The organism is Enterobacillus tribolii (assembly GCF_003363015.1).
Classification (GTDB): Bacteria; Pseudomonadota; Gammaproteobacteria; order Enterobacterales; family Enterobacteriaceae; genus Enterobacillus; species Enterobacillus tribolii.
Map to the genome: position 1 here is coordinate 1 of NZ_QRAP01000005.1, position 230686 is coordinate 230686.

193 protein-coding genes, 2 tRNA genes, 1 pseudogene, 1 riboswitch and 1 other annotated feature (1 of these 198 cut by a window edge) are annotated in these 230686 nt (G+C 56.8%); of the genes and pseudogenes, 79 read left to right on the forward strand and 117 right to left on the reverse strand.

The window, feature by feature from the left end:
* Positions 1-133: 133 nt before the first annotated feature.
* The gene (gmhB, locus tag C8D90_RS11290) at positions 134-694 is read right to left on the reverse strand and encodes a D-glycero-beta-D-manno-heptose 1,7-bisphosphate 7-phosphatase (RefSeq protein WP_115458562.1); all 561 of its coding nucleotides are present in this window, start codon (positions 692-694) and stop codon (positions 134-136) included.
* Positions 695-881: 187 nt separating this feature from the next.
* On the opposite strand from gmhB, the gene metN reads away from it, so the two are divergent.
* The 6 genes from metN (at position 882) to proS (ending at position 6526) form a co-directional block, all read left to right on the forward strand.
* Entirely contained in the window at positions 882-1916 is a 1035-nt protein-coding gene (gene metN, locus C8D90_RS11295) for a methionine ABC transporter ATP-binding protein MetN (protein WP_115458563.1), read from the forward strand.
* Positions 1909-2562, forward strand: a complete 654-nt coding sequence (locus tag C8D90_RS11300) for a methionine ABC transporter permease MetI (protein WP_115458564.1) — start codon at positions 1909-1911, stop codon at positions 2560-2562. The genes metN and C8D90_RS11300 overlap by 8 nt, the downstream gene beginning before the upstream one ends.
* A 73-nt stretch (positions 2563-2635) precedes the next feature.
* Positions 2636-3451 carry a MetQ/NlpA family lipoprotein gene (locus tag C8D90_RS11305; RefSeq protein ID WP_115458565.1) on the forward strand — a complete coding sequence of 272 codons (816 nt, stop codon included), beginning with the start codon at positions 2636-2638 and terminating at the stop codon, positions 3449-3451.
* A gap of 123 nt (positions 3452-3574) precedes the next feature.
* A complete protein-coding gene (rcsF, locus tag C8D90_RS11310) occupies positions 3575-3991 on the forward strand; it encodes an Rcs stress response system protein RcsF (RefSeq protein WP_115458566.1) in 417 nt (138 codons plus the stop codon).
* Complete coding sequence (gene tsaA, locus C8D90_RS11315; RefSeq protein ID WP_115458567.1) at positions 3988-4695, forward strand: tRNA (N6-threonylcarbamoyladenosine(37)-N6)-methyltransferase TrmO; 708 nt, start codon at positions 3988-3990, stop codon at positions 4693-4695. Before rcsF ends, tsaA begins: the two co-directional genes overlap by 4 nt.
* Before the next feature lie 112 nt (positions 4696-4807).
* Positions 4808-6526: a proline--tRNA ligase gene (proS, locus tag C8D90_RS11320; RefSeq protein WP_115458568.1), complete on the forward strand. Its 1719-nt coding sequence runs from the start codon at positions 4808-4810 to the stop codon at positions 6524-6526.
* A gap of 77 nt (positions 6527-6603) precedes the next feature.
* On the opposite strand, the gene nlpE is transcribed toward proS, so the two are convergent.
* The 3 genes from nlpE to C8D90_RS11335 are packed head-to-tail and all read right to left on the reverse strand — an operon-like array spanning position 6604 to position 8325.
* Entirely contained in the window at positions 6604-7296 is a 693-nt protein-coding gene (gene nlpE / locus C8D90_RS11325; protein WP_115458569.1) for an envelope stress response activation lipoprotein NlpE, read from the reverse strand.
* A 59-nt stretch (positions 7297-7355) separates the two neighbouring features.
* A complete protein-coding gene (gene arfB / locus C8D90_RS11330; protein WP_115458570.1) occupies positions 7356-7775 on the reverse strand; it encodes an alternative ribosome rescue aminoacyl-tRNA hydrolase ArfB in 420 nt (139 codons plus the stop codon).
* Between the two features lies 1 nt (position 7776).
* Positions 7777-8325: a YaeQ family protein gene (locus tag C8D90_RS11335; RefSeq protein ID WP_115458571.1), complete on the reverse strand. Its 549-nt coding sequence runs from the start codon at positions 8323-8325 to the stop codon at positions 7777-7779.
* Positions 8326-8547: 222 nt separating this feature from the next.
* Here C8D90_RS11335 and C8D90_RS11340 point away from each other — a divergent pair, with 222 nt between their 5' ends.
* Both C8D90_RS11340 and rof read left to right on the forward strand, forming a co-directional pair.
* Positions 8548-8748, forward strand: coding sequence for a YaeP family protein (locus tag C8D90_RS11340; RefSeq protein ID WP_115458900.1), 201 nt, complete (start codon positions 8548-8550; stop codon positions 8746-8748).
* On the forward strand, positions 8735-8995 hold the full coding sequence (gene rof, locus C8D90_RS11345) for a Rho-binding antiterminator (RefSeq protein WP_147291356.1): 261 nt from the start codon (positions 8735-8737) through the stop codon (positions 8993-8995). Before C8D90_RS11340 ends, rof begins: the two co-directional genes overlap by 14 nt.
* 59 nt (positions 8996-9054) lie before the next feature.
* Here the strand turns inward: rof and C8D90_RS11350 are convergent, their stop codons facing one another.
* The 24 genes from C8D90_RS11350 to rpsB all read right to left on the reverse strand — a co-directional run bounded on the left by C8D90_RS11350 (position 9055) and on the right by rpsB (position 38153).
* On the reverse strand, positions 9055-9369 hold the full coding sequence (locus tag C8D90_RS11350) for a c-type cytochrome (RefSeq protein WP_115458572.1): 315 nt from the start codon (positions 9367-9369) through the stop codon (positions 9055-9057).
* A 54-nt stretch (positions 9370-9423) separates the two neighbouring features.
* Positions 9424-10743, reverse strand: coding sequence for a tRNA lysidine(34) synthetase TilS (gene tilS / locus C8D90_RS11355; protein WP_115458573.1), 1320 nt, complete (start codon positions 10741-10743; stop codon positions 9424-9426).
* A 77-nt stretch (positions 10744-10820) separates the two neighbouring features.
* On the reverse strand, positions 10821-12296 hold the full coding sequence (dtpD, locus tag C8D90_RS11360; RefSeq protein ID WP_115458574.1) for a dipeptide permease DtpD: 1476 nt from the start codon (positions 12294-12296) through the stop codon (positions 10821-10823).
* A gap of 77 nt (positions 12297-12373) precedes the next feature.
* The gene (locus C8D90_RS11365) at positions 12374-14515 is read right to left on the reverse strand and encodes a lysine decarboxylase CadA (RefSeq protein WP_115458575.1); all 2142 of its coding nucleotides are present in this window, start codon (positions 14513-14515) and stop codon (positions 12374-12376) included.
* Between the two features lie 94 nt (positions 14516-14609).
* A complete protein-coding gene (gene cadB / locus C8D90_RS11370) occupies positions 14610-15938 on the reverse strand; it encodes a cadaverine/lysine antiporter (RefSeq protein WP_115458576.1) in 1329 nt (442 codons plus the stop codon).
* Between the two features lie 422 nt (positions 15939-16360).
* On the reverse strand, positions 16361-17902 hold the full coding sequence (gene cadC, locus C8D90_RS11375) for a lysine decarboxylation/transport transcriptional activator CadC (protein ID WP_115458577.1): 1542 nt from the start codon (positions 17900-17902) through the stop codon (positions 16361-16363).
* Positions 17903-17991: 89 nt separating this feature from the next.
* Entirely contained in the window at positions 17992-18378 is a 387-nt protein-coding gene (locus tag C8D90_RS11380; RefSeq protein WP_115458578.1) for a VOC family protein, read from the reverse strand.
* A 79-nt stretch (positions 18379-18457) separates the two neighbouring features.
* A complete protein-coding gene (gene accA / locus C8D90_RS11385) occupies positions 18458-19417 on the reverse strand; it encodes an acetyl-CoA carboxylase carboxyl transferase subunit alpha (protein WP_115458579.1) in 960 nt (319 codons plus the stop codon).
* A 12-nt stretch (positions 19418-19429) separates the two neighbouring features.
* The gene (gene dnaE, locus C8D90_RS11390) at positions 19430-22912 is read right to left on the reverse strand and encodes a DNA polymerase III subunit alpha (protein WP_115458580.1); all 3483 of its coding nucleotides are present in this window, start codon (positions 22910-22912) and stop codon (positions 19430-19432) included.
* 49 nt (positions 22913-22961) lie between these two features.
* Entirely contained in the window at positions 22962-23558 is a 597-nt protein-coding gene (gene rnhB, locus C8D90_RS11395; protein WP_115458581.1) for a ribonuclease HII, read from the reverse strand.
* Positions 23555-24703 carry a lipid-A-disaccharide synthase gene (lpxB, locus tag C8D90_RS11400; RefSeq protein WP_115458582.1) on the reverse strand — a complete coding sequence of 383 codons (1149 nt, stop codon included), beginning with the start codon at positions 24701-24703 and terminating at the stop codon, positions 23555-23557. The genes rnhB and lpxB overlap by 4 nt, the downstream gene beginning before the upstream one ends.
* A gap of 3 nt (positions 24704-24706) precedes the next feature.
* Positions 24707-25495, reverse strand: a complete 789-nt coding sequence (gene lpxA, locus C8D90_RS11405) for an acyl-ACP--UDP-N-acetylglucosamine O-acyltransferase (RefSeq protein WP_115458583.1) — start codon at positions 25493-25495, stop codon at positions 24707-24709.
* A 3-nt stretch (positions 25496-25498) separates the two neighbouring features.
* Positions 25499-25954 (reverse strand): 3-hydroxyacyl-ACP dehydratase FabZ, encoded by a 456-nt coding sequence (gene fabZ / locus C8D90_RS11410; protein WP_147291357.1) that lies wholly within the window; start codon positions 25952-25954, stop codon positions 25499-25501.
* 119 nt (positions 25955-26073) lie between these two features.
* Complete coding sequence (gene lpxD, locus C8D90_RS11415) at positions 26074-27096, reverse strand: UDP-3-O-(3-hydroxymyristoyl)glucosamine N-acyltransferase (RefSeq protein WP_115458585.1); 1023 nt, start codon at positions 27094-27096, stop codon at positions 26074-26076.
* A 3-nt stretch (positions 27097-27099) separates the two neighbouring features.
* The gene (gene skp, locus C8D90_RS11420; protein ID WP_115458586.1) at positions 27100-27597 is read right to left on the reverse strand and encodes a molecular chaperone Skp; all 498 of its coding nucleotides are present in this window, start codon (positions 27595-27597) and stop codon (positions 27100-27102) included.
* A gap of 154 nt (positions 27598-27751) precedes the next feature.
* Positions 27752-30160 (reverse strand): outer membrane protein assembly factor BamA, encoded by a 2409-nt coding sequence (bamA, locus tag C8D90_RS11425; RefSeq protein ID WP_115458587.1) that lies wholly within the window; start codon positions 30158-30160, stop codon positions 27752-27754.
* Positions 30161-30196: 36 nt separating this feature from the next.
* Positions 30197-31552 carry a sigma E protease regulator RseP gene (rseP, locus tag C8D90_RS11430; protein ID WP_115458588.1) on the reverse strand — a complete coding sequence of 452 codons (1356 nt, stop codon included), beginning with the start codon at positions 31550-31552 and terminating at the stop codon, positions 30197-30199.
* A 25-nt stretch (positions 31553-31577) separates the two neighbouring features.
* Entirely contained in the window at positions 31578-32429 is an 852-nt protein-coding gene (cdsA, locus tag C8D90_RS11435; protein WP_115458589.1) for a phosphatidate cytidylyltransferase, read from the reverse strand.
* Positions 32430-32438: 9 nt separating this feature from the next.
* Positions 32439-33200, reverse strand: a complete 762-nt coding sequence (gene ispU, locus C8D90_RS11440) for a (2E,6E)-farnesyl-diphosphate-specific ditrans,polycis-undecaprenyl-diphosphate synthase (RefSeq protein ID WP_115458902.1) — start codon at positions 33198-33200, stop codon at positions 32439-32441.
* A 316-nt stretch (positions 33201-33516) separates the two neighbouring features.
* Entirely contained in the window at positions 33517-34716 is a 1200-nt protein-coding gene (gene ispC, locus C8D90_RS11445; RefSeq protein WP_115458590.1) for a 1-deoxy-D-xylulose-5-phosphate reductoisomerase, read from the reverse strand.
* A gap of 179 nt (positions 34717-34895) precedes the next feature.
* Complete coding sequence (gene frr, locus C8D90_RS11450) at positions 34896-35453, reverse strand: ribosome recycling factor (RefSeq protein WP_115458591.1); 558 nt, start codon at positions 35451-35453, stop codon at positions 34896-34898.
* A gap of 100 nt (positions 35454-35553) precedes the next feature.
* Positions 35554-36282 carry a UMP kinase gene (gene pyrH / locus C8D90_RS11455; RefSeq protein WP_115458592.1) on the reverse strand — a complete coding sequence of 243 codons (729 nt, stop codon included), beginning with the start codon at positions 36280-36282 and terminating at the stop codon, positions 35554-35556.
* A gap of 140 nt (positions 36283-36422) precedes the next feature.
* The gene (tsf, locus tag C8D90_RS11460; RefSeq protein ID WP_115458593.1) at positions 36423-37274 is read right to left on the reverse strand and encodes a translation elongation factor Ts; all 852 of its coding nucleotides are present in this window, start codon (positions 37272-37274) and stop codon (positions 36423-36425) included.
* 153 nt (positions 37275-37427) lie between these two features.
* Positions 37428-38153 carry a 30S ribosomal protein S2 gene (gene rpsB, locus C8D90_RS11465; protein ID WP_115458594.1) on the reverse strand — a complete coding sequence of 242 codons (726 nt, stop codon included), beginning with the start codon at positions 38151-38153 and terminating at the stop codon, positions 37428-37430.
* 350 nt (positions 38154-38503) lie between these two features.
* Here rpsB and map point away from each other — a divergent pair, with 350 nt between their 5' ends.
* Together map and C8D90_RS11485 are read left to right on the forward strand one after the other, a co-directional pair.
* Positions 38504-39301 carry a type I methionyl aminopeptidase gene (map, locus tag C8D90_RS11480; protein WP_115458596.1) on the forward strand — a complete coding sequence of 266 codons (798 nt, stop codon included), beginning with the start codon at positions 38504-38506 and terminating at the stop codon, positions 39299-39301.
* Between the two features lie 519 nt (positions 39302-39820).
* Positions 39821-40093: a hypothetical protein gene (locus C8D90_RS11485; RefSeq protein WP_115458597.1), complete on the forward strand. Its 273-nt coding sequence runs from the start codon at positions 39821-39823 to the stop codon at positions 40091-40093.
* A gap of 12 nt (positions 40094-40105) precedes the next feature.
* On the opposite strand, the gene C8D90_RS11490 is transcribed toward C8D90_RS11485, so the two are convergent.
* Positions 40106-40957 (reverse strand): LysR family transcriptional regulator, encoded by an 852-nt coding sequence (locus C8D90_RS11490; RefSeq protein ID WP_115458598.1) that lies wholly within the window; start codon positions 40955-40957, stop codon positions 40106-40108.
* 532 nt (positions 40958-41489) lie between these two features.
* Between C8D90_RS11490 and glnD the strand changes: the two genes are divergently transcribed.
* The 6 genes from glnD (at position 41490) to C8D90_RS11520 (ending at position 49147) form a co-directional block, all read left to right on the forward strand.
* Complete coding sequence (glnD, locus tag C8D90_RS11495) at positions 41490-44186, forward strand: bifunctional uridylyltransferase/uridylyl-removing protein GlnD (protein ID WP_115458599.1); 2697 nt, start codon at positions 41490-41492, stop codon at positions 44184-44186.
* A gap of 47 nt (positions 44187-44233) precedes the next feature.
* On the forward strand, positions 44234-45058 hold the full coding sequence (dapD, locus tag C8D90_RS11500; protein WP_115458600.1) for a 2,3,4,5-tetrahydropyridine-2,6-dicarboxylate N-succinyltransferase: 825 nt from the start codon (positions 44234-44236) through the stop codon (positions 45056-45058).
* Positions 45059-45204: 146 nt separating this feature from the next.
* Complete coding sequence (locus C8D90_RS11505; protein WP_115458601.1) at positions 45205-45591, forward strand: DUF3461 family protein; 387 nt, start codon at positions 45205-45207, stop codon at positions 45589-45591.
* Between the two features lie 141 nt (positions 45592-45732).
* Positions 45733-47028, forward strand: coding sequence for a ferredoxin reductase family protein (locus C8D90_RS11510; protein ID WP_115458602.1), 1296 nt, complete (start codon positions 45733-45735; stop codon positions 47026-47028).
* Between the two features lie 23 nt (positions 47029-47051).
* Positions 47052-47735, forward strand: coding sequence for a heavy metal response regulator transcription factor (locus tag C8D90_RS11515; RefSeq protein ID WP_115458603.1), 684 nt, complete (start codon positions 47052-47054; stop codon positions 47733-47735).
* Positions 47732-49147: a heavy metal sensor histidine kinase gene (locus C8D90_RS11520; RefSeq protein ID WP_115458604.1), complete on the forward strand. Its 1416-nt coding sequence runs from the start codon at positions 47732-47734 to the stop codon at positions 49145-49147. Before C8D90_RS11515 ends, C8D90_RS11520 begins: the two co-directional genes overlap by 4 nt.
* On the opposite strand, the gene C8D90_RS11525 is transcribed toward C8D90_RS11520, so the two are convergent.
* The 4 genes from C8D90_RS11525 to syd form a co-directional block, all read right to left on the reverse strand.
* Positions 49140-49589, reverse strand: a complete 450-nt coding sequence (locus C8D90_RS11525; protein ID WP_115458605.1) for a flavodoxin — start codon at positions 49587-49589, stop codon at positions 49140-49142. The two genes, C8D90_RS11520 and C8D90_RS11525, sit on opposite strands and share 8 nt — an antisense overlap.
* A gap of 17 nt (positions 49590-49606) precedes the next feature.
* A complete protein-coding gene (truC, locus tag C8D90_RS11530; protein WP_115458606.1) occupies positions 49607-50380 on the reverse strand; it encodes a tRNA pseudouridine(65) synthase TruC in 774 nt (257 codons plus the stop codon).
* A gap of 21 nt (positions 50381-50401) precedes the next feature.
* On the reverse strand, positions 50402-50731 hold the full coding sequence (locus C8D90_RS11535) for a YqcC family protein (RefSeq protein ID WP_115458607.1): 330 nt from the start codon (positions 50729-50731) through the stop codon (positions 50402-50404).
* Positions 50732-52641: 1910 nt separating this feature from the next.
* Complete coding sequence (gene syd / locus C8D90_RS11540) at positions 52642-53193, reverse strand: SecY-interacting protein (protein WP_115458608.1); 552 nt, start codon at positions 53191-53193, stop codon at positions 52642-52644.
* A 68-nt stretch (positions 53194-53261) separates the two neighbouring features.
* Between syd and queF the strand changes: the two genes are divergently transcribed.
* From queF to xni, 3 genes are all read left to right on the forward strand, one after another.
* Positions 53262-54107, forward strand: coding sequence for an NADPH-dependent 7-cyano-7-deazaguanine reductase QueF (gene queF, locus C8D90_RS11545; RefSeq protein WP_115458609.1), 846 nt, complete (start codon positions 53262-53264; stop codon positions 54105-54107).
* Positions 54108-54299: 192 nt separating this feature from the next.
* The gene (gene ppnN / locus C8D90_RS11550; RefSeq protein ID WP_115458610.1) at positions 54300-55664 is read left to right on the forward strand and encodes a nucleotide 5'-monophosphate nucleosidase PpnN; all 1365 of its coding nucleotides are present in this window, start codon (positions 54300-54302) and stop codon (positions 55662-55664) included.
* A gap of 88 nt (positions 55665-55752) precedes the next feature.
* Positions 55753-56511 (forward strand): flap endonuclease Xni, encoded by a 759-nt coding sequence (gene xni / locus C8D90_RS11555; RefSeq protein ID WP_115458611.1) that lies wholly within the window; start codon positions 55753-55755, stop codon positions 56509-56511.
* A gap of 47 nt (positions 56512-56558) precedes the next feature.
* Here xni and rlmM read toward each other — a convergent pair whose 3' ends face one another.
* The 4 genes from rlmM to C8D90_RS11575 all read right to left on the reverse strand — a co-directional run bounded on the left by rlmM (position 56559) and on the right by C8D90_RS11575 (position 59597).
* Complete coding sequence (gene rlmM / locus C8D90_RS11560; protein WP_115458612.1) at positions 56559-57659, reverse strand: 23S rRNA (cytidine(2498)-2'-O)-methyltransferase RlmM; 1101 nt, start codon at positions 57657-57659, stop codon at positions 56559-56561.
* Positions 57652-58032: a DUF423 domain-containing protein gene (locus C8D90_RS11565; protein WP_115458613.1), complete on the reverse strand. Its 381-nt coding sequence runs from the start codon at positions 58030-58032 to the stop codon at positions 57652-57654. The genes rlmM and C8D90_RS11565 overlap by 8 nt, the downstream gene beginning before the upstream one ends.
* 43 nt (positions 58033-58075) lie before the next feature.
* Positions 58076-58993, reverse strand: a complete 918-nt coding sequence (locus tag C8D90_RS11570; protein WP_115458614.1) for a transcriptional regulator GcvA — start codon at positions 58991-58993, stop codon at positions 58076-58078.
* Positions 58994-59375: 382 nt separating this feature from the next.
* Positions 59376-59597 (reverse strand): YgdI/YgdR family lipoprotein, encoded by a 222-nt coding sequence (locus C8D90_RS11575; RefSeq protein WP_115458615.1) that lies wholly within the window; start codon positions 59595-59597, stop codon positions 59376-59378.
* A gap of 189 nt (positions 59598-59786) precedes the next feature.
* Here C8D90_RS11575 and csdA point away from each other — a divergent pair, with 189 nt between their 5' ends.
* Positions 59787-60992 carry a cysteine desulfurase CsdA gene (gene csdA / locus C8D90_RS11580; protein WP_115458903.1) on the forward strand — a complete coding sequence of 402 codons (1206 nt, stop codon included), beginning with the start codon at positions 59787-59789 and terminating at the stop codon, positions 60990-60992.
* An 8-nt stretch (positions 60993-61000) separates the two neighbouring features.
* Positions 61001-61435, forward strand: a complete 435-nt coding sequence (gene csdE, locus C8D90_RS11585; RefSeq protein ID WP_115458616.1) for a cysteine desulfurase sulfur acceptor subunit CsdE — start codon at positions 61001-61003, stop codon at positions 61433-61435.
* On the opposite strand, the gene tcdA is transcribed toward csdE, so the two are convergent.
* Together tcdA and mltA are read right to left on the reverse strand one after the other, a co-directional pair.
* Positions 61426-62235, reverse strand: a complete 810-nt coding sequence (gene tcdA, locus C8D90_RS11590) for a tRNA cyclic N6-threonylcarbamoyladenosine(37) synthase TcdA (protein ID WP_115458617.1) — start codon at positions 62233-62235, stop codon at positions 61426-61428. The genes csdE and tcdA overlap by 10 nt on opposite strands.
* Positions 62236-62396: 161 nt before the next feature.
* Positions 62397-63542 carry a murein transglycosylase A gene (gene mltA / locus C8D90_RS11595; protein WP_115458618.1) on the reverse strand — a complete coding sequence of 382 codons (1146 nt, stop codon included), beginning with the start codon at positions 63540-63542 and terminating at the stop codon, positions 62397-62399.
* Between the two features lie 216 nt (positions 63543-63758).
* On the opposite strand from mltA, the gene C8D90_RS11600 reads away from it, so the two are divergent.
* Together C8D90_RS11600 and C8D90_RS11605 are read left to right on the forward strand one after the other, a co-directional pair.
* Positions 63759-63835, forward strand: a tRNA-Met gene (locus C8D90_RS11600).
* 50 nt (positions 63836-63885) lie between these two features.
* Positions 63886-63962: transfer RNA gene (locus C8D90_RS11605), tRNA-Met, on the forward strand.
* Positions 63963-64438: 476 nt separating this feature from the next.
* Here the strand turns inward: C8D90_RS11605 and C8D90_RS11610 are convergent.
* Positions 64439-65320, reverse strand: coding sequence for a helix-turn-helix domain-containing protein (locus C8D90_RS11610; protein WP_115458619.1), 882 nt, complete (start codon positions 65318-65320; stop codon positions 64439-64441).
* A gap of 775 nt (positions 65321-66095) precedes the next feature.
* The gene (gene amiC / locus C8D90_RS11615; protein ID WP_115458620.1) at positions 66096-67352 is read right to left on the reverse strand and encodes an N-acetylmuramoyl-L-alanine amidase AmiC; all 1257 of its coding nucleotides are present in this window, start codon (positions 67350-67352) and stop codon (positions 66096-66098) included.
* A gap of 242 nt (positions 67353-67594) precedes the next feature.
* Here amiC and argA point away from each other — a divergent pair, with 242 nt between their 5' ends.
* Positions 67595-68920, forward strand: a complete 1326-nt coding sequence (argA, locus tag C8D90_RS11620; RefSeq protein WP_115458621.1) for an amino-acid N-acetyltransferase — start codon at positions 67595-67597, stop codon at positions 68918-68920.
* Between the two features lie 46 nt (positions 68921-68966).
* Here argA and recD read toward each other — a convergent pair whose 3' ends face one another.
* The 14 genes from recD to cysD form a co-directional block, all read right to left on the reverse strand.
* Entirely contained in the window at positions 68967-70823 is a 1857-nt protein-coding gene (gene recD / locus C8D90_RS11625) for an exodeoxyribonuclease V subunit alpha (RefSeq protein ID WP_115458622.1), read from the reverse strand.
* Between the two features lies 1 nt (position 70824).
* Positions 70825-74352 carry an exodeoxyribonuclease V subunit beta gene (recB, locus tag C8D90_RS11630; RefSeq protein WP_115458623.1) on the reverse strand — a complete coding sequence of 1176 codons (3528 nt, stop codon included), beginning with the start codon at positions 74350-74352 and terminating at the stop codon, positions 70825-70827.
* The gene (ptrA, locus tag C8D90_RS11635) at positions 74352-77237 is read right to left on the reverse strand and encodes a pitrilysin (protein ID WP_115458904.1); all 2886 of its coding nucleotides are present in this window, start codon (positions 77235-77237) and stop codon (positions 74352-74354) included. Before ptrA ends, recB begins: the two co-directional genes overlap by 1 nt.
* Before the next feature lie 174 nt (positions 77238-77411).
* Positions 77412-80801 (reverse strand): exodeoxyribonuclease V subunit gamma, encoded by a 3390-nt coding sequence (gene recC, locus C8D90_RS11640; protein ID WP_115458624.1) that lies wholly within the window; start codon positions 80799-80801, stop codon positions 77412-77414.
* A gap of 61 nt (positions 80802-80862) precedes the next feature.
* On the reverse strand, positions 80863-81213 hold the full coding sequence (locus tag C8D90_RS11645; RefSeq protein ID WP_115458625.1) for a prepilin-type N-terminal cleavage/methylation domain-containing protein: 351 nt from the start codon (positions 81211-81213) through the stop codon (positions 80863-80865).
* Positions 81204-81647 (reverse strand): DUF2509 family protein, encoded by a 444-nt coding sequence (locus C8D90_RS11650; protein ID WP_115458626.1) that lies wholly within the window; start codon positions 81645-81647, stop codon positions 81204-81206. The genes C8D90_RS11645 and C8D90_RS11650 overlap by 10 nt, the downstream gene beginning before the upstream one ends.
* Positions 81644-82243: a prepilin peptidase-dependent protein gene (locus C8D90_RS11655; RefSeq protein WP_115458627.1), complete on the reverse strand. Its 600-nt coding sequence runs from the start codon at positions 82241-82243 to the stop codon at positions 81644-81646. The genes C8D90_RS11650 and C8D90_RS11655 overlap by 4 nt, the downstream gene beginning before the upstream one ends.
* Positions 82201-82686, reverse strand: coding sequence for a prepilin-type N-terminal cleavage/methylation domain-containing protein (locus C8D90_RS11660; RefSeq protein ID WP_115458628.1), 486 nt, complete (start codon positions 82684-82686; stop codon positions 82201-82203). Before C8D90_RS11660 ends, C8D90_RS11655 begins: the two co-directional genes overlap by 43 nt.
* Positions 82687-82869: 183 nt before the next feature.
* On the reverse strand, positions 82870-83664 hold the full coding sequence (gene thyA, locus C8D90_RS11665) for a thymidylate synthase (protein WP_115458629.1): 795 nt from the start codon (positions 83662-83664) through the stop codon (positions 82870-82872).
* A 6-nt stretch (positions 83665-83670) separates the two neighbouring features.
* Positions 83671-84534, reverse strand: coding sequence for a prolipoprotein diacylglyceryl transferase (lgt, locus tag C8D90_RS11670; RefSeq protein ID WP_115458630.1), 864 nt, complete (start codon positions 84532-84534; stop codon positions 83671-83673).
* Positions 84535-84724: 190 nt separating this feature from the next.
* Complete coding sequence (locus C8D90_RS11675) at positions 84725-85048, reverse strand: DUF3561 family protein (RefSeq protein WP_376744965.1); 324 nt, start codon at positions 85046-85048, stop codon at positions 84725-84727.
* Between the two features lie 176 nt (positions 85049-85224).
* Positions 85225-85857, reverse strand: a complete 633-nt coding sequence (cysC, locus tag C8D90_RS11680) for an adenylyl-sulfate kinase (protein WP_230473010.1) — start codon at positions 85855-85857, stop codon at positions 85225-85227.
* Positions 85858-85862: 5 nt separating this feature from the next.
* Entirely contained in the window at positions 85863-87293 is a 1431-nt protein-coding gene (gene cysN / locus C8D90_RS11685; RefSeq protein WP_115458906.1) for a sulfate adenylyltransferase subunit CysN, read from the reverse strand.
* Positions 87294-87316: 23 nt separating this feature from the next.
* Positions 87317-88225: a sulfate adenylyltransferase subunit CysD gene (gene cysD, locus C8D90_RS11690; RefSeq protein ID WP_115458632.1), complete on the reverse strand. Its 909-nt coding sequence runs from the start codon at positions 88223-88225 to the stop codon at positions 87317-87319.
* 322 nt (positions 88226-88547) lie between these two features.
* Between cysD and C8D90_RS11695 the strand changes: the two genes are divergently transcribed.
* The 13 genes from C8D90_RS11695 (at position 88548) to C8D90_RS11755 (ending at position 103642) form a co-directional block, all read left to right on the forward strand.
* On the forward strand, positions 88548-89597 hold the full coding sequence (locus tag C8D90_RS11695) for an aminopeptidase (protein ID WP_115458633.1): 1050 nt from the start codon (positions 88548-88550) through the stop codon (positions 89595-89597).
* A gap of 346 nt (positions 89598-89943) precedes the next feature.
* Positions 89944-91350, forward strand: coding sequence for an undecaprenyl-phosphate glucose phosphotransferase (locus C8D90_RS11700; RefSeq protein WP_115458634.1), 1407 nt, complete (start codon positions 89944-89946; stop codon positions 91348-91350).
* Positions 91351-91378: 28 nt separating this feature from the next.
* Positions 91379-92626 carry an outer membrane beta-barrel protein gene (locus C8D90_RS11705; RefSeq protein ID WP_115458907.1) on the forward strand — a complete coding sequence of 416 codons (1248 nt, stop codon included), beginning with the start codon at positions 91379-91381 and terminating at the stop codon, positions 92624-92626.
* A gap of 43 nt (positions 92627-92669) precedes the next feature.
* On the forward strand, positions 92670-93179 hold the full coding sequence (locus tag C8D90_RS11710; protein ID WP_221810487.1) for a polysaccharide biosynthesis/export family protein: 510 nt from the start codon (positions 92670-92672) through the stop codon (positions 93177-93179).
* Between the two features lies 1 nt (position 93180).
* Positions 93181-95304 carry a GumC family protein gene (locus C8D90_RS11715; protein WP_115458635.1) on the forward strand — a complete coding sequence of 708 codons (2124 nt, stop codon included), beginning with the start codon at positions 93181-93183 and terminating at the stop codon, positions 95302-95304.
* Positions 95301-96518 carry a lipopolysaccharide biosynthesis protein gene (locus C8D90_RS11720; protein ID WP_115458636.1) on the forward strand — a complete coding sequence of 406 codons (1218 nt, stop codon included), beginning with the start codon at positions 95301-95303 and terminating at the stop codon, positions 96516-96518. Before C8D90_RS11715 ends, C8D90_RS11720 begins: the two co-directional genes overlap by 4 nt.
* Complete coding sequence (locus C8D90_RS11725) at positions 96515-97900, forward strand: capsular biosynthesis protein (protein WP_115458637.1); 1386 nt, start codon at positions 96515-96517, stop codon at positions 97898-97900. The genes C8D90_RS11720 and C8D90_RS11725 overlap by 4 nt, the downstream gene beginning before the upstream one ends.
* Positions 97893-98897 (forward strand): glycosyltransferase family 2 protein, encoded by a 1005-nt coding sequence (locus C8D90_RS11730; protein WP_115458638.1) that lies wholly within the window; start codon positions 97893-97895, stop codon positions 98895-98897. Before C8D90_RS11725 ends, C8D90_RS11730 begins: the two co-directional genes overlap by 8 nt.
* Entirely contained in the window at positions 98894-100114 is a 1221-nt protein-coding gene (locus tag C8D90_RS11735) for a glycosyltransferase family 4 protein (RefSeq protein ID WP_115458639.1), read from the forward strand. The genes C8D90_RS11730 and C8D90_RS11735 overlap by 4 nt, the downstream gene beginning before the upstream one ends.
* On the forward strand, positions 100107-101219 hold the full coding sequence (locus C8D90_RS11740) for a glycosyltransferase family 4 protein (protein ID WP_115458640.1): 1113 nt from the start codon (positions 100107-100109) through the stop codon (positions 101217-101219). The genes C8D90_RS11735 and C8D90_RS11740 overlap by 8 nt, the downstream gene beginning before the upstream one ends.
* Before the next feature lie 2 nt (positions 101220-101221).
* A complete protein-coding gene (locus tag C8D90_RS11745; protein WP_115458641.1) occupies positions 101222-101626 on the forward strand; it encodes a hypothetical protein in 405 nt (134 codons plus the stop codon).
* A gap of 23 nt (positions 101627-101649) precedes the next feature.
* Positions 101650-103086: a DUF4832 domain-containing protein gene (locus C8D90_RS11750; RefSeq protein WP_115458642.1), complete on the forward strand. Its 1437-nt coding sequence runs from the start codon at positions 101650-101652 to the stop codon at positions 103084-103086.
* 10 nt (positions 103087-103096) lie between these two features.
* Positions 103097-103642 carry a serine acetyltransferase gene (locus tag C8D90_RS11755; protein WP_115458643.1) on the forward strand — a complete coding sequence of 182 codons (546 nt, stop codon included), beginning with the start codon at positions 103097-103099 and terminating at the stop codon, positions 103640-103642.
* On the opposite strand, the gene fhuB is transcribed toward C8D90_RS11755, so the two are convergent.
* The 9 genes from fhuB to hrpB all read right to left on the reverse strand — a co-directional run bounded on the left by fhuB (position 103611) and on the right by hrpB (position 120073).
* Positions 103611-105575 carry a Fe(3+)-hydroxamate ABC transporter permease FhuB gene (gene fhuB / locus C8D90_RS11760; RefSeq protein WP_115458644.1) on the reverse strand — a complete coding sequence of 655 codons (1965 nt, stop codon included), beginning with the start codon at positions 105573-105575 and terminating at the stop codon, positions 103611-103613. The genes C8D90_RS11755 and fhuB overlap by 32 nt on opposite strands.
* The gene (gene fhuD / locus C8D90_RS11765; RefSeq protein WP_115458645.1) at positions 105572-106465 is read right to left on the reverse strand and encodes a Fe(3+)-hydroxamate ABC transporter substrate-binding protein FhuD; all 894 of its coding nucleotides are present in this window, start codon (positions 106463-106465) and stop codon (positions 105572-105574) included. Before fhuD ends, fhuB begins: the two co-directional genes overlap by 4 nt.
* Positions 106465-107271, reverse strand: coding sequence for a Fe3+-hydroxamate ABC transporter ATP-binding protein FhuC (fhuC, locus tag C8D90_RS11770; protein ID WP_115458646.1), 807 nt, complete (start codon positions 107269-107271; stop codon positions 106465-106467). Before fhuC ends, fhuD begins: the two co-directional genes overlap by 1 nt.
* Positions 107272-107316: 45 nt before the next feature.
* Entirely contained in the window at positions 107317-109449 is a 2133-nt protein-coding gene (gene fhuA / locus C8D90_RS11775) for a ferrichrome porin FhuA (RefSeq protein ID WP_376744966.1), read from the reverse strand.
* 320 nt (positions 109450-109769) lie between these two features.
* Positions 109770-110549: a hypothetical protein gene (locus tag C8D90_RS11780; RefSeq protein ID WP_115458648.1), complete on the reverse strand. Its 780-nt coding sequence runs from the start codon at positions 110547-110549 to the stop codon at positions 109770-109772.
* A 32-nt stretch (positions 110550-110581) separates the two neighbouring features.
* Positions 110582-114292, reverse strand: coding sequence for a hypothetical protein (locus tag C8D90_RS11785; protein WP_115458649.1), 3711 nt, complete (start codon positions 114290-114292; stop codon positions 110582-110584).
* A 100-nt stretch (positions 114293-114392) separates the two neighbouring features.
* Positions 114393-114743, reverse strand: coding sequence for a hypothetical protein (locus C8D90_RS11790; protein WP_115458650.1), 351 nt, complete (start codon positions 114741-114743; stop codon positions 114393-114395).
* 288 nt (positions 114744-115031) lie between these two features.
* A complete protein-coding gene (gene mrcB, locus C8D90_RS11795) occupies positions 115032-117539 on the reverse strand; it encodes a bifunctional glycosyl transferase/transpeptidase (RefSeq protein WP_162844398.1) in 2508 nt (835 codons plus the stop codon).
* Positions 117540-117631: 92 nt separating this feature from the next.
* Positions 117632-120073: an ATP-dependent helicase HrpB gene (gene hrpB, locus C8D90_RS11800; RefSeq protein WP_115458652.1), complete on the reverse strand. Its 2442-nt coding sequence runs from the start codon at positions 120071-120073 to the stop codon at positions 117632-117634.
* A gap of 102 nt (positions 120074-120175) precedes the next feature.
* Here hrpB and thpR point away from each other — a divergent pair, with 102 nt between their 5' ends.
* From thpR to panD, 9 genes are all read left to right on the forward strand, one after another.
* Positions 120176-120721, forward strand: coding sequence for an RNA 2',3'-cyclic phosphodiesterase (gene thpR, locus C8D90_RS11805; RefSeq protein WP_115458653.1), 546 nt, complete (start codon positions 120176-120178; stop codon positions 120719-120721).
* Between the two features lie 9 nt (positions 120722-120730).
* Positions 120731-121438, forward strand: coding sequence for a DNA/RNA nuclease SfsA (gene sfsA, locus C8D90_RS11810; RefSeq protein WP_115458654.1), 708 nt, complete (start codon positions 120731-120733; stop codon positions 121436-121438).
* Positions 121439-121632: 194 nt separating this feature from the next.
* Positions 121633-122088, forward strand: a complete 456-nt coding sequence (gene dksA, locus C8D90_RS11820; protein WP_115458655.1) for an RNA polymerase-binding protein DksA — start codon at positions 121633-121635, stop codon at positions 122086-122088.
* A gap of 132 nt (positions 122089-122220) precedes the next feature.
* Positions 122221-123135 carry a tRNA glutamyl-Q(34) synthetase GluQRS gene (gene gluQRS / locus C8D90_RS11825; RefSeq protein WP_115458656.1) on the forward strand — a complete coding sequence of 305 codons (915 nt, stop codon included), beginning with the start codon at positions 122221-122223 and terminating at the stop codon, positions 123133-123135.
* A gap of 58 nt (positions 123136-123193) precedes the next feature.
* Positions 123194-124603 carry a polynucleotide adenylyltransferase PcnB gene (gene pcnB, locus C8D90_RS11830; protein ID WP_221810489.1) on the forward strand — a complete coding sequence of 470 codons (1410 nt, stop codon included), beginning with the start codon at positions 123194-123196 and terminating at the stop codon, positions 124601-124603.
* Positions 124600-125079: a 2-amino-4-hydroxy-6-hydroxymethyldihydropteridine diphosphokinase gene (folK, locus tag C8D90_RS11835; protein WP_115458658.1), complete on the forward strand. Its 480-nt coding sequence runs from the start codon at positions 124600-124602 to the stop codon at positions 125077-125079. Before pcnB ends, folK begins: the two co-directional genes overlap by 4 nt.
* Before the next feature lie 173 nt (positions 125080-125252).
* Positions 125253-126047 carry a 3-methyl-2-oxobutanoate hydroxymethyltransferase gene (gene panB, locus C8D90_RS11840; protein ID WP_115458659.1) on the forward strand — a complete coding sequence of 265 codons (795 nt, stop codon included), beginning with the start codon at positions 125253-125255 and terminating at the stop codon, positions 126045-126047.
* A 52-nt stretch (positions 126048-126099) separates the two neighbouring features.
* Positions 126100-126957: a pantoate--beta-alanine ligase gene (gene panC, locus C8D90_RS11845; protein WP_115458660.1), complete on the forward strand. Its 858-nt coding sequence runs from the start codon at positions 126100-126102 to the stop codon at positions 126955-126957.
* 171 nt (positions 126958-127128) lie between these two features.
* A complete protein-coding gene (gene panD / locus C8D90_RS11850; RefSeq protein WP_115458661.1) occupies positions 127129-127509 on the forward strand; it encodes an aspartate 1-decarboxylase in 381 nt (126 codons plus the stop codon).
* Positions 127510-127559: 50 nt separating this feature from the next.
* On the opposite strand, the gene C8D90_RS11855 is transcribed toward panD, so the two are convergent.
* The 6 genes from C8D90_RS11855 to C8D90_RS11880 all read right to left on the reverse strand — a co-directional run bounded on the left by C8D90_RS11855 (position 127560) and on the right by C8D90_RS11880 (position 133492).
* The gene (locus tag C8D90_RS11855) at positions 127560-127925 is read right to left on the reverse strand and encodes a hypothetical protein (protein ID WP_115458662.1); all 366 of its coding nucleotides are present in this window, start codon (positions 127923-127925) and stop codon (positions 127560-127562) included.
* 66 nt (positions 127926-127991) lie between these two features.
* Complete coding sequence (locus tag C8D90_RS11860) at positions 127992-128312, reverse strand: hypothetical protein (RefSeq protein WP_115458663.1); 321 nt, start codon at positions 128310-128312, stop codon at positions 127992-127994.
* A 258-nt stretch (positions 128313-128570) separates the two neighbouring features.
* Entirely contained in the window at positions 128571-129797 is a 1227-nt protein-coding gene (locus tag C8D90_RS11865; protein WP_312026874.1) for a polysaccharide deacetylase family protein, read from the reverse strand.
* Between the two features lie 217 nt (positions 129798-130014).
* Positions 130015-130452 (reverse strand): PTS sugar transporter subunit IIA, encoded by a 438-nt coding sequence (locus tag C8D90_RS11870; RefSeq protein WP_115458665.1) that lies wholly within the window; start codon positions 130450-130452, stop codon positions 130015-130017.
* Positions 130453-130718: 266 nt separating this feature from the next.
* The gene (locus C8D90_RS11875; protein WP_115458666.1) at positions 130719-132191 is read right to left on the reverse strand and encodes a DASS family sodium-coupled anion symporter; all 1473 of its coding nucleotides are present in this window, start codon (positions 132189-132191) and stop codon (positions 130719-130721) included.
* A 125-nt stretch (positions 132192-132316) separates the two neighbouring features.
* Entirely contained in the window at positions 132317-133492 is a 1176-nt protein-coding gene (locus C8D90_RS11880) for an MFS transporter (protein ID WP_115458667.1), read from the reverse strand.
* 273 nt (positions 133493-133765) lie between these two features.
* Here C8D90_RS11880 and sgrR point away from each other — a divergent pair, with 273 nt between their 5' ends.
* The 4 genes from sgrR (at position 133766) to thiQ (ending at position 138948) form a co-directional block, all read left to right on the forward strand.
* A complete protein-coding gene (gene sgrR, locus C8D90_RS11885) occupies positions 133766-135481 on the forward strand; it encodes an HTH-type transcriptional regulator SgrR (protein WP_115458668.1) in 1716 nt (571 codons plus the stop codon).
* Between the two features lie 49 nt (positions 135482-135530).
* Positions 135531-135631: riboswitch (TPP riboswitch) on the forward strand.
* A 40-nt stretch (positions 135632-135671) separates the two neighbouring features.
* Complete coding sequence (thiB, locus tag C8D90_RS11890; protein ID WP_115458669.1) at positions 135672-136667, forward strand: thiamine ABC transporter substrate binding subunit; 996 nt, start codon at positions 135672-135674, stop codon at positions 136665-136667.
* Positions 136643-138256 carry a thiamine/thiamine pyrophosphate ABC transporter permease ThiP gene (gene thiP, locus C8D90_RS11895; protein ID WP_115458670.1) on the forward strand — a complete coding sequence of 538 codons (1614 nt, stop codon included), beginning with the start codon at positions 136643-136645 and terminating at the stop codon, positions 138254-138256. Before thiB ends, thiP begins: the two co-directional genes overlap by 25 nt.
* Entirely contained in the window at positions 138253-138948 is a 696-nt protein-coding gene (thiQ, locus tag C8D90_RS11900) for a thiamine ABC transporter ATP-binding protein ThiQ (RefSeq protein ID WP_115458671.1), read from the forward strand. Before thiP ends, thiQ begins: the two co-directional genes overlap by 4 nt.
* Here the strand turns inward: thiQ and C8D90_RS11905 are convergent.
* On the reverse strand, positions 138945-139712 hold the full coding sequence (locus C8D90_RS11905) for a DedA family protein (RefSeq protein ID WP_115458672.1): 768 nt from the start codon (positions 139710-139712) through the stop codon (positions 138945-138947). The two genes, thiQ and C8D90_RS11905, sit on opposite strands and share 4 nt — an antisense overlap.
* Positions 139713-139897: 185 nt before the next feature.
* Between C8D90_RS11905 and C8D90_RS11910 the strand changes: the two genes are divergently transcribed.
* The 3 genes from C8D90_RS11910 to rluA all read left to right on the forward strand — a co-directional run bounded on the left by C8D90_RS11910 (position 139898) and on the right by rluA (position 146097).
* The gene (locus C8D90_RS11910; RefSeq protein ID WP_115458673.1) at positions 139898-142261 is read left to right on the forward strand and encodes a DNA polymerase II; all 2364 of its coding nucleotides are present in this window, start codon (positions 139898-139900) and stop codon (positions 142259-142261) included.
* 213 nt (positions 142262-142474) lie between these two features.
* Positions 142475-145381, forward strand: coding sequence for an RNA polymerase-associated protein RapA (gene rapA / locus C8D90_RS11915; protein WP_115458674.1), 2907 nt, complete (start codon positions 142475-142477; stop codon positions 145379-145381).
* A gap of 62 nt (positions 145382-145443) precedes the next feature.
* Positions 145444-146097 (forward strand): bifunctional tRNA pseudouridine(32) synthase/23S rRNA pseudouridine(746) synthase RluA, encoded by a 654-nt coding sequence (rluA, locus tag C8D90_RS11920; RefSeq protein WP_115458909.1) that lies wholly within the window; start codon positions 145444-145446, stop codon positions 146095-146097.
* Here the strand turns inward: rluA and C8D90_RS11925 are convergent.
* From C8D90_RS11925 to djlA, 3 genes are all read right to left on the reverse strand, one after another.
* Positions 146042-147001 carry a LysR family transcriptional regulator gene (locus tag C8D90_RS11925; RefSeq protein WP_115458675.1) on the reverse strand — a complete coding sequence of 320 codons (960 nt, stop codon included), beginning with the start codon at positions 146999-147001 and terminating at the stop codon, positions 146042-146044. The two genes, rluA and C8D90_RS11925, sit on opposite strands and share 56 nt — an antisense overlap.
* A 73-nt stretch (positions 147002-147074) precedes the next feature.
* Entirely contained in the window at positions 147075-148073 is a 999-nt protein-coding gene (locus tag C8D90_RS11930; protein ID WP_115458676.1) for an aldo/keto reductase, read from the reverse strand.
* 194 nt (positions 148074-148267) lie between these two features.
* A complete protein-coding gene (gene djlA, locus C8D90_RS11935) occupies positions 148268-149098 on the reverse strand; it encodes a co-chaperone DjlA (protein WP_115458677.1) in 831 nt (276 codons plus the stop codon).
* Positions 149099-149282: 184 nt separating this feature from the next.
* Here djlA and lptD point away from each other — a divergent pair, with 184 nt between their 5' ends.
* From lptD to apaH, 6 genes are all read left to right on the forward strand, one after another.
* A complete protein-coding gene (gene lptD / locus C8D90_RS11940; RefSeq protein ID WP_196238506.1) occupies positions 149283-151628 on the forward strand; it encodes an LPS assembly protein LptD in 2346 nt (781 codons plus the stop codon).
* Between the two features lie 121 nt (positions 151629-151749).
* Positions 151750-153075, forward strand: a complete 1326-nt coding sequence (gene surA / locus C8D90_RS11945; RefSeq protein ID WP_115458679.1) for a peptidylprolyl isomerase SurA — start codon at positions 151750-151752, stop codon at positions 153073-153075.
* Positions 153065-154075: a 4-hydroxythreonine-4-phosphate dehydrogenase PdxA gene (gene pdxA / locus C8D90_RS11950; protein WP_115458680.1), complete on the forward strand. Its 1011-nt coding sequence runs from the start codon at positions 153065-153067 to the stop codon at positions 154073-154075. Before surA ends, pdxA begins: the two co-directional genes overlap by 11 nt.
* Complete coding sequence (gene rsmA, locus C8D90_RS11955; protein WP_115458681.1) at positions 154068-154892, forward strand: 16S rRNA (adenine(1518)-N(6)/adenine(1519)-N(6))-dimethyltransferase RsmA; 825 nt, start codon at positions 154068-154070, stop codon at positions 154890-154892. The genes pdxA and rsmA overlap by 8 nt, the downstream gene beginning before the upstream one ends.
* 4 nt (positions 154893-154896) lie before the next feature.
* Entirely contained in the window at positions 154897-155274 is a 378-nt protein-coding gene (gene apaG, locus C8D90_RS11960; protein WP_115458682.1) for a Co2+/Mg2+ efflux protein ApaG, read from the forward strand.
* 3 nt (positions 155275-155277) lie between these two features.
* Positions 155278-156114 (forward strand): bis(5'-nucleosyl)-tetraphosphatase (symmetrical) ApaH, encoded by an 837-nt coding sequence (gene apaH / locus C8D90_RS11965; protein ID WP_115458683.1) that lies wholly within the window; start codon positions 155278-155280, stop codon positions 156112-156114.
* Positions 156115-156165: 51 nt separating this feature from the next.
* On the opposite strand, the gene folA is transcribed toward apaH, so the two are convergent.
* From folA to C8D90_RS11980, 3 genes are all read right to left on the reverse strand, one after another.
* A complete protein-coding gene (gene folA, locus C8D90_RS11970) occupies positions 156166-156651 on the reverse strand; it encodes a type 3 dihydrofolate reductase (RefSeq protein ID WP_147291361.1) in 486 nt (161 codons plus the stop codon).
* Positions 156652-156775: 124 nt separating this feature from the next.
* Positions 156776-157243 (reverse strand): threonine/serine exporter, encoded by a 468-nt coding sequence (locus C8D90_RS11975; protein ID WP_260503027.1) that lies wholly within the window; start codon positions 157241-157243, stop codon positions 156776-156778.
* Entirely contained in the window at positions 157240-158016 is a 777-nt protein-coding gene (locus C8D90_RS11980) for a threonine/serine exporter family protein (protein WP_115458686.1), read from the reverse strand. Before C8D90_RS11980 ends, C8D90_RS11975 begins: the two co-directional genes overlap by 4 nt.
* A 159-nt stretch (positions 158017-158175) precedes the next feature.
* On the opposite strand from C8D90_RS11980, the gene C8D90_RS11985 reads away from it, so the two are divergent.
* Entirely contained in the window at positions 158176-158790 is a 615-nt protein-coding gene (locus C8D90_RS11985; RefSeq protein WP_115458687.1) for a LysE family translocator, read from the forward strand.
* Positions 158791-158806: 16 nt separating this feature from the next.
* Here the strand turns inward: C8D90_RS11985 and kefC are convergent, their stop codons facing one another.
* The 5 genes from kefC to dapB form a co-directional block, all read right to left on the reverse strand.
* Positions 158807-160690: a glutathione-regulated potassium-efflux system protein KefC gene (gene kefC / locus C8D90_RS11990; RefSeq protein WP_115458688.1), complete on the reverse strand. Its 1884-nt coding sequence runs from the start codon at positions 160688-160690 to the stop codon at positions 158807-158809.
* A complete protein-coding gene (kefF, locus tag C8D90_RS11995) occupies positions 160683-161234 on the reverse strand; it encodes a glutathione-regulated potassium-efflux system oxidoreductase KefF (protein ID WP_115458689.1) in 552 nt (183 codons plus the stop codon). The genes kefC and kefF overlap by 8 nt, the downstream gene beginning before the upstream one ends.
* Before the next feature lie 1525 nt (positions 161235-162759).
* Complete coding sequence (carB, locus tag C8D90_RS12000; protein WP_115458690.1) at positions 162760-165984, reverse strand: carbamoyl-phosphate synthase large subunit; 3225 nt, start codon at positions 165982-165984, stop codon at positions 162760-162762.
* A gap of 18 nt (positions 165985-166002) precedes the next feature.
* A complete protein-coding gene (carA, locus tag C8D90_RS12005; protein ID WP_115458910.1) occupies positions 166003-167160 on the reverse strand; it encodes a glutamine-hydrolyzing carbamoyl-phosphate synthase small subunit in 1158 nt (385 codons plus the stop codon).
* Positions 167161-167628: 468 nt separating this feature from the next.
* A complete protein-coding gene (dapB, locus tag C8D90_RS12010) occupies positions 167629-168450 on the reverse strand; it encodes a 4-hydroxy-tetrahydrodipicolinate reductase (protein ID WP_115458691.1) in 822 nt (273 codons plus the stop codon).
* Positions 168451-168911: 461 nt separating this feature from the next.
* Between dapB and xdhA the strand changes: the two genes are divergently transcribed.
* From xdhA to xdhC, 3 genes are read left to right on the forward strand one after another with little or no spacing between them, the layout of a single operon-like run.
* The gene (xdhA, locus tag C8D90_RS12015; RefSeq protein ID WP_115458692.1) at positions 168912-171212 is read left to right on the forward strand and encodes a xanthine dehydrogenase molybdenum-binding subunit XdhA; all 2301 of its coding nucleotides are present in this window, start codon (positions 168912-168914) and stop codon (positions 171210-171212) included.
* Between the two features lie 4 nt (positions 171213-171216).
* Positions 171217-172095: a xanthine dehydrogenase FAD-binding subunit XdhB gene (gene xdhB / locus C8D90_RS12020; RefSeq protein ID WP_115458693.1), complete on the forward strand. Its 879-nt coding sequence runs from the start codon at positions 171217-171219 to the stop codon at positions 172093-172095.
* Positions 172092-172613, forward strand: coding sequence for a xanthine dehydrogenase iron sulfur-binding subunit XdhC (gene xdhC, locus C8D90_RS12025; RefSeq protein WP_115458694.1), 522 nt, complete (start codon positions 172092-172094; stop codon positions 172611-172613). The genes xdhB and xdhC overlap by 4 nt, the downstream gene beginning before the upstream one ends.
* 51 nt (positions 172614-172664) lie before the next feature.
* Here the strand turns inward: xdhC and ispH are convergent, their stop codons facing one another.
* Genes ispH through ribF form a run of 5 tightly spaced genes read right to left on the reverse strand, consistent with a single transcriptional unit; the run spans position 172665 to position 178401 of the window.
* The gene (gene ispH, locus C8D90_RS12030; protein ID WP_115458695.1) at positions 172665-173618 is read right to left on the reverse strand and encodes a 4-hydroxy-3-methylbut-2-enyl diphosphate reductase; all 954 of its coding nucleotides are present in this window, start codon (positions 173616-173618) and stop codon (positions 172665-172667) included.
* A complete protein-coding gene (fkpB, locus tag C8D90_RS12035) occupies positions 173599-174069 on the reverse strand; it encodes an FKBP-type peptidyl-prolyl cis-trans isomerase (RefSeq protein WP_115458696.1) in 471 nt (156 codons plus the stop codon). Before fkpB ends, ispH begins: the two co-directional genes overlap by 20 nt.
* Complete coding sequence (gene lspA, locus C8D90_RS12040) at positions 174066-174563, reverse strand: signal peptidase II (protein WP_115458697.1); 498 nt, start codon at positions 174561-174563, stop codon at positions 174066-174068. The genes fkpB and lspA overlap by 4 nt, the downstream gene beginning before the upstream one ends.
* Entirely contained in the window at positions 174563-177412 is a 2850-nt protein-coding gene (gene ileS / locus C8D90_RS12045; RefSeq protein WP_115458698.1) for an isoleucine--tRNA ligase, read from the reverse strand. Before ileS ends, lspA begins: the two co-directional genes overlap by 1 nt.
* 50 nt (positions 177413-177462) lie before the next feature.
* Positions 177463-178401: a bifunctional riboflavin kinase/FAD synthetase gene (ribF, locus tag C8D90_RS12050; RefSeq protein WP_115458699.1), complete on the reverse strand. Its 939-nt coding sequence runs from the start codon at positions 178399-178401 to the stop codon at positions 177463-177465.
* A gap of 402 nt (positions 178402-178803) precedes the next feature.
* Here ribF and rpsT point away from each other — a divergent pair, with 402 nt between their 5' ends.
* A complete protein-coding gene (gene rpsT, locus C8D90_RS12065; RefSeq protein WP_115458700.1) occupies positions 178804-179067 on the forward strand; it encodes a 30S ribosomal protein S20 in 264 nt (87 codons plus the stop codon).
* 71 nt (positions 179068-179138) lie between these two features.
* Here the strand turns inward: rpsT and nhaR are convergent, their stop codons facing one another.
* The 4 genes from nhaR to C8D90_RS12085 all read right to left on the reverse strand — a co-directional run bounded on the left by nhaR (position 179139) and on the right by C8D90_RS12085 (position 186392).
* Positions 179139-180041, reverse strand: coding sequence for a transcriptional activator NhaR (nhaR, locus tag C8D90_RS12070; RefSeq protein WP_115458701.1), 903 nt, complete (start codon positions 180039-180041; stop codon positions 179139-179141).
* A 29-nt stretch (positions 180042-180070) separates the two neighbouring features.
* The gene (gene nhaA, locus C8D90_RS12075) at positions 180071-181261 is read right to left on the reverse strand and encodes a Na+/H+ antiporter NhaA (protein WP_115458702.1); all 1191 of its coding nucleotides are present in this window, start codon (positions 181259-181261) and stop codon (positions 180071-180073) included.
* A gap of 209 nt (positions 181262-181470) precedes the next feature.
* Positions 181471-184482 carry a chitinase gene (locus C8D90_RS12080; protein ID WP_115458703.1) on the reverse strand — a complete coding sequence of 1004 codons (3012 nt, stop codon included), beginning with the start codon at positions 184480-184482 and terminating at the stop codon, positions 181471-181473.
* Between the two features lie 83 nt (positions 184483-184565).
* Positions 184566-186392, reverse strand: coding sequence for a glycosyl hydrolase family 18 protein (locus tag C8D90_RS12085; RefSeq protein WP_115458704.1), 1827 nt, complete (start codon positions 186390-186392; stop codon positions 184566-184568).
* Positions 186393-186756: 364 nt separating this feature from the next.
* Here C8D90_RS12085 and C8D90_RS12090 point away from each other — a divergent pair, with 364 nt between their 5' ends.
* A complete protein-coding gene (locus C8D90_RS12090) occupies positions 186757-187203 on the forward strand; it encodes a winged helix-turn-helix domain-containing protein (RefSeq protein ID WP_115458705.1) in 447 nt (148 codons plus the stop codon).
* A 19-nt stretch (positions 187204-187222) separates the two neighbouring features.
* Entirely contained in the window at positions 187223-187762 is a 540-nt protein-coding gene (locus C8D90_RS12095) for a glycoside hydrolase family 108 protein (RefSeq protein ID WP_115458706.1), read from the forward strand.
* A 44-nt stretch (positions 187763-187806) separates the two neighbouring features.
* On the opposite strand, the gene C8D90_RS12100 is transcribed toward C8D90_RS12095, so the two are convergent.
* From C8D90_RS12100 to dnaK, 4 genes are all read right to left on the reverse strand, one after another.
* Positions 187807-188145, reverse strand: a complete 339-nt coding sequence (locus tag C8D90_RS12100; protein ID WP_115458707.1) for a phage holin family protein — start codon at positions 188143-188145, stop codon at positions 187807-187809.
* 109 nt (positions 188146-188254) lie between these two features.
* The gene (locus C8D90_RS12105) at positions 188255-189202 is read right to left on the reverse strand and encodes a LysR family transcriptional regulator (RefSeq protein WP_115458708.1); all 948 of its coding nucleotides are present in this window, start codon (positions 189200-189202) and stop codon (positions 188255-188257) included.
* A gap of 289 nt (positions 189203-189491) precedes the next feature.
* A complete protein-coding gene (gene dnaJ / locus C8D90_RS12110; RefSeq protein WP_115458709.1) occupies positions 189492-190625 on the reverse strand; it encodes a molecular chaperone DnaJ in 1134 nt (377 codons plus the stop codon).
* 98 nt (positions 190626-190723) lie between these two features.
* The gene (dnaK, locus tag C8D90_RS12115) at positions 190724-192631 is read right to left on the reverse strand and encodes a molecular chaperone DnaK (protein WP_115458710.1); all 1908 of its coding nucleotides are present in this window, start codon (positions 192629-192631) and stop codon (positions 190724-190726) included.
* Positions 192632-192956: 325 nt separating this feature from the next.
* On the opposite strand from dnaK, the gene satP reads away from it, so the two are divergent.
* Entirely contained in the window at positions 192957-193529 is a 573-nt protein-coding gene (gene satP, locus C8D90_RS12120) for an acetate uptake transporter (RefSeq protein ID WP_115458711.1), read from the forward strand.
* 61 nt (positions 193530-193590) lie between these two features.
* On the opposite strand, the gene C8D90_RS12125 is transcribed toward satP, so the two are convergent.
* The 5 genes from C8D90_RS12125 to tal form a co-directional block, all read right to left on the reverse strand.
* Entirely contained in the window at positions 193591-194910 is a 1320-nt protein-coding gene (locus tag C8D90_RS12125) for an MFS transporter (protein ID WP_115458712.1), read from the reverse strand.
* A 128-nt stretch (positions 194911-195038) separates the two neighbouring features.
* Complete coding sequence (gene mog / locus C8D90_RS12130) at positions 195039-195626, reverse strand: molybdopterin adenylyltransferase (protein ID WP_115458713.1); 588 nt, start codon at positions 195624-195626, stop codon at positions 195039-195041.
* Entirely contained in the window at positions 195623-196291 is a 669-nt protein-coding gene (locus C8D90_RS12135) for an HAD family hydrolase (RefSeq protein WP_115458714.1), read from the reverse strand. Before C8D90_RS12135 ends, mog begins: the two co-directional genes overlap by 4 nt.
* A 107-nt stretch (positions 196292-196398) precedes the next feature.
* Positions 196399-197631, reverse strand: a complete 1233-nt coding sequence (lhgO, locus tag C8D90_RS12140; protein WP_115458715.1) for an L-2-hydroxyglutarate oxidase — start codon at positions 197629-197631, stop codon at positions 196399-196401.
* Positions 197632-197991: 360 nt separating this feature from the next.
* The gene (gene tal / locus C8D90_RS12145) at positions 197992-198945 is read right to left on the reverse strand and encodes a transaldolase (RefSeq protein ID WP_115458716.1); all 954 of its coding nucleotides are present in this window, start codon (positions 198943-198945) and stop codon (positions 197992-197994) included.
* 407 nt (positions 198946-199352) lie between these two features.
* On the opposite strand from tal, the gene C8D90_RS12150 reads away from it, so the two are divergent.
* Together C8D90_RS12150 and yaaA are read left to right on the forward strand one after the other, a co-directional pair.
* Positions 199353-200771 carry an alanine/glycine:cation symporter family protein gene (locus tag C8D90_RS12150; RefSeq protein ID WP_115458717.1) on the forward strand — a complete coding sequence of 473 codons (1419 nt, stop codon included), beginning with the start codon at positions 199353-199355 and terminating at the stop codon, positions 200769-200771.
* A 111-nt stretch (positions 200772-200882) separates the two neighbouring features.
* Positions 200883-201662, forward strand: a complete 780-nt coding sequence (gene yaaA, locus C8D90_RS12155; protein WP_115458718.1) for a peroxide stress protein YaaA — start codon at positions 200883-200885, stop codon at positions 201660-201662.
* Between the two features lie 40 nt (positions 201663-201702).
* On the opposite strand, the gene thrC is transcribed toward yaaA, so the two are convergent.
* The 5 genes and pseudogenes from thrC to yjjY all read right to left on the reverse strand — a co-directional run.
* Positions 201703-202989 carry a threonine synthase gene (gene thrC, locus C8D90_RS12160; protein ID WP_115458719.1) on the reverse strand — a complete coding sequence of 429 codons (1287 nt, stop codon included), beginning with the start codon at positions 202987-202989 and terminating at the stop codon, positions 201703-201705.
* Between the two features lie 3 nt (positions 202990-202992).
* Positions 202993-203922, reverse strand: a complete 930-nt coding sequence (gene thrB / locus C8D90_RS12165) for a homoserine kinase (RefSeq protein WP_115458720.1) — start codon at positions 203920-203922, stop codon at positions 202993-202995.
* Position 203923: 1 nt separating this feature from the next.
* Positions 203924-206383 (reverse strand): bifunctional aspartate kinase/homoserine dehydrogenase I, encoded by a 2460-nt coding sequence (gene thrA / locus C8D90_RS12170; protein ID WP_115458913.1) that lies wholly within the window; start codon positions 206381-206383, stop codon positions 203924-203926.
* 63 nt (positions 206384-206446) lie between these two features.
* Positions 206447-206574 (reverse strand) — a sequence feature (Thr leader region).
* 235 nt (positions 206575-206809) lie between these two features.
* Positions 206810-207508, reverse strand: a complete 699-nt coding sequence (locus C8D90_RS12180) for a tRNA/rRNA methyltransferase (RefSeq protein ID WP_115458721.1) — start codon at positions 207506-207508, stop codon at positions 206810-206812.
* 413 nt (positions 207509-207921) lie between these two features.
* Positions 207922-208061: pseudogene (gene yjjY / locus C8D90_RS22250) on the reverse strand (YjjY family protein); the annotation flags it as partial.
* A 99-nt stretch (positions 208062-208160) separates the two neighbouring features.
* Between yjjY and arcA the strand changes: the two are divergent.
* Complete coding sequence (gene arcA / locus C8D90_RS12185; RefSeq protein ID WP_115458722.1) at positions 208161-208877, forward strand: two-component system response regulator ArcA; 717 nt, start codon at positions 208161-208163, stop codon at positions 208875-208877.
* Positions 208878-208930: 53 nt separating this feature from the next.
* On the opposite strand, the gene creA is transcribed toward arcA, so the two are convergent.
* Positions 208931-209386, reverse strand: coding sequence for a protein CreA (creA, locus tag C8D90_RS12190; protein ID WP_115458915.1), 456 nt, complete (start codon positions 209384-209386; stop codon positions 208931-208933).
* Between the two features lie 433 nt (positions 209387-209819).
* On the opposite strand from creA, the gene robA reads away from it, so the two are divergent.
* Positions 209820-210707 carry an MDR efflux pump AcrAB transcriptional activator RobA gene (gene robA, locus C8D90_RS12195; protein ID WP_115458723.1) on the forward strand — a complete coding sequence of 296 codons (888 nt, stop codon included), beginning with the start codon at positions 209820-209822 and terminating at the stop codon, positions 210705-210707.
* On the opposite strand, the gene gpmB is transcribed toward robA, so the two are convergent.
* Positions 210696-211343 (reverse strand): 2,3-diphosphoglycerate-dependent phosphoglycerate mutase GpmB, encoded by a 648-nt coding sequence (gene gpmB / locus C8D90_RS12200; RefSeq protein ID WP_115458724.1) that lies wholly within the window; start codon positions 211341-211343, stop codon positions 210696-210698. The genes robA and gpmB overlap by 12 nt on opposite strands.
* Before the next feature lie 54 nt (positions 211344-211397).
* Between gpmB and yjjX the strand changes: the two genes are divergently transcribed.
* Positions 211398-211946, forward strand: coding sequence for an inosine/xanthosine triphosphatase (gene yjjX / locus C8D90_RS12205; protein WP_115458725.1), 549 nt, complete (start codon positions 211398-211400; stop codon positions 211944-211946).
* A 16-nt stretch (positions 211947-211962) separates the two neighbouring features.
* Here the strand turns inward: yjjX and trpR are convergent, their stop codons facing one another.
* A complete protein-coding gene (trpR, locus tag C8D90_RS12210) occupies positions 211963-212295 on the reverse strand; it encodes a trp operon repressor (RefSeq protein ID WP_115458726.1) in 333 nt (110 codons plus the stop codon).
* Between the two features lie 45 nt (positions 212296-212340).
* The gene (gene sltY / locus C8D90_RS12215; protein WP_196238509.1) at positions 212341-214260 is read right to left on the reverse strand and encodes a murein transglycosylase; all 1920 of its coding nucleotides are present in this window, start codon (positions 214258-214260) and stop codon (positions 212341-212343) included.
* A gap of 266 nt (positions 214261-214526) precedes the next feature.
* Here sltY and ettA point away from each other — a divergent pair, with 266 nt between their 5' ends.
* Positions 214527-216194, forward strand: a complete 1668-nt coding sequence (gene ettA, locus C8D90_RS12220; protein ID WP_115458728.1) for an energy-dependent translational throttle protein EttA — start codon at positions 214527-214529, stop codon at positions 216192-216194.
* 71 nt (positions 216195-216265) lie between these two features.
* Here the strand turns inward: ettA and C8D90_RS12225 are convergent, their stop codons facing one another.
* Positions 216266-217171 (reverse strand): LysR family transcriptional regulator, encoded by a 906-nt coding sequence (locus C8D90_RS12225; protein ID WP_115458729.1) that lies wholly within the window; start codon positions 217169-217171, stop codon positions 216266-216268.
* Positions 217172-217285: 114 nt separating this feature from the next.
* Here C8D90_RS12225 and C8D90_RS12230 point away from each other — a divergent pair, with 114 nt between their 5' ends.
* Positions 217286-218287 (forward strand): zinc-binding alcohol dehydrogenase family protein, encoded by a 1002-nt coding sequence (locus tag C8D90_RS12230; RefSeq protein ID WP_115458730.1) that lies wholly within the window; start codon positions 217286-217288, stop codon positions 218285-218287.
* Positions 218288-218323: 36 nt separating this feature from the next.
* Here the strand turns inward: C8D90_RS12230 and nadR are convergent, their stop codons facing one another.
* On the reverse strand, positions 218324-219556 hold the full coding sequence (nadR, locus tag C8D90_RS12235) for a multifunctional transcriptional regulator/nicotinamide-nucleotide adenylyltransferase/ribosylnicotinamide kinase NadR (RefSeq protein WP_115458731.1): 1233 nt from the start codon (positions 219554-219556) through the stop codon (positions 218324-218326).
* 54 nt (positions 219557-219610) lie between these two features.
* Positions 219611-220993 carry a DNA repair protein RadA gene (gene radA / locus C8D90_RS12240; protein WP_115458732.1) on the reverse strand — a complete coding sequence of 461 codons (1383 nt, stop codon included), beginning with the start codon at positions 220991-220993 and terminating at the stop codon, positions 219611-219613.
* A 709-nt stretch (positions 220994-221702) separates the two neighbouring features.
* Here radA and C8D90_RS12245 point away from each other — a divergent pair.
* Genes C8D90_RS12245 through C8D90_RS12255 form a run of 3 tightly spaced genes read left to right on the forward strand, consistent with a single transcriptional unit; the run spans position 221703 to position 223015 of the window.
* Entirely contained in the window at positions 221703-222014 is a 312-nt protein-coding gene (locus C8D90_RS12245) for a hypothetical protein (RefSeq protein WP_115458733.1), read from the forward strand.
* A gap of 51 nt (positions 222015-222065) precedes the next feature.
* On the forward strand, positions 222066-222365 hold the full coding sequence (locus tag C8D90_RS12250) for a LuxR C-terminal-related transcriptional regulator (RefSeq protein WP_230473015.1): 300 nt from the start codon (positions 222066-222068) through the stop codon (positions 222363-222365).
* Positions 222365-223015: a helix-turn-helix transcriptional regulator gene (locus C8D90_RS12255; protein ID WP_115458735.1), complete on the forward strand. Its 651-nt coding sequence runs from the start codon at positions 222365-222367 to the stop codon at positions 223013-223015. Before C8D90_RS12250 ends, C8D90_RS12255 begins: the two co-directional genes overlap by 1 nt.
* Before the next feature lie 60 nt (positions 223016-223075).
* Here C8D90_RS12255 and serB read toward each other — a convergent pair whose 3' ends face one another.
* Positions 223076-224053, reverse strand: coding sequence for a phosphoserine phosphatase (gene serB / locus C8D90_RS12260; protein ID WP_115458736.1), 978 nt, complete (start codon positions 224051-224053; stop codon positions 223076-223078).
* 108 nt (positions 224054-224161) lie between these two features.
* On the opposite strand from serB, the gene C8D90_RS12265 reads away from it, so the two are divergent.
* A complete protein-coding gene (locus tag C8D90_RS12265; protein ID WP_115458737.1) occupies positions 224162-224818 on the forward strand; it encodes a YtjB family periplasmic protein in 657 nt (218 codons plus the stop codon).
* A 73-nt stretch (positions 224819-224891) separates the two neighbouring features.
* On the opposite strand, the gene deoD is transcribed toward C8D90_RS12265, so the two are convergent.
* The 4 genes from deoD to deoC form a co-directional block, all read right to left on the reverse strand.
* On the reverse strand, positions 224892-225611 hold the full coding sequence (gene deoD / locus C8D90_RS12270) for a purine-nucleoside phosphorylase (protein WP_115458738.1): 720 nt from the start codon (positions 225609-225611) through the stop codon (positions 224892-224894).
* 72 nt (positions 225612-225683) lie between these two features.
* Positions 225684-226907, reverse strand: coding sequence for a phosphopentomutase (gene deoB, locus C8D90_RS12275; RefSeq protein ID WP_115458739.1), 1224 nt, complete (start codon positions 226905-226907; stop codon positions 225684-225686).
* Between the two features lie 92 nt (positions 226908-226999).
* Positions 227000-228322: a thymidine phosphorylase gene (gene deoA / locus C8D90_RS12280; protein ID WP_115458740.1), complete on the reverse strand. Its 1323-nt coding sequence runs from the start codon at positions 228320-228322 to the stop codon at positions 227000-227002.
* Between the two features lie 81 nt (positions 228323-228403).
* On the reverse strand, positions 228404-229183 hold the full coding sequence (deoC, locus tag C8D90_RS12285) for a deoxyribose-phosphate aldolase (RefSeq protein WP_115458741.1): 780 nt from the start codon (positions 229181-229183) through the stop codon (positions 228404-228406).
* Positions 229184-229586: 403 nt separating this feature from the next.
* Between deoC and C8D90_RS12290 the strand changes: the two genes are divergently transcribed.
* Positions 229587-230686, forward strand: partial view of a YjjI family glycine radical enzyme gene (locus C8D90_RS12290; protein WP_115458742.1) — the 5' portion only. Its footprint extends 448 nt past the window's final position; the window shows 1100 of its 1548 coding nt (coding positions 1-1100); it begins with the start codon at positions 229587-229589; the stop codon falls past the right edge of the window.

Sequence of the window (230686 nt, forward strand, 5' to 3'; positions counted from 1 at the left end):
TTGGGCTGCCTCGCTGCTGAGCCGTGCTGTTTGCCGGTCAGTGGAGGCGCATTATAGGGACTTCCTGATGGCTGACAAGTGTTAATTTAAAAAAACCGTTTGATCGCGTCTTTTTTATACACCCAGCCCGTTTTTAGCGCTTTTTAATGGCTTCCGGCAGGTCCGCTAAGCTATCCAGCACCCAATCAGCTTTATTTTCCGCTTCCGCCGTCACCGGTTTTCCCGTACGAACCAACACACGGGTTCCGACACCGGCCGCTTCCCCGGCCAACAAATCATCCAGCTTATCGCCAACGATATAAGACGCCGCCATATCAATTTTCAAATGCCGCTGAGCGGAAAGCAGCATCCCCGGCTGCGGTTTACGGCAATCACATTGCTGGTGATACTCTTCCGTACCATAATCCGGATGATGCGGACAATAATAGATACCATCCAGATCAACCCCGCGATCGGCCAGGGACCAATCCATCCATTCGGTCAAATGCGTAAACTGCTCTTCGGTAAACTTACCGCGGGCAATGCCGGACTGATTGGTCACCAGCACCAGGGCAAACCCCATACGCTTCAGTTCTTTCATTGCGTCAATAACGCCGTCAATAAACTGAAACCGATCGATTTCGTATATATATCCGTGATCGATATTGATCGTGCCGTCACGATCTAAAAAAATTGCGGGAACTGTCTGAGCCACCTGATTTCACTCCTAAGAATCGCATCGCGCCAGTATCGCATGAATTTCGTTATAAGGAAGAATACAAAGCCATAGGGTTCACGGTTGACTTAGCCGTCTAGACGCCTTAACATCCGATCAATGCCTTGGTTCGTCCAGGGTTTGTTTTTATCCACCACGGGCAACGCCAAAAGCAAAACAAAAATAAATGATCAAACTAATTAATATCTCGAAAGTTTTTCAACAAGGCTCCCGCACTATCAATGCGTTATCCAATGTAACGCTGGAAGTACCGGCCGGCCAAATTTACGGCGTAATCGGCTCCTCCGGCGCGGGGAAAAGTACGTTGATTCGCTGTGTCAATTTGCTTGAGCGTCCCACCAGCGGCCAGGTTCTGGTCGACGGGCAGGATATGACTACCCTTTCCGAAAGCGCGCTGACCAAGGCCCGCCGTCAAATCGGTATGATTTTCCAGCACTTCAACCTGCTGTCATCCCGCACCGTGTTCGGCAACGTAGCGCTGCCTTTGGAGCTGGACAACACGCCGCGCGCCGAGGTTAAGAAACGGGTCAGTGAACTGCTGGAGCTGGTCGGCCTGTCGGACAAGCACGACGCTTATCCCGCCAACCTGTCCGGCGGCCAGAAACAACGCGTCGCGATTGCCCGCGCGTTAGCCAGTAACCCGAAGGTGCTGCTGTGCGATGAAGCAACCAGTGCGCTTGATCCCGCAACCACCCGTTCGATTCTGGAATTGCTGAAGGATATCAATCGCCGCCTGGGATTGACCATTCTGCTTATCACCCATGAAATGGATGTGGTAAAACGCATTTGCGATCAGGTCGCCGTGATCAGTGAGGGGGAGTTAATCGAGCAAGGCACGGTCGGCGAGGTGTTTTCTCACCCCAAAACGCCGCTGGCCCAACAGTTCATCCATTCCACGCTGCATCTGGACATTCCCGAAGATTACGCTTCGCGCATCACCCCCCAGCGCACCAGCGCCGACAGCCTGCCTCTGCTGCGCCTGGAGTTTACCGGCCAGTCCGTTAACGCGCCGCTTATCTCGCAGGCGGTACGCCGCTTCAACGTAGATATCAGCATCCTGAGTTCGCAAATGGATTACGCCGGCGGCGTTAAATTCGGCATCATGCTGGCAGAAGTGCACGGCGATGATGACAGCACGCGGGCTGCCATTACATTTTTTAAAGAACACCACGTAAACGTTGAGGTACTGGGTTATGTCTGAAGCAATGATGTGGCTGATGGCGCGGGGAATCTGGGAAACCGTCGCGATGACCTTCGTATCCGGCTTTTTCGGCTTTGTTCTGGGTCTTCCGGTCGGCGTACTGCTCTACGTTACCCGTCCGGGGCAAATCATGGAGAGTACCAAGCTGTATAAGCTGTTGTCAGCGCTGGTGAACATCTTCCGTTCGATTCCCTTTATCATCCTGCTGGTATGGATGATTCCGTTTACCCGTATGGTTGTTGGTACGTCCATCGGCCTGCAGGCGGCATTGGTTCCCCTGACCATCGGTGCGGCGCCGTTTATCGCCCGTATGGTGGAAAACGCCCTGCTGGAGATCCCGACCGGCCTGATCGAAGCATCGCGTGCTATGGGCGCCACGCCGCTGCAGATCGTCACCAAGATCCTGCTGCCGGAAGCCCTGCCGGGCCTGGTCAACGCCGCGACCATCACGCTGATTACCCTGGTCGGTTATTCCGCAATGGGGGGCGCCGTCGGCGCCGGCGGTCTGGGACAAATCGGCTATCAATACGGTTATATCGGTTATAACGCCACCGTGATGAACACCGTGCTGGCGCTGCTGGTTATTCTGGTTTATCTGATTCAGTTCAGCGGCGATCGCATCGTAAAAGCGGTCAGCCACAAATAATAGGCTACATTCTCTATACAAAGCATGCGCTGACAACGGCGTAATACACAACGAGTCACATGAGGGAAAGGGTATGTCATTTAAGTTCAAATCAGTAGCAGCGGTTGGCGCACTTCTGGGAGCTCTGGCGCTGGCAGGCTGTGGGCAGGAAGAAAAAGACCCCAACCATATCAAGGTCGGTGTTATCGTCGGCGCTGAGCAGCAGGTAGCAGAAGTTGCTCAGAAAGTGGCAAAAGAGAAATACGGCCTCAACGTTGAGCTGGTTACGTTCAACGACTACGTGCTGCCCAACGAAGCCCTGAGCAAAGGTGACATTGACGTCAACGCCTTCCAGCATAAGCCTTATCTGGATCAGCAAATCAAGGATCGCGGCTACAAGCTGGTTCCGGTCGGCAACACTTTCGTTTACCCGATCGCCGGCTATTCGAAAAAGATCAAATCGCTGGATGAGCTGAAAGAAGGCTCCCAGGTCGCCATTCCCAACGATCCGACCAACCTGGGCCGCTCCCTGCTGCTGCTGCAGAAAGTGGGCCTGATTAAGCTGAAAGACGGCATCGGCCTGCTGCCGACCGTATTGGACGTGACCGAGAATCCGAAGCACCTCAAGCTGGTTGAACTGGAAGCGCCGCAGTTACCGCGTTCCCTGGACGATCAGCAGATCAGCCTGGCGATTATCAACACCACTTACGCCAGCCAGATTGGCCTGACCCCGGCAAAAGACGGTATTTTCGTGGAAGACAAAGATTCTCCGTACGTTAACCTGATCGTTTCCCGTGAAGATAATAAAGACGCGGAGAACGTGAAAAAATTCGTTCAGGCTTATCAATCTGACGAAGTCTATGACGCGGCGAACAAAATTTTCAACGGCGGGGCAGTGAAGGGTTGGTAATTTCTGTCTTCGTATTATACTGAATCGTCTTAATCCACAAGACGGGCTAAGGCCCGTCTTGTTATTTGCATCATTGCCTGATTCAATATCGCCATATCAAAATAACAAACTCGGGAAGTTTTTATGCGCGCGTTATCGTTGTGCTTGCTCGCTGGATCCCTGACTCTGACAGGTTGTTCTCTGCTGCAATCCAAACCTGCCCCCACGCAGGAACCTGCAAAAATGATCGAGCCGGCCGCTCCGGAGAAGCCCGCACATACAGCACCACGCCCCTCTCCGGTCAAACTGTATCAGAATGCGGAAGAACTGGTCGGCAAGCCGTTCCGCGACCTCGGCGAAGTGTCCGGCAGCGTGTGTCAGACCACCAGCCAGGGCAACGCCCCCAGTCTGACCACCGCCCGCAAACGCATGCTGACCAAAGCGGCGGGAATGAAGGCGAATGCCGTATTGCTGCATCAGTGCGTCGTGCTCAGCGACAGTAACGGCTGTTATCGCCAGGCGCTCTGTCAGGGCTCGGCGTTAAACGTTTCTGAGCAATGAGCCAATTTACTTTCGATACGATCGGCATCATCCGGTCACCCTATAAAGAAAAGTTTGCCATCCCCCGCCAGCCCGGACTTATCGACGACGGCGGGGGAACTCTGGAACTCCTCCCCCCTTATAACCACGCGGAAGCCGTACGCGGCCTGGATGCCTTCAGCCATCTGTGGGTAATTTTCGTCTTTCATCAAACCATGCAGGCCGGCTGGAAACCCACGGTGCGCCCTCCCCGCCTGGGAGGCAACGCCCGCATGGGCGTCTTCGCCACGCGTTCAACCTTCCGCCCTAACCCGATCGGCATGTCATTGGTTGAGCTGAAGGCGATCAACGTGCGCGCCGGCCAGGTTCACCTGGAGCTGGGCAGCCTTGACCTGGTGGACGGCACGCCCGTGCTGGACATTAAACCCTATCTTCCCTTTGCGGAGAGCCATCCTGAAGCCCGTGCCGGGTTTGCCCAGCAAGCGCCCAACGCGGCGATGCCCGTTATCTTTTCCGCACTGGCGCAATCTCAGATAGAGCAAAACCAACGCCGCTACCCGCATCTGGCCCGCTTCATTCGTCAGGTCCTGGCGCAGGATCCGCGCCCGGCCTACCGTAAAGAAGAAACCATCGATCGCATCTATGCCGTTCATCTGCTGGATTTCAACGTGCGCTGGCAAATCAGTGAAGGCGTGACGGAAGTCCTCGATCTCAACCAAAGTTAGAAATTCGTCACACTCCCTTTTGACAACCCTCCGTCGCTGGTAAACTAAACCACTTTACTATTTTCGGCCGCGTTTTCGCGGCCTGGCTATTTCGTTCAGCGGAACAATACACATGCGTACAAGTCAATATTTGCTCTCTACGTTGAAAGAGACACCTGCCGACGCGGAGGTTGTCAGCCACCAGCTGATGCTGCGCGCCGGGATGATCCGTAAACTGGCATCCGGTCTTTACTCCTGGATGCCGACCGGCCTGCGCGTTCTGAAGAAAGTCGAAAACATCGTGCGTGAAGAAATGAACAACGCCGGTGCCATCGAAATTTCCATGCCGGTCGTGCAACCCGCCGACCTGTGGCAGGAAAGCGGCCGCTGGGAGCAATACGGCCCGGAGCTGCTGCGCTTTGTCGACCGCGGCGATCGTCCGTTCGTCCTGGGGCCAACGCATGAAGAAGTCATCACCGACATCGTGCGCAACGAAATCAGTTCATACAAACAGTTGCCGCTGAACTTCTTCCAGATCCAGACCAAGTTTCGCGATGAAGTGCGCCCCCGTTTCGGCGTAATGCGCGCGCGTGAATTCCTGATGAAAGACGCCTACTCGTTCCATACTTCGCAGGAATCATTGCAGGAAACCTACGACAAAATGTATGCGGCATACAGTCGCTCATTCAGCCGTATGGGGCTTGATTTCCGCGCGGTACAGGCCGACACCGGTTCCATCGGCGGCAGCGCGTCCCACGAGTTCCAGGTGCTGGCGAAAAGCGGTGAGGACGACATCGTCTTCTCTACCGGCTCCGACTATGCGGCCAACATTGAGCTGGCGGAAGCCGTAGCGCCGGCCATCTCCCGTGGCGCTGCAACGGAAACGTTGCGCCTCGTCGACACCCCGAACGCCAAAACCATTGCGGATCTGGTCGAGCAGTTCAATCTGCCGGTTGAAAAAACAGTTAAAACCCTGCTGGTACACGCGGCGGAAGAAAGCGGGCACCCGCTGGTTGCCCTGCTGGTGCGCGGCGATCACGAGCTGAATGAAGTTAAGGCAGAAAAACTGCCGCTGGTCGCCAGCCCGCTGACGTTCGCCAGCGAAGCCGAAATCCGCGCCGTCGTTAAAGCCGGCCCCGGCTCACTTGGCCCGATTAACCTGCCGGTTCCGGTCGTGATTGACCGCTCTGTCGCCGTGATGAGCGATTTCGGCGCAGGCGCCAACATCGACGGTAAGCACTACTTCGGCATCAACTGGGAACGCGACGCCGCCCTGCCGCAGGTTGCGGATATCCGCAACGTGGTGGAAGGCGATCCGAGTCCGGACGGTCAGGGTACCCTGCTGATCAAACGCGGCATTGAGGTCGGGCATATCTTCCAGCTCGGCACCAAATACACCGAAGCCATGAACGCTACCGTTCAGGGCGAAGACGGCCGTAATCAGCTGATGACCATGGGATGCTACGGCATCGGCGTTTCCCGTGTGGTCGCGGCCGCCATCGAGCAGAACCATGACGAACGCGGCATCATCTGGCCTGACGTGATCGCGCCGTTCCAGGTCGCCATCCTGCCGATGAATATGCACAAGTCTTTCCGCGTGAAGGAGTTGGCCGAAGCGCTCTATGATTCGCTGCGCGCCAAAGGTATCGACGTCCTGCTGGACGACCGTAAAGAACGCCCGGGCGTGATGTTTGCCGACATGGAGCTGATCGGCATTCCGCATACCCTGGTGATCGGCGATCGCAACCTGGACAACGATGAGATCGAATACAAAAACCGCCGCGCCGGCGAGAAGCAGATGATCAAGAGCGGGGAAATTGAAGAGTTCCTGCTGGCGGCCATCAAGCGCTAATTCCGCTCCCGCGCAAAACAAAAACCCGTGATACTCTCACGGGTTTTTTTATGCATCAGATAAGAGAACAATGTCGCTTAACGGCAGTTCTTATTCGCATCAAACTTCGGCGCACTGTCCGCTACCAGCGTTTTCACCACCACGGATTCGCTGACCGAAGGTGATACGGAGAAATGCGCACGAACCTCGACATAGACAGGTTTCCCCGGCTCGCCGGCAGCGCGCTGATAGCCTTTTTCCAGTGCCGCACTGTAAGCCACGGAGAATTTCTTCCCGGTCGCGCAGTCCTGCAAACTCCCTGACCTCAGTTTTCCTACATCCGGCTCGTAAATGTACATCCCTTTAAACGCCATCGGCGTGGTCGGCAGCTCGGCATCCGTCGCCTTCAGCACATAGTTGAAGGAGGACTCAATCGGCGCGCCGGTTGCATCCAGCAATTCCATGTCATTGCCGCGCGGATGGAAGTAACGCTTATCGCCGTCCGAACTGGTCAACACCAGTTTATCCGCCGTTCTCTGCCACACGCCGTATTCCGCCATCGCCTGATCGCCATCCCGGCTGCCGCGATAAATCTGTTTCAGAATAAAGGTGCCGTCTTTTTCCAGAAATAATGATGTATCCATTCCGCTGCAATCCGCACACGGTAATACGCCCTGATAGCTCTGCGCCATCGGGGTCAGAGGCTGCTCCGTATACTGGGAGCGCGCATGGCAACCAAATAAAGAGATCGTTCCGGCTGCCAACAGCAGCGTTATTGCCAATTTTTTCACAGTTTCTCTCCTACTGTGGTCTGCTTGTGTGCCAGGCTCTCCGTTATCCGGAGCCTGTGCTAATCCGGTTTTACTTTTCCACGCAACGTCTTGGTTTTGCCACGCCGGGTTTTCTCATCCGTACGGCGCTGCCTGGCGCGAACGCCCGGCCGTGTCGGCCGGCGCACTTTTTCCGTCACGCCGGCTGCGCGAATCAAGGCGGCCAAACGTTCCAGCGCCGCTTCCCGGTTCATCTCCTGACTACGGTATTCCTGTGATTTAATCACAATCATACCCTCGGCGGTAATCAGATGATGACTCATTAACAATAGTCGCTGCTTATAACTCTCGGGTAAGCTTAATGAGCGATGAATATCAAAACGCAGATGAATCGCCGTGGACGTTTTGTTAACGTGCTGACCGCCCGCGCCCTGCGCCCGGATAGCCGTTATCTCTATTTCATCATCAGGAATCGTGACCCGGGACGAGATGACCAGCATCTCAGCGCTCCGGCGTCTGCCAGTGCTCGAACTGCAATTCGAGGCTGTGAGCGGCGTCCGACAGCCAAATCGTACCTTCCTGTAACGTCGCCTGCAGCGTCATGGTACGCGCCGCCAGTGACGCCAACTGCCCGAGCGCGGCATCAGGCAAAAAACGCACCGTCAGATTGCGCAATGACGCTGCCTTATCCTGCTGTTGCTGCCACCAAACACGCGCCGCGCGTTCGCCGTAGGCATACAACACTACCTCACGGGCCTGGCTGCTGGCCTTCTTCAGCCGTTTTTCATCCGGCAGCCCCAGCTCAATCCACAGCTCAACGCCGTTATGATCGTTATGCAGCCACAGCTCCGGCTCATCATCGGCGCAAAGCCCGCGGGTAAAGGCCAAACGTTCGTCCGCATGGCAAATCCAGGCCAACAGGCGCAACATCATGCGCTGCTCGGTCTCCGAAGGATGTTGCGCCAGCGTCAGATTCGCATCGTGATAAAAATGACGGTCCATATCCGCAATATTTACCGCGGCTTTATAAATCGTTGCTTTTAACGCCATACATCCCTCACAGTTTAATCCCCGACAGTGTAACGGATCACCTACCGCGCAACCAGCACGGACATCGGCCGGTTAGACTTGTTTTATGATTATTGAAACGAAAGAAATCCCCCTGCTGTATTTAAATTGCCTGTGCTATAGTCGTCAGGCATATGAATTTACCCCCGCAACATCCTTCCGTGGATGAAAACCGGCGGGGATAGATTCTATAGGGGGATGATTTTGCAACACTATTCTGAATTAGTTCGCCGGAAGTATGCTGAGATTGGCAGCGGAGAACTGGGGTATATCCCCGACGCACTGGATTGTGTACTGAAGGCACTGGATGCGATTGCAGCCAACGATGCGCTGCCGTCAGATGTGAGGGAACAGGCGGCCTACGCCGCCGCTAACTTATTGGTGAGTGATTATGTCGATGACTGATGAGTATCAACCCATTAACTGCGACGATTACGACAATTTGGAGCTCGCCTGCCAACATCACTGGGTGCTGACGTTGGTACTGCGTGAAGGTGAAACGCTGGAGGCAAAGGCCAGCGACCTGTTCTCCCGCAAGCAGGTAGAATATTTACTTGTGGAGAAGGACGGCGAAACGCGGGAGCTACGGCTGGACCACATCGTCAGTTTCAGCCATCCGAAGATCGGTACGATAGAGATCAGCCACTCCTGAGCTAATCCTGAATCAATACCCGCGGGGCGATGCACACAGTGTACCGCCCCGTTTCTTTTTCAGGGTTTCAGGCTGGCGTAATAGGCAGCCAGATCGTTGATATCCTGCTCAGACATCGGGGCCATGTAAATCTTCATGATCTCTGCCTGACCGCCCGAACGCGTCCCTTTCTTATACGCCCGCAACGCTTCATTCAGGTATTGCACATTCTGCCCGGCAAGATTCGGGTACATCGGTACGGACACCTTCCCTTCCGCACCGTGGCATGCCACGCAGGTCGCCGACTTCGCCTTTCCGGCCGCCGCATCGCCGTCGGCCAGCGCAGGCAAAACGGTCATGCCCAACGCCATCGCCGCAATCAAAGGGTATCTCATAATTATTCGTCGCTCCCAAGCTCACATTGTTCTGCTGTTTAATTCCGCTGTTTTTTACATCCAGCCTTTCGTCCAGTGAACGTTCCAAACCGGATGATTGGCAATGGCCTGCCCATCAAGCGTAACAAAAACCCCCAAGGCCGCAATGAGTCGTTCACCAAAATAAATCATCGGCGTTCGTTCGCGCTCCCAGGGAGGGACGTCCTGCTCCTGCCAGATTTTTTTAATCTGACGGGAATGACGGCGCCCGACGATACGCAGCGTCCCGTGCGCGACGAAGCGGATCGTGACGGTTTCTCCGGCGCGCGGCGCGCAGATACTCACGCCACGGTTGCCCAATTGCAGTTCGCCCAGATTATCCGGCAGGCGCAACGGTTTACGGGGATCCCAAACCAGCACTTCGTCTTTGAGTGAACGCAACGGCGGCAGCAGAAACAGCCGCTGGCGAAAACGGCGGACCTGCACGTTCCCCAGGTTAAGCAACGGTTCCGCATCTTCCCGCGCCAGCGCCACTTCATGCCACAGGCGCTGCAACTGTTCACGGGTCGGCATCATCGCATCAAAGCAGGCGATCCAGCGGCGCAGCAACGCATAACGCCGTGCTTCCGACATCGGCAGCATCCCGCAGATATCCAGCGAATCATCCTCATTCATCAGCGACTGCAATGACTCCAGCAGCAGCTCATCCAGCAGTTGTTCCTGCTCGGCGCACAGGCTGGCGCTGCGTGCCACGGCTTCGGAGAAGTGCGGCCAGCGCTCGCACAGCCGGGGAATCACCCGCAAACGCAGATAATTGCGATCGAAGCGATCGTCCTGATTACTGTCATCCTCAACCCAGCTCAGTTGCTGCGCTTCGGCATACGCTTCCAACTGACGACGGGAGATGTCCAGCAGAGGCCGCACCTGTTCACTGCCGGAAAACGGCATGTGCGCCGCCATCCCCGACAGCCCGGTAGGACCGCTGCCGCGCTTAAGCGCCAGCAGAAACGTTTCACACTGATCGTCCTGGTGTTGTGCCGTGAGCAAAACTTCATCCGGCTGAATGATCCCAGCGATACCGTGATAGCGGGCCTGACGCGCCGCCGCTTCCACCCCCATATGGCCCGGTTCGACGCGCACGCGCAAAACCTCCAGCGGCACCTGCCAGAGGCGGCAAATATTTTCGCTGTGCGCCACCCATTGATCGGCAAACTGGCTCAGGCCATGGTGAACGTGCACGGCGCGGATGTGCAGATGCGGAAACTGCCGCGCGCGCAGTTGTACCAATGCATGCAGCAGCACCGTGGAATCCAGCCCGCCGCTAAAGGCAACCAGCAAGCGCGACCGCCCCTGTAGCTGCCCGGCGATACGCATCGGTAATTCGGAGATATTCATATTAGGAAACGGTTATGTTTTTCGCTCAGGTGCAACGATATCAGCATGTTAATCAGCCTATTACGTCAGGGCAATCATTACCCGGACACCAACGCACTTTTTCTTGCCCGCGCTGCGTGCCACAGCCAGAGCATCACAACCAGCCCCGCGCATCCCAACGCCCCCCAGGCGATTTCGCCAAATACGCCGGCATAGGATGACAGCGAATGGGCCAGCGCCTCGCTGCCCTGTTCGAAATGCGCCTGCGCCGTCTGGTTTGCAATGATCCCCGCCAGATAATTCGCCACGGAGCCGGTCGCCAGCATATAGATGCCGGTGAGCACGCCCGTCGCGCCGGGAATGTGTAGCCGGGTAATCTGCGCCATAGCCACCGGGTCGATGAACAGCTCGGCAAACCCCATCACCGCCAGCCCGAGCACCGTCACCAGCATGGAAGCCTGACCATGCGCCGCGGCCCAGCGGGCGTTGGCGGCCAGGATGGCGAATCCCGCGCCGATCAACAGCATCCCGAGCGCGAATTTTCCCCATATGCGAACCGCACGATTGCCACGCCAGGACTCACGCACCAGCCAGGCCAGCACCACTCCACTAAGCATAACAGCAAAACCATTCACCGACTGGAACAAGGCCGTCGGCACCGTCACAGAGAACAGATTTCTGTCGACCACGCGATCGATAAACAGGCTGATGGAACTGCCGCCCTGCTGGGCGAAAGCCCAGAACAAGGTGCCCAGCAACATCAGAACGACGACCTGCCCCAACTCCCGCCGCTGCACGCCGCCGGCACGGCGGAAAATCATCGCCAGAATCACCAGCGCTGCCGCGCAGACCAGGGCGAGCGCGTAGCCTGACCAATCACGCCAGAACAGAACGGCAACGAGAAACGGCGCGATAATCAGGCCAATCGACAACCATCCCCAGTTCGGCAGGCCAGCGGATGCCGTTGACATGACACGCCAGTCAACGCCCCGCGTATGACGGAAATGACGCCGGCCGCATAAAAAGATGAGCAACCCGGCAAACATACCAATACCGGCAAGGGCGAACCCGACGTGCCAGCCGTAGCGCTCAGCGGCCAGGCCGCAGGCGATCGGCGCAACGATCGACCCCACATTCCCTGCGGCATACAACAGGGAGAATCCTCCGTCGCGACGCGGATCGTCCTCTGCGTAAAGTTCGCCGAGCAAACAACTGATATTGGATTTAAACAGCCCGTAGCCACACACGATGATGGCGAGAGCCAGGTACAGCGAAGAAGGAGACACCGCGCTGATGCCGAGCACAATGTGCCCTAAGGTCATCAGCGCCGCGCCTGAAATCACCGCCGCCCGGTTGCCGAGCAGACGGTCGGCCAGAATACCGCCGACGATAGGCGTAACATAAACCAGGGAAGCATAGGCGCTGTATAACGCGAAGGCGTGAGTGTCGTCGTAACGAAGTTGATGGGTGAGATAGAGTATGAGCAACGCGCGCATGCCGTAAAAACTGAAATACTCCCAGATTTGCAATGCAACGACATAGTAGATAGCGCGCGGTTGTGAGGGTGTTTTCATGGTGTCTCCCATTCAGAGCAGGGGACCTGCGCCAATAAAAAAGGCGCCCCGATGCGGGGCGCCCCGTTTAACGCGTATTACGCCTGTGCTTTCAGCACTTTCACCGTATAGCGGCCATCGGCCTGACGGTAGGCGCCGTGAATGTCGGTTTCAAAGCCCGGATAGTGAGCGCCGATTTCACACAACATTTGCAGGAAGTCGAGTACCGGACGGCTTTCTTCCGTCAGCATTTCACCCGGCATAACCAGCGGAACACCCGGAGGATACGGCAGGATCATGTTGGCGTTAACTTTGCCGACCATGTCCTCAAGGTAAACTTCCTCGGTTTGACCACGCAGTTCCAGCTGGAACGCGTTGTGCGGATTCATCACCATTTCCGGCAACACTTCAAACGCACGGTACATCAGGTCCGGCAGGTTGTGATGCTGAATCAGGGCATGAATGCCTTTCGCCAGATCCTGAATACGCATGTTTTCATAGAATTCAGGCGCCTCGCGATACAGCGAAGGCAGCATGTTTTTCACCCGCAGGTTCAGATCGAAAGCGCGTTTAAACTCAGTCAGCGCACGCAGCAGGCTGAGCGCTTTGGTTTTATCGATACCGATGCTGAACAGGAACAGCAGGTTATACGGCCCGGTTTTTTCCACGATGATGCCGTGTTCGTCCAGGTATTTCGCCACGATGGAAGCCGGAATACCGTTGGCCGCCATCGAACCGTCTTTTTCCATGCCCGGAGTCAGGATAGTGACTTTAATCGGGTCAAGGTACATGTGGTCGCTGTCGATATCTTTAAAACCATGCCAGTTATCCCGGGCATCCAGCAGCCAGCAGCGGGTTTCATCAATATTTTCCGGCTGCCATACGTCGAAGAACCAGCCATCGGATTCAGTTTTCAGACGTTTGATTTCTTTACGGAAACGAATCGCACGTTCAATAGAACCATTGATCAGGCGTTTACCCGCGTTCCCTTTCATCATCGCCGCAGCGGTTTCGGTGGAGGCCACGATACCGTAATGCGGAGAAGTGGAGGTGTGCATCATGTAGGCTTCGTTGAAGGTTTCTTCGTTGATGTCGCCTTTCACGTGGATCATGGAAGCCTGAGAGAACGCCGCCAGCAGTTTATGCGTGGACTGGGTTTCGTAAATCACTTTGCCTTCCACACGATCGCCGCTCATACCGCACAGACCTTTGTAGATCGGGCTGAAGTTGGTGTAAGGCACCCAGGCGGAATCGAAGTGAATGGATTTCACGTCCAGGTTTTTCTTGATGTAGTCGGTGTTATACAGCAGGCCGTCATAGGTCGAGTTAGTGATAACGGCATGCACCGGCCAGGTGGCGTTCGGCGTTTTCGCTACGCGTTCAGCGATGGTGTCATGCTGGAATTCACTTTTCGGAATCCCGCCCAGAATACCGTAAGCATTACGGGTCGGACGGAAGTAGATCGGCGTAACGTCGCTCATCATCATCAGATGGGTCAATGATTTATGGCAGTTACGGTCAATCATGATGGTGCTGCCGGCCGGTGCGGAATACATGCCGACAATTTTGTTGGCGGTTGAAGTACCGTTAGTCACCATGTAGCTGCGTTCGGCATTAAACGTACGGGCAATGTACTCTTCCGCTTCTTTGTGCGGGCCGGAGTGATCCAGCAGGGAACCCAGTTCGGATACGGAAATAGAGATATCCGATTTCATGGTGTTCGCGCCGTAGAAATCATAGAACAGGCTGCCGACCGGGCTTTTCTGGAATGCAGTACCGCCCATGTGGCCCGGCGTACAGAAGGTGTATTTGCCTTCTTTCACGTAGTTGAACAGCGCTTTGGTCAGTGGAGGCAGAATAGCGTCGATGTAGGCGTCGGTGCTCTGACGGATTTTCAGCGCGATATCCTGTGCGCCGCCCAGCGCATATTCGAAGAACTGAACGTTCAGGCGCAGATCGTTCAGGCTGACGTCCAGCGTGGAATGCGTATTGGCGAAGGCATACAGCGGCATATGCTCGTTCATGGCGCTGATTTCTTCGCACAGCGTCAGGTTGTAGGTATCCCAGTCAAAAATCACGCCGCAAAGACGGGCATTATTGTCGATCAGTTTCAGCAGGTCTTCGCGATCGTTGGGATAAACCACCTGAAAGTCCAGTGCCTCCAATGCCTTGTGCAGTTCACGGATGGGCTCTTCTTTGAAGTAAACACCCATGTGATTAAGGATGGCGATAATATTCATACTCAAATTCTCCAGGCAAAAAGCGGGCCTCCCCCTGTTATCTCAACAGGGAACAAGGAGAGGCTGGATAAATTAGGATGTCGGGGCCGGTTTATCAGGCGGCGGCATTACTGTCGGCGGTGTTCTGTGCTTTACGCGTATTCATCTTACGGGCATAGAACATCAGGATTATCAGGCTGACGATGAAGGTACCGGACAACTCGAAAGAACCGGCGCCCATCAGCGCAACGAAGCAGAAGCAGCAACCCAGCACGGAAGCACACAGGCTCAGGATGTTGCGTACGTTGGCGCCTTCGAAACGAATCAGGTCAACGCAGGAGTAGAAGTAAGGCAGCATGGTCAGCAGCACCGCGATACCGGTCAGTTCGCCGAACAGGTCAGAGGCTTTACCGCCGCTGGCGTTCATGATGGTAATCAGCACCATCAGCGCGGTCATTTTCACTGCGGCAAGCAGCAGGCCTTTTTTCGGGATACCGTTGCTGTCCATTTCGCCATATACCGCCGGGAAGTTACCGTCTTTGGCTGCACGCACGCCGGCCTGACCAACCAACATCATCCAGGAACCCAATGACGTCAGGCAGGCAAACGCGGTGAAGGCGGAAACCAGCGGAGCGGCCCAGCTGCCGACCATGGTTGACGCACTCATGGCAAACGGCGCACCGGAAGCGGCCATCTGGCTCGCAGGATACATACCGGCGATAACCTGAGTCGCGGCGATATAAACGATACCGGCCAGCGCCGTGCCCATCATGGTGGCCAGCGGAACGGTACGCTGCGGGTTGTTTACCATACCGGTACTGACGGCGGCAGACTCAACGCCGACGAAAGCCCACAGGCACAGCAGAATACTTTTAATCACGGCATGGCTGTCAGTACCACCGGACGTGTTCCAGTTAGCCTGATAGGTCGCCATATCGAACCAGCCCCAGCCGGCGATGGCCGTACCGATAACCGGAATCAACACCAGCACCAGGCCGATAGTGGTCAACCGGCTTACCCAGGTGCCGCCCAGCATGTTCACGAAGGTGAAGATCCACACGATGGCGATACAGGCGATACCGGCCGGAATCGGGTTATTCAATACCGGGAAGAAGGTGGAAAGATAAGAAACGGCGGTAATACCGATAGCAAGGTTACCGATCCAGTTAGCGTGGTAATAAAGCACGCCGGTCTGAAAACCAAAAGCGGGACCAATTTCACCGGCATAGGCGATCGGTCCGCCTTCCTGCGGGTTCTTCGTTGCCAGTCGGGCGTAAACATAAGCCAGCGACATCGCGCCGATTAAGGAAATGACCCATCCCCAAATGGCTATGGAACCAAGACTCGCGAGGTTAGCAGGCAATAACGCAATGCCGCTCCCCATCATATTACCGGCAACAACGCCGGTACAGGCTATAAGCCCGATCTTCTTGCTTGATGACATGGTCAGTTGCTCCTGATTTATTTTCAGTGAAGCCGCATCACACAATTCTGATTATTCGTCATCGCATGACCGACCCGATGGAGCGCATATTAGGGAGATGGGTGAGAGAAGTCCTAAAGGTAAAGTTAAATTATCAGCGTGTCCTAAGAAATGACATCTTGATATTTTTTGTCAATCCGCATTTTAAATGTCAAGAAACCCAATTTAATCACTATAAATCAATGTGTTGATATTTCCATGACGCACTAAAAACCGTTGTTTCTCAGGGCTTGATATAACATTAAATTCACATAAATTGCGCCATTAAAAAACACTAATTTCATCGTTTTAAAACGCTGGAGAAAACAGAGCACGGAAAATAAGGATATAAAAAAACCCGCAACGGAGATTATCCATCACGGGTTAGAATATATAACGACCGACTATTTATTATTGTTACTGTAATTAACCAGATAAGGGGCTACACGCTCAATATTGGTTTGAAAGACCCCATTCTTTATCCAGTAAAGCGTATTGTCACCCGGACGTAAATTGAACGCCGTAATATAAGCATCCGCCGCCAGATTGTTTTGCCCTTTCAGTTCGTACACCTTGCCCAACAAAACATAATTCAGCCAGGACATTTCCAGTTCAATGCTCTTATTGATAGCGGCATACGCCTCATCGGTCTTGCCCTGCCCCAGATAGTCCACGGTATAGATCTGCGCCAGAATCGGGCTGTCTTTCAGCACCGGAAGCGCCTCAACGTCGCTGATATCCCGCCGCAAGCCGGCAAGCTGTTGCGCATCAAGCGGCTGATAAGAGTTAAGCAGAATATCCACCAGCACTTTTTCCGCCTTGGCATAAACGAAGTCCGGCGACTGCGCAATGATTTCCGCCAATTGACGGTTTGCCTGATTCAGTGAGTCACTATCTCCCTGAATCAGCAACTGATGCGCCTGATAATATTGCTGCAGCGCCTGACTGTGCTGAGGCACCAGTGCACGAACGCGATCAAGCAACTGCGGCGGCGGCGTAATCTTCAGCACCTGGAAAACGCTGTTGACAAAATCCTGTTGTACGGTCAGCAGGTTATCCGCCGTAATGAAGTAACGTTTCTCCAGCATCACGGACGCATCGGCGTTATCGATCAGGCGAACGGAAAGAAAGCACTGCTGGGCGCGATAGTGCCGCTGATTCACGAATTCAATAAACAATGACTTACCCGAGCTGCTCGGCCCGCCATAGTTATAGTTGGTTTGATCGTGTACCAGGAACGTGGAGTAGGTATTCAGCCCCTGAGTCAGTTGCTCGCTGATGCCTACCACATAAGAAAGCTGATTCGTCCAGTTGCTGCAGCTGTTACCGCCCTGAATCCGGATATCGATGTCCCGCGGATTCAGCAGCATCGGCGCCGTCGCCACCGGCACCCGTTTACTGAATGCCGCCACGCCGACGAAAATCACGCATAGCGCCAGCGACGTGAGAAATGCGAACCAAACCCAAAATGTAGAACGCTTCATTTTAACCGCGTCCGTACGCGCTTTCGGCGCAGCCGCGTTTTGCGTTTTAACCACGGGAGCCGCCACTTCCGGCGCCGGTTCGCTCACGGCAACCTCCCGCACGACGGGAGGTTCAGGCAGCAGCAGCTCATCGCCTTCCTCGCTCCAGACGACCGGCTCCACCAGCTTATAGCCGCGTTTCGGCACGGTAACGATGTACTCCGGAGCATCCGGGCGACCATCTTTCAGGTATTTACGCAATTCGGAAATGCATTGCGTCACTACATGATTGGTGACAATGTTGCGCTTCCAGACATTATCGATCAGCTCATCCCGGCTTAAGACCGTATCAGGGTGATGAGCAAAGTAACTCAGCATGTCAATCAGGCGCGGTTCCAGCACCAATAAGCGTCCATCGCGGGTAATTTTGTTATCGGCAGCTAAAACCAGCCACTCGCCAACGCGGAAAGTCTGCTCTTGCATGGTGTGCAACACTCGGCGTGGAACATGAAAAGACGGGCAATGGTAGCATACTGGCCGGGGTTGCGCAGTATGCCCGTTTGTGCAAGCCGTTATTGCTGATAGAGTTCCAGCGGTAAACCGTCCGGATCGGTGAAGAAGGTGAAGCGGCGCTGGGTATAGGGATCAATGCGAATGTCCTCGCACTCTACGCCATGCCGGGCCAGATGCGCCACGGCGTCATCGATGTCCTCCACGGCAAACGCCAGATGGCGCAAACCGCAGGCTTCCGGGCCGCTGGCCCGTGCGGGCGGATTGGGGAATGAGAACAACTCAATGGTATAGTTGCCGTTCAGCGCCAAATCCCCTTTCCAGGAATCCCGGGCTTCCCGGTAAGCTTCGCTCAACAGCGTAAACCCCAGCACGTCACAATAAAACGCCTTACTGCGCGCGTAGTCCGAGGCGATGATAGCAATATGGTGAACCTGCTTCAGCTTCACGCGTTCCTCCCGTCTCTCCACAAACCAATAAAAAAGCCCATTATCCACGGATAATGGGCCTGGTAACGAAACCGGCTAATCAGCAATAACCGTAGTTCATCAGGCGCTGATAGCGGCGGTTGAGTAACTCTTCCGTTTCCATCTGATCCAGTTCGCCCAGATCGGCCAGCAGCTGTGTTTTAAGCGACGCGGCCATTGCGTCCATGTCGCGATGCGCGCCCCCCAGCGGTTCCGCAATAACGGAATCGATCAGCTTCAGCTCTTTCAGGCGCGGCGCGGTGATCCCCATCGCTTCCGCCGCCAGCGGCGCCTTATCGGCGCTCTTCCACAGGATCGAGGCGCAACCTTCCGGTGAAATCACCGAATAGGTGCTGTACTGCAACATGTTGACTTTGTCGCCCACGCCGATAGCCAGAGCGCCGCCGGAGCCGCCCTCCCCGACCACCGTACAGATAATCGGCACGCTCAGCCCGGACATTTCGCGCAGGTTACGCGCAATGGCCTCTGACTGACCACGTTCTTCCGCACCCACGCCAGGGTATGCGCCAGGGGTATCGATAAAGGTGATGATCGGCAAATGGAAACGTTCCGCAATTTCCATCAGGCGCAGCGCCTTGCGGTAACCTTCCGGCGCCGGCATACCGAAGTTGCGGCGGATTTTCTCTTTGGTTTCACGCCCTTTCTGATGACCGATGATCATCACCGCACGCCCGTCCAGGCGCGCCATACCACCGACGATCGCTTTGTCGTCGGCATAGGCGCGATCGCCGGCCAGCTCATCAAAATCAGTAAAAATACGCTGAATATAGTCCAGGGTATAAGGACGGCGCGGATGGCGCGCCAACTGGGCAATCTGCCATGCGCCCAGATCGGAAAATATCTTGCGGGTCAGTTCCACGCTCTTCTCGCGCAGGCGCTGGACCTCTTCGTCGATATTAATATCCAATTTTTCGTCTTGACGGCTGACTGCGGTCAGCGAGTCAATTTTCGCTTCAAGCTCTGCAATCGGCTGTTCAAAATCCAGAAAATTCAGACTCATAGTATTCCTATTTTAGTCAAATTCCAGTTCAACCTGTTCATTACCCACCAGAGTACGCAGATCCACTAACAGGCGATCGGTCGGCGTTACCCGCCAGCTCGCGCCGAACCGGAGCCTGGCGCGCGCGTCATCACGCTGATAGTAAAGATGAACCGGAATCGTCCCCGATCGATGGGGTTCCAACGATTCGCGAAGACGGTTTAAAAGCTGGTCATCAATTTGCCTGTCAGTCAGCGAGATAGCAAGCCCGCGCGCGTATTTTTCGCGTGCCTCGCTAATATCCATTAACTCACGGACCATCATTTTAAGTCCGCCGCTAAAGTCATCAAAGCTGACCTGCCCGCTGGCAATCAGGATACGGTCTTTCTCCAGCAAATGCTGGTACTTATCTAACGCTTCGGTAAATAACATCGCTTCCAGACGACCGGAACGGTCATCCAGCGTGCACACGCCGATGCGGTTCCCGCGTTTGGTGGTCATCACGCGCGCGGCGACCACCAGTCCTACCGCCGTGGTCATTTTACCCCGTTCCGTCGGATGCATGTCTTTCAGGCGCAATCCGCCGGCATAACGCTCAATCTCTTTGAGATATTGCGTAATCGGGTGACCGGTCAGGTACAGCCCCAGCGTTTCGCGCTCGCCGTCCAGCACCACCTGCATCGGCCACGGCGCCACGCTGCTGTACGACTTCTCTACCTGCTCCGGCGCCTCCGCCAGTACGCCGAACATATCCGCCTGGCCGATGGCCTCCGCTTTCGCGTGCTGATCCGCCGCTTTCAGCGCATCGTTGAGCGAATGCATCAACGCCGCGCGATGCGGCCCCAGGCGATCGAACGCACCGGACATAATCAGCTTCTCCAGCACACGCCGGTTCAGCTTCTTGGTGTCGGTTCGCGCACACAGGTCAAACAGCTCGCGGAAGTGACCTCCCTGATTACGCGCCTCGATAATGGCTTCGATCGGCCCTTCCCCGACGCCTTTAATCGCGCCGATACCGTACACAATCTCATTGTCGTCATTGACGTGGAACTGGTACAGCCCGCTGTTGATTTCCGGCGGCAGAACCTTGAGCCCCATGCGCAGGCATTCATCCACCAGGCCCACCACCTTATCGGTGTTGTCCATATCCGCAGTCATGACCGCCGCCATAAACTCCGCCGGATAATGCGCTTTCAGCCACAGCGTCTGGTATGACACCAGCGCATAGGCCGCCGAGTGCGATTTGTTAAAGCCGTAACCCGCGAATTTCTCCACCAGGTCGAAGATTTTCATCGCCAGCTCGCCGTCGACGTTATTATTCTTCGCCCCGTCTTCGAACACGGATCGCTGCTTCGCCATCTCCTCAGGCTTTTTCTTACCCATGGCGCGGCGCAGCATGTCCGCCCCGCCCAGCGTATAGCCGGAAAGCACCTGGGCAATCTGCATCACCTGTTCCTGGTACAGGATAATGCCGTAGGTCGGCTCCAGTACCGGCTTCAGAGACTCATGCTGCCACTGAATATCCGGGTAAGAGATTTCTTCACGCCCATGCTTACGGTCGATAAAGTTATCCACCATGCCAGACTGCAACGGCCCCGGACGGAACAGAGCCACCAGAGCGATCATATCTTCGAAGCAGTCCGGCTTCAGGCGTTTGATCAGATCTTTCATGCCACGCGATTCAAGCTGGAATACCGCCGTGGTTTCCGCCCGTTGCAGCATGTCAAAACTCTTTTTGTCATCGAGCGGGATCGCCGCGATGTCCACCGGCTCCAGCCCCTGTTTCTCCCGCCGGGCGTTAATCATATCCAGCGCCCAGTTAATGATAGTCAGGGTGCGCAGTCCGAGAAAGTCGAACTTCACCAGCCCGGCATATTCAACATCGTTTTTATCAAACTGGGTAACGGGGTTATTGCCTTCGGCATCGCAATAAAGCGGCGCGAAGTCGGTGATTTTGGTCGGGGCGATAACTACCCCGCCGGCATGTTTACCGGCGTTGCGCGTCACGCCTTCCAGCTTGCGCGCCATATCGATGAGGGCTTTCACCTCTTCGTCGGCGTCGTAGATTTCCTGTAATTGCGGCTCGGCTTCAAATGCCTTGGCCAGCGTCATACCCGGATCGGGCGGCACCAGCTTGGAGATACGATCGACGAAGCCGTAAGGGTGGCCCAACACGCGCCCCACGTCGCGGATAACCGCCTTCGCCGCCATAGTACCGAACGTGATGATCTGCGATACCGCATCGCGGCCATACATGTCCGCCACGTGCTCAATCACCTGGTCGCGTTTTTCCATGCAAAAATCGACGTCGAAGTCGGGCATGGAGACACGTTCCGGGTTGAGGAAACGTTCGAACAGCAGGTCGAATTCCAGCGGGTCGAGATCGGTGATTTTCAGCGCGTAGGCCACCAGCGAACCGGCGCCGGATCCCCTGCCGGGACCGACCGGCACGCCGTTATCCTTCGACCACTGGATAAACTCCATTACGATCAGGAAGTAGCCGGGGAAGCCCATCTGGTTGATAACCTGAAGTTCGACCTCCAGGCGCTTATCATACTCAGGACGCTTCTGCGCACGCACCTCCGGGTCGGGATAGAGAAACTCCAGGCGCTCTTCCAGCCCTTCTTTGGATTTTACGACCAGGTAATCTTCCGTCGACATATCGCCGGTCGGGAACTGGGGCAGGAAGTATTCCCCCAGGCGGATTGTTACGTTACAGCGTTTCGCGATTTCAACGCTGTTTTGCAGAGACTCCGGAATATCGGCAAACAGCTCGCACATCTGCTCTTCCGTGCGCATGTACTGTTGCGGGCTATAGTTTTTCGGCCGTTTCGGGTCGTCGAGGGTAAAACCGTCGTGAATGGCGACGCGAATTTCATGCGCGTCAAAATCGCTTTCATCAATAAAGCGTACGTCGTTGGTCGCGACCAGCGGCAGGTTACGCGCCTGCGCCAGCTCAACCGCAAAATGCAGATAGCTTTCTTCGTCCGCGCGCCCGGTGCGGATCAGTTCCAGGTAATAACGATCGGGGAAGTAGCGCTGATAGAACTCGACGCACTCGTTAACCATCGCCTGGTTACCGCGCAGCAGCATCTTGCCGACGTCGCCGTGGCGCGCGCCGGAGAGCAGGATCAGCCCCTCATTGTGTTCAATCAGCCATTCACGGTCGATAAAAGGCCCGGCTGCGCCGTAGCCCCGCTGGTAAGCCTGAGAAATCAGCAGCGTCAGGTGCTGATAACCGACATCATTGGCCGCCAGCACCGTCAGTTGAGACAGTTCGTCGCCCAGCATCTCGCTGCACACCAGAAAGTCGGCCCCGACGATCGGCTTGATGCCCGCGCTGTGCGCGCTCCCGTAAAACTTGACCAAACCACACAGGTTGGTGAAATCGGTAATCGCCAGGGCCGGCATCGCCAGCGCAGCGGCCTTCTTGACCAGAGGGCCGGTTTTCGCCACGCCGTCGATCATCGAAAAGTCACTGTGAACACGCAGATGGATAAAACGTGGTTCAGCCATAAATCAATTATCCGTGTGAAAATAAACGTTCTGTCAGCGGGAAAACCCGTTACGCCAGGCCGAGCGCTTTCTTAACCGGCGCAAAACTGCGGCGATGATGTTCCGTCGCGCCAAGGCGCGCCAGTTGCTCCAGATGATAGGCTGTCGGATACCCTTTGTGCTGGGCAAAGCCATATTCGGGATAGAGGGTATCCAGCTCCGCCATTTCGCGGTCGCGGGTGACCTTCGCCACAATGGATGCGGCGCTGATCTCCGCTACCAGGCTGTCGCCCTTCACCACGGCCTGCGACGGCATCGGCAGCCTGGGGCAGCGGTTGCCGTCAATCAGCACCATATCCGGCGTCACGGAAAGACCGGCCACGGCGCGCTGCATCGCCAGCATGGTGGCATGCAAAATATTCAGTGTGTCGATCTCATGCGGTTCGGCCCGACCCAGGCTCCAGCAAAGCGCCTTTTCGAGGATTTCGCCATACAGCGCTTCACGGCGCTTTTCGCTGAGTTTTTTGGAGTCCGCCAGGCCGGCAATCGGCCGGGCCGGGTCAAGAATCACCGCCGCGGTTACCACCGCGCCGACCAACGGCCCGCGGCCGACTTCATCAACGCCGGCAATACGGTCCGCAAGGGGATAAACAAAGTTTCCGCTCATCGTTGCGCCAGCTCCAGTACGGCCTGCGCGGCCTGTTCGTCCGCACCGCAACGAATCTGCCGGTGCAGCTCAAGGAAAGTCTGCTTCAGCCGTTCCACTTCATCTCCGCCCTGCAACAGCGGCATCAACGCATCAGCCAGCTTGTCCGGCACGCAGTCATGCTGCAACAGTTCAGTCACCAGCTCACGGCCCGCCAGCAGATTCGGCAAAGAGACGTAGTCGGTTTTTACCAACCGCTCCGCCAGCCAGAACGTGAACGGCTTCATCCGGTAGCCGACAACCATCGGGCATTTCGCCAGCATGCACTCCAGCGCGGCGGTGCCGGAAGCCAATAACGCGGCGTCGCTGGCATACATGGCGTTGCGGGCCTGACCGTCCAGCAGATGCGCCGGTAAGTCGGGCGCGATCTCCGCCTTAATACGCTCAAACTGCTCACGCCGTTTGGCGTTGACCAGCGGCACGACCACTTCCAGAGCCGGATAGCGTTCACGCAGCAACAGCGCCGTTTTCAGAAAATCAGCGCTGAGCATCTCGACTTCCGCATGACGGCTGCCGGGCAACAGGGCCAGACACTGAGCGTCCGGGGCAATTCCCAGCTCGCGGCGTGCGGCCTGTTTATCCGGGTTGAGCGGCATGGCATCTGCCATGGTGTGGCCGATGAAACGGCATGGAACGTTGAAACGATCGTAAAACGCTTTTTCAAAAGGCAGAAACGCCAGCACCAGATCGGTGGCCTTCCCTATTTTGAAAACACGCTTCTGACGCCAGGCCCAAACGGAAGGACTGACATAGTGAATGGTGCGGATGCCGCGCTGCTTCAGGCGCCCCTCCAGCGTAATATTGAAATCCGGCGCATCGATACCGACAAATACATCCGGACGCAGTTCGCTGAAGCGTTGCGTCAGTTCACGACGGATCTTCAGCAGGCGCGGCAGGCGTTCCAGCACTTCCACCACGCCCATCACCGCCAGCTCTTCCATCTCAAACCACGCTTCGCAGCCTTCAGCCTGCATCAGCGGCCCCGCCACGCCGACGAAACGGGCATCGGGATGGCGTGCCTTCAGCGCACGGATTAACCCGGCGCCGAGAATATCGCCGGAGGTCTCCCCGGCGACGATACCGATTGTCAGCTCACGTACCGGCATGGATTAACGGATGATACCGCGGGTAGAACGGGCGAAGAAATCCATGAACAGCTGAACGGCAGGCTGCTGCTGTGCCAGCGCTTCAATTTCCGGCTTCGCTTCTTCCAGCGTTTTTCCGCTGCGGTACAGCGTCTTATACGCGGCGCGAATCGCGTGCAGGGCATCTTTTTCGAACCCGCGACGCTTCAGCCCTTCAATGTTCAGGCCGAACGGCGTGGCGTGGTTGCCCTGGGCGATCACGTACGGAGGAACATCCTGCGCCACGCCGGAACAACCGCCGACCATCACGTGCGCGCCGATGATGCAGAACTGGTGCACCGCCGTCATGCCGCCGATGATAGCGAAATCGTCAACGCTGACGTGCCCGCCCAGCGTGGCGTTGTTGGCGAGAATACAACGGTTGCCGACCACGCAGTCATGCGCGATGTGCGTATTCACCATCAACAGGTTATCGTTACCGACCTTCGTCAGCCCGCCGCCCTGCTCGGTACCGCGGTGGATCGTCACGCTTTCACGGATGCGGTTGCGATCGCCGATTTCCACGCGGGTCGGCTCACCGGCATACTTCAGATCCTGGTTAACCTCACCGATGGAGGCAAACTGGAAAATCTGATTTTCACGCCCGATGCGGGTAATACCGTTTACCACCACGTGGGATTTCAGAAACGTCCCTTCGCCGATCTCCACCTGGGAGCCGACGTAGCAAAACGGACCGATGTGCGCACCGGCGCCGATAACGGCACCTTCTTCAACGATGGCACTCGGGTGGACAAAGGCGGTGTTGTCAATCACGTATTAAGCCTCCCGGCTGCGGGCACACATCATGGAAGCTTCGCAGACGATCTTGCCGTCAACTTTCGCTACACCATTAAAACGGGCGACGCCGCGGCGTTCTTTCAGGAATTCAACTTCCAGGATCATTTGATCACCCGGCTGTACAGGACGCTTGAAGCGCGCGTCATCAATACCGGCAAAGTAATACAGTTCACCCGGCTCCAGTTTACCGGCACTCTTAAACGCCAGAATCCCTGTGGCCTGCGCCATCGCTTCGAGAATCAGCACGCCGGGGAAAATCGGCTTGCCGGGGAAATGCCCCTGGAAAAAAGGTTCGTTAAAAGACACGTTTTTAACGGCACGTAAAAACTTGCCTTCTTCGAAGTCCAGAACGCGATCCACCAGCAGGAACGGATAGCGGTGCGGTAATAATTCAAGGATCTCAGCGATATCGAGAGTATGAGTGTCAGTTGTCAAAATACTCTTCCTGTCCAAAACGGTTGAAAATTAACAACGCGACCTGCCCCTGTCCATCACTGGTTCGGGGCAGGTCGCAATCAAATTGAAATCACGGCGTCAAAGCGCCGTCAGGGCGCTCAGTCGTTATTGACTTTTTTTTCTACGGCTTTGAGACGCTTATTGATTTCATCAATATTCATCACCAACGCCGCGGTTTTGCGCCACGCTTTGTTCGGCTGCAGCGGTATGCCTGAAGAGTAGATACCGGGTTCGGTAATAGGACGCATCACCATCCCCATACCGGTTACGACGGCCTGGTCGCAGATCTCCATATGACCGTTGATCACGCTGGCACCGCCAATCTGGCAGTAGCGACCAATCTTCAGGCTGCCGGCCATGATAACACCACCGGCAACCGCCGTATTGTCGCCAATCGTGACGTTATGTGCAATCTGGCATTGATTATCGATGATCACGCCGTTGCCGATCACCGTGTCGTCAAGCGCGCCGCGGTCGATCGTGGTACAGGCGCCGATTTCGACGCGATCGCCGATACGTACGCTGCCCAATTGCGGGATCTTAACCCAATTGCCGCGGTCATTCGCATAGCCAAAACCGTCCGCGCCAATCACCGTATTGGACTGAATCAGGCATTTCTCCCCGATTTCCACCTGGTGATAAACACTGACGTTGGCCCACAAACGCGTACCCGCACCAATTTTAGTAAACTTCCCGATAAAGCAACCGGCACCGATGACAACGCCATCGCCTAACTCAACACCTTCTTCGATCACCGCATTCGCGCCAACGGACACGTTAGCGCCCAAACGGGCGGCGGGAGAAATCACGGCGCTGGGCGCGATATCACTGGCCGGCGACGGCGTGGTATCCATGATTTGCGCCATCAGGGCGTAAGTCAGGTAGGGATTTTTCACCACCAGCGCGGGCGTGTGGCAGTAGGGCAGATCCGCTTGCGTCAGCACGACGGCGCCTGCTTCGCAGGAGGCCAGTTGCTCACGATAGCGACTGTTAGACAGAAAAGTGATGTGCTGCGGTTTCGCTGAATGCATTGAGGCGACGCCGGTGATGACAAGATCGCCATCACCGTGAAGCTCTGCATTCAACTGCTGAGCAAGCTCAGCAAGTCGAATTGAAGGCATGCCTTATTTAACCTGTTTCAGCACCAGAGCGGTGATGTCGTCGGAAGAGTTGAAGTAGGCCGTTGCGTTGGCATCGATAACCAGATCATAGCCTTTGCTCTTGGCAACGCTGCTAACGGCATCCTGAATACGCTTCAACAGCTTGTTACGCTCTTCCATCTGGCGACGGCGGTTGTCCTGCTCAAAAGACTGGGCCTTCTGAGTAAAGGTTTCACGCTTCGCCATGATATCTTTTTCCAGCTTGCTGCGCTCGCTGGCCTTCATGGTAGAGCCATCACGCTGCAGCTTCTGAACTTTGGTCTGCAGGTCACGCTCCATACCCTGCAACTCGGTTGCACGGCTTTTGAACTCATTTTCCAGTTGCTTACCGATTGCCTCGCGTTGTGGCAGTTGCTGGAAGATGCTGGTCACGTTAACGATAGCGATTTTCTCGGCTGCCTGAACACCGGCGGAAACAGCCATTGCCAAACCCAGACCCGCCGCATATAACCACTTTTTCAATTTCAACTCCTTACCATCACCTCGTGTCATCGACACATATCAGCACAACACCGTTCAAACGAACCACCCAGGACATCTTAACGAGGACCGGCCCCGACGGTGTTTATGCATTCTGATATGGGGGCCGCAACCCCCAATCTTATCTATCAGGATATTACCAAGTCTTGCCGATGTTGAACTGGAATTGCTCTGATTTATCCCCGTCGTACTTTTTGACCGGCTGGGCGTATGAGAACACCAGCGGTCCGAGCGGAGACATCCACTGCAATGCCAGACCGGCAGACATACGGATGTTACCCGGATCGCTGTAATCCGGAATGCCCTGAGAACTACAGCTGGCCATGCCGCACACGTTGTTGTCCCAGTTGGTATCCCACACCGTACCCGCGTCAAAGAAGATCGAAGTACGCAAAGAGTTGGCGTATTTCTCACCCACGAACGGCGTCGGCGTGATCAGCTCCAGGCTGGCGACCGCCATCGCGTTGCCGCCCACCGCGTCGTTATCGTCAGTCTTATCCATGTTCACTGAGCCGTCATCGTTCAGATAAACCGCTTTCGGACCGATGTTGTTGGACTGGAAGCCACGCACGGTGCTTGAACCACCGCCGTAGAAGTTCTCATAGAACGGCATTTCTTTGCCGCCCAGCCCGTCGCCGTAGCCCAAACGGGTACGGCCCAGAACCACCCACTTATGGTCATCGTCGATAGGCAGATAGCTCTGGCTGTCGAAGGTTACCTTGTAGTATTCGTTGTCTGAACCCGGGATCGTGACTTTACCGTTCAGTGAAGCCCGGTTGCCCGCCGTCGGGAAGAAGCCGCGGTCGAGGTTGTTATACGTCCAGCCGGCGGTCAGGTTGAAGTCGTCGGCGTCAAAGCTGGACTTGCCGCTGTCGCTCGGTTTTTCACCCATGGAGTCCAGATAACGCCACATGGCGATCTGCGGCTGCATGTCGGACAGGCTGTTATGAACGTAGCCCAGACCAACACGCAACGAGTTATTCTCGTTAACCGGGAAGCCCAGCGTACCGTCTACACCATAGCTGCTGTTGGTATAATCAGACAGGTCGGCGTCATCAGCCTTAAAGTCATTATAGAAGATGCGCCCGCCCAGGCTGACGCCGTCAACCGTAAAGTACGGGTTGGTCATGGAGAATTCAGCGTAGGTCTGGTAATCGTTCTTGGTACCGCTGATGCCGACGGTATTCCCCGTACCCAGCCAGTTTTCCTGCTGAACGCCGACCTGGAAGCTGACGCCGCTTTCCGTACCGTAGCCAACCCCGAAGTTGAAGGTACCGGTGTTACGTTCTTTCACCCGGTAGACCACGTCAACCTGATCCGGCGATCCCGGTACACGCTGGGTGTCTACGTCAACGGTTTCAAAGTAACCCAGACGGTTCAGACGCTCTTTACCCTGGTCGACGAGATCGCCGCCCAGCCAGGAGCCTTCCATCTGGCGCATTTCACGGCGCAGAACGGAGTCCTTACTGACGTCGTTGCCTTCAAAACGGATACGGCGCACGTAGTAACGGTTGCCCGCATCTACGTTCATATGCAGTTTAACGGTCTTATCCGCGTCGTTGATTTCAGGTTGGGTCATGACACGCGGATAAGCGTAACCATAGCGGCCCAACAGCTTCTTAACGCCGTCTTCCATCTTGGTCACTTTCGTGCCGTTGTACAGCTCGCCCGGCTCAACCTTGGTGAGGTTGGTAATTTCCGCGCTGTAACCTGCCAGGTTGCCGTTCACATCAACGCCGGCCAGCTTGTATTGATCGCCTTCGGTGATGTTGATGGTGATGTAGATGCCTTTTTTATCCGGCGTCAGACTGACCTGGGTGGAGTCGATGTTGAAGCGGGCATAGCCGCGATCGAGATAGAAGCTGCGCAGCGTTTCGAGGTCGCCGGAAAGCTTCTGTTTTTGATATTTACGGTCGGCGACCAGGTTCCACCACGGCACGTCATCGCGCAGTTGGAAACGGGAAACCAGTTCTTCTGTGCTGAACGCATGGTTACCGACGATGTTGATCTGCTGAATTTTCGCAGACATCCCTTCGGTAAAGACCAGCTTCAGGTCAACACGGTTACGCGGCAGCGGGGTAACGACGGCTTTAACCGACGCACTGTATTTCCCCACGCTGTAGTAGAAGTCTTCCAGACCTTTTTCGATGCTGGAAAGCATGGTGCGGTCGAGCGCCTCGCCCACACGCACGCCGGAAGCCTCAAGGTTCTGCTTCAGCATATCGTCTTTCACCGACTTGTTGCCGGAGAAGGTAATGCTGGCAATCGTGGGACGTTCCTTGACCTGAACGATCAACGTATTACCATCACGCAGAACGCGGACATCCTCGAAGTTCCCTGAGGCATACAGCGCGCGAATGGTATTACTGAGATCTTCGTCATTGACGGTATCACCCACACGAACCGGCATATTAAGCAATGCCGCACCGACGGCGACTCGCTGCAGGCCTTCGAAATGAATGTCCTTCACTACGAACCCGTCTGCACCGTATACGGTGGCGCTGCCAAACAGCAGCGACGCTATAAGCAACTTTTTCATCGCCATCGTTGTTATACGTATTTCCTAACTAAATCCCGCGTGTTACAGACGCGAGAAATCATTGAAAAGTGCAAGCCCCATTAACAACACCAGCAAAATCGAGCCAATGCGGTAACTAAAGTCCTGAACTCGCTCGGAAACTGGCCCACCCTTCAGCTTTTCTATCGCCAGGAAGAGCAAGTGACCCCCATCAAGCACCGGTAACGGAAACAGGTTTATGATGCCCAGATTGACGCTTATCAGCGCCAGAAACATCAAATAATACACCACTCCGTATTCCGCTGACATCCCTGCGCCTTGCGCGATCGAAATCGGCCCGCTCAGGTTATTCAGCTTTACGTCACCGGTTATCAGTTTTCCCAGCATGCTCACCGTTAACTTCATCAGTTGCCAGGTTTTTTCCCCGCCCTGATAGATGGCTGCAAACGGTCCATACTGACGAATCGTTTTATACTCCTCCGGCAGCGGCGTCACCTTCGGCGCCACGCCGGCAAAACCTTCTGTTTTTCCGCGGCCGACGGATTTTTCATCCGGCGTCAGCTGAAAAGACAGCGTACTTCCGTTGCGTTCCACATCCAGCGCAATCACCTGCCCCGGATTATCACGCACCCGTTTAACGAACGTCTGCCAACGTCCCAGCGGCTGACCATCGACCTTAACGATCCGGTCGCCTGCCAGCAAACCCGCCCTGGCCGCCGCGGAGTCTTCCTGCACTTCGGCCAGCACCAGCTCAATCTGCGGCCCGCGCGGCACAATACCCAGCGAAACAACCGGGTCCTGCTTATCCGGCTCAAAAGCCCAGTGCGTCAGGTCCAATGTTTTCTCGCGCGTATTATTGCTGCCAAACGGCGCGACAACAACTGTCGTTTGCGCATCGCCGATCTTACCGATCAACGCCAGACGCGCGGAATCCCAATCAGGCGTTTCGATACCGTCAACGGACTTTAGTTCCATTCCCGGCGAAATATCTGCCCGGGCGGCGATAGAATCCGGCACGATTTCAGCAATAACCGTCCGCACGCTGGGAACGCCGATAATGAACACCAGCCAGTAGGCAAAGACCGCGAACAAAAAGTTGGCGATAGGTCCGGCGCTGACGATCGCCGCACGCTGCAGCACCGTCTTATTATTAAACGCCCGGTGCCGCATCTCCGGCGCCACGCTTTCGACGCGCTCATCCAACATTTTAACGTATCCCCCGAGAGGGATCGCCGCGATAACGTATTCTGTACCCTGCCGATCGCGTTTACGCCACAATGCCTTGCCGAACCCGATGGAGAATCGTTCTACTTTTACACCACAGCGGCGCGCGACCCAGAAATGTCCGAATTCGTGCACGGTGATCAACACACCCAACGCAATAATGAAAGCAACAAGGCTCCAAAGTATGTTCAGCATTTTCTTATCCCCGCTCCGGCGCGCACTAGTAAAACACTAATAGCATCAGACATGCAAATACCGGTACTGCCGCCGTGAGGCTGTCGATACGATCCAATATGCCGCCATGGCCGGGAATCAAATTGCCGCTGTCTTTAATGCCGGCTTCACGCTTGAACATGCTCTCCGTCAGATCGCCCAGCACCGAGGCCAGCGCGGCGATCACCGTGCAAATCAGCAGCGAAGAGGGCACCACGGTCAACGGCGCGTAACGGCTGAACAACCAGGAAATCAGCGCTGCGGTCAGCAGGCCCCCGATCAGGCCTTCCCAGGTTTTTCCCGGCGACACCTTCGGCGCCAGCTTGTTCTTGCCGAACATTTTGCCGAATACGTAGGCGCCGGAATCCGCGCCCCAGACCAAAAGCATCACGTACAACAGCCACCAGGCGCCCTGATGCGGGTCCTGCTCATAACCATGCAGGCGCAGGGCGAACATGCCCCAGAAAAAAGGAATGATGGTCACGACGCCAAACAGCGCCTTCAGCAAACGGGAGTGCTTCCACCAGGCGGCGGAAGAAGGATAGAAAAGAACCAACACCAGGGCCAGCAGCCACCAGACCACCGCCGCCCACAGCGGCAGGGCGATCACGGTAAGGTGAATGCTGCGGTTATAGGCGGGAATCGCCCATAACATCAGCACCAACACCAGGCCGCATAACAGTGCGCCCCAGATACGTTGCGACGGGGAGGAAAAACCGGCCAACGGCCCCCACTCCCAGGCGGCCAGCATACATACGGCCAGTGTAACGATTGCGAATCCCAGCGGCGGCAAGAGGAACAGGGCCGCGATAACGATCGGGATCAGAATAAGGGCGGTGATAACACGATACTTCAGCAAAAGTTCCCCCTACGACGCCACAGTCGCGTGAATAGGATCCGTTCCTCCGAATCGACGCTCGCGGTGTGCGAATGCGTTCAATGCGCCTTCAAAGGTAAGTTCATCAAAATCAGGCCACAATACGTCTGAAAAATAGAATTCAGCGTACGCAATCTGCCACAGCAGGAAATTGCTGACCCGGTGTTCACCGCCGGTACGGATGACGAGATCAACCGGCGCCAGATCGTGTAAGCATACCTGTTGATTCAGCAAATCCTCAGTGATATCGCCGGGCTGAAGTTCGCCCGCGGCCACCTTTTCCGTCAGTGACTGAACGGCCTGAATAATATCCCACCGCCCGCCATAGTTGGCAGCGATATTCAGCGTCAGGCCGCTGTTGTTTTCCGTCAGCTTTTCGGAACGGTGGATACGTTCCTGCAAGCGCATGCTGAAACGGCTGATGTCGCCGATAATACGCAGACGAACGTTATGCTTATGCAGGCTTTTCACTTCGCTGTCCAGCGCCCGGACAAACAGTTCCATCAGCGCGGAAACCTCCTGTTCGGGGCGGTTCCAGTTCTCGCTGCTGAAAGCATATAACGTCAGTGCCTCAATGCCATGGCTGGCGGCAAAACGCACGGAGCGACGCACGGACTTCACGCCCGCCCGGTGGCCAAAAACGCGCATTTTCCCCTGACGTTTAGCCCAACGGCCATTTCCGTCCATGATAATAGCGACATGCCGTGGTATCGCCGGAGAAGGCTCAGCCACGGGTTGATGAGTGGACGTCATAGGTGTTCCCGATTCCTCATAAATCCATACCCGACGCGGGAAAGATTTCGTTACCTGCCCCGCCGGATAAAATTGCGCCGAAGCGCCAACCAGCTTTTCCATGCGCAAAAAAGCCGTGTCCAAGTCACGGCTAACCCTTTGTTCGCATTTGCCCCCGTGCGGTACGCCTGTACCAACGCTGTTTTTCGATTTTGCATTGTTAACAACGCTAACCGGGAATGCTCTGAATATTACCTATTCAGCCTGCCAACAAGTGGCGCAGACTATATCACTTCAGCCGTAGGGTAACAAACGCCCTGCTTCGTCAATCCGCGGTTCAGCGGGCAAAGCGTCCGGACTCCTGCACCGCCAGCCTGCGTGCCGACTGGTCGATAGCTAAGACCTCATCAACGCTCTGAGGTTCGCTAACATTCAGTAAAGAAAGAACATGTTGGTTCAGAGCGGCGATATCGGTAAACCCGATGCGCCCGTCCAGAAACGCCGCCACGGCGATTTCATTCGCCGCGTTCAGTGCGGTTGTCGCCGCCTGCCCTGCGTTGCAGGCATCAATCGCCAGCTTCAAACAAGGATAGCGCGTCATATCCGGTTGCTCAAAGGTCAGCGCGCCAATGCGGCAAAAGTCGAGCGGCTCCACGCCGGTGCCCACACGCTGCGGGTAAGCCATCGCGTGGCCGATCGGCGTGCGCATATCCGGCGATCCCAGTTGGGCCAGCACGCTGCCGTCATGATAACGAACCATGGAGTGGATCACCGACTGAGGATGGATGATCACCTCCATCTCCTGCGCGGAAGCGTTAAACAACCAGCGCGCCTCAATGTATTCCAGCCCTTTGTTCATCATGGTGGCCGAGTCCACGGAGATTTTCCGCCCCATGGACCAGTTAGGGTGCGCGCAGGCCTGCTCCGGCGTCACAGCGGCGAAATCGCCCATGGGAAGCTGACGAAACGGCCCGCCTGAACCGGTCAGCACGATGCGGGAGACGCCGTGCTGCGCCAGCGAAGCAAAGCCCAGCTCTTTCTGCACCGCTTCCGGCAGGCTCTGAAAAATCGCGTTATGCTCACTGTCAATCGGCAGCAACTGAGCGCGGCTGTTGCGCAGAGCCTCCATAAACAGGCGCCCGCAGGTCACCAGCGACTCTTTATTCGCCAGCAGCACCTGCTTGTCCGCCCGGATCGCCGCCAGCGTCGGCAGCAGCCCTGCGGCGCCCACAATGGCCGCCATGACCTGATCTACGTCGTCCAGCGCGGCCAGCTCACACGCGGCGCGTTCGCCGGACAGCACCTCAATCCCTTCTGCGCCCTCCGCCGCCAGCGCGCTGCGCAGCGCCGCCGCCGCGGCCTCATCCGCCATCGCGACATAACGGGGATGGAATTCGACGCACTGCTGCAACATAGCCTGTACGTTTTTACCGGCCACCAGGGCAACGATGCGAAAGCGATCCGGATTAGCGCGCACCACGGCCAGCGTACTGTTGCCGATGGAACCGGTGGAGCCGAGAATAGTGAGCTGCTTCATGACAATGCTCTGAATAACGGTGACGAATGGAATAGATTGGATGCGTAAGTCTGAAACTTAGCGCGCGGCTTGTCTATGGATTGTTTGCCAATGCATGAGCAAGATTCCAGAGCCGCAAAAAATAATCCCCGAAAAAGCAAAAGCGCCGCCGAAGCGACGCCTGATGCCTTCTGATGAAATTAAAACTCCATCAGCTCAGCTTCTTTCTCGCTCAGCGACGTGTCGATCTTTTTAATCATCAGGTCGGTCAGCTTCTGGATTTCATCCTGCGCTTTACGCTCTTCATCTTCACCGATGGCTTTGTCTTTCAGCAGCGCTTTGATTTTTTCGTTGGCGTCGCGGCGTACGTTGCGTACGGATACACGCCCCTGCTCCGCTTCACCGCGCACCAGCTTGATCAGATCTTTACGGCGTTCTTCCGTCAGCGGCGGCAGCGGAACACGGATAACCGTGCCGGCAGATGCCGGGTTTAACCCCAAATCGGATGCCATGATGGCTTTTTCCACCGCCGGGCCCAAAGAGCGATCGAACACGGTGATCGCCAGCGTGCGGGAATCTTCCGTTACCACGTTAGCCAACTGACGCAGCGGCGTCGCGGAACCGTAATATTCAACCATAATGCCGTCCAGCAGGCTCGGATGCGCACGGCCGGTACGTACTTTGCTGATATGAGTTTTGAATGCGTCAACGCATTTGTCCATGCGCACTTCAGCATCTTTTTTAATTTCGTTGATCACGTTGCGAACCCTTGAAAACAGTTAATGTAATTGACGCGCCGCCAGTGCAAACGCGTCCGTCGTGGTCAAACAATCAGGCTTCTCTTCCGCCGTATCCCCATCAGGATGCGGAGATCAGCGTTCCTTCTTTTTCACCCATGACCACCCGGCGCAACGCGCCCGGCTTGTTCATATTGAATACGCGGATGGGCAGATCGTGATCGCGCGCCAGCGTAAATGCCGCCAGATCCATCACGCGCAGCTCGCGCTCCAGAACGTCCTGGTAGGAAAGCGTTTCATATAACGTGGCGTCCGGGTTTTTCACCGGGTCCGCGGAATACACGCCATCTACCTTGGTCGCCTTCAGCACGACATCAGCCCCGATTTCGATACCGCGCAGACAGGCGGCGGAATCCGTCGTAAAGAACGGGTTGCCGGTACCCGCGGAGAAGATAACCACGCGGTTGTTACGCAGCAGGCTGATCGCCTCCGCCCAGCTGTAGTTGTCGCACACGCCGTTCAGCGGGATCGCGGACATCAGACGGGCATTTACATAAGCGCGGTGCAGGGCATCACGCATCGCCAGGCCGTTCATCACCGTCGCCAGCATCCCCATGTGGTCGCCGACCACGCGGTTCATGCCAGCCTGCGCCAAGCCTGCGCCGCGGAACAGGTTCCCCCCGCCGATCACCACGCCAACCTGGATGCCCAGCTCAACCAACTCCTTGATTTCCTGAGCCATACGATCCAGCACCGCCGGATCGATACCAAAACCTTCCGTACCTTGCAGGGCCTCTCCGCTAAGCTTGAGCAGGATACGCTGATAAACGGGTTTTGCGTTGGTAGCCATGATGTTCGTCCTAAGAAGCAGTCAATTAGTGGTCTTGAGATATTTCCTCTGAGCCCTGAATACGTCATGGCTCACAGGAATAATTCGGGCCGGATAAAACGGAACCGCCAAACGGCGGCTCCATTTTGTCGCTCAGGGAATTATGCCCCTTTGGACATTGCAGCAACTTCTGCGGCAAAGTCGGTTGCGACTTTCTCAATGCCTTCACCCACTTCAAAGCGGATGAAGCCAGTCACGTCAGCGTTGCGCTCTTTCAGCAACTGACCAACGCTTTTGCTCGGGTCCATAACGAACGGCTGACCGGTCAGAGAAACTTCGCCGGTGAATTTCTTCATGCGGCCTTCAACCATTTTCTCTGCGATTTCTTTCGGCTTGCCAGACTGCATGGCGATGTCCAGCTGTACCTGGTACTCTTTTTCTACCACTTCAGCAGACACGTCTTCCGGCTTAACGAATTCCGGCTTGCTTGCAGCAATGTGCATCGCCAGTTGCTTCAGCAGCTCTTCGTCAGCGCCTTTAGCGGCAACCAGAACGCCGATACGCGCGCCGTGCTGGTAAGAGCCCAGAACGTCGCCTTCCAGGGAAGCCACGCGACGGATGTTGATGTTCTCACCGATTTTAGCAACCAGGGCAACACGCTCTTCTTCGAACTGCGCCTTCAGAACTTCAACGTCAGTGATTTTGCCTGCAACCGCTGCATCCAGAACTTTGTTAGCAAATGCCTGGAAACCACCGTCTTTAGCAACGAAGTCAGTCTGGCAGTTAACTTCCAGAATGATGCCGTAAGAACCGTTGATCTTGGTGATGATCACGCCGTCAGCCGCTACGTTGCCTGCTTTTTTCGCCGCTTTGATCGCGCCGGATTTACGCATGTTTTCGATTGCCAGCTCGATGTCGCCGTTAGCTTCAGTCAGCGCTTTTTTGCAATCCATCATGCCTGCGCCGGTACGCTCGCGCAGCTCTTTTACCAGGGATGCGGTAATTTCAGCCATTGTTTATTCCTCGGTTATCCCGCCACGGCACCACCGCCACGGGACAGGTTCTCTAGTCTAATGAAATTGGTGTAAATAAAAGGGGCCCTAAGGCCCCCTAACCAACATATTCAATACCTGGTTAATAAGGGCTCAATCGCTGAGCTTGCCTTATTATTCAGCTTCTACGAAGCTTTCTTCCGCCTGAGAAACCAGATCCTGAGAACGGCCTTCACGGACGGTTGCCGCAACGGCGCTCAGGTACAGGCTTACGGCACGGATTGCGTCGTCGTTACCCGGGATAACGAAGTCAACGCCGTCCGGGTCGGAGTTGGTATCTACGATAGAGAATACCGGGATACCCAGGTTGTTGGCTTCTTTAATCGCGATGTGTTCGTGATCGGCGTCGATAACGAACAGTGCATCAGGCAGGCCGCCCATGTCTTTGATACCACCCAGGCTGTTTTCCAGCTTCTCCAGCTCACGAGTGCGCATCAGCGCTTCTTTCTTGGTCAGCTTGTCGAAGGTGCCATCCTGAGACTGGGTTTCCAGATCTTTCAGACGCTTGATTGACTGACGAACGGTTTTCCAGTTAGTCAGCATGCCGCCCAACCAGCGATGGTTCACGTAGAACTGATCGCAGCTCAGTGCAGCTTCTTTTACCGCTTCGCTTGCAGCGCGCTTGGTACCTACGAACAGGATTTTGCCTTTACGGGAGGCAATTTTGTTCAGCTCAGCCAGGGCTTCGTTGAACATCGGTACCGTCTTCTCAAGGTTGATGATGTGAACTTTATTACGGGCACCGAAGATGAACGGCTTCATTTTCGGGTTCCAGTAACGGGTTTGGTGACCAAAGTGTACGCCAGCCTTGAGCATATCGCGCATGGAAACAGTTGCCATGATAAAACCTCTGCAGATAAATTTGGGGTTATGCCTCCACGTATCCCATAAAACCGACCCCGCAACCTGCGCTGAAGGGCACCCCGGCCTATGTGCCGATACGTGTGTGTTGTTTAATGTATAAAAACACAAAGTGAGATTTACGGTATCATCATTCCGCTCGATACGTATAAAACGGAATAAAAGCCGCGGCGCGCTTTATACCATAAACACACGCCTGACTCCAGTTCTTGTTGCAAATCGGGCGAATGAATGCGGCAAAATTTGGCAGTGCGCGGCGAGACTGATACCATAACAAGCAATTGCTTCTCATTTGCCGTTTCTCCGGCACTGGCGGACATAATAATTTCATGGCGATATCAATCAAAACCCCTCAAGACATCGAAAAAATGCGCGTAGCCGGCCGCTTGGCCGCAGAAGTTCTGGAAATGATCGCGCCCCACGTTAAGCCCGGCGTAACAACGGGTGAGCTGGATCGCATCTGCGATGACTACATCACGCAGCATCAGCACGCGATTTCCGCCTGCCTGGGCTACCACGGTTTTCCGAAGTCAGTTTGTATTTCAATTAACGAAGTCGTTTGCCACGGTATTCCGAGCGACGACAAGGTGCTGAAGGACGGCGACATCGTCAATATCGACGTCACCGTCATCAAAGACGGCTGGCACGGCGACACCTCCATGATGTTTATCGCCGGTAAACCGACGATCCTCGGCGAGCGCATCTGCCGTATCACGCAGGAAAGCCTTTATCTGGCCTTGCGCATGGTGAAACCCGGCATCCGCCTGCGTACCCTCGGTAAGGAAATCCAGAAGTTCGTGGAGTCCAACGGCTTTTCCGTGGTACGTGAATATTGCGGCCATGGCATCGGCGAAGGCTTCCATGAGGAGCCGCAGGTGCTGCACTACGACGCGGACGACGGCGGCGTCGTGCTGCAACCGGGAATGACGTTTACCGTCGAGCCGATGGTGAACGCCGGCGATTACCGCATCCGTACCATGAAGGACGGCTGGACGGTGAAAACCAAAGATCGCAGCTTGTCCGCGCAGTACGAACATACCATTGTGGTCACGGATAACGGCTGTGAAATCTTAACGCTGCGGGCAGATGAAACCGGTATTCCGCGCGTCATCACGCACGCCGGATAAATAATACGTTGGCAGCGGCCTGAATCCGTCAGGTCGCTGCAAAAAGCGCCGCATCAAATATACACGCCCTTCCGTAACCAATAAGCGCGTTGAACTTTCGTCATGTAAATCCACATAATAAACGTGGCTATTCCGTGCTCTGCCAGAGCGCCGGTTTCATTATGTAATCCATCACTAAAATAATGTTTACCTGAAGTTTAACGCCATCAAATAACGTATATCTATCAGCGCTTATCCCTATTTACCCCCTTCTCTAGTGCACCTTTCAAAACAACAATATTGTGCTGACGGTACTATTCATATCAATGGAATAAAAATGATACGGCACACCCTCTCTTATCACTTCTATGTATATGATTTAGTAACCGCAGGATGCATCCGGAGCAAACAAATACGATCTCTATCAATGAGTTACATCGCAGAAAAGTAATTCAAGCCATAAAATAGCGATCCTAATCAATAGGTTATGCTATAGTTTTGCAAAACAAAAAAGCATTCTTTATAGAGGCGTAAAAACCGATGCTATCTATCTCGGAGCACTATGAAAAAAGTACCCTTTCATTAGCCATTGGCAAACGTTCATTTATAAATACCTGTTACTTCGGTCAGTTCATCGGCATCACCGGGCACGATCTTGATCACGCCAACCTCTCATTTATCTTCGAGCTGGATAATAAAAAAAGAGTCAGCATACCTGCATATTGCAGCAGGCTAAATTTCGAATATCATTATCCTGACGGACAAAAAAGCTACCTGAACCCGCTTCTGCACTGCATCATGATTATTCCGTAGGGCTCTTTCCGGCTAGATAAACGATCTTAATGCTTTCCGGACACTCTCTTTATTATCTGAATACTCCGGACTCAGCTTATGATAAACATGGATTTTGATTTTCTTACCCTCCAGTTTTTTTACTTTCACACTCTCCATATTGAACATGGCGGAAATCTTCTCCGTCATAATACCGCACCCTCTGCCAAGCCTGATGCTGTATAGCGTACTGATCAAATCGTAGTCATGCTCGAGGAAACCGATCTCGCCAAAGTCGCCCTTGAGCAGTTCCGCAAAAACTTCGCGCATATAGTGAGCGCTGGCGTCCTGCCAGATGAGCAACGTCAATGGCGTACCGGCGCTAATCTCGTTTGCCGACAGCAACACCAAGTCATCACTGAGCCACTCCTCATGCGCAACGGGATCGCTAAACTGAATGTCTCTGAGCGACAGAATAAGCTGGTTATTTTCATAGAATACGTTATCAACGTCTTCCCTTTCGATAACCGTATGTTCGCACTTTGCTTTTATCCCGGACGACTCAATAACCATTGCGATGTATTTATACAGCTGCTTAGGGAATGTCGTGTCAAACCTTATCATCATGCCTGTATTGGCATACTTGCTTTTTATCTCATTTTCTATAGCCAGTAATTGGACATAAACCGGCCGAATTTTATTGTAATATTTCCAGGCTAACTCCGTAGGCTCCAGCTCATTATATTTGCGCTTAAACAACATACCGCCTAAGTAATCTTCAAGCTCACAGATTACCTTGCTCAACGGAGAACGGGTGATACATAACGCTTCCGCCGCCTTCGCAAAGTTTCTTATCTCCATGACCACCATGAAGTAACGCATTTTCTTTGCTATCAGATAACTCATATATACCCGTCAAACCATCCGGCCTGCAATAACGTTAAAATGTGTACGGTCATTCAGCTGATGACAACGTATTAAGAATAAAAATACAAGAAAATCATACAATAAAAATACAGTTCATATAAGTAATGATTATTATGTGAATTTAACCATAGCAACAATCTTGCTATGAAGCATACAAAAAAACAATATAGTCACCAGAGAAAATAATTTCACATGTAACCTTAAGAAGATAAGAAAGTTATATCACTCTATCTTGCCGCCATAATGACATTAATGGAGAACAAAGAAAAACAGGCGCCAAAATCCGTGGGTAAGCGTATTCAGCCAGAGAATTAAAACTTATATTTAAAGCGTTCCCTCATTAACCCTTTCCCGCCACGTCATGCAATAGCACGCCGGCATCCGGCTCCGGCGGTTTTAAGATAGCTGCGCTTGCGTAAAATTAGTGGCACAATGAATTAATCACACGCGCCAATTGTACTCGTTGCCAAAGGCGCTTTACGGCATAAACCGGCTTTTGATAGGTTCCCTCATGTCAGAATTAAATGGTCAGTTGCCCCATGATGCCGCCCATGACAGCAAAACGTTGCCGAACGCTACGCATCCGCTTCCCGCCTCGCCCGAAACCTTCACCGATGAGCAGCTCGCCTGCGCGCCATTGAAACATTCGCTGGAAGAATTCCAGCTGTGGCTGGCCGATGCGTTTAATGCCGGCGTCTCGGCTGAAGCTTTGGTTTCCGCCCGCTCCCAATACATCGATCGCCTGCTCAGCCGCCTGTGGCGACAGGCCGGTTTTGAAGGTCGCCAGAGCATGGCGCTGATCGCCGTCGGTGGTTACGGCCGCGGAGAATTGCACCCTTTATCTGACATCGACCTGCTGATCCTGAGCGAGCAACCGCTGGCCGAAGAAGACGCCCGGCGCGTCGGTGAGTTAATCACCCTGCTGTGGGACCTGCGGCTGGAAGTCGGCCACAGCGTACGCAGCCTGGCTGAATGCATCCAGGAAGGATTGTCGGACCTGACCGTCGCGACCAACCTGATCGAATCACGGCTGATCAGCGGCGACGTAGCGCTGTTCCTGCAACTGCAAAAAAACATTTTCAGCGAAGACTTCTGGCCCTCGCCCAAATTTTTCCACGCCAAAGTTCAGGAGCAGCATGAACGCCACCAGCGCTACCACGGCACCAGCTATAACCTGGAGCCGGATATCAAAGCCAGCCCCGGCGGCCTGCGCGATATTCACACGCTATTGTGGGTTGCGCACCGTCATTTCGGCGCCACGTCGCTGGACGAAATGGTCGGCTTCGGCTTCCTGACCGACGCGGAGCGCAGCGAGCTGAACGAATGCCAGAGTTTTTTGTGGCGCATCCGCTTCGCCCTGCATCTGGTGCTTCCGCGCTATGACAACCGTCTGCTGTTCGATCGCCAGCTCAGCGTCGCGCGATTGCTGCACTACGACGGCGAAGGCAATCAGCCCATCGAAAAGATGATGAAGGATTTTTACCGCATGACGCGCCGCGTCAGCGAGCTGAATCAGATGCTGCTGCAATTGTTCGACGAAGCCATCCTGGCGCTGGACACCAACGAAAAGCCCCGTCCCCTGGATGATGATTTCCAGCTGCGCGGCAGCCTGATCGACCTGCGCGCCGCAGACACCTTTATCCGCGATCCGGCCGCCATCCTGCGCCTGTTTTACGCGATGGTGCATAACCCCGCGATCAAAGGTATTTACTCAACCACGTTGCGTCACCTGCGTTACGCCCGCCGTCATCTGAAACAACCGCTGTGCGACCTGCCCGAAGCGCGCGCGCTGTTTATGGCGATCCTGCGCCATCCCGGCGCGGTACACCGGGCGTTGCTGCCTATGCACCGCCACAGCGTGCTGTGGGCCTACATGCCGCAGTGGGGAAAAATCGTCGGGCAAATGCAGTTCGATTTATTCCATGCTTATACCGTTGATGAGCACACCATACGCGTACTGCTGAAGCTGGAGAGCTTCTCATATGAGAAAACCCGGCCGCAGCATCCGTTGTGTGTGGAACTTTATCCGCGCCTGCCCCAGCCTGAGCTGCTGTTGCTGGCCGCCCTGTTCCACGACATCGCCAAAGGCCGCGGCGGCGATCACTCCGAGCTGGGCGCGCAGGACGCGCTGGAATTCGCCGCCCTGCACGGGCTGAATTCGCGCGAAGCCCAGTTGGTTTCCTGGCTGGTGCGCTGCCACCTGCTGATGTCGGTCACCGCCCAGCGCCGTGACATTCAGGATCCGGCGGTCATTCAGCAATTCAGCGCCGAAGTGCAAAGCGAAACCCGCCTGCGCTATCTGGTCAGCCTGACCGTCGCAGACATCTGCGCCACTAACGAAAGCCTGTGGAACAGCTGGAAACAGAGCCTGCTGCGCGAACTTTATTTCGCCACCGAGAAACAGCTGCGCCGGGGCATGCAGCACGTCCCGGACCTGCGCGAACGCGTACGCCACCACCGGCTTCAGGCGCTGGCGCTGCTGCGCATGGACAACATCAACGAAGAGGCCCTGCACCGCATCTGGAGCCGCTGCCGCGCCGACTATTTCCTGCGCCACAACCCTAATCAGCTGGCCTGGCATGCCCGCCACCTGCTCAAACACGATGACCCCGGCAAACCGCTGGTGCTGGTCAGCCATCAGGCCACCCGCGGCGGAACGGAGATTTTCATTCACAGCCCGGATCGCCCCTACCTGTTTGCCGCCGTTGCCGGCGAACTGGACCGGCGCAACCTCAGCGTACACGACGCCCAGATCTTCACCAACCGCGACGGCTACGCGATGGACACCTTCGTCGTGCTGGAGCCCGACGGCAGCCCGCTGGCGCAGGACCGCCACGACACCATCAGGTTCGCCCTCGAACAGGCGCTGACGCAGCAGCAATACCGCCATCCGCGCGCGCGCCGCCCGTCATCCCGGCTGCGGCACTTCAGCGTTCCCACGGAAATTTCATTTTTGCCCGCCCATACGGATAAACGCAGCTATATGGAGCTGGTCGCGCTGGATCAGCCCGGTTTACTGGCAAGGGTTGGTGAGGTTTTCGCTGATTTAGGACTGTCGCTGCACAGCGCGCGCATCACCACGATCGGCGAACGGGTAGAAGATTTGTTCATTATCGCCGACGGCGAAAGAAAAGCATTGGACAAGAAAATGCAGGATGAAGTGGCTAAGCGGTTGACAGCGGCCCTCGATCCAACCGATAAAGAATAGCTCATAAAATAGTATCAATTAACACAACATTCAGGAATGAAATCAGGATGCAGCAGTTACAGACACTTATCGAGAACGCTTTCGAGCGCCGCGCAGACATCACCCCGACCAGCGTTGACGCGGTAACCCGCGAAGCGGTTAATCAGGTTATCGCCAGCCTGGACAGCGGCGAGCTGCGCGTGGCGGAAAAAATCAACGGCGAGTGGGTTACGCATCAATGGCTGAAAAAGGCCGTTCTGCTCTCTTTCCGCATCAACGACAACCAGGTGATGGAAGGCGCTGAAACCCGCTTCTACGATAAAGTGCCGATGAAATTCGCCGACTACGACGAAGCCCGCTTTCAGCGCGAAGGCTTCCGCGTCGTGCCGCCCGCCAGCGTGCGCAAAGGCGCTTTCATCGCCCGTAACAGCGTGCTGATGCCTTCTTACGTCAACATCGGCGCCTATGTTGACGAAGGTACGATGGTCGATACCTGGGCCACTGTCGGTTCCTGCGCCCAAATCGGTAAAAACGTACACCTTTCCGGCGGCGTCGGCATCGGCGGCGTACTGGAGCCGCTGCAGGCCAACCCGACCATCATCGAAGACAACTGCTTTATCGGCGCGCGTTCCGAAGTGGTTGAAGGCGTGATCGTCGAAGAAGGCTCCGTGATCTCCATGGGGGTTTACCTGGGCCAGAGCACCAAAATTTACGATCGCGAAACCGGCGAAGTTCACTATGGCCGCGTGCCGGCCGGCTCCGTGGTGGTTTCCGGCAACCTGCCTTCTAAAGACGGTAAATACAGCCTGTACTGCGCGGTCATCGTGAAAAAAGTCGATGCCAAAACGCGCGGAAAAGTGGGCATCAACGAGCTGTTACGCAGCATCGATTAAAAAATAAAAATGCAGCGGGCCTGGCCCGCTGTTTTTTTTTTGGCTCTACAATCAACCGTGTTAACGCAACGCAGAACACAGATTTCTTCCGGCAGGCCGTTTACGCTGTCTCCCGTCGAATATGGATAAACCAAGAAGGTGCCGCTATGTATGACAACCTGAAAAGTCTGGGGATTAATCAACCCGAAGATATTGACCGTTATAGTCTGCGCCAGGAGGCCAACAACGACATTCTGAAGATTTATTTTCGCAAGGATAAGGGAGAGTTTTTTGCTAAGAGCGTGAAATTTAAATATCCACGTCAACGCAAAACCGTTGTCGCCGATAACACCGCTCAGGGGTATAAAGAGATCCACGAAATCAGCCCGGCGCTGCGCTACGTCATTGATGAGCTCGATCAAATCTGCCAGCGCGATCAGGTAGAAGTCGATCTCAAGCGTAAGATCCTGGACGACCTGCGCCATCTTGAAAGCGTGGTTTCCCATAAAATCGCTGAAATTGAGGCCGATCTGGAAAAACTGACGCAGAAATAACCGCAAGAGCGGGCGCCGGTTGCCCGCTTTTCTTCCCGCCGTTACAAACATGACAAAACCGTAATCTGCCCATCAGCGGTTTGTCATTCTCACCCCGGTATTCTGACTTTACGGACTCTGCAACCGCAAGGAATACCACATATGCGTCGTTTAACCGGCTTTCTGTTTTTCATTTGGGCTATCGCCTTCCTGTTTTCCCTGCCGGAAACCTTCAGCTTCTTTTTCTGGCGCCGGCAAATCATCCTGCTTACCGGCATTCTTGCGCTGGGCTACATGAGCGCCGCGATGGTGCTCGCCATCCGTCCGGCGTGGCTGGAGAAATGGCTGAACGGGCTGGATAAAATGTACCGTCTGCACAAACACCTGGGAATCGGTGCGTTTGTCATGCTCTCGCTGCACTGGCTGGCGTTTAAAGCCGGTAAGTGGCTTACCCAGGCCGGCGTTTTGCAACGCCCCCACCGCGGCCCGCCGGAAGGTATTAACTGGCACGCGATCGCAAATGACATCGGTGAATATGCGTTTTATGCCTTCGTGATATTTGCCGTCGTCAGCCTGGCGAAAAAGATGTTCAACTATAAAAAGTTCATGCTGCTGCACAAGCTGGCCGGCGTCATTTTTATCGCCGGGGCATTGCACACCGTTCTGTCGCTGAACTGGGAGGCAAACCAGGCGATCTACAGCCTTGCCGCCGTGCTGCTGTGTGCCGTCGGCGGTTACTGCGCCTGGCTTTCGCTGAGCGGGAAGATCGGGCGCAACAGAAAAGTGCGCGGAAATGTCACGCAAACCCGTACGCTGGCGGATAATACCCTGAATTTTCACCTGCAGCTCGACGGGGATATCCATTATCGTCCCGGACAGTTTATCTATCTTGACTTGCTTGATGGCGAAAGCCCTCACCCCTTCACCGTGGTGAATTACGATGCCGGAACGCGCACGCTGGAGCTGGCGGTCAAGGCGCTGGGCGACTACACCAGCACATTGCTCAAAACCCTGCAACCCGGGCAACCAGCGGAGGTTGAAGGCGGTTACGGCCGCTTCCTGCTGGTAAACGACACGCACCAGGTCTGGATAGGCGCGGGTATCGGTATTACGCCGTTCATTGCCTGGCTAGAGGCCCTGGCCGCAGGCCGGCATTCTGCGAAGCACATTGAAAAGATCGTGTTCTTTTATTGCGCGGCAAGCCCGCGGGAGGCATTCTTCCTGCAACGCCTTCAGCAATTAACCAGTAAAATCACCTGCATAGACTTCCAGGTATTACTGGCCGAGCGCGGGGAGTTACTGACACCAGAAGCCATCGTCGAACGAATGGGAAACCGGTGCGACTATTCCGTCAGCTTTTGCGGCCCGGCGCCGTTTGCGCAAACGCTGAAAAAAGGGCTGACGGCAACCGGCTGGGATGAACGCCGCTTCCATAACGAACTGTTTTCCATGCGCTGACGCATAATGAACCGGAACGCCAGATGAAAATATTATTGGTTGAAGATCAGGCAATGGCGGCGGAATACGTCGCCAAAGGGCTGCGGGAGCAAGGTATGGTGGTTGACGTCGCCGCCAACGGCCCTGATGGCCTCCATTACCTGCTGACCGCAGATTACGATCTGGCGATTCTGGACGTCATGCTGCCCGGTCTGAACGGCTGGGACATTTTAGAAACCGCGCGCAAGGCGGGCAGACAAACCACCGTCATGTTCCTCACCGCCCGCGATGATGTGGAAGATCGCGTACGCGGGCTGGAATTAGGCGCCGATGACTATCTGGTCAAACCGTTTTCGTTCAGCGAACTGCTGGCACGCATCCGGGTGATTCAGCGCCGGCAGGCAGAGCCCCAGGCGCCGGAAAAAACCGTGCTACACGTCGCCGACCTGGAGCTGGATCTGCTGAAACATCAGGTGCATCGTCAGGGAAAGCGGCTGGATCTGACGCCCAAAGAGTTCACCCTGCTCAGCCTGCTGATGCGCCGCAGCGGAGAGGTTTTGTCGCGCATCGTTATCGCCGAACAGGTCTGGGACATGCATTTTGACTCCGGCACCAATGTCGTGGATGTCGCAATCCGCCGCCTGCGCACCAAGGTGGACGACCCCTTTGACGTGAAACTGCTTCATACCATCCGCGGAGCCGGTTATGTCATGGAACTGCGCGAATGATGATCCTGTCCACCATCCGCCAATGGTCGCTCGCCCGGCGGCTGAGTTTGTCTTTCACTCTGTCGATGGCCGCGCTTATCATCGTGATCTTCGCCGTCATTTACACGTCACTGGTGGTCCAGCTCAAACACCGAAACGGGCAGGAAATGGAGCGCATCCTGCAATCCCAGCGTAACGCCATCGCCAACATCCACGACGGCCGCCGCCTGAAAGCCTGGCAACAGCGTTGGGTTGAAAATTTTGATCCGGACAAGCGGGTTTTTCTGCGCATTTTTGATGGCGACGGCAAGCTTTTCGCCGCATCACCGCATATGCCGGTGGAGTCTTACCATTTCCCTTCTGCGGGAAAGCCTTACCGCACCCAGGTTTGGTTCAACAAGCAGGAAAAACGCAAGGTAAAAATGCTGTTGGCCACGGAGAACATCACGCTGCGCAATGGGGAAACCTGGGTTATTCAGGTTGCGCTTAACGCCTCTCAGGAACGGGAGTTGGTCGAGCTGAGTATGCATATCCTGAGGGTGGTCGGCATCGCTGCCGTGCTCTTTACCGCCCTGCTGAGCTGGCTGATTGTCCGGACCGGTCTGAAGCCATTGAATACCCTGAACCAGCAGATACAGAACATCCACATTGAAAAATTGAATACCCGCATCGGTCAACGGGAATGGCCGGCGGAGCTGAAGGCGCTGGCCGCCTCATTTGACGGCATGCTGGAAAGGCTGGAACGTTCATTTACCGAGTTGTCGCGCTTTTCCTCCGATATCGCCCACGAATTCCGCGCGCCAATCAACAACATCATCGCGGCCGCCAGCGTCATTCAGTCACGCGTTCGCCCGCCGGAGGAGTATCAGGAAACGCTGGCGAAGATTAGCGAGGAGGGAGAACGCCTGTCACGCATGATCACTTCAATGCTGTTCCTGGCAAGGGCGGACAACGCCAAAGAAGTGATGCATCCCGAAGCGATTAATGCCGGCGCCTTGTTCAGTCACATCATTGATTTTTTCAGCATGTCAGCGGAAGAGAAGCAGATAACGCTGGCCCAGCGCGGCGATGCAACGCTTCATGCCGATCCTTTACTGCTGGGCCGTGCGCTTTCCAATCTGGTGGACAACGCCCTGCGCTATACCCCGCCGGGCGGCCAGATCACGCTTGAAGCCGCCGCCAGAGGTAACGATGTGCTGCTCAGCGTAACGGACAGCGGCAGTGGTATTAAGGCCGATGATTTACCGCACGTTTTCGAACGCTTTTACCGCGCGGACTATGCCCGCACGGATCGGGAAAGCTCCGGACTTGGGCTGGCGATGGTAAAATCCATTGCCGAACTGCATCACGGCAGCGTCAGCGCCGAAAGTACGCCGGGCGAAGGCAGCCGCTTTACGCTCTGCTTACCCGGCGGGAATACCGTTATCAGCTAAGCAGACGTCCCCAGTTTTCAACCCACGGTCCGGTCACAACCTCCGGTTCGGCATCCACCTGAGCGTCAACCTCAAGCAGCTCACCGATGCGCGTCGCCTGCTGTTCTTGCAGCAGGTCATCAAACTTATGACCGGCGCCGCAAAAATCGGAATAACTGCTGTCTCCCAGAGCGATCACGCCATAGCGCAGCGCCGGCTGGTAACCCAGTTGATCCCTGACCGCCACGAACAGAGGCACGATTGAGTCGGGCAAATTCCCCTGCCCGGTCGTGGAGGTCACGATCAGGACATAGTGCTGCTGATACGCCTGCCACTCAGCCAGCGTGCCCTCTTCAAACACGCGGACCTCATGCCCTTGCGCCCGGAGCAAAGTTTCGGCCTCCTCCGCAACCAGCAACGCATTACCGTATACGGTACCCACAAAAATGCCGACCTGAGCCATACTCTTTCCCCCTGAATTCAATTCGTTCCATCCTGACGGCAAGGCGCAGGAAACTCAACCCCCCAGAGTTCAGGGAGATAATGATGCCAGCCGAACTGCGTCATCAGGTGTTGCCATCGCGCATCAAGCCCGGCGCGCAGGCATAAAGGTTCCCCGCTGACCGGATGCGTCAGCCGTAATTCACTGGCATGCAACATCAGTCCGGCGCATGCGAAGTGCTCCGCAACGCCCCGGTTTTGCCGCAGATCGCCATGTTTGGTATCGCCGAGAATAGGATGACGCAAATGCGCCAGATGGCGGCGCAGCTGATGCTTGCGCCCGGTTTCCGGTTGCAGTTCCACCAGGCTGAAACGCGAGCTGGGGTAACGGCCGATGGCTACCGGCATCTCCACCTGCGCCAGCCCGCGATAATGACTGACCGCCGGCTGGGCCGCTTTGTCCTGCTGGCTGAACTTATCGGCGATTTTGTCCAGTTCTTCGGTCAGCGGGTAATCAACCGTCCCTTCTCCGTCCAGAAAACCTCTCACCACGGCATGGTATGTCTTACTCACCTGCCGCTGCTCAAAGCTTTGCGCCAGCAAACGTGCGACCTCAGCAGATAACCCCATCAGCAATACGCCGGACGTAGGGCGATCCAGCCGGTGTACGGTGAAGACGTGCTGGCCGATTTGATCCCGAACGGTCTGCATCACGACGACTTTTTCTTTGCGATCCAGCCAGCTACGGTGCACCAGCCATCCGGCCGGTTTATTCACGGCGATCAGATGCTGGTCCTGATAAATAATTTCCATAGGGGATTCCGATACGGCGGCTTAGTTTTTCGCCGACGCGAACAAATTGTCCAACGCCAGCAACGTCACCATCAGCGGCTGAAGTTCCTCGTGACGCTGGGCGAACGCCAGTTCGAAATAGGGGTAAATGGCAAACCCCTGCGGCAGTGCCGCCTGGCTGTCGAGCAAATCATGCATTTTCGGCAAAAAAACCCACTGCAACCATTGCTCTGCGGACATGGTATCAATACAGAAAGGCTCAACGCTGGAGAACGCTTCCGCCTGCGGCGGCGCATCCTGCCACAGCCCAAGCGCCTGCATGCGATCTGCAATCTCACGCAAAAGCTGCCGGATTTGTATATGTGTACTCATGCCAAAAACCCCTTACGCCCAAAAATGAGGGGCCAAAGCATAGCATTACTCCGCATTCCGGCCCAATGCTGTCCCGTAAAAGGAATAAAAAAAGGGCGTACTGCAAATGCAGTACGCCCGGTTCGTTTTGCAGCATTCCCGCTACTCAAGGTGCTCCCTGCTCATCCTTGAAAACTTTTCCCTTGGCTTTCCGTTTCCCACATATCCGTTGTGGCGTATCCTACTTTCTTTCCCTGACTTATTATCCTGCGCCATCCTGACGCTTTTCTTCCCTTGGTCGCTCCTGACCCACCGACCATCCTGTGCCGGCTCTCATTCTCCGTCCTGGAGGTGTCCCTTGTTTCGTCCTGAAACATCCTTCGACCACATCCTGCGGTACATCCTTTCACCCATCCTGGGTGTGTTCCCTTCTACTTCATCCTGAAGCAACATCATCCTGATGTTCCTGCTTCCTGCCGTCTTCCCTTCCGGTAACACTAATGTCGCCGATCCTGCCCTTTTGAACAATAGGGGTATTGCGTCCTACAAAGCGCATTTGCGTTTGTACAAAACAATCGACTCACCTATCCAACTGTATTTAAATAAAAAACAAATTACAGGGTACGTTTTTACCCGAAAAGAAAACACGATCTCTCACAGCCTCTGTAAGACATATCTCACAACAGCGCGGGCAGTCCTGTAAGCCTTAAAAAGGCAAAAAAAAGGGGGGTACTGCATCTTGCAGTACCCCCGGTTCGTTTTGCAGCAATCCTGCTACTCAAGGTGCTCCCTGCTCATCCTTGAAAACTTTTCCCTTGGCTTTCCGTTTCCCACATATCCGTTGTGGCGTATCCTACTTTCTTTCCCTGACTTATTATCCTGCGCCATCCTGACGCTTTTCTTCCCTTGGTCGCTCCTGACCCACCGACCATCCTGTGCCGGCTCTCATTCTCCGTCCTGGAGGTGTCCCTTGTTTCGTCCTGAAACATCCTTCGACCACATCCTGCGGTACATCCTTTCACCCATCCTGGGTGTGTTCCCTTTTACTTCATCCTGAAGCAACATCATCCTGATGTTCCTGCTTCCTGCCGTCTTCCTTTCCGGTAACAGTAGTGTCGCCGATCCCACCCCTTCGAACAATAGGGGTATTGCGTCCTACAAAACACGTTTGTGCTTACGATTATAATTATCTTATCTATCTGTTTGTATTTAAACAAAAATAACATTCACCGGTGCGCTTTTGCCCGAAAAGAAAACACGATCTCTCACAGACTCTGTAAGACATGTCTCACAAAGGCGCGGGCAGCCCTGTAAGCCTTTAAAAAAGACAAAAAAAGGGGGTACTGCAATGCAGTACCCCCGGTTCGTTTTGCAGCAATCCTGCTACTCAAGGTGCTCCCTGCTCATCCTTGAAAACTTTTCCCTTGGCTTTCCGTTTCCCACATATCCGTTGTGGCGTGTCCTACTTTCTTTCCCTGACTTATTATCCTGCGTCATCCTGACGCTTTTCTTCCCTTGGTCGCTCCTGACCCACCGACCATCCTGTGCCGGCTCTCATTCTCCGTCCTGGAGGTGTCCCTTGTTTCGTCCTGAAACATCCTTCGACCACATCCTGCGGTACATCCTTTCACCCGTCCTGGGTGTGTTCCCTTCTACTTCATCCTGAAGCAACATCATCCTGATGTTCCTGCTTCCTGCCGTCTTCCCTTCCGGTGACACTAATGTCGCCGATCAGCGCCGATAAAACAACGGGGTATTTTGCTTAGTACACTGATCTCAAAAGGCATTTGGTTGTAATACCTTTCAATAACCACATGATTTACATATAATAATTTCGCATAGTTTATGCAAAGTCGGCATAAATAGCGGAGAAGGCTCACACAACGTGTGAGAAATGTCTTACAAAGAAGATAGCAACCCTGTAAGCCATTTCAGCACGCAACCACAGGTTGCAATGCCGACAGAAACGCAGCCAGAGAAGGCGCAATCACCGTGCGCTGCCTGCTGCCGAACTGTTCCAGCAACACCTCGCCGCTGAGATTACACAGAGAAATCAGCTCAAGCTCAGAGTCTGTCGTCGCCAAAAATAACGTCGGAGGAAGCTTCAGACGCCGCTGCGTGACCAGATGCCCAATCAGGTTTTCCTGCAAACGGACAAAGTCATCCTCACTCCAAACCTGAACCACATCCATCAATACGTCATCAAAGCGGGCACGCATGTCCGCCGCATACTGGCTGGTATAGAAAGGCGCCACGTCAGGATGCAACTGAATATCGAGCGCCCTGGCTACGGCATCCAGGTTCTCCGCTACGGCGACGGGCTGAGGCTGCCAATACACCCTCTCTCCGTCGCTGCGCACGATACAGGGAGACGGAATGCCGTACAACGCGCTACTGGCGGGATAATCACCGCACTCTTGCTGGCTGGCCGCGATGAAACGACCAGTAAACGCCGTCAATGCGGCGGAAACCTCATGCATCATGTCTTCACACTCATCACTTAGGGTAAACTAGGTGCATTGTAGCGTTCTTATCTTCAGGCAGTCACCGTATGTCATATCAAAATCACCAGGCCCTGGCCGGTCTGACGCTGGGTAAAACCACCGAATACCGCGACACGTACGACGCAACCCTGCTGCAGGCGGTTCCCCGCAGCCTTAACCGCGAGCCGCTGGGGCTGTTCCCCGGTAATCTGCCGTTCCACGGCGGCGATATCTGGACGCTCTATGAGTTGTCCTGGCTGAACGCCCGCGGCTTACCGCAGGTCGCCGTTGCCGAAGTCACCCTGGACGCATTCAGCAGTAATCTGATTGAGTCGAAAAGCTTCAAACTTTACCTCAACAGCTTCAATCAGACCCGTTTTGACGACTGGGACGCCGTTACGCGCACCCTGCAACACGACCTGGCGCACTGCGCGCAGGGCACGGTGAGCGTACGCCTGATGCGGTTACAGGAACTGGAAGGCCAGCCTGTCGGCGCATTCAGCGGCGTCTGTATCGACGATCAGGATATCACCATCGACAGCTATGAGTTCGACGCTGGTTTACTTCACGGCGCTGCCGATGGCGCGGAAATCGTTGAAGAAACGCTCGTCAGCCATTTGCTGAAATCCAACTGCCTGATCACTCATCAGCCAGACTGGGGCTCCGTCATGATCCGCTATTGTGGCGCACAGATAAATCGTGAGGCGCTGCTGCGCTACCTGGTTTCTTTCCGCCATCACAATGAATTTCACGAGCAGTGCGTGGAGCGTATTTTTAACGATATTCAGCGCTTCTGCCGGCCGGAGTCGCTGGCGGTGTATGCGCGCTACACCCGCCGCGGCGGGCTGGATATCAACCCCTGGCGCGCCAATACGCCCTTCACGCCGCCGCCGGCCCGGCTGGCGCGTCAATAGCCGGCGTTTCGGACACATACGGTGACATTACGCCGGGTGTAAAATATTGGTAAAAACTCACCGGCACGGTAAGGTAAATAACAGAAATTTATGTATGACGTAACGTGCCGGATACGCCCGGCCTTGTAGCCCGCCCGCCGCGGGTGATGAAATGAAAAACACGCCATCCTGCGGATGTAAAAGGAGTCATCTTTGATTACGCATATCAGCCCGTTGGGCTCTATGGATTTATTATCGCAGCTTGAAGTCGACATGCTGAAACGCACGGCAAGCAGCGATTTGTACCGCTTGTTCCGTAACTGCTCGCTGGCGGTCCTGAACTCCGGCAGTTTAACGGACAACAGCACTGAACTGCTGTCCCGCTTTGAAAGCTTTGACATCAACGTATTGCGCCGCGAACGCGGCGTAAAACTGGAGCTGGTCAACCCGCCGGAAGACGCCTTCGTCGACGGCACGATCATCCGCTCCCTGCAGGCCAACCTGTTCGCCGTCCTGCGCGACATTCTGTTTGTTAACGGCCAGTTGGTGCATGCCGAACGTTTCCAGCAACTGAACCTGGAAAACTCCATCCACATTACCAACCTGGTCTTCTCCATCCTGCGTAACGCCCGCGCGTTACACGTCGGCGAAGAACCGAATATGGTGGTGTGCTGGGGCGGCCACTCCATCAGCGAAAAAGAGTATTGGTATGCCCGTCAGGTAGGCAACCAGCTCGGGCTGCGCGAACTGAATATCTGCACCGGCTGCGGCCCCGGCGTCATGGAGGCCCCGATGAAGGGCGCCGCCGTCGGCCACGCCCAGCAGCGCTATAAAGACGGACGTTTTATCGGCCTGACCGAACCTTCCATCATCGCGGCGGAACCGCCCAACCCGCTGGTTAACGAACTGATCATCATGCCGGATATCGAAAAGCGCCTGGAGGCGTTCGTCCGCCTTGGTCACGGTATCATTATTTTCCCCGGCGGCGTCGGCACCGCAGAAGAGTTGCTCTATCTGCTGGGTATTCTGATGAATCCGGAGAACGACGATCAGGTGCTGCCGCTGATCCTGACCGGGCCGAAAGAAAGCGAAGATTATTTCCGCGTGCTGGACGAATTTATCCTCAACACGCTGGGCGAAACCGCGCGCAAGCATTACAGCATCATCATCGACAACCCGGCGGAAGTCGCGCGCCAGATGAAGCGCGCCATGCCGAAAGTGAAAGAAAACCGCCGCCAGTCCGGCGATTTCTACAGCTTTAACTGGTCGCTGAAAATCGAGTCCGACCTGCAACTGCCGTTTGAGCCGACCCATGAGAACATGGAGAACCTCAACCTGCACCCCAACCAGCCGCCGGAACAGCTGGCCGCAGCTCTGCGCCGGGCATTCTCCGGGATCGTGGCGGGCAACGTGAAAGAAGTGGGCATTTCCGCCATTGAGAAATACGGCCCCTACAAACTTCACGGCGATTCAAACATGATGAAGCACATGGACCGCCTGCTGCAGGGGTTTGTCGAGCAGCATCGCATGAAGCTGCCGGGCACGGCTTACGAGCCATGCTACGAGATCATTGCGTAAACCTTCGCAAAACCAGAATCAGGGCGGTGTCATCACCGCCCTTTTTCGTTACCCTTTGCCTATCGCTCTTAACCCGTAACCCGTTGCCATGCCAATACATTTACTGATCGTCGATGCCCTTAACCTGATCCGCCGCATTCACGCCGTTCAGGGAACGCCCTGCATAAACGCCTGCCAGCACGCGTTACAGCAGTTGCTGTCCCACAGCCGGCCAACACACGCGGTCGCCGTTTTCGACGAAGACGACCGTGCGGACAGCTGGCGGCACCAGGCTTTTCCTGACTATAAGGCGGGCCGCAACGCGATGCCGGAAGATTTACATCAGGAAATGCCGGCCATCCGCGCCGCATTCCTGGCGCTGGGCGTTAACAGCTGGCACTCCGCCGGCAACGAAGCGGACGATCTGGCCGCCACGCTGGCCGCACGCGTGACGCAGGGCGGGCACCAGGTCACTATCGTCTCAACGGACAAAGGCTATTGCCAGTTACTCTCGCCGTCGATCCAGATCCGCGACTACTTTCAGAAGCGCTGGCTGGACCTGCCTTTCGTACGTCAGGAGTTTGGCGTGGAGCCGGGCCAGCTGACGGACTACTGGGGCCTGGCCGGCATCAGCAGCAGCCGTATTCCCGGCGTTCCCGGCATTGGCCCCAAAGCCGCTGCCGCACTGCTGACGCAGTTCTCCTCGCTGGAGGCGATTTACCAACATCTGGATGACGTGCCGGAAAAGTGGCGCAAGAAACTGGAACAACATCAGCAACAAGCGACGTTATGCAAGCGTATTGCTACGCTGCAAACGTCGCTTCGCGTGGAAGGGAATTTACAGCAGTTACGGTTAAAAACGGCATAGAAGCGCGCGAACCAGCAACACCCGTTTTGATCAACCGCTACGATGGCTCAGCGCTCATCGCGCCGACCGGGCACCGCCCCCCAAATACGACGCACATGCACCGTAATTTCTTCCCGATCGTGATACAGCTGTTTAGCCTGAATCTGCGCATTAATGCCGTTATCCTTCAGCTCCTGCGCCAGTCCCGCCAGGTTTTGGCTGACTTCTTCATAGCGCTTTTTCATCGGCAGCTTAAGGTTAAAAATCGCTTCACGACACCAGCCGTTTACCAGCCAACGCGCCATCAGGTGGGTAACCCGCGCCGGTTTTTCCACCATGTCACACACCAGCCAGTCAATGTTGTTGCGCGTAGGCTCAAACTTAAAGCCGTCGGCCCGGTGGTGGGTAACCTGCCCGGTGTCCATCAGGCTGGGCGCCATAGGACCGTTATCGACCGCATGCACCATCATGCTGCGCTTCACTAGTTGATAGGTCCAACCGCCCGGGCAAGCACCGAGATCCACCGCGTGCATACCGCTGCTCAGGCGCTCATCCCATTCGTCATACGGAATAAAAACGTGAAACGCTTCTTCCAGCTTAAGCGTCGAACGGCTGGGCGCATCGGAAGGGAACTTCAGCCGGGGAATACCCATAAAGAACGGGGAGTTATTATTGCTGTATGAATAGCCGGTGTAACAACAACCCGGCGCGATAAAGAAGACATGCACGATCGGGCGATGGGCATTCTCCTTCAACAACAGAACCCTTTGCTGCCGCAGCGCGGCCCGCAACGGCACGGTAAATTTGCGGCAGAACTTCATCAGTTCTTTGCTTTCGTTGGTGTCAGGCACCTCGACCCGCAAATCACCGGCGCCTTCGATCACCCCGGTCAGCATACCGACAACGGGGGAAATACGATCTTCCGGCGGCAAATCCCGCAATAATTCGCCCGCGACAAACATCTGCCGGGCAAAAATCAGCTCACGGAACGGCAAATGACGTACCAGCTTATCTGCATCCTCATGCTGGTAGCACTCAAAAACCACGTAGCCGCTGTTGTCCTTAACCCTGGCGAAGCCGAATACTTCGTATTGGGTGGCTTTCTCGGTAATCTCCGCCGCACACTCTTTCTCAAAGCCGGGACGGCAATATAAAACGACTTTACTCATGGCGCTCTGCTCTTTTCCTCATGCGCAATGCTCCGACCAACATCAGAGCCCAACCAATCAGGAAGCACACGCCGCCAATCGGTGTTACATAAACCCAAAGTTTCAAATTCGACAATGCCAGGGAATACAGGCTGCCGCTGAACAATACCGTACCCAGCGCCATCAGGGCGCTGCTCCAGTAAAACCATATGCAGGCGCGCCGCTGCATCACCGAGGCCATCCCCAGAATCGCCAGCGTGTGCACGCCCTGATAGTTCAGCCCGGTATACAGCCACTCCATCTCTTTCTCACCCAACGTACGGCTGAGAACGTGCGCCCCGAAGGCACCCAACGCGACGAAGATAAACCCGCTGATCGCGACAAAAATCATCATAGAGCGACTACTCATTTTCCGGCCCCTGCCTTACTCTTCTCAATTATGACTCATACCGAAAACGAAAGTTTTCCTGTTCGTTGGCCGCCCTGGCCAAAATCCATTGACGGAAAGCCGCAATTTTACCCAATTCAGCCTGACTATCCTGACACACCAGATAAAACGCGTTTTTACTGATCAGCACATCGCTGAACGGACACACCAAACGCCCGGCCTCAATTTCGGTTTGCGCCATCACGTTATTGACCAGCGCGATCCCTTGCCCGTGCACCGCCGCCTGAACCACCATCGCACTGTGGCTGAAGATCGGCCCCTGCTGCACGTTAATATGCTGCAACCCCAACTGACGGGTATAGGCCAGCCAATCACGGCGGGAAGTGTCATGCAGCAGGGTATGATATGCCAGATCGCTCGGATCTTTTAGCGGATGTTCGCCCAGCAGCAATTGTGGTGAGCAAACCGGCATCAAATACTCCGCGTAAAGCCGCTCTACGCGCAGTCCCGGCCAGTTTCCCTTGCCGTAAAAAATGGCGACGTCAACGTCGTCCGACAGCTTCCCTTCTTCCCGATCTACCGCCTGGATCCTGACATCGATGCCGGGATAAGCGCTGTTGAAGCCCGACAAACGCGGAACCAGCCACTGAATGGCAAAACTCGGCGGCAGGCTGACCGTTAACGCCCCTTTGGCGCTGCGGGCCTGCAAACGCCGTGTCGCTTCATTCAGCGAGGAAAAAATTTCTTTAATGTCGAGATAATAGCTCTGGCCTTCTTCGGTCAGCAGCAAAGATCGGTTACGGCGGCGGAACAGCTTCAGCCCCAGAAAGTCCTCCAGAGATTTAATCTGGTGGCTTACCGCCGCCTGAGTCACGAACAGTTCCTCGGCAGCTTTGGTAAAGCTGAGATGACGGGCGGCAGAGTCAAAAACCCGTAATGCGTTTAATGGCGGCAATCGCTTGGACATGGCTGGACACTGTATTAAAAAACGGCCTGATCGGAAGGGTAAACAAACTTGCTCAGCAAATAAGAAACAAATAATTAACTTATCATTTACCCATTAGTTTTTTTTATCCGAGCCATTATAATTTGTCCGTTGAGGATAGGCCAGTAAATACCTATAGTGGCGCCACATCCCGGGCCGGAACGAAAGAGTGTTGACGGAGAGATTCGGAAATGCTTTTGGCTTTGTGGTTGTGATGTTGTGTTTGCAAATTGTCCGGCATTCCGGACAGAGTAGCTAAGCTACTGTTTTTTCACTTCCTGTACATTTACCCTGTCTGTCCATAGTGATTTAGTAGCACCGCAGATTGCGGTGCTTTTTTTTCGTTCCTGCATGACCAATCAGCTTACTGACTTTCAGCCATCTCTTTGACTTCATTACGATTGATTTGCTGCTGGTTGCCATTGGCATCTTTGTAGCTGATCATACCGGTTTCATCGTCGACCTGAGGCTTACCCTCGCTGACCAACGTCCGGCCATCATTGGTATGCATCACGTAGTTGCTGGAACAACCGGCAAGCGCCAGAGTACAAAATAACGCGGCGAGTAGCGCACTGATTTTCTTCATCGTAAACTCCTTGCTGTAGTTTAAAATGCTTCGTGTAAACCTCTTTCTGTATGAGATAAAGTCTTTTAACATCAATAAAAGCATAACAAGCTATTTCAGATTTTCCAGAAACGCATCGGATTAATCAGATTAATCTGTCGTTTACAATATTGATCAAATATCGCCGTGTTCAGGAGTCCGTTTTTGGCCATTACTTCCTTCGATGCCGCCGCATTTCGCCGTTGCTTTCCCGCCTGCGGCGACGATCCGGTTTATCTCGACAGCGCCGCCACCGCACTGAAGCCACAGGTCATGATCGAAGCGACCCGGCATTATTATCAGGACGGCGGCGCCACCGTTCACCGCAGCCAGCACCATGCGGCGCGCCGGTTGACCCAGCGCTATGAACAGGCGCGCGCTCAGGTGGCCGAACTGCTGCACGCCGGCGACGAAGCCAGCGTCATCTGGACCAAAGGCGCGACCGAAGCCATCAACCTGGTGGCGCAAAGCTTTCTGCGGCCGGTATTGCAGGCAGGAGATGAGATCCTGGTCAGCGAAGCGGAGCACCATGCCAACCTGATCCCCTGGCTGATGGTGGCGCAGCAATGCCAGGCGAGCGTCGTAAAGCTTCCGCTGAATGAACGCGGCGTACCGGACATCAACAAGCTCCCCGCCTTGCTCACGCCCAAAACGCGTCTGCTGGCGCTGGGGCAAATGTCCAACGTCACCGGCGCCTGCCCTGACTTACGCGCCGCGTTGAACATCGCGCACGCCAACGGCACGCCGGTAATGGTGGATGGCGCACAGGGCATCGTCCACCAGCCGCCGGACGTCGCCCGACTGGATATCGACTTTTACGCCTTCTCCGCCCACAAACTGTTCGGCCCCACCGGCCTGGGTGTACTTTACGCGCATCCGCGCTGGTTCAGCGCCATGTCTCCCTGGCAGGGAGGCGGGAAAATGCTGACGCAGGCATCGTTCTCCGGCTTTACGCCGCAGCCCATTCCCCACATGTTTGAGGCTGGAACGCCGAATATCGCCGGCGTTGTCGGATTTTCTGCCGTACTGGAATGGATGAAAGAAATTGACTGGCCCGCCGCGGAGTCGCACTGCGTGGCACTGGCGGACGAGGCGGAAAACGCGCTCCGTCAACGGGAAGGATTTATCAGCTACCGTGCGGCGAACTCTCCCGTTCTGGCCTTCAACTTTGCAGGCATTCACCACAGCGATCTGATTACCCTGCTGGCGGAACAGGGCATCGCCCTGCGCGCCGGGCAACACTGCGCCCAACCACTGATGCAGGCGCTGGGCATCACCGGCTGCTTACGCGCGTCATTCGCCCCTTATAACAACGGGGAAGACATAAAACGCCTGCTGAGTGCGCTAGACTATGCCCTCACTCTCTTGTCAGATTAGGAATTCCGATGACAGCTCCGCATCCTTTCGGTCATACCCTCACTGCGGCCACCCTGCAGGCGCGTTTTGCCCCCCTGCGTTCATGGGAGGATCGCTATCGCCAGCTGATTTTACTGGCGCGCGAACTGCCGCCGCTGGAGGAAACGCTCAGGCAGCCGGAGCTCGAACTGAGCGGCTGTGAAAACCGGGTTTGGTTGGGCGGAGAGCTGTTGCCGGACGGTACCCTGCATTTTTACGGCGACAGCGAAGGCCGAATCGTCAAAGGGCTGCTGGCGATACTCCTGACCGGCGCGGAAGGCAAGCGACCGCAGGAGATTCTGGCCGGGGACCCGCTGGCGCTTTTTAACCAGCTGAATATCCGGGATCAACTCAGCGCCTCGCGCGCCAGCGGCCTTGATGCGCTGGCGCAGAGCATACTGCGTATCGCCGCCCGTTACGCCTGAGCGCGGGCGGCCTTTGCCAGCATTTTCTTCAGCGCGTGCGACACGGCCACAAAGCCAAAGCTGGCCGTTACCATCGTCGCGGAACCAAACCCGGCGGCGCAATCCATCCGCTTCGGTCCTTCGGCGGTGCTGCGCGATGCGCACACGCTGCCGTCCGGCTGCGGATAAACCAGGGGTTCGCTGGAAAATACGCAGTCGATGCCAATCTTGCCCTTGCTGTTTTTTACCACGCCGAAGTCATGCTTCAAACGCTCCCGCAGCTTAGCCGCCAGCGGATCCTGGATCGTCTTCGCCAGATCGGCCACTTCAATACGCGTGGGATCGATTTGCCCGCCTGCGCCGCCGGTCGTCACGACCGGGATCTTATAACGACGGCAGTACGACAACAGCGCGGCCTTGGGGCGAACGCTGTCGATCGCGTCGATCACATAGCTGAAGCGATCGTCGATCAGCGTCGCCACATTGTCCGGCGTAATGAAATCATCAATGCAGGTCACGCAGCACTCAGGATTGATCTCGCGAATACGCTCCGCCATTACGTCGGTTTTGGCTTTACCGACATTCCCTTTCAGTGCCGGAACCTGACGGTTGGTATTGGTAACGCACACGTCATCCATATCAATCAGCGTGATCGCGCCAATCCCGGTGCGCGCCAGCGCCTCGGCCGCCCATGAACCGACCCCGCCGATACCGATAACGCACACGTGTGCCTGTGAAAACACCTCCAGCGCATCCTGACCGTACAGCCGGGCAATGCCGCTGAAACGCTGTTGGTAACCGTCTGAAAAAGAGATAGTCATCGAATTGGAACCTCTGCGTCCGCCGGCCAGGCCGAACGGGAATCACATTTAATGCATTTATGTTCAGGCCGTTACGCCTGAATCACACTGTCTGGACTAACCGGATGGAAAACAAAAGGGGCGAATCATGTCGCCCCTTTCTGCTCCCTCAGCGAATACCGCTATTGAAAGGTATTCAGCACGGAAGATGCGGACTGACTCTGGTTGGCTCCCAGCATCAAACCGGCACCCGGCGCGCTCTTCAGCACCCAGACCCGTCCGTAATGGTTATAGAACCCGGCTTCATGGCCCGCAGCATCACCGATGCCCTGATAAATATCGAAGTGCTGACCTTTGATTGCGCCGCCGACGTCCAGCGCCACCATCAGGCGCATCTGATATTGTCCGGTGAATTTACCCTGGTTGTCCAGCAGCGGCACTTCCGCCAGCAACGTCGTACCCGCCGGGATCAGAGAACGATCCGACGCCACCGAGGCCTGCGCCACCAACGGGACGCCGCTGGCGCCTTTCACCGGCGCCAGAACCTCCGGCTTGAAAAATACGAATGACGAATTCTGCTCCAGCAGTTCCCGCACTTCCGCCGCCGAATGCGTGTCTGCCCAGCGGCGGATCGCCTGCATGGACATATCTTCACGCGCCACTTCGCCGCGATCGATCAAGACCTTGCCAACGCTATAATAACCGTGACCATTTTTGCCGGCGTAGCCGAAGAAAGTCAGCGGACGCCCGTCGCCGAAGTCCACGTAAGCGCTGCCCTGCACTTCCATCATAAAGTTATCCAGCATGGAGTTACTGTAGGCCAGCTCAAGCCCGCGGTTGTTCAGCGCACCGGAGTAAATCGCCGCGCGATCCGGCAGGCGCCCTTTCCCTTTGGGAGGCATCCGGTAAATCGGGTACTGAAATTCACCCTGACGGGTATGGCGGGCCTGGATAACCGGCGTGTAATAACCGGTAAACTGCACGTTGCCGTAGTTATCCTTTCCTTCCATTTGATAGGCATTCAGACCGAACTGCGCCAGTTGCCGTGTATCGCCGCCGGCCATCAGCCAGCTCTTCACCGCCTGAAACGTGTCGCTGTTACGCCCGTATAAGCTGGGAGAGACGCGCTGAATAGCCTGTACCTGATCAGAGAATCCCTTGGCGTTCGCCGGGTAGCCCATCGCATTCGGACGGTTAACCAACTCCAGCGGCTCATCTATGCGGCCATCCTTATACTGCTGCCCCTTATCCGTAGGCTTTGACGAACATCCGGCAAGCAACGCCGCCAGCAAGCCGCCCAACACATATTTCTCCCACCGGCCTTTCATCTCTCTACCCCGCAGCAAATCACTTCCGGCGCAAGATAACAAACCCACCGGCTAAAAGGAATTGCCCGTTTCAAAAAACCGGCGCGCTAAGTCAAATCAGCCGCCCAAAAAAAGAACGAAACGTGCAATTATCGGACACCTAAAGAAAAATTTGGGAGCAAGCTCAAATAATGCTTGCATGAAATCCATGGAGGAGTATTATTCGCCCTCATCGGACGCGGGGTGGAGCAGCCTGGTAGCTCGTCGGGCTCATAACCCGAAGGTCGTCGGTTCAAATCCGGCCCCCGCAACCAATTCGATGCATTCCGGTGCAGAGAGAATAAAAAAAGCAGTAGAAGACGGACGCGGGGTGGAGCAGCCTGGTAGCTCGTCGGGCTCATAACCCGAAGGTCGTCGGTTCAAATCCGGCCCCCGCAACCAACGTCACAAATGAACACCCTTAAGGGTGTTTTTTTTATGCCTGCCTTCCAGCCAAACAATTCCACTTAATCATATATTCCCAACCACAAATGCATGGTTCAACATCGCTTTAGCCGGTGTAAACCCGTTAATACGCGAAAAAAACCGTTAATGTCATTATACGGAAATACCGATGTATGGAGACCGGATACGGAATAGCTCTTTTAGTTAATGCTCTTCCCTGAGCCTATTTATTATTGACAATGCACTACAATGGAAGACACAGAGCAGGAGAGGTGAAACCATGAGCGATCATCGTGACCTAATTGTTCTCCTCAGCGGTTTCGTAGCTGTCTTTCTCACCACGGGCATTTTCTTTGTCGTGTTGATAACTATGGTGGAGAACATTTATTCCTCCGATAGCATTGTATTGCGGCTCTACTCAAGTATATCCGTGATGCTTTGTGATTTCGGCTAACACAATACTCTGGGTCTGGCTAAGGGTTGTGAATAATCGGAATGAAGCATTCACAATAGATGGGCGTATCGGGATTTTTTATCAAATCAATCTCTGCACCATCAGGCCGGCTCAGACATTCAACATCATAAGAGGTGGCGGTCGCCGGTCGGGAAGCCTTCAGCATGGGTAAACAACGGTGATAGATATTTTGATAAAACCGTTGATATCCGCTTGCAGGCCCTTCATAAAGAAACTTTACATAGTCTCCGGCCGGGATACTCATTTCTGTCGTTTTAATCGCGGAGCGCTTCAGGAATTTGCTGTCAAAGGCGGCGGCATAATATATGCCCATCGAATAGAAAAATATATCTGATGCTATCGTCAGACAATACAGCTTATCCGGCCTGAAAGTATTGAACATCTTTCCCCATATGCGGGCTTTATTCCTGGCATGAGCTTCCGCCATCTCTTCATATGTACAGACATAGTTAGACGTAAACCCCACAAGCTTCATTTCCGGCATCGTAACGAAATGCGCTTCAGGCAGGGAGGCAACGTCATAGTCCATTGAGGCGAAGAGGCCGTTCATATCCCACTTTTGATTCATTCTGTACGCGGCAGGGGCCTGATGAAACTGCTTTTTAAAAGCTCTGTTGAACGCCTGTTGAGAATCGAAATGGTAGAGTGTAGCGACTTCAATAATCGGCATTTTCGTCAGCCGAAGGGTGAGTGCACACTCATTCAGCTTACGTGCCCTAATATAAGAGATAATATTCTGTCCGGTGATCTCTTTAAACATTCGCTGTAGATGCCATTTGCTGTATCCGGCTTTGGCGGCCACGCTGTCTACAGTCATCGGTTTGTCGAGGTTCTTCTCTATCCAGACGATTAACTCATTAATTATTTTTGTTTTATCCAATTTAGGCCCTTAATATCCATGTAACGAAGATACATAACAGAACGTTACGCCGCATAGTTCTATTTGCAAGCACAAATGTTCTATTCTTTGGGAACCATCAAAATCTCAAAAAAACTTCGCATCCTAATCACCTTCTTATATTTCCTCTTAATCTAAGATGCTCCGGAAAGCAGGCGTCAGATTCAGAATCGACAGGTTAAAGAGAAGGCTGGCTAATGAAAAATCAGCCATACAGACTATAAACACAAAGCGGAATCATGCCAATTGCCCGCTTATAATTTTAACGCTTTGAAAAGTTAAACAGTGTTATGCAGAAATGTATTCTCCCCCTTAATCCCCAAAACAGAATTTATAAACATTGCTATAGATAATACACACTCCTTCTCACAATACACAGTTTTTGTTAGCTGACGCCTTATCGTTTTACGGTATAGCTCAGCAGACTGACGCGATAACATTATCTATTATAAGAATTTACTGTTAGTAAAGACATAAATAAGTTATCCCCGCCCAGCCGCCTCTTCACCAATAGACTGAAGCAATTTAAATAAACTCAGGCATGTTTTTACAACAAGTATAGGAAATTATCGAAATATTTATGACACCAACCTCGTCACCGATAAAATATTCACCCTTCACGGCAATAAAAAGCATTTTGAGTTAAATCGAGCAAGAAAAGACAAAGGCAACGTCAATAAAACAAGGCAGCATTCCGCCCGTTTATTCAACGTAAAGATGAGAAGTAAAAATGCCCGGGAAGACCGGGCAGAGAATATCAACGCCGGGCTAATTCCCCGCCGTTAGCGAAATAGGCTTTGATGCCGGCCAGAATGGACTCTGCCACCTGCTGCTGATAGCGACTGGTACGCAGCTTACGCTCTTCTTCCAGGTTACTGATAAATGCCGTCTCCACTAAAATCGACGGAATATCCGGCGCCTTAAGCACCGCAAACCCGGCCTGATCGACCTTATTCTTATGCAGGTGATTAATTCCCCCCATCCGCCTCAGCACTTCTTTCCCAAACTTCAGGCTGTCGTTGATGGTGGCCGTTTGCACCAGATCGAACATGGTATGATCCAGATAGCGATCGCCGCTGCGGCTGACGCCGCCGATGTTGTCCGACTCGTTCTGAGTCTGAGCGAGGAATTTCGCCGCAGTACTGGTCGCCCCTTTGGTCGACAACGCGAACACCGACGATCCCCGTGCCGCACGGTTGGTAAACGCATCGGCGTGAATGGAAATAAACAGATCGGCACGCTGCTGACGCGCTTTGGCGACGCGAACCTTAAGCGGAATAAACACATCTTCATTACGGGTCATATAAACCCGCATGTTGGACTCTTTCTTGATTAGGGCGCTCAAACGCCGCGCGATCTGCAACACAATGTCTTTCTCGCGCGTTTTATTCTTACCGACGGCGCCGGGGTCTTCACCGCCGTGACCGGGATCCAGCATAATCACGATGGGCCTGTCACGCCCGGCTTTCCCCGCTTTTGGCGTCTGTGGCGACGGCAGCTTCTTCTCCAGATCCTCGCCCTTGTTATACTCCTCAAGCAACGCCAGCAGCGGATCGTCCTCCGCATTCGCCGCACCTTTCGCCGGGTAGAGATCTACCACCAGGCGGTTTTTAAACTCGGCGACGGGCTTCAGAGTGAACAACTTGGGATTGATGCTTTGCTTCAGTTCCAGCACCAAACGCACCGTGTCTTTATCAAACTGACCGACGCGCGCGGCTTTCAGGTTAGGATCGCCGGACTGAATCTGATCGCTGACGCCCTTAAGCACGCTGTTCAGATGCACATCTTCGATGTCCACAACGATCCGGTCCGGGTTGGTCAACGCGAACTGCTTATACTTCAGCGGCGTTTTTGATTCCAGCGTTACGCGGGTATAGGTCGACGACGGCCACACGCGCACCGCGATGATCTGCGCCGTCGCGGCAAATCCAATCTTACTGACGCTGAGCAGCCAGGTCGCCGCTGCGCCCTGTAACAAATGCCGACGGGAAAGGTTGTATTTTGAGTCAGTCATGCAACCCCGAAACCAAAAACAAAATAGATAAAAATCGTCCGAACAGCTGATTTTCTGAAATTTCCGGCAAAACTTTAACGAATCAAACCCTCACTGTCACCAGAAAATGCTTACCGAATGTTTCCATATCCTGAGCGCATCTGTTTTCTCACCTTGTGCCCTATACGAATTCACGCTTGCCTTCCGGCCGGATAAAGAATAAAAATACACTTTAAGCGAATAAAAATTCAAAGAGGCCATTCATGAAGGAGCGCAGCACCGAACTGGTTCAGGGATTCCGCCATTCCGTCCCTTACATTAATGCCCACCGCGGTAAGACGTTCGTCATCATGTTGGGTGGCGAAGCCATCGAACATGAAAACTTCGTCAATATCGTGAATGACATCGGTTTGCTGCACAGCCTTGGTATCCGCCTGGTCGTGGTTTATGGCGCACGTCCGCAGATCGACAGTAACCTGAAAGCGCATCATTGCGAGCCGGTCTACCATAAGCACACGCGCGTTACCGACGCCCACACGCTGGAACTGGTTAAGCAAGCCGCGGGCCTGCTGCAACTGGATATTACCGCCCGTCTCTCCATGAGCCTGAACAACACGCCGTTGCAGGGCGCCCACATTAACGTGGTCAGCGGTAACTTTGTTATCGCACAGCCCCTCGGCGTAGATGACGGCGTGGATTACTGCCACAGCGGGCGAATCCGTCGTATTGATGAAGATGCGATTAACCATCAGCTCGACAGCGGCGCCATCGTCCTGCTCGGCCCGGTCGCGGTTTCCGTAACCGGCGAAAGCTTCAACCTGACGTCAGAGACCGTCGCCACCCAGTTAGCCATCAAGCTTAAAGCGGAAAAGCTGATTGGTTTCTGCTCCTCGCAGGGCGTAATGGCGGAAAACGGCACTATCGTCTCAGAACTGTTCCCCAATGAAGCGCAGAGCCGCATTGAAGCACTGGAAGCCGCCGGCGACTACAATTCCGGCACCGTGCGTTTCCTGCGCGGCGCGGTAAAAGCGTGCCGCAGCGGCGTGCGCCGCAGCCATCTGGTCAGTTATCAGGACGACGGGGCGCTGGTACAGGAGCTGTTTTCCCGCGACGGTATCGGCACGCAGATCGTAATGGAAAGCGCCGAACAGGTCCGGCGCGCCACCATTAATGACATCGGCGGTATCCTCGAGCTCATCCGCCCACTGGAGCAGCAGGGCATTCTGGTACGCCGCTCACGCGAACAGCTTGAGCGGGAAATCGATCAGTTCACCATTATTGAACGGGACAACATGACCATCGGCTGTGCCGCGCTTTATCCCTTCCCGGAAGAAAAGATCGGCGAAATGGCCTGCGTGGCGGTTCACCCGGATTACCGCAGTTCGTCGCGTGGTGAAATGCTGTTGAAGCGCGTGGAGGCCCAGGCGCGGCAGCAAGGGCTGGAGAAACTGTTTGTGCTGACGACGCGCAGCATTCACTGGTTCCAGGAAAGAGGGTTCACGCCGGCGGAAGTGGATGTGTTACCGATGAAAAAGCAAGCGCTGTACAACTATCAGCGTAAATCAAAGATTTTACTGGCCGATCTTTAAACACCAGGGAGCGGCGCAATAAAGGCGCGCCCTCCCTTTATGCCCGTTATGCAGACGGCAGTGACATCATCCGCTCCATCAACCCGCTGCGGCGCAGCGTTGGCGTCTGAATCGCGCGGGTGAAAATCCGCTCTTTGCCGAACAGCGTAAGCCGGCTGCGGGCGCGGGTTACCGCAGTATACAGCAGCTCACGCGTAACAATCGGCGAGAATTCAGTGGGCAGCGCCAGCAGCGTATGTTCAAACTCCGATCCCTGAGATTTATGCACCGTCATCGCGTAAGCCGTTTCCGACTGCGGCAAGCGGCTGGGCTGGACCGATTTGATGCTGCCATCCGGCATCTGAAAATGTACCCGCAGACGATCCTCATCGTCATACAACGCAATACCGATATCGCCGTTGAACAACCCCAGAGAACCATCGTTACGGGTGATCATCACCGGCCTGCCACAATACCAGCGCAGATGAGGATTCGCCGGCAGCTGAATCAGCCCGGCGCGGGACAGCGCCTGCTCAATACGCAGATTCAACCCCTGCTGCCCGAACGGGCCTTCGCGCAGGGCGCACAGCAGGCGAAAACGCCCGAATGCGGCCAGAATCTGATCTGGAGGCTGACGTTGTGCGACAGCCTCCAGCGTGGCGCGATACCCCGCCACGCAAACGGCGATCAGTTGCTGATAATCTTCCGCCTGATCTAACGCATGCCAGGCCACATCAGCAAACGTTCCTGCCAGGCATGACCACGCCCGCTCCGTCGCCCCGGTGTTTATGGCTTTAGCCAGTTGACCAATGCCGGATGCCGCATCAAAGCGATAGCTTTTTTGCAGCAGGCACAACCCGTCACGTACCGCGACATCAGGCTCCTTCTCACCGCCGGGCACCTGCACGCCGCACAGCCGGGAAAGCTGTGCGGCGCGCGCAGGCCGAAACCCCGCTTCGGCGAAACGGCAAATATCGCCCAGCACCGCCCCCGCCTCAACGGACGCCAGCTGGTCGCGATCGCCCAGCAAAATCAGGCGCGCGTGCCCGGGTAACGCCTCAATCAACCGCGACATCATCGGAAGGTCCACCATCGAGGCTTCATCCACCACCAGCACGTCGAGATGCAGAGGGTTATCGCGGTGATAATGCATACGGATGCTGTCTGGCCTCGCGCCCAGCAAGCGGTGCAGGGTAAACGCCTCGTGCGGGAAACGGCCCGCAATTTCTGCCGGCAGCGACAGCGCCGTCAGCGCATTGCCGAGGGACTCCGTTAAACGGGCGGCCGCCTTACCGGTGGGCGCGGCTAGCTGAATACGCAATGGCCGCCCCTCATGAATCTGTAACAACGCTGCCAGCAGCTTTGCGACCGTGGTGGTCTTCCCGGTTCCCGGACCGCCGGATATCACGGCAATCCGCCGGGTAGCCGCCACGGCTGCGGCAACCTGCTGCCAGTTCACCTCGCCCGTCTCCTGTAGCGGAAACAGCCTGGCTAATACATCACGCAGGCGCGCTTCATCCACGCCTTCTTCTGCCGCGTCTTCGGCAAAAAATGCAGCGACTTTGCCTTCATCCCGCCACAGACGTTGCAGATAGAGGCGCCGGTTTTGCAACACCAGCGGCGTAGCCTCGCTGCCGTCCCCGACTGCGCTTTCCTGCATCAGACGCGCTTCCCACGCCTGTTCATCGCCCTCGCCGACCAGCGCCAGCAACTCCGCCGCCGAAGCGCCGAAACGCGCCTTCAGCGATGCCGGGGAAAGCAGGGCGAGCGGCAGGCAAACATGACCCGCGGCCAGTTCCTGACTCACCAGCGCCGCAGCCAGCGCCAGCGCGGGCTGCTCATCGTCGGCAAGCAGACGGGAAAACTGCGCGTCCAGCGAACGCAGCATGCCTTCATCCGCCAGGCGGGTTAACAGCGTCTGCATATCATGCCTCCTGCGCCGGGCCGGTGCGGAACAGCGCATCCATCCCGTCAATCAATGCCGCGCCGGGACGACAATGAAACACGCCCTGCCCCGGCGCATCCGGCGTCATTCCGCGCAGAAAACAGTAAAACACGCCGCCGAAGTGCCGCGCGTAGTCATAATCCGGTATCCGGTAACGCAGGTAGCGATGCAAGGCCAGCGAGTAGAGCTGATACTGTAAGTCATAGCGGTGCTCCGCCATCGCTTTTTCCATCGCGGGCTGCGTGTATGCCGCTGCGTCGTCGCCCAGCCAGTTGGATTTGTAATCCAGCACGTAATAACACCCCTGCCAGCAAATAATCAAATCGATAAACCCTTTCAGCATTCCCCTTACCCGCTGAAAATCCAGCGGAGGACAGACGGCCGACAAAGGGTCATGCCGCCGGATTAAGGCATCCAGCGCGCTGGCCTTCAACAGCGCGTCAATCGGCAGGTAAAACTCCATTTCCGCCCGGACCTGGGCGGGCGCGAGCCGTGACAGGCTAAGCCCGTTATCATTAAGCGGCGTATGCAGAATATCCGTCAGCCACTGTTGCAACACCGGCAGCCAGATTTCATCCATTCCCTGCGCGACAAGGGCGGCCCGCAGGGTTTCAATATCCGGAGGCTGGGTAAAATCCAGCGGCTCCAGCAGGCTGTGCAAAAACGTGCCCGGCGCCGCGCCTTTGGGAAAGGTATGAGGAGAAAGCACCGGAGCGGCGGAGGCTTGTGATTCGCCGACCGCATCGGCATCCAGGCGCGGCAACAAGTCCAGCAGCGGCGAACCACCGTGCTGCTGTAACGCGGAATAGCTCGTGACCCGCCAGAAATCTTTCATCGAGCGTTGAAAACGTTTGGCCGTCAGCTCGGCGGAAAGCGGCGCAGGCGGCTGCCAGGCCGACGCATCGCTGACTGATACCGACGACACCGCAATACCCTCCCCCTGCAACGCCGTCAGCGCCCCGCGTAACGCCGCAGCATCGCCGGGCTGAGCGCGCTGCAACAGATACCCCATCGCGCTGCGATGAATATCCGTTTCGCCCTGCTTCTTGCGCGTTCCAAGAAACAACGGCGCCAGCCCGATGCTGCAATGGTAAATCGATCGCGTCAGCGCGACATACAGCAAACGCAGGTCTTCGGCCAGCCGCTCCTCTTCCGCCAGCTCCGCCGCCTCATCGCCTTCATGCAGATCCAGGATGGCCTGATGACTGACGCGGTCGTGATACAGCGCCTGACGCTGCTGACGGAACGTGGCGATAAACGGCAGCCACACCAGCGGAAACTCCAACCCTTTGGATTTATGGATCGTCACGATCTGCACCAAATGGCGATCGCTTTCCAGGCGCAGTTGCTGGCTTTCCGCCTGCGGCTCAGGAGAATCAATCTGCTGAGACAGCCAGCGCACCAGCGCAGGCCCACTGTCCAGTTGCAATGACGCTTCCTGAAGCAGCTCACCGATGTGCAACACATCGGTGAGCCGCCGCTCGCCGCCCGGACTGGCTAACAGGTTTTCGGCAATGCGGCGCGTCATGATAATTTCCCGCAGCATCGGCAACACGCCATAACGTTCCCACTGCCGCCGGTAGCCGTCAAACTCATCAACCAACCGATCCCAGGCGCGTTCATCCTGGTTCAGCGCATCCAGCGTCGGGGCATCCAGCCCCATCAGCCCGGTCGCCAACGCGCTGCGTAACGTCCGCTCTTGCTCCGGCGCCTGCACGGCCTGCAACAGCCATAGCAGTTCGCTCGCCTCCGGCGCTTCAAAAACGCTGTCGCGGTTGGAAAGGTAAACCGACGGAATATTCAGCGCACTCAGTGCGTCACGCATCAGCGCGGCTTCCGCCCGGCTGCGCACCAGAATAGTGATATCCGACGCCTGCAACGACTTACGCTCATTTTCCCCGCCGACCAGCACCGCATTTCCCCGCTGCCCGGCGGTCAGCCAGTCGCGAATCTGCACCGCGCACTGGCGGGCCAGGGTTTGTTGGTATTCACTAACGCCAACGCCTTCCCCCTCCGCTAACCAGAAATGCATGGCCGGCTGCCGTTCGCCGTCAACTTCAAAGCCCAGCGCCTGTTTTGCCGGCGCGGCACTGACGGGCGCGAAAGGAATGGCGTTAAACAAGAAAGGATTAGGTAACTGAGCGAACACCCGGTTGACCGAGGCCACCATGTCATGCGCGGATCGCCAGTTAGTACCCAACGTATAGTGAGCGCTCACCTCATCACGGGCGTGCATATAGGTAAAAATGTCCGCCCCGCGAAAAGCGTAAATAGCCTGCTTGGGATCGCCGATCAACAGCAGCCCGGTCTCCGGCCGGTTGCCATAAATCGCCCGGAAAATGCGGTACTGCTGGGGGTCCGTATCCTGAAACTCATCGATCATCGCCACCGGATAGCGCTGGCTTATCGCTTTCGCCAGAGCTTCCCCGCTTTCGGCCTGCAGGGCATCATCCAGACGGCTCAACAGATCGTCGAACCCCAGTTCCGCCCGCCGCCGTTTCTCACGCTGCACGCTAGTGCGAACCTCGCTCAGCGCCCTCGCCAGCATCAGGTCGCGCAGCGAAAGCGGCTGTTCCAGCAGGCGATCGATGGCGCTGAAAACCGCATGATAAGGCGCTGCGCCTTTTTTCGTTTTTTCCAGCAACGCCTGCTGCGCAAACCGCCCTAAATCTTTGGGCAGCACGTAATCCTGCGTTTCCTGCTGCGACCATTCATCAACCGCCTGCAGCCATTTCGGCAGATTGCGGCTGCTGTAACTGCGCTTATCCACGCCGGAGGCGACAATAAGCGCTTCCAGTCCCCCTGCCTCACGCCATTGCCGCTTAACGTCGTCAATCACCGTCACAATCTGCTGGTGGCGCGCCAGTAACGTTTCGTCATCCGCGGGAGGTTGACGCAGGGCGGGCAGCTCCCCGTGCAGATAAGGCGTCAGGTCGGTCAGCAATGCTTCTGGACCGCTCCACTCCTGGCTGATCGCCGCCGCCACGCCAAGCGGCAGGGGGTAACAGTGCCGCCGCCAAAAATCGGCGCACGCCTGACGCCGCAAAGGAAGTTCGTCCTGAATCAGCGCCTGTTGAAACAGCCCGCCGGACTCGAAGGCGTTATGGCTCAACATACGCTGACAAAAACCATGGATGGTATAGATGGCGGCTTCATCCATCTGCCGCTCCGCCGCCAACAACAGGCTGACGGCGTCCTCACGATCGGCGATCTGCGCCAACAACTGGCTGAACAACGGGTTAGCGCTCGAACCGCGCACACAATCAAGGCGCAGTGCATGAATATTGGCGCGAATACGCCCGCGCAGTTCCTCCGTCGCCGCCTCGGTGAAGGTAACGACCAGAATCTCTTCCACGGCCAACGGCCGTGGATAAGCATGCTCCGCCCCTAACCCCAGCAGCAGGCGCAAATAGAGCGCCGCGATGGTAAAGGTTTTCCCGGTTCCCGCCGAAGCCTCAATCAGCCGCTCTCCACGCAGCGGCAGCGCCAGCGGGTCTAACGGCTGCATCAATGCTGAACCTTCACCGGCAGCGTTTTCTGGAGGGAAGAGGCGTTTTCATACAACGTCCACCCCGCCGGCGCGGCATAATGCCCTTTCGCCCCGTTACCGAGTACCTGAGAAAGCAGCGCCAGCCCCTGAGGACGCAACACCGCCTGCTGGTAGTATTTGATCAGATCCGCCGGCGTCAGCCGATCGATCTGGTTGATCACATGCTGACGGGTATCAAACTGCGTATTGCCGCGATCGAAGTCGTTCATGAAGCGCCCGGCTTCTTCGTCCAGCGTCTGCGGGTTCTGGCGCAGCTGATTTACCAACGCCTGCTTATACTGGGTGAAATCTGCTTGTTTCATCTTTTTCAGACGTTCCAGCACCTGTGGGTAAAACGCCTGGTAGCGGCTATAGAGGTAATCCGGCGTCTTCTCGTTGCTCTGCAACAGGAAACCCACGCCCCATTGACGACCCACCGAAGCCGGGAAAGCGAATACCGCATAACCCAGTTGCTCCTTGGTACGCAGCTCATCATAGAACCAGGGCTGAATGATCTGGGTCAGCAGGTTGCTGTACGCCATACCCGCGGCTTCGTCATAGCCGGTTGGGATATACACCGCCGCCAGCGCGGAGTCTGAGCTGCTGCCCGGCTGTTGCAGGTTCCCCAATTGCGCACGCTCGATCACGGGGTCCTGACCGTGCCACCAATGTGTCCCGCCGCAGTCCAGCTGCTCACGGATGCTTTGCGCCAGCGCTTTAACCTGAGCCTCCGTCATGTTGCCGATAGCCAGCAGTTCCGGCGTACCGTTCTGCAACAGTTGCTTACGGTAAGCCAGGATGTCATTCAGCGTGATCCCCTTCAGCAATTCACGGCGTTCATTGCGCTCACTGTACAGCACCCGTGACAATGCCTGAACCGGCTGCATCGCCAGCTCGAAAGCCTTGCCTTTTTCCGCGCTGTCCAGCTGTTCCCGATACCAGGATTTCGCCTGTTCCAGCTGCTCTTCCGTCGGCTGGAAAGTGGCATAGCCATTCAGCAATGTAGTCAGCAACTGAGGAAGACGCTGGGTAAAGCCGCTGGCATTAACAAATAACCCGCTGTTGTACGTCGTGGAAAAGCTGATCCCGCCGATTGAAGACTGATAACTCAGCTGATCCAGAGACAGACCGGCAAGGTAATCCGTCAGGGAAAACAGCACCTGATCGCGTGCGCCTTCCCGGCCGGACGCGTTACGCAACGCCAGGCTGACATTGGCCTTCGGCTCATCTGCGAAGTAATAACTCGGCATGTACAACGCCCGCAGCCCCGGTTGCTCCAGAATCACCTTCGGATGCGTGGCTTTCGCCCCTTCCGGCTTAATCAGGGCAAAGTTATCCGGAATATAGGGGTTGAGCGTCGGCAGCGACAGCGACACCTCACGCTCTATCTGCCGCCAACGGCTAAACTGCTCCGGGGTGATGCGATCCACCTGATAAGGCGCATGCACGAAATAGGCTTCTTTATTGTGCGGCTCGTCCGGGCTGATAAACCAGATGCGCGCGTTTTCCATCTTCATCCCGTCCAGACGGGCGGCGATGGCCTTGGGATCGTAACGATCGGCAAGGTAAGGCGCGTCCAGCACATGCTGAACCGGCACCCGCATCATGGTATCCACCAGCCACTCCACGTAGCCCATATCGCGGGTAATGGAGGGATAGCGGAAATCCAGATCCAGTACGTGGGAAATCTCGTTGAAATAGCTCTCTTTGATGCCGTGCTCGCGCAACAGCTTCAGATAGCTGAAGATCGCGGCGATTACCGTGTCGCGCTGGGCAAGTCCTTTATCTGTCAGGGAAGCGGAAATAGCGAATACGCCGCCGTTGCGATCGACTATCGGGTCAGCGCCGGCGCCGATAGACTCCACCAGCCCCTGCTTTTGCAACCAGTCCGACAGCGTATTCACACTGCGGTTGCCAATCAGATAAGAGATATAGGTGTCCGTTTTGCTGCGAAACGCCGCGCTATTGTTTTCGATACGGTATTCGATGCGCAGCGCCTTCTTCGGCTGCGCCGGGACATAATGAATGACGATCCCCTGCTGCTCCGGCGTTGCCGCCGGAACGGTAATCGGCGGAACGCTGGCATTGTGGTTGGCGATACGGCCAAATGTGGCGACGGCCACCTGCGCCAGCTCGTTCAACGGCTTGTTGCTGTAGATTACACCGACCATCAGGTTGGCGGAGTAGTAGCGCTTATAAAACGACGTCAGCGTATCGTGCAGCTTACTGCCCGGCTTATCCTTCAGCGTCTCCAGATTGCCGCCGGAAAAACGGGCGGTGGGATGCTGAGGGTTAAGGGTTTCCGACGTCACCTGCCCCATACGCATACCGTCACGCGAACGCGCCATCGTCAATTCCGCGTTCACCGCATTGCGCTCTTTGTCGGCGTTCACCGGGTCCAGCAGCGGCGCGGCAATAGCGTCGGCCAACCGATCCACCGCCGGTTCCAGCGCGTTATTCTCAACCTCAAGATAATAGGCCGTACGATAAGACGCCGTGCTGGCGTTGTAGCTGCCGCCGTGCATTTTCAGAAACTCTGAAAAATTACCGGGCTGAGGGTAGCGTTTGGAGCCCATCAGCACCATGTGCTCAAGATAGTGAGCCAGCCCCAACTGGCTGTCCGGATCTTCCAGCGAACCAACCGGAAGCGCCAGCGCCGCAAGCGACTTGGGCGCCTCCTTGTCCGACACCAACACCACGGTCATTCCGTTATCCAGCCGGATGGCCTGATAAAGGCGCGGATCGCTCGCACTTTTATTGATTTTTTCTGCCAGCGGCCGCCACCCTTCCGTGACCAGCGCCTGAACGTTCCAGCACACCAGCAGCAAGAGCACCGCAATAATTCCCGGATATCGCCTGCGCATCAGCATTAACCTATTTCCTCAATTACCCCGAATCGCCGTATCACGACGGATGAAAACGTGCCGGAGGTAAACCGGCACACAAAATGAAAAGCACAACCGGTTACGTTATGCCAGAGAATATACTTTAGCAAACGCACTCAACACTGCGCGCCACTTTTTCTCCTAAAAATCATCTCATTCCGGCAAATTTCGCTCCAGCCAAGGGAGATAAAAACGGACGCTGTTTTGCTGAATCACCTCCAGCCGATGTTCATCCATCACCCTCATCACCCGCTGAATGTAAGGATCGGCGCCCTCGCCGTCGATACGCTGATCGCCCTGCCAGGCCAGCATCATACGCAGGCGGGCTTTCTCCTGCGTTTCTTCGCTCCAGTCAATGCCGCCGTTTTCCTGGCTGAAGCTGTTGCTGAGCCACGTCCAGCCGGTTTTCGGCAGCAGCAGTAAAGGTTCCGTCATTCCGTGGCGATACCCTTCGATTAACGGAATCAACGCCTGACGCGCTTCTTCCGGCGTCAGCGGCGCAAAATGCCACGCGGAATCCTGACGCCCGAATCCGCGGCTTTCTCCCTCGCCGCCGCTCAGGCAATAAGCCAGGTGCTCAATCCACAACAACATGCCGTCAACCGCATTCAGCGACGCGGGACGCCAGCGCAGCAGGCCGTTGTCCTGTACCTGATGCAGCCAGCCGGTAAAGTGAATCCCCTCCAGCCGGCAGTCGACTTCCAGGCTGCGCGACGCCTGACGATGAAGCAGAACCCGCTGCGCAACGCTTTCCATCTCCTTTTGCTGCTGTTGCCAGTACAGCTCGCCGAAGGCGCCATATGGCAATTTCCCCTCCGCACGGACACGGCGGAACAGCGCCTGCGGATCGCGCCCTTCAATAAGCTGATTCAGCAACAAATAATTGAGCTGATAGCGGCTGAGCGCGTCCAGCGTAAAAGGTTCCTCATCCGGCAGTTCGTTTTCCTCAAGAATGAAGCTCACCCCAAGACGCATCTGAAAAAATGCCCGCACCGGATGGCGGTAAAAACGCATCAGCGCCTCCAGCGACAGCGTATCCAGCACCGGTTCGCTCAGCGCGCGGGCGAAATCGGGATGCGCCTCGCCGTCACGACGCGCGGCGGGCAGCCACTCCGCCGCGTAACTTTGCGTGTCCGGGTCGGGAATGAAGTTCTCTGCCGCAAAGGGCACGCGGGGATGCCAGATTTGCAGATGGCGCATGACGTTCGCAGCGCTGCCGTCGGCATCCAGCGTTTCATCGCCGGGCAGACAGTGGCTCTGGGCGATATATTCCATCAGCTCGCTGACCAGCACGGAGGGATAACGCAGCGCATTGTCCTGAATCGCCCGCCCGATATAGCTGATGTACAGCCGGTCCTGCGCGGAGATCAGCGCTTCCAGAAACAGATAGCGGTCATCATCGCGCCGGCTGCGATCACCTTTACGCACGTTGCCCGCCATCAGGTCAAAGCCAAGCGGTTGCAGGGTACGCGGATAAATACCGTCGTTCATCCCGAGCAGGCACACCACGCGAAAAGGAATCGAACGCATCGGCATCAGGGTGCAGAAGTTGATCGGCCCGGCCAGAAAACGTTGGCTGATCCGTTCATTGTCCAGCCGCGAGGTCAGTTCATCACGCAGGATCGTCAGGGGAATGTGTTGCGGATAAGCGGCATCCAGGCCGTAATTAATCACCTTGATCCACTGCTGCTCAATCAACACCAGCACCGGTTCGATCTCTGCCGTTTGCACGAAGAAACACGCCAGCATCTCCCGGCATACCGGCAACCACTCCGCCAGAATGCGCTGACCGGACAGTTCCCGGCGCCAATGATGCAACTGCATCAGCAAATCCGCCAGATGACCGGCCAGTTCAGCAATCATGCCGCTCGATTCATCATAGGGCAGCACGCCGTCCCACTCACCGTACTGGCTGTCCATCGCATACCCCAGCAACATGCGCGTCAGCCCGAAGCGCCAGGTATGCTGGCCGGTGGCGGGCAGTTCCAGTTCGCGGACGTTGTCGTCATCCAATCCCCAGCGAATACCGGATTCGTCCACCCATTGGCGCAAACGCCGCAGGCCGGCTTCATCAATGGCGAAGCGTGCCGCCAGGGCCGGAACCTCCAGCAGCGCCAGCACCTGCTCTGAGGTAAAGCGGCTGTCCGGCAGCGCCAGCAATGCCAGAAACGCCTGAATGACAGGATGCACCTGGCGGGCGCTGCGGTCGGAAATGGCGAATGGCAGGTAACGCTCCTCCGGCGCGTTGCCGAACACCGCGCGGATAAATGGCGTATAGCTGTCGATGTCCGCCACCATCACGATCACATCGCGCGGCGTCAGCGACGGATCGGCGCCGAACATATCCAGCAAGCGATCGTGTAAAACCTCCACTTCCCGCTGCGGACTGTGGCAAACGTGGAAACTGATGCTGCGATCGTCTTTCTCCAGCGTAAACTTGCCGTTGCTGCCTTCCAGGCGCTCCGGGCGATCGACGATCTGCGCGTGATCCTCCAGCTCCAGAATATCGCGCTGTACGCGGTGCAACAGGGAGTCGCTTTCGAGATCGACAAAGGCGTTGATCTCCTGCGGCTCATGCTGCGCCAGCAGGTATAAATGATCGCGCCCCAGCTTCCCCCATGAGGCCAGCAGCGGGTTGCTGAGATCCTGTTCGCCGTCTGCGCTGAACAACTGCGCCGCCGTCGCCGGATCGCGAAACTGCTCCGCCTCGCCCGCGTCGTATTGCAGGTTTTGCACATGACGCTGCCGCCGCTTGCGGCTCTGTAACTTCGCCAGAAACGCATAATCCTGAATATCGCCCCAGTAGTAGCGGCAAGGATTGGTGAACATCAGGTGGACGTCGATATGGCGGCCCAGCGCCTTCAGGGCGTCGAGGTACACCGGCGGCAGGGCGGAAATTCCGCAAATGAACACCCGGCGCGGCAAGCCGGGCGGGCAAACGGAAGCCTTCTCCAGCGTTTCGATAAACCGCTGATACAGATTGGCGCGGTGCCATCCGGGCTGACCGAGACGTTCAGTATAGTCACGCAGCGCCACCCACAGCGGCGCCTGCCAGGCCTGTGCATCATCCAGCCCTTCAACGGTTTCGCCCCGCTCCCATGCCTGCAGCCATTCGGGGCGGTATACCAGATATTGGTCAAACAGATCGGCCACGCGCGCCGCCAGCTGAAAGTGTTTACGCCGATCGTCATCATCCTGCAGATAATGCGCCAGCGGAGCGAACACCTCGTGGTCGATCATTTCCGGCAACAGCCACATCAGCTTCCAGGTCATGGCATCTTTGCTGAAGGCGCTCTCTTTCGGAATTCCGGGCAACACCCGGGTAAACAGATCCCAGATAAAGGTGGCCGGCAGGGGAAATGCGATATTCGCCGCAATACCGAACGCCTGCGCCAGCTGCATTTGCAACCACTGCGCCATACCGGGGCTTTGAACCAGGATGACTTCATTTTCAAACGGATTTTCAGGCGGATCGCCCTCAATCAGCGCGGCAATCAGCTGTTTGAGCAAATCAAGTTGATTGGAGTGATAAACAGTGAACATGCAAAATCCGTCATCAGGTCAAGAAACGCCATTAACGTTACCATGTCCGCGCCGCATTCAGCTACGGCGGACAAACAATCCGTTCCATCCGCGCCTTCAGGTTAAGCGGCGCCGTAACTTCAGCCGTCAGCCGTTCGCAGCCCCGCTCCGCCGGTTGCCTGAAACTGCGCGATTGCCACTGCGGCGGCAACGCCAACAGCCGGACTGCGGTTTCCCCGGCGATCCCGCCGGAGGCGGCGTCAAGCAGCTGAGACGCACTACGCCACAAGGTTAGTTCCTGCTGCTGACGCAGCTGGCCACGGGCGATCCACTGCTGGTATTGCAGACATCCGGCAATACCCGCGGCAGCCAAAAACACCGCCAGCATCACCTCAATCAACGCAATCCCCTGCTGCTGTTTGATTATCGGCACATCTCCTCCCTGGGCTCAGGGCAATAGTCAATCCGGCTATGCGCCAATGGCTGCATGATTTCCGCCCGGTTCGTTTTCGGCAACACGAAGTAGCGGAACAGGGTAACCTGCGGACCGAACGCAAACGGCGCGCCGTGCGCCCGCATCAAAACCCGTCCGCTATGGCCGGAAAGCCTGACGCAAACCTGCGCCGGCAGCGTTCCGGCCCGGCATTGCCAGGCGGCGGCAGGCGCCCACGCCATTCCCGCCCCCTGTTCAAGAGCTGACTGCACATATTGCCGGGCTATCATCCCATGCCTTTCATAAATACTGCTGCGCCGCAAAGCATCATCGCGCGGGATCTGCGCGCCCAGCATCATGAGCGCCAGCGTCAGAATCACCAGCACGCCCGGCAGGACGGCGCTCCCCCGTTGATCGTGCAAAGCACGGCTCATTGCAGATTCTCCGCCAGTACAAGCCTGACCAACGCCGCCGTCTGGTTGCTTCCGTTCAGCCTGAGCCCGAGCCGCAGCACATAAAACCCGGCGCGCCCTTCCACACGGAATGACGTCACCGTAACAGAGCGTTCATCGGTGATTTTCTCCCACTGCGTCCCGCCGCACGCCGTTACCGCACGCTGTGTTTCCAGCGCGCCGGCGCGTAACCGGTAGCCGAAGGACTCACCGCTCCCTCCCGCCGTATCCAGCCGCCCGTCGGCATTAAGATCATAATAAATGATGACGCAGGAAGCCCCCGCTTCCCCGGGAAAAGCGTCTACCCGCGGCAACGGCATATCACAGCCGGAAGCACAGAAACCGGCGCGGCGCAGATCCTTTTCTATCCGCCCCAACGCCCGCGCGCCCTCTTCTTCGAGCCGCACACGCTGCTCATGCGCAATATGTCCTGCACGCAGCGTCACCAGCAGGCGCGAAGCGGCCAGCATTACAACGCTGCCAAGCAACATCGCCACCAGCATTTCTGCCAGCAACGCGCCCTGCTGTCGCCGGCTCAGCAGACGGCGATGCTGAGTAAACGCCGCGCCTGAGCGCATAAGCGTAGCCTCCCCTGTCCGGACCAAACCACCCTGACGCTTCCCGCGCCGTTGCTCAGCTGAACGTGCCCGGCCTGCGCCGTATTACGCACGCCGAAAAAACCGGCATCGTTGCTGAACTGATGCGACAACGCTGTGCCGTCGTATGGCGGCAAAAAGCGGGAAAGACCCGGCTCACAGCGCGGTTCAGCCTCATCTTGCACTCCGAGGCATCCCGCTTTGCCGTCCTTCGCCCATAGCTTCAGAGAACGGTTCTCCAGATTGGCGCGCTGCTGCTGACGGGCAAGAAAATCCAGCAGCTGCCGTCCGCTTTGCTCAAGCCGCAGCGCCTGACGGTAGTCACGCCAGCCGCTCAGCCCGCGCACCGCCATCATGGCCAGCAGCAGAATGACCAGCAGCGTTTCTGTAAGGGTAAAACCCCGGTGATGTAAACCGGCAGCCATTGTCGTTCTCCGCGCCCGTTATTCAGATGCGGCAAGCCTACTCAGGAATAAAACGGAGCAAAAGCGCCCGTAACGGATTGTCCGGCGTCTTACGCAAAGAAGAGGGGGAATTACATCACGCAACGGAAAAATTGCGCGGAGGTTCGCAAGAACGGCGCGCGGAGAACCCGCGCGCCGCAACGGTTATATCGCGACCGGAGCCTTAATGCCCGGATGCGGATCGTAACCTTCAATCTCAAAGTCTTCGAAACGATAATCGAAAATGGAGTCCGGCTTGCGTTTGATCACCAGCTTCGGCAACGCACGCGGCTCGCGGCTCAGCTGAAGCTGCGTCTGCTCCATGTGATTGTTGTACAGATGCGTGTCGCCGCCGGTCCAGACGAAATCGCCCGGCGCCAGATCCAGCTGCTGCGCCATCATGTGTACCAGCAGCGCATAGCTGGCGATATTGAACGGCAGCCCCAGGAAAACATCGCAGGAGCGCTGATAAAGCTGGCAGGAGAGCTTGCCGTCCGCCACGTAAAACTGGAAGAACGCATGGCAGGGCGCCAGCGCCATTTTGTCCAGCTCGCCGACGTTCCAGGCAGATACGATGATACGGCGGGAATCCGGGTCCTGACGCAGTTGGCGCATCACTTCGCTGATCTGGTCGATCTGACGCCCGTCCGCCGCGCCCCAGGCACGCCACTGTTTGCCGTAAACCGGGCCAAGATCGCCGTTCTCATCCGCCCACTCATCCCAGATGGTCACGTTGTTTTCGTGCAGGTAGCCCACGTTGGTTTCCCCTTTCAGGAACCACAGCAGCTCATGGATGATGGAACGCAGGTGACAACGCTTGGTCGTCACCAGCGGAAAGCCGTCCTGCAGGTTGAAACGCATCTGATGTCCAAAAATAGATACCGTCCCGGTACCGGTACGGTCGGCCTTCTGCGTACCCTCAGCCAGGACCTTCCTCATTAAATCCAGATACTGTTTCATGTCACCTCACGAAATTTGTTGTGCCGGACGGCGGTAGGCCCAGACCATCATGATGATACCGATAACGATCATCGGCACCGACAGGATCTGCCCCATGCTGATGCCTTCAAACAGGCCGAGCTGCGCGTCCGGCTGGCGGAAAAATTCAACGATAATACGGAACGCGCCATAGCCGATCAGGAACAGGCCGGAAACGCTGCCCATCGGCCGCGGCTTGCGAATAAACAGATTCAGGATGATGAACAGCACCACGCCTTCCAGCAGCATTTCATACAGTTGGGAAGGGTGACGCGGCAGCACGCCGTACTGGTTCAGCAGTTCCTGCCATTGCGGGTTGCCGGCCGCCAGTACGACGTCTTCGCTGCGCGAGCTGGGGAACAGCATCGCCCAGGGCGTGTCGGTGGTGACGCGGCCCCAAAGCTCGCCGTTAATGAAGTTACCCAGACGCCCGGCGCCCAGGCCGAACGGAATTAACGGCGCGATGAAATCGGATACCTGGAAGAAGGTGCGCTTGGTGCGGCGGGCAAACCAGATCATGACCAGAATCACCCCGATCAGGCCGCCGTGGAACGACATACCGCCGTCCCAGACTTTGAACAGATAAAGGGGATTTTCGAGGAAGAGCGGCAGATTATAAAACAGGACGTAACCGATGCGTCCGCCGAGGAAAACGCCCAGGAAACCGGCATACAGCATGTTTTCCACTTCGTCTTTGGTCCAGCCGCTGCCGGGCTTTTTCGCCCTGCGCACGGCAAGCCACATGGCGAAAACAAATCCCACCAGATACATCAGGCCATACCAGTGCAACGACACCGGGCCGACGGAGAAGATGACCGGATCAAAACTCGGAAAATGCAGGTAGTTACTCATCTGTCACCACAGAAATGTTCATTATTTTCCCGCCGGGGGGCGGGGGCGGCAAGTTGCGCATCATAGCATAAGAAAATAGGATGCCCGACAGCAATGCCGTTAAAGTTATGTAAGAAACTGAAAGCCGCCGCCGCGCAGAATACGCCTGCCGGGCCGGACAGTCAGGCGCCGGGTATGGGGAAGCAACAGGTTACCAGCCGGTCAGCATCAGGAAAACCTGCCAGAACAGCAGCACGACCAGCGAACCGGTCAGCATCACGCTGAGCCACAGGCGGCCGGACACCAGGCGGTGAATCGCAATGCCGATAAGCACGGAAACCGGCATCAGCGCCAGAAAAAACGGCCAGGTATAGAGCAGGAAGAAGGGCGTATTCAGCCCGTAAACGAAGAAAGGAATGACGAACGCCAGCCAGTAAAAGCAAAAACCGAGTACGCCGCCGGTGAACGCATAGGAACTCTCTTCGCGCTCTGGCTGCCGGGTTTTGTCTGAAGGTATGTTGGCGGCGTTCAACAACATAATCAATTCCTATACCAGCAAAACAAGACCGGAAACCTCCTCCGGCCAGGTTTGTACACGCCTCCTTTCAGCCTGCGCCGGCGCGGAATTTCCGCACTGATAAACCGCGTTGTAATCAGGGTTTATCAGCGCTGTTGCCGCAGGGTCAAACGGAAGGATGACGTGTGTACAAGTCAGGATTTGATAATAACGTGCTGCCGCAAAACGTCTAACATTTGTCCGGTTAAATTTGTTACCAATTGTTCGCCGTCGAGGTGGATCTCCGGCCGCAGCGGCGCCTCATAAACCGCATCGATGCCGGTGAAATTCGTGATTTCCCCGGCGCGCGCCTTTTTGTACAAGCCTTTGGGATCGCGCCGTTCGCACACCGCCAGCGGCGTATCCACGAACACTTCAAAGAAGCGGCCGGCGGGCAGCATATCGCGCACTTTCTGACGTTCATGGCGGTGCGGTGAAATAAAGGCGGTGAGCACCACCAGCCCCGCATCCAGCATCAGGCCCGCCACTTCGCCCACCCGGCGGATGTTCTCCTGCCGGTCTGCGTCGCTGAACCCCAAATCGCTGCACAGCCCGTGGCGCACGTTGTCGCCGTCCAGCAAGTAGGTGCTCACACCCAGTTCGCGCAACGCCTGCTCACAGGCTCCCGCCAGCGTGGACTTACCGGAGCCGGACAGCCCGGTAAACCAGAGCACCGCGCCTTTGTGACCGTGCAGCGCCTCACGCGCGGCGCGGTCAACGGCGTGCGCGTGCCAGACAATATCGGAATGAACGGTTTCTTTTTGCAAAATTTTGTTATCGCTGCTCACGGGTTTTATTCGCCTTTAGCCAACAAATCGCGGGCTCCCCAGTGCGGGAAATGGCGACGAATCAACGCATTCAGTTCCAGCTCAAACGCGCCGTAAGAGGCAGTTTCCGCCGTCGGTTGCTCCAGACGCTGATTCACCAGCCCGGCGCCGACGGTTACGTTACTCAGCGGATCGATAAAAATGAATCCGCCGGTATCATGGTTTTGCTGATAGGTATCCAGCACCAGCGGTTCGTCGAAGGTGATTTCCAGCAGGCCGATGCCGTTGAGCGGCAACGCCTCCGCGTCGCGCTGCGCCAGCGTATTGATGTCCACCTGGTGGCGCACGGCGTCCACCCTTGCCCGCGTTTTTTTGCCGCCGGCTTTGATGTCATAACGCTGCCCCGGCGCGATCGGTTGTTCGCCCATCCACACCACGTCCGCCAGGACGGACTGCACGGCAGGCAGCGACGCCTGTGCGCAAACCAGCAGGTCGCCGCGGCTGATGTCGATTTCATCCTCCAGCACCAGCGTGATGGCCTCGCCGGGCACCGCGCTGTCCAGATCGCCGTCAAACGTGACGATGCGGGCGACTTTAGACGTCTGCCCGGAAGGCAGCACCTTCACCTCCTGCCCCACGTGGATCACGCCGGCGGAAAGCGTGCCGGAATAGCCGCGGAAGTCGAGGTTGGGGCGGTTAACATACTGCACCGGGAAACGCAGCGGCTGATGCGCGATGTCATCCACCACGTCTGCCGTTTCCAAAATCTCCAGCAGCGTCGGCCCGTGATACCACGGCATCGTCTCGCTCTGGCGCGCCACGTTGTCGCCGTCCAGCGCGGAAATCGGCACGAAGCGAATCTCCGGCGTGCCGGGCAACTGACCGGCGAAGTCGAGGTATTCCTGACGGATCTGCTCGAAGACGTCCTGGCTATAATCGCGCAAATCCATCTTGTTCACCGCCACCACCAGATGGCGAATGCCGAGCAGCGTCGCAATAAAGCTGTGGCGGCGGGTTTGATCCAGCACGCCTTTACGCGCGTCGATCAACAAAATGGCAAGATCGCAGGTGGACGCGCCGGTCGCCATGTTGCGCGTGTATTGCTCATGCCCCGGCGTATCCGCGATGATAAATTTACGTTTTTCGGTAGAGAAATAACGGTAGGCCACATCGATGGTGATGCCCTGTTCCCGCTCCGCCTGCAGGCCATCGACCAGCAGGGCCAGATCGAGTTTCTCCCCCTGCGTGCCAAGACGTTTGCTGTCGCTGTACAGCGTGGAGAGCTGATCTTCATAGATCTGACGGGTATCGTGCAGCAGGCGCCCGATCAGGGTGCTTTTACCGTCATCGACGCTGCCGCAGGTCAGGAAGCGCAACAGGCTTTTGTGTTGCTGCTGTTGCAGATAAGCTTCCACCCCGCCTTGTTCGGCGATCTGGCGGGCGAGAGTGTCATTAATTGCCTGGCTCATGGTGTCGCTCCTCAGAAATAGCCCTGACGTTTTTTAAGCTCCATCGAGCCAGCCTGATCGCGGTCAATCACCCTGCCCTGACGCTCGCTGGTGGTGGCGATCAGCATCTCTTCGATGATTTCCGGCAGCGTCGCGGCCTCCGATTCCACCGCGCCGGTCAGCGGCCAGCATCCCAGAGTGCGGAAGCGCACCATCCGTTGCTTAATCACTTCACCCGGTTGCAGATCGATCCGATCGTCATCAACCATAATCAGCATGCCGTCGCGCTCCAGCACCGGGCGCGGCTTCGCCAGATAAAGCGGAATGATTTCGATATTTTCCAGATAGATGTATTGCCAGATATCCAGTTCGGTCCAGTTGGAGAGCGGGAACACGCGGATGCTTTCGCCTTTGTTAATCTGGCCGTTATAGTTATGCCACAGCTCGGGCCGCTGGTTTTTCGGGTCCCAGCGATGAAAGCGATCGCGGAAAGAGTAGATGCGCTCTTTGGCGCGTGACTTTTCCTCATCGCGCCGGGCGCCGCCGAACGCGGCGTCGAAGCCGTACTTATTCAGCGCCTGCTTCAGCCCTTCGGTTTTCATGATATCGGTGTGTTTGGCGCTGCCGTGTATGAAGGGGTTAATGCCCATCGCCACGCCTTCAGGATTGCGGTGCACCAACAGTTCACAACCGTAGTTTTTGGCGGTACGGTCGCGGAATTCATACATTTCACGGAATTTCCAGCCGGTATCGACGTGCAGTAAAGGAAACGGCAGCGTACCGGGATAAAACGCCTTACGCGCCAGATGCAGCATTACCGAAGAATCTTTACCGATGGAATACAACATTACCGGATTGGAAAATTCCGCCGCCACCTCACGGATAATATGGATGCTTTCCGCCTCCAGTTGCCGCAGGTGTGTGAGTCTTTTGCTATCCATTATCGGTCCTTACGTCTGCCCGGCTGTTACAAATTAGTAACGGGAACTATACGGCGCGCCGTTATGGCTTATGAAATGACGAAATGGAATTTGAAATAACGGAACAGAATATGCCCGGATAACAACGCGGCAAAGGCGGACAAAAGGGAACCTGGCGCATCACTGGAGCCCGGAAATACAAATATGCCGGATTCTTTGTCATACGAATCTCACGATAAGCGCATATTTCCCCCTCCCCCTAATTGTGTAATTCTCAACAAAGTTTCATACTTACCGACCAGGTTTTACCCCGACGTTTCCGCTAAAGGACTTTTTCGTACCCATGTTTTTTCGTCATTTATTGAAGTTGAGCTGCGCCATCGCCGGCCTGGGCCTTCTCACTTCCGCTTATGCCACGTCTTCAAGCCAGACCCATCGCCCCATCGGATTTATCGCTGAGCAGGAATTACGCCATATCTCAACGTATTATCCGGGCAGAATGGCCGGCAGCCCGGCAGAGCTGATGACGGCGGACTACATCAATCAGCGCTTTAAGCAAATGGGCTACCAAAGCGACCTGCGCGACTTCAAAACCCGTTACCTCTACACCACCGACGACGGGAAAAAAAACTGGCATAACGTTACGGGCACCTCCGTTATCGCCGTCAAACCCGGCAACACGCATCAGCAGATCCTGATCACCGCCCATCTCGACACTTACACGCCGATGAGCGACAGCGACGTTAACGAAAATCTGGGCGGCCTGACCCTGCAGGGCAGCGACGACAACGCCTCCGGCGTCGGCGTACTGCTGGAGCTGGCGGAGCGCCTGCGTAACGTCAAAACGAATGCGACCCTGCGTTTTCTGGTATTGAGCGGCGAAGAGATCGGCAACAAAGGCGCGGCGGACTACATCAGCAGGATGAGCAGCGAAGAAAAGCGCAACACGCAGCTTGTCATTAATATCGACGCCGTGATCACCGGCGATCGCCTCTATTTCCACAGCGGGAAAAAAACCACTCACGAGGTCGCAGGTAAAACGCGCGACCGCGCCATTGCCCTCGCCAAGCGCTTCGGCATTCCCGCCTCCGTCAACGAAGGCCATAACACCACTTATCCCAAAGGAACAGGCTGTTGCTCCGATCAGGTTCCGTTCGATAACGCCGACATTCCGGTGTTGTCCGTGGAGGCCAGCAACTGGAACACCGGCCGCGGCGACGGCTATCAGCAAACCTCCGACACCGGCAAATTCCCCGGCGGCAGCAGTTGGCATAAGCCGCAGTACGACAACCTGAAATATCTGGACGAGCACCTGCCGGGCCGGATTAAAGCCCGCACGCGCGACACGGTAAAAATCCTGTTGCCGCTGGTGGAAGAGCTGGCAGGAAAATAGCCCTCCCCAAGCCGCCCTGGCGTCCTGACTGAACGGCGCCGGGGTGGCCCTGCCCCCATCTCTGCTTTAAATTCTGCGATGTAAAACAGCCGATTAGTGTTATATGCATCCCCTGCTATACTTACCCCCAGCATTAGAATTATCTTAGTACAATTATTTATTTCATGGGAATCATCATATAATTTTATTAATTTCGCATTGTTTTATCGCAGCAGTGTTATACAATGCGGATGCTATCGTTAATAGCGCTAAAAAAACCGGATTACCAGTAAGTCACGTCGATGGATCGATGATCCCCAATAGCATATCACGCGCAGAAAAGTCTGATTGCAGGATAATATAAAGCATGCTTAACCATCGACTCAGAATAAGACAGAGCGGGTACCCGGTCGCGGCAAAGTTCATTGATTTTTTATTTATAAATCTGTCGGTTATCACCATATCTTATTTATTTCCCTACGGTTTTCATAATACCGCGATCCCGTTCAGCCTGTTATTTTCCGTTGTCTTTCTGCTGATCGGTGAATATACCGGATTATATACCCATCGGATAAAATCCCTGCGAGTTAGAGAATTCCTACGTTTAGGCGGAGCGATATTACTCACCTTCATAATAATGGAGATGATCCGTCTATTCATGAATTATTTCGCCGATGCCCGCTTTCCCGGCGAATGGGACGATAACCCTTTTCCGACCCTGCTTTGGCTTTATCTTATTCCGCTATTAACCGTGCTGCTTATCCGGCTGGTATTATTTTTACGCTTTAAGCAGAAAGTCATCCGGATTGCCATCGTCGGGCTGACGCCGGCCGGGTTATCGGCCGAACGGGAGTTATTGAAGGAGTACGCCGGAGAGCAGATCGATCTGGCCTTTTATGACGACCGTGAACCCAACCGATTCGGCTACCTCACCCGCGCGCCGTACCGCGGCAAGGTGAAAGATCTGCTGGAAAAAGCGCGCCGGGGCGAGCTGGACGAAATCTACATTGCGCTGCCGATGGCGGCGGTCGAACGTATCCGTTATTTCCTGCTGGTAATGTCGGACACCACGGTAAATACCTACATCGTGCCGGACCTGTATTCCTACAGCACGCACACCACCGAAATACGCATGATCGGCAACATGCAGGCGGTCAGCATTCTCAGCTCGCCGTTCGACGGCGGCGGCGCCATCATCAAGCGCGCGGAGGATCTGATCCTCGGCGGTATCATCACGCTGCTGATTACGCCCCTCATGCTGCTCATCGCGATCGGCATCAAGCTCACCTCGCGCGGGCCGGTCATCTTCAGGCAGGATCGGTACGGGCTGAGCGGCCAGAAAATCACGGTCTATAAATTCCGTTCGATGCGGGTCATGGAAAATGCGGACGTGGTGAAACAGGCCACCAAAAACGACCCGCGCGTCACCCGTTTCGGCTCATTTCTGCGCCGCAAATCGCTGGACGAACTGCCGCAGTTCATTAACGTGCTGCAGGGGCGGATGTCGATCGTCGGGCCGCGTCCCCACGCGGTCACGCACAACGAGGAGTACCGCAAGCTGGTCGAGAATTACATGATCCGCCACAAGGTCAAACCGGGCATTACCGGCCTGGCCCAGATCAACGGCTACCGCGGCGAAGTCGATACCCTCGACAAAATGGAAAAGCGGGTGCAATACGACATCGACTACATTCAGGGCTGGTCGCTGTGGTTGGATCTGAAGATCATTTTCAGCACCATAACCAAAGGTTTTACGGGTGAAAACGCATACTAGCGTCCTGCTGGCCGCCGGTCTTGCGGCAATGCCTCCGGCATGGGCGCTCCCCGTCCCGAAGTCGCACACCGGTATCGCCGGCATCGATTTTCAGGGGCAGATCAGCGCCGGTTACGGTCAGGTCAGCAACGTGACCTATCAGCCCTGGTCGCGCAATGAAACCAGCTCCGCGTTTCAGAGCGTCAACCCGATGTTCCGCGCCCTCGGCGAGCGCGGCGAAGACCGCTACCAGCTGATGTACTCCGGGGACTACCGGGCCTACAACCAGGCCAGCGCGGATAACTACGCCGACCATTTTTTCCGTTTCGCCGGCCAGTGGCGTTACGGGCAGATGCAGGGCCTGAGCCTGACGATGGAAGACACGCTCGGCCATGAAAACCGCGGGCGCGGCATCACCGAAGGCTTTCTGCCGGAACAGTTCCGCGCCTTCGGCGTCAATTCGCCGCTGAAGACGCGCTTTCTGAGCAGCGAGCTGCGCTACAGCTTCGGCGCGCCGGAAGGGCGCGGTAAAGCCGAAGCCGCCCTGCTCTATAAACAACTCCGCTTCGGCAACACTGACGAGGTGCGCGACGCGGATACCGATTTCTATAACTACATCCGCGATCAGGAGTGGCACGAACCGAGCCTGGTGGTTGAACTGTTTGATATGTACAGCAAAACCACCCGCTTTCGTTACAGCTTCATCACTAACCAGCGGCGTTACGAAACCAGTTCGCTCAAAGACAGCAACGAATACTACCTGCTGTACGGCTTTAAGTCGCAGCTCACCGGGAAAACCAGCGTCGACGCCAACGTTTCCTGGCTCTACAAGACCTTCATCAATGAGCCGAATGCGCAGGACTTCAGCGGCCTGAACTGGGATATCAAAGCGGAATGGAAACCGCTGGATTACTCCACGGTCGCGCTGCACAGCGCCCAGCGCATCAAAGACCCCTCCGAAGCGGGCGGGTATATCCAGGTCACGGAGTACGGGCTGTCATGGACCCACCACTGGTGGGTGGATCGCTTTTCCACCACGGTGGATTACTCTTATGTTACAGAGGATTACAAAAAGCAGGCGGACAACCGCAAGGATAAAGACGGGCTGCTGACGCTGTCTGCGAGCTATGACTTCCGCCCGTCAGTCAATGTCGAGATGAAATACCAGATGGATACGATGCGCTCCAACAAGAAAACCGACGCGTTCTACATTGGCCCGGACTACGGGCGCGAGGTGGACAGAACGCTGGGCTACGACAACCAAATGATTATGCTAACGGCCAGGGTGCAAATTTAACGTGAAGAACTTAACTCGGACGCTTTTTCTACTGCTGTGCGGCATGCTGACCGCCTGCAGTTCCCCCACGCCGCTGATGGACACGCCGTCGGCAGACAACCGCTACTGGCTGGGAGAAGGCGATCAGGTCAACATCGTCGTGGCCGGCGAGCCGGATATGACCATGCGTTTCATGCTGGATAACGGCGGCACCATCACCTTCCCTTACATCGGCCAGCTCCGGCTGAGCGGAAAAACGCCGGAAGAGGTCAGCGCCGAAATCACCCGCCGCCTGCGCGGCGACTATCTGCAAAACCCGATGGTCACCGTGACCGTCAGCCAGTTCCGTAACATCTTCATTTTGGGCGAAGTAAAAAAACCGGACGGCTACGCCTGGCAGCCCGGCCTGACGGTGGAGAAAGCGCTGGCGCTGGGCGGCGGTTTTACCGATCGCGCGGATAAGCACGACCTCAGCATCCGGCTGTCCGGCAGCAATGAATTACTGGAAAACGTCGATCTCCGTCATTCCGTGCATCCCGGAGACACCGTCATCGTCGGCATGAGCTTCTTCTGATATGAAACTATCTATGGTAGAGCAAGGGAAAAAACGGGAGAACGTCGTGGAGTTCTCCCGGTATACCGGCCAGATACGGAAAAGAATCTGGCGTCTTGCGCTGGTGGCGCTGGTCACCGCGCTGGTCGCCTATCCGTTGATCCGGCTGATCCCCGCGAAATACGTCGCCACGTCAACGCTGATGATCAAAGCCCTGCCGGACGACGCGACGCCGCTGCCGCAGCTGAGCCGTTACGACTCCACACGCAGCGACTTCTATGAGACGCAGTATTCCGTCGTGCAGTCACGCGTGGTGCTGGAGAAGGCGATTCAGGCACTGGGGCTGGACCGGGAGCCGACCTTCAACGGCGGGTTCGATGCCGCCCAATGCACAGACGCCAACGCCGCGCAGCGCCGGGAGAAAACCCTGAAAAACCTGGTCAACGCGCTGTCGGTCAGCGGAGTGCGCAATACCCAGCTGATTACCGTGTCGTTTGAATCGCCATCGGCGGAAACCGCAGCGCGGGTGGCAAATGGCGTCGCCCAGGCCTACATCGACGACGCTACGGCGCAGAAACGCCGTGCCACGGAGGAAGCGCAACGCGGCAACCAGCAGCAGATGGAGCGCGTGAAGCAACAGATGGTTGACCAGAAAGCCGCCATCGACGCCTTCCTGAAGCAAGAAGGCCTGCTGACCTTCCGCGGCGTGGACGGCTTTGAAACCGAACAACTGGGCATCGTGACCAACCGTCTGGCGGACGCGACCCAGCGCCGCATCGCCGCACAGTCACAGTATGACGAAGTGCGGCAGGCTCTGGCGCGGCATGCGCCACAGGACATTATCTCCCTGCCGGATTTTTCCGGTCACGCGCAGATCCAGGATCTGCGTATCGCGCTGACCCAGACCCGCCGCAACCTCGCCGAACTGCGCAAACGCTACGGCCCGAAGCATGACAAGATCCTGGAAGCCCAGGCGCAGGTGAACGCGGTCAACGGCCAGATCGGCCAGGTGCTGAATGAGCTGGCGCGCGGCGCGCATCAGCAGTATCAGGCCGCGCTGGATGACGAAAACCGCTACCGGGCGATGCTCGACCAGCAAAAAGCGGACTTCGGGCAGTTGGCCGGCAAACGCGATCGCTACAACACCATGGCGGCGGCGCTTGAGAAAACCCAGGCGCTGTATCAAACGCTGTATCAGCGCGCGCATGAACAGGCGCTGTCGGTGTCGCTGATCCAGCCGGACGCGGTGATTTCCGATCCCGCCGTCGCGCCGGAGCGCCCCTCAAAGCCGAACAAAACCATGCTGTGGATCATTACCGTGATGCTGGTGACGCTGGCCTATTTCGCCTGGCTGATCGTCGGCGCAGCGCTGAATAACACGCTTAATGCCATGAGCCAGCTGGCGAAACGCCTGAACCTGACGGCGCTGGGCGAGCTTCCACAGTTCGGTGATTCCGCCGATCGCCGGCAGCTGGCGCAACGCATCCTCAGCAATCCGGCCAGCGCCGACCTCATCCACGGCATCCGCACCAACCTGCTGTTGAGCACGCCCTCCCCGCAGGTACTGGCGATCATTTCGGCCGAGAAGGGAGAAGGCCGTTCTCTGGTGGCGCAAACGCTGGCCGCGTCTTTCAGCACAGACCAGCAGACGCTGCTGGTGGATATGGACTACGTCAACGAGCACGGCCTTTCCGCCGGGCAGGCTGTGGGGCTGGCCGACGTGCTCCAGGGAAATACATCGCTGGATGGCGTGCTGGTCAAACAGAGTGAGAATCTGACCCTGCTGCCGCGCGGCAAGCTGTCCGGCTCCCCGCTCCTGATACTGACCTCACAACAACTGGCCGCCACGCTGCAAACGCTGCGCGCGCGCTATCAGCGCATCATCATCGACTGCCCGGCGTTCCATCAGGCGCAGGACGGCATGCTGACCGGCCGTCTGGCGGACGGCGTGCTGCTGGTGGCGCAGGCCGGACGTTCACAGGCGGGCGATCTGCTCAGGGTGCTCGCCGCGCTGAAGCAGGGCCATAATACGGTCACCGGCGCGGTGCTGAACCAGGTGGATGAGAAAAACCTGGAGAGTCAGGAAGGGCTGCGCATGCTGAACCGGCAGGTCAGCGAACTGATAACGCCGGCGAATCCGCGATGAACTTACTGCGCAGCATCACCACCATAGCCGGATCATCGGTGATCTCCCAGCTCATCGGCGCGCTGTCGATCTGGTTGATCTCCCACAAATACGGCATGGCGGAGGTGGGAACCTATTCGCTGATCTACAGCATCGTGCTGGTCGGCGCCCAGATCTGCACCTTCGCCTCACAGTTGTTGATCCCGCGCCAGCCGGACGAAGAACAACTGGCGCGCAACGTGGTGTTCTGCCTGCTGCAAAGTCTGATCATCGCAGTACCTTACGCGGCGCTGACCGCCCGCTTGTTCCACCAAAACGTCGTTTTCCTCTACCTGCTGACGCTGAGCTACGCGCTGGTGCTGGTGGCGGAAAACCTCTCCCTGCGTACCGGCAATTACCGCTTTCTGGTGTTCCAGCGCATCATGGTGTCGGTGGTGGTGATCGCCTCCCTGCTCATCACTTCACACACCGGCGGGTTCTACTGGCTGTGGACCGCATTCATGCTGGTGCTGATCGGCGGTTGCATCCTGCACACTTTCCGCTTCAGTACGCTGCGGCTTACCCACTGGGGAGCGGCCAGCAACCTCGCGTTTTTCCGCGAGCACCGCCAGCATCTGGCGAAGGTCGGCAGCGCGGAAGTGCTGGCGATGGTGAACAACAACCTGCCGATCATGCTGATCAATTTCTGGTTCTCGGCGCTGACGGCAGGGTATTTTTCCGTGGTAATGCGCTTTTGCCTCTCGCCGGTGATGATCGTCGGGAACGCGGTGCGCAACTCGATCTTCTCCAAGTGGTCGATGGATTTTCGGAATCAGGTGTTTAACTATCCGGAATACAAAAAGATCCGCACCCTGCTGTTCGTGCTGGGCGTGATCTGCGTTCTCGGCGTGCTGATCTGTTACCCGCTGGTGATGCGCCTCGGCTTCAGCCAGGAGTGGATCGACTCAATCCCCTCTTCCCGCTACATTTTGCCCTATCTGTTCCCCGCGCTGGCCGTCAGCCCGCTGACCGTGATTGAACTGATTTTCGGCTCGCACCGCTATTTCCTGCGTATTCAGGTTGAACAACTGGCGATTGTCCTGCTGGCCTTTCTGGCGCTGCCTTACTTTACCCACGACTACGCCATCGCCGTTCTGACCTTTTCCGTCCTGACGCTGATCCGTTATCTGTTTATCTGGATACAAATGAACAGGCGCGCAACCCAGCTCAACCAGCGGCAGGAAACCGGCCTATGACGATGAACAACGCCGTCTGGCTTCAGGCCTACACCGTAATTACCCTGGTTTTTTGCGGGCTGGTGCAATACTTCACCGGCGTGGCGGCGGTGCTGTGGCTGCCGGTGGTGATGGCGTTCGTCATGACCGGCTTCCTGCTGATGCAAACCCGCCGGGAGCCGCTGGCGCTGGATCTGGCGGAAATGATGGTGCTGGTGATTTATCTCTGTTTCCTGGCGCTGGCGCTGATCTCCACGGTATTGCAGGGCGGTATTACCGTCACCATCGTCGGCTTTAAAAACGAAGTGGCGATGTCGCTGGTGATGTTCTGCCTGCTGCTCGGCTTTTGCCGGGAATCGCAGATTTACCGCATCAGCCGCAGCCTGTACTGGATTTTCTATGCCCAGATCCCCGTGATGATTTATCAGGTGCTGTTCGTGTTACCGCAGCGCGTGGCGGTACGCGGCGAAGACGAAAAATGGGACTCGGTGGTCGGCACCTTCGGCGGCGATCCGATGGGCGGCGGCAATACTGCGGTTATGGGGATGTTTTGCCTGCTGATTATGCTGATGAAGCTGTCCGAGCTGAAGCACGGCGTCACCACCTACCGCTCCACCGCGCTCCATATCGCGCTGGGCTTCGCAATGTGCATCGTCGGCGAGGTGAAGTTCATCATTTTATTGTCGCCGTTTCTGCTGGCGCTGGTCTGGAGCATGCCGTCCTGGGTACAGGGCGTCAGTAAAGTAACGCTGAAAACCCTGCTGATCATCGCCGCGGTAATGAGCGGGCTGATCGCCGTGGCGATTATGGTGCTGGCCGCCGGTTACTCCTCGGCCTTCGGCGCGGAAGCGGGTAAAAGCTCCCTGAGTATCTTCCTCGACTCGCTCGACTATATTTTCGATACCAACTACATCATGGCCGCCACCGGCGAACTGGGCCGTATGACCACCCTCTTCTTTTGGGCCAAACACAGTGACATGTGGGGCATTCCCAGCATGCTGTTCGGTTACGGACTGAACGCCACCAACAGCGGCAGCGCGGTTTCTCCCGGCTACCTGAACCTGATTTTCCGCCTGGTGCTGGATTCCACCTCGCTGAGCATGCTGCTCTGGGAGGTGGGCCTGATCGGGACGCTGCTGTTCATCGGCCTGATCCTGTGGATCGTGCGTATCACCTGGCCGCGTCCGCTGTTAACCACCGCGCAGCTGGATCAGGACGATCTCCGCCTGCTCAGCTACGCGCCGGCATTTAACGTTTTCCTCATCGCCTGCCTGCTCAGCCTGCCCTACAGCCAGACGCTGATGATTATTCCCCTGCTGCAATTTCTGTTTTACCTGGTGAGCGGTTTCGCGTTGGTGATCCGGCGTACCGTCCACCATTCTATCGGGAGAGTGTATGAGTAACCTTCCTTTCATAACCGCCAGCATTAAGACCTTTAATGAGGCCAGGGGGATCGAAAAAACGATCGACAGCATCCGGCGTCAGCTAACGGCGTACCCCCATGAGATCATCGTCGCGGACAGCCTGTCCACGGATAACACCCGTGAGCTGGCCGGAGCGAAAGGCGCGACGGTCGTTACGCTGGTGCATCCGCAGGAGCGCTGCTGCGGCGTCGGCCACCAGCTCGGCTATCTGCACAGCCAGGGGGATTATCTGCTGCTGATGGATGGCGACATGGAGCTGGAAGATGGCTTTCTCGACGCGGCGGTGGCGTTTCTTCAGACGCACCCGGACTACGCCGGCGTAGCCGGCTCCGTGCAGATGGACGAGGGTTCGAACTATGAATTCAAATCGCGCAAACAGCGGTTACACAAGATTTACCCATTGGGCGACACCGACCATCTGGGCGGCGGCGGCCTGTACCGGCGCAGCGCCATCGAGAAAATCGGCTACCTGACCCATCGCGGCCTGCACGGCTATGAGGAAGCGGAGCTGGGCATCCGCCTGCGCCAGGCAGGCTATAAGCTGCGCCGTCTCGACGTGCCTTATTTCAGCCACACCTCCCACGCCATGCCGACCCTGCAAATGCTGCGCTATCGCTGGCGCAGCCGTTTTCTGAGCGGGCCGGGCGAGCTGTTGCGCAGCGCCTGGGGCAAACCCTGGTTCAGGGACGCCCTGAAGATCACCCGCAACGAAGCCATTTTCACCCTCTACTTACTGGCATTGTTGCTGGCGTTGGTAAGCGGACACGGCGCGGCGTTCGCGATCGTGCTGCTGCCGCTGATTCTGTTCATCCTGCTGAAAGCGGTGAAGAACCGCTCGCTGATCGCCGGATTACACAGCGTGGTAAATCTGGCGGCCTTCTCCGCCGGGCTGATCCGCGGTCTGTTCACGCCGCTGCGCGATCCGCTGCAGCCGCCGGAGAGTGAAGTCGTCTACAGGCAGGGAGTGGAAAAATGAAGGTCCTGCTGGTCAACAAGTTCTTCTTCATCAAGGGTGGCGCGGAAACCGTCTATTTTCAGGAGCGCGACCGCTTAAAAGCGGCCGGCGTTGCGGTGGTGGACTTTTCCATGCGCCACGAGAAAAACGCGGCCTCGGACTACGCCGCCTGGTTCGTCGATAACGTCGATTACCACGGCGACAGCGGACCGTTCGGTAAGCTGAAAACCGCGCTGAACTTCATCCATAACGCCCAGGCCTGCCGCAAGTTTAACGATCTGCTGCTGCAGGAACGGCCCGATATCGTGCATTTCCACAATATTTATCACCAACTGACGCCGTCCATTATCGGCATTGCCCGCCGCTTCGGCTGTAAAACGGTGCTGACCGCGCACGACTACAAAATCGTCTGCCCGTCTTACACCATGCTGCGCGACGGCCACGTGTGCGAAGCCTGCCTCGAAGGCTCGGTTTTCAACGCGTTCCGCTACCGTTGCCAGGAAGGGTCAGCCGGCAAAAGTCTGCTGCTTTCACTGGAGGCGGCCTGGCAGGATCTGGCGCGTAACTACCACAAACTTGACGCGATCGTCTCACCCAGCGCCTTCCTGCGCGGAAAACTGATGCGCAAAATCACGGATGTGCCGGTGGAAGTCATCGTCAACGGCATCGACGACACCCAACCCCCCGGCGACACCCGCGATGACGGCTATTTTCTGTTTATCGGCCGCCTGAGCCGCGAGAAAGGCGTCGCCACCCTGGCGCAGGCCCACGAAATGATGCAACACCCGCTGCCGCTGAAAATCGCCGGCGACGGCCCGCTTTATCAGACGCTGGCTCCCCGCTTTCCACGGGCGGCGTTCCTCGGCTATCAACAGCAGGGCGAAGCGCTGAATAACCTGATCCGCCACGCCAGAGCGGTGATCGTGCCGTCCGAATACTATGAAAACTGCTCCATGTCGGTGCTGGAAGCGATGGCGTTCGGCAAACCGGTGGTGGGCGGCAACATCGGCGGAATTCCGGAACAGGTGCGCGACGGCATTGAAGGCCGGCTGTTTGAGCCGGGCAACGCGCGGGAACTGGCCGCGATCCTCGACGATCTCGCCCTGAATCCGGAGAAGGCCCGCACGATGGGAGAAAACGCCCGCCGGCGCTTACAGGATAAATATTCCCTGCGCGCCCACATGACGGCCCTGACGGCGCTTTATCAGAAACTGTTAAACGGGGCGGCTCATGACTAAGAAAATCACCGTATTAGGCACCCGCGGCATTCCGGATGTACTGGGCGGCGTAGAAACCCACTGCCAGAATCTCTACCCGCGCATTAAGGCGCACAATGACGTGGATATCTGCGTGATCGCCCGCTCCCCCTACGTGGACTACAGGCGTTCAGAATACCGGGGCGTAAAGACGCGGGCCATCTGGGCGCCGAAGAAAAAGTCCCTGGAGGCCATCGTCCATTCCGTGCTGGCCGCCTTCGCCGCGTGCTTCGACGGCTCGGACGTGGTGCACGTGCACGCCGTCGGGCCGGGGCTGGTGGTGCCGCTGCTGCGCCTGCTCGGTAAGAAGGTGGTGTTCACCCATCACGGACCGGACTATGATCGCCAGAAATGGGGCTACATCGCACGCCTGGCGCTGATGACCGGGGAGCGTTGGGCGGTAAAATATGCCAACGAGGTGATCGTTATTTCGCAGGTGATCAACCACCTGATCACTGAAGCCTATGGCCGGGACGACGCACACCTGATCTACAACGGCGTCAACCCGCCTGCGCCGCTGGACGCCACGATGGCGCGCGACACGCTGGCGCAGTTTTCCCTGCAACCGGGGCAATATCTGGTGGCGGTCGGGCGCTTCGTACAGGAAAAAGGCTTTCACGACCTGATCGCCGCCTGGCGTCAGTCCGGCGTTCCGTTCCCGCTGGTGCTGGTCGGCGACGCCGACCATGCCACGCCTTACAGCGAAGAGCTGAAACAGCTGGCGCGCGACACGCCGGGCGTCGTGCTGACCGGCTTCCTGCGCGGCGCGGCGTTACAGGCGGTGTTTGCGCAGGCGCGCCTGTTCGTGATGCCGTCCTACCATGAAGGGTTGCCGATCGCCCTGCTGGAAGCCATGTCTTACTCGCTGCCGGTCGTCCTCAGCGATATTCCGGCTAACCTTGAAGTAGGGCTGGAGAACGCCGCGTATTTCCGGGTCGGTAACGTTGCAGAACTGGCGGAAAAAATCGCCCAGCGCAGCAATCTGCCCGCCGCAGACTACCAACCATACCTGGCACGCTATAACTGGGATACTATTGCCGCCCAAACCATGCAGGTTTACCGTCAACTGACTCACTCTACGGGGTAAATTTGGAGAATCCCAACGAACGTCCGCGGGTCATCACGCGCTTCTACCAGTCTCTGGATGAAGAAACCGCCGCCACGCTGACCGCAGAACAAAAGCAGGCGGTGGAAAAAGCCGTGCTGGAGATTTCCCTCTCCTCGCGGCACCGCATTGACGTGCGCCGCAGCTTCCCCTTTCTGACGCGCCGCTACTATTTTGTCTTTTTGTTCGGCCGCGATTTGCGCCGCTATCCACGCCACGAATCAGCGTTATGGCGGGTTGCGATCACGCTGTTGCTGGCGCTGGCCATACTGATTTGCCTCAGCTCCGTCTTTATCGCGCTGTACCTGATCAAATCCGCGCTGGGTATCGATATCTTCCCGAACTTTCACCTGGGGTTGTGGGACTGGCTGATGCAGCACCACCGTTAGGCGTGTTTAACGAGGTTTAGGTTATGTTAAGAAACAACCGGTTAGCGAGGAACATCCTCCCGCTGGCGTTGATCGCCGGGCTCACCGCCGTGCCGCAAACCGGCGCAGCGCAGAACGACGCCGCACGGTGGGTCACCGTTAAGCCGCACGCCATCAGCGGGCCGTTGACCAACCCGGGCAACGGCGTCGCCAGCTTTCATGACGGTTACGGCGAGCACCTGACGCCGGAGCAGTATCCGGACACCGGCATCGAATATCAGCGCTTTTACTGGAGCGAACTGGAGCCGCAGGAAGGGAAGATTAACTTTGCCCTGGTGGATGCCGCCTTCGCCGCCGCAGCCCGCCATCATCCCGCCATGAATGTCGGCCTGCGCGTCATGGCGCTTGACGAACCGGCCTCCGGCTCAAAAATCCCGGACTGGCTGATCAAAAAAGGCATCAAGGGCAACCGGACGCCGGACGGCAAAACCTTCGTGCCCGATCTCGATGACCCGGTTTTTATCCGCTATGCCCGGCAGTTGCTGAACGCGCTTGGCCAGCGTTATGACGGCAATCCTGAACTGGCCTACCTGGATATCGGCCTGGTCGGTTCATGGGGCGAGTGGCACAACAGCAACTTTCCGACCCTCAAGCCCTTACTGGAACGCTACACCCCGGCGCAGCTCAACCGCTATGTCGATATGCACTTTTCCGCCTTCCCCCGCACGCCGAAAGTCATGTTGATCAGCGGCGGCGCCTCATTGCCGTATGCGGCGCAAAAAGGCGCCGGCTGGCGGGCGGACTGCTGGGGCGACTGGCATAACTTCTCCACCACCTGGAGCCACATGCGCGACGATTACCCTCAGCGCCTTCAGGCCGCGCAGGCCGCCTGGCCGGGATTTAATCAGGGGTGGGAAAAAGCGCCGGTCAGCCTGGAAATCTGCGGCTACATGGCGGAATGGAAAAGCATTCAGCACTACACGCGGGAAGAAGTGCAGGCCAGCTTCGACTGGGCGCTGGCGCAGCACGTCAGCACCATCAACCTGAAATCCCGCGAGGTGCCGAAGGAGTACCGAGACATCGTGGATAATGCGCTGGTCAAAATGGGCTACCGCTTCCGCGTGCTCACGCTGACGCACGAGGCTGCCCGCTATCCGGGGCAGAATATTACGCTGAACGGCGACTGGAGCAACGACGGCGTCGCGCCGGTCTATCTGCGCTACAACCTGGCCTGGCGACTGCGGGACGAAGCCGGATACATCACTCCGCTCGGCACGGTTGCCGGGGAAGATATCCGCCACTGGCTGCCGGGTAAACACCGCGTTGAATCTGCGCTGATGATACCGCAGCACCTGACGCCCGGGCGCTATTACCTGGACGTAGCGTTGACGGACGATCAGGGCCGGGCGCGCATCAACCTGGCGAATGAAGGCAAACTTGCGGATGGCTGGTATCACCTGTCCTCCGTCACCGTGAACTGAGGGGCGGCATATGGCGAGCAACCTGAAACGCGCCTGGCGGGAAATCGCCGGCGCGGGCAGCATCAAGGCCAAACTGGCGATTTTTTTCTACCGGATGTCGACCCTGTGGCGTAGTCGCAACCCGCTGCTCAAGCTGACAGGGCTGCCGTTCGCCATGCTTAACAAGCTGGTGAATGAGTGTCTGTTTTGCGTGGAGATCCCCCACCATACCCGTATCGGCTACGGGCTGAAGCTCTATCATCCGCACTGCGTGGTGATTGGCCGGGGCGTGGTGATCGGCGAAAACTGCACCCTGCGTCAGGGCGTCACCATCGGCAACGTGACGTACCGCAACGGTGACGCCAGCGAAAGCCCGGTGTTGGGCAACGACGTGGAGCTGGGGGCGAATGCCGTGGTGATCGGCGCCATCACCATCGGCGACGGTGCGACCATCGGCGCGGGAACGGTGGTCACCAAGGACTTGCCGCCGGGCGCCACGGTCGTCGGCGGGGCATTCCGCACATTGAACGCCCGCAGCGAAGCGTTCAGCGCCCCTGACGGCGCAGCAGGAAAATGAAGTACGGCGCGCCGATAAAGGTCGCCAGCAGCCCGGCCGGGATCTGGTAGGGGAAAATCATCATCCGTCCGCACCAGTCGGCGAACATCATCAGGAAGCCGCCCAGCAGCGCCGCAATCGCCAGTTGCGGCAACGCACGGCGGAAGCCCAGCATTCTCGCCATGTGCGGCGCCATCAGGCCGACAAAGCTCAGCGGCCCGGTCGTCAGGGTTGCCGCCGCGGTCATGGCGGCGATCAGCAGCAGGATCGCCACCCGCGCTTTCACCAGCGGCACGCCGATGGCGCGGGCGGTTTCCCCGCCCAGCGGCAGCGCCGTCAGCCAGCGGCGGACCAGCGGCGTTAACGCAATCAGCGCCACGGCGGTCGCCAGCGTATAGCACGCCTGATCGGCGCTGACGCTGTAGGTCGATCCCGCCATCCAGGCCAGGATCGCGCCGGTACGCGGATCGCCGCTCGCCAGCAGCAACACCACCAGCGCGCTGAATACCGTGCTCAGCGCCACACCGGTCAGCAGCATACGCTGGGCCGAGAATCCCCGGCGGGAAGAAACCAGCAGGATCACCACCAGCGTCAACGCCGCGCCGACGCTGCCTGCCGGCATCGTCCAGCCAAAGCCGCCCGTCGGGTTCAGGAACAGCATGACCAGCACGCCCAGCGCCGCGCCGGAGGAAATGCCCAGCACCTCCGGGCTTGCCATCGGGTTGCCGGTCAGTTTTTGGATCATACTACCCGCCACCGCCAGCATCATGCCGGAAGCCAGCGCCGCCAGCACCCGCGGCCAACGCCACGGCAGCAGGTTATCCGCCGGCGCCCACGACCAGCCGTCAACGCCTTTGCCATAGAACAGGGCCGCCGCCATCGTCAGGGCCAGCAGCACCAGCCCCGCGCTCAGCCAGCGCCAGGGGTAACGGCGTTCAGGCGCAAGGCGTTCGCCCTGATGCACATCCGGCTGACCGCCGCCGCGCAGGCGCGGCAATAACCACAGCAGCACCGGCGCTCCGAGCAGAGCCGTCGCCGAACCGGCAGGAATTTCATGCCAGAACATCCCCAGCACCTGCACCGCCTGATCGGTCAGCCACAGCAGCAGCGCGCCCATCAGCGGCGCCATCAGCATACGCGCCCCTAAGCGCCGGGCGCCGCACATGCGCGCCAGCAGCGGCGCAAACAGGCCGATAAAGCCAATCACGCCGACGGCGCTGACGATCTGGGCACCAATCACCACCGCCAGGGAAAGCGACGCCAGCCGGGCGAAATTCAGCCCCAGGCCGAGGTTTTTCGCCACCCCGTCGTCCAGCCCCAGCAAGGTCAGCGGACGCAGCAGCAGCACCGCCAGCACGATGGCCAGCAGCAGCCGCGGCGCCAGCGATGTGACGCCCTGCCAGTCATGCTGATTCAGCACGCCGCTGGCCCAGATAAAGATGCCCTGCAAATCCTGATAGTTGAACAGCGCGATCAGCGAGCTCAGCGCGCCGCAGTACAAGCCCACCACCAGCCCCGCCAGAATCAGGGTAACCGGCGCAATACGTCTGCCCCAGGAGAGGCCGAATACCACCAACGCCACCGCCGCTGCGCCGAGCAGCGCCGCGCCCTGCATCAGCGGGCTTTGCGCCGGCACGGCCAGCACCGTCGCCAGCGTCAGGCCAAACTGCGCGCCGGCGGAAACGCCCAGCGTGGCCGGTTCCGCCAGCGGGTTACGCAGCACCTGCTGGAACAGCAGCCCGGAAAGCCCCAGCCCGGCGCCGGCCAGCAGGGCCATTACGCTGCGCGGCAGCGTGCTGTAATGCATCACCACCTGACGGATATCATTCTCATCCGGCGCAAAAAACGCCTGCCACCAGGCATTCAGCGGCAGCTGATGTTGCAGGTTAAACAGGGTCAACAGCAGCGCGACGATCGCCATCAGCGCGGGGAATATGCCAATGCGGTATCTCATGGCCGCTCTCCCAGCGCATGACCGAGCAAATCGCAAAAACGCATGGCCGACAGCGTCGCGCCATAAAACCACACCGCCGGCTGCACCTGCACCGGCCGCTTGCGTACGAACGGCAGCGCGCGCCACAGCGGCGTTTGTTGCACCTGACGCAACAGTCCTTCATTGCCGTGGCTGAAGAAGATCCCCTGCGCATCGTCAATAGCCGCCAGTTGCTCGATGCTGACGACGGCGCTGCCCCAGAAATTGGTTTCGCCCTGCCAGGCGTTGGTCAGCTCCAGCCGCGCCATCACGTCCGCGAACAGGCTGCCGCGCCCCAGCACCAGCGCGCTCCCGGCATTCATCAGGGTAAACAGCAGCAACGGCACGGCGCGCCAGGCGCGCAGTTGCTCATGCGCCTGCTGCAGATGCTGTTCCACACGCGCCAGATGCGCCTGCGCACGGTTTTCCAGCCCGAGCGTCGCAGCCAGTTGCCGCAACGACTGCATCGCCAGCGGCAGCGGATGGCCGGAACCGTCGTTGAAGGAGAATCCCTGCGCCGGCGCAATGCGCCCCAGCATCTCCGGAGGCGTACCGAAGCCATTGGAATAAAGCAGTAAGGAAGGGTTGAGCTGCTGCACCAGCTCCATATTCGGCTCGGTGCGGGTGCCGAGATCGCGCACCGACGCCGGCAACGCCGGCGCCTGCACCCAGAGGTTGTAATTGCGGATATCCGCCACGCCCATCGGCGTCACGCCCAGCGCCAGCAGCAGCTCCGTCGGCAGCCATTCCAGCGAAAGAATGCGCGCGGTATCGGGCGTTTGCGCCGCCGCAGGCCAGGCGGGAAGCAGCGGCGTCAGGGCCAGCGCCGTCAGCAGACGGCGGCGCAGATAATCGGGATGATCGTTATTCATCAGTAGACAAAACTTACCGGCGCGCCGCCGGCCGGGTGCGGCAGGATCCCCATCGGAATGCCGTAAATCTTCTCCAGCACGTCGCTTTGCATGATCGCCTGCGGCGTACCGCGTGCAATCAGCTCGCCGGCGCGCAGGGCCACCAGGCTGTCGCAGTAACGGGCCGCCATATTGATGTCATGCAGCACCGCGATCACCGTCAGCCCCTGCTCACGGCTCAAACGCCGGATCAGCGCCAGCACTTCCGCCTGATGCGCGATATCCAGCGCGGAAGTGGGTTCGTCCAGCAGCAGGCAGCGGCTGTCCTGCGCCACGCACAGGGCCAGCCAGGCCCGCTGGCGTTCGCCGCCGGACAGGCTGTCCACCAGACGATCCGCCATCGGACGCAGATCCACCATTGCGATCGCCTGTTCCACTTTCTCTCTGTCGCCGCTGCGAAACCGCCCGAGCGCGCCGTGCCAGGGGTAGCGCCCCACAGCCACCAGCTCGCGCACCGTCATCCCCTCCGCCGCCGGCAGTTGCTGGGGCAGATAGGCGACCTCGCGCGCGAAGTCTTTGCTTCCCCACTGATCCAGGGAACGACCGTTGAGTGAAATACGCCCCGACGTGGCGGGCTGATGACGCCCCAGCATTTTCAGCAGGGTGGATTTGCCGGAGCCGTTGTGGCCGATCAGGCCGCATACCTCGCCCGGCGGTAACGTCAGGGAAACATCATGCAGCAGGGTTCTGCCGGGTACGGTAAAACTGACCCGATCCAGTGAAAAGACGGCGGATTCGCTCCGCGGGTGATGATTCAGTTCAGGCATAATCTCTGTCGGAGGGCGCGAAATACCGCGCCCTGAACATTACTGTCAGAAGCGGAACGTGGCCGTAGCCACAACCCGGCGCTCAGCGCCCCAGAAACATCCCTGAGCGTCAAAGCAGCTGGCGACGTACTCACGATCCAGCAGGTTAGTGACGTTAACCGCGACGGAAGAACCGTCCAGCCCGAAACGTCCCAGATCGTATTTCACCACCGCATCCATTACGGTCGAGCTGCCGACTTTAAAGCTGTTCGCCGCGTCGCCATAGCTGGAGCCGATGAAGCGCGCGCCGGTACCAAGCGTCAGGCCATACAGCGGACCGCCGTGGAAGGTGTAATCCCCCCACAGGGACGCCATATTTTCCGGGATCTGGTACGGGCGCTTATCCTGCAGCGTATTGTCTTTGGTGTATTTCGCGTCGGTATAGGTGTAAGACGCGGTCACGTTGATGTCCGTGGTTAAAGCCGCCTTGGCTTCCAGCTCTACGCCGCGCGAACGGATTTCACCGCCGGTGACGCTGAAGAACGGATGATCCGGGTCTGCGGTCAGGTTGTTGGTTTTGGTCAACTGATACAGCGCGCCGGTCAGCACGATCGGGCGATCGTTGGGAATGTATTTCACCCCGGCTTCATACTGACGCCCCTTCGACGGCGAGAACGTCTGGCCGCTGAAGCTGGAGCCGGTATTCGGTTCGAACGATTCGCTGTAGCTGACGTACGGGGAAATGCCGTTGTCGAACAGGTAGTTCAGCCCCAGACGGCCGGTAAATTCGCCGTCGTTGCGATCGGTGCTGGCGCCGGTGCTGCGGGTCAGGGTGGATTGCTCCAGCCAGTCATAACGGCCGCCTGCGGTCAGCACCCAGTTGTTCCACTCGCCCTGCTCCTGTACGTACAGGCCGGTTTGCTTAATGCGGAACAGCTGGTAAGGCGCCGCGCTGTCGAAATCGAAATCGCCGTATTGCGGGTTGTAAACATCAAGCGCCGGCGCGGTGCCGAAGGTCGCGCTGATGTCGTTACGCATGCGGGAGAAATCGACGCCCGCCAGCAGGGTATGACGCACATCGCCGGTTTTAAAGTCGCTTTGCAGCTGAGTGTCCACGGCGAAGCTGTTGAGTTTTTCACGCGACACCACGGAGCCGCGGCTCAGGTAGTGGTTGTACTCGGAAGGCGCGATGCCGGCGCAGCTGGCGCTGCCCGAGTTGACGCTGCACAGGTTGGTGCCGTACAGGCCGTTCTGATCGTAACGCAGCTTCATGTAACGCAGATTCTGGCGCACGGTGAAGACGTCGTCGAATTCATGTTCGAAGTTGTAACCCACCATGCGCTGCTGACGCGCCGCCATGTTGTTGGAGGCAGTTTCGTTGAAGTCCACCGGCAGGCGCGAGCCGTTCGCCAGCGGATCGACGGTGCCGGTGCGCGGCAGCCAGCCGTAGTAGCCGGTGGCGGGGTCGTTCTGAATGTTCGCCAGCAAGGTCAGGTTGGTCTGATCGTTCGGCTTCCAGCTGAATGCCGGCGCGATGGCGTAACGCTTCTCTTTGGCGAAATTCTGCTGATCGTTTTCGTCGCGGGCCAGCCCGGTCAGGCGGTAAGAGTAGATGCCCGCGTCGTCCAGCGCGTCGCTGAAGTCAAAGCCGGTCTGGAACAGGTTATCCGTGCCCATCTTGAACTGCACTTCGCGCAGCGGTTCCGTGGTCGGGCGCTTGCTGACCATGGAGATAATCCCGCCCGGACTGCTGTTACCGTACAGTACGGAGGTCGGGCCGCGCATCAGTTCCACACGCTCCAGCATGTAGGGGTCGATCACCGCTTCGGTGTAGAAGTTCCCCGCCAGCTTCAGGCCGTCGAGGTAGTTATTCTGGTTGACTGAGCCAAAACCGCGAATCAGCACCACGTCATAAGTGTTAGAAGAACCACGGCTGGAAACCGTCACGCCGGGAGTGTATCCCAATGATTCTTTCACCGACTGAGGCTGGTGCGTATCCATTTCCTCACGCGTCACCACGGAGACGGACTGCGGCGTTTTCTCCAGCGGGGTATCGGTTTTGGTGGCCGTGGCGCTGCGCTTGGCGGCGATAGTGGGCGAAGGCCCCCAGGCACTTTCCTGCGCGCCGCCGATGTCGGATGCGGTTACGGTAATGGTTTTTTCGGCCGTATCATCTGAGGAGGTGTCCGCCTGCGCCATCCCTGCCCACAGGCCCAGCACGGAAGTGATTGCCGCGGCAAGCCGGGTCCGTGATCTAACACGCTTTTGTATCATAGCTATTTCTCTGAATGAATAATAACGCAAACGATAATTATTATTATAAGCGCGAGATGATATGCGGAAATGCACGCGGACTTCAAGGGAAGAATCGCTGCGCGATCGCTTCTTTTTCGTCCTTAACACCCGTGAAACAAATGACAACCCCGTCCCTGGGTTTCCCTTATCTCGCTAAATCACAATGATATAACGCATTTTTGCGGGATATCCTGCTAATGAACATCGTTGCGGGGAAATGCCGGTTAACGGCGCTTTAGGGTGACCCTGACCGTCAGGCTGCCGATGTTGTCTGCCAGGCCCACGCCATAGGAGCCGGGTAAATCATCATTCGGACACAGTTGCAGTTGGCCGGTGAGGCCGGCGGGCGTCTCGCCATGACTACCCACCCAGAAAGCCTGCTTATTGATGCGGCCGACCAGCCCGCCTTCCGGATAGCCGGGCAAAGCGTAGTCGGGTAACTGAATCCGGCGCGGGCCGCCATTGGCATCGCATCTGGGCAATTGCGGGCTGATAAACCACCACCCGCTAACATACTGAATCACAGCCTTCTCGCCCTCCCCCACCGTGATGTCCATATCCTGCCAGGGGCGGTTGGCCTGGACGATCACGGTTTTCGGATAGTTAAGCCGTAACGCCTGATCAATATCGTTCCGCGAATAACCGCATGATACCAGCACCTCCCGCATCTCGGTTTCCCTGGTTTGCGGGTAGACACTCACATCCAGCAGCGCAACGACGAGTTCAGCCGCGTTCGGAGCGATGGGATAAAGGGCCTGTGCCAGCTCGCTGATAGACTTGCTGTAAGGCCGTAACAACCTGGCATAGTCCAGCAGGGATAAATCCTGGCAAGACGCCACTGCGACCTGAATGAAGGTTTTAAGATCCGCCATGTCCAATGCACGGGGATTGCCCCGGAGCTGAGAAATGATATCCAGCACGCTGCGAACGGCGACAGTCGAGGGCTGACCCTGGCGTTTTTGCTGTTCCAGCAGTTGTGAAAACATACCGGGTTCTATATTCATACCTATTCTCCGTAATCAAACCGAACAAAAAACTATTGTGAATATGCCGCCCGTAATGCTGCGGCTAAATCTTTCAGGGCAAGATCGGGGCGGGCGCTGACCAACCCCGCTAACGTTTCCGACGCTTGATATCCGGCACCAGCCATGGCGTTGGCAAGTTCGACGCTGCCGGTGAGCGGATGGGCAGCGATCAGCTGTTTGCCGCACTCCGCTCCGCTCAGGCCTTGCGCGAAAGCACGTTGCGCCAGCACTGCCGGCGTATCCGGCGCGCCATAGGCTGCCTGCAGCGCCGCGGCTAAATCCTTCACAGAGAGACCCGGACGCGCACTGAGCAGCCCCGCCGAGGTTTCTGCCGCGGCGTATCCGGCATCCGCCATGGCGCTGGCAAGCTCGACGCTGCCGGCGAGCGGATAAGCGGCGCTCAGGCGTTTGCCGCACTCCGCGCCCCTGATGCCCTGAGTGAAGAGTTGGGCCGCCGCCTGCTCAAGAGACAGCGCGGGGCCATATACCGCGTCAAGCACCGCCGACAGCTCGGCCCGGCTGACTTGGGGCCAGGCGACGGTTAACCCGCCGTCGGCGTCTTCCCGTGAGTAGCCGGCGCGGAACAGGCCGCGCGCGGTTTCCGTCAGCGTCGCGGCGGCATAGACGCTACGTAAGGCGGGTGCGGTTTCCGTCACCGGATACCCTGCGCCCGCCAGGCAGCAGGCTAATGCAGAAAGCTTCGCCGCAGGTCTGTCATGCAGTAAAAACAGGCCGCATTCAACGGCGGACTTTCTCCGGCTGCGGGCTATCGCCGCCAGGTCAAGCAGAGAGCGGAATACGCGCCATTCCCCGCTCCACAGCGCGGGCAGAGCGCCCGATGCATCCGCCACCCGGCCGGAAATCCGCGCAAAGAAGAATCCGGAGCCTTCTTCCATCAGCAGTGGAAAAGCATAGGTCTGCTCCGGCGCTGTAACGCGGGCCGACCAACGTTTTTCGCCGCGCCGGGCGCGTAGCTGTAAATGGCTGTGGCTGGCCTGCGCCGGTGCCTGCCAGGTCACCAGTACCTTTTCGCCCTGAAGCGAGACGTCACTCAGCGTACAAGCGGGGATGCGGGTACGATGAATTTCCCGGCTGAACGCGCTGCTCAGGTTAGACAGGGAGGAAAGCGCCCGCACGGAGAATCGGTAGTCCGTGTCACCGTATTCAGGAAGGTCAGGATTGAAAACGTAATAAGGTTCGGCGGTGCTCACGGTGTGTTCACTGGTCCCGGAGCAAATCTTTAGCTGAAATTCGTCGGCCCTGCCCGCAGGGGATGACCATGAGATCCGCAGCCCCTGTACCTCCAGATAAGCGTCCTCCGGCGCAGGAGGCGACAGCCTGTTCAGCTCACAATGGGCTAAGGGGCTGAATTTTCCGTTACCGGCGGCGAGCACCTTCAGGACATATTTCTCTGTAGTGTCCACTGCATTATTTCTGGGGAACACCGCCAGACAGGGTGTATCTGCGGTTTTACTCTCTGCCAGCAAGCGGTTATCGGCGTCATACAACATCGCATGATATTGACTCGACAACGCCACCGGGCTCCACGAGAACACGATCTCCGGCTGACCGTCCGCATTCACCCGCACACCGGCAAGCAAATGTTCAGGTTTATCCGGCGCCGCGGCCGGGTCTGGTCTGGGTTCCGGCTTCGGGTGATCCTTCGTGTGCATCGCAATCAGCGCAAACAACGCGCCTAATGCAGCGGCCGTTACCTGCCCGCCATATTCTTCAATCAGCGCGCTAACCGCTGCGCTAATCGCATTGGAAATAACCTTGTCAATCAAATTACGGCAGGCGAGCGTCGCCGCAACCTCCAGCGCTTCTTTCCCGGCCAGTACCAGTAAAATCTTACTCAGGTTCTCGCTGTTATTTACGATCCCCTCTAACAGGGAGGAAGCCGCCCCCGCTAACGCCTGCCCGATAATATCGGGCAGCGCTTCCCAACTAACGTTTTCCGGCAGTTCAACCTGAATCACCGAGGGCAGATCGAGCTTCAGAATTTCCTCATCAAACATATGCAGGGCGTAATGCCCATTCAGGCACAGGCACGGCATTTTTCCGCCGCTCGTCTGCGCGAATGATGGCCTCAGGCGAAACGTGGTATGCAGCAATTTTTCATTAATGAAACCGGGAATTTTGCTGCAAATGTCGCCCCGGGCCGAATTCGCCCATTTTTTTATCTCTTTGGCAAAATCAATACATGCATGCGAGAAATCAAAATCCGGCCAGCCAGTGACGGAAAAACCATCGTCACGGTTATAACTGAAGCCGAGCGTCACCTGCCTGGGAATAAGATTGCGGAACACCTTAGCGTTGACGGTAATATTTCCTTTAACATTCAGCTTTCCGGCCCGGCTTCGCGTACAGCTGACATCAATATCACCGCAATAGTGGCCGAAAAAACAAACGCCACCGGAAAAGAACATGGCAAGGTGCTGTTCTTTTTTAGCCAGGCCAAACTCCGGCCCCTCCGTGCCACCTTTCCCGGTAATCTGGATAATAAAAAGATCGATGGGCGTATGCAGCGCTACACTGCCCACAACGGCGTCTTTGGTAACCTGTAACCTCAGGGAGAAACTCAGCGTTTTCCACAGCGTCAGGCTGACGTTCGCCAGAATATTAAATCCTTTCTGGTATTGATCGTCACTAAAGCAGGCAGGAAGAGACGCTTTCTCCGCGCGATAATAAATTTGGCTGCCAGAACCCAATTGCAGTTCAAACAGCGTTGCAGGCCAGGAAATATCAAGAGATTGCTCAAAAAATTTGCTGACAGAGAAATCCTGCTCAATCGCCACAACGGCAAGCACCGGACTGCCGTTATATAAATACAATTTTCCGCTTAGCGTCAGATTGGCATAATTCACGCTACCATTCAGCCAAATCAGTGATTCGCCTGGTTCAAGCGACGCGTCGGTATTTCTGGCTTCCACCGCATCCTTATAGACATAGGTCAGGCAGAAAGTCAGCCTGGCTAATACCACTCCACGCATCTTGCCGCCAAAAAGCTTTTCGAGGCAGTGAGACGAAGTAATTTCCGCGCAGAGCTGATGGCCGTCTGATTTTACGCTTCCCTGAAACACATACTGCGCGTCAAACAGATTAACGGACAGTTTCCCTTCTAACTGGAAAGCACGGCGTTTCTCCGATGCGAGCTGCAGGCAAAAGCGCAGTTGGCTGAAAGTGAAAAGGCGCAATAACGTGATGTCGGGCAATACGGCGCTGAACATCACCTCGCATAAATTATCCGCCGCATTTTTGGTATTATTTAACAGCGCATGCAACGCCAGCTGATTTTCCTGCCCCGGTATGCCGATTTCGATCAAATGATCCAGAATATCAATGGCACGCAGATTCACCGACAGCCAAAAAGCCGTGGTGTTATCCATCGGCACCACCGTGGAAGCAATGCCTTCGGGCAGCGTGTAAGCCGGGAATATCTCTTTGAGCGTTTTACCCGCGCCGGTTTCCCGGCGCTTGCCGAAGGTAAAGAACCCTGCGTTGTCTGCCTTGATATACCCTTCAGGCAATGAGCAACCGAATGCGGTATTCAGCAGTTGCAGAACATCCGGCCCGCCCTGCTCACCGCGCACTAAATCCGCCTGAATCAGATAATAGTCGCCGCTAATTGTCAGAACACATCCCAGCGGCCAATTAATATTTCCACCCAGCAGTGATCCGATTTGTAACTCAGCATGAATACTAAAACTCAATGTGTCCATACATTATCTCGCTGGACGCAGAACACCGGCGGTATGTAATATTACGAACAGAGCAAAGGGACTTCGTAATATATCAGATGATTCAGGGAAGGTAATGGCGTCAGCCCGGTGCGTTCACTTCATCAAACTCCCCCTTCTCTGAATTATACTTTCCTTCCTGAACCTTAACATCCAGAGCACGAACCGTTTTCTCAATATTCGCTTTCTCCAGAAGATATTTCGGCGGCGCAACCGCAACATAAATATGTGACTTATCACCTACTGCGACTTCCAGTATTTTCCCGCCGTTCTTGGTTTCTTTACCCTCAGGATCGGTTTGAACAGCAATAAACTTCACCGGATTCGCCGGCGTCATTTCTCCCGCAGGAATACTAAGGCTGACATTTATGCCGCTTTCAGGCTTGCCGCCTTTATCAGTGAACCCCAAAGACAGTGACACATCAATTTTCATAGAAATATCCTTAATGAGGAAAAGTAAAAAACTCTCAGGATGACAGAACTGATATTCACGTTATTACACAATACAATTAAATAATGTTTCCGGCATCTTCTTATACAGTGACAAACATCACATAACGAAGGGAAATAAAAAATAGGAATAGCTATATGTCATATAAAAAACGAAAACATATCTTCGACAAAGAATTGAAAAAAGCAGGCAGGAACAGTATTTCGCAGGAAGGAATACCGGAGTCATCGGCGGGCGCAGCGCCCTGATGCCGAGACTCCGGTTAATGGTTTACTGCCCAAACATCTCTTTCACCCAGGCCGGCGCATCGCTTTCGCTTTGCTCCTCAACCTGCGGCTGAGAACGGCACAGACTCTGCGGGTTATCCGTCCATACCGGTAAGGTCCGCACGCCGCCGGAGCACACGAAGTTACCCCCGTCGTCGATACCCAGGGTGGCAATGCCTTCCGGCGGCACCAGATTCAGCGCCAGCGGCGTCTGGTTCTCCAGATAACGGCGGTACAGCGTCAGCGCGCCGTTGGCGCCGGTCAGCTTGGCCGGGCCATTATTATCGCGCCCAACCCAGGCGATGGTGACTTCCTTACCGTCGATGCCCGCAAACCAGCTGTCGCGCAGGTCGTTGGTCGTCCCGGTTTTCGCCGCCAGGTTGTAGTTGGGGAATTTCACCGCCAGAGAGCGCGACGTACCGCGCGCCACCACCTGCTGCATGCCGTACAGCGTCAGGTAAGCGGCCTGAGGCGCCACCACGTTCTGAGCCTGCGGCAGGCTGCGGTACATCACGCTGCCGTCTTCGGCGATCACTGAACGCAACGCCGACAGCGGCGCACGGTTGCCGCCGCTGGCGATAGTCTGATATTCCTGCGCGACTTCCATCGGCGTCAGGCTGATGGCGCCCAGCAGAATGGCAGGAACCGGATTGATCACCTCTTTCGGAATGCCCAGATGTTGCAGGGTCGCGCTCACCTGATCCAGCCCGATCGCCATCCCCAGGTTCACCGTAGGTACGTTCAGCGAGTTGGCAAGCGCATCCACCAACATCACCTGACCGCGGAAACGGCGGTCGTAGTTCTTCGGCTCCCAGACCTGACCATTCGGCTGCTTCAGCGCCAGCGGCTGATCCGCCAGCCAGGTGTTGAGACGGTATTTATCCGGCTGACTTAACGCGGTGAGGTAGGTCGGCGGCTTCGCCAGCGAACCGACCGAACGGCGCGCGTCCATCGCCCGGTTAAACCCGGCGAACTGCGGCTGGGCGCTGCCCACCATCGCCCGGACTTCCCCGGAGAAGCGATCCACGATCACCATAGCCGCTTCCAGATCCGGCAGATTGCGCGCCGCTTTCAGCGCCGGCACGCCGTCCGTAACCGCCCGCTCCGCCGCATCCTGCGAAACCGGGTCCAGCGTCGTAAAGATTTTCACCCCGGAGAGGTTGTTGGCCTTGTCGCCCAGCTTCTGCACCAGCTCCTGGCGCACCAACTGCATGAAGGCCGGCTGAGGCGTGATCACGCCGCCTTTCGGCTGCACGCCGAGCGGACGGGCGCTCAGCATCGCATACAGCTCGCCGTCGATGATCTTCTGCTCCTGCAACAGGCGCAGCACCACGTTACGGCGATCCAGCGCCATTTTCGGATTACGCCACGGGTTATACAGCGAAGCGCCCTTAACCATACCGACCAGCAACGCCTGCTGATCCAGGCTCAGCTCATCGACCGGCCGCCCGAAATAGTACAGGCTTGCCAGCGGGAAACCGCGGATCTCGTCGCCGCCGCTCTGGCCGAGGTAGACTTCGTTGAGGTACAGCTCCAGTATGCGATCCTTGCTGTAGCGGTAGTCCATGATGAGCGCCATGTAGGCCTCATTGAGCTTACGCCACAGCGAACGCTCGTTGGTCAGAAACAGGTTTTTGACCAGCTGCTGGGTCAGCGTACTGCCGCCCTGCACCGCGCGTCCCGCCGTCAGGTTAGCCACCACGGCACGCCCGATGGAGTACAGGCTGATGCCGTCGTGTTCGTAGAAGTGGCGATCTTCGGTAGCGATCAGGGTACTCACCAGCAAATCCGGGAATCCGCTGCGCGGTACGAACAGGCGCTGTTCGCCGTTCGGCGACTGCAACATGGTGATCAGGCGCGGATCAAGGCGGAAGAAGCCGAACTGGCGCTGGTTTTCCAGGTTCTTGATTTGCGTCAGACGATCGCTGCCGAAGGTCAGCATGGCATGGATCTGCCCTTCTTTGCCGTCGGGAAAATCAAACGGCCGGCGCAGCATCTCAATGCTGTTCGCCTTTACGGTAAACTCACCCGGACGCGTAATGCGGCTCACTTCGCGGTATTGCATGCCCTGCAGCAGATCGACCATCTCTTTCTTGCTGTAGGACATACCGGGTTCGAGGTTGACCATGCGGCCATAAACCGCCGCCGGCAGTTGCCACACTTTGCCGTCGATACGGTCGCGGATCTGCGAATCCAGGTAGACGCCATAAAACGACAGCACGGCGATAACAATCAGCGCCAGCTTCGCCAACAGGCAGAGCAGGCGGCGTTTGCGGGATTTTTTCGGTTTTTTGCGCGCCACGTCTTCCTCATCATCGTAGTCATCATCATCGTCATAACGATCGTCGTCATCGTAACGATCGTCATCATCGTCATCGCGAAAATCATCCCGATAATCATCATCGTCATCGTCGTAACGCGGCCGGCGCCGCTCCGGCGCCTGCCTGCGCGGCGGCGCACTGCGGCGTTTATTCCCTTTACGGCCGATCGGCTCGCGATCATCCCCTGACATCATTGTATTCTCCGGCTGTTACGCGGCCCTCGCCGCCTACTTTGCTTTCACTGCCCGTGGGCAGGAACGGGAAATCTCTGAATTATGCCCGCTTATTGGTGGCGCTTCGTTTTACGCGTCGGCGCCGCGCTGCCCGGATCGTCCGGCCATACGTGTTTGGGATAGCGTCCCTTCATCTCTTTTTGAACTTCACGGTACGCGCCCTGCCAGAACGCGGCCAGATCGCGGGTGATCTGCAACGGGCGACGGGCGGGCGACAACAGCTCCAGCACCAGCGCCACGCGCCCTTCGGCAATCAGCGGGCTGCTCTGCTCGCCGAACACTTCCTGCAGGCGTACCGCCAGCACCGGCGGCCGATCGCTGGAATAGCGGATGGGCAACCGGGAGCCGGTCGGCACAGTGTAATGAGTTGGCAGCGCGGTATCCAGTCGCTGACGCGTCGGCCAGTCAAACAGCCGCATCAGCGCGTCGCTCAGGTTGATCTGGCGCAGACCGCGTACGTCGCGTACGCCATCGAGCGAGGGCAGCAGCCATTGCTCCAGCGTGTCGAGCAGGCTGTCATCGTCCACCGCAGGCCATGCCACCTCCGGCAGCCATTCCCGCGCGCACGCCAGACGCAGGCGCAGTTGCTCTGCCGCCTCATCCCAGTTCAGCGCCGTCAGGCCGCGCTCGCGCACCCATTCCAGCAAGGCGGCGGATAACTCCTGCGCGGAAGGCTTGGCCAGTTGCTGCGATTTCAGCACCAGCCGCCCGAGCTGCTGTCGCCGCCAGGCGCGCAACGTGCCTTTCTCTTCGTCCCACTCAACGCTGGTTTGTTCGCTCACCAGATGCGGCAAGCGGCGGGCCAGTTCCTGCGGATCGCAGGGCAATGCCAGCGTAATACGCGGCTCACTGTTGGCGCCCGCGCCCTGTAACAGGCTCACCGCAATCAGCGCGGGCGTGCGCGCCAGCGCTTCGTCCGGGTCCATCGCGGCGCCAAGCCCGTTCGCCAGCAGATAGCGTCCGTCCTGTCCGCGCGCCGCGCCGATGCGGTCGGGGTAAGCATGCGCCAGCCAGAATGCGGCGTCATCCGGATTCACCGGCGCTTTCGCGCCGCCCAAACGCCGGAGCAGTTGTTCCGCGCGCCGCCGCCAGTGCGGCTGCGGGTGGTAGAGCGCGTTACGCATATCAATGCCGCCCTGACGCGGCGGTTCCTCGGCAATCGCCGCCAGTAATGAAGCCGTCGCCGGCGCGTCTCCGCCCTGCGCTTTCGCCGCGCACAGCATCGCCGCCAAACGCGGATCGCTGCCCAATTCGCCCATCGCACGGCCCAGCGCGGTGAGCTGCTGGCGTTCATCAATGGCGCCGAGCTGCGCCAGTAAACGCCGCGCGCTTGCCAGCGCCGGCGCGGGAGGGTGATCCAGCCAGGTAAGCTGCGCCGGATCGCGGCAGCCCCACAGCAGCAGATCCAGCCACAGCGCGCTGAGATCGCTGTGCAGAATTTCAGCATCATTATATTCCGCCGCCCGTTCCGCCTGCTCGGCGGAGACCAGATGCCAGCAAATCCCCGGTTCAAGGCGCCCGGCGCGGCCTGCGCGCTGCGTCATCGCTGCCTGGCTGGCGCGTTGGGTGACCAGCCGCGTCAGGCCGTTGCGCACGTCAAAACGGCTGACGCGGTCCAGCGCTCCGTCCGCCACCAGGCGGATACCGTCGATGGTCAGGCTGGTTTCCGCGATGTTGGTCGCCAGCACCACCTTACGCCGCCCCGCCGCCGCCGGCTCAATAGCCTTCTGCTGGTCGGCCAGCGTCAGTGCGCCATATAAAGGACAGATGTCGGTGTCCGCTTCCACCCGCTCCTGCAAATATTCCGCCACGCGGCGGATTTCCCCCGTGCCGGGCAGAAACATCAGCAGGGAGCCGCTTTCCTGGCGCAGCATCGCCAGCACCGCGTTTCCTGCCGCCTGTTCAAAGCGCTCATGGGGCGAAAGCGGCTGATAGCGGCGTTCAACCGGAAAGCTGCGGCCTTCGGCGCGGATCGTCGGCGCATCCGGCAGAATACGGCTCAGGCGGCCGTCGTCCAGCGTTGCGGACATGATTAACAGACGCAGGTCATCGCGCAGCCCCTGCTGGACGTCCAGCAACAGCGCCAGAGCCAGATCGGCCTGGAGGCTGCGTTCGTGGAATTCATCGAGGATCACCAGAGAAACCCCTTCCAGCGTGGCGTCCCGTTGCAGCATGCGGGTCAGAATGCCTTCCGTCACCACCTCAAGCCGGGTAGACGGTCCGCTTTTACTCTCTCCGCGCAGCCGGTAGCCGACGGTTTCTCCCGGCTGTTCCCCCAGTTGCTGCGCCAGCCGGTACGCCACGCTGCGCGCGGCCAGGCGGCGCGGTTCCAGCATGATGATTTTTCCCGGCAATGCGGCCCGCTGCAGCAGTTGCAACGGCAGCCAAGTCGATTTACCCGCGCCGGTCGGGGCGTTGAGTAAAACCTGCGGCGCGGTGCTTAACGCCGTCAGCAGGGGGTCCAGGACATCGGCAACCGGAAATTGGGACACGCGCGTTCCTCTCGGGCTGGTTCAAAAATAAGGCCGGGCATTGTAGCATCAGGGAATGAATTTGAGCGATTGCCTGATTAATCCGCTGCGGGAGGGGCCGGGATGACCATAAGCCAACGCCTGTTTTTCGCCCTGACGCCGCCGGAAAACGTGCAGCAGGAGATCATACAATGGCGTGCGCGCAGTTTCGCGCCGGAAGCGGGACGCCCGATCGCCGCCGCCAACCTGCACCTCACGCTGGCGTTTCTCGGCGAAGTCAGCGACGCCAAAGCCGCCGCGCTACAAAAGCTGGCCGGGCGCATTACCCAACCGCCGTTTACGCTGAAGTTGGACGACGCCGGACACTGGCCGCGCCCCGGCGTGGTATGGCTGGGCTGCCGACGTTCCCCGCGCGGGTTGTTGCAGCTGGCCGGCATGTTGCGCGCCCAGGCGGCGCGCAGCGGCTGTTATCAAAGCCCGCAGCCTTTTCATCCCCATATTACCCTGCTGCGCGGCGCCGACCGGCCGGTGATGCTGCCCGCCGCCACGCCGGGCTGGGAAGTCAGCTTCGACCACTTTTCCCTGTATGCTTCCGTTCACGAACGGGGACGTACCCGTTATCATCCCCTCGCCCATTGGCCGATGAGCGCGGCGTCCGCCCCCGAATAAAGGATAAACATGCTTTTTAATCCCCCGCTGCAAGCGGCGCGCCTGATCAAGCGCTACAAACGTTTTCTCGCCGACGTAGAAACCCCGCAGGGAGAGATCCTGACCATTCACTGCGCCAATACCGGCGCGATGACCGGTTGCGCCACGCCCGGCGACACCGTGTGGTATTCCACCTCCGCCAATCCCAAGCGTAAATACCCCCACAGTTGGGAACTGACGCACACGCAGGCCGGCGACTGGATTTGCGTCAACACCGCGCAGGCGAACGCGCTGGCGGCGGAAGCCATCAACGAAAATCGCATTATGGAATTATCTGGTTACACTAACTTGCAAAGAGAAGTACGGTACGGCTCGGAAAATAGCCGTATCGACTTGTTATTGCAGGCGGAAGAACGACCTAACTGCTATATTGAGGTGAAGTCTGTCACACTGCTGCAACAACAAGGCGGTTACTTTCCTGACGCCGTCACGTTACGGGGGCAGAAGCATCTGCGGGAGCTGCGGGAGCAGGCTGAACAGGGGCAACGGGCGGTGCTGTTTTTCGCCGCGTTGCATACGGGGATCGATCGGGTCGCCCCCGCCCGGCACATTGACGCACAATACGCGGATTTGTTGGCTCAGGCCTGCGCGCACGGCGTTGAGGTCATCAGTTATGGCGCTGAGATCTCATCCAGGGAAATTCGTCTTGCGACAAGGCTTCCGTTTAGCCTCCGTTAATGGGACATTAACGTAACGAAACAAAAAAGCGACGCAACGTCGCCGTAATGGTCGCCAAAGACGCCGTTCCTCACAACCCTGCTCAAGCGGGTGTCCGGAACAATTGCCAACCTTGGCAGCATCTGCTATTTATAGCGGCCTGATTTTTTCCCCCGTTTGGGGATCGCTAATGCGTGTTATGTAGGAGAAGCAACATGCAAGAAGGGCAAAACCGTAAACCATCGTCCTTGAGCATTCTCGCCATCGCTGGGGTGGAGCCGTACCAAGAGAAACCGGGCGAAGAGTACATGAATGAAGCCCAGCTGGCGCATTTTAAACGTATTCTGGAAGCATGGCGTAATCAGCTCAGGGATGAAGTTGACCGCACCGTTTCCCATATGCAGGACGAAGCAGCTAACTTCCCTGACCCGGTGGATCGCGCCGCGCAGGAAGAAGAATTCAGTCTTGAACTGCGCAACCGCGATCGTGAACGTAAGCTGATCAAAAAAATCGAGAAAACGCTGCAAAAAATCGAAGATGACGACTTCGGTTATTGCGAGTCCTGCGGCGTGGAAATCGGTATTCGCCGTCTGGAAGCCAGACCGACCGCCGATTTGTGCATCGATTGCAAGACGTTAGCTGAAATCCGCGAAAAACAAATGGCAGGCTGATCCCTGCCCATTACCCGCGGTGCCGTCGTCCGGCATCGCGGTATTCTTTCCGTTCGGCGCCGCCATCGCCGCCGCTCCGTGGTATCATGCCCTTAAATATCACTTCCCTGAATACATAACCGTACCCTGATTATGATATCGGATCGTCGCTACACCGGCCGTTTCGCCCCCTCGCCTTCCGGCGATTTACATTTCGGTTCTCTGGTCGCCGCCTTAGGCAGCTACCTGCGGGCCAGATCGCTGGGTGGACGCTGGCTGGTGCGTATTGAAGATATCGATCCGCCGCGCGAAGTTCCCGGCGCCGATGCCCGGATTTTGCGGGCGCTGGAGCATTACGGGTTATGTTGGGACGGCGGGGTGCTGTACCAGTCGTCGCGTCATGACGCTTACCGGGCGATCCTCGCCCGCCTGCATGACGCCGGGCTGGCCTATTACTGCACCTGCACGCGCAGCCGCATTCAGGCGCTGGGTGGTATTTATGACGGCCACTGCCGTTTTTTGCATCTCGGCGCCGGCAACGCCGCGCTGCGTTTGCACGTCACCCGGCCGGTATACGGCTTTCATGACGGCCTGCATGGCTGGCTGGAGTCTGACCGGCGCCTGGCGGAGGAGGATTTCATTATTCACCGCCGCGACGGCCTGTTCGCCTACAACCTGGCGGTGGTGGCGGACGATCACTTTCAGGGCGTGACGGAAATCGTACGCGGCGCGGACCTGATTGAACCAACGGTGCGCCAGATCGCGCTGTATCAGCAGTTGGGCTGGCCGGTGCCTGAGTACGTGCACCTGCCGCTGGCGCTGAATCAGGACGGCAATAAACTGTCGAAGCAAAACCACGCAACGCCGATCCCGCTGGACGATCCGCGTCCGGTGCTGGTGAATGCGCTGAATTTTCTCGGTCAGCCCTGCCCTGAAGCGTGGCAGGATCTGACGACGGAACAACTGCTGGCCCGCGCCGTGGCGCATTGGTCGATGGCGAGCGTGCCGCGTATTACGGCGGCGACGCCGGTGAATGGCGCATTGGCATTCTCAAAGCCGTCATCGTGAGCTATTATTAGCCGCTGTTTTTTCGTAACACTAATCACACACTATTCAGAGGTGTACTATTTTTACCCGAGTCGCCAATTTCTGCCGTAAAGTCCTGAGCCGGGATGCGGAAGTCGCGCTGGAGGAAGCACCGAGTCATATGACGGTGATCCCGCGCGACCAGCACAATATTTCACGTCAGCAAATCAGTGAAAATGCGCTCAAGGTGCTTTACCGCCTGAACAAGTCCGGTTTCGAGGCCTATCTGGTCGGCGGCGGCGTACGCGATCTGTTGCTGGGTAAACAGCCCAAGGATTTCGATGTCACCACCAACGCCACGCCGGAGCAGATGCGTAAACTGTTCCGCAACTGCCGTCTGGTCGGCCGCCGCTTTCGTCTGGCGCACGTGATGTTCGGCCCGGAAATTATTGAGGTCGCCACGTTTCGTGGTCATCACGACCATCATCCGGAAGAGCAAAACAAGAATCTGTCCCAGCAGGCGCAAAACGGCATGCTGCTGCGTGACAACATCTATGGTTCCATAGAAGAAGACGCCCAGCGCCGCGATTTCACCATCAACAGCCTGTATTACAGCGTCGCCGATTTTACCGTACGGGATTACACCGGCGGTTTGCAGGATCTGCGCGAAGGTCGTATCCGCCTGATCGGCGATCCGGAAACCCGCTACCGGGAAGACCCGGTGCGGATGCTGCGCGCCGTGCGTTTCGCCGCCAAGCTCGACATGACGATCTGCCCGGAAACCGCAGCGCCGATCCCGCACCTGTCGTCGCTGCTGCATGAAATCCCGCCGGCCCGTCTGTTTGAAGAATCGCTCAAGCTGTTGCAGGCCGGTTACGGCTACGCCACGTACCAGAAGCTGTGCGAATGTCAGCTGTTCCAGCCGCTGTTTCCGGTTATTGCCCGCCACTTCACGCCAAACGGCGACAGCCCGATGGAGCGCATCATCGAGCGGGTGCTGCAAAACACCGACCAGCGCCTGCAAAACGGCCAGCGCGTGAACCCGGCGTTTTTGTTCGCCGCGATGCTGTGGTATCCGCTGATCGAGCTGGCACAGAAGATCTCGCAGGAAGGCGGGCTGGCTTATCACGACGCCTTCGCTCTGGCGATGAACGACGTGCTGGACGAACAGTGCCGTACCCTGGCGATACCGAAGCGTATCACCACGCTGATCCGCGATATCTGGGCCTTGCAGATGCGTCTGTCGCGCCGTCAGGGGAAACGCGCCTATAAGCTGATGGAGCACCCCAAGTTTCGCGCCGCCTTCGATTTGCTGCTGCTGCGCGCCGAAACCGAAAAACACCCGGAACTGCAACGCCTGGCGCAATGGTGGGAGACGTTCCAGACCGCCGACGCCGCACACCAGAAAGGGATGCTGGGCTCGCTGGACGACGACGGGCCGACTTACCGCCGCCCGCGCCGTTCACGGCCGCGTAAACGCGCGCCGCGCCGTGAGGGCGCGAAAGAGTGATACGCGTTTACATCGCACTGGGCAGTAATCTGGCCGATCCGCGCCGGCAGGTGCTTTCCGCACTGCAGGCGCTGGAAACGCTGCCGGAAAGCCGCTTGGTGCGCTGTTCGTCCCTCTACCGCACTCCGCCGCTCGGCCCGCAGGATCAACCGGACTACGTCAACGCCGCCGTGGCGCTCGACACCAATCTCTCCCCCGAAACCCTGCTTGACCACACGCAGCGCATCGAACTGGCGCATGGCCGGGAACGTAAAGCTGAACGCTGGGGGCCGCGTACGTTGGATCTGGACATCATGCTGTTCGGCGATCTGACCCTTAACACTCCCCGGCTGATCGTGCCGCATTACGACATGAAAAACCGGGCGTTTATGCTGATTCCCCTGGCGGAAATCGCGCCGGATCTCGTTTTCCCCGACGGTTTGCCGCTTTCCGTTCTGGTATCCGCATTTGATGCTTCGACATTAATTAAATTCTAGACAATATTAAAATCACAGCATGTTTACCTGGTTTTCACATCGTTGCAGGAATAATCATGCCATTATCATACTTACCTGAAATCACTTCCCCGCAACCGTTTGACTTGCACTAGAATAGCCTTCACTCAGTGCCGGAACCCCTTTCCGGCGCCCCGGATCACAGGAGAACGGTGATGAAACAAACAACCATTACCCACCTGCGTCAGCTCAAGCAGGAAAAGAAACGCTTCGCTTCGATTACAGCCTATGACGCCAGCTTCGCACAGTTGTTTGAAGAACAGGGCATGCGCGTCATGCTGGTTGGTGATTCGCTGGGTATGGCGCTCCAGGGCCATGACTCCACCCTTCCGGTAACCGTGGAAGATATCGCCTATCACACCCGCGCGGTGCGCAGGGGCGCGCCCCATTGCCTGCTGCTGGCCGACCTGCCTTTCATGGCCTACGCCACGCCGGAACAGGCGTGCGAAAACGCCGCCGTGCTGATGCGCGCCGGGGCCAACATGGTGAAGCTGGAAGGCGGACGCTGGCTGGCAGAAACCGTGGAGAAGCTGACCAACCGCGCCGTGCCGGTATGCGGGCATTTGGGGCTGACGCCGCAGTCGGTGAATATCTTCGGCGGCTACAAGGTGCAGGGGCGCGACGATAACGCCGCCGACGCCATGCTGGCCGACGCCATGGCGCTGGAAACCGCCGGGGCGCAGATGCTGGTGCTGGAGTGCGTACCGACGTCGTTGGCGCAGAAAATCACCGGCGCGCTCGGTATTCCGGTCATCGGCATCGGCGCCGGCAACCTCACCGACGGCCAGGTCCTGGTGATGCACGATGCGCTGGGCATTACCGGCGGCCATACGCCGAAATTCGCCAAGAATTTCCTGGCGCAGACGGGTGATATCCGCGCGGCGATCAGGCAGTATATCGCCGAGGTGGAGTCCGGCGCTTATCCGGGCGCGGAACACTCTTTCCAATAACCTTCGCCGGGCGTGAAGGTGCACTATAACGCTGAATCAACAGGAGAATAGCGTGCTGATTATTGAAACACTGCCGCTGTTACGCCGTGAAGTCCGACGCTGGCGGCAGGAAGGCAAACGCATTGCGCTTGTTCCCACCATGGGAAATCTGCATGAAGGCCATCTGACGTTAGTGGAAGAAGCCAAAGCGCGCGCGGATATCGTGGTTGTCAGTATTTTCGTCAATCCGATGCAGTTTGATCGTGAAGACGATCTGGCGCACTACCCGCGCACGTTGCAGGAAGACTGCGAAAAACTGACCCGCCTGAATGTGGACGTCATTTTTTCGCCCAGCGCGCTGGAAATCTATCCGCAGGGCATCGGGCAGCAAACCTACGTTGACGTTCCCGCGCTCTCCAACATCCTGGAAGGCGCCAGCCGTCCGGGGCATTTCCGCGGCGTGGCGACCATCGTCAGCAAGCTGTTCAACCTGGTGCAGCCTAACGTCGCCTGTTTCGGCGAGAAAGACTTCCAGCAGCTGGCGCTGATCCGCCGGATGGTGGCGGATATGGGCCATGACATTGAGATCGTCGGCGTACCTACCGTCCGCGCCAAAGACGGCCTGGCGCTCAGTTCACGCAACGGTTACCTGACCGCTGACGAACGCCGCCTGGCCCCACGCCTGTACAACATCATGAGCGCGCTGGCCGCGCAGCTGGACAACGGCGAACGCAACATTGGCGAATTGCTGGAGCAGACCGCCAGCCGTTTGCGCGAAGCAGGTTTCCGCCCTGATGAGCTGTTCATCCGCGATGCCGACACCCTGCAGGAAGTCACCGTGGATACCAAAACTGCGGTGATCCTGTTTGCCGCCTGGCTGGGCAAAGCCCGGTTAATCGACAATATGCTGGTGCCGTTCAACGCCGGCTGACAAGACCATTTTATTACCACCCGTCAACCTTTTGGTTATCAAAAAGTAGACAGGATGGGCTAAAATCAGTGAATATACCGGTGGCCGCGCCGTGGTTTCAGCGAGTCGCCGGAACGGCTATTCCTCTTGTTTGACAGGGCTGTCGCAGTACATAAGTGAAGGTAAAACGTTATGGTACGTACTATGCTGCAAGGCAAGCTGCACCGGGTGAAGGTCACTCAGGCAGACTTGCACTATGAAGGTTCCTGCGCGATTGACCAGGACTTTCTGGACGCCTCCGGTATTCTGGAATACGAGGCCATTGATATTTATAACGTTGACAACGGTCAGCGTTTCTCCACCTATGCCATTGCCGCCGAACGCGGTTCGCGCATCATCTCCGTCAACGGCGCCGCAGCCCGCTGTGCCTGCGTCGGCGATAAACTGATTATCTGTTCCTACGTGCAGATGTCAGACGAACAGGCCCGCATCCATCAACCCAAAGTGGCCTACTTCGATGGCGCCAACGAAATGAAACGCGTTGCCAAAGCCATTCCTGTGCAGGTTGCCTGACGACACTATCATTTCCGGCCCCTCTCCCGGGGCCGGAAATCCGCTAAACGTCACCGGCAGCGCGCTACGCTGTAGACTTGCGAACCTCTCCCCTCGTGACATTTATGGGTATCAACCCGTTTAATCACTTTCCAGGCGCCGCTGTCAGCAGTATTCAGGGTAAATATCGATTTCGTTGCCGCCAGCGAATCATCTTGGATCCCTGTTTGCTCAATTTCAACCACGGCCTCAGACCCGTTATCCAGGTAATGGATGTTTTGCTTAATGGAGACATCGCTGGGTTCCAACTGAAAACTATCGCCCATAGCCTGAATCGCAATCAGCACAGGGGGAAGCGGGGCTGATGGCTCATTGGGTTGCGCGGCACATCCCCAGGCGGTCAGCATAATGAATAAAGCACCAAGGGTATTTTTCATCTTAGTTGATACTCCTGTATTCAAAATATATAACTACAATATATAACCACAATAAATGGTCGCTGATTAATCTAAAGGAATGAACAGAGAATACAATGGATTATCATTCTCCAGCAGACATACTATTTTCCCCAGAATTTCTTGTGAGCTATGTGCGTTAATCACTATTTCTGTTGCGATATGCTGCTTGCCAATATTTTTGTCATACTTATACTCCTGCACATCATCATTATTTATGACAATCTGATTCAATAAATTCATGACTTCAATATTACCCTTCATTTCACCCTTCGCGTAGGTGAGGCACTTCTGCGCGTTTGTTGCAGCCATCGCGTTCACACTAAGCAGTCCCATTGATGCTATCAATAATGTATGGATTAGTCGCATATCTATTACCTCTTCATCGTGGTTACAGAATAGAATTTACGTGTAACTTAACAGAAAAAATAAACCCAAACTTAAATCATTATTTAATAAAAAAAACAAAGCAGACGAATCCCATAATATTTCTTTCATTACAGAGAGGAGTAAGCACAGTGCCGATTAAGCAGCCCTGCGCTAAAAGAAATTATTCCCGCGATAGAATTAATTTTCAGCAAGGCCTTGTTACCTTGCCCAACGTTTTCTTTTGGCAGGGTTGCTTATTTACTGCCTCTGCGCAACGCCGCTCTCCGGCGACGCCTTCACCGCCGCAATGGGCTTGTTGGCAATCAGCGCCGCCATGCTCTGAATGGAATCCGTGCGCAACACGTACAGCCGTTTAAGCGCAAAAGGGTTATCCCCGATTTTCACTTTCCCGCGCACGGTAACGACCGCCAGATGAAACCCGGCGTCACGCGCCGCGTCCATAGCTTTCTGGTCATAGCCGCCGAACGGATAAGCCAGATACTGTACGTGCGGGTTGAACTGGGTCAGCGCCCGGCGAGAACGCTCAAAATCGTACAGAATGTTGTGATAGGAACGGCTGAACAGAATCGGCTGCTTGTCCGGCCCGATACGATGCAGGAAATGGGTATGCGACTGAATGTCGAAGACGTCCTGTATCTCACGCAGTTCGGAAATGCTCATGAACTGCAATCCGTTGGGGTTCCACGCCTGGGGATGGCGCTTGATGCGCGAGGAAATCACAAACGCCGTGGCGCGCATACCGTATTGCTTCAGTACCGGATAGGCATAGCGATACACCGACTTAAGGCCATCATCAAAGGTGATCGCCACAACCCTGGCCGGCAGGTTGAGCGAACCGTTGAGATAGCCTTCCAACTGATACATGGAAAGCGTTTCATAACCTGCCTGATGCAGGTAGGTCATCTGGTTGCTGAACGCCACGTCAGACGTAGTCGTAGACGTATTGCGGAAACGGCGGTTTTCTTCGTTGCGCAGAATATGGTGATACGTCAGTACCGCGATGCCGTTATCCGGCTCCGCATCCAGTTCGCTGACGAACCCCAGCCGATCGCCGATATTGATTTCATACCAGGTCTGGTTAAGGCGATCTTTCAGCTTATCCACCACCGGGTAGCGCAGGTTTTCTTCCAGCATGGCGATAGGCGCGCTTTTGGCGTCTGCGGCGGCGTAAACCGGCGCAGGCCGGACGGTAATGAGGTTCTGGTAGGTTTTTTTGTTCAGGTCGCCCAATGAATCTTTTGGCGGCTTCAGCGCGGCGCTGGCGCGCAGGTCATCGCGATCGATAAACCCCGTGCCGTTGCCGAAGCGAAATTCATAATATTCCGCGTCAACCGGCAAAATATTCACGCTTTCGCCTTTACGGATACTGCCCACGGGGATCACCCGCTCTCCTACCCGGGAATAGATTTCGCTGTCGCGCACGACTTCCATATATTGGCGCTGCGGACCGTCCTCCGGCAGCATGTCTGCCTGCGCCGCTAACGGCGCAAATACACAGGCAAGCGCCAGCAACGCCTGCACTGCCGTGGTATGAATGTTTCGCATGGTGATCGTTTTCTGCCGGAGTTTGTCACATCATCGTGAAAATGCGTAACCAAGGGAGCAGAATAACACGGGAGAGGCGATGCACGCAGAGCGAAACACAAATTTATCGCCCGTTAACCCCCGCTTCAGAATGCGGTCAGGCGGTTTCGTTACCCCAGTCAATGCCCGGCTGTTTCTGCTGCTCATGCCACAGGCTGGAAACGCTGTCCTGAGTATAAGCCAGCGCGGTATCCCGAAACGTAGCCGCGCTCAGCGTCGCGCGCAGGGGAAGCAACTTGGCGAGCGCCTCAAGGCTGACGCCGCTCACCACCTCGCACTGCGGGTGCTTGTGACACATCAGCGCCGCAGTACGAAACGGCGGCGCGCCGAGCACGTCGGCAATAAACACCACGCCTTCGCCGCTGTCGGCATTGTGCAGCGCATCGCACATCATGCGGCTGAGCATATTGGTGCTCAGCCCCTCATCGTATTCCACCACCACGCACTGCTCCGGCTTGCGCCCGGATAAGTGCGCCAAAGCCTTCAGTGTCCCGCTGGCGAAACCGCCGTGGCCGGTGAGTACGATTCCCAGCATAACTTATTGCTCCCGTCCGGCCTGGCCGGAACCATAAAAAGAAGTCATCAATTCATAAGGTTTAACAAGAAAATACACCCGGAACGGTAAACTATCGCGGATCGCTGCGCAGGAGTGTGATGTCAGGCAGAAATGCTGTTTTTTGCGGCAAAGTCGTTATGGACGGGAAGTATATACGCAGGGAGGCACAGTATCTGACGGTATACACGTTATCAATGTTTACGCCCGCTGAGCGGGCGTAAAATTTCACAGCCTGTCGGCCCCGATCACCAGTAGCCCAGCCACTTCCACCACATGCTCCCCACCACGATCCAGATCGTCAGGTTCACAATGCTGAGAATAAATCCGGTTTTCCACCATTCGGCCAGCGTGACATAGCCGGAACCGAAGATGATCGGCGCCGTGCCGGTTGCGTAATGCGTCAGCGACATCATCAGCGACGAGGAAAACGCCAGTACCAAGCCCAGCAAGGCCGGCGGCGCGCCCAACGCCAGCCCGGCGGCAAAGAAGGCGGCAAACATGGCGGTGATGTGCGCCGTGGTGCTGGCGAAAAAGTAGTGCGAATACACATACACCGCCGTCAGCAGCACCATGCCGCCGACCCAGCCGATGCCCATGTGGTCAATCGCGCCGCCCACCGTTTTCGACAGCCAGCCAATCAGCCCCAGCTTACCCAGAAACGTCGCCATCATCACCAGCGCGGCGAACCAGACCACCGTATCCCAGGCGCCTTTGTGTTTAAGCAGGTCGTCCCAGCTCAGCACGCCGGTCAGCAGCAAAATCGACAGACCGACAAACGCCGCCGTGGTGGCGTTCACCGCCCAGGCCTCGCCCAGCAGAAACTCCGGTACGCCCGCCCAGAGCAACAGCAGCAGCGCAAAAACGCCGAGCGTGATTTTTTCGGCAAACGAAATCGGCCCCAGCTCATGCAGTTTCGCCTTGGCGAAACGCGGCGCGTCCGGCGTGCTTTTAATCTCCGGCGGGTAGAGCCAGTAGACGATCAACGGCACCACGATCAGTGAAATAATCGCCGGCACCAGCGCCGCCAGCGCCCACATCCCCCAGCTCAGCGTGAACGCACCGTCAGTACCTTTCGCTAACTGGCTGACAATCAGCGGGTTCGGCGCCGTCGCGGTAATGAACATCGCCGACGTAATCGGGTTGATATTGAAGTTGACCAGCGACAGATAGCGGCCGATTTTCTCCGTTGATCCCGGCTCCGGCTTAGAGCCGAAGCTGTCGGCGATGGAGCGCATAATGGGGTGGATGATACCGCCGCCGCGCGCGGTGTTGCTCGGCGTGACCGGCGCCAGCGTGGTTTCCGCCAGCGCCAGCGCATAGGCGATGCCCAGCGTACGCTTGCCGAACAGCGAAATAAAATAGTAACCGATGCGTGCGCCCAGGCCGGTTTTATTCAGGCTCAGCGACACCATGATGGAGATCCCGATCAACCAGATGAGCTGATTGGAAAAACCGCTCAGCGCATCATTCAGCGCCGCGCCGGGTTTACCGGGGTTGGTAACCTGCGTCAGCGCCACCAGGGCGATAGCGACGATGGAAACCGCGCCGATAGGCATCGCCTTGCCGATAATGGCGACAATGGTGCCGACAAACAGCGCCAGCAGATGCCAGGCATCCGGGGTGACGCCTTCCGGCACGGGGATAATAAACCAGATAATCAGAGTGATAAGAACGGCAATTAAAGAAGGGACAGGTTTCAGAGGCGTTAGTTTATCCATAATGGAGCACATCCTGAAAAATCATATGACAAATGTAAAACAAATGTTTCTGTTATGCCATATGCCAAACCCCGGCAGTTATCAAAAAATCACCCGATTCAGCCGTCTCCGGGTAAAGCGGATGATTACGCTTCGCGTACCCGGCCACACAGCCACCAGGCAACGATAGCAAGCAGGAACGCCAGCCAGTACACGGCCTCGTGCCCCAGCGTCTCAGCCAGTAATCCCTGCAGGATACCCGCCAGAATAATGCCCGTGGAAATACTGTTAGTGAATAATGTGGTCGCGCCGCCCGGCTGCCCCGGCATCAGCTCCTGAAAATAGAGCATGCCGATGCCGGCGATGATACCGATGAAAATCGCGTTGAACAGTTGCAGCACCAGCAGCGCCAGTTGGAATTTGAACAGAACCAGCCCGCCATAAAACAGAATGCCCGCTCCTACCGCAAATAGCATCATCGGCCGTTTACCGAAGCGTTTGGCGTAATGGCCCGCCAAAATCATGGCCGGAATTTCCAGCCCGGCGGCCGTTCCCATCAGCAGGCCGGCAAGCCGCTCCGGCAACCCGAGTACGCTGGTGATATACAGCGGCATATCAATGATGTACATGGTGTTGCAGGTCCACATCAGCATCGAGGCGACGAATAAAATCTTTACGTCGCGATCGCCGAAGGCGCGCGCGGCTTGCACCGGGTTGACGCTCTCCGCGTTGCGCGGCATGGAAGGCAGCAGCGTCGCCACCAGCACCACGGCGCTCACAAATACCGTCGCAGCAATCAGGTACATCACGGTAAAACCGTAGTTCAGCGCCAGCGTAAACGACAACGGCGGGCCAATCACCCAGGCCAGGGAAAGCTGGGCGCGCATCACCGCGCTGAACATCACCACTTCCCGGGCCGAACGGTCGGCATACTCCCGCGCCAGGGCGAAAATCTGCGGAATGCCGGTGTTAGCCAGCGCCGCCAGGAAAACGCCGGCGCTGATCAGCACGGCATAGCTGCGCACCCAGGCAAACAGCAGGCTGTTCGCCACCGCCATGGTGCAACACAAAATGATCAGCTTGCGCCGGTCCCCCTGCCGATCCGAACGTTTCGCCAGCAGAAAACTGACTACGATCCCCACCACCGCGTTCACGGTGAAGAACAGCCCGACCCACAGCGGCCGCACCTTTACTTCCGTCGTCAGAAACAGGCTCAGCGTCGGCGTCTGGAGCGCCCCGGCAATGCCATACAGAAACGCGACCAGTAAAAAGGCAGCATAGGCGGGGTTAAACCGGCGGCGGGCAGACGGCAAAGATTTCATCCTGATATCCCGGCAGAAGAAAAATAGGCACACGAACAGTCTAGGTACTGTTGCCGCGCCCGTCCAATTCGATCGCCGCTGTCATCAACGACGACGCAACAAAAAAACCAGCAGGCTCGCCTGCTGGTCGGTGAAAAGCACCTTACTCAGAAACACTCTTTGACTACGGAGAAGCTGCATGAAGACATGCTCTTTCTCTTTCATCTGCCACGATTATCGGCCTAATATAGGGAAAGAAACATTGCCGGAATGTTTATCAGGAGTTCCTCTTTTATGCCGACCCCGCGTTTACAGCACCAATTCATCCGCCTGTGGCAAAGCTGCGGCGGACGCCCGGCGGACACCACGCTGTCTCAGCTGGCGGAAGTCCTGAGCTGCTCCCGCCGCCACGTGCGTACCCTGCTGAACGCCATGCAGCACGAAGGCTGGCTGAAGTGGGAAGCGGAATCCGGCCGCGGGAAGCGTTCCCGCCTGACGTTTCTCTCTACCGGGCTGGAAGTCCAACAGTTGCGCGCCGAAGAGCTGATGGAGCAGGATCATATTGAGCAACTGGTGCAGTTGGTCGGCGATCGCGGCGCCGTGCGCCAGATGCTGCTTTCCCAGCTCGGGCGCAGCTTCCGCCAGGGAAAACATATTCTGCGCGTGCTCTATTACCGGCCGCTGTTCAACCTGCTGCCCGGTACGCCGATGCGCCGTTCGGAAACGCACCTGGCCCGGCAAATCTTCAACGGCTTAACCCGGCTAAATGAGGAAAACGGGGAACTGGAGTCCGATCTGGCGCATCACTGGCAGGAAATCACGCCGCTGCACTGGCGCTTTTACCTGCGCCCGGCAATTCGTTTCCATCATGGCCGCGAACTGGATATGGAAGACGTTATCGCTTCCCTGACGCGTCTGCGCGAGCAGCCGCTGTTTTCTCACATAAAGACAGTCACATCCCCCAATTCGCACGTGATCGACATCCACCTGCTCAGCGCCGATCGCTGGCTGCCCTGGTTGCTCGGCAGTATTCACGCCATGATCCTGCCGCGCGAATGGCAAAACCTGCCTGACTTTGCCCGCCATCCGATCGGCACCGGGCCGTATCAGGTGGTACGCAACGGGCACAGCCAACTGAAAATTTGCGCGTTCGACGACTATTTCGGCCTGCGGGCGCTGATCGACGAAGTGAATATCTGGGTGTTGCCCGAGTTGTCGGAAGAGTTGGTCCACGCCGGCGTGCAGTTGCAGGCGGACGATACCCGCAAAGACGAGCTGGAAAGCCGGCTGGAGGAGGGATGCTATTTTTTGCTGTTCGACCAGCGCTCTTCTCCCGGCCGCGACCCGGCGGTGCGTAACTGGCTGTGCCAGCTAATCAGCCCCATCGCCCTGCTCAACAAAGCCGGGAAAATCCACCAGCGTTACTGGTCGCCGGCCTACGGCGTCTTGCCGCGCTGGCACCATAACCGGGTCGTCAGCGATCACCCCAAGCCGGCCGGCCTGGACAGCGTAACCCTGACCTATTACAGCGAACACTCCGAATTCCACGCCATCTGTGCTGCCCTGCGGCCGTTGCTGGCCGAGTACGGCGTCAGGCTGGTCGAGCAGGAGATTGAGTACGATCGCTGGCATAACGGCGACTGCGCCAGCGATCTGTGGCTCGGCAGCGCCAATTTTTACCTGCCGCTTGAGTTTTCGCTGTTCGCCTCCCTGTATGAACTGCCGCTGCTGCACCATTGCCTCGGCGACGAGCTGACGCGCGCCGTAACGTCCTGGCGCGCCAACACACTGTCGCTGGCGGAGTGGAACCTGAAGCTGGTGGTGGAACACCGGCTTCACCCGCTGTTCCACCACTGGCTCAAGTTGCTCGGGCAGCACAGCATGCGCGGCGTGAGAATGAATACACTGGGCTGGTTTGACTTCAAATCGGCCTGGTTCGCGCCGCCGGAGTCCTCCGCGCAGGAAACGCTGATACAAACAACCTATTCCGGCTGCGCGCCGGTGAAGTAGACGCGCGTTTTCTCTTTCCTCGGCTGCCGCCTCTCTCTACAATAGCGCCCTGTTCTCAACGGGGTGCGAAGCCGTCGGTTTTCGCTGAGAGGATACCCGTCGAACCTGAACCGGTTAATACCGGCGGAGGGATTTGAGAGCGTTCCACGCTTGCTCAAAGACCTTTGCCGCCCCTGATGAGGAGCGCAATGTGTTGAAACGATTGATCCCCGCCCTGCTGCTGACCGCCGCCCCGCTGTGGAGCCATGCCGCGGAACGCCCGACGCTGACGGTGTATACCTACGATTCCTTCGCCGCCGACTGGGGCCCCGGCCCGAAAATCAAAGCCGCTTTCGAAAAAGAGTGCGGCTGCACCCTGAAGCTGATCGCGCTGGAGGACGGCGTTTCCATTCTCAACCGCCTGCGTATGGAGGGAAAAAACAGCCCGGCCGACGTGGTGCTGGGCCTGGACAATAACCTGGCGGCAGCGGCGGAGAAAACCGGCCTGTTCAGCCCTTCCGGCACGGACACCCAGGCGGTCGCCCTTCCCGGCGGCTGGCACGATAAAACCTTCGTTCCCTATGACTACGGCTATTTCGCCTTCGTCTACAACAAAGACACCCTGAAAACGCCGCCGGCCAGCCTGAAAGAACTGGTGGAAAGCCCGCAGCCGTGGAAAATCATTTATGAAGATCCGCGCACCAGTACGCCGGGGCAGGGGCTGCTGCTGTGGATGCAGAAGGTATTCGGCGATGAAACGCCCCAGGCCTGGCAAAAACTGGCGCAGAAAACCGTCACCGTGACCAAGGGATGGAGCGAAGCCTACGGCCTGTTCCTCAAAGGGGAAGCCGACATGGTGCTCAGCTATACCACCTCGCCGGCCTACCATCTGATTGAAGAGAAAAAGAATAACTACGCCGCCGCCAATTTCAGCGAAGGTCATTACCTCCAGGTCGAAATTGCCGGGAAACTGGCGGCCGGGAAGCACCCCGAACTGGCGCAGAAATTCCTGCGCTTTATCCTGACGCCCGCATTCCAGGACGCCATGCCGACGGGTAACTGGATGTATCCGGTCATCAACACCCCGCTGCCCGCCGGTTTTGAACAAATGACGGTGCCGGCCAAAGCACTCGAGTTCACCCCGCAACAGGTGGCGCAGCAGCGCGCCGGTTGGATTCAGGCATGGCAAACCGCCGTCAGCCGCTGATTCCGGGCTGGCTGTGGCCGGGGCTGTGCGCGGCCGCGCTGATGCTTGCCGTCGCCGCCCTGGCGTTCGGCGCAATCTGGAGCCACGCCCCGCGCCCGTCATGGGCGTCGTTGTGGCAGGACGATTACCTGTGGCATGTGGTGCGCTTTACCTTCTGGCAGGCATTTCTTTCCGCGCTGCTGTCGGTGTTGCCCGCAATCCTGATCGCCCGTGCGCTGTTCCGCCGCCGTTTTCCCGGACGTGCCCTGCTGTTGCGCTTGTGCGCCATGACGCTGGTGCTGCCGGTACTGGTGGCGGTGTTCGGCATTCTTTCGGTTTACGGGCGTAACGGCTGGCTGGCACAGCTCGCGCAGGCCGCCGGCGTCGGTTATGCCTTCAGCCCCTACGGCTTGCAGGGCATTCTGCTGGCCCACGTGTTTTTCAACCTGCCGCTGGCCGTGCGCCTTCTGTTGCAGGCGCTGGAAAGCATTCCGACCGAACAACGTCAGTTAGCCGCGCAGTTGGGAATGAGCGCCGCGCAGCAATTCCGCATCGTGGAGTGGCCTTACCTGCGCCGCCAGCTTCCCCCGGTCGCCGCGCTGATCTTCATGCTGTGTTTCGCCAGCTTCGCCACCGTGCTGTCGCTGGGCGGCGGGCCGCAGGCCACCACCATTGAGCTGGCGATTTATCAGGCGCTGAGTTACGACTACGACCTCAGCCGGGCGGCGCTGCTGGCCCTGCTGCAACTGTTTTGCTGCCTCGGGCTGGTGCTGCTGAGCCAGCGGCTCGGCGGCGCGCTGTCGGTGGGCTATACCCGCGCTTTTGCCTGGCGTAATCCGCAGGACAGCCGGTTCGCACGCTGCGCCGATGCCCTGCTGATTTTTCTGCTGCTGTCGCTCATTATGCCGCCCCTGCTGGCGGTGATCGCCGACGGCATCAACCAGGCCGCCGGTTCGGCCCTGATGCAGCCGGTGTTATGGCAGGCCATGTGGACCTCCGTGCGCATCGCGCTCGGCGCCGGCCTGCTGGCGGTCGTTCTGACCATGATGTTGCTGTGGAGCAGCCGCGAGCTGGATCTGCGCCAGCGCCGCTGGCTGAGCCAGGGAATGACGCTCAGCGGCATGCTGATTCTGGCGATGCCCGGCATCGTGCTCGCCACCGGCTTTTTCCTGCTGCTCAACGACACCACCGGCCTGCCGCAATCCGCCTATGGTCTGGTCACGCTGACCAACGCCCTGATGGCGATTCCCTACGCCCTGAAGGTGCTGGAAAACCCGATGCGCGATCTGGCCGAACGTTATAACCCGCTGTGCCTGTCGCTGAATATCCGCGCCGTTAACCGCCTGCGCTGGATCGAACTGCGCGCGCTCAAACGACCGCTGGCGCAGGCGCTGGCCTTCGCCTGCGTACTGTCCGTCGGCGATTTCGGCGTGGTAGCGCTGTTCGGCAACGAGCAGTTCCGTACGCTGCCGTTCTATCTTTATCAGCAACTGGGGGCTTATCGCAGCCATGACGGCGCGGTTACCGCCCTGTTGCTGCTGTTGCTGTGCTTTATTCTATTTACCGCGCTTGAGCGCCTGCCCGGCCGCGATAAGGAAGGATCGTCATGATCGAACTGGATAACCTGACCTACGTCTACGACCATCAGCCGATGAACTTCAGCCTGCGCGCCGCGGCAGGGGAACGTATCGCCGTACTCGGCCCCAGCGGAGCGGGAAAGAGCACGCTGATGAGCCTGATCGCCGGTTTTCTGCCCCCCGACGACGGGCGGATCGTGCTCGACGGCCGGGATCACACCCGTACCGCGCCGGCGCAGCGTCCGGTGTCCATGCTGTTTCAGGAAAATAACCTGTTCGCTCACCTGACCATCGCCCAGAACATGGGTCTGGGGCTTGATCCCGGACTGCGCCTGAATCGTGAGCAAAAGGAAAAGCTGGCACAGATCGCCAGACAGGTCGGCATTGAAGATTGCCTGACGCGCCTGCCGGCCCGTCTTTCCGGCGGGCAGCGTCAGCGGGCGGCGCTGGCGCGCTGCCTGGTGCGTCATCAGCCGATTTTATTACTGGATGAGCCGTTCTCCGCCCTCGACCCGGCCTTACGCGGCGAGATGCTGCAGTTGCTGGAACGGGTTTGCGGGGAACAGAACCTGACGCTGCTGATGGTTTCCCACAATCTGGACGATGCCGCCCGCATCGCTCAGCGCGTGCTGCTGGTTTCCGACGGGCGTTTTACCTACGACGGCGACACGGCGGCCCTGCTGCGCGGAGAAGACGCCGCCGCCTCCGCGCTGCTGGGGCGTTAGACGCTCACCACGCGCCACAGCAGCCGCAGGTATATCGCCATCAGCGGCTGCGCATACAGCCAGACCAGCACGGCCAACGCGCCGATCCAAAGCCCAACGGCTCCGACGCGCAGGCGCAGCGGCGTCAGCCAGCGCGCCAAACGGTCGGGCGATCGTTTTCCTTCCCGCCACCAGCGCCAGCACAGCCAGCAGGCGCACCACAGCAGCAAGGCGGCCAGCAACAGCCCCCACTTAAACAGCGCGCTGCCGCTGCCGGACGGAATGTCGATCGCCACGCCGGCCAGAATGCCGGGGAAGAAATAGAGCGGCGGCCAGCACAGGCATCCGATGATGTTGGGCGGCAGAAACTTACGCGGCGGCAGGTCCAGCATGCCCGCCACCATCGGCACCAGCGGCCGGGTCGGGCCGATAAAACGCCCGATCAGGATCGTCGCCATGCTGTGGCGATGCAGGGCATGCTCCGTTTTATCCAGCAACGCGCGGTTTCTTTGCAGGAAGGACCAACGATGCAACGGCGCCTTAAACGCTCGGCCGATAAAATAGGAAATCCAGTCGCCCAGAAGGCAACCGATAATCCCCGCCACCCAGGCGGAGTAAAAATCCATCTGGCCGCCGCCGATAAAGGCACCCAGCGTCGCCATCATCACCGTGCCGGGCAAAATCAGCCCGACCAATGCCAGCGATTCCAGAAACGCCACCAGCGCTACCGCGATCAGCGCGTACGCCGCAGATTGCGTAATCAGATGCTCAAGCCAGGCTTCCATCGCTATATACCCGTAAAAATCAGAGACCGGCGATTTTCCGGACTAAAACCACCAGAGTCAATGCCCCGCGCCTGTTGCGCGCAAAACCACAAATCCGCCAAACCGCATAGACACCTTCTGTATAAATATACATACTAGACGTTATCTCCCGATTCCGGTAACCCATCATCCCGGTACGTCCGACATTGACGACACCAACTCAGGGCTTTGTCCTCACCCGCCACTGGCGCGACACGCCGTCAGGCGTCGAAATCGACCTCTGGCTGGCAACCGACGACGGGCCGCAAAAACTCAGCCTCCCGCCTCAGCAGGCCATCGCTTTTCTGCCCGCGGAGCAGCGGGACACGGCGGAAAAACTGTTGCGCGCCGAGCGACAGGTTCAGTTGCGCCCGCTGGATATGAAAGACTTCCACCATCGTCCGGTGCTGGGGCTTTACTGCCGCCAGTACCGGCAATTGCAGAACATTGAGAAAACGTTCCGCGAACACGGCCTGACGCTGTATGAGGCGGATATCCGCCCGCATGAGCGCTACCTGATGGAGCGTTTTATCTCCGCCCCGGTCTGGTTCACCGGCGAAAAAGACGCGCAGGGCGTCTGGCGCCGCGCCCAGCTTAAGCCCAATGAGCATTACCGCCCCGCACTGAAGCTGGTGTCCCTGGATATCGAAACCACTATGCACGGCGAGCTTTACTCCATCGGCCTGGAAGGGTGCGGTCAGCGCCAGGTCTTTATGCTGGGCCCGCCCAACGGCGATGACAGTTGGCTCGACTTCCCGCTCACGTACGTCAACAGCCGCCCGCAGTTGCTGGAGTGCCTGAATCAATGGATGGCCCGCTACGATCCCGACGTGATCATCGGCTGGAATCTGGTGCAGTTTGACCTGCGCGTGCTGCAGAAACACGCCGAGCGTTACGGCGTTCCGCTGCGCCTGGGGCGCGGGGGCGGCGAGCTGGAATGGCGGGAGCACGGCTTTAAGCAGGGGCACTTTTTCGCCGCTGCCGCAGGCAGGCTGATCGTTGACGGCATTGAGGCGCTGAAGTCCGCCTTCTGGAATTTCCCCTCTTTCAGCCTGGAGTATGTCGCCCAAACGTTGCTCGGCGAAGGCAAAGCCATCGACGATCCGTACAGCCGCATGTCGGAAATCGACCGGCGCTTCCGGGAAGATAAACCGGCGCTGGCCCACTACAACCTGAAAGACTGCGAGCTGGTCACGCGCATTTTCGAGCACACCCACCTGATTTCGTTTCTGCTGGAACGCGCCACCGTCACCGGGCTGGCCGCCGATCGCAGCGGCGGCTCGGTCGCGGCATTTACCCATCTTTATCTGCCGCGTATGCACCGTGCCGGATTTGTCGCGCCGAACCTGGGCGAGTTGCCCGGCGAAGCCAGCCCCGGCGGCTTTGTGATGGACTCCAGCCCCGGCCTCTATGATTCGGTACTGGTGCTGGACTACAAAAGCCTGTACCCCTCGATTATCCGCACGTTCCTCATCGATCCGGTCGGGCTGATCGAGGGCCTGCGCCGGCCGGATGAGGAACACTCCGTTCCCGGCTTTCGCGGCGCCTGGTTCGCCCGTGAGCAGCACTGTCTGCCGGATATCGTCAGCCATATCTGGCAGGGGCGCGACGCCGCCAAGCGGGACGGCAACAAGCCGCTTTCACAGGCGCTGAAAATCATTATGAACGCGTTCTACGGCGTGCTGGGCACCAGCGCCTGCCGCTTTTTCGATCCGCGCCTGGCGTCGTCCATCACCATGCGTGGTCATGAAATTATGCGGCGCACCCGCGAACTGATTGAGTCGCAGGGCTACCCGGTTATATACGGTGACACCGACTCCACCTTCGTTTGGCTGAAACGGGCGCACAGCGAGGAAGAGGCGGAAGCCATCGGGCGTGAATTGGTCGCGCACGTCAACCGCTGGTGGCGTGATGAACTGCGTGACAACTTCCGCCTGGACTGCGCGCTGGAGCTGGAGTTTGAATGTCACTACCGCCGCTTCCTGATGCCGACCGTGCGCGGCGCCGAACAGGGCAGCAAAAAGCGCTACGCCGGGCTTATCCGCAGCGGCGACGATGAGAAAATGGTGTTCAAGGGCATGGAAACCGTGCGCTCCGACTGGACGCCGCTGGCCCAGCAGTTTCAGCAGGAACTGTACCAGCGTATCTTTCTCGGCCAGCCCTATCAGGCGTTCATCCGCGACTACGTCGCGCAGCTCAATCAGGGAAAATTCGACGATCGTCTGATTTACCGCAAGCGCCTGCGGCGCAAACTGAGCGACTACCAGCGCAACGTGCCGCCCCATGCCAGGGCGGCCAAAATCGCCGACGAGTATAACCGCAGCCTGGGGCGCCCGCTGCAATACCAGAACGGCGGCTGGATAAGCTACATCATCACGACCGCCGGGCCGGAACCGCTGGAACGCATGACCGCGCCAATAGACTATGATCATTACCTGACCCGTCAGTTGCAGCCGGTCGCCGACGCCATCCTGCCGTTCATGCACGATGACTTCACGACCTTAATCACGGGCCAGTTGGGACTGTTCTGAGCGTGTCTCCGACGCCGCGCAATAAACGGCGGCGCGGCCAAAATGGGGATGACGAATCCCCCGACATCCTTTACCATAGCGCCCTTTTCAAAGTTTAACGCGTTGTCGCCGTCCGGCGGCAATCTGGCCCCTGACGGGGCCGCCATCTCTGTCTGTTTTGATGAACAATGCCGCTCAGGCGGCTTCTGCTAACAAAAGCTGGGTCGATATCATATGCCTTTTACTTTGGGTCAACGCTGGATCAGTGATACGGAAAGCGAACTGGGACTGGGAACCGTGGTTGCGCTGGATGCGCGTATGGTGACATTGCTCTTTCCTGCGATCGGCGAAAACCGCCTTTATGCCCGTAACGACTCCCCCATCACCCGCGTGATGTTTAACCCTGGGGATACCGTCACCAGTCATGAGGGCTGGCAACTTAAAGTGGAAGAGGTCATCGAGGATAATGACCTGCTGACCTACGTCGGTGTCCGTGCCGATACCGGCGAAAGCGGCGTCGCGCTGCGCGAAGTCCTGCTCGACAGTAAGCTGACCTTCAGCAAGCCCCAGGATCGTCTGTTCGCGGGGCAAATCGACCGTATGGATCGCTTCGCCCTGCGTTTTCGCGCGCGTAAATACCAGAGCGAGCAGTTTCGCCTGCCCTGGAGCGGGCTGCGCGGCATGCGCGCCAGCCTGATCCCCCATCAGTTGCACATCGCTTATGAAGTCGGGCAGCGCCATGCGCCGCGCGTACTGCTGGCCGATGAGGTCGGACTGGGAAAAACTATCGAAGCCGGGATGATCATTCACCAGCAGTTGATGGCCGGACGCGCCGAGCGCGTGCTGATCGTCGTGCCGGAAACCCTGCAGCATCAGTGGCTGGTTGAAATGCTGCGTCGCTTCAACCTGCGCTTCGCGCTGTTCGATGATGAACGCTACGCCGAAGCCCGGTTGGACAGCGATAACCCGTTCGACACTGAACAGATGGTGATTTGCTCCCTCAGCTTCGTGCGCCGCAATAAACAGCGCCTGGAACAGATGGCGGACGCCGGCTGGGATCTGCTGGTAGTAGACGAAGCGCATCACCTTGCCTGGAGCGAAGACGCACCGAGCCGCGAATATCAGGCGATTGAACAGCTGGCGCAGCACATTCCGGGTGTATTGCTGCTGACGGCGACGCCGGAACAGCTGGGGCAGCAGAGTCATTTTGCCCGCCTGCGTCTGCTCGATCCGAACCGTTTTCACGATTACGCCGAATTTATCCGCGAACAACAGCGTTATCGCCCCGTGGCCGACGCCGTGACGCTGCTACTCAACGACGGTCGCCTCACCAATGATGAGCTGAATATGCTGAGCGACATGGTCGCCGAGCAGGACATCGAACCATTGCTCAAGGCCGCCAACGCCGGCGGCGCCGACAGCCTGGATGCCCGCAACGAGCTGGTGCGTCTGCTGATGGATCGCCATGGCACCAGCCGCGTGCTGTTCCGCAACACCCGCCAGGGCGTGAAAGGTTTTCCGCAGCGCGAGCTGCATCAGATCAAGCTGCCGCTGCCTACGCAGTACCAGACGGCGATCAAAGTCTCCGGCATTATGAGCGGCAAGAAAAGTCTGGAGGAGCGCGCTCATGACATGCTCTATCCGGAGCAGATCTATCAGGAATTCGAAGGGGAAAACGCCACCTGGTGGAACTTCGATCCGCGCGTCGAATGGTTGATCAACTTCCTCACCGCACACCGCAATGAAAAGGTGCTGGTGATCTGTGCGCAGGCGGCAACGGCGCTGAACCTGGAGCAGATCCTGCGCGAACGGGAAGCGATCCGCGCCGCCGTATTCCATGAAGGGCTGTCGATTCTGGATCGCGACCGCGCCGCTGCCTACTTCGCCTCCGAGGAAGACGGCGCGCAGGTCATGCTGTGCTCGGAAATCGGTTCGGAAGGCCGTAACTTCCAGTTTGCCAGCACGCTGGTCATGTTTGATCTGCCGTTTAACCCTGACCTGCTGGAGCAGCGCATCGGTCGTCTGGATCGTATCGGCCAGAGCCGCGACATCCAGATCATGGTGCCTTATCTGGAAAATACCGCGCAGGCCGTGCTGGTGCGCTGGTATCACGAAGGGCTGGACGCCTTCGAACACACCTGCCCCACCGGGCGCACGATTTATGACAGCGCTTACCAGACGCTGCTTCAGTATTTGGCGACCCCGGCGCAGCAGGATGGTTTTGACGACTTCATTAAGCAATGCCGCGAGCAGCATGAAGCGCTGAAAGCGCAGCTGGAGCAAGGGCGCGATCGTCTGCTGGAGATGAACTCCAACGGCGGGCAGAGCGCGCAGGAGCTGGCCGAAGCCATCGCCGATCAGGATGAGGACACCAACCTGATCAGCTTCGCGCTCAATCTGTTCGATATCGTCGGCATCAACCAGGAAGACAGCAGCGACAACCTGATCATCCTGACGCCGTCGGATCATATGCTGGTGCCGGACTTCCCCGGCCTGCCGGAAGACGGCTGCACCGTGACCTTCGATCGCGAACAGGCGCTGTCGCGCGAAGATGCGCAGTTCATCAGTTGGGAGCATCCGCTGATCCGCAACGGGCTGGACCTGATGCTGTCCGGCGACACCGGCAGTTGTGCGGTTTCCCTGTTGAAGAACAAAGCGCTGCCCGTGGGTACGCTGCTGCTGGAAGCCATTTACGTCGTGGAGGCGCAGGCGCCCAAGCACCTGCAACTGACGCGCTTCCTGCCGCCTACGCCGGTGCGTATGCTGCTGGACGCCAAAGGCGTGAACCTGGCGGCGCAGGTGGAATTCGAAAGCTTTAACCGCCAGCTCAATGCCGTAAACCGCCACACCTCCAGCAAGCTGGTAAACGCAGTGCAGCCTAACGTACACGCCATGCTGCAGGCCGGTGAAAGTCTGATCGTCGCGCAGGCAAACAACCTGATCGCCGAAGCCAAACGTGAAGCCGATGAGAAGCTCAGCGCTGAACTGACCCGGCTGGAATCGCTGAAATCGGTTAACCCCAACATTCGTGACGACGAGCTGGAAGCGCTGGAACATAACCGCCGCCAGGTGCTGGAAAATCTGGACCAGGCCGGTTGGCGCCTGGACGCCCTGCGCCTCATCGTGGTGTCACACCAATAATGGCCGCGCCGACGCGCCCGGAAAACGGCCCCGGCAACACGCCGGGGCCGGCGGCCAGACCGATGCCGCCCTACAACCCGCCGCGCGAGCCGTGGCTGCACGTGTTGTATCAGGATGAGCACATCATGGTGGTCAACAAGCCCAGCGGCCTGCTTTCCGTTCCGGGGCGGGCCGAAGAGCACAAAGACAGCACCATGACCCGCATTCAGGCGCAGTACCCGGCAGCAGAGTCGGTGCATCGTCTGGATATGGCCACCAGCGGCGTGATCGCCGTGGCGCTGACCAAAGCCGCGGAGCGCGAACTGAAACGCCAGTTCCGCGAACGGGAGCCGAAGAAAAGCTATATCGCCCGGGTGTGGGGGCACGTTGAGAAAGATGAGGGGCTGATCGATTTGCCGCTGATCTGCGACTGGCCGAACCGGCCGATGCAAAAAGTTTGCTTTGAAACCGGCAAACCGGCGCAGACTGAGTATCAGGTGCTGAGCCGCGATGCGGACGGCACCAGCCGGGTGAAACTCACGCCGATTACCGGGCGCTCACACCAGCTCAGGGTTCATATGCTGGCGCTGGGGCACCCCATTTTAGGCGACGGTTTTTACGCCCATCCCGCCGCAAGGGAGATGGCGCCGAGGTTGCTGCTGCATGCGCAGGAGCTGTGCATCACGCATCCGGCATTCGGTTCGCCGATGCATTTCCGGTGCGAGCCGGATTTCTGACGATCGCCTCCCGGGCCGCCAGCACGGGCTTGCGCCGTTCATCCCGCCTTATCGCTACGTAGACGTCGATATTGAGATGTCCGGCGGCATCGTCGGACAGCGCCCGATAGCACAATCCCTCCTGATGAAAGGTGCACACGGACTGCGGCAGGAGCGCGACACCCTTGCCTCTGGCGATGCGTGACAACATGGTGAGGGAGTCTTCGGGCTCTTTTATGCGCCTGAGCGTAACGGGAAGCGTGCTGAAGTAGCGCTCACATTTGTCATAGTAGGCCGGATTTGCGCTGCGCGGAAACCAGAACAGCGGCAATCCGGCGATATCGGTCAGCGAAACTTTTTCTTTCAGGCTTGCCGGATGCGCAACCGGCATCGCAACCCGCAGCGGCTCGCGGCACACCCAGTCAAATACGATATCATCCTGAATCTCCGCCCCCTGTTCTCCGGTCAGAACCAGGTCCAGGCTATTTTTCGACAGGCACTGAAGCAGTTGCGCCGAACTCAGGTAAGGCGTGCCGGCGTCCTCGTTGACATTCAACGTTTTCAGAGGCCCGCTGAGCGCCGGAATATGGTCAAAATCCAGCGTCCGGGTGAAGCCGATGCGCACGGTTTCCTGCTCGTTTGACAGCGCCGGTTTCAATGCGCCCAGCTCACGCAGGATATGCTCAGCCCTGACAACCAGCATCCGGCCGGCTTCCGTCAGGTGAACCTCCCGCGTGTTCCGGCTGAAAAGCGGCACGCAGAGCATCTCTTCCAGGCTCAGGATCTGCCGGGTAAGAGGGGGCTGCGTCATCCTGAGCCGGTCAGCCGCTTTTCTGAAATTCAGCTCCTGCGCAACGGCCAAAAAGCACCGTAGTTGCTTTACGGTAGGGAGATTACCGCTGATAAGATTTAAGGCTTCATTCATCTTTTTTCTCTGCTGCAACGCGCGCCGCTCCCATTTATAGCGCCGCGATGTTGCAAATGGAAGCCGCCAAAAATCAGGTATTGATCCCCTTCATACCCTCTCTGGAATAGCGTTCCCCTCTCACCAGGGAATGAGGCTGAATGGCATTAAGTCGCTCGACGTCTTCCCCGCTTAAAGAAATATCCGCGGCCCGGACGTTTTCAATAAGATAATCAATATGCCGGGTTCCCGGAATCGGTACGGTTCTTTGATATTGCGCCAGCAACCAGGCAAGCGCGATCTGGCCCTGGGTACATTGATATTTTTCCGCCAGCGGCTGAACAGCACGAAGCAACGCCGTATTATGGTCGATATTCTCTTGCTGAAAACGTTCATTATTCTTACGGAAATCGCCGTCCGCGAAATCCGTATTATGTAAATAACGGCCGGTGAGAAAGCCGCGCCCGAGCGGTGAATAAGGAACCAGCCCAATCCCTAATTCCTTAACCACGGGCAGAATGTCATGCTCAATATCCCGGGTCCATAATGAGTATTCCGTCTGAAGCGCCGTCAGCGGGCAGACGGCATGCGCCCTGCGCAGCGTTGCGGCAGACACTTCACACAATCCGGCGTGCTTAATCTTTCCCTCTTTTATCAGCCCGGCCAGGCATTCCATGCTTTCTTCAATCGGCGTTTCATGGCTGACACGGTGCAAATAAAACAGATCGATGCATTCTGTTCCCAGACGTTGCAGGGAATCATGGCAGCAGCGGCGGATATAATCAGGGCTGTTATTAATAGTGCGGGCATAAGATTCATCGGGAGAACGCACAATACCGCATTTCGTCGCAATACGGAGTTCCGCCCGTGCGGATTTGGAAAGGCCGGAAAGAAAATGGCCGATTAATCGTTCATTGTGCCCCCGGCCATAAAGATCCGCGGTATCAATAAAATTTACGCCCAGCTCAATGAGTTTATTCAGTACGCGGAGTGCGTTCGCATCATTGGTTTCACCATAGAATTCACTCAACCCCATGGCGCCGTACCCGATAGCGCTGACGGCCAGCTCAGATGAAAGCGATCTTCTGTTCATATTTGGCTCCTTTAGCAATTCGCCGCATTATTTCACGCGCCATTCCCCCTCTGAATTGCCATTTTTGTTATGCAATAAAGGTATCAGCGGGTACGTGAATGCCGTGAATTGATGCCGGAGCGCGGATGAATGAGGATGGGAAAGTTTAATGAGTAAAGGCCGGGTTGCATACGCACACCCGGCCACTGCGGATTTTACTTAAACCCTTTTTCTCTTTTAATCAGGTCATACGCCGCCTGAATATCCTGCGCCTTTTCCTTAGCCATCTCCATCATCTGCGGCGGCAGTCCTTTCGCCACCAGCTTGTCGGGATGATGCTCGCTCATCAGCTTGCGATAGGCGCGCTTCACGGTCGTATAGTCGTCATTCGGGCTGACCCCGAGCACCTTGCATGCGTCCTCCAGCGTCGGCCCGCGCTGCGCCTGCTGGTAGCCGCTTTGCTGCCGCTGCCCGCCGGTGTACTCACCGTAGCCGCCGCCGAACTGACGGCCGCCTTCCATCATGCTGAGGAACTGATCGAACTGCGCCCGGGAAATACCCAGCTCTTCGGCGATGACATACAGTATCTGGCGCTCATTGGGATGCAGCGAACCGTCGGCAAAAGCCGCCTGGATCTGAATTTCCAGAAACATCCGAATCAGGTCGAAGCGCCCGAAGCACACGCTGCGCAGTTCGCGCAGTTTGTCACGCAGCGGGAAGTTAGGCTCCTTTCCCTCGCGGAAAGCCTGCTGCGCCATGGTGCGGGCCTCGCCATGCAGTTGCATGCGGTCCATGAACATGCTGGCGATATGGATATCCGCCTCGGTGACACGCCCCTTCGACTTGGTCAGGTGACCCATCACCCGGTACGTAGTCTGAAAAAACAGCGTCTGGCGCTGTTGCTGGTTGGAAAAATAGCCGGACCGGCGCGTCGCGCGCGCCTTGTCCACCATGTATCCCAGCAACAGCCCGATAACCACTCCCCAAAAGCCGGCACCCGACACCCATCCCAGCGCAAAGCCAATTAATCTTCCCCAATACTGCATATCGTCCTCAATTCATCATGCCGACGGACACAAATTGCATTATCATACCTATCATTTATTCCGACGCCTAACAGCGATAGCTACTAATGCGTCGATTTAACACTAGCGCAACGCTGATGGGTGAGATAGTCTCTGACCGTTTGCGGCAAGACGCCTCTGAATGACGGAACTTCTGAAACCGCGTATGAAAAAAAGTATTCCAACACTCGCCGCTACCTTCGTCTGGTCGGCACTGTATAGCCAGGGAGCACTGGCGGATCTCGCCGAGCAGTGTCTGCTGGGTGTTCCTATGTACAATAAACCGCTGGTCTCGGGAAAGCCCGAGGACCTGCCCGTACATATTAAAGCGGATCACAGCAACGCCAATTATCCAGACAATGCGGTATTCAGCGGTAACGTGGATATCCAGCAAGGCAACAGCACCCTGACCGCCGATCACGTCCAGCTGGACCAAAAGGACCAGCCCGGTCATCCCGATCCGCTGCGTACCATCACAGCGACGGGCAATGTTAATTACGGCGACAATCAGGTGCAACTGAAAGGCCCGAAAGCCTGGTCGAACCTGAACACCAAAGATACTAACGTCTGGCAGGGCGATTATCAGTTCGTTGGCCGTCAGGGCCGCGGCGACGCCGATCTGATGAAAACCCGCGGAGAAAACCGCTATACGATCCTGGAAAACGGAACGTTTACTTCCTGCCTGCCCGGCGACAACAGCTGGAGCGTGGTCGGCTCCCAGATCATTCAGGACCGTGAAGAAGAAGTCGCTGAAATCTGGAACGCCCGCTTTAAAATCGGCAAAGTGCCGATCTTTTACAGCCCGTATTTACAACTGCCGATCGGCGACAAGCGTCGTTCCGGCTTCCTGATCCCCAGCCTCAACTATTCCAACGACAGCGGTTTTGAATTTTCACTGCCGTTCTACTGGAATATCGCGCCGCAATATGACGCCACCATTACGCCGCACTATATGGAAGATCGCGGCCTGCAACTGGAGAACGAATTCCGTTACCTGAACGTGACGGGTTCCGGTTTGATGGCGTTGGACTGGTTGGATAAGGACCGTCATTATGACGAGGATCACCCCAATTCCAACGAGAAAGATCCGAAACGTTGGCTGTTCTACTGGCGTCACGGCGGGGTGATGGATCAGGTGTGGCGTTTTAACATCGATTACACCAAGGTAAGCGATCCCTATTACTTCTCCGACTTCAGTTCGAAGTACGGCTCCAGCACCGACGGCTACGCCACGCAGAAATTCAGCGTGGGTTATGCCCAGGAGAACTGGGACGCCACGCTGTCCGCCAAGCAGTTCCAGGTTTTCGCCAACGCCGGTAACGCCAACTCTTACCGCGCCGAGCCGCAGCTGGATATGAACTACTATAAAAATGACATCGGGCCGTTCGATCTCCATCTCTACGGCCAGGCGGTGAAGTTCACCAGCGAAAACCCCGGCAACCCGACGGCCGAACGTTACCATTTCGAACCGACGATCGACATGCCGCTCTCTAACCGCTGGGGCAGCCTGAACACCGAAGCCAAGATGATGGCGACGCACTATCAGCAGGACGTGCCGAAAAATAACGCCAACTTCAGCAGCCTCAAGGACTCCGTCAACCGCGTGATGCCGGAATTCAAGGTCGACGGCAAAATGATCTTCGACCGCGACATGCAGTGGGCGCAGGGCTATACCCAGACGCTGGAGCCGCGCGCCCAGTATCTGTATATCCCGTACCGCGATCAGAGCAACATCTACACCTACGACTCCACCCTGCTGCAAACCGACTATACCGGCCTGTTCCGCGACCGCAGCTACAGCGGCCTGGACCGCATCGCGTCATCCAATCAGATCGCCTCAGGGGTCACATCGCGTATTTATGATGATGCCCTGGTGGAACGTTTTAACGTTTCCGTGGGTCAAATCTATTACTTCACGCGTTCGCGTACCGGCGATGACACTGATACCATCGACCAGAACAAGAATACCGGCAGCCTGGTATGGGCCGGCGACTCTTACTGGAAGATCAGCGATAGCTGGGGCCTGCGCGGAGGTATGCAGTACGATACGCGTCTGGACAGCGTTGTGTTGGGCGATGCCGTCATGGAATATCGCCGCAATGCCGAAACCATGATTCAGCTGAATTACCGTTATGCCAGCCCGGAATACGTTACGGCGATGATCCCGGCTTACAAGAACAATCAGCTGTACAATCAGGGCATCAACCAGGTCGGCGCCATCGGCAGTATGCCGGTAGCCGATCGCTGGGCGATGGTAGCCGGTTACTATTACGATACCAACGCAAACCAGACCGCCGACGCACTGCTCGGCCTGCAGTACAACACCTGCTGCTGGTCGATAGGCGTCAACTATGAACGTAAGATCAAAGACTGGGACAATACGGACAGAAACAGCAAATACGACAACCGCTTTTCGATCCATTTTGCCCTGCGCGGCATGAGCAATAATTACAGCCTGGGGACCGCAGATATGTTGAGGTCGAACATTCTGCCTTACCAGCGTGCGTTCTGATTTCTGAAATGCCCCGGAAACTCCGGGCTTAACGGCCCGGAGCGACGGTTTTTTATCGGCAACACCACGTGTTTGAATCATTAACCCGCACCCGGTGCGGATTTAGATAAACGGAAAAAGTATGAAGAACTGGAGAACGCTGATACTCAGTGTCGCATTGTGTGCCAACACTGCGTTTGCAGCCCCTCAAGTCGTTGATAAAGTTGCCGCCGTGGTAGACAACGGCGTGGTTCTGGAGAGCGACGTCGATTCAATGATGCAGTCCGTTAAGCAAGGCGCCTCCGCCGCCGGACAGCAGCTGCCGGATGACAGCACCTTACGCCACCAGATCCTGGAACGTCTGATCATGGACAACATCCAGCTGCAGATGGCGAAAAAGATGGGGATCAACATCAGCGATCAGGAAGTAGATAACGCCATCGCCAACATCGCTCAGCAAAACCGCATGACAATGGACCAGATGCGCGGCCGCCTGGCGGCTGACGGCATTGGTTATAAAACCTACCGTGAGCAGATCCGTAAAGAGATGCTGATTTCTGAAGTGCGTAACAACGAAGTACGCCGCCGTGTGACCATTCTGCCGCAGGAAGTCGAAGCGCTGGCAAAACAGGTCAGCGCGCAGAATAGCGGTGAAACCGAGCTTAACCTGAGCCACATCCTGCTTCCGCTGCCGGAAAACCCCAGCCAGTCTCAGGTCAATGATGCCGAGCAGCAGGCCCGTCAGTTAGTGGACGAGCTGCACAAAGGCGCAGACTTCGCCAAAATGGCAATGACGTACTCCGCAGACTCCCAGGCGCTGAAAGGCGGCCAGATGGGATGGGGAAGAATTCAGGAACTGCCGTCCCTGTTCGCCTCCGCCCTGCAAACCGCCAAGCGCGGCGACATCATCGGCCCGATCCGCTCCGGCGTGGGTTTCCATATCCTGAAGGTTAACGATCTGCGCGGCGATCAGGGCAACATTTCCGTGACCGAGGTGCATGCCCGCCACATCCTGCTGCGCCCGTCCCCGGTCATGACCGACGAGCAAGCCCGCACCAAACTGGAAGCGCTGGCCCGTCAGATCGACAGCAAGCAGATTACGTTTGAAGAAGCAGCCAAACAGAACTCCCAGGACCCCGGCTCCGCCCTGAAAGGCGGCGATCTGGGCTGGGCAACGCCGGACATTTTCGATCCTGCCTTCCGCGATGCGCTGCTGCGCCTGCAGAAAGGCCAGATGAGCTCGCCGGTGCACTCGTCCTTCGGCTGGCACCTGATCCAACTGCTGGACACCCGCCAGGTCGACAAAACCGACGCGGCCCAGAAAGATCGCGCCTACCGGATGCTGTTTAACCGTAAGTTCGCCGAAGAAGCGCAGACCTGGATGCAGGAACAGCGCGCGGCAGCCTACGTGAAAATCCTGGACGGCAGCGCCGCGCCGTCCGCAAGCAGCACGTCTGATGTCCGGTAACTTCCCGCGCATCGTCATTACCCCCGGCGAACCCGCCGGGGTCGGCCCGGATTTGATTGTCACCCTGGCTCAGCAGGCCTGGCCCGCTGAGCTGGTGGTGTGCGCCGATCCGGCGCTGTTGTCCGAACGGGCCGACGTTCTGAATCTCCCCCTGACCCTGCGCGACTATGACGCCACGCGGCCCGCACGGGCGCAGGAAGCCGGTACGCTGACCCTGTTGCCGGTTTCCCTGCATGCGCCGGTTCGTCCTGGCGTACTGGATGTCGCCAACGGCCGCTACGTTACGGACACGCTGGCCCGCGCCTGCGACGGTTGCCTGAGCGGCGAGTTTTCGGCGCTGGTGACCGGCCCGGTGCATAAGGGAATCATCAACGACGCCGGCGTTCCTTTTACCGGCCATACCGAATTTTTCGCCGATCGCAGCCATTGCGATCGCGTGGTGATGATGCTGGCTACCGAGGAATTACGGGTGGCGCTGGCAACCACGCACCTGCCTTTGATGGACGTACCGGCTGCGATTACGCCGCAGACGCTGACCGAAGTCATCACCATTCTGGCCCACGATCTGCGCACCAAATTCGGCATCGCCCGGCCGCAAATCTACGTGTGCGGCCTGAACCCCCACGCCGGTGAAGGCGGGCATATGGGGCGCGAAGAGCTGGACGTCATCATTCCGGTGCTGGACACCCTGCGCGCCCAGGGCATTAGCCTGATTGGCCCGCTGCCGGCGGATACCCTGTTCCAGCCGAAATACCTGGACCATGCCGACGCGGTGCTGGCGATGTACCATGATCAGGGGCTGCCGGTGCTAAAATATCAGGGATTCGGCCGCGCCGTGAACATCACCCTGGGCTTGCCCTTTATCCGCACCTCGGTCGATCACGGAACCGCGCTCGATCTTGCCGCAACCGGACGCGCGGAGTCCGGCAGTTTTAAAACGGCGCTGAATCTCGCCATCAGCATGACTAACAATTCAATGATTAACGACAGCAATGAATAACCGAGTTCATCAGGGGCATCAGGCCCGCAAACGCTTCGGGCAAAACTTTCTTACCGATCAGTTCGTGATCGATAACATCGTTTCCGCCATCAACCCCCAACCGGGGCAGGCCGTCGTAGAGATCGGGCCGGGCCTCGGCGCACTGACCGAACCGGTGGCCGACCGCATGGACAAAATGACGGTAATTGAGCTGGATCGCGATCTGGCCGCCCGTCTGCAAACGCACCCGTTCATCAGCAGCAAGCTGACCATCCGCCAGCAGGATGCCATGACCGTCGACTTCGGCGAACTGGCCCGCGAGCTGGGGCAACCGCTGCGCGTGTTCGGCAATCTGCCTTATAACATCTCGACCCCGCTGATGTTCCACCTTTTCAGCTATACTAACTCTATCAGCGACATGCATTTTATGTTGCAGAAAGAGGTCGTTAACCGTCTGGTTGCCGGGCCGGACAGCAAGGCTTACGGTCGTCTGAGCGTGATGGCGCAGTATTACTGCCAGGTCATCCCGGTGCTGCAGGTGCCGCCGTCGGCGTTTCGTCCCGCCCCGAAAGTGGACTCCGCGGTGGTCAGGCTGGTGCCGCACGCCGAGATCCCTTGCCCGGTGTCCGAGGTCCGCATGCTCAGCCGCATCACCACTGACGCCTTCAACCAGCGGCGTAAGACGATCCGCAACAGCCTGGGCCACCTGTTTACGCCGGAGCAACTCGGCGATTTAGGATTAGACCCGGCTCTCAGAGCGGAAAACATTTCTGTGGCAAACTACTGCAAACTGGCAAACTGGTTGTGCGAACATCCGCAGCCCACACAGGAGCCGTAACGCGATGATTGACTCGCCCCGTGTATGTATTCAGGTACAAAGCGCCTACGTTGAAGTGCAATCTCTCCCGGAAGAGGAGCGGTTCGTATTTGCTTATACCGTGACCATTCGCAACCTGGGGCGGACCAACGTGCAGTTACTGCGACGTTACTGGCTGATTACCAACGGTAACGGCCGGCAGACGGAAGTTCAGGGGGAAGGCGTCGTCGGCGAACAGCCGCTGATCCTGCCCAACAACGAGTTCCAGTACACCAGCGGCGCGATTCTGGAAACGCCGTTCGGCACCATGGAAGGGCATTACGAAATGGTGGGTCACGAAGGTGAAACATTCCGCGTTGCCGTTCCCGTATTCCGTTTAGCGCTACCGACTCTGATTAACTGATCTATGTCTACATTACTGATTGGCGACGTGCATGGTTGCTACGAGGAATTGCGCGCATTACTGGCGCAGGCTGATTTCAATCCTTCCCGCGATACCCTGTGGCTGACCGGCGACCTGGTCGCCCGCGGGCCGGACTCCGCAGACGTACTGCGTTACGTTTCCTCGCTGGGCGACAGCGTGCGCCTGGTGCTCGGCAACCACGACCTGCATCTGTTGGCGGTCTATGCCGGCATCAGCCGCAACAAACCCAAAGATAAAATCACCCCGCTGATGGAAGCGCCCGACGCCGACCGGCTGATTAACTGGCTGCGCCGTCAGCCGCTGTTACAGGTGGACGACGAGAAAAAGCTGGTGATGTCTCATGCCGGCATCAGCCCGCAGTGGGATCTGGCGACGGCGAAAATGTGCGCCCGCGAAGTGGAAGCCATGCTGAGCAGCGACAGCTATCCGCTGTTTCTCGACGCCATGTACGGCGACATGCCGAATAACTGGTCTCCGGAGCTTACCGGGCTGGCGCGCCTGCGTTTTTCCACCAATTCGCTGACCCGCATGCGTTATTGTTTCCCCGGCGGCGAACTGGACATGATCTGTAAAGACGCGCCCGACGCGGCGCCCGCGCCGCTGCGGCCGTGGTTTGAACTCGACAGTCCGGTGGTGAATGCCGGTTACTCCATCATTTTCGGTCACTGGGCTTCTCTGGAAGGCAAAGGCACGCCGGAACACATTTATCCGCTCGATACCGGCTGCTGTTGGGGCGGCAACCTCACCCTGCTGCGCTGGGAAGATAAACGCATCTTTACCCAACCGTCGCGGCAGGCGCCGAAAGATGGAATGATATAAATGCATCAGGCTCCGTTACGGAGCCTGATTTCTTCACGCGGTAAACCGGGATTATTTGCTGCGTCTCTCCAGCACTTCAAAGCAGTAACCGTGAGAGTTTTTATCGTCAGCATCATGAAACTCGCTGAACGTCGTTTCCCAGTCATCCGGATCGTAGGACGGGAAATAGGTATCCCCGCCGACTTCCATATCAATATGTGTCAGATATAAACGACGCGCCAGCGGCAAAAACTGCTCATACACCCGGCCGCCGCCGATCACCATGACCTCATCCGCGCCGGTTGCGGCAGCGATCGCTTCTTTGATCGATCCCACCCAGGTGACGCGCTCATCATTGCCGGGCTTGCCGCTTATTACGATGTTATGCCGTCCTGGCAACGGACGCCCGATGGAGTCAAACGTCCTGCGCCCCATTATCACCGGCTTATTCAGCGTATTCTGCTTAAACCAGGCCATATCGGCCGGCAGGTGCCAGGGCATTTCGTTTTCCATGCCAATAACGCCATCCGAAGCAAGTGCCGCAATCAGGCTGATCATCATCTTCATCGTTCCCGCAGAGCAAAAGTTCGGCCCACTATACGGAAAGCCACCTTTTTCGTCGATAGAGAAAAAAGCCATAATCCGGTTATCGGACTAGGACGATTTTTCTGCATACCATCGGCTATACGCCCGGTCGTTTCCGGTACAGCCACAGCCCCGGCAGAGAAAGCCCGATCGACAATGCCCCGACGATAAACGCCGCCTTGAGAAAGTTGGTCACCAGCGCTTCAAAGAGCAGCGGGCTATATCCCTGATGAGATATCTTCACGACGGAAATCATGGCGGTGTAAGCGTAGATCCCAGGGAACATCGGGATCACCGCCGCCACGGTAAAGACCTTGGGGTGCGCCAGCAACCAACGGGACCACTGGATACCGATGACGCCGATCATAATCGACGCGCACAGGGTCGCCCATTCCACATTCATGCCCGCCGCCATCATGATCATCCGGGAGCCGTGCCCGATACCGCCCAGCAAGGCGCAATAAGGCAACGCGCGTACGGGGACGTTGAATACCATGGCAAACCCCAGCGCCGGGATCGCAGCCAGAATGACGTCCTGAACCAACGCCAGCAAAAACGTTATCATGCCCACCCCCTCAGGCCCCAGAGGGACATCGCCATCACCACGCCGATACAGGTCGCCAGCGTCAGCAGGCTGGCCATCGCCCAGCGCGCCAGACCGGTATTCACATGGCCTTTGAACATATCCGCAACCGCGTTGATCAGCGGAAAGCCCGGCACCAATAACAACACGCTGGCCGCCATGGCAATCGCCGGGGTTTGCTGGAACAGGGAAAGCTTCAGCATCAGGCCCGATACCGACGTCGCCACGAAGGCGGTAATGCAAAAGTTAATCAGGGGATTCATTTGCCGGAGGGTCAGCACCTGACGCGCATACATGGCGATGCCGCTGGCAAAGAAAGCGACCAGCGAACCGTCCCAGCCGCCGCCGTTCAGCTTGCAAAAACAGCCGCAGGAAAGGCCGACCATCAGCACCACCAGCCAGCGCGGATAGCGCAGCGGCCTGATGTGGTCGAAGCGTTTGCGCACGTCACGCAGATCCAGCAGCCGGTGCTCAGCCATAATGACGATATGCTGCACTTCGGTAACCACGTGCATATTAATGCCGCGATCGACGTTTTTACGCGTAGACGTCAGGCAATGGCCGTTTTGGATCGTAGTCAACACGATGGCATTGGCCGAAATCGAACTCTCCACGCTGTCAGCCCCCAGCGCTTTTCCCAGACGCGCCGAAAGCTGTTCCACCAGCATGCTCTCGGCGCCATGTTGCAGCAACAGCAACGCGCACTGAATACACAGCCGCGTCAGCTCCCTTTGACCGGGCGATTCCACGTCCATCAGACACCCCGAAAATTATTTATCCGTTCAGATTCTGCCCGTTGCGGGCGAAACATCATTCTTAACATATCGGCGGGATAACGCCAATAACCGTAGTATCCGTGGTGGATATCACGCTATCATCATGCCAGTCTTCACCTTTTTCTGCCGGGAGCCATCATGCTGGAAACCTCACTGTTCGTCGTTACGATTGCCACGTTAGGCATGTTGTCTCCCGGGCCGGATTTCTTCCTGGTAATCAAAAACGCCGCACGTTATCAGCGCAAAGCGGCCATGATGACCGCACTGGGCGTTATCTGCGGCGTCGCCACGCACATGTCCTACTGCGTCGCCGGGCTGGCCGTGGTCATCACCACGACGCCCTGGCTGTTCAACCTGCTGAAATACGCCGGCGCGGTTTATCTGATCTGGATCGGTATTCAGGCCCTGCGTTCACACGCTAACAGCAAGCTGAACGTCAGCAACCTGCCGCGACAGCAGGTCAGCCTGAAAAGCGCGTTCCTGCAGGGGTATCTGTGCAACCTGCTCAATCCCAAGGCGACGCTGTTTTTTCTGGCGGTATTCACGCAGGTATTGCAGGTTAACTCCGGGTTCGGCGAGAAACTGTGGTATGCGGCAATTATCTGGGGATTGGCCGCGATTTGGTGGCCGGTGCTGGTGATGCTGTTTCAGAGCGCGCCGGTGCGGAGCGCGCTGGAGAAAGCGCAGAAGATCGTCGATCGTCTGCTGGGTGCGGTACTGATCGCCATGGGGATTAAGGTCGCCCTGAGCTGACGACCCCGCGTTCAGGTTACTCTTTCGCCACGATAACCGGTTCTTCCTCCGGCACCGTGACGTCAGGGTCCAAATCCGGCGACTTGCCGTCGATGCTGCCGCGCCAGCCGCTCTGCTGAGCCACACTCAGGCGGACTTTGTCCTGCTGGATGGCCTGCGTCAGCATTTCACGGGTACGCTTCAGCGTAGCGATGCGGAACTCCGTATCTTCGTAGTTCGCCAGCATATCTTCCAGCATCTTCAGGTTATAGCGACGGAACGTATCAGCTTTTTCCCGTGCTTCGTACGCCCCGATGCCAAGATGCTCCAGCACATGACGCCCGACGCGCAGCGATCCTTCAAACAGTTCACGCTCCACGGACTCCACGCCAAGCTGGCGCAGTTGGTAGAAGTGGTCGACGTCCCTGGCGCGCGCGACGATCTTCAGGTGAGGGAAATGCGCCTGCGCCAGCATCGTCAGCTCCAGGTTGGCATCCACATCGTCGATGGCGTTAATCAGCACGCTGGCATGCGCCGCGCCGGCGGATTCCAGCAGATCAACGCGCGTGGCATCGCCGTAGAATACCTTCATGCCGAACTTACGCAGGGTTTCCACATGGTCGGGATCGTGATCCAGTACCACGGTGCGTACGTCGTTCGACAGCAACAGACGTCCGGCGATCTGACCGAAGCGCCCGAAGCCCGCGATGATCACGCTGGCGCTGTCGTCCTCAATCACGTCGTCGGGCCGATCGTTCTGCCCTGCGCCTTTCTCCAGCCGGGAGTAAAGCACCAACAGCAACGGCGTGGCCGCCATCGACAGGGCTACCGCCAACGTCAGCGCCTTTGTCCACTCCGGCGTTAATACGCCAGCCATCCGCGCCGCGCCGAATACCACGAACGCAAACTCACTGCCCTGCCCCAGCAGGGCGGCAAACAACACTTTCTGCCGCCGCGGCACCTTCAACAGCGGCGCCAGCAGCCACAGTACAACAGATTTCAGGAGCAGGAAGCCGAACAGGAGCGTGGCGATCAGCACAGGGTGGCTGAACAGAGTACCGAAGTCGATCGACATCCCGACGCCGATGAAAAACAGCCCCAGCAATAGCCCCTTAAACGGCAGAATGTCGCTTTCCAGCGCGTGACGGTATTCCGAGCTGGCCAGCAACACGCCGGCGAGAAAGGCGCCCATTGCCATCGACATTCCTGCCATTTCCAGCAACACGCCGAACCCGAAAACCAGAAATAACGCTACCGCGCTGAACACTTCCCGCAGCCCGGAGCGGGCAACGAAGCGCAGGGCCGGGCGCACTACGTAGCGCCCCAGCAGAATCACCGCCGCCAGCGCGCCGACGACCTTTGCCGCAGAAATCAGAAAAGCAGCCAGCGTGGTGCTGGCGCCGCTGTGCGCCAGCAGCGGGATCATCGCCACCAGCGGAATGGCTGCGATGTCCTGAAACAGCAGCACAGCAAACGATGTCCGCCCCATCGGCGACAGCGTCAGGCTGCGCTCATTCATGGCCTGCATGGCGATCGCGGTGGAAGAAAGCGCCAGGGTCAGGCCGATCAGCAACGCCACTTCCCAGCCCAATCCCAGCAGATAGCAAAACACGCTCAGCACCAGCCCGCATCCCACCATCTGAATGCAGCCGCCGCCGAAAACGGATGCCCGCAGCGTCCACAGCCGGCGCGGATCCAGCTCCAGCCCGATCACGAACAGCATCAGCACCACGCCAATTTCCGCGAAGGTCAGGATCGACTCCGCATCCGACACCAGCTTCAGCCCCCACGGACCGATAATACAGCCGGCGATCAGGTAACCCAGCACCGAGCCCAGCCCCATGCGCACCGCCAGCGGTACGAACAGCGCGGCGGAGCCGAGGTAAATCAGCCCTTCGAGCATCATGCCGTGATTATCCATGCGCGACCTCCGCTGCCGTCTGATAACGCGCCTGATAATCCAGCAGCAAACGACGGTAACGCTCCCCTGAGCGCGCCAGGCTCTCTTCATCACAGGCAAAGGTGTTATGTACCGCAAAGCACGGCTGCCAGTTCAGGCCGCAATACAGCGCCGTGGCTTGTATCGGCTGAGCCAGCACGTCAAAACCCGGGTGATCGCCCAGGTCGAAGTGATGATCATCGCCCCCGGTGGTTACCGCCCACAGAAAGTCTTTTCCGTGCAGCGCGGTGCCTTCATGTCCGTACGCCCAACCGTGCTCCAGCACCTTGTCGAGCCACAACTTGAGCAGCGGCGGCATGTTGTACCACTGCATCGGATGCTGGAGGACGATCAAATCCGCTCCTTCCAGCGCCCGCTGCTCCGCGGCCACATTGATGTTGAAGTCAGGATACAGGTCATACAAAGAGCGCACGTTAAGGTCGGCGACATCAGCCACGGCATCCAGCAGCCGTTGGTTGGCGTGAGAATGCCGGGGATAAGGGTGCGCATAGATAATCAAAATCATGAAGATCCCGTTGAACATGTGGGGGTTGTTTAAGCATAGGTAAAAATCGTGGTGCAAGGCGCCGTACATAGCGTGCCACTGTGGAAAAAAAATGATATTGAAATATTTTGATAGCTTAATACCAGGCTTTTGTGGTTAAAAAGACCATGAGAGTACATTGCTCAAAATCCCCCCGCCCACCGGCATGTTACACAGACAAAACATAAATCCAACTAATGTCATTGCGAAACTATTTTTCTGTTTATAATTATTCATACAGATCAGATACTTTTCTGAGTGATAATCATTCACTCATGGCGTTCTATTAATGTACTGAATGCGGGATTTCTGCATGGTGATGATGGAGGGAGTGTACCTTTCTATACTATCGTAAATAGGTACAGTGGGTATAAATATATTTTTGTGATAATTATTCAATGTGATTTGATTTGTCATACCAAGTATGAAATGAGATAGCGCACTCTTATCATTCAAATGAAAGGGGAAAAAACCTAATGCAGAAAGAGCGTTATCTCAGAATTCTGTTATCGTTCGCCAGACATATTTCACCAGAGAGATAAATCACCGTTTAAGAAAAGTTCGCGCCCATCCTCCTCGAGGAAGGATCAATTCATCTTTTATGCCCCCTCAAATAATATTAAAAAAATACCAATAAAAACAAAAAGTAAAATACAAATCCAAACTTTCAAACCATGACTACCAGGAGGATAAAGAAAGCATTTTCCCTTTTCCCTGAAATATAAACCCATGCTCTTTTAATGATTATCAAGACACCGTTATCAAAGCCATCCCCTATCAACGCTGACATACCTTATCGGCAATTATCCTGAAACAGGATCGTTTATCCCATTCAAATCAGGGAAAAAACATACTGATATACCTGTAATCACTGTGGGGCGCGAAGCTATACCTTTCCCCGGCCCCCAAAACTGGCATGGAATATTCTCCCCGATGTCTTCAGATACATAATTCCCTTACAAGAATTATCTGTATTCGTGTATCGGCGTGAGAGGGAAAATGCGCCAAAGATCCATTTTTTTAGCTTTATTTACGTAAATCTGAACAAAAGGACAGGCGTTTTCTGGACCAAGGATGGGCTGACTTTATTAGAAAAACTGATATCTTACTCTATAGGTCACGTTTGTCCGGTAATGTCGCCTATTTTAAATTTACGATAAATGACGTTTGTATTACCGGTAAACATACGTATGTTACGCCATCCGGCGCGGTGTACGTAGCAAAAAACATGTTTCTCTGTGAGTAAAAATGAGAGAAGCATGATGGCCGACACCAGGGAACTCTATAACAACTTATTATTTTTCAATATCACCGCCATAGATCAGGCTACACACCGCACCAAATGGGCCGATCATCAGCATGACTCATTGATTCATATATAAAAATACAGGCATCCTCTCTCGCAGAGGATGCTTGCGATTGTTTGCGCCTAATAAAAAAGGGAGGCACACATAGCCTCCCCCTGATACCACGTCATCCCGGCGTCACCGCCGGGAAAACCGTTAGGTTACTTCTTCAGCCTGGCATGCATTTCCTGCACGGAAATGACCTGCTCCGTCGGATCCGCATTCATCGCCATGGCCGTAGCGAAGCCGCCGTTCAGCGTCGTGTCGTAATGCACCTTGTACTGCAATGCGCTGCGGCGGATAAGCTTGGAGTCCTCAATAGCCTGACGCCCGGCTGTGGTGTTGACAATATATGTATATTCGCCGTTCTTGATACGGTCCTGAATGTGCGGACGCCCTTCATGCACCTTATTGACCAGGCGCGGGTTAATACCCGCTTCGCCCAGCACGATAGCCGTGCCGTGCGTCGCATCCAGTTCAAAGCCCTGCTTGAGCAGCTTGGCCGCCAGATCCACCACGCGGTGCTTGTCGCCTTCACGAACAGACAACAGCGCGCGCCCCGGCATTTTCACCTTGGACTGGCTGCCCAGCATCGCCTTAGAGAATGCTTCCGCAAAGGTGCGGCCCACGCCCATCACCTCTCCGGTAGAGCGCATTTCCGGCCCCAGAATCGGATCCACGCCAGGGAATTTATTGAACGGCAGCACCACTTCTTTCACGGAGTAGTACGGCGGAATCACCTCTTCAGTCACACCCTGAGCGGCCAGAGACTGGCCCACCATCACACGCGCTGCCACCTTCGCCAGCGACACGCCGGTCGCCTTGGAGACGAACGGTACAGTGCGCGCCGCACGCGGGTTGACCTCAATCAGGTAGACCTCGTTGTTTTTCACCGCGTATTGCACGTTCATCAGACCGCGCACGCAAAGCTCGAAGGCCAGCTTTTCCGTCTGGCGACGCATCACGTCCTGAATTTCCGCGCTCAGGGTATAAGCCGGCAGAGAACAGGCTGAGTCGCCGGAATGCACGCCGGCCTGTTCGATATGTTCCATGATGCCGCCAATCAACACGCGCTCGCCATCGCAGATGGCGTCGACGTCCACTTCCACTGCATCGTCGAGGAAGCGATCCAGCAGCACCGGCGCATCGTTGGAAACGCTGACCGCATTCTGGAAGTAACGGCGCAGGTCGGCTTCGTCATACACGATTTCCATCGCCCGACCGCCCAGCACGTATGAAGGGCGCACCACCAGCGGGTAGCCGATCTGATTCCCTTTTTCTACCGCCTGCTCAATCGCGGTAACGGTGGCGTTAGCGGGCTGTTTCAGGCCCAGACGGTTCACCGCCTGCTGGAAACGTTCACGGTCTTCCGCACGGTCGATGGAATCCGGGCTGGTGCCGATAATCGGCACGCCGGCGGCTTCCAGCGCCCGCGCCAGTTTCAGCGGAGTCTGGCCGCCATACTGCACGATCACGCCGTGTGGTTTCTCTACGGCCACGATTTCCAGTACGTCTTCCAGCGTCACCGGCTCAAAATAGAGGCGATCCGAGGTGTCGTAGTCCGTGGAGACCGTTTCCGGGTTACAGTTCACCATGATGGTTTCGTACCCGTCTTCACGCAGCGCCAGCGCCGCATGCACACAGCAGTAGTCAAACTCGATGCCCTGGCCGATACGGTTCGGCCCGCCGCCCAGCACCATCACCTTTTTGCGATCTTTGCTGGGGTTGGCTTCGCACTCGTCTTCATAGGTCGAGTACATATATGCGGTATCGGTAGCAAATTCAGCGGCGCAGGTGTCCACGCGCTTATAAACCGGGTGCAGGTTATACTTCTGACGCAGCTTGCGGATTTCGCTTTCCGCAACGCCCACCAGCTTCGCCAGGCGCGCATCGGCAAAGCCTTTACGCTTAAGGTGAGGCAGGAAGTCTTCGTTCAGGCCGTTGATGCCCTGCTCCGCCACCTGCTCTTCCAGACGCACCAGCTCTTCGATTTGCACCAGGAACCAACGGTCGATGTTGGTCAGGTTGAACACGCCGTCCACCGACATGCCCGCGCGGAATGCATCGGCGATGTACCAGATACGCTCGGCGCCGGCATCTTTCAGCTCGCGGCGGATTTTGGTCAGCGCTTCCGGATCGTCGAGGCTGACCTTCGGATCAAAACCGGTAGCGCCCACTTCCAGCCCGCGCAATGCTTTCTGCATCGACTCCTGCTGGGTGCGGCCAATCGCCATCACTTCCCCGACGGATTTCATCTGGGTGGTCAGGCGGTCGTTAGCGCCGGCGAATTTTTCGAAGTTAAAGCGCGGGATCTTGGTGACGACATAGTCGATAGAAGGTTCAAACGATGCCGGCGTACGCCCACCGGTGATATCGTTCATCAGTTCGTCGAGGGTGTAGCCCACCGCCAGCTTGGCAGCGACTTTGGCGATCGGGAAACCGGTCGCTTTGGACGCCAGCGCGGAAGAGCGCGATACGCGCGGGTTCATTTCGATGACGATCAGACGACCGTTCTTCGGGTTCACCGCAAACTGTACGTTGGAGCCGCCGGTTTCCACGCCGATCTCACGCAGTACCGCCATCGAGGCGTTACGCATGATTTGATATTCTTTATCGGTCAGGGTCTGCGCCGGTGCGACGGTGATCGAGTCTCCGGTGTGAATGCCCATGGCGTCGAAGTTTTCGATCGAGCAGACGATGATGCAGTTGTCGTTCTTATCACGCACCACCTCCATCTCATACTCTTTCCAGCCAATCAGGGATTCGTCGATCAGCAGTTCATTGGTCGGAGAGAGATCCAGGCCGCGCTCGCAGATTTCTTCAAACTCTTCGCGGTTGTAAGCAATCCCGCCGCCGGTGCCGCCCATGGTGAAGGACGGACGAATAATGCACGGGAAGCCGACATCGGCGGCTACTCCCAGCGCTTCTTCCATTGTATGCGCGATGCCGGAACGCGCGGTGTCCAGGCCGATCTTCTTCATCGCCTTGTCAAAGCGCTGACGATCTTCCGCCTTGTCAATCGCATCGGCGGTCGCGCCGATCATCGTCACGCCGAACTCTTCCAGCACGCCCTGACGCTCCAGCTCCAGCGCGCAGTTCAGCGCGGTCTGACCGCCCATGGTCGGCAGCACGGCATCCGGACGTTCTTTTTCGATGATTTTACGCACCACTTCCCAGTGGATTGGCTCAATATAGGTGGCGTCCGCCATCTCCGGGTCGGTCATGATGGTGGCCGGGTTGGAGTTCACCAGAATGACGCGGTAACCCTCTTCACGCAGCGCCTTACACGCCTGCGCGCCGGAGTAGTCAAATTCGCACGCCTGACCGATAACGATCGGACCCGCACCCAGAATCAGGATACTTTTAATGTCTGTACGTTTTGGCATGGTTCTCTTGGCTCCTGATTATTTCGCGTTGGTGCGGTAAGTCGCAATCAGTTCGATAAAGTGATCGAACAACGGCGCGGCGTCGTGAGGGCCGGGGCTGGCTTCCGGGTGCCCCTGGAAGCTGAAAGCGGGTTTATCCGTGCGATGGATGCCCTGCAACGTGCCGTCGAACAGCGATTTATGGGTGATGCGCAGGTTGGCCGGCAGCGTCGACTCATCGACGGCAAAGCCGTGGTTCTGGGCGGTGATCATCACGCTGTTGGCATCAATGTCTTTCACCGGATGGTTGCCGCCGTGGTGGCCGAACTTCATCTTGATGGTTTTGGCGCCGCTGGCCAGCGCCAGCAGTTGGTGCCCCAGGCAGATACCGAACACCGGGATATCGGTTTCCAGGAAGGCTTTAATGGCGCGGATGGCGTAGTCGCACGGCTCCGGGTCGCCCGGTCCGTTGGAGAGGAAGATGCCGTCAGGATTCATCTTGAGCACCTCTTCCGCCGGCGTCTGGGCCGGAACCACCGTCAGACGGCAGCCGCGATCCGCCAGCATACGCAGGATGTTGCGCTTCACGCCGTAATCATAGGCCACAACGTGGTAAGGCATTTCTTCCGCCTTTTTCGCTTCCGGCAGGCCGCCGTTCAGCTGCCAGCTCCCCTGCGTCCAGCCGTAGGCTTCACGGGTGGTCACCTCTTTCGCCAAATCCATCCCTTTCAGGCCGGGGAAAGCTCGGGCTTTTTCCAGCGCCAGCTTCGCATCCGGGCTGTTACCGTTCGCCGCGGTGATAATGCAGCCGCCCTGCGCGCCTTTTTCACGCAGCAGGCGGGTTAGCTTACGGGTGTCAATATCGGCAATCGCCACGATGTTGTGGCGCTTCAGGTACTCGGACAGGCTTTCCATGCTGCGGAAGTTGCTGGCGATTAACGGCAGGTCGCGGATGATAAGCCCCTGCGCATGTACCGCGGAGGATTCTTCATCGCTGGCGTTGGTGCCGACATTACCGATATGGGGATAAGTAAGAGTGACAATCTGGCGGGAATAGGAAGGATCAGTGAGGATTTCTTGATAACCGGTCATCGAGGTATTGAAGACCACTTCCCCCACGGCCGCCCCCTCTGCACCTATTGAGCGACCATGAAATTGGGTTCCGTCTTCCAGAACCAGTAGCGCTGACTTAATCAAAACACCCTCCAAAGAATAATCAGTCAAGTTATTTGCATATTAATTCAGATTAGAGCCACTAAATCAATGCAAAAAAACCCTGTCTCGGCGAATTTTTGGCAAATTGCGCGCATTCTAATGATGCAAGGCGGGATTGTCTACCCGAAACGCTATTTTTTTATATTTTTTGCGTCACTCGATGGAAAAACAGGATGAGGCCGATAAAAGAGTAAGCTTATTGAAGGAAGTAAACGGTTGCTGATGAAGAATTCAGAAAAACAAGTTTCTATGATGCGATTTTATCCGCCCAAGGTCAAGCCACGATTCAAAAAGAGTTAAAAATAAGTTAATAACAACGATAAATGGCAATTTCATTAAATAACAGCAAGCTTCACTCCAAAAATAAAAAACCAGAAATTATCCCAATGATAATTATCTGGTTTTTCTTTTATAAATAACATCAAAATTTGCGGAAAAACGCAGTAAGCCTCAAAGATTATTGAGATCCAGAACGTCCCGCATATCAAACAGCCCGGATACGCTTCCGCCGACCCACGTTGCAGCACGTACCGCACCATTAGCAAACGTCATCCGGCTGGAGGCTTTGTGGGTGATTTCCACTCTTTCCCCGATATCGGCGAACATAGCCGTATGTTCACCGACGATGTCGCCGGCACGCACGGTGGCGAAGCCGATACTTTTAGGATCGCGCTCGCCGGTATGCCCTTCACGGGCGTATACCGCGCATGAACGAAGATCACGCCCCAGCGCGCCGGCGATGGCCTCCCCCATTGCCAGGGCGGTTCCTGAAGGCGCATCAACTTTGTGGCGGTGGTGGGCCTCGATGATTTCAATGTCGGTATATTCCCCCATCACCTGCGCCGTTTTTTCCAGTAATTTCAGCACAACGTTGACGCCAACGCTGAAATTGGCGGCAAAAACAATACCGATCGATTGTGCAGCCTGCTGAATCGCCGCCTTGCCGGCGTCGTCAAAACCGGTAGTGCCGATCACCATGTTTTTGCGGTGCTGTACGCAAAACGCCAAGTGCGCCAGCGTCCCTTCCGGCCGGGTAAAGTCGATCAGGACATCAAAATCATCAACCGCCTGCGCCAGATCGCTGCCGATAGTAATTCCACAGGCGCCGATACCCGCCACTTCACCGGCATCCGCCCCCAGCAACGAGGAGCCTTCCCGTTCGAAAGCCGCGCCCAGCGTTACGCCACCCGCCTGCTCCACCGCCTGAATCAACTGGCGCCCCATGCGCCCTCCTGCGCCGACCACGGCGATACGAATGCAAGACTCCGTCATGTTCTTTTTTCTCTCCGGGATGATGATTTCGTGGATAATTTCGATTCAGGTTACCCGCTGGCGCTGCGCGTCGCCACATTATTTCCCACACGATTAGAAAATTGCGTCGTTGCACGGGCATCATCAGCATTATCAATCTCAGATAAGCGGCCCGGCTCTCAGGGCCTCCCCCTTGGCGGACATAAAACAACCAAGCGCATATTCATGCAAAAATGCGCGGCTTATCACCTGATGTCCCTCTTCTCACTTTGATAAAAACACCGTATCACTTTGATATATCGCCACATGACGATGGCGATCCAAAACCGCCTTCTCACCGTCAACTCTCCGATCGTCTTCACAAATATTTCTTGTGCTTATCGCCCCCGCCTTCTTCTGGCGTATATCTTGCTGTTTTCTTTCCTGAGTCTTATTTCATTCATTTCTGTTTCTTTCTTTGCGCCCTCCAAGGAGAACATCCTATGTCGACAGGGTTATCCGCGGTTGGATCGCCGTTCAAACGGGTCGATGCCACCGCCAAAGTAACCGGCCGCGCACGCTATACTGACGACTGCATCATGCCAGGCATGCGTTACGCAAAATATGTCCGCAGCCCGATTGCCCACGGCTACGTCAGCACCATTGATACCCGCGCTGCGCTGGCGTTGCCCGGCGTAGACGCCATATTCACCTTTCAGGACGTGCCGGATGTCTGCTTCCCCACCGCCGGTCACGCCTGGTCGCTGGAGCCGGCCAAGCGCGATGTAGCCGACCGCCGCCTGCTGACGCGGCATGTCCGCCATTTCGGCGACGGCGTGGCTATCGTCGTCGCGCGTGACGCGCTCACCGCAGAAAAAGCCGCCGCGCTGGTTGAAGTCAGCTACGAAGAGCTTCCGGTGATAACCGCCGCGGAACAGGCACTGGCGTCGGATGCCGCGGCCATTCATCCCGGCGGCAATCTGCTCAGGCACAGCGAAATCCTGGCCAATGAGCCGCAGGAGGCCATCGCCGCGGCAGATCTGCAGCAACATGCCAGCTTCCAGACGCCGGTTATCCAGCATTGTCATATGGAAGGCGTCACCTGCTTCGCGTATATGGAGCAACCGGATCATATCGTCATTGTTTCCAGTACCCAGATCCCGCAGATCGTACGCCGTACCGTCGCTCAGGCGCTGGAGCTTCCCTGGTCGAACGTTCGCGTCATCAAGCCTTATATCGGCGGCGGATTTGGCAATAAACAGGACGTGCTGGAAGAACCGATGGCCGCTTTTCTCACCCTCAAGCTGGGAGGCGCGCCAGTCAAGGTGGAGCTCAGCCGCGAAGAGTGCTTCTTCGCTTCCCGTACCCGCCACGCCTTTAGCGTCGATGCCGAACTGGGCATGAACCGCGACGGCCATTTGACCGGCTACCGGCTCAATGTGTTATCAAACACCGGCGCTTACGCTTCTCACGGCCATTCCATCGCCTCGGCAGGGGCCAACAAAATCAGCTATCTCTACCCGCGCAGCGCTTTCGGTTTTGATGCCACGACCTTTTACTCCAATCTTCCCGCCGCCGGCGCCATGCGCGGTTACGGCGCGCCGCAGGTGGTGTACGCCCTGGAGTGCCTGGTGGATGATGCAGCGGCCGAGCTGGGCCTTGACCCGGTTGACGTACGTCTGCTGAACGTCGCCCGCTCAGGGGACGTAAACCCGGTTAACCACAAAACCATTTACAGCGCCGGGCTGATCGAATGCCTGCGCAAAGGCCGGGAATTGTTTGAATGGGATGCGCGTAAGGCGGAGTGCGTCAATCAAACCGGCGACATACGCCGCGGCGTGGGCGTAGCCTGCTTCAGCTACGGCTCCAACACCTATCCGGTCGGCGTAGAAATCGCCGGCGCCCGCTTATTGCTGAATCAGGACGGAACGGTCAACCTGCAAATCGGCGCGACGGAGATTGGTCAGGGCTCGGACACCGTTTTCGCGCAGATGGCTGCCGAAACGCTGGATATTCCTTTCGAGCATATCCGCGTGATCTCCACCCAGGACACCGACGTTACCGCCTTCGATCCCGGCGCATTCGCTTCGCGGCAAAGCTACGTTGCCGCACCGGCCGTACGCCAGGCTGCGGCGGAGCTGCGGGGAAAAATTCTGGCGCATGCTTCTGTGATGACCCACAAACCGGTCTGGAGCCTTACGCTGCTCAACGGCAACGTGGTGCTGGAGAGCTGCCCGGAAGAGGTGGTGATGAGCGTCGGCGATGTTTCCATGCATGCTTATTACCATCAGGAAATCGGCGGTCAACTGTTGGCGGAGGTCTCACATAAGACCACCAGCAACCCGCCCGCTTTCGGCTGCACCTTTGTGGACGTCAGCGTGGATATACCGCTGTGCAAAGTCACCATCAACCGTATTATCAATTTGCACGACTCCGGTCGTATCCTGAACCCTCAGCTGGCGGAAGGTCAGGTACACGGCGGTATGGGCATGGGAATCGGCTGGACGCTGTTCGAAGAGATGATCATCGACGCGAAAAGCGGTGTGGTGCGCAACCCTAATCTGCTGGATTACAAGTTCCCCACCATCCTCGATTTGCCCGATCTGGAATGCGCCTTCGTCGAAACTTACGAACCCCAGTCCGCATACGGGCACAAAGCCCTGGGCGAACCACCGATTATCTCGCCGGCTCCCGCTATCCGTAACGCTATACGCATGGCGACCGGGGTTGCCATCAACACGCTGCCAATGACGCCGAAAACGCTGTATCGCGAATTCGTGCAAGCCGGACTGATCGGGGAGTGACACTATGTACGATATTGAAAGCTACCATCGCGCCCGGGACATCCGCCACGCCGTCGAATTATTGCAGGCGCATCCTCAGGCCCGTCTGCTGGCCGGCGGCACGGACGTGTTAATTCAGCTGCATCACCTGAATCCCCGTTACCGCCACATCGTGGATATCCACGGATTACCCGAAATGCGCGGCGTCACGCTGGATCAGCAGGGCATACTGCGCATCGGCTCAGCCACTACCTTCACCGAAATCATCGAGCATCCTCTGGTGCAACAGCATCTGCCCATGTTAGCGGAAGCGGCAGCGACCATTGCCGGCCCGCAGATCCGCAACGTCGCGACTTACGGAGGCAATATCTGCAACGGCGCCACCAGCGCCGACTCCGCATCGCCGACCGTCGCGCTGGAAGCGGAGCTGGAGATCGCCACGCCAGAAGGATTCCGCCATACGTCAATCAACGGCTTTCACACCGGGCCGGGCAAAGTGGCGCTGGAACAGGGCGAGGTGGTGACGGCTTTCCTGTTCAGGCCGGAAAATTACCGTAACGCCGGCAGCGCCTATGTGAAATATGCCATGCGCGACGCAATGGATATCGCCACTATCGGCTGCTCCGCGTTATGCCGCATCGAAAACGGCCGGTTCCGCGAGCTGAAGCTGGCTTACGGCGTCGCGGCCCCCACGCCGGTGCGCTGCCCGCATGCCGAGCAGGCCGCCATTAACCAACCGCTCACCCGGCAAACACTGGCATTCATCAGCGAGGCCGTTGAACAGGATGTCTCCCCGCGCTCATCCTGGCGTGCGGAAAAAGATTTCCGTCTGCACCTGATCCGCACACTGGCGCAAAGGGTCGTAACCCTGGCCGTACAGCGTGCCGGAGGAGAAATCGTATGAATAAAAGAGAATGGGTCGACATCCGCTGCGATATTAACGGAAAGTGGCATGAATTTACCGTATCTCCGGCAATGTCGCTGATGGAACTGCTGCGCGAGGAAGGGCTGACCAGCGTGAAGCAGGGATGCGGCGTCGGCGAGTGCGGCGCCTGTACGGTACTGATTGACGGCGTCGCTACCGACAGCTGTCTGTATCTGGCTCTCTGGGCGGACGGAAAACAGGTACGAACCGTGGAAGGAGAATGCCGGAACGGCGAAATATCGAAGGTTCAGCGGGCCTACGTTGAAGCCGGAGCCGTACAGTGCGGGTTCTGCACACCGGGGCTGGTTATGGCAACCACCGCCCTGCTGGCAAAACGCCCCGGCAGGCCGCTGACCGCTCAGGAGATCAGGCGCGGGCTGGCAGGCAACTTATGCCGTTGTACTGGCTATCAGATGGTAGTGCGGGCGGTAGAACAATGTCAGACAGAACAATATCAGGCAGAACAACGTCAGTCAGATGAGGAACAACAAGCGTAATACGCGCAGTATTATCAGGCGGCGGTTTTCGTTTCCGCCGCCTGATATGCGTTAGTCGACCCGCTTGACTTCAACACGCAGCTCTTTCGGTACTTCAAACACGATGTTTTCTTCCCTGCCGTTCATCTCCAGCGCATCTTCCCCGCCCAATTCACGCAGACGGTGAATGACGTCCTGAACCAGCACATCGGGCGCCGATGCACCGGCAGTAACGCCAACGCAACCTACGCCAACCAGCCAGGATTCCTGAATATCCACTGCGGAATCAATCAGATAGGCCGGCTTACCCACCCGCTGGGCCAGCTCGGCCAGACGGTTGGAGTTAGAGGAGTTCTTCGACCCCACCACCAGCACCACGTCTGCTTCCGCCGCCAGATTACGCACCGCTTCCTGACGGTTGGTCGTGGCGTAGCAGATGTCGTCTTTGCGCGGCCCGATGATCTTTGGGAAACGCCGGCGCAGCGCATCAATCACGTCGGAAGTATCGTCTACGGACAGCGTGGTTTGGGTCATGAAACACAGGTTGTTTTCATTTTTTACCCGCAGCGCCCAAACATCCTCTGGCGACTCAACCAGGTACATTCCGCCTTCCGCGTTGCTGTACTGGCCCATCGTGCCTTCTACTTCCGGATGGCCGGCATGGCCGATCAGGATCGCTTCGGTTCCCTTGCGGCTGGCGCGGGCGACCTCCATATGCACTTTGGTCACCAGCGGGCAGGTGGCGTCAAACAACATCGTCAGATTACGCGCTCTGGCCTCGGCGCGCACCGCCTGAGAAACCCCGTGTGCGGAGAAAATCAGGATAGCGTTATCCGGCACCTCGCTGATCTGCTCAATGAACACCGCGCCGCTCGCCCGTAGGCTGTCCACGACGTAACGGTTATGCACCACTTCATGACGCACATAAATCGGCGCGCCGTAAATTTCCAGCGCGCGCTCAACGATACTGATCGCCCGGTCAACACCGGCGCAGAAGCCGCGCGGATTAGCCAGCAGGATTTGCATCAACAGCCCCTTGCTGCGGGTCAATTTCCAGCACTTCGAGGTCGAACGTGACCGGATGCCCCGCCAGCGGATGGTTAAAATCAACGGTGATGGAATCGCCGGTCACATCGCGTACGATGCCCGGCATCTCACTGCCATCCATTGCGGTAAACAACATAATGGTGCCCGCTTCCGGCACGCCGGTTTCAGCAAAATCGCGCGGCAGAAAGTACTGAAGCAGATCCGGATTTTTGTCGCCAAACGCGTCCTGCGGTTGCAGAGTGAACCGGGTTTTCTCCCCCGGCTTCAACCCATGCAGATGCTGTTCCAGCGCCGGCGACAGACTGCCGTCGCCCAGGCGGAACAACGCCGGCTTGCCCGATGCGTGTGTAGACTCAGCCTGAGTGCCGTCTTCCAGCATCAGGGTGAAATGCACCAGCACCGCGCTGTCGTGTTGTACCTGTTCAGTCATGCGGTTTGTCCTTTCTTATTGGGCAGAAAGCCTTCCAGCACCACCAGCGCGGCGCCGATACAGATTGCAGTATCCGCCAGGTTAAAGGTGGCGAAATGCCAGTTGCCCACGTAGAAATCGATCATATCGACCACAAAACCGTGCCACAGGCGATCGAATAAATTCCCCAGCGCCCCGCCGATAATCAGCGCATAAGCGATGTTATTCAGCTTTTGCTTCGCCGCGCCGCGATACATCATCACCAGCAGCAGCACGCAAATACCGATGGCGATGGCGGCAAAGAACCAGCGCTGCCATCCCCCTTTGTCCGCCAGGAAGCTGAATGCCGCACCATAGTTACGCGCATAGTGCAGGTTCAGCGACGGAAAAAGCGGAACGGTTTCCCCCAGCATGAAATGCTGGAGGACCAGGTACTTACTGCCCAGATCGACGATCAAAACCACGACCACCAGCCACAGCCAGCGCAATCCGGTTGAACAGAGTGGTTTACCCATTATGCAAACTTACGCTCTTCACCGTTACCGGCTACGTTGGTGACACAGCGCGGGCACAGCGCCGGGTGAGCCGCATCCTGACCAATCTCGGTGGAGTAGTGCCAGCAGCGCGGGCATTTCTCGCCTTCCGCTTTGCTCAGGCCGACCTTCAGGCCGCGCAGCAGCTCGCTCTGCACGGCATCGGCCGGCGCGTGCTCCAGCGTGTCCACCTTCGCCTGAGAGGTGATCAGCACGAAACGCAGCTCATCTTGTAAGCTGGTCAACTGAGTACGCAGCGCCTCTTCGGCATACAGCGTAACCCCGGCTTCCAGCGAGCTGCCCACACGCTTCTCGTTACGCGCCTGCTCAATAACCTTGTTCACTTCACCGCGAACTTTCAGCAGATCGTTCCAGAAGGCGTCGTTCAGCGCTTCCGTCGGCGATAAGCCGAACAGGCCGTCATACCACTCTTCGGTAAAGACGTACTGCGCACGCTCGCCCGGCAGGTAGCCCCAGATTTCATCGGCGGTAAACGACATAATCGGCGCCATCCAGCGCACCAGCGCTTCGGCAATATGGTACAACGCGGTCTGACAGCTGCGGCGTGCCACGCTGTCCGCCTTGGCGGTGTACTGGCGATCTTTGATGATATCCAGATAGAAGGAGCCCATTTCCACCGAGCAGAACTGCATCAGACGTTGTACCACTTCATGGAAATCGTAATTTTCATACGCCGCGACGATCGCCGCCTGCGCTTCCTGTGCCTTGCCTACGGCCCAGCGATCCAGCACCACCATCTCTTCCGGCTTAACCTGATGCTGTTTGGGATCAAACCCGTTCAGGTTAGCCAGCAGGAAGCGGGCTGTGTTGCGGATACGACGGTAAGCGTCGGCAGAACGGCGCAGGATCTCATCAGATACCGCGATCTCGCCGGTGTAGTCGGTAGAGGCGATCCACAGACGCAGGATATCGCCACCGAGCTTATCCATCACTTCCTGCGGATTGATGACGTTGCCGATGGACTTGGACATCTTGCGGCCCTGACCGTCCACGGTGAAGCCGTGCGTCAGCACCTGGCGGTAAGGCGCTTTGCCTTTCATTGCCACGGAGATCATCAGCGAAGACATAAACCAACCGCGGTGCTGGTCGGAACCTTCCAGATACATATCCGCCGCATGACCGCCGAACTCCGGGCGCGCGTCCACCACGGAGAAGCTGGTTGATCCGGAATCGAACCAGACGTCCAGCGTATCCGGTACTTTTTCGTATTGTTCGGCTTCAGCGCCCAGCAGATCCTTAGGATCAAGATCCCACCAGGCCTGGATGCCCGCTTTCTCAACGCGTTTAGCAACTTCTTCCATCAGTTCCGTGGTGCGCGGATGCAGCTCCTGCGTGTCTTTATGCACGAACATCGCCATCGGCGTGCCCCAGGTACGCTGACGAGAGATACACCAGTCAGGGCGGTTCGCTACCATGGATTCAATACGCGCTTTACCCCAGGCCGGGATCCAGCCGCTCAGGTTCTGATCGCGCAGGCCGTCTTGTTCAATGCGTTCGATCTCTTCCAGCGACTGCTTGCGCAGCCCTTTTTGATCCATGCTGATGAACCATTGCGGCGTTGCGCGGAAGATGATCGGCGTTTTGTGACGCCAGCAGTGCGGGTAGCTGTGCAGCAATTTTTCTACGTGCAGCAGGGCGCCGCGCTCACGCAGCAGCTCAACGATGGCGTCGTTGGCCTTGAACACGAACATGCCGTCCAGCGCCGGGTAAGTACCGGGCAGGAAGCAGCCGTCTGCGCCAACCGGGTTAGCCGTTTCCAGACCGTATTTCTGACCGATAACGTAGTCGTCCGGGCCGTGGCCCGGCGCGGTGTGCACGGCACCGGTGCCTGCGTCGAGGGTGACGTGTTCACCCAGTACCACGGGAACATCGAATCCCATAAACGGGTGGACGAAACGTTGCAGTTCCAGATCGGCGCCTTTGCAGCTGCTCAGTACCGCCCAATGCGTCACACCGGCACGCTTCATGACGCTTTCTACCAGCTCGGCGGCCAGGATCAGGCATTCGCCATCGATCTGCACCAGTTGGTACTCGAATTCCGGATGCAGGGAGATCGCACGGTTCGCCGGCAGGGTCCACGGCGTGGTAGTCCAGATAACCAGAGAAACCGGGCCTTCAACCTCTCGCACGTCAAATTTGGCCAGCACTTCGGCCTTGTTCAGCGCGGCAAAACGCACGTCAATGGAAGGCGACGTTTTGTCGTAATACTCTACTTCGGCTTCCGCCAGCGAGGAACGGCAATCTACGCACCAGTGAACCGGCTTCGCCCCTTTCAGCAGGTGGCCGTTATCGACGATTTTCGCCAGCGCGCGGATGATGTTGGCTTCGGTGTCATAGGCCATCGTCAGGTACGGACGTTCCCAGTCACCCAGCACGCCCAGGCGTTTAAAGCCGGCTTTCTGCTCGGCGATTTGCTCGGCAGCGTACTTGCGGCACTGCTCGCGGAACTCCGCGGCGCTGTATTTCTCGCCCGGTTTACCGATCAGTTGCTCAACTTTGAGTTCGATCGGCAGTCCGTGACAGTCCCAGCCGGGGACGTACGGCGAGTCGAACCCCGCCAGTCCTTTGGACTTCACGATAATGTCTTTCAGAATCTTGTTGACCGAGTGACCAATGTGAATGCTACCGTTCGCATACGGAGGGCCGTCGTGCAAAATGAACGTTTTTTTACCTTTCTTAGCATTACGAATAATCCCGTACAGATCCTGTTCATACCAACGTTGCAGCATGCCAGGTTCGCGCTTGGCGAGATCGCCGCGCATCGGGAACCCTGTTTCCGGCAAATTCAGGGTGTTTTTATAGTCACTCATCAGATTATTGGTTCCGTGTTCGGTAGAGATTAGGGGCCCGTCGACAGGCCCTACACCGGTACCGGCAACCCGAAAAACGTCCGGGCGGCCAGCACATCTTTGGCGATCTGCTGCTTGAGTTCATCAAGCGAGGCAAACCGCTGTTCACTGCGCAATTTTGCGCGCAACACCACTTCTATGTGGTGCCCGTACAGGTCCATCGTGACATCCAACACATGGACCTCCAGTTGCTGGCGTACGCCAGCCACCGTCGGGCGAGTACCGATATTCGCCACACCCGGTAGCGGTAACGGCCCCAGCCCATAAACTTCCACGGCGTAAACCCCCTTCACCGGCGCCACCAGGCGCTTCATCGGCAGGTTGGCCGTGGGAAAACCGATCGTTCTGCCCAGCTCGTCGCCGTGCACCACGCGTCCGGTGACGCTGTAGGGGCGGCCCAGCAGGGTTTGCGCAGTTTGCAGATCGTCCTCACGCAATGCCCGGCGGATCGCCGTGCTGCTGATGCGGGTGCCGCAGTCACAGAAGCTGTCAGTGTTCGTCACCGCGAATCCCAGCGCTTCGCCGTCGCGCCTGAGCAAGTCATAATCGCCCTTACGTCCGGCGCCGAAACGGAAATCGTCGCCGACGGCGACGTACTTCACGCCCAGCTTATCCACCAGCAGGCGGGTGACGAAATCCTGCGCTTCTATTGAGGCGAACTCCCGGTTAAAACGCACGCACAGCAGGTAATCCACCCCGGCTTCCGCCAGGTATTTACACTTGTCGCGCAACCGCGTCAGGCGGGCCGGCGCTTTATCAGGGGCAAAGAACTCCAGCGGTTGCGGTTCGAAAATCATCACCGTCACCGGTAGCCCAAGACGTTTTCCCTGCTGCTTCAGGTTGGCTAATAACGCCTGATGCCCGCGGTGCACGCCGTCGAAGTTGCCGATAGTCAGTACGCAACCGCGATGACGCGCCCGTATATTATGAATGCCGCGAATTAGCTCCATAGCTGGCTCAAAACAGTGGAAATCGGCGGATTATACCTTGTACAACGACTAAGGTTAACCGGCGATTTATACCCGGAGGATTTCAGGCCGCACAACGCGCCCTGAGGCGCCGGGTATCGTAAGTTTAAGGGATTACGCCACCATACCGGAGTTATGCGTGCGACGGAACCTTTTACACACGATTTTCCGGTCAATTTAAACCGCGCCGCGCTGACTAAAAATCGCGTTAAAAAGGTGTATTCCGCGGCACAAAGCTGGTAAAATCTCGCGCCATCACAACACACGAGTGTCGTTCGTACAAACGGCGCTTATTTGCACAAATCCATTGACAAGTGAAGGCTAAAAGGGCATATTCCTCGGCCTTTGAATTGTTCTCATAGAAAATATTTTGGGAGTTGGACCTTGGCTAATATCAAGTCAGCTAAGAAACGCGCCGTTCAATCTGAGAAACGCCGCAAGCACAACGCTAGCCGCCGTTCCATGATGCGTACTTTCATCAAGAAAGTATACGCGGCGATCGCAGCAGGTGACAAAGCCGCTGCTCAGGAAGCTTTCACCACAATGCAGCCGATCGTGGACCGCCAGGCAAGCAAAGGCCTGATCCACAAAAACAAGGCCGCTCGTCATAAAGCGAACCTGACCGCTCAGATCAACGCAATGCAGTAATGCGCTGTGTGCATCTGTAAAAAAACCGGCTTCCGCCGGTTTTTTTATGGGTAAAATCGCCGCCGGAAGGCTCAGCGGAGAAACAGCGCCGAGAAATCTTTGTTACATACCCGCTGTACCGCCGGATGCTGGATCATACGTTCGGCAAAAATCACGTAGTATTCCTCCTGCACGTTGTCGAGGCGCCCCAGTTCGTGGATTTGCTCTGACTCTCCCCCGTACATCTCTGTGGCATACAGCGAAGGCGCCACGAAAATGGCGTTATGCGATGCGCCAAAGGCCTTCATCAGCGCCGCATCGTCAAATTCTCCCAGAATCTTCACCTGCAGCCCCTGACTGTTAAACCAGTTCAGCAATTTGCGCCCCAGCATGGAGCGCCGCCCCGGAATCAGCAGCTTACGCTGTTCCAGGCAGGCGGGAAAAGGCAACTCCGGCAACGGACGGCGGCAAAAGAAACTAATGCCGCACTCGCCCAGCTTCACGGAAAACAAACCTTCCTGCTGGCTCGAATCCACCGGGCAGTCAGACAGAATCATGTCCAGCTTATGCTGGCTCAGTTGTTCCAGCAGCAGCTCATGGGTCGATTCAAAGCAGCGCAAATGAATCTGCTCGTTGTCCTGCAATGCCGTTTCCAGCACCTGGCTGACCAAACGCTTCGACAACGCGTCCGCGACGCCGACGTCAAACAGCAGGCTGGAGTCTTTGCGGTAATTAACGATGTCCTGCATTTCCTGGCTGAGCGTAAACATACGGTCGGCATAACGGAACACCAGTTGCCCCAATTCAGAAGGCACAAGCCCCCGGCCCTGGCGGCGAAACAGTTTTCCGCCCAGGCGCTCTTCCAGGGACTTAATCTGACCGGTGATAGTTTGCGGCGTCAGAAACAAGGCCTCGGCCGCCCCGACCACCGACCCTTCCCGGCATACCTGCCAAAAATAGTATAAATGATTGAAATTGATGTGCGCTGAATGCAATTTTATTGTTCTCTCTTTTGGTGACGCTATCAGACCCGCCCTTTTTCATTCTGTACCGGCAGCACCCTGCGCAGCAGGATATACCCCATCACGGCCGATAATGTTGAGCCAAGCAGAATTCCCAAACGGGAATAGACGCCCAGAACCTCATCACCACCGCTGAACGCCAGTGAAGCAATGAAAATTGACATCGTAAAGCCGATTCCACACAGCACGGAGACGGCAAAAATATGGCGAAAGTTAATTTCCTCCGGCAAGCGGGCAACGCCCGTTTTTACCGCGACCCAGCTGAAAAGGAAGATCCCCAGCGGCTTGCCCACCAGCAGCCCCAGCATAATCCCCATAGGCAGGGTTCCGCCCAGTGCCGGCAAAGAAACGCCCTTCAGGGAAACGCCGGCATTGGCAAACGCGAACAGCGGCAGTATCAGATAGACCACCCACGGGTGCAGTTCATGTTCCAGTTTTTCTGCCGGCCGCCTGCCGCACTTTCCTTTCAGCGGCAGCATAAAACCAACAATGACGCCGGCCAGCGTAGCATGTACGCCAGATTTCAGGATCGCGGTCCACAGCACCGCGCCAATCATCAGATACACCGATGTTTTGCCAACGCCGCGCCAGTTGAGGTACCCCAGCATGGCAACGGCCGCCGCCGCAACGCCCAGCGCTACGGGAGAAACTTCATGGGTATAAAACAGGGCAATAATGATGATGACGCCTAAATCATCAATGATGGCCAATGCCAGCAAGAAGACCTTCAGACTGGTCGGCACCCGGTTGCCCAATAGTGCCATAACCCCCAGGGCAAAAGCGATGTCCGTTGCCGCCGGAATCGCCCACCCTTGCCGGGTAACCGGGTCAGCCGCGTTGAACAGCAGGTAAATCAGCGCCGGCGCCAGCATGCCGCCCAGCGCGGCAATGGCGGGAAATATCGCCTTTTCCCGGCTGGCCAGCGAACCGTTCATTAATTCACGTTTTACTTCCAGGCCGACCACCAGAAAGAACAACGCCATCAGGCCATCGTTAACCCAAAGCAGCAGGTTCTTGCTGATATCCAGCGAGGCGAAACGAAACTGTACCGGCAGGTTCAGGATTTGCTGATAAACGCTATGCAGCGGTGAATTCGCCATAATTAACGCAACCAGCGCGGCGATAATCAGAATAATGCCGCCGGCGGCCTCCAGCCGCAAAAACTGCAGAATGGCGCGTGTGACTTTTGACATAACAATAAAACTCCCGACAGGTTACCGCTCCCTTCCCCGTTGCCGGAAAAGGCGTCGTCTATTGCCATAAGTTTACTTGCTGTATCATTTCGAAAAAACACGTTTATTTATGCAATTATAGTCGAAAAAACCGATCTAAATTCAAAGGGCATTGTCAAAGAAGGGAAACATACGCCCGGAAGCAGGCGTATGTTGTACACAGGAAAGGATTAAACCAAACGGCGGGGATTCGCGTAGTAGTCCCGCATTTTTTCCGCCAGCCAACCGCCGTCATCACCATTGGAGTGAATCGTGGTGATGCTTACCGTTGAACCACCGCCCCACAGCACGGCAAAGATGTTGTAATCCGGCAGGTTACGTACCTGCTGCTGACCCCAATCATATCCTTGATCTTTTTTCAGAAACTCACCTACCGTTGCTGCGCCGTACGTCACGGTGTTAAGCGCCATTCCGGTCAGTTCGCTGCTGATGTTAGCGATTTCGGTGCCAATACGCTCATCTCCCATCAGGAAGGTGCCGCCTGCGGCAAAGTGATCGCTCCCAATGTGCGTAGTGCCTTCTTCAACGGTCGGCATATGACCGCCGGGGATCTGCCAGATCATCGCCGGGCTGTTCAGGCCGCTGGCGGTCTCTTTCACCATGCTAAGGTAGTTGAACCAGCCGCGGGCATTCCATGAATAGTGCGCCAGCGCATCCGGGCTGAAGCAGTCACGTTCAAACTTATCGAATACGATAAAGTCCGGCGCGTACTGGCCGCGGTATACCCCCAGTTCGTTGATGAACGCCGCAATTTGCTTTCCTTGCTCCACCGGATTTGCATTGTCACGCAGCAGCCAGTCCGCGGTGCCGGTCGCCCAGACGTTGGTCTGCCAGCCGAACGCGACGTCAGGCGCAAACTGATGGACAATGTAGTTAATCGCCTGCAGGTAGCCATACAGGTCATCGCTGAATGCCGGTAGCGCCGGAACGGCGTAGTTGAGCAATTCTGCCAGCTCGTTTACCGCTTCAGCCAACTGAATGTTCACCTGCATACTGTTTTTCTGACGAACGGCGGTATAGCCGTAAGGCTCCTGCTGCATCGCACCGAGGAAATCAGGGTTAAGCACGAACGTCACCGGCACTTGGTGATCGGCGTCTTTATAGGACTGCGCAGCCACGCACTGGGTAATAAAATTACCGAAGTGATTACGCAGCTTCTGGTTATCCTGCAGATCGGGCAGCGCGCTGCCGCCGCTGGCGTTTGCAGTATAAACCACCATCACCGGCATAACCGGGCGACCGGACGCCTTCTCGACGTCACGCGTCAGCGGGACGGTGCGGTGTACCGGCAGCAGATCGTAGTCGAGGAACCCATCACCGTTAAGATCGACGTCTTTAGCCGGAAGCGGATCGCCGCCGCCATCGAAGCCGTCATACTTGAACAACGCGCTTACCGGTACGCCGTCATAGGCGGTCACGGTTTCCGGCGAATTGACGGTTACCCCGCCGTGCGCCAGAAACGCCGGCCAGCCGCGTACCTGCAATGTCACGCCTTTCTCAAACGACAGGACGATGGCATTCACGCTTTGCGCAATGGTCATCGGTTGGGCAAAGTCGCTTTGCCACATCTGCCCTTCCCACACCACTTTTTCCGCCGTGATCAGGTAATTCGACGGCATAACGCGGAACGGCAGGGTCTGCGGTTCTGTGGTGCTTTCCAGCATCACGCTGTACTGACAGTTCCCTTTTCCGCCGTTGCTGCGCAGCAAGTAGCGTTGCGGCCCCACGCCAGCGGGCAGGCCAAGCACGGTAACCTTCACGGTGACATAGTTGGCGATGTCCGCCGGCGCTTGCACCACGCTGACCCGGCAGGCAACGCTTTTCCCGGCCACCGGCGTAATGCTTTGCATCGTTTCAGGCTCCGAAACGGCAACGTTGTTAATCGACATTGCCTGAACGTAAACATCATAGCGCTGACCGGCTTCCAGCTTACCGATCTTCACGCTGCCTCCGAACGCTAATTCTTTGCTGCATGCCAGAGTCGCGTTCTGCCACAACTCAACGACGATGGTACCGCCGGTCAGCGCGGCGCTGCCCGCCAGCGACAGCTCCGCTTCACCGAACCATACCGGCGGGCGATAAGAAATAGCGCGACGCTGCTGATCCTGGCTGTTAGCCAGCACGACGGAATAAATGTCATTCGCCGGTTCAATGCGCAACGCGTTATTTTCCAGCGTATCTACGCATACGCTATATTTACCGGCGCTCAGGCCGGAAATCGTCAGCGTTTCGCCCCAAACACCGCTGTAGCTTTTGGCGGAACCATCGGGAGCCACCAGCGTTACGCCCGGATGCAGCCCCTGACTTTCTGCCTGCGCCGGGAAGTCCAGCAGGATCCTGCCCTGGCGGCCAGGATCGTTAAGCAATTGTACCGACAGGTCGGTGATGGTAACCGGGGTCTGCGTCGCCGCCAGTGAAAACGTCAACGTACCGGAAGCGCCGCCGGCCAGCATCAGCGCGCTGCTGTTATTCAGCGTAATCACGTTCTTCTCGTTCGGCCACCCGCCGTCGCTGCCCAGCGTCGGCGCTTTATCGCCCGCCAGAGAGCCGGTGAAGACCGAATAAGGATCCGGATGCCCGGCAGCAGTAAAGCGAATCGCCATTTTGTTGACGTCCACGGCCTGGGAATAGCGGTTAGTGACGGTGAGCGTGACCTTTTGATGCCAGCTATTCGCGTCAATGGCGCCGCAAACGACGGTTGGCGCATTATCGCCCGCCTCTTCCGGCAATGGTTCTACTTCAGAGCCGGAATCCTGTTCTTCATCAGACGTATCTTCCGGCTCCGGATCGGTATCCGGCACAGGTTCCTCATCTTCCGCACTGTCTCCATCGGCCAGCGTCAGGGTCAGACCGGAAAACGTCACCGGCGTCTGAGAGGCCGCCAGGCTGAAAGTCAGGGTGCCGCTGGCGCCTGCCGCCAGCCACAGCGCGCCGTCGTTATTAATAACAATCTTGTTCAGCTCCTGCGAATTCAGGGCTTCACTGCTGATCGTCAACGGTTTATTTCCCAACAGGGAACCACTGACGGCTCCCCAGGTATCCACATGACCAGAAGCAATAAAGCTGACGACGGCGCGATTAAGATCGACGTCATTGCCATCCTTATTGGTTACGGTCAACGTTACGCTCTGATACCAACTGTTGGCATCAATCTCGCTGTATTTCAGGAATAAAGAAGTCATAGTTCACACTCTGTGCCGCAAGAAAGCCTCCGGAGTATTACCGGAGGCAATAGCACTCAATCGTTGATAAAAATCAGGAGGGTTTAGTACGCGCCCAGATCGGTCCAGGACTGATAAGCGCCGCAGTTAAGATCCGGCTGCTCACCCAGGGAATACCAGTTCACTTGATAGTTACGGCCTTTCCAGCTGACAATCTCACGGTGTGCCCAATCGTTGCCGTAAACGGTGGATGCATCCCATTGCGGGTAAGGTGCGTTGGTATCATCAGCAGGCGTGGTATCCGGAACGTCCCCGCCTTCCGAACCCTCATCCGGGGTATCGTCAGTCGGTTCGGTCGGTTCGGTCGGTTCGTCATCTGGGATATCATCAACCGGGGTATCGTCAACCGGAGTGTCGTCAACCGGCACGTCAATTTCACCGGTTACGTTGATCCCGCTGAAGTAGAACGATTCCATCTCAACGACTTCAGTTTCAATCTCATAGCCCAGGCCTTCACGTGCTGCGTTGACCAGAACGCCGTTGTCCTGATCGATAGTCCAGGTAAACAAGCCGCCCAGGTTGTTACGGGCAGCATATTCGCCTTTTACCTTCACGGAACGCGGCGTATCCAGAGACATGAACAGTTTGGACTGTGGGTTGAACAGATAATCGGCATTCGCGACTTCGTCGGTATATACGTTGAAACCGTTGCGGCCACGCTGATTTTCCAGATCCAGGTAGTTATAAATGGTGTCATACCATTCGGTGCAGCCAGACTCGAACGTACCGGTCGTGTTGCCCTGGCCCGGATTGTAGGTGCCTTTCAGCGGAGAGAAGCTCGCAATTTCCGCATTACGGGCATTACGGGAATAACCGGCGTAACCGATGTTGATGCGATCGGAAGGGAAGCCTTCGGCGATCAGGTAATCAACAACGGCTTCTACGCTCCAGCCGCCCGCAGTCAGCGGAGTCAGGTTGGTCTGGTGAGTCAGCTCAGCAGCCCACGGCGTACCGAAGAAGTCGTAGGTCATCACGTTGATGCCGTACAAACCCGCGTCCAACAGCGCTTTGACGTTAGAGTGACCCAGCGTTTCCACCACGGCGGAGCTGGCGATAGAAATTTTTACGTCGCCACGATTCGCAGCAGTCAGCTGTTTTTTCAGTTCGGCAATCAGCAGCGCATAGTTCGCGCCGTCTTCCGGGCCATGCGGATTGTTATTGCCTTTATCGTTCGGGTATTCCCAGTCAATGTCCACTTCACTGAACATCGGGAATTGTTTGAACAGTTTTACCACGCCGGCGGCGAACGCCTGGCGGGCTGATTCGCTTTTTGCCACGTCATGGAATGCGTTACTCATCGTCCAACCGCCGATGCTCATCGAAAGCGCCAGCTCATGCCCGACCTGTGCGGCTCTTGCCTGCAGGTCACGTAAGCCACCGATAAGCCCGCAGCAATTTTCCTGTGTGGCAGCCGTTGCTTCAATATAGCTGCCGGTGCTGGTCAGGCCGCAGTTGGTCACTGACTGGAAATCACCCCAGCTGTCCAGGAAAGTCGGTTCGTTCACCTTCTTCCCTAACTGGCTGGCGGCATTTTCGATGGTGTACTGCTTCTCTCCTTTATCACCGACAATTCCCACAAAACCAAAAATGATTTTGTCATAGGCGGTCGGTGAAACATTTGCCAAATCATAACCACGACCACGACCGCCCTGGCTATCACTATTGTTCAAACGGCCGTCGTACTGAGACCAGTCGGTGTAGTACCCAAAAACCTTGGGTTTATTCGCATGCTTATACGTGTTGTATACCGGTTTGGTAACACGAGCAGACGTATAGCTGAGTTTATCTACCGCTGTTTCCGGGTGGAACCCGTCAGCCGCATTACTTCTTTCGGTCAGTACGTCGCCTTGGATTAATTTGCTTGTAGCCATTTTATCTTTCCTTCATGAACATAAGTGAACGCGGAACCATTACCGCTCCGGCATCATGGTCATGACACTCAAAAATGACTAATCATATAACCTCACATAACCTTATTTATTTTTAAAAAGATAAAGTTATATAAATTTATTTGTCAAACAACATTGTATTTTTAAAATACCAAATATTTAATCGCGATTAATTATGAGTTAACTCATAGCTAATTTAGTGCAGATTTCGTGATGCTCAGCAAAAAAAACACCCAGAATTTGCTTATCACATTAAAAAACCATAGAGCCGACTTGTCAGCAATTCTAATATGACGACAGACAAAACACTCTGTTACTTTATCATCTCACTCATCAATGGTGCTTTATGACACACTATCTCATTAACCATAACTGCATTTACAACGAAGACAGTCATGAAATTAAAAATACCGAAAACGCTTTCACAATAAAAATGACGGCCATGCGTGCCAGATGCCTCAGTTTCATTATTGAAAATGCCCCTAACGGTATTATAGAAAAAGAGCAGCTGACAACTGCATTATGGGGAAGCAGGGGGAAATATGTCAGCGATGCCAATTTGACACAATTGCTTTACCTGATCCGGAAAGACTTAAAGACGCTGGGAATTAACAGCCTCTTTATTACCATACCGCGGCAAGGCATCAAGGTTAATAAACAAATCCCTATTAGCCCCATTGAGGAGAAAAAAAATTCATTCTTATTAGGCCGATGGAGACTGGTGCTAATTGGTATGTTGACTACCTCCTTATTGGCTCTGGGTGCTGTCGCAGAATTTATTCACATCAACTGATCTATCACAGGAAATAAAAATGAACCCAATCATTGAAAGTATTCTCAATATTGAAGGTGGCTATGTTAATAATCCCGCCGACCGCGGCGGCCCGACCAAGTGGGGAATCACCCAAACCACCGCCCGTAATCACGGATATCAGGGAGACATGCGCGATCTGACCCGGGATCAAGCATACGCAATTCTGGAACAGGATTACTGGATAGCACCGGGATTTGATCGTATCGCACAACTTTCTGAGCCTTTAGCGTTCGAGCTTTGTGATGCAGGAACAAATATTGGCCCCTCATATCCTTCACGTTGGTTACAGCGTTGGTTAAACGCATTTAATCAGCAAGCTAAAAAATATGATGATATCCAGGTTGACGGCCATATTGGCAATAATACATTAAACGCGCTGCGCAGCTACCTGGACTGGCGGGGTCAGGAGGGCGAGAAAATTATGTTACAGGCATTAAATTGCAGCCAGGGTGAGTATTATCTGCAAATTACGGAGAAGCGGGCGGCAAACGAAACGTTTATTTATGGATGGATAAGAGAAAGGATAACGGTAAAATAATGAAAAAGCTCCGGGAATGTCGGAGCTTTTTTCATTTACAACAGTCATTTAAACATACTTGTTTTAGAAAAGAATGCCTTAACCTTCTCACCCAGAATACGTAAGATCGGCGTGGCGAAAACGCCGCCCAAACCCGCCGCCAGAACAACCATGTTAAAGCTCATATTACGGTCGATTGCGATAACGCTGAGAATGAATCCGGTAAAGCAGGAGATCGTGATTTGGGCCAGACAATCCATAACGTTCTTATGCGTTTCCGTATTCTCTTTATTCATCAGAAAACTGACAAAACCACCCCAGCCGCCGATAGCCAGTACCGTAATTAAAATTTCCAGTTCAATCAGAACAACTTTTGCAGAACCAGGATTTGGTGCAACAGACATATATACCTCGACAATAAAAATGTATTTTCATCGCCGACAAAATATCAGTCACTGACCTGCTTCAGCCAACCACGAAGAACAAAATCACATCACGTTATCCCATCCGGCCTTATCTTCTAAATGCAGAAAGCGTTCTCAGCATCGTGGTGAGGTTTTTAACAGGCTCAATATTCTTACTTTTTTTATACCAAACCGCATTGATGGCTTGCGTTGTGAACGTGAATTCGTCCGGTAGTGCAATCCTGGCGAGATTGTACTTTCCCTGATTCTGAATAAACGTAACTAATTTAACCGGCAGGATGGCAATCAATGACGAGTTTTCCACCATACACAGTAAGCCACTCAGAGAGTCCGTACGATAACCCGCCTTGCGTTGGCCAACGTAAGGGTAGCCGGAGGTGATAAGTTCTATTTTGTCACTGAGGATAGGCGCAAGAATATCAGAGTGATAGACCGCGTGTGATGCAGAGTAAAAGTTATAGAGCGACAGCTTATTCAGCTCTGCAAGCGGGCTGTTTTTGCTGCAAATCACACAGTAATCCCGGAAGCTGTCGATAGTCGTAAAATCCAGCTCTGGCGTAATAACAGTATCCAGCGTCACCAGCATGTCCATCTCCCCGCTGATCAACATGCTTCTTTGTTCCTCTCCTTGCCAGGCTCTGGCGGAAAAATGACGCAGGCTGTAACGCTCAAAGCCTTCAAAACCAAACAGATGGGCAAAATAGTATTGCTCGCTGAGCTCGCCGCCCAGGATCTTCAGATGGTGCTGAGCATTCAGGCTTTGCGGCTCTTCAAACGTATTGTCGATAATATCCAGCGCCTGACGGTACGCCCGGTGTATATCCTTGGCTCTGGCCGTCGGAGAAAGGCCTGAGTGAGTCCGGATAAAAAGCTCATCCTGATAAGCGGACTGCAAACGCTGGAGCGCAAGAGAAACCGCGGCAGGCGTCACCTGTAAACGCTTAGAGGCCCTAACGGCATTCCCGGCAGAAATCACGGCATCAAGCACTTTCATTAGATTGAAATCAAAATCTTTGGTGACGTGCTTACTGTTCATTATTATTTATGCCATGAGGTTAACCCGCTCATATCTATATAGCTAAACACTCAGCCAACATAAATTATTTGTCATAAAAAACCATAAGTTAACCATAAAATGAACACTCTTGGCCGAGCGTTGGCGCAATAACAGCATCACTTCCATAAATCTTACTAACAAAAGAATAAAGCCGTAAAAAAACATCATCACACATCATAATGGGCTAATGATGGTGCGTGATGGCAGAAAAAAGCCGGGGATGCTTACACATCCCCGGCTTTCATCATCAATGCTGAGCTTTTGATTTTTAGCGCGTTAAATCATCAAAAAACTTCTTCACGCCGTCAAAGAAGCTCTTAGAACGCGGGCTGTTTTTAGAACTGGCCGGTCCGCCAAAGCTCTCTTCCAGCTCTCGCAGCAACTCTTTCTGCTTCTCATTCAGGTTAACCGGCGTCTCAACCACCACCCGGCACAACAGGTCGCCCTGGCTGCCGCCGCGCACCGATTTCACCCCTTTGCCGCGCATACGGAACAGCTTGCCGGTCTGGGTTTCCGCTGGAACTTTCAGCTTCACGCGGCCATCCAGCGTCGGCACTTCAATTTCGCCGCCCAATGCCGCCATCGCAAAGTTGATCGGCACTTCGCAGTACAGGTTATTCTCTTCACGCTCAAAAATCGGGTGTGCTTTTACCTGAACCTGAACATACAAATCACCTGCCGGTGCGCCGTGTTCCCCAGCCTCGCCCTCGCCTGCCAGACGAATGCGGTCACCGGTATCCACGCCCGCCGGAATTTTCACCGACAGCGTTTTGGATTTTTCTACGCGACCATGACCGTGACATTTGGTGCAGGGATCTTTAATGATCGTCCCGCGCCCGTGACAATGCGGACATGGCTGCTGAACGGTAAAGAAGCCCTGACGCATCTGCACCTGGCCCGCGCCATGACAGGTCGGGCAGGTAACCGGCTCGCTGCCTTTTTTGGCGCCGCTGCCGTGGCAAACATCACACTCTACCAGCGTAGGAATGCGGATTTCCTTGGTAACGCCGCGAACCGCTTCTTCCAGCGTCAGCTCCATGTTGTAACGCAAATCGGCGCCGCGCGTCGCACGTTGACGGCGACCGCCGCCAAAAATGTCGCCGAATACGTCACCAAAAATATCGCTGAAGTCAGCGCCGCCGCCAAAACCGCCGGGGCCACCGCCCATACCGCCTTGTTCGAATGCGGCATGTCCGTACTGATCATAAGCGGCGCGCTTCTGATCGTCCGTCAGGATTTCATAGGCCTCTTTGATTTCCTTGAACTTGGCTTCCGCATCCTTATCCCCCTGATTGCGGTCGGGGTGATATTTCATAGCCAGGCGTTTATAGGCCTTTTTGATTTCGCGCTCATCCGCGGTACGGGATACGCCCAAAACCTCGTAATAGTCTTTTTTCGCCATTATTTCTCAACCCTTAACAAAAGTGCACGGGCGAAGAGTTGCCTCTGCGCCCGTGCCGGTTCTGGTAGCACCCGGCTACCACGCCCGCTTAAGGGCGATTATTTTTTGTCTTTCACTTCTTCGAATTCGGCGTCAACCACATCGTCTTCTTTCTGAGCGCTGGTATCAGCCTGCGCGCCGCCGGCCTGGGCCTGCTGCTGAGCGAACTCCTGCAGCTTGCCGGATGCCTGAACCAGCGTCTGGATTTTCGCTTCGATCTCAGCTTTATCTTCGCCTTTCACTGCGGTTTCCAGCGCTTTCAGCGCATCTTCGATCGCCGTTTTGTCGTCAGCCGGCAATTTTTCACCCGCTTCTTCAACCAGTTTACGCGTACCGTGGATCAGCTGATCCGCCTGGTTGCGTGTCTGAACCAGTTCTTCGAACTTACGATCCGACTCTGCGTTAGCTTCCGCATCACGCACCATTTTCTGAATTTCTTCCTCGTTCAAACCGGAAGAAGCTTTGATGGTGATGTTCTGCTCACGGCCAGTGTTCTTGTCCTTCGCCGATACGTGCAGGATGCCGTCCGCATCGATGTCAAAGGTGACTTCGATCTGCGGCATACCACGCATTGCCGGCTGAATGCCGTCCAGGTTGAACTGGCCCAGGGACTTGTTGTCGCCTGCACGCTTACGCTCGCCCTGCAGCACATGGATCGTCACCGCAGACTGGTTATCTTCCGCCGTTGAGAACACCTGGCTGTGCTTGGTCGGGATGGTGGTGTTTTTGGTGATCAGCGGGGTCATCACGCCGCCCATGGTTTCGATACCCAGTGACAGCGGGGTAACGTCCAGCAGCAACACGTCTTTCACATCACCGGCCAGTACGCCGCCCTGAACCGCCGCACCAATCGCCACTGCTTCGTCCGGGTTCACGTCTTTACGCGGCTCTTTGCCGAAGAAGTCTGCAACTTTCTTCTGCACCATCGGCATACGGGTCTGACCGCCGACCAGGATAACGTCGTCAATGTCAGAAACAGACAGCCCGGCATCTTTCAGCGCAACTTTCAGCGGTTCCAGAGAACGGGAAACCAAATCTTCAACCAAAGATTCCAGCTTAGCGCGGGTCACTTTGATGTTCATGTGTTTCGGACCGGTGGCGTCTGCTGTGATGTACGGCAGGTTCACGTCGGTCTGCTGTGCGGAAGAAAGCTCGATTTTCGCCTTCTCAGCCGCTTCTTTCAGACGCTGCATCGCCAGCGGGTCGTTACGCAGGTCAATACCCTGCTCTTTCTTAAACTCATCAACCAGGTAGTTGATCAAACGGCTGTCGAAGTCTTCACCGCCCAGATGGGTATCCCCGTTGGTGGCCAGCACTTCAAACGTTTTTTCGCCTTCAACTTCGTCGATTTCAATGATGGAGATATCGAACGTACCGCCACCCAGGTCGTATACCGCGATAGTGCGGTTGCCAACGCCTTTGTCCAGACCGTAAGCCAGCGCGGCCGCAGTCGGTTCGTTGATAATACGTTTAACTTCCAGACCCGCGATACGCCCGGCGTCTTTCGTTGCCTGACGCTGCGCATCGTTGAAGTATGCCGGAACGGTAATCACCGCTTCGGTCACCGGTTCACCCAGATAGTCTTCTGCCGTTTTCTTCATCTTCTTCAGCACTTCGGCGGAAATCTGCGGCGGAGCCAGTTTCTGATCTTTAACGCCTACCCAGGCATCGCCGTTGTCAGCTGCGATAATGTTATACGGCATGATCGCTTTGTCACGCTGCACTTCGTCATCTTCAAAACGACGACCAATCAGACGCTTGATAGCGAACAGGGTATTCTGCGGGTTAGTGACGGCCTGACGTTTAGCCGGCTGCCCTACCAGGATTTCACCGTCCTGCGTGTAGGCGATGATAGAAGGCGTGGTACGATCGCCTTCGCTGTTTTCCAGGACGCGAGCCTGAGTGCCATCCATGATGGCGACGCAAGAGTTGGTTGTACCCAGGTCGATACCAATAATTTTGCCCATCGAATGTCTCCACTAAAAAATCGTTATTCATATCATTGCTACCGTAAGTGGGGACGGATTCTGTGTTTTCAACCGCCTTATCTTCACGTTTCATACGGCAAGCAACTGCGTTGTAAGTAACATGGGGCCATCCAAACCGGCATCAAGGGGGAGATTGAAAAAAAATCTTATTTTTAGGCTTATCAGATCATTGTTTCATGCGCCGCTCCTCATTATTATGCCGCGCGCCCGATCTCATGCGGCTTCGCGAATCGCGGCGCGCTTTATAAAATGCAGAAACGTGATTCTGCCTGAGTTAATCATTTCTCTTACTACCAGAGGCTTTATGCAAACCAACAAGTTGGCGAATCCCGGTCCGTTAGGACTGATGGGCTTCGGGATGACCACCGTCTTGCTGAACCTGCACAATGCGGGATACTTCCCCCTGACTTCCGTCATCATTTCCATGGGGATCTTCTATGGCGGGCTGGCGCAGATTTTTGCCGGTATTCTGGAATATAAAAAAGGCAACACCTTCGGCGTAACGGCGTTTACGTCTTACGGCTGTTTCTGGTTGTCCCTGGTCGGTATTCTGCTGCTGCCGCGGATGGACATGGCGGAAGCGACCGACGGTAAATTCCTCGGCACCTACCTGGCGCTGTGGGGCGTATTCACCCTGTTCATGTTCTTCGGCACCCTGCGCGCCAACCGCGCATTGCAGTTCGTGTTCGCCAGCCTGACCGTGCTGTTCTTCCTGCTGGCCTGGGGAAACATCACCGGTAACGCCGGGCTGCTGCAATTCGCCGGCTATGAAGGCATTATCTGCGGCGCCAGCGCTATCTACCTGGCCATGGCGGAAGTGCTCAATGAGCAGGCGGGTCGCACCGTATTACCTATCGGCGAATGCAAGTGTAAGTAAGCTTCGTTCACCCGAAAAAAAACCGCCGGTCACGGCGGTTTTTTTATTCTGTCCTCAGCAACTATCGATCCGTCGCTACCATCCCGACTTCCCTTGCGGCCTCGCTGTTGAGATCGCGCGCCAGATAAAGCCCCAATCCCAGCCCGACCAACGACAGCGCCAGAACATAATAGGCCGGCGCCATCGGCGTGAGCTTCATAATTAACGTCACGAAGATAGGCGTCAGCCCGCCGAAAATGGCATAAGCCACGTTATACGAAAATGAAATGCCGCTGAACCGCACTTCGGCAGGGAACGCACGCACCATAACGTAAGGCACCGCGCCCACTATCCCCACGCTGAATCCTGCCAGGGCATAGCTGGCGAAGAGCTGAACGTCGCCTATCCCGCGGGCAACGGAGTGATAGAACATCCAGCTGCATACCGCCAGCAGCACGCTTCCGCCGATAAACGTTTTACTGGCGCCCAGCCTGTCGCAAATAGCGCCCGAGATGATACATCCCAGGGTCAACGCGACGGTCGCCATGCTGTTAGCCTGCAACGAAAGCGCCGCCGGAATGGCAAACTGCTTTTGCAGATAGGTCGGCGTCATCAGAATCACCACCACGATCCCCGCAGAAAGCAGCCAGGTCAGCAACATGGAGACGATCACTTCTTTACGGTGATTCATCACCACCGACTTCAGCGGCAGTTCCTCAGCCAGCGCTTTGCGCGCCTGCATTTCGGTAAAGATCGGCGTTTCCTGCAACCAGCGGCGCAAGTACATGGCGAACAGGCCGAAAATCCCGCCCAGGAAGAACGGAATACGCCAGCCGCCGTCGGCGATCTGCGCTTGCGTCAGCACGGTATTGATCAACGTCGCCACCAGCGAACCCAGCAGGATCCCGGCCGTCAGCCCCGCGGTCAGGGTGCCGCAGGCAAAACCCACGCGCCGGCGCGGCACGTGTTCCGCCACGAATACCCAGGCGCCCGGCACTTCACCACCGATCGCCGCCCCCTGCAATACGCGCATCAGCAACAGAAGCAGCGGTGCGGCAATGCCGATACTCTGATAAGTCGGCAGCATCCCCATCGCCAGCGTCGGCAATGCCATCAGTAATATACTGAGGGTGAACATTTTTTTACGCCCAACCAGATCGCCGAAATGCGCCATGATAATGCCGCCCAGCGGCCGGGCCAGATAACCTGCGGCAAAAATCCCGAATGTCTGCACCTGGCGCAGCCATTCAGGCATGTCCGCAGGAAAGAAGAGATCGCCGACAACGGCAGCGAAAAAAACGAAGATGATAAAATCATAGAACTCTAACGCCCCGCCTAAGGCGGCCAGCGTCAGTGTTTTATAGTCCTGCCGGTTCAGGCGGCGGTTATGCAGTTCATTCATAGATTTCCAAAATATACCAGTGTGCATTAATAAATAAATGCCTTACTCTCCGTAAAGCAATAATGACTATAGCGTCACAATTAACACACACCAGCGGGAATGAATCATATTCCGCGATTTTTCTAACTTTAGTTTATTGTTTCACGCATTGCACTTTTGGGACGAAAAGCTGCTACTACGTCGCGGTGCGTCTCCACATAAGGCCCTTCCAGCAACTGGATGCAATACGGCACACTGGCGAAAATTCCGTGGACGATCGTTTTGCCTTCCGCATCTTTCAGGCCTTCCAGCGTTTCCTGAATTGACTTCGGCTGCCCCGGTAAATTGATAATCAACGCCTGTTTACGAATCACGCCCACCTGACGCGACAAAATCGCCGTCGGCACAAATTGCAGACTAATCTGACGCATCTGTTCGCCGAATCCCGGCATTATCCGGTCAGCCACCGCCAGCGTCGCATCCGGCGTGACGTCGCGCCGGGCCGGCCCCGTACCGCCGGTCGTCAACACCAGATGGCAACCCATTTCATCCACCAGCTCACACAGCGTCTGTTCAATCATCACCTGATCATCGGGAATCAACCGCGTCTCCACGCGGTACGGCGTCGCCAGGGCTTTCTCCAGCCATGCCTTCAGGGCTGGCAGCCCTTTATCCTGATAAACCCCGCTGGAAGCGCGATCGGAGATAGAAACCAGACCTATGCGTAATGTATTCATACTACAACCTCTACCCATATCCCCTGCTGTCCGGGGCCAACTTGTTGAGAGTGCAGAATGATACTATGCCAGTTGCCAATCACCACATTCGCACGTTGTAAATGGTGACGCGGCAGACGATCCGCCAGTGCGATCACCGTCATTCCCGCCGCTCTCGCCGCACGAATACCGTTTTCATCGCTTTCGATCACCAGGCAGTCCCGCGGATCGACCTGATAGTAGCGAGCCGCCATCAGGTAAGGTTCGGGATCGGGCCGACCGCTGGTGACCTGTTCCGCGCCGACCAGCAGAGGCGGCGCTTCCAGGCCGGCCTGCGCCATGCGCGCGTGCGCCACGTTCCCCGACGCCTGAGTCACCACGCCCCAGGGGGTACCGGCCAACGCATCCAGCAGCGCTCTGGCGCCGGCGCGCAGCTTGCTGTAGCGCCCGGCAGCGTCATACAGCGCCGCCTCCAGGGCATGGCTTTCATTGTCAGCATTAAGCTGCGGATCAACGGATTTCAGGATCTCCTGGATCCGCTGGCTGTGAATACGGTGAGCGAAGGATGAAAAATCCAGGCCGCGCTGTTGTGCCCACTGGCGCCAGATTTGATCAATCTCCGCCCCCGTGTCCAACAGGGCACCGTCCAAATCAAGAAATACGGCGGCAACGTGTTTTTTCCACATACTCCGGTCCTCCTTAATATGTCGATTGCTACATCCTTCAGGGTAAACCTAACCGACGAATGAGGCAAAACCGGTCGTACCTCCGGCCTCCTGATGAGCGTAAAACCTCAGCCAACCCATTGCAGGCGGCGCATGGTTTCGGCATGCGCCTGCAGCATCGCCCTGACTTTACCGACGGTGTGCCCGCCAACAGGAATTGCGGAAGTCGCCGCCGGTGACGGCGCATTACAAACGTGAACCGTTCTGCGGGTCGTCACGAACAGAAAGTCATCGATAACCTGCCCGCTCCGGGCTATCGCCTGCGCCCGAACGCCGGAAGGGCAAGGCTGCAAATCCTGAAGAGAGATTGACGGGCAATATCGCCGCACCGCTTTTAAATAGCTGTGTACGCATAGCGCATTTTTCATTTCATGAATTCCGGTACGCATATGCCGCCGTAATGCACGGCGCACGCCCGGCATCCCGGCCAGCTCCAGCATATCCGATAAAGAAAAATCACGCCGGCGATACCCTTCCCGCTTGAAAGCCAATACCGCGCTGGGGCCAACAATAATGCTGCCGTCCATCGTCCGCGTCAGATGTACCCCCAGAAACGGCAGGGCGGGGTCGGGAACCGGATATATCAGGTGATTGATAAGACGATTATTTTGCGGAGAAAGGCGGTAATACTCACCGCGAAACGGGCAGATGGTAAAACCGGGATCGATATCCAGCATTTTGACCAGCCTGTCGGCCATCAGGCCGGCGCAGCCCACCAGATAGCGGGTTTCAAACTCCGCCAGCGTGGTGCTGACCAAAACGCCTTTCAGGTTTTCATTCAGCGACCGGACCTGCGCGTTATAGAAGATCTCCCCGCCCGCCTGGCAAAACGTGCGCGCCATGACCTGCGCCATCTCAGCATAATCCACGATGCCGCTGTCAGGGGAAAAGAGGCCGCATTTCCCCCTGATATTGGGTTCCCGCTCGCTCAGTTGCCCGGCGTCGAGCCATTCACATCCCAACCCGTTGATCATCGCGCGCTCATGCAATCCGTGCAGGCGTTCCGTTTCAACCGCATTGGTCGCCACTAGCAGCTTGCCGCAGATGTCATAGCGAATGTTATGATCGTCACAAAATCTCCGGGTCGCCATATTCCCGGTACGGCAAAAACGCGCTTTCAGGCTGCCCGGTAAATAATGGAGTCCCGCATGAATCACACCACTGTTGCGGCCGGTTTGGTGGCGGGCCAGCCGCGCCTCTTTTTCAAGTAAAGCAATGCGGGCTTCAGGATAGGCAGCGATGAGTTGCATAGCCGTGGAAAGGCCAACAATACCGCCACCCACAATGATGAAATCGTACATCAAGGAAATTCCTTAATAAAAATCTGTCACCGGCATATCGGGACTTCCCTGATCGATACAAGGCCAGAAGGAAAAGGAAATACCGGCCGTCTGGCCGGGATGTCCATACAACAAAATTTCTAATACGTTCGCCTGACAAACCTACACTCTTTTCAGTGTGAGGATTTAACCGTAAAGCGATAAGGGTGGAAAAATGTTCCATTTTTGTGATTTCAAATACAGAACATTCCCATTGCAGAGCAACGAATACAGAAAAATGTGCTGAAGTACAATGATTTTCATTAATGAATACAAGGGGAATGAATAAAAAACCGGCCGCAGCCGGTTTTTTCAATTCTGAAGATTTACCTGATGCCGTTATTACAGCAGGTCGGCAATCATCTTCTCGAGTTTTTCCTGGTCGATGGCGAACTTACGGATCCCTTCGGCCAGTTTATCCACCGCCATCGGGTCCTGGTTATGCTGCCAGTAGAAAGCGGCTTCCGTCAGTTTTTCCGGGCGCGCTTTCACGCTGCCGCTGAATCCCAGTTTACGCTCCACGCTTCCCTGAGTTTCAGAAAGCTCTTTAAGCAGCGCAGGCGCAATGGTCAAACGGTCGCAACCCGCCAGTTCCAGGATTTCGCCCATATTACGGAAACTTGCGCCCATCACCACGGTTTCATAACCATGTTCTTTGTAATATTGATAAATCTCGGAAACGGAAATCACGCCCGGATCTTCGTGAGCCGCATACTCTTTTTTGTCGGTGTTGGTTTTGTACCAGTCCAGGATACGCCCGACGAACGGCGAAATCAGGTATACGCCCGCCTCAGCACAGGCGCGGGCCTGAGCGAAGGAGAACAACAGCGTCAGGTTACAGTTGATGCCTTCTTTTTCCAGTTGCTCCGCAGCGCGGATGCCCTGCCAGGTGGAGGCCAGCTTGATCAAAATGCGATCGTTGCTGATGCCGGCGTCATTGTAGAGTTTAATCAGGCGTTTGGCTTTCGCCACGCTGGCGACCGTGTCGTAGGAAAGGCGCGCGTCAACTTCAGTTGAGATACGGCCCGGAACCAGCTTCAGAATTTCGAGACCAATGTTTACTGCCAGTTTATCGGTCGCGTCCACCACCTGCTGCGCTTTGTCGCTGCTCTGCCCGCGCGCCCAGGCGATTGCTTCGTCAATCAGCTTGCGGTATTCGGGGATCTGAGCGGCATTCAGAATCAGGGAAGGGTTGGTCGTCGCGTCCTGGGGTTGATACAGCTTCATCGCGGCGATATCGCCGGTATCGGCAACAACGGTGGTCAACTGGCGTAGGGAGGTCAATTTATCGGTCATGATTAGCGTTTCCATTAGTTGGAGCATAAAGCCATGATTACGGGCCTGTTAAGACAATAACACCGCCCGGTATCTGAAGTGTTGGCTGCTATGACTTGCCTGGAAAGAGATGATAACACGCGCGTCCGCATGCGCAAGGCACGAAATCTGCCATAAAACCTATCACTTTTATCGGTTTTGTTATCACGATAACAAGAAGACGCGTAAAACCATTTTGCCAGTGAAATCCGTCTGTTTATTCAGACAAAAAAGAAATAATAACGTATTGTTTTTGCATCATACGTCATATTAACTAAGGATTATCTTATTCATGGTATAATCCGCTTGTCGTAAGGTCGGCAACTGCCGCTTTATTACTTGCCGTGTGTGAGCACCATGAAAAAGCCAGAGCAAAAAGGAAATCGTCAGTGGTCGAATTGGTCAATCTTATCAACAACATTCTCTGGGGCTCCGTACTTATCTATTTATTACTTGGGTCCGGAATTTACTTCACGCTCCGCAGTCGTTTTATTCAACTCCGCCATTTCGGCCACATGTTTTCGGTTCTCAGGAACAGCAATAATGTCAGCGGCACCGGTATCTCTTCTTTTCAGGCGCTTTGCACCAGCCTGGCGGCGCGCGTAGGTACCGGCAACCTGACGGGCGTGGCCATCGCGCTGACGGCAGGCGGCCCCGGCGCCATTTTCTGGATGTGGCTGGTCGCCCTGATCGGTATGTCGACATCCTTTATTGAGAGCACCCTCGCCCAGCTGTATAAAACGAAAGATAAGCACGGCAACTACCGCGGCGGCCCTGCGTACTACATGGAACGCGGCCTCGGTATGCGTTGGATGGGCGTACTGTTTTCCGTTTTCCTGATCATCGCTTTCGGCCTGGTGTTCAATGCGGTGCAGGCCAACGCTATCGCCCAGGCCAGCTATATGGCGTTCGGCCTGAATCCGGCCTATGTTGGCCTCGGGCTGATGATACTCAGCGGCCTGGTGATTTTTGGCGGGTTGCGCGCGGTAGCAAAAACCGCAGAAAAAATCGTCCCGATAATGGCTATCGCCTACCTGCTGCTTGCGCTGTGGATTACCGGCCAGCATCTGGACAGACTCCCCGCGATTCTGATGCTGATTTTCAAAAGCGCCTTCGGCCTGCAGGAGGCGGTTACCGGCACCGCGGCCTACACGATATCCCAGGCGCTGAGCATAGGCGTGCAACGCGGCCTGTTTTCCAACGAAGCCGGCATGGGTTCAGCCCCCAACGCGGCGGCCTGCGCCAATCCGTATCCGCCTCATCCCGCCTCACAGGGGTTCGTGCAAATGTTCGGCGTCTTTATCGATACCATCGTGATTTGCACCGCCACGGCAGCCATCATTCTCTCTTCCGGTTTGTTGAATGACGGCATCAGCAGCATTAAAGGTATCGAAATTACGCAAAAGGCCATGTCCATGGCGGTAGGCGGTTGGGGGAATATTTTTATCGCCGTGGCGATTTTCTTTTTTGCCTTTACCTCTATCATCGCGAATTACGCGTATGCCGAAAATAACCTGGTGTTTCTGGAGCACAACCACACCAGCGGACTGCTGCTCTTTCGCTGCGGCGCGCTCGGAATGGTGATGTTCGGCGCGCTGGCCGAAATGCCATTGGTCTGGAAAATGGCGGACGTTTCCATGGCGCTGATGGCCATCTGCAACCTCATCGCCATCTTGTTGCTTTCCGGCGTCGCCCTCCGGCTGTGCCATGACTACAACCGTCAGCGCCAGCTCGGTAAAATGCCGGTATTCGATATTAACCAGTTCCCCGATCTCAAGCCGCAGGTCGAGCCGGGGATCTGGGATTAAATCACCAGTAGGGCGGCACAGGCCGCCCCTTATCCTATCAAAACGATAGATCCCCCTTCCCGCACGTTTTTGTTACAGTAATGCATCAAATTCGCATTACAGGACGCCGCCATGCTGATCATCATTTCACCGGCCAAAACGCTGGACTACGAAAGCCCGCTTCCGACTTCCCGCTATACCCAGCCGGAACTGCTCGACTACTCTGCCCGGCTGATGAAATATTGCCGTAAGCTGACCCCGGCCCAGATCGCCAGCCTGATGAAAATCAGCGATAAACTGGCCGGGCTGAATGCGGCGCGCTTTGCAGAATGGCATCCCGACTTCACGCCGGACAACGCCCGCCCAGCCCTGCTGGCGTTCAAGGGCGACGTCTATACCGGGTTACAGGCTGGGGATTTCAGCGAAGAGGACTTTGATTTCGCTCAGCAGCACCTGCGGATGCTGTCAGGGCTTTACGGCGTGCTGCGTCCGCTTGACCTGATGCAGCCTTACCGCCTGGAAATGGGCATCAAACTGCACAACGACAGCGGCGACGATCTCTATAGCTTCTGGGGCGACGTACCGACGCAAAAACTGAACCAGGCATTGCTGGCGCAAAAAGACGATATCCTGATCAATCTGGCCTCTGACGAATACTTCAAGGCGGTCAAACCGGCCAAGGTGAAGGGGTCGCTGATTAAACCCGTATTCCTGGATGAGAAGAACGGCCAGTTTAAAGTCATCAGCTTCCATGCCAAAAAAGCGCGCGGACTCATGAGCCGTTTCATTATCAAAAACCGCCTGACCCAACCTGAACAGCTGAAGGATTTTGACTCGGCAGGATACTTTTTCGACAGTGAGAAAGAGACGTCAGCGGCCCGCGAGTTAATCTTTAAACGTCACGAACGCTGATCGGGTTATCCCGGCCAGTTGGCCGGGATAATCAGGATACTCAGGCTTTCTGCGTCAGGAACGTGCGTAACTGCGCGAAATCCGGCTGCATTGTGTGCGACAGCAGCGGCATATCCGCCCGCTCGGCCAGCTCGGCAGGAAGCGAAATTTCACGCTGCAATATCTCTTCCACCACTTCCTTAAACTTAGCCGGATGCGCCGTACCCAGAAACAGGCCGAATTCGCCCGGCTGGAGCGTATCGCGCAGCAAACGGTAAGCGATGGCCGCGTGCGGCTCGGAAATGTAGCCCAACATCGCCATTTCGCGCACGGTATCTTTGGTGACCGTGTCAGAAACCGCACCGCTCGCCAGATCCTTCAGTTGCCAAATCTTACGGCGGAACAGTTCCTCCACGCGCGGCCAGTTGTTCGGCTGGCTGACGTCCATCGCATTCGACAACGTCGCCACCGTCGCATGCGGCTGCCATGCGCCGCTGGCCAGGAAGCGCGGCACGGTATCATTCGCGTTGGTTGCGGCAATGAAGCGTTTCACCGGCAGGCCGAGGGATTTCGCCAGCAGGCCCGCGGTCAGATCGCCGAAGTTACCGCTGGGCACCGACACCACCAGCTGGTTGCGGGCCTCCTGAGGCAATTGCGCCACCGCCTCGAAGTAATAGCATACCTGAGCCAGCAACCGGCTGATGTTGATAGAGTTCGCCGAGTTCAGCCCAATCGCCGTTTTCAGCTCTTCATCGTCAAACGCCTGCTTCACCAACGCCTGGCAGGCATCAAAGTCTCCCTCGATGGCAATGGTCTGAATGTTGCCGCCCAGCGTACAGAACAATTTCTCCTGCAACGGGCTGATTTTGCCGCGCGGATAAAGGATCACCACCCGCACGTTTTCCAGGCCGTAAAACGCATGCGCCACCGCCGCGCCGGTGTCGCCGGATGTCGCGGTCAGAATGGTCACCGGCTCGCCGCCGGCCACTTCCTGGAGCATCTGCGCCATAAAACGACCGCCGAAATCTTTGAATGCCAGCGTCGGGCCGTGAAACAGCTCAAGAGAATAAATATCCGGTTCAACCTTTGCGACCGGCGCAGGGAAAGTAAACGCCGCCCCTATCCGCTTTTTCAGCGTCTCTTCGGAGAACTCATCGCCCAGATAAGCACCGAGGATCTGCGCGCTGCGGGTGACGAAATCCAGCTTCAGCAGACGATCGATCTCCGTTAATTCAAACTCCGGCAACTCCAGCGGGAAATACAGCCCCTGCTGCGAACCTAACCCTTTTCTTACCGCCTGTGCGAAGCTGACCTGCTCGTTGTGATCTTTCAGATTATAAAGTTTCATGCATTATCCCAGTCGTCTTGCGCCTGCGGTATCCAGACGGCAAATGTGAACAAATCCCTCATCATTTTGCAGATAGTTGGCTTCCAGCCAATGCGCCATACGCTGCGCGGTATCCGGTTGATCGCAAATGGCGAACAGCGTCGGACCTGAGCCAGAGATCCCGCAGGCCAGCGCCCCGATCTCCTGCGCCGCCTGGCGCGCCTGGGAAAATCCCGGCAGCAGGCGCGTACGATACGGCTCAGCGATAACGTCTTTCATTAATTTCGCCGCCAGCGCCGGCTGGCGGGTATGGCAGGCATGAATAAAGCCGGCCAGATAACGGCCGTGGCTGATACAGTCCTGGCGCCGGTACTGCGCGGGCAGAATCGCACGCGCCTCCGCCGTAGACACCTTAATGCCCGGATACGCCATCACCCACAGCCAGTCATCAAACGCCGGAACCGGCTGGCTGATGATGCCGTTCTCCTCCAGCATCAACTGCAATCCGCCCAGATAGCAGGGCGCCACGTTGTCGTAATGCACGCTGCCGGAGATGCGCCCTTCCATCTCGCCCATCAGCGCCAGCAGCTGCGTTTCGTTGAACGGCTGTCCGGCAAACTCATTCAATGCCATCAACGCCGCGACGACGGAGCAGGCGCTGGAGCCCAGCCCTGAGCCGATCGGCATATTTTTTTCCAGCACCATCGCTACCGGCAGCGGTTTCCCCAGGGCGTCGCAGAAGCGTTCCCAGCACTGATAAACGATGTTCTCTTTAGGATCGTCCGGCAGCTTGCTGACAAAGCTCCCGCGGTTCTCCAGGCTGAAGGTGTCCGCCAGCTCAACGCTGACGCAGTCACCCAGCAACGCGCCATCCACCGGAGACACCGCGGCGCCAAGCACATCAAAGCCAACGCTGACGTTGCCGATAGAGGCCGGCGCATAAATTTTGACCATATCAGACTCCTAACTTCCATGACAACGTGCGCAGCAGATCGGCGAATACCCCGGCGGCCGTCACGTCGTTCCCCGCGCCGTAGCCACGCAGCACCAGCGGCAGCGGCTGATAGTAGCGGCTGTAGAAGGCCAGCGCATTCTCCCCGTTCTTCACCTTGAACAGCGGATCGTCGCCGTCCGCTTCAACGATCTGCACCTGGCACTTACCGTCGTTAATCTGTCCAACATAGCGTAAAACGGCGCCGCGATCCCGTGCCGCGGCCACCCGGGCGCGGAATTCCTCGTCAAGCTGAGGCAGACGCTGCAAAAATTCATCCACGTTGCCGCTGGCGTCAAAGGACGCAGGCAGAACCGGTTCGATGTTGATATCAGAAAGCTCAAGATTGTGGCCGGACTCACGCGCCAGAATCAGCAGCTTGCGCGCAACGTCCATGCCGGAAAGATCGTCACGGGGATCCGGCTCGGTGAACCCCATCTTTTTCGCTTCCAGCGTGGCGTCCGACAGGCTGGCACCTTCTTCCAGACGACCGAAAATAAAGGAGAGCGATCCCGACAGTACGCCGGAAAAACGCACCAGCTCATCACCGGCGCTCAGCAGGTTTTGCAGGTTTTCAATAACCGGCAAACCGGCGCCTACGTTAGTGTCATACAGGAACTTACGGCGTGAACCGGCGGCGGCCTGACGCAGCTGATGGTAATAATCCATCGACGCGGTATTCGCCTTCTTGTTCGGCGTCACCACGTGGAAGCCGTTTCTCAGGAAATCCGCATACTGATCGGCGACCTCCTGGCTGGAGGTGCAATCGACGATGACCGGGTTAAGCAGGTGATATTCATTCGCCAGCCGGATCAGACGCCCGAGGTTAAATGGCTCGCGCGCCTGCGCCAGCTCATCACGCCAGCCGTCCAGGGCGATGCCGTGTACGTTGGTCAGCAGCGCCCTGGAGTTGGCGATGCCGCATACGCGCAGATCGATGTGCTTGTCTTTCAGCCAGTTTTGCTGGCGTTTGATTTGCTCCAGCAATGCGCTGCCTACGCCGCCGGTGCCGACCAAAAAGACTTCGATCACCTGATCGGTATTGAACAGCATTTGGTGCGTTACACGCACGCCGGTGGTGGCGACGTCATTATCCACCACCACGGAGATGGAGCGCTCGGAAGAGCCCTGAGCAATCGCCACAATGTTGATGTTGGCCCGCGCCAGCGCGGCGAAGAATTTGGCGGAGATACCACGCAGCGTACGCATGCCGTCACCCACCACCGAAATCACCGCCAACCGCTCCAGAACGTCCAGCGGCTCCAGCAGGCCATCCTTCAGCTCCAGATAGAATTCTTCCTCCAACGCCCGGCGCGCCCGTACCAGCTCACTTTGGGGAACGCAGAAACTGATGCTGTATTCCGATGAAGACTGGGTGATCAATACGACGGACACCCCGGCGCGGGACATCACGGCGAACACGCGCGCCGCCATGCCGATCATGCCCTTCATGCCCGGCCCGGAAACGTTGATCATCGCCATGTTGTTCAGGTTGGTGATCCCCTTCACCGGGAACGCCTCATCGCCGCTCTCCCGCCCGATCAGCGTGCCGGGTGCCTGAGGGTTGGCGGTGTTTTTAATAAGGCAGGGAATTTGAAACTGGGCGATGGGGGCGATAGTGCGGGGATGCAAAACCTTGGCGCCGAAGTAAGACAGCTCCATCGCTTCCTGATACGACATCGACTTCAGCAGGCGCGCATCCGGCACCGTGCGGGGGTCACAGGTATAGACGCCGTCTACGTCAGTCCAGATTTCACAACAGTCAGCGCGCAGGCAGGCAGCCAGCACCGCCGCGGAATAGTCGGAGCCGTTGCGGCCCAGCACCACCAGCTCGCCTTTATCGTTTCCGGCGGTAAAACCGGCCATCAGGATCATGTGATCGGCCGGAATTTTATCCGCGGCGATACGGCGGGTAGATTCAGCGATATCTACGGATGAATCGAGGAAATGCCCCACCGCCAGCAACTTCTTCACCGGATCGATGACGCTGACCTGATGACCGCGGGCGCGCAGCAGCGCCTCCATGATGGCGATGGAAAGCTTCTCGCCGCGGCTGATGATCATCGCGTTGACGCTGTCCGGGCACTGTCCCAGCAGAGAAATACCGTGCAGAACCTGCCTGAGCAGGGCGAACTCCTGCTCCACCAGCGCCTTCATGGCGTCATGGGCAAAACCGGGCTGCGCTTCAGCCAGTCCGTTCAGCAACTCGGAGAAAATGCGTTCCGCATCGCTCATATTGGGCAGGGTATCCTGCCCGGCGATGGTTCTTTCAATCATCGCTACCAGGTGGTTGGTGATTTTAGCCGGCGCGGACAACACGGTGGCAACCTGTCCCTGCCGGGCATTATTCTCCAGGATATCCGCGACGCGCAAAAAACGCTCCGCGTTAGCCACTGAGGTACCACCAAACTTCAACACTCGCATTCCCATTCACTCCCTCATTTTGAGCCTTGCCCGCGTGATATGCATTTGCTCTGGATCGTTGGCAACAAAAAAGCCCGCACTTTTCGGTGCGGGCTTTTTCGTTTTTCACTTTATCTGCATGCGTCAGCCCGCACCGCTACTGGTTGTAGTACCGGTGATAGTAATAATTGTGGTGATGTTCAGGCTGATGATTCGCATTCTGTCTGTCTCAATAATTCCTGTCTCTGTCCCTATATTGGTTAAAGCAACGACGTGATCAAGTCAACATTTTTCTAATTTCGGCGCATGGCAGCACAGAAAAACAAGCCACATCAATCACCACATCTTTTCGCCATTACAGCATAAAAAACCAATCACGCACTCAACACCTGTCATCATCCGGTAACAATTCAGATTGAGCCGGAGTAATCCGCGTTTTTTCCGCCGCTATTCTTTCGGCGCTTTTTTAAGCGCTTTTTCGATGTCATGCAGCAGGGTATGCAACATGGCGGTGTCACGCTGCGCCAGCAAACCCATGCGCTGATCCAGCCAGTCGCCCAGCTTCCGGTCATCCGCCACATCCAGCGCTTGCAGCAACGATGCAACCCGTTCCCGCAGCGCTTTCAGCTGATTTTCCTGAGCTGGGGGTTCGCTGACGGCGGCAACCTGCATCAGGGATGACAGCTGATAGCAGTACACCATCACCGCCTGCCCCAGATTCAATGACGGATAATCGGCAACCATTGGTACGCCGGTCAGAATATCGGCCAGAGCCAGTTCATCATTGGTTAATCCGGAATCCTCCCTGCCAAACACCAGCGCACAGTGGCCAAGCCAGCGGCGTTTTTCCTCCAGCACGCCCTCCAACTCCTGCGGCGAACAATAGTAATGGTAGCGGGCGCGGCTGCGCGCCGTGGTAGCGACGGTGAAATCAACGTCCGCCAGCGCCTGGGCCAGGGTGTCATAGTGAATAACATTATCGAGCACCTCGCCGGCTCCGTGCGCAACCCAACGCGCAGGTTCCTCCAGATAAACGCGACTATTGACTATTCTTAACGACGAAAACCCCATGGTTTTCATCGCCCTTGCCGCCGCCCCGACATTTTCCGCCCGCGCGGGAGAGACCAGCACAATATGTATTTGCATCGCAAAATGCCCTGTTTTTTCAATCCTGGTTATGCAAAAGCACACTCTATCTCGTTCGGAAAGCGTTTACTAACGCAGATAAAGTTACAATTCATTAACAATATTAGGAATTAGCCTAAACTAAACCTATAAAAATGAGTGCTTAATCAAATTTTAAAAATTAAGTCGCGATTTAAACACAAAAAACGTTAATTATATTTCTTATCAATTAATTAAAACCCCGTAAAAACAAAATAAGAAAAGTTTTCATTTTTGTAACTTGCAGGGTGAAATCAGGAACAAACTATTAGCAATGCTTGGGTTAGCACTCAATTTTTCAAGTGTTTTTCACAATTCTGTTAACGTGCTACAATTGGATTTGATATATGTCAACAAAGGGTAGTTTTGTTGGATGGCAATTACGGCGTGGACTGTTATATTGCTGTTAATGGGGTTAGGATATGCGCCGCTTTTGGCACCTCCGGGGCTGTAGGGAGTAGCATCCCCCCACCAACCTGGCAATGTTGTTGACGTTGATGGAAAGTGCATCAAGAACGAGTTTACGTACTTTAGTTCACCCTTTTTCTGCCGTTGCGCCACGTTTTGTGAGTGCCAGAAACTGAACTGCTGTACATCTTATTTCTATTTTGTTGGCAATTTTAGGTAGCAAAACATGCAGACCCCGCACATTCTTATCGTCGAGGACGAGTTAGTCACTCGCAACACGCTCAAAAGCATCTTTGAAGCGGAAGGGTATATCGTTCATGAGGCCAATGACGGCGCAGAAATGCACCAGATTCTGTCGGAGTTTGACATCAATCTGGTCATCATGGACATTAACCTTCCGGGGAAAAACGGCCTGTTATTAGCTCGCGAACTACGTGAACAAGCAAACGTCGCGCTAATGTTTCTTACCGGTCGCGATAACGAAGTGGATAAAATTCTTGGCCTGGAAATCGGTGCGGATGATTACATCACCAAGCCGTTTAATCCTCGCGAGCTGACTATCCGCGCACGTAATCTGCTTTCCCGTACCATGAACCTGGGAACCGGCAGCGAAGAACGCAAGCTGGTCGAAAGCTATAAATTTAACGGCTGGGAATTAGATATTAACAGCCGTTCGCTGATAAGCCCCAACGGTGAGCAGTACAAGCTGCCGCGCAGTGAATTCCGCGCCATGCTGCACTTCTGCGAAAACCCGGGCAAGATCCAGTCCCGCGCCGAGCTGCTGAAAAAAATGACTGGCCGTGAGCTGAAACCCCACGATCGTACCGTGGACGTCACCATCCGCCGCATCCGCAAGCATTTTGAATCTACCCCGGATACGCCGGAAATTATCGCAACGATTCACGGTGAAGGTTATCGCTTCTGCGGTGATCTGGAAGAGTAATCGTCATCGCGGCACAAACAAAAAAGGCAGCCCACGGGCTGCCTTTTTGATTATTAGCGGACCGGCTCCGCCGTTCCCCACGGCATGATCGGCACGGCGCTGATGGCGTTTTTCGGCGAGCCATCAACGATTTTATCTGAATAGGTCAGATAAATAAGGGTATTACGCTTGGCGTCATAAAACCGCACCACCTGAAGCGTTTTAAACACCAGCGAGGTGCGCTTGCGGAATACAACCTCACCGTCAGATTTTTTACTTTTTATCTTGTCGCTTACGCTAACCGGCCCGACCTGCTGGCAGGAAATCGCCGCATCGGACGTGTCTTCAGCAAGCCCCAGCCCGCCCTTAATGCCGCCGGTTTTCGCCCGGCTGATATAGCAGGTGATGTTCTGGACATCCGGATCGTCAAACGCCTCGACCACGATCTTATGGTCCGGCCCGAGTAATTTGAATACCGTATCGACAGAGCCGATTTGCTCCGCGTGCACCCCGCCGGCCGCTACGGCCATGGTGAAACAAAGACCTACAAAATATTTATTCACTAACCTACCCCTGCTCACTATAATCACGCCACAATTCGGACCGAGTCTCGTCATCATATACCCAAATGCTTTCAGGTTGCACAATAAGACAGCAACCTCTCCGGGCGCTTACGCCGGAGCACATAAGAAAAAGCAGCCGGCTTAAGTGCGGCAAAATGACAAGGAGTGACCGGCTTCGGCTAACTGCGGCAGTATCACGCATTATAGCGGCAAAATCTGGTCTTACCGTGTTAATTTCCGGCCCGGCCATTTGCCTATTTTTTTGGATTTTATGACAGCGCACACACCTGCACAGCACTTCCTGCACTGAAAAAACCAAAAAGCAGTAGAATCCGCAAAAAATTGCTATTATGCCGCACTGTCGTGTTGTACGTTCATCATCGCTCTCGAGGACGCTCTAATGGATCAGGCCAACATCATTCGTGACCTGCTTAGCTGGCTGGAAAGTCATTTGGATCAACCGCTGGCTCTGGATAATGTTGCCGCTAAGGCTGGCTATTCGAAATGGCACCTTCAACGGATGTTCAAAGACGTCACCGGCCAGGCCATCGGCGCCTATATCCGCGCCCGGCGTCTTTCCAAGGCGGCAGTGGCCCTGCGACTGACCAGCCGGCCGATTCTGGATATCGCCCTGCAGTACCGGTTTGATTCACAACAGACATTCACCCGCGCGTTCAAAAAACAGTTTATTCAAACGCCGGCGCTCTACCGCCGTGCGGAAGACTGGCATGCCCATGGCATATGTCCGCCCATTCGTCTGGGGCTGAACAACATCGCGCAACCGGAGTTCATCACGCTGCCGAACCTGACGCTGGTCGGGGTCACGCAATGCTACAGTTGCACGCTGGAGCAGCTAAGCCAGGCCCGCACCGAGTTGCGCACCCAGTTCTGGCACGATTTCCTCAATGAAGTCAAAGATATTCCGCCAGTGCTGTACGGGCTGCACCATTCACGCGCCAGCCTGGAAAAAGATGATGAGCAAGAGGTGTTGTACACCACCGCCGTGGAGCCGCATTATCTGCCGGGCAACATCGATGCGGAAACGCAGGTCATTGTATTACAGGGCGGCGAGTATGCTCAGTTCTGCTATAACGGCCCGGCGGAAGGGTTTCAGGAATTCGTTATCAGCCTCTACGGCACCAGTCTGCCGACGCTGAATCTGGTGCGCCGTAAAGGCTACGACATTGAACGGTTCCATCCGTTGATCGACAGTTCGCAGCATCCGCCCAAACACATCAGCTGCGAGTATCTCATTCCCATCCGCCGCGATGAGGAATCAACGCTGTAATTCGTCCAGCGCGGGGTCCGTCAGATGATGGATATCACCCGCGCTTTCCACCACCCAGCCCGGAGCCAGCCAGGGGCTTTGCTGATAATCTACCCGCGACAGCGAGCAGTTGCGCAACCGCAGGCGCCGTTCGGCATAGGGTTTAAGCCCCAAAATAGTGCCGATTAAACATCCCAGCGCAATACCGTGGCTAATCAAGACCGGGCGGCTGCCTTCCGGCAGTTCACGACAGGCGTTCAGCGCGGCGTGCATACGTTCAGCCAGCTCATCCATGCTTTCTCCCTGCGGGATCCGTCCGCCCGGCGTACCGTCCACCATGCGCTTACGCCATCCCTCTTCCTCAGAGGAAAGGCCGTCAAGCAGGCGCTCCTCCAGAACGCCCATATGCAGTTCGCGCAGTCGGGCATCCGTCTGCAACGGCAGGCCGCAGGCATCGGCGATAATCTGCCCCGTCTGCTTCGCGCGTCCCAAATCACTGGCGATAACGTGCGTCATCCCCATCGTACTCAGCCGCCGGGCAACCTGGCGGGCCTGCAGCTCGCCGAGCGCCGTCAGCGGACTGTTGGATTGCCCCTGAATACGACGTGCCGCGTTCCATTCTGTTTCGCCATGACGAATTAGGTATACCTGTATCATATGCTTTTTCCGTTATACTGCGAGAAATGCGCTAAAAGGAAGCTAAAACCAATTATGTACCACGTTGTAGCAGCAACCACCAACCCGGCAAAAATTAAGGCTATTACACTCGCTTTTGATGACGTCTTCGGTAACGGTAATTACCACATTGAAGGCCTTGAAGTCGACAGCGGCGTTCCCGAACAACCCATCGGCAATACCGAAACCCGTACCGGCGCACGTCATCGCGTGATGTGCGCCCGGCAGGTCAGGCCGGAAGCCGACTTCTGGGTCGGCATCGAGGCCGGGCTGGAAGACAATATGACCTTCGCCTGGATGACGGTGGAAAACCACCGCCTGCGCGGAGAATCCCGCTCCGCCAGCCTGATGCTGCCCGAACGCATTCTACAGGAAATTCACGCCGGCAGGGCGTTGGGGGAAGAAATGGTGAAGTTGACCGGCATTGAGGGCGTAAATCGTCGTGAAGGCGCGATCGGCATATTCACTCAGGGCAAGCTGACCCGCACCAGCGTTTATCATCAGGCGCTGGTCCTGGCGCTGGTGCCGTTCCATAACGAGATTTACAACACCCATCCGGCGCCATCGTCAACGCCGGAAGAATAATCCCCGTACCGGGGAATCAGGACGCCCCGTCATCCAGCAGATGACGCTCAAGCCAGCGCCTGAAATCGGTCGGCGCCGTTTTCAGGCTGTTGGAGCCACGGGTGATGGTGGCGATCCCCGCGCCGAGCTGATTTTTCAGCTCGCGCTGGCTCATATCCCCACGCATCAGTTCCTGAACGATACGCACGCGGGTCGCCAGCGCCGTACGCTCATCCGGCGTCAGAAACAGCTGTAACATCGGGTGCTGTAAATCTTCCGCAAACGCCTGCTCCAACAATTGCACGAAGCGTTGCCAGTCATCGTTTTCCTGCGCGCTCAGCGCAGGATCCTGAAGAGAACGTTGAGTCATCGTAAGCCGCCAAATACTATTTAACTAGTACACCAGCATACCATATCAGTAACGGCGCGCCCACTCCGCATCCGTCAGCACCTTCGCCGGCCGTTTCATGAAATAACGGTAATAGGCATCATAGGCCAATACGTTTTTCACATAACTGCGGGTTTCAGAAAACGGAATACTCTCAATAAACGCGATGGCATCCACCCGGCCATTGGTATTCCCCAGCCAGGTATTTACCCGGGAGGGGCCGGCATTGTACGCCGCGCTGGAGAGAATGCGGTTGCGCCCCAGATTCTGATAAACATACTCCAGATAACTGGTGCCGATCTCAATATTGGTTTGCGGGTTCAGCAGCTGGCTGCTGTTGACGTAATGCGTCAGGTTATACATCTGCGCCGTGTGCTGCGCGGTTTTCGGCATCACCTGCATCAGCCCGCTGGCTCCCACCGGCGATCGCGCTTTCGGGTTCCAGGCGCTTTCCTGACGGGCAATCGCCATCGCATAAGACTGCGTAATCCCCTTATCCTCCGTCGCCTGGCGGAAATCCTGCTGCCACGCCAGCGGGAAGCGCTCTTCCAGATGATCCCACAGCTTCGCCACGATGGTAGCCTGAACGCTGAGATCGGCCCATTGCTGCTCAAACGCGTAACGGGCCAGCGCTTCCTGTTCCTGGCGGGGCTTACTGCTGACCAGCGCCCCCCACTCGGCGCGCGCCTGATTGTCCATATTCCAGTACATCAGTTCACGTACGCGGGCAATCGCCGGCTCGCTCCCCACCGAAGCCTGCGGACGGGCCGCCTTCTCCACCCGCAGCGGGTAAGGAATTCCCAACTTCTGCGCCGCAACCATAGGATAGAAGCCGCGCTCACGGGTCAGATCACGCAGAATATTTTCTCCTTCCGCCCGTTTGCCGCCGTCGATCAGCATGGCGGCGCTCCAGTAACGCCATTCATCTTTACCGCGCACGTCCTGCGGCAGGCGGGAGAGCCAGAAGCGGATCTCCTGTTTGTCGCCGTTGCCCAGCGCCAGCCGCACCCGGCGTTCCACCAGCGCGCCGTTGTTACTGTTCTGCACGATCCCGTCGCGCCAGCGGGCATCCGCGGCGCTGGCGTCATTGCCCATCAGACGCCAGACAATGGCGTCCTGCATTACCTGATGTTGGGCGCCGGTAATTTTCTGCAACCGCACCAGCGTCGGCAGCATATCGCGCGCGCTGTCAGGATCCTGGCGCGCCAGGCGCACAAACGCGGTTTCCGTGACGTCGCGGGTAAAATCCGTCGGGCTGGTATTACGGGCGAAGGCCTCCACGCCGCGCGGGTCCGTCTGCAGTTTGTTTAACGCATCGCCCAGCGTCTGATATTCCGCCGGAAGCTGTTTCGCCAGGAAAGTCACCAGCCCGCCGTTGCCCTCTTTCAGCGCCAGCCGCATCCGCTCCAGCACCACCTGCGGAGTTTGATCGCCGGACGATCGCCAGGCATCGAATAATTTATCGCATGAGGAAGGGAGGGATTTGCCGCTCAGCCAAATCTCTTTCGCCCCCTGCCACGCCGTCTGGCGCTGGCCGGTGGCATACTGCGCATAGTAATAGTTGCAGCGCGCGGCGACCGGTTTCGGCGCCTGCGGGCTGAACACCAGCAGCCCGACCCAGTCCTGACGGCGCGCCAGCTCGTTCACGTAACGCGAAGGCAGGGAGCGCGCCGGCGGCAGCGTCGGGTATTGATTGATGAACGCCTTGATTTCAAGCGTGGTCGCCTGCCCCAGATCCTGGCCCAGCTGCCGGTATTGCAGGTAAGGATACAGCGGATAATCCCTGAGCGTCGGCATCAGGTTATACACCGTATCCATCTGTTTACTGTCCCAGGCTTGCTTCACCTGCATATAGCGCTGACGCTGAGCGTCCAGGGAGTCTGCCAGCACGGCGCCCGATGCGGCCATTAAACAAAAACCCACTCCCCACAACCGCCACTTGTCCACCATGACCATCCTCATTCAAATCCTCGCGCGCCGCGCGTTGTATCATTACATCTGTCTGTGTCGTACATAGACAGCGATTTTAGCAAAGCATTCCCTGCCGCCCCCCTTTTCTTTCGAAGTTTTACCGTTTCCGGCCTTTGCGCAGCGCTTCATAATTGTCATGATACGGGAGAGCAATTCCCGCGCAATTAGGTGATAATACGGCTTTCGTGTCCCATCACCGCCCGGGACATCATAAACATCCTTAACAAGAGGCTCAGAGCAACGTGGCTCAATACGTCTACACCATGCACCGCGTCGGCAAAGTCGTTCCGCCGAAGCGGCACATTCTGAAAGATATTTCCCTCAGTTTCTTCCCGGGTGCCAAAATCGGCGTTCTGGGTCTGAACGGCGCAGGTAAGTCCACCCTGCTGCGCATCATGGCCGGCATCGACACCGATATCGAAGGTGAAGCCCGCCCGCAGCCGGGAATCAAAATCGGCTATCTGCCGCAGGAACCCAAACTCAAGCCGGAGCAAACGGTACGTGAAGCGGTAGAAGAAGCCGTCGGCGAAGTGAAGCACGCGCTCACCCGCCTGGACGAGGTTTACGCGCTGTATGCCGATCCGGACGCCGACTTCGACAAGCTGGCCAAAGAACAGGGCGAGCTGGAAGCCATCATTCAGTCCCACGACGGTCACAACCTCGACAACCAGCTGGAGCGCGCGGCCGACGCCCTGCGCCTGCCGGACTGGGATGCGAAAATCGAAAATCTCTCCGGTGGTGAACGCCGCCGCGTGGCGCTGTGCCAGCTGCTGCTGGAAAAACCGGACATGCTGCTGCTCGACGAACCCACCAACCACCTCGACGCCGAGTCCGTGGCCTGGCTGGAACGCTTCCTGCACGACTTCGAAGGTACCGTGGTCGCCATTACCCATGACCGCTACTTCCTCGACAACGTCGCCGGCTGGATCCTGGAACTGGACCGCGGCGAAGGCATTCCGTGGGAAGGCAACTACTCTTCCTGGCTGGAGCAGAAAGATCAGCGTCTGGCGCAGGAAGCCTCCGCTGAAGCCGCCCGCCGCAAGTCCATCGAGAAAGAACTGGAGTGGGTGCGTCAGGGCGCCAAAGGCCGTCAGTCCAAGGGCAAAGCCCGTCTGGCGCGCTTTGAAGAACTGAACAGCGTCGAATACCAAAAGCGTAACGAAACCAGCGAACTGTTCATCCCGCCGGGACCGCGTCTGGGCGACAAGGTACTGGAAGTACAGAACCTGTCCAAATCCTACGGCGACCGCGTACTGATCGACAACCTGTCCTTCAGTATTCCGAAAGGCGCTATCGTCGGCATCATCGGCCCGAACGGCGCAGGGAAATCCACCCTGTTCCGCATGATCACCGGCAAAGAACAGCCGGACGCCGGCACCATCACCCTGGGTGATACCGTGCAACTGGCCTCGGTCGATCAGTTCCGTGATTCAATGGACGACAAGAAAACCGTATGGGAAGAAGTTTCCGGCGGTCTGGACATCATGCGTATCGGTAACTTCGAAATGCCGAGCCGCGCCTATGTCGGTCGCTTCAACTTCAAAGGCACCGACCAGGGTAAACGCGTGGGCGAACTGTCCGGCGGTGAGCGCGGTCGTCTGCACCTGGCCAAGCTGCTGCAGGTCGGCGGCAACATGCTGCTGCTCGACGAACCGACCAACGACCTGGACGTGGAAACCCTGCGCGCGCTGGAAAACGCCCTGCTGGAGTTCCCGGGCTGCGCGATGGTGATCTCGCATGACCGTTGGTTCCTCGACCGTATCGCCACCCACATTCTGGACTACCAGGATGAAGGTAAGGTGGAGTTCTTCGAAGGCAACTTCTCCGAATACGAAGATTACAAGAAACGCACCCTGGGTGCGGAGGCGCTGGAGCCGCACCGCATCAAGTACAAGCGTATCGCCAAGTAATTCAAGAGGCTCCTGCGGGAGCCTTTTTTTCATCTGGCGCGCAGGCCTGCCGGTCGGAGGGGGCCGGGCATCTAGTCACGCAGCGCCTGCCGGTACGCCATAAAAGCATCACGGCTCAATGCCATCTCAATAAAGCGGTCCAGCGCCGGAGAGTTCAGCTTACGGCTGGGATAAACCAGATAAAGCTCATTTCCTTCCGCTTCCCATCCCGGCAATACGGTCAGCAAGCGCCCCTGCCCAACCAGCTCCTGCGACAAATACGCCGGCAGCAGCGTGATCCCGGCGCCGGCCAGCACGCATTCACGCACGTATAACAGACTATCGGCAGCATGCGTCATCGGTAATTCCCAACGGTAGAATTCACCGCCGCGCTGCAATATCCATTCATGCCAGGCGCGGTGGGCGATACAGGCGTGTTGTTCCAACTGACGGGGATGGGTCAGCGGCGCATGATGCTGCATATAGTCCGGCGAAGCCAGCAGAGAACGGGGGGAATAGCCCAACCGCCGCCCTACCAGCGAAGAGTCCTGAGGTTTACCGGTTCGGAACGCGACGTCGAAACCTTCCTGCACCAAATCACTTATCTGATCAGAAACGTAAATCTCCAGGCTCACTTCCGGATAGCTGAGGCGAAAGTTGCTGCACAAAGGCGCCAGTAATGTTGCCGCAATCCCCGCCGGCGCGGTGACGCGCAGCCGGCCGCTGGGGTTGTCACGCAGCCGTTGCAGGCTGAGATCGGCCCGCTCCGCCGCCTGCACCATTTCCCGGCAATGCACCAGATAACGTTCGCCGGCGAAGGTCAGACTGAGCTGGCGCGTAGTACGGTTGAGCAAACGCAGGCCGAGCTGTTTTTCTAACTGACTGACCCGCAGGCTGACGCTGGATTTCGGCAGCCCTGCCCTGCGCGCCGCGGCAGTAAAGCTGCCGCACTCCACCACCAGCGCAAACAGCGCCATATCCTGAAGCTGGCCGAACATATCGCCCCCATTGTTCGTGAATGACTAACACTTCGTTAGCCATTGTCCATCTTATCATGACGGCGCGGCTTAACTACACTTAGCCCCATACCCTACAAACCGGAGCCTGATTCCATGAGCATTACCGCCATCGCCGTTAACCCGGCCAACCCGCAAGAATTTACCGTCGTTCATCCGCAAAGCGTCGCGCCGGGTGAATATGATCTTCTGGTCGAAGTTAAAGCGGCTTCCGTAAACCCTGTCGACACCAAGGTACGCGCAGGCCTGATCCAAAACGGCCTGACTCAGCCGCGCATCCTGGGCTGGGACGCCAGCGGCGTAGTGCTGACCGTCGGCGCGAAGGTCAGCGGCTTCAAAGCCGGGGATGAAGTCTGGTATGCCGGCGACATCACCCGCGCCGGCAGCAACAGCACGCAGCAGGTGATCGATTCACGCCTTGTTGCCCATAAGCCAAAAAGCCTGAACTGGGCGGAAGCCGCCGCCATCCCCTTAACCGCGCTGACCGCCTGGGAAGGGCTGTTCGAACGTCTGAACCTGCACAATGCCACCGCCCAGCACACGCTGCTGATCATCGGCGGCGCGGGCGGCGTAGGTTCGCTGGCGATTTCTCTGGCAGCGCTGCGCAGCGACGTTAAGGTGATTGCCACCGCCTCTAACCCGGCGTCGGCGGCGTGGTGCAAAGCGCGCGGCGCGGACCTGACCGTTGACTGGCACGATCTTAAAGGCGGCCTGGCACAGCACGGCATTAAGCAGGTGGATTATATTTTCTGCCTGAACGACACCGACGGCCATTGGGACGCCATCAGCGACCTCATCGCGCCGCAGGGGCAGATCTGCACCATCGTGGAGAATACCCGCCCGCTGAACCAGAGCGTGCTCAAGTCCAAGAGCGCGGCGCTGCACTGGGAGTTCATGTTTACCCGCAGCATGTTCAACACGCCGGATATCGCACAGCAAGGGGAGATCCTGCAACAAATGGCGCAGTTGTTTGATGAAGGAAAAATTGAAGGCACGCTGAGCGAAACCCTGAACGGCCTGAGCGTAGAAAACCTGACCCGCGCCCATGAGAAAGTGGCCGAAGGCCGGATGCGCGGAAAAATCGTCATCGCCTATTAAGCAAAAATCTCCGGCCGCCCGGCGGCCGGTTGCCTTTTACTCCGCGCCCCCCAACATCTTTTTCACCAGCTCAATACAACGCAGGAAACGATCATCATAATCAGATGACTCCACGCGCACGAAGCTGATGCCGTTTTCATGCAGCATGCTTTCCAGCAGAGCCTGAAACTCCCTGCGTTCTTTGGTGCTGCCGAGGCTGCGCAGGCCGTCCGCCACCCACGGCGTATTATTTTCCAGCAGAATGACCAAATCGAAACGGTATTCATCGATCAAAGCCTGCACAAAAGGATGTTCGCGCCCCTCATAGCGTTTACAAAAAGCCTGAGTTGTCACGAAGTCGGTATCGATAAACGCCACCCTGTTGGCATATTTCACAGCAAAATCAATATACTGAGCATGCCCCAGCGCGATTTTATCGTAGTCTGAATATTGCAGCGCCATCTCGTCGCCGCCAAGGTGGGAGAAAACATAGTCGCGCCCGTACTCCCAGGCGCTGGTCGTATTAAAGATGTTAGCCAGCTTATTGACCAGCGTCGATTTTCCGCTCGACTCCCCGCCCAGAATGGCTACCGTCCGCACGAAGAAAGGTTTTACCTCGGTGGGAATATATTCCCAATAGCGAAACGGATCGCGCCGGATTTGTCCGCCGCTGATGTTCATAAAAGATCGTTCCGGGTCGATCAGCGTCGTCTCCATCCCAAAAAACTCGTGATACACCGGCGCGTCTTTGCTGTCGCCGGAGTAGATCACGCTGGGTGCGATGCCCTGCTGCGCCATGAACGCCTTCATCCCGTCGCTCCATACCCGCCACCCGTGCGGATAAGGCTCAATGCCCTGTTCATCAAAGGAGTGAATACGGATATTTTTCTGGTATTTAAAGGTTTGCAACAGCCAGCGCAGGCGATCGCTGACGGTCGGCTGCTGCGACATGGCGCTGTTTTCGAACAGCTCGCGATCGCGAGGTTCATCGTGGCACAGAATGACATGCAACTCATCTACCTGACTGCAGGCACGCTGAATCAGATAAATGTGGCCGGTGTGCAGCGGGTAGAATTTACCAAACACCACGCCGACGCTTTTGGTTTTACGCGGAAACTCCAGATCGAGGTGGCTGTGAATCGCCTCCAGCTTCTGTGCGCTGGGGCTTTTAATCTTATCGTTCAGTAACTGGCTCAGATAGCCCTTGGTCATACCGCAGGCATCGGCCACCTGTTGCAGGGTAAAACCTTTCTGCCGGATGGCCGTTTTGAGGTAATCGAACTGCGACATTCACGCCTCCTGTTTAATTCACTAAACAAGGTAGCATGAATGTTATTCCGAGCGTTACAAATCCTGCAGGATATCCAGCGCATCGGAAAGTTTTTTCACCCCGAATACCTGCATGTTGGGAATCGGTTTTTTCGGCATATTGGCGTAAGGCACAATCGCGCGCTTGAAGCCATGTTTGGCGGCCTCAGAGATACGTTCCTGCCCGCTGGCGACCGGGCGGACTTCCCCGGCCAGCCCCACTTCGCCGAATATCACCAGATCTTGCGGCAACGGGCGATCGCGCAGGCTGGACACCAACGACATCAGCAACGCCAGATCCGCGCTGGTTTCCGTCACTTTCACCCCGCCAACCACGTTGACAAAGACATCCTGGTCAGCCATTTGCAGCCCGCCGTGACGATGCAGCACCGCCAGCAAAATCGCCAGCCGGTTTTGTTCCAGCCCCACCGCGACCCGGCGCGGATTTGCCATCATGGACGTATCCACCAGCGCCTGAATCTCCACCAGCAAAGGCCGGGTTCCTTCCCATACCACCATCACCGAGCTGCCGGAGGTAATTTCTTCCCCGCGGCTGAGAAAAATCGCCGACGGGTTACTGACTTCGCGCAGCCCTTGCTCCGTCATGGCGAATACGCCCAGCTCGTTAACGGCGCCGAAGCGGTTTTTATGGCTGCGCAGGGTACGAAAACGGGAATCAGCGTCGCCGTCCAGCAGGACCGAACAGTCGATGCAATGCTCAAGCACCTTGGGTCCGGCGAGAGAGCCGTCTTTGGTCACATGACCAACCATGACGATCGCCACCCCGCGCGTTTTCGCGAAGCGGGTCAGATAGGCCGCGGTTTCACGCACCTGCGCCACGCTGCCGGGCGAAGACTGAATATCCGCCATATGCATCACCTGGATGGAGTCGATCACCATCAGCTTCGGCTGCTCCTGTTCGGCGATCAGGCATATTTGCTCGATGCTGGTTTCCGACAACATATTCAGCCCGTCGGTGGGCAGCCCCAGCCGGTGGGCGCGCATCGCCACCTGCTGCAAGGACTCCTCGCCGGTCACGTACAGGGTTTTCATCTGCTGCGAAAGCTTACACAACGTCTGCAACAGCAACGTACTTTTCCCGGCGCCGGGATTACCGCCGATCAGAATCGCGCTGCCGGGCACCACGCCGCCGCCCAGTACGCGATCGAACTCGCTGAACCCGGTGGAAAAACGCGGCAGCTCTTCCAGACTGATTTCCGACAGTTTCTGTACCTTGCTCACCCCGGCCTGCCCGGCATAGCCGGAAAAGCTTGCCGCCCGCGCGGAAGAGGCCGTGGAAGCCAGGCGCACCTCAGTAATGCTGTTCCAGGCGTGGCACGCGCTGCACTGCCCCTGCCAACGCGGGTAATCCGCACCGCATTCATTACACACGAAGGCTCTTTTCACTGCTTTCGCCACGGGAAATCCTCGCTCATTGCCGCTCTCCCCGGCATTCAGGCACCGGGTGACATGTATGTTTGACCAGTATCTTACCGCACATTTCCGGCGGATGTCATTGTTCCTTATCTCGCCTCATTTATCATTCACAGTGATAAAAAAACATCATCAAAAAAGACACGAGATAAATTTAAATAACCATTTGTCAGAAAAAAGTATTAAACATTAAAAATAAACACTCCGCATAAATTAAGGCGTCATGAATTAAGAATTTACCCCAACAGTCTAGTATTATTCCTATAATCACTTTATACCTTATAAGATTCGCACGTTGACAAGCAGCTGCGACATATCACAGGACGCCGCCCTGTCATCCCAATATACCGATGACATCGGCCTCCACTATTTGTTGTAAAGGGACTTTATGGGAAATAGGAAAATTATCGACACCGCCCTGTACGCCAGGAAGGCAGAAAATGTTTATCGCTCGCCGATGAATAACGATCCATTAATGGAACATACTGACATAGCATCGTATCGTTGCTCGTTTTCATCATCCAGTTATTACGAACATATTTTATCAGCGAATTTAATCAGCTATTAGTATTTATAAATGAATTCAAATTAATAGGAATTATTTCATCAACGCGCGTTTAATCAGGCGGGTTAATAATCAACGGAATTATTGAACTCAGGAATAAAGCGCGCATCACAAAATAAGGACTCAACCATGTCTCACCAGGCCGAAACTGCGACGCCAGAATGCGTAAACATCGGAGATAGTCCCCGAATTCTGGTGCTTGAACCCACCGATGTACTCTGGCTCGGTATTCAGCAGATGCTGAACCAGCCCGGAATCAAAAAGGCCGCACTGTGGCGGATCCGTACGCCGGATGAGTTGGGGGCGGCGTTGCGCCTTCACCTGCCGAATGTACTGCTGCTAACCTCCGTAGGAAGCGGAACTGCGGTGCTTTCCCTGCTCAAACAGCTTTCCACCCTGCTCCCGTTGCACCCGAACGTACGGGTCATGGCTTTTCTGTAACACAAAACCCCTTACTTACCCGAATTGCTGCAGGGGTTTGGCGTGGAGCGTATGTTTACGCCGGAAAACGTGGCGACCACGATGGTAAACGCTCTGCGCAACTGCAGAAAAACCAGCGCCAGCAAACAGCCGGCGCGCTTTACCCGCCGGGAGTGCTGCGTCACGCAGGCGCTTCTGTCCGGGCAGAACGTCAGTCATGTCGCAAGGGTAATGGGAAAAGATATCCGCACCATCAGCGCCTACAAACAGTCAGTGCTGGACAAAATGAAAATGGTCCACAGCGGCGAACTGCAGGTATTGGGCGGCAATTTAATGGCGGCAGAAGTGAAACAACGTGAGGGCATGGAATAATGACGGCAGGTAAAAATAAAGAGTGGCGAATCATCATCATGTATCCGTGTGTTCTGACGCGACGCGGGCTGGAGAGATTCTTCGCCGAGCTTTTGCCGAACGCGCAAATAACGAGCCTGAATTCATTCGCGGCGTTGAGCGCCAATTCCGATCTCGCGACGGCGGATTTAATCGTCAGCGATATCACCGATCGTGAGGAACATACTTTACGGGGCGCCGAATGGCTGCTGTGGCTGCAACGGAAAATACGCCCGGACAAGCCGATTATGATCGCAACCCAATTACGTTACCCGACGCTGTTGTCACATCTTGCCCAGGAACCTACGGTGTCGCTGATATCGCTGACCGAACCCCGAGAGGTATTAAGCAAACAGGTTACGCAAATATTAAACGGCGAGAAAATCATTAACCTGAATATCGACGCGGAAAAGGGAAATACGCGTCCCCCGGCGCAAAAAAAACGCGCGGCCTTAACGGAATCGGAACGCCGGGTTCTATCCTTGCTACGCGCAGGCTATAGCGTGACGCAAATAGCCAACCAACAGGAGCGCAGTGTGAAAACCATCAGCACGCATAAGCGCCGGATCATGCAGAAGTTCGGCGCAAAGTCAGAGGTGGAGCTGTTCGCACGGGACAAAGCGGGCATCTGACCCCGCCTGTCGTAACCCGGTATCCTCCCGCGGTGTTATCCACCAGGAAAAGACCGTTGCTCAGCGATCTTCCCGTTTCAGGCTGGCGCTGAGCACGCACAGCACGCCCATCAGGTCGGCGTGACGAATGGCAACCGGCGCTTTGGCATACACCTTCGGCTTCGCGTGATAGGCAATGCCCAACCCGGCGGCCTGAATCATTTTCAGATCATTCGCGCCATCGCCGATGGCAACGGTTTGGGTAAGCGGGATCTCCAGCCTTTCAGCCAGCGCAATCAGGGTATTCGCTTTGTATTGTGCATCCACGATAGGCCCCGTCACCCGGCCGGTGAGTTTACCATCCTTAACTTCCAGATGATTGGCGGCGGCCTCCACCAAATGCAGGCGCTCACGCAAATGGTCAGCGAAGAAGGTAAAACCGCCGGACGCGATGGCGACGTGCCAGTCCAGCGCCTGTAGCTTGTGTACCAGGCTGGTCAGCCCCGGCATCAGCGGCAGCGATGAACGCACCTTTTCCAGAATCGCCGCATCGGCGCCGCGCAGCTTACCAACCCGCTCACGCAGGCTGGCGGCGAAGTCCAGTTCGCCGCGCATGGCGCGCTCCGTGACTTCAGCGACTTCGTCGCCGACGCCGGCCAGACGCGCGATCTCATCAATACACTCGATCTCGATCGCCGTGGAGTCCATATCCATCACCAGCAACCCCGGCATACGCAAATGCGGGATTTTGCCCAGCACCGCCAGGTCAAAACCGTGCTCATCCGCTACCCTCTTCGCCCGCGGCGGCAGGCTACCGGCCAGGCGGATAACCTGATAATCTTCCACACACCAGGCCGTTACCACCACCAGCGGCGCGTTCAGACTGCTCTGAAAAGCGCCGAGCGCGGTTTTATCCAGATTGCGTCCGTAGAGCAACCAGCCGGTATGACCCGCACGATAGTCCAAAGGCATTACTTCATCGCCGCTGAGCGACAGCGGCAGCCCCGGCCAACGGTAAATATCCGCAGGCAGATCGCAATAAGTCAGACGATGTGGCATGGCAACTCTCCAGGTCCCGATATCAAATGCATGAAAAAAACGCCTCAAGCTATCCTATATCCGGCGCTTCTGGCAACATAAAGTCGTAAAAACAGTAAGGGAGCGGTCATGGTTAAGGCTAAAATCCGATTTCGCTTGCATCGCGCAGCCATTGTGCTGATTTGCTTAGCTTTATTGGTCATATTGATGCAGGGAGCCTCATACTTCAGCCTGAACCACCAACGGGCACGTTCAGAACAGGTGGAAGAACTGGCGCAAACGCTGGCGCAGCAAGTCGCGGATCGCCTGTCGCCACTGATGGAGAACGGCGGCGATGGCGCGAATACCGGGCAAATCGCACACATTTTGCAGCATTTGACCAACCACAGCCGGATTCTGGACGCCGGCGTATACGGACTGGATGGCTCACTGCTGGCCAGAGCGGGCGAAAAAGTCGACGTCCGCGATCGTCTGGCGCTGGACGGAAAACGGGCAGGCAGTTACTTCAATAACCAAATCGTGCAGGTAATCAGCGATGAGAACGGGCCGAAAGGATTTCTGCGTATCACGCTGGACACCCATGTACTCGCCACTGAGTCCAAACAGGTCGATAACACGACAAACCTGTTACGGCTGATGATGTTGCTGGCTCTGGCTATCGGCATCATTCTGGCAAGAACGCTGCTGCAAACCCGGCGCAGCCGGTGGCAACAGTCGCCTTATCTGCTGACGGCAAACACGCCGGTGAAGGAAGAAGACAGTGAAAGCGAAGAAAAGGCGGGATAAGCGAAACGTACGCAGTATCTCCCGCTTTCCCTGATACGCCGCCTCTCATAAGACGGCGTATCAGGCGGCATAATTACTCTTTGTCGCCCAACAGAACGGATTCCAGCGCGATTTCAATCATTTCATTGAACGTAGTCTGACGCTCTTCCGCCGTGGTTTGTTCGTGAGTACGAATGTGATCGGAAACGGTGCAGATGGTCAGCGCCTTAGCGCCAAACTCCGCTGCCACACCGTAAATACCGGCGGCTTCCATTTCCACGCCGAGGATGCCGTATTTTTCCATTACGTCAAACATCTGCGGGTCCGGGCTGTAGAACAGATCGGCGGAGAACAGGTTACCCACGCGAACATTAATCTTTTTCGCTTTGGCCGCTTCCACCGCGTTACGCACCATGTCGTAATCCGCAATGGCCGCGTAGTCGTGATCTTTGAAACGAATACGGTTCACCTTGGAGTCGGTGCAGGCACCCATACCAATCACCACGTCACGCAGGTTAACGTCCATACGCACCGCGCCACAGGAGCCAACGCGAATGATCTTCTTCACGCCGAATTCGGTAATCAGTTCCTTGGTGTAGATGGAACAGGAAGGAATCCCCATCCCGTGCCCCATCACGGAAATCCGGCGCCCTTTGTATGTCCCGGTGAAGCCCAGCATTCCACGTACGTTATTTACCTGACGTACATCCTGCAGGAAAGTTTCGGCAATGTATTTTGCCCGCAGCGGATCGCCCGGCATCAGAACAACGTCGGCAAAATCACCCATTTCGGCATTAATGTGCGGCGTAGCCATAACTCTCTTCCTTATATTCAGCTTATTACTCAAAAAAGCAGTACGCCGCCTGAAGCGGCGGCGTACTGAGGATCAGAACATCACTTTACCGTATTCCATCGGCGAGAGGCCAAAGTAGTTGGCCACCGTCTGCCCGATGTCGGCAAAGGTTTCGCGGTGCCCCAGCGAGCCGGGTTTCACCTTCGGGCCGTACACCAGCACCGGGATATGCTCGCGGGTATGATCGCTGCCGGTCCAGGTCGGGTCACAACCATGATCCGCCGTCAGGATCAGGATGTCGTCATCCTTAACCAGTTTCAGCATTTCCGGCAGGCGGCGATCGAATAATTCCAGCGCGGCGGCGTAACCGGCCACGTCGCGGCGGTGACCGTAAGAGGAGTCAAAATCCACGAAGTTGGTGAAAACGATAGTGTTGTCGCCGGCTTTCTTCATCTCTTCCAGCGTCGCATCAAACAGCGCGTCGATACCGGTTGCCTTCACTTTTTGCGTGATGCCGACGTTCGCGTAAATATCCGCGATCTTACCGATAGAAACCACCTCGCCCTGCTTCTCATCCACCAGCTTTTTCAGCATCGTCGGCGCCGGCGGCTCTACCGCCAGGTCATGACGATTACCGGTGCGCTGGAAGTTCCCTTTTTTGTCGCCGACGAACGGACGCGCGATAACACGGCCAATGTTGTAGCCCCCTTCGGTCAGCTCTTCACGGGCGATCTCGCACAGTTCATACAGGCGATCCAGGCCGAAGGTTTCTTCGTGGCACGCGATCTGGAAAACGGAGTCCGCCGAGGTATAGAAAATCGGCTTACCGGTTTTCATGTGCTCCTCGCCCAGCTCATCCAGAATCACGGTGCCGGAAGAGTGGCAATTCCCCAGATAACCCGGCAGGTTGCCGCGTTTTACCAGCACATCAAGCAGCGCCTGCGGGAAGCTGTTTTTCACGTCGCTGAAGTAGCCCCAGTCAAACAGCACCGGCACACCGGCGATTTCCCAGTGGCCCGACGGCGTATCTTTACCGGAGGAAAGCTCGCTGGCGTAACCATAGGCGCCAATGATGTCAGCATCTTTGTCCAGCCCCTGCGGGAAAGTACCGCAGGATTCTTCAGCGGCTTTGCCCAGTCCCAGACGGCTCAGGTTCGGCAGATGCAACGGGCCTTTACGGCCGTGATCGGCTTCGCCGCGCGCGCAGGCGTCGGCGATATGGCCCAGCGTGTTGGAGCCGGTGTCGCCAAAACGCGCTGCGTCTTCGGAGGCACCGATGCCAAACGAGTCCATCACCATAATAAATGTACGTTTCATAATCATCTCCTGCGTATTCACGCATTGGATCCACCGGCTTCGCCGGTGGATCGGATTCGTTGCCCTGACGAACCTACCTGTCAGTATGATGGCTATTCGCTGATACGGCGATACACTACGGCATTCTCTTCCGGCGCGCTGTCGCTCAGCGTCACCGCGGCCTGCACCGCTGCCGCAGCCTGACGCCAGCTCTCTTCATCCTCCGCGTGGATAACGGCCAGAGGACGCTGCGCATCTGCTTTCTCGCCCAGGCGAATCATGTCTGTTAAGCCGACGCTGTAATCAATGGCATCGCTGGCGCGACGGCGTCCGCCGCCCATACCGACCACGGCCATGCCCAGCTCGCGGGTATCCATTGCGCTGACGATACCTTCCTGCGCGGCAAACACCGGCTTGCTCAGGGTTGCCTGCGGCAGATAGCGATCGTAATGCTCAACGAAGTCCGACGGGCCGCCCTGTGCCGCCACCATGCGCCCGAACACATCGGCTGCTTTGCCGTTGTCCAGCACCGCCTGCAATTTAGACTCGGCCTCAGCGCGATCGGCGGCCAGATTGCCGGAAATCAACATCTCGACGCACAGCGCCATCGTCACGTCGAACAGGCGCGGATTACGGTAGTCTCCGGTCAGGAAGCGCACCGCCTCGCGCACCTCTACCGCGTTGCCCGCACTGGACGCCAGCACCTGGTTCATGTCCGTCAGCAACGCGGTGGTTTTGCAGCCCGCGCCGTTCGCCACGCCGACGATCGCCTGCGCCAGTTGCTCGGAAAGCGCATACGTCGGCATAAAGGCGCCGGAGCCGACTTTGACGTCCATAACCAGCGCATCCAGCCCTTCCGCCAGTTTTTTAGCCAGAATGGATGCCGTAATCAGCGGGATGGAGTCGACAGTGGCGGTGATGTCGCGCGTAGCATAAAAGCGTTTATCCGCCGGTGCCAGTGAGTTGGTCTGGCCGATAATCGCGACGCCCACCTCGCTGATGATCTTCCGGAAGCGCGCATCGTCGGGAAAAATGTCAAAGCCGGGAATCGCTTCCAGCTTATCCAGCGTACCGCCGGTATGCCCCAGGCCGCGCCCGGAAATCATCGGCACATAGCCGCCGCATGCCGCCACCATCGGGCCGAGCATCAGCGACGTCACGTCTCCGACGCCGCCGGTGGAGTGCTTGTCTACTACCGGACCGTTCAGGTTCAGCCCTTTCCAGTTCAGTACCGTACCGGAATCGCGCATCGCCATGGTCAGTGCTACGCGCTCAGGCATGCTCATATCATGGAAGTAGATAGTCATCGCCAGCGCGGCAATTTGCCCTTCGGAGACGGTATTATCGCGAATGCCGTTGATGAAGAAACGGATTTCTTCTTCGTTCAGTGCCTGTCCGTCCCGTTTTTTACGAATAATTTCTTGTGCCAGAAACAAGGTAGCCCCCTGCTTGGAATAATCAGATGTAGGATATTGACGTTCTTATTACCCGCCGCGCACGCGCGGCGGGAAAACAGATCAGTAGCTGCTGCCGGTGCCGCCGCCCTGGTGACCCAGCGTATTCAGCAGGCTGGCTAACAGGCTGGAGGCGCCGAAGCGGAAATGGCGCGCGTCCGCCCATTCCTTACCCAGCAGGCGATCGGCCAGCGCCAGGTATTGCTCCGCTTCTTGCGCGGTGCGTACGCCGCCGGCGGGTTTGAAGCCGACATTTTTGCTCACGCCCATGTCACGGATGACCGTCATCATGATTTCAGCGCTTTCCAGCGTGGCGTTAACCGGGACTTTCCCCGTAGACGTTTTAATGAAATCGGCCCCGGCCTTAATGGAGATTTCAGAAGCCTTGCGGATCAGCGCCGCATCTTTCAGCTCGCCGGTCTCAATAATCACTTTCAGCAGCACGTTCGCTGCCGCGCAGGCGTCTTTACAGGCTTTGACCAGCTCGAAACCGATCTGCTCATTACCGGCAATCAGCGCCCGGTACGGGAATACCACGTCGACTTCGTCCGCACCGTAAGCGATGGCCGCACGGGTTTCCGCCAGCGCGATCTCAATGTCGTCATTACCGTGGGGGAAATTCGTTACCGTCGCGATGCGGATATCCGGCGTACCCTGCTCGCGCAGGGTTTTACGCGCAACCGGGATAAAGCGCGGGTAAATGCACACTGCGGCAGTGTTACCGGCCGGGCTTTTGGCCTGGCGGCACAGGGCGATCACCTTTTCATCGGTGTCATCGTCATTCAGCGTGGTCAAATCCATCAACCGCAACGCACGTTGTGCAGCTACCTGTAAATCAGTCATATAACTCTCCAACAGAAACAATCCGGCAGATGCCGGTGATTAATTCGGAAATTCTCCGCGGGCAGGAACCACGCAAAGGTATCCAGGCGTTGGCGAGCGGACTTGGCTCCGTGAAGATGATATGACGAGTGACATATCACTAAGTTCCCTCTCACCGCGTATAGCCCTTCTCATGAATGTTACTATTCTAACAAAAACATTTGTAGCTAAATCGTGTTATCAGTCACATTAAATGAAAAACATTACGCAACCGATAACAAAAATTTCATGCGTAAATCACAAAAATTCCTTCAAAAGCGAAAATAAAATTCAAAGTGCGTTAAGTACGTCTCAGATCAAGAGATTGCTTAAAATACTCCCTAATATATCGGATAAGTCGTATTGAAAATTGAAGGAAGCACTTATGTCCTCCATTAACCGTGACGATTTTTTAGAGCGATGCAGAGCTATTGTCGTCAGCTCTATATTGTCCCCGGAGCAGAAAAGTCAACAACTCGCATTGGAAGCGGAAAACGCCCTTCCTTACCCACAGCTGCCGCCTCAGGTCACCCAGTCCCTCCAGGAGGGTATCCTGTGCGACATGTCTGAAGGCCACGCGCCTTATAAGCCGCGTTACATCCTGCCGGATTACGAGCGGTACCTCGCCCAGGGCTCACGTTACCTGGAGCTGGAGGCTGCACAGGATTTCGATGATGCACTGAACATGCTCACGATCCTGTATCATCACATTCCCTCAGTAACGGGAATGCCGGTGTTCCTCGGCCGTCTGGACCAACTGCTGACTCCGCATGTTGGAATTCTAACAGAAGAGCAGCTGTATGTCCGCATGAAACGCTTCTGGCGTTATCTGGATCGCACGCTGCCCGACGCTTTCGTCCATGCGGACATCGGCCCGAATGACACAACGCTGACCCGCGTTATTTTGCGCGTGGACGCTGAGCTCAAGCAGGTAGTACCGAACCTGACCTTCCTTCACCACTCACGGCATACGCCGCCCTCCCTGCTCACGCAGGTGGTGGAGAACATCTGCGAGAGCAGCAAGCCGCACATCGCCAACGCGGCAGAATATGATAAAATTTTCACACCCAATAACTACGGCATCGCTAGTTGCTATAAAGCCCTGCCGTTGGCCGGGGGCGGAAGCACCATGTGCCGTCTCAACCTGAAACAGGTTGCGCTGCGCAGTAACTCTGTTGGTGACTTCTTCACCGTACAGTTGCCTTTATATGCCCGCCAGCTCATCTCGTTGCTGGAGGCCCGCTCCGATTTCCTTTATCAGCAATCCGCGTTCTTTGAGCATAGCTTCCTGGTGCAGGAAGGGCTGATCGATCCGCAGCGTTTCGTGCCTATCTTTGGCGTGTTCGCCCTGGCGGAAGCCGTAGACATTTTGCAAGAGTATGCCGGCCGTACCGGGCACTACGGGCAAAATACCCAGGCGAATGAATTGGGCTATCTCATCAGCAAACAGCTGGCGGAGTTCATCGCCGAAACGCCGGTAAAAAA

Excerpts from the sequence above, each read along its gene's own strand:
- ribF (WP_115458699.1), bottom strand. The coding sequence starts at position 178,401 with ATGGAGCTAATTCGCGGCATTCATAATATACGGGCGCGTCATCGCGGT.
- C8D90_RS11510 (WP_115458602.1), top strand. The coding sequence starts at position 45,733 with ATGCGTCGTTTAACCGGCTTTCTGTTTTTCATTTGGGCTATCGCCTTC.
- proS (WP_115458568.1), top strand. The coding sequence starts at position 4,808 with ATGCGTACAAGTCAATATTTGCTCTCTACGTTGAAAGAGACACCTGCC.
- xdhA (WP_115458692.1), top strand. The coding sequence starts at position 168,912 with ATGTCGACAGGGTTATCCGCGGTTGGATCGCCGTTCAAACGGGTCGAT.
- C8D90_RS11725 (WP_115458637.1), top strand. The coding sequence starts at position 96,515 with ATGACGATGAACAACGCCGTCTGGCTTCAGGCCTACACCGTAATTACC.
- gpmB (WP_115458724.1), bottom strand. The coding sequence starts at position 211,343 with ATGATACAGGTATACCTAATTCGTCATGGCGAAACAGAATGGAACGCG.
- C8D90_RS11750 (WP_115458642.1), top strand. The coding sequence starts at position 101,650 with ATGTTAAGAAACAACCGGTTAGCGAGGAACATCCTCCCGCTGGCGTTG.
- thrC (WP_115458719.1), bottom strand. The coding sequence starts at position 202,989 with ATGAAACTTTATAATCTGAAAGATCACAACGAGCAGGTCAGCTTCGCA.
- yjjX (WP_115458725.1), top strand. The coding sequence starts at position 211,398 with ATGTACCACGTTGTAGCAGCAACCACCAACCCGGCAAAAATTAAGGCT.
- C8D90_RS11780 (WP_115458648.1), bottom strand. The coding sequence starts at position 110,549 with ATGAATATAGAACCCGGTATGTTTTCACAACTGCTGGAACAGCAAAAA.
- C8D90_RS11785 (WP_115458649.1), bottom strand. The coding sequence starts at position 114,292 with ATGGACACATTGAGTTTTAGTATTCATGCTGAGTTACAAATCGGATCA.
- C8D90_RS11505 (WP_115458601.1), top strand. The coding sequence starts at position 45,205 with ATGTATGACAACCTGAAAAGTCTGGGGATTAATCAACCCGAAGATATT.
- surA (WP_115458679.1), top strand. The coding sequence starts at position 151,750 with ATGAAGAACTGGAGAACGCTGATACTCAGTGTCGCATTGTGTGCCAAC.
- C8D90_RS11490 (WP_115458598.1), bottom strand. The coding sequence starts at position 40,957 with ATGAGTTATCTGATAGCAAAGAAAATGCGTTACTTCATGGTGGTCATG.
- lptD (WP_196238506.1), top strand. The coding sequence starts at position 149,283 with ATGAAAAAAAGTATTCCAACACTCGCCGCTACCTTCGTCTGGTCGGCA.
- C8D90_RS11570 (WP_115458614.1), bottom strand. The coding sequence starts at position 58,993 with ATGTCCAAGCGATTGCCGCCATTAAACGCATTACGGGTTTTTGACTCT.
- dnaJ (WP_115458709.1), bottom strand. The coding sequence starts at position 190,625 with ATGGCGAAAAAAGACTATTACGAGGTTTTGGGCGTATCCCGTACCGCG.
- arfB (WP_115458570.1), bottom strand. The coding sequence starts at position 7,775 with ATGCTGGTCATCTCGTCCCGGGTCACGATTCCTGATGATGAAATAGAG.
- ispC (WP_115458590.1), bottom strand. The coding sequence starts at position 34,716 with ATGAAGCAGCTCACTATTCTCGGCTCCACCGGTTCCATCGGCAACAGT.
- rapA (WP_115458674.1), top strand. The coding sequence starts at position 142,475 with ATGCCTTTTACTTTGGGTCAACGCTGGATCAGTGATACGGAAAGCGAA.
- C8D90_RS11515 (WP_115458603.1), top strand. The coding sequence starts at position 47,052 with ATGAAAATATTATTGGTTGAAGATCAGGCAATGGCGGCGGAATACGTC.
- accA (WP_115458579.1), bottom strand. The coding sequence starts at position 19,417 with ATGAGTCTGAATTTTCTGGATTTTGAACAGCCGATTGCAGAGCTTGAA.
- C8D90_RS12125 (WP_115458712.1), bottom strand. The coding sequence starts at position 194,910 with ATGAATGAACTGCATAACCGCCGCCTGAACCGGCAGGACTATAAAACA.
- arcA (WP_115458722.1), top strand. The coding sequence starts at position 208,161 with ATGCAGACCCCGCACATTCTTATCGTCGAGGACGAGTTAGTCACTCGC.
- rnhB (WP_115458581.1), bottom strand. The coding sequence starts at position 23,558 with ATGAGCGGAAACTTTGTTTATCCCCTTGCGGACCGTATTGCCGGCGTT.
- thpR (WP_115458653.1), top strand. The coding sequence starts at position 120,176 with ATGACCATAAGCCAACGCCTGTTTTTCGCCCTGACGCCGCCGGAAAAC.
- C8D90_RS11520 (WP_115458604.1), top strand. The coding sequence starts at position 47,732 with ATGATGATCCTGTCCACCATCCGCCAATGGTCGCTCGCCCGGCGGCTG.
- kefF (WP_115458689.1), bottom strand. The coding sequence starts at position 161,234 with ATGATTTTGATTATCTATGCGCACCCTTATCCCCGGCATTCTCACGCC.
- C8D90_RS11695 (WP_115458633.1), top strand. The coding sequence starts at position 88,548 with ATGTTTTTTCGTCATTTATTGAAGTTGAGCTGCGCCATCGCCGGCCTG.
- lspA (WP_115458697.1), bottom strand. The coding sequence starts at position 174,563 with ATGGGTAAACCACTCTGTTCAACCGGATTGCGCTGGCTGTGGCTGGTG.
- nhaA (WP_115458702.1), bottom strand. The coding sequence starts at position 181,261 with ATGTCAAAAGTCACACGCGCCATTCTGCAGTTTTTGCGGCTGGAGGCC.
- deoD (WP_115458738.1), bottom strand. The coding sequence starts at position 225,611 with ATGGCTACGCCGCACATTAATGCCGAAATGGGTGATTTTGCCGACGTT.
- C8D90_RS12100 (WP_115458707.1), bottom strand. The coding sequence starts at position 188,145 with ATGTCTGTTGCACCAAATCCTGGTTCTGCAAAAGTTGTTCTGATTGAA.
- C8D90_RS11855 (WP_115458662.1), bottom strand. The coding sequence starts at position 127,925 with ATGAAAAATACCCTTGGTGCTTTATTCATTATGCTGACCGCCTGGGGA.
- djlA (WP_115458677.1), bottom strand. The coding sequence starts at position 149,098 with ATGCAGTATTGGGGAAGATTAATTGGCTTTGCGCTGGGATGGGTGTCG.
- mog (WP_115458713.1), bottom strand. The coding sequence starts at position 195,626 with ATGAATACATTACGCATAGGTCTGGTTTCTATCTCCGATCGCGCTTCC.
- C8D90_RS11875 (WP_115458666.1), bottom strand. The coding sequence starts at position 132,191 with ATGGATAAACTAACGCCTCTGAAACCTGTCCCTTCTTTAATTGCCGTT.
- C8D90_RS11925 (WP_115458675.1), bottom strand. The coding sequence starts at position 147,001 with ATGAATGAAGCCTTAAATCTTATCAGCGGTAATCTCCCTACCGTAAAG.
- panD (WP_115458661.1), top strand. The coding sequence starts at position 127,129 with ATGGTACGTACTATGCTGCAAGGCAAGCTGCACCGGGTGAAGGTCACT.
- amiC (WP_115458620.1), bottom strand. The coding sequence starts at position 67,352 with ATGACTGACTCAAAATACAACCTTTCCCGTCGGCATTTGTTACAGGGC.
- map (WP_115458596.1), top strand. The coding sequence starts at position 38,504 with ATGGCGATATCAATCAAAACCCCTCAAGACATCGAAAAAATGCGCGTA.
- dnaE (WP_115458580.1), bottom strand. The coding sequence starts at position 22,912 with ATGGCTGAACCACGTTTTATCCATCTGCGTGTTCACAGTGACTTTTCG.
- C8D90_RS12105 (WP_115458708.1), bottom strand. The coding sequence starts at position 189,202 with ATGAACAGTAAGCACGTCACCAAAGATTTTGATTTCAATCTAATGAAA.
- C8D90_RS12085 (WP_115458704.1), bottom strand. The coding sequence starts at position 186,392 with ATGGCTACAAGCAAATTAATCCAAGGCGACGTACTGACCGAAAGAAGT.
- recC (WP_115458624.1), bottom strand. The coding sequence starts at position 80,801 with ATGTTCACTGTTTATCACTCCAATCAACTTGATTTGCTCAAACAGCTG.
- ispU (WP_115458902.1), bottom strand. The coding sequence starts at position 33,200 with ATGACGTCCACTCATCAACCCGTGGCTGAGCCTTCTCCGGCGATACCA.
- mrcB (WP_162844398.1), bottom strand. The coding sequence starts at position 117,539 with ATGTCAGGGGATGATCGCGAGCCGATCGGCCGTAAAGGGAATAAACGC.
- metN (WP_115458563.1), top strand. The coding sequence starts at position 882 with ATGATCAAACTAATTAATATCTCGAAAGTTTTTCAACAAGGCTCCCGC.
- apaG (WP_115458682.1), top strand. The coding sequence starts at position 154,897 with ATGATTGACTCGCCCCGTGTATGTATTCAGGTACAAAGCGCCTACGTT.
- C8D90_RS12225 (WP_115458729.1), bottom strand. The coding sequence starts at position 217,171 with ATGTTCGGCCAGCTTCAGGATATGGCGCTGTTTGCGCTGGTGGTGGAG.
- C8D90_RS12250 (WP_230473015.1), top strand. The coding sequence starts at position 222,066 with ATGTTTACGCCGGAAAACGTGGCGACCACGATGGTAAACGCTCTGCGC.
- C8D90_RS12255 (WP_115458735.1), top strand. The coding sequence starts at position 222,365 with ATGACGGCAGGTAAAAATAAAGAGTGGCGAATCATCATCATGTATCCG.
- C8D90_RS11525 (WP_115458605.1), bottom strand. The coding sequence starts at position 49,589 with ATGGCTCAGGTCGGCATTTTTGTGGGTACCGTATACGGTAATGCGTTG.
- serB (WP_115458736.1), bottom strand. The coding sequence starts at position 224,053 with ATGCCACATCGTCTGACTTATTGCGATCTGCCTGCGGATATTTACCGT.
- satP (WP_115458711.1), top strand. The coding sequence starts at position 192,957 with ATGCAAACCAACAAGTTGGCGAATCCCGGTCCGTTAGGACTGATGGGC.
- C8D90_RS12095 (WP_115458706.1), top strand. The coding sequence starts at position 187,223 with ATGAACCCAATCATTGAAAGTATTCTCAATATTGAAGGTGGCTATGTT.
- dksA (WP_115458655.1), top strand. The coding sequence starts at position 121,633 with ATGCAAGAAGGGCAAAACCGTAAACCATCGTCCTTGAGCATTCTCGCC.
- pyrH (WP_115458592.1), bottom strand. The coding sequence starts at position 36,282 with ATGGCTACCAACGCAAAACCCGTTTATCAGCGTATCCTGCTCAAGCTT.
- queF (WP_115458609.1), top strand. The coding sequence starts at position 53,262 with ATGTCATATCAAAATCACCAGGCCCTGGCCGGTCTGACGCTGGGTAAA.
- trpR (WP_115458726.1), bottom strand. The coding sequence starts at position 212,295 with ATGACTCAACGTTCTCTTCAGGATCCTGCGCTGAGCGCGCAGGAAAAC.
- C8D90_RS12245 (WP_115458733.1), top strand. The coding sequence starts at position 221,703 with ATGTCTCACCAGGCCGAAACTGCGACGCCAGAATGCGTAAACATCGGA.
- thyA (WP_115458629.1), bottom strand. The coding sequence starts at position 83,664 with ATGAAACAGTATCTGGATTTAATGAGGAAGGTCCTGGCTGAGGGTACG.
- C8D90_RS11575 (WP_115458615.1), bottom strand. The coding sequence starts at position 59,597 with ATGAAGAAAATCAGTGCGCTACTCGCCGCGTTATTTTGTACTCTGGCG.
- recD (WP_115458622.1), bottom strand. The coding sequence starts at position 70,823 with ATGCAGACGCTGTTAACCCGCCTGGCGGATGAAGGCATGCTGCGTTCG.
- fhuB (WP_115458644.1), bottom strand. The coding sequence starts at position 105,575 with ATGAGATACCGCATTGGCATATTCCCCGCGCTGATGGCGATCGTCGCG.
- rcsF (WP_115458566.1), top strand. The coding sequence starts at position 3,575 with ATGCGCGCGTTATCGTTGTGCTTGCTCGCTGGATCCCTGACTCTGACA.
- C8D90_RS12080 (WP_115458703.1), bottom strand. The coding sequence starts at position 184,482 with ATGACTTCTTTATTCCTGAAATACAGCGAGATTGATGCCAACAGTTGG.
- C8D90_RS11535 (WP_115458607.1), bottom strand. The coding sequence starts at position 50,731 with ATGAGTACACATATACAAATCCGGCAGCTTTTGCGTGAGATTGCAGAT.
- C8D90_RS11740 (WP_115458640.1), top strand. The coding sequence starts at position 100,107 with ATGACTAAGAAAATCACCGTATTAGGCACCCGCGGCATTCCGGATGTA.
- tsaA (WP_115458567.1), top strand. The coding sequence starts at position 3,988 with ATGAGCCAATTTACTTTCGATACGATCGGCATCATCCGGTCACCCTAT.
- C8D90_RS11300 (WP_115458564.1), top strand. The coding sequence starts at position 1,909 with ATGTCTGAAGCAATGATGTGGCTGATGGCGCGGGGAATCTGGGAAACC.
- thiQ (WP_115458671.1), top strand. The coding sequence starts at position 138,253 with ATGATCGAACTGGATAACCTGACCTACGTCTACGACCATCAGCCGATG.
- panB (WP_115458659.1), top strand. The coding sequence starts at position 125,253 with ATGAAACAAACAACCATTACCCACCTGCGTCAGCTCAAGCAGGAAAAG.
- fhuA (WP_376744966.1), bottom strand. The coding sequence starts at position 109,449 with ATGGCGCAGGCGGACACCTCCTCAGATGATACGGCCGAAAAAACCATT.
- C8D90_RS11985 (WP_115458687.1), top strand. The coding sequence starts at position 158,176 with ATGCTGGAAACCTCACTGTTCGTCGTTACGATTGCCACGTTAGGCATG.
- gluQRS (WP_115458656.1), top strand. The coding sequence starts at position 122,221 with ATGATATCGGATCGTCGCTACACCGGCCGTTTCGCCCCCTCGCCTTCC.
- ispH (WP_115458695.1), bottom strand. The coding sequence starts at position 173,618 with ATGCAAATCCTGCTGGCTAATCCGCGCGGCTTCTGCGCCGGTGTTGAC.
- sfsA (WP_115458654.1), top strand. The coding sequence starts at position 120,731 with ATGCTTTTTAATCCCCCGCTGCAAGCGGCGCGCCTGATCAAGCGCTAC.
- tilS (WP_115458573.1), bottom strand. The coding sequence starts at position 10,743 with ATGAATATCTCCGAATTACCGATGCGTATCGCCGGGCAGCTACAGGGG.
- rof (WP_147291356.1), top strand. The coding sequence starts at position 8,735 with ATGTCGATGACTGATGAGTATCAACCCATTAACTGCGACGATTACGAC.
- rseP (WP_115458588.1), bottom strand. The coding sequence starts at position 31,552 with ATGCTGAACATACTTTGGAGCCTTGTTGCTTTCATTATTGCGTTGGGT.
- C8D90_RS11335 (WP_115458571.1), bottom strand. The coding sequence starts at position 8,325 with ATGGCGTTAAAAGCAACGATTTATAAAGCCGCGGTAAATATTGCGGAT.
- C8D90_RS11870 (WP_115458665.1), bottom strand. The coding sequence starts at position 130,452 with ATGCTGGGAATCGTACTCACCGGCCACGGCGGTTTCGCCAGCGGGACA.
- folA (WP_147291361.1), bottom strand. The coding sequence starts at position 156,651 with ATGATCAGCCTGATTGCGGCACTTGCTTCGGATGGCGTTATTGGCATG.
- glnD (WP_115458599.1), top strand. The coding sequence starts at position 41,490 with ATGTCAGAATTAAATGGTCAGTTGCCCCATGATGCCGCCCATGACAGC.
- cysD (WP_115458632.1), bottom strand. The coding sequence starts at position 88,225 with ATGGATAGCAAAAGACTCACACACCTGCGGCAACTGGAGGCGGAAAGC.
- lhgO (WP_115458715.1), bottom strand. The coding sequence starts at position 197,631 with ATGTACGATTTCATCATTGTGGGTGGCGGTATTGTTGGCCTTTCCACG.
- cadC (WP_115458577.1), bottom strand. The coding sequence starts at position 17,902 with ATGCAAGAGCAGACTTTCCGCGTTGGCGAGTGGCTGGTTTTAGCTGCC.
- C8D90_RS11930 (WP_115458676.1), bottom strand. The coding sequence starts at position 148,073 with ATGAACAGAAGATCGCTTTCATCTGAGCTGGCCGTCAGCGCTATCGGG.
- deoC (WP_115458741.1), bottom strand. The coding sequence starts at position 229,183 with ATGACTGATTTACAGGTAGCTGCACAACGTGCGTTGCGGTTGATGGAT.
- ileS (WP_115458698.1), bottom strand. The coding sequence starts at position 177,412 with ATGAGTGACTATAAAAACACCCTGAATTTGCCGGAAACAGGGTTCCCG.
- lpxB (WP_115458582.1), bottom strand. The coding sequence starts at position 24,703 with ATGCCGGTACGTGAGCTGACAATCGGTATCGTCGCCGGGGAGACCTCC.
- C8D90_RS12230 (WP_115458730.1), top strand. The coding sequence starts at position 217,286 with ATGAGCATTACCGCCATCGCCGTTAACCCGGCCAACCCGCAAGAATTT.
- C8D90_RS11705 (WP_115458907.1), top strand. The coding sequence starts at position 91,379 with ATGCCTCCGGCATGGGCGCTCCCCGTCCCGAAGTCGCACACCGGTATC.
- nadR (WP_115458731.1), bottom strand. The coding sequence starts at position 219,556 with ATGTCGCAGTTCGATTACCTCAAAACGGCCATCCGGCAGAAAGGTTTT.
- C8D90_RS12180 (WP_115458721.1), bottom strand. The coding sequence starts at position 207,508 with ATGCAAATACATATTGTGCTGGTCTCTCCCGCGCGGGCGGAAAATGTC.
- C8D90_RS11975 (WP_260503027.1), bottom strand. The coding sequence starts at position 157,243 with ATGATAACGTTTTTGCTGGCGTTGGTTCAGGACGTCATTCTGGCTGCG.
- truC (WP_115458606.1), bottom strand. The coding sequence starts at position 50,380 with ATGGAAATTATTTATCAGGACCAGCATCTGATCGCCGTGAATAAACCG.
- rpsB (WP_115458594.1), bottom strand. The coding sequence starts at position 38,153 with ATGGCAACTGTTTCCATGCGCGATATGCTCAAGGCTGGCGTACACTTT.
- dapD (WP_115458600.1), top strand. The coding sequence starts at position 44,234 with ATGCAGCAGTTACAGACACTTATCGAGAACGCTTTCGAGCGCCGCGCA.
- rlmM (WP_115458612.1), bottom strand. The coding sequence starts at position 57,659 with ATGAGTAAAGTCGTTTTATATTGCCGTCCCGGCTTTGAGAAAGAGTGT.
- tcdA (WP_115458617.1), bottom strand. The coding sequence starts at position 62,235 with ATGACTATCTCTTTTTCAGACGGTTACCAACAGCGTTTCAGCGGCATT.
- C8D90_RS11715 (WP_115458635.1), top strand. The coding sequence starts at position 93,181 with ATGAAACTATCTATGGTAGAGCAAGGGAAAAAACGGGAGAACGTCGTG.
- csdE (WP_115458616.1), top strand. The coding sequence starts at position 61,001 with ATGACAGCTCCGCATCCTTTCGGTCATACCCTCACTGCGGCCACCCTG.
- C8D90_RS11350 (WP_115458572.1), bottom strand. The coding sequence starts at position 9,369 with ATGAGATACCCTTTGATTGCGGCGATGGCGTTGGGCATGACCGTTTTG.
- ptrA (WP_115458904.1), bottom strand. The coding sequence starts at position 77,237 with ATGCGCAGGCGATATCCGGGAATTATTGCGGTGCTCTTGCTGCTGGTG.
- fkpB (WP_115458696.1), bottom strand. The coding sequence starts at position 174,069 with ATGACTGAACAGGTACAACACGACAGCGCGGTGCTGGTGCATTTCACC.
- tal (WP_115458716.1), bottom strand. The coding sequence starts at position 198,945 with ATGACCGATAAATTGACCTCCCTACGCCAGTTGACCACCGTTGTTGCC.
- C8D90_RS11905 (WP_115458672.1), bottom strand. The coding sequence starts at position 139,712 with ATGGAAGCCTGGCTTGAGCATCTGATTACGCAATCTGCGGCGTACGCG.
- C8D90_RS11305 (WP_115458565.1), top strand. The coding sequence starts at position 2,636 with ATGTCATTTAAGTTCAAATCAGTAGCAGCGGTTGGCGCACTTCTGGGA.
- C8D90_RS11650 (WP_115458626.1), bottom strand. The coding sequence starts at position 81,647 with ATGAGCCGTGCTTTGCACGATCAACGGGGGAGCGCCGTCCTGCCGGGC.
- C8D90_RS11660 (WP_115458628.1), bottom strand. The coding sequence starts at position 82,686 with ATGGCTGCCGGTTTACATCACCGGGGTTTTACCCTTACAGAAACGCTG.
- cadB (WP_115458576.1), bottom strand. The coding sequence starts at position 15,938 with ATGTCATCAAGCAAGAAGATCGGGCTTATAGCCTGTACCGGCGTTGTT.
- dapB (WP_115458691.1), bottom strand. The coding sequence starts at position 168,450 with ATGACGGAGTCTTGCATTCGTATCGCCGTGGTCGGCGCAGGAGGGCGC.
- rsmA (WP_115458681.1), top strand. The coding sequence starts at position 154,068 with ATGAATAACCGAGTTCATCAGGGGCATCAGGCCCGCAAACGCTTCGGG.
- creA (WP_115458915.1), bottom strand. The coding sequence starts at position 209,386 with ATGGCCGTAGCGGCCGGCGGGGTGCACGCGGAGCAAATCGGCTCTGTC.
- dnaK (WP_115458710.1), bottom strand. The coding sequence starts at position 192,631 with ATGGGCAAAATTATTGGTATCGACCTGGGTACAACCAACTCTTGCGTC.
- thrA (WP_115458913.1), bottom strand. The coding sequence starts at position 206,383 with ATGCGAGTGTTGAAGTTTGGTGGTACCTCAGTGGCTAACGCGGAGCGT.
- deoB (WP_115458739.1), bottom strand. The coding sequence starts at position 226,907 with ATGAAACGTACATTTATTATGGTGATGGACTCGTTTGGCATCGGTGCC.
- sgrR (WP_115458668.1), top strand. The coding sequence starts at position 133,766 with ATGCCGACCCCGCGTTTACAGCACCAATTCATCCGCCTGTGGCAAAGC.
- C8D90_RS11565 (WP_115458613.1), bottom strand. The coding sequence starts at position 58,032 with ATGATGATTTTTGTCGCGATCAGCGGGTTTATCTTCGTCGCGTTGGGT.
- thrB (WP_115458720.1), bottom strand. The coding sequence starts at position 203,922 with ATGGTCAAAATTTATGCGCCGGCCTCTATCGGCAACGTCAGCGTTGGC.
- C8D90_RS11980 (WP_115458686.1), bottom strand. The coding sequence starts at position 158,016 with ATGGACGTGGAATCGCCCGGTCAAAGGGAGCTGACGCGGCTGTGTATT.
- C8D90_RS11365 (WP_115458575.1), bottom strand. The coding sequence starts at position 14,515 with ATGAATATTATCGCCATCCTTAATCACATGGGTGTTTACTTCAAAGAA.
- C8D90_RS11865 (WP_312026874.1), bottom strand. The coding sequence starts at position 129,797 with ATGCTGCCGGAGGACGGTCCGCAGCGCCAATATATGGAAGTCGTGCGC.
- C8D90_RS11860 (WP_115458663.1), bottom strand. The coding sequence starts at position 128,312 with ATGCGACTAATCCATACATTATTGATAGCATCAATGGGACTGCTTAGT.
- apaH (WP_115458683.1), top strand. The coding sequence starts at position 155,278 with ATGTCTACATTACTGATTGGCGACGTGCATGGTTGCTACGAGGAATTG.
- C8D90_RS11485 (WP_115458597.1), top strand. The coding sequence starts at position 39,821 with ATGCTATCTATCTCGGAGCACTATGAAAAAAGTACCCTTTCATTAGCC.
- rluA (WP_115458909.1), top strand. The coding sequence starts at position 145,444 with ATGCCGCCCTACAACCCGCCGCGCGAGCCGTGGCTGCACGTGTTGTAT.
- carB (WP_115458690.1), bottom strand. The coding sequence starts at position 165,984 with ATGCCAAAACGTACAGACATTAAAAGTATCCTGATTCTGGGTGCGGGT.
- C8D90_RS11730 (WP_115458638.1), top strand. The coding sequence starts at position 97,893 with ATGAGTAACCTTCCTTTCATAACCGCCAGCATTAAGACCTTTAATGAG.
- argA (WP_115458621.1), top strand. The coding sequence starts at position 67,595 with ATGAAGGAGCGCAGCACCGAACTGGTTCAGGGATTCCGCCATTCCGTC.
- C8D90_RS11655 (WP_115458627.1), bottom strand. The coding sequence starts at position 82,243 with ATGCGCTCAGGCGCGGCGTTTACTCAGCATCGCCGTCTGCTGAGCCGG.
- xdhC (WP_115458694.1), top strand. The coding sequence starts at position 172,092 with ATGAATAAAAGAGAATGGGTCGACATCCGCTGCGATATTAACGGAAAG.
- robA (WP_115458723.1), top strand. The coding sequence starts at position 209,820 with ATGGATCAGGCCAACATCATTCGTGACCTGCTTAGCTGGCTGGAAAGT.
- C8D90_RS12135 (WP_115458714.1), bottom strand. The coding sequence starts at position 196,291 with ATGTGGAAAAAACACGTTGCCGCCGTATTTCTTGATTTGGACGGTGCC.
- syd (WP_115458608.1), bottom strand. The coding sequence starts at position 53,193 with ATGATGCATGAGGTTTCCGCCGCATTGACGGCGTTTACTGGTCGTTTC.
- C8D90_RS11710 (WP_221810487.1), top strand. The coding sequence starts at position 92,670 with ATGCTGACCGCCTGCAGTTCCCCCACGCCGCTGATGGACACGCCGTCG.
- lpxD (WP_115458585.1), bottom strand. The coding sequence starts at position 27,096 with ATGCCTTCAATTCGACTTGCTGAGCTTGCTCAGCAGTTGAATGCAGAG.
- dtpD (WP_115458574.1), bottom strand. The coding sequence starts at position 12,296 with ATGAAAACACCCTCACAACCGCGCGCTATCTACTATGTCGTTGCATTG.
- kefC (WP_115458688.1), bottom strand. The coding sequence starts at position 160,690 with ATGGATAATCACGGCATGATGCTCGAAGGGCTGATTTACCTCGGCTCC.
- C8D90_RS11720 (WP_115458636.1), top strand. The coding sequence starts at position 95,301 with ATGAACTTACTGCGCAGCATCACCACCATAGCCGGATCATCGGTGATC.
- C8D90_RS11755 (WP_115458643.1), top strand. The coding sequence starts at position 103,097 with ATGGCGAGCAACCTGAAACGCGCCTGGCGGGAAATCGCCGGCGCGGGC.
- lgt (WP_115458630.1), bottom strand. The coding sequence starts at position 84,534 with ATGAGTAACTACCTGCATTTTCCGAGTTTTGATCCGGTCATCTTCTCC.
- C8D90_RS12090 (WP_115458705.1), top strand. The coding sequence starts at position 186,757 with ATGACACACTATCTCATTAACCATAACTGCATTTACAACGAAGACAGT.
- bamA (WP_115458587.1), bottom strand. The coding sequence starts at position 30,160 with ATGGCGATGAAAAAGTTGCTTATAGCGTCGCTGCTGTTTGGCAGCGCC.
- fhuC (WP_115458646.1), bottom strand. The coding sequence starts at position 107,271 with ATGCCTGAACTGAATCATCACCCGCGGAGCGAATCCGCCGTCTTTTCA.
- xni (WP_115458611.1), top strand. The coding sequence starts at position 55,753 with ATGCCAATACATTTACTGATCGTCGATGCCCTTAACCTGATCCGCCGC.
- C8D90_RS11700 (WP_115458634.1), top strand. The coding sequence starts at position 89,944 with ATGCTTAACCATCGACTCAGAATAAGACAGAGCGGGTACCCGGTCGCG.
- yaaA (WP_115458718.1), top strand. The coding sequence starts at position 200,883 with ATGCTGATCATCATTTCACCGGCCAAAACGCTGGACTACGAAAGCCCG.
- mltA (WP_115458618.1), bottom strand. The coding sequence starts at position 63,542 with ATGAAAGGCCGGTGGGAGAAATATGTGTTGGGCGGCTTGCTGGCGGCG.
- C8D90_RS11735 (WP_115458639.1), top strand. The coding sequence starts at position 98,894 with ATGAAGGTCCTGCTGGTCAACAAGTTCTTCTTCATCAAGGGTGGCGCG.
- tsf (WP_115458593.1), bottom strand. The coding sequence starts at position 37,274 with ATGGCTGAAATTACCGCATCCCTGGTAAAAGAGCTGCGCGAGCGTACC.
- C8D90_RS11790 (WP_115458650.1), bottom strand. The coding sequence starts at position 114,743 with ATGAAAATTGATGTGTCACTGTCTTTGGGGTTCACTGATAAAGGCGGC.
- pdxA (WP_115458680.1), top strand. The coding sequence starts at position 153,065 with ATGTCCGGTAACTTCCCGCGCATCGTCATTACCCCCGGCGAACCCGCC.
- xdhB (WP_115458693.1), top strand. The coding sequence starts at position 171,217 with ATGTACGATATTGAAAGCTACCATCGCGCCCGGGACATCCGCCACGCC.
- C8D90_RS11880 (WP_115458667.1), bottom strand. The coding sequence starts at position 133,492 with ATGAAATCTTTGCCGTCTGCCCGCCGCCGGTTTAACCCCGCCTATGCT.
- thiP (WP_115458670.1), top strand. The coding sequence starts at position 136,643 with ATGGCAAACCGCCGTCAGCCGCTGATTCCGGGCTGGCTGTGGCCGGGG.
- C8D90_RS12265 (WP_115458737.1), top strand. The coding sequence starts at position 224,162 with ATGGTTAAGGCTAAAATCCGATTTCGCTTGCATCGCGCAGCCATTGTG.
- fhuD (WP_115458645.1), bottom strand. The coding sequence starts at position 106,465 with ATGAATAACGATCATCCCGATTATCTGCGCCGCCGTCTGCTGACGGCG.
- recB (WP_115458623.1), bottom strand. The coding sequence starts at position 74,352 with ATGCAGCCGTTAGACCCGCTGGCGCTGCCGCTGCGTGGAGAGCGGCTG.